This is a genomic window from Aliiglaciecola sp. M165 (assembly GCF_007197995.1).
GTDB lineage: Bacteria > Pseudomonadota > Gammaproteobacteria > Enterobacterales > Alteromonadaceae > Aliiglaciecola.
Genome location: NZ_VKKH01000002.1, coordinates 403,699 through 634,384 on the forward strand (window position 1 = coordinate 403,699; position 230,686 = coordinate 634,384).

Annotated in this window: 213 protein-coding genes and 1 pseudogene (2 of these 214 running past the window's edge); 115 read left to right on the forward strand and 99 right to left on the reverse strand. The window is 43.7% G+C overall.

Translation table 11 applies throughout. From position 1 onward, the window contains the following. From FM019_RS04025 to FM019_RS04035, 3 genes are all read right to left on the reverse strand, one after another. On the reverse strand, positions 1–1,522 hold the 5' portion of the coding sequence (locus FM019_RS04025; protein WP_143834613.1) for an alginate lyase family protein. The gene continues 698 nt to the left of window position 1, outside the view; only the first 1,522 of its 2,220 coding nucleotides appear in the window; the start codon lies at positions 1,520–1,522; its stop codon lies off the left edge, out of view. Between the two features lie 7 nt (positions 1,523–1,529). Next, a complete protein-coding gene (locus FM019_RS04030; protein ID WP_143834614.1) occupies positions 1,530–3,797 on the reverse strand; it encodes a polysaccharide lyase 6 family protein in 2,268 nt (755 codons plus the stop codon). Positions 3,798–3,951: 154 nt separating this feature from the next. Then, positions 3,952–4,830: an NAD(P)-dependent oxidoreductase gene (locus FM019_RS04035; protein WP_143834615.1), complete on the reverse strand. Its 879-nt coding sequence runs from the start codon at positions 4,828–4,830 to the stop codon at positions 3,952–3,954. A gap of 632 nt (positions 4,831–5,462) precedes the next feature. Between FM019_RS04035 and FM019_RS20780 the strand changes: the two genes are divergently transcribed. Beyond that, positions 5,463–5,600: a hypothetical protein gene (locus FM019_RS20780; protein WP_185969179.1), complete on the forward strand. Its 138-nt coding sequence runs from the start codon at positions 5,463–5,465 to the stop codon at positions 5,598–5,600. 77 nt (positions 5,601–5,677) lie between these two features. Here the strand turns inward: FM019_RS20780 and FM019_RS04040 are convergent, their stop codons facing one another. Next, positions 5,678–6,607, reverse strand: coding sequence for an alpha/beta fold hydrolase (locus FM019_RS04040; protein WP_143834616.1), 930 nt, complete (start codon positions 6,605–6,607; stop codon positions 5,678–5,680). A 119-nt stretch (positions 6,608–6,726) separates the two neighbouring features. Between FM019_RS04040 and FM019_RS04045 the strand changes: the two genes are divergently transcribed. Then, entirely contained in the window at positions 6,727–7,392 is a 666-nt protein-coding gene (locus FM019_RS04045) for an AraC family transcriptional regulator (protein ID WP_143834617.1), read from the forward strand. A 207-nt stretch (positions 7,393–7,599) separates the two neighbouring features. On the opposite strand, the gene FM019_RS04050 is transcribed toward FM019_RS04045, so the two are convergent. Beyond that, entirely contained in the window at positions 7,600–9,546 is a 1,947-nt protein-coding gene (locus FM019_RS04050; protein WP_143834618.1) for an ATP-dependent DNA helicase RecQ, read from the reverse strand. A gap of 230 nt (positions 9,547–9,776) precedes the next feature. Further along, the gene (locus tag FM019_RS20955) at positions 9,777–9,908 is read right to left on the reverse strand and encodes a hypothetical protein (RefSeq protein WP_260681520.1); all 132 of its coding nucleotides are present in this window, start codon (positions 9,906–9,908) and stop codon (positions 9,777–9,779) included. Positions 9,909–10,293: 385 nt separating this feature from the next. Here FM019_RS20955 and FM019_RS04055 point away from each other — a divergent pair, with 385 nt between their 5' ends. Then, entirely contained in the window at positions 10,294–10,755 is a 462-nt protein-coding gene (locus FM019_RS04055; RefSeq protein ID WP_143834619.1) for a hypothetical protein, read from the forward strand. A 218-nt stretch (positions 10,756–10,973) separates the two neighbouring features. Continuing rightward, positions 10,974–11,873 carry a transporter substrate-binding domain-containing protein gene (locus tag FM019_RS04060; RefSeq protein WP_143834620.1) on the forward strand — a complete coding sequence of 300 codons (900 nt, stop codon included), beginning with the start codon at positions 10,974–10,976 and terminating at the stop codon, positions 11,871–11,873. Between the two features lie 201 nt (positions 11,874–12,074). On the opposite strand, the gene glmS is transcribed toward FM019_RS04060, so the two are convergent. The 3 genes from glmS to FM019_RS04075 all read right to left on the reverse strand — a co-directional run bounded on the left by glmS (position 12,075) and on the right by FM019_RS04075 (position 15,980). After that, positions 12,075–13,907 carry a glutamine--fructose-6-phosphate transaminase (isomerizing) gene (glmS, locus tag FM019_RS04065; protein WP_143834621.1) on the reverse strand — a complete coding sequence of 611 codons (1,833 nt, stop codon included), beginning with the start codon at positions 13,905–13,907 and terminating at the stop codon, positions 12,075–12,077. 38 nt (positions 13,908–13,945) lie between these two features. Continuing rightward, positions 13,946–14,713 carry a DeoR/GlpR family DNA-binding transcription regulator gene (locus tag FM019_RS04070; protein WP_143834622.1) on the reverse strand — a complete coding sequence of 256 codons (768 nt, stop codon included), beginning with the start codon at positions 14,711–14,713 and terminating at the stop codon, positions 13,946–13,948. Positions 14,714–14,819: 106 nt separating this feature from the next. Further along, positions 14,820–15,980 carry a helix-turn-helix domain-containing protein gene (locus FM019_RS04075; protein WP_143834623.1) on the reverse strand — a complete coding sequence of 387 codons (1,161 nt, stop codon included), beginning with the start codon at positions 15,978–15,980 and terminating at the stop codon, positions 14,820–14,822. Between the two features lie 220 nt (positions 15,981–16,200). Between FM019_RS04075 and FM019_RS04080 the strand changes: the two genes are divergently transcribed. Then, positions 16,201–16,869, forward strand: coding sequence for a DUF2306 domain-containing protein (locus tag FM019_RS04080; protein WP_143834624.1), 669 nt, complete (start codon positions 16,201–16,203; stop codon positions 16,867–16,869). Positions 16,870–16,919: 50 nt separating this feature from the next. On the opposite strand, the gene glmU is transcribed toward FM019_RS04080, so the two are convergent. Then, positions 16,920–18,278 (reverse strand): bifunctional UDP-N-acetylglucosamine diphosphorylase/glucosamine-1-phosphate N-acetyltransferase GlmU, encoded by a 1,359-nt coding sequence (gene glmU / locus FM019_RS04085; protein ID WP_143834625.1) that lies wholly within the window; start codon positions 18,276–18,278, stop codon positions 16,920–16,922. A 335-nt stretch (positions 18,279–18,613) separates the two neighbouring features. Between glmU and FM019_RS04090 the strand changes: the two genes are divergently transcribed. Beyond that, entirely contained in the window at positions 18,614–20,041 is a 1,428-nt protein-coding gene (locus FM019_RS04090) for a sensor domain-containing diguanylate cyclase (RefSeq protein WP_143834626.1), read from the forward strand. 22 nt (positions 20,042–20,063) lie between these two features. Here the strand turns inward: FM019_RS04090 and FM019_RS04095 are convergent, their stop codons facing one another. Genes FM019_RS04095 through FM019_RS04105 form a run of 3 tightly spaced genes read right to left on the reverse strand, consistent with a single transcriptional unit; the run spans position 20,064 to position 22,803 of the window. Further along, positions 20,064–20,948 carry a DMT family transporter gene (locus tag FM019_RS04095; RefSeq protein WP_143834627.1) on the reverse strand — a complete coding sequence of 295 codons (885 nt, stop codon included), beginning with the start codon at positions 20,946–20,948 and terminating at the stop codon, positions 20,064–20,066. Then, positions 20,945–21,436: a methylated-DNA--[protein]-cysteine S-methyltransferase gene (locus FM019_RS04100; RefSeq protein WP_143834628.1), complete on the reverse strand. Its 492-nt coding sequence runs from the start codon at positions 21,434–21,436 to the stop codon at positions 20,945–20,947. The genes FM019_RS04095 and FM019_RS04100 overlap by 4 nt, the downstream gene beginning before the upstream one ends. After that, entirely contained in the window at positions 21,433–22,803 is a 1,371-nt protein-coding gene (locus tag FM019_RS04105) for a DNA-3-methyladenine glycosylase 2 family protein (protein ID WP_143834629.1), read from the reverse strand. Before FM019_RS04105 ends, FM019_RS04100 begins: the two co-directional genes overlap by 4 nt. A 207-nt stretch (positions 22,804–23,010) precedes the next feature. Here FM019_RS04105 and FM019_RS04110 point away from each other — a divergent pair, with 207 nt between their 5' ends. Further along, complete coding sequence (locus FM019_RS04110; protein ID WP_143834942.1) at positions 23,011–24,165, forward strand: serine hydrolase domain-containing protein; 1,155 nt, start codon at positions 23,011–23,013, stop codon at positions 24,163–24,165. Positions 24,166–24,540: 375 nt separating this feature from the next. On the opposite strand, the gene speA is transcribed toward FM019_RS04110, so the two are convergent. The 5 genes from speA to FM019_RS04135 form a co-directional block, all read right to left on the reverse strand. Next, the gene (gene speA, locus FM019_RS04115; protein WP_143834630.1) at positions 24,541–26,466 is read right to left on the reverse strand and encodes a biosynthetic arginine decarboxylase; all 1,926 of its coding nucleotides are present in this window, start codon (positions 26,464–26,466) and stop codon (positions 24,541–24,543) included. A 162-nt stretch (positions 26,467–26,628) separates the two neighbouring features. Continuing rightward, a complete protein-coding gene (locus FM019_RS04120) occupies positions 26,629–26,847 on the reverse strand; it encodes a helix-turn-helix transcriptional regulator (protein WP_260681521.1) in 219 nt (72 codons plus the stop codon). A gap of 2 nt (positions 26,848–26,849) precedes the next feature. Then, entirely contained in the window at positions 26,850–27,320 is a 471-nt protein-coding gene (locus FM019_RS20785) for a hypothetical protein (RefSeq protein WP_185969180.1), read from the reverse strand. Positions 27,321–27,433: 113 nt separating this feature from the next. Beyond that, positions 27,434–27,871, reverse strand: coding sequence for a nucleoside deaminase (locus tag FM019_RS04130; protein ID WP_143834631.1), 438 nt, complete (start codon positions 27,869–27,871; stop codon positions 27,434–27,436). 38 nt (positions 27,872–27,909) lie between these two features. Continuing rightward, a complete protein-coding gene (locus FM019_RS04135; RefSeq protein WP_143834632.1) occupies positions 27,910–29,139 on the reverse strand; it encodes an ABC transporter substrate-binding protein in 1,230 nt (409 codons plus the stop codon). A gap of 123 nt (positions 29,140–29,262) precedes the next feature. Between FM019_RS04135 and FM019_RS04140 the strand changes: the two genes are divergently transcribed. Continuing rightward, positions 29,263–30,018, forward strand: coding sequence for a phosphatase (locus FM019_RS04140; RefSeq protein WP_143834633.1), 756 nt, complete (start codon positions 29,263–29,265; stop codon positions 30,016–30,018). A 25-nt stretch (positions 30,019–30,043) separates the two neighbouring features. Here the strand turns inward: FM019_RS04140 and FM019_RS04145 are convergent, their stop codons facing one another. From FM019_RS04145 to FM019_RS04170, 6 genes are all read right to left on the reverse strand, one after another. Continuing rightward, positions 30,044–31,045, reverse strand: a complete 1,002-nt coding sequence (locus FM019_RS04145; protein WP_143834634.1) for a bifunctional helix-turn-helix transcriptional regulator/GNAT family N-acetyltransferase — start codon at positions 31,043–31,045, stop codon at positions 30,044–30,046. A gap of 128 nt (positions 31,046–31,173) precedes the next feature. Further along, entirely contained in the window at positions 31,174–31,554 is a 381-nt protein-coding gene (locus FM019_RS04150; RefSeq protein ID WP_143834635.1) for a DUF3224 domain-containing protein, read from the reverse strand. A gap of 135 nt (positions 31,555–31,689) precedes the next feature. Then, positions 31,690–32,442 (reverse strand): class I SAM-dependent methyltransferase, encoded by a 753-nt coding sequence (locus FM019_RS04155; RefSeq protein ID WP_143834636.1) that lies wholly within the window; start codon positions 32,440–32,442, stop codon positions 31,690–31,692. Positions 32,443–32,535: 93 nt separating this feature from the next. After that, positions 32,536–33,582 carry a flavin monoamine oxidase family protein gene (locus tag FM019_RS04160; protein WP_143834637.1) on the reverse strand — a complete coding sequence of 349 codons (1,047 nt, stop codon included), beginning with the start codon at positions 33,580–33,582 and terminating at the stop codon, positions 32,536–32,538. Next, positions 33,582–34,274: a cupin domain-containing protein gene (locus FM019_RS04165; protein WP_143834638.1), complete on the reverse strand. Its 693-nt coding sequence runs from the start codon at positions 34,272–34,274 to the stop codon at positions 33,582–33,584. The genes FM019_RS04160 and FM019_RS04165 overlap by 1 nt, the downstream gene beginning before the upstream one ends. 14 nt (positions 34,275–34,288) lie before the next feature. Then, on the reverse strand, positions 34,289–34,915 hold the full coding sequence (locus FM019_RS04170; protein WP_143834945.1) for a glutathione S-transferase family protein: 627 nt from the start codon (positions 34,913–34,915) through the stop codon (positions 34,289–34,291). 253 nt (positions 34,916–35,168) lie between these two features. Here FM019_RS04170 and FM019_RS04175 point away from each other — a divergent pair, with 253 nt between their 5' ends. Together FM019_RS04175 and FM019_RS04180 are read left to right on the forward strand one after the other, a co-directional pair. Further along, positions 35,169–35,741, forward strand: a complete 573-nt coding sequence (locus FM019_RS04175; protein WP_143834639.1) for a TetR/AcrR family transcriptional regulator — start codon at positions 35,169–35,171, stop codon at positions 35,739–35,741. Positions 35,742–35,881: 140 nt separating this feature from the next. Continuing rightward, positions 35,882–37,579 carry an alpha-amylase family glycosyl hydrolase gene (locus tag FM019_RS04180; RefSeq protein ID WP_143834640.1) on the forward strand — a complete coding sequence of 566 codons (1,698 nt, stop codon included), beginning with the start codon at positions 35,882–35,884 and terminating at the stop codon, positions 37,577–37,579. Between the two features lie 11 nt (positions 37,580–37,590). Here FM019_RS04180 and FM019_RS04185 read toward each other — a convergent pair whose 3' ends face one another. Continuing rightward, positions 37,591–38,469 carry an AraC family transcriptional regulator gene (locus tag FM019_RS04185; RefSeq protein WP_143834641.1) on the reverse strand — a complete coding sequence of 293 codons (879 nt, stop codon included), beginning with the start codon at positions 38,467–38,469 and terminating at the stop codon, positions 37,591–37,593. Positions 38,470–38,626: 157 nt separating this feature from the next. Between FM019_RS04185 and FM019_RS04190 the strand changes: the two genes are divergently transcribed. From FM019_RS04190 to FM019_RS04210, 5 genes are all read left to right on the forward strand, one after another. Then, entirely contained in the window at positions 38,627–39,190 is a 564-nt protein-coding gene (locus FM019_RS04190; RefSeq protein WP_143834642.1) for a GNAT family N-acetyltransferase, read from the forward strand. Positions 39,191–39,198: 8 nt separating this feature from the next. Beyond that, entirely contained in the window at positions 39,199–39,987 is a 789-nt protein-coding gene (locus FM019_RS04195) for a hypothetical protein (RefSeq protein WP_143834643.1), read from the forward strand. A gap of 90 nt (positions 39,988–40,077) precedes the next feature. Then, the gene (locus FM019_RS04200) at positions 40,078–42,936 is read left to right on the forward strand and encodes a M14 family metallopeptidase (RefSeq protein ID WP_143834644.1); all 2,859 of its coding nucleotides are present in this window, start codon (positions 40,078–40,080) and stop codon (positions 42,934–42,936) included. 298 nt (positions 42,937–43,234) lie between these two features. Then, positions 43,235–43,630, forward strand: a complete 396-nt coding sequence (locus FM019_RS04205; RefSeq protein ID WP_143834645.1) for a DUF3718 domain-containing protein — start codon at positions 43,235–43,237, stop codon at positions 43,628–43,630. A gap of 233 nt (positions 43,631–43,863) precedes the next feature. Further along, complete coding sequence (locus FM019_RS04210) at positions 43,864–44,280, forward strand: hypothetical protein (RefSeq protein WP_143834646.1); 417 nt, start codon at positions 43,864–43,866, stop codon at positions 44,278–44,280. A gap of 14 nt (positions 44,281–44,294) precedes the next feature. Here the strand turns inward: FM019_RS04210 and FM019_RS04215 are convergent, their stop codons facing one another. Together FM019_RS04215 and FM019_RS04220 are read right to left on the reverse strand one after the other, a co-directional pair. Beyond that, a complete protein-coding gene (locus FM019_RS04215; protein ID WP_143834647.1) occupies positions 44,295–45,065 on the reverse strand; it encodes a BPSS1780 family membrane protein in 771 nt (256 codons plus the stop codon). Positions 45,066–45,102: 37 nt separating this feature from the next. Then, positions 45,103–45,912, reverse strand: a complete 810-nt coding sequence (locus tag FM019_RS04220) for a BPSS1780 family membrane protein (RefSeq protein WP_143834648.1) — start codon at positions 45,910–45,912, stop codon at positions 45,103–45,105. 334 nt (positions 45,913–46,246) lie between these two features. On the opposite strand from FM019_RS04220, the gene FM019_RS04225 reads away from it, so the two are divergent. The 5 genes from FM019_RS04225 (at position 46,247) to FM019_RS04245 (ending at position 56,891) form a co-directional block, all read left to right on the forward strand. Next, the gene (locus tag FM019_RS04225) at positions 46,247–48,424 is read left to right on the forward strand and encodes an alkaline phosphatase family protein (RefSeq protein WP_143834649.1); all 2,178 of its coding nucleotides are present in this window, start codon (positions 46,247–46,249) and stop codon (positions 48,422–48,424) included. Positions 48,425–48,511: 87 nt separating this feature from the next. Further along, the gene (locus FM019_RS04230) at positions 48,512–49,315 is read left to right on the forward strand and encodes a gamma-glutamylcyclotransferase family protein (RefSeq protein ID WP_143834650.1); all 804 of its coding nucleotides are present in this window, start codon (positions 48,512–48,514) and stop codon (positions 49,313–49,315) included. 10 nt (positions 49,316–49,325) lie between these two features. After that, positions 49,326–50,042, forward strand: coding sequence for a hypothetical protein (locus FM019_RS04235; RefSeq protein WP_143834651.1), 717 nt, complete (start codon positions 49,326–49,328; stop codon positions 50,040–50,042). 18 nt (positions 50,043–50,060) lie between these two features. After that, positions 50,061–55,124, forward strand: coding sequence for a diguanylate cyclase domain-containing protein (locus FM019_RS04240; protein ID WP_143834652.1), 5,064 nt, complete (start codon positions 50,061–50,063; stop codon positions 55,122–55,124). Between the two features lie 15 nt (positions 55,125–55,139). After that, entirely contained in the window at positions 55,140–56,891 is a 1,752-nt protein-coding gene (locus FM019_RS04245) for a hypothetical protein (RefSeq protein WP_143834653.1), read from the forward strand. Between the two features lie 151 nt (positions 56,892–57,042). On the opposite strand, the gene FM019_RS04250 is transcribed toward FM019_RS04245, so the two are convergent. From FM019_RS04250 to FM019_RS04270, 5 genes are all read right to left on the reverse strand, one after another. Further along, entirely contained in the window at positions 57,043–58,260 is a 1,218-nt protein-coding gene (locus tag FM019_RS04250) for a glycosyl hydrolase family 28-related protein (RefSeq protein ID WP_185969181.1), read from the reverse strand. 235 nt (positions 58,261–58,495) lie between these two features. Further along, complete coding sequence (locus FM019_RS04255) at positions 58,496–59,611, reverse strand: aldo/keto reductase (RefSeq protein ID WP_143834655.1); 1,116 nt, start codon at positions 59,609–59,611, stop codon at positions 58,496–58,498. A gap of 219 nt (positions 59,612–59,830) precedes the next feature. Further along, positions 59,831–60,682 (reverse strand): nuclear transport factor 2 family protein, encoded by an 852-nt coding sequence (locus FM019_RS04260; protein WP_185969182.1) that lies wholly within the window; start codon positions 60,680–60,682, stop codon positions 59,831–59,833. A gap of 39 nt (positions 60,683–60,721) precedes the next feature. Then, entirely contained in the window at positions 60,722–61,681 is a 960-nt protein-coding gene (locus tag FM019_RS04265) for an alpha/beta hydrolase (RefSeq protein WP_143834657.1), read from the reverse strand. Between the two features lie 302 nt (positions 61,682–61,983). After that, on the reverse strand, positions 61,984–62,559 hold the full coding sequence (locus FM019_RS04270) for a nuclear transport factor 2 family protein (RefSeq protein WP_143834658.1): 576 nt from the start codon (positions 62,557–62,559) through the stop codon (positions 61,984–61,986). 253 nt (positions 62,560–62,812) lie between these two features. On the opposite strand from FM019_RS04270, the gene FM019_RS04275 reads away from it, so the two are divergent. Next, positions 62,813–63,700: an AraC family transcriptional regulator gene (locus FM019_RS04275; protein WP_143834659.1), complete on the forward strand. Its 888-nt coding sequence runs from the start codon at positions 62,813–62,815 to the stop codon at positions 63,698–63,700. 146 nt (positions 63,701–63,846) lie between these two features. On the opposite strand, the gene FM019_RS04280 is transcribed toward FM019_RS04275, so the two are convergent. The 4 genes from FM019_RS04280 to FM019_RS04295 form a co-directional block, all read right to left on the reverse strand. Continuing rightward, a complete protein-coding gene (locus FM019_RS04280; RefSeq protein ID WP_143834660.1) occupies positions 63,847–67,122 on the reverse strand; it encodes a VPS10 domain-containing protein in 3,276 nt (1,091 codons plus the stop codon). A gap of 385 nt (positions 67,123–67,507) precedes the next feature. Continuing rightward, complete coding sequence (gene groL / locus FM019_RS04285) at positions 67,508–69,151, reverse strand: chaperonin GroEL (RefSeq protein WP_143834661.1); 1,644 nt, start codon at positions 69,149–69,151, stop codon at positions 67,508–67,510. 41 nt (positions 69,152–69,192) lie between these two features. After that, positions 69,193–69,483 (reverse strand): co-chaperone GroES, encoded by a 291-nt coding sequence (locus FM019_RS04290; protein ID WP_143834662.1) that lies wholly within the window; start codon positions 69,481–69,483, stop codon positions 69,193–69,195. Between the two features lie 223 nt (positions 69,484–69,706). Next, a complete protein-coding gene (locus FM019_RS04295) occupies positions 69,707–69,982 on the reverse strand; it encodes a peptidylprolyl isomerase (RefSeq protein WP_143834663.1) in 276 nt (91 codons plus the stop codon). Positions 69,983–70,067: 85 nt separating this feature from the next. Between FM019_RS04295 and FM019_RS04300 the strand changes: the two genes are divergently transcribed. Next, positions 70,068–70,643 carry a DUF502 domain-containing protein gene (locus FM019_RS04300; RefSeq protein ID WP_143834664.1) on the forward strand — a complete coding sequence of 192 codons (576 nt, stop codon included), beginning with the start codon at positions 70,068–70,070 and terminating at the stop codon, positions 70,641–70,643. 41 nt (positions 70,644–70,684) lie between these two features. Here the strand turns inward: FM019_RS04300 and FM019_RS04305 are convergent, their stop codons facing one another. The 3 genes from FM019_RS04305 to FM019_RS04315 all read right to left on the reverse strand — a co-directional run bounded on the left by FM019_RS04305 (position 70,685) and on the right by FM019_RS04315 (position 73,068). Then, positions 70,685–71,569 carry a sensor domain-containing diguanylate cyclase gene (locus FM019_RS04305; RefSeq protein ID WP_143834665.1) on the reverse strand — a complete coding sequence of 295 codons (885 nt, stop codon included), beginning with the start codon at positions 71,567–71,569 and terminating at the stop codon, positions 70,685–70,687. 6 nt (positions 71,570–71,575) lie between these two features. Continuing rightward, positions 71,576–72,382, reverse strand: a complete 807-nt coding sequence (locus tag FM019_RS04310) for an alpha/beta hydrolase (RefSeq protein WP_313901679.1) — start codon at positions 72,380–72,382, stop codon at positions 71,576–71,578. A gap of 170 nt (positions 72,383–72,552) precedes the next feature. Further along, positions 72,553–73,068 (reverse strand): FxsA family protein, encoded by a 516-nt coding sequence (locus tag FM019_RS04315; RefSeq protein ID WP_143834666.1) that lies wholly within the window; start codon positions 73,066–73,068, stop codon positions 72,553–72,555. Positions 73,069–73,251: 183 nt separating this feature from the next. On the opposite strand from FM019_RS04315, the gene cutA reads away from it, so the two are divergent. The 12 genes from cutA (at position 73,252) to FM019_RS04375 (ending at position 86,954) form a co-directional block, all read left to right on the forward strand. Further along, positions 73,252–73,572 (forward strand): divalent-cation tolerance protein CutA, encoded by a 321-nt coding sequence (cutA, locus tag FM019_RS04320; RefSeq protein ID WP_143834667.1) that lies wholly within the window; start codon positions 73,252–73,254, stop codon positions 73,570–73,572. After that, on the forward strand, positions 73,569–75,374 hold the full coding sequence (locus tag FM019_RS04325; RefSeq protein WP_143834668.1) for a protein-disulfide reductase DsbD: 1,806 nt from the start codon (positions 73,569–73,571) through the stop codon (positions 75,372–75,374). The genes cutA and FM019_RS04325 overlap by 4 nt, the downstream gene beginning before the upstream one ends. Positions 75,375–75,595: 221 nt before the next feature. Next, positions 75,596–76,735, forward strand: a complete 1,140-nt coding sequence (locus tag FM019_RS21075) for a methyl-accepting chemotaxis protein (protein WP_313901680.1) — start codon at positions 75,596–75,598, stop codon at positions 76,733–76,735. A gap of 18 nt (positions 76,736–76,753) precedes the next feature. Next, the gene (locus tag FM019_RS04335) at positions 76,754–77,038 is read left to right on the forward strand and encodes an STAS domain-containing protein (RefSeq protein WP_143834669.1); all 285 of its coding nucleotides are present in this window, start codon (positions 76,754–76,756) and stop codon (positions 77,036–77,038) included. A 5-nt stretch (positions 77,039–77,043) separates the two neighbouring features. Then, positions 77,044–78,732: a fused response regulator/phosphatase gene (locus FM019_RS04340; protein ID WP_143834670.1), complete on the forward strand. Its 1,689-nt coding sequence runs from the start codon at positions 77,044–77,046 to the stop codon at positions 78,730–78,732. 3 nt (positions 78,733–78,735) lie between these two features. Further along, positions 78,736–79,101 (forward strand): response regulator, encoded by a 366-nt coding sequence (locus FM019_RS04345; protein ID WP_143834671.1) that lies wholly within the window; start codon positions 78,736–78,738, stop codon positions 79,099–79,101. A gap of 31 nt (positions 79,102–79,132) precedes the next feature. Next, the gene (locus tag FM019_RS04350; protein ID WP_143834672.1) at positions 79,133–81,214 is read left to right on the forward strand and encodes a chemotaxis protein CheA; all 2,082 of its coding nucleotides are present in this window, start codon (positions 79,133–79,135) and stop codon (positions 81,212–81,214) included. Positions 81,215–81,251: 37 nt separating this feature from the next. Continuing rightward, the gene (locus FM019_RS04355; protein ID WP_143834948.1) at positions 81,252–81,713 is read left to right on the forward strand and encodes a chemotaxis protein CheW; all 462 of its coding nucleotides are present in this window, start codon (positions 81,252–81,254) and stop codon (positions 81,711–81,713) included. Positions 81,714–81,716: 3 nt separating this feature from the next. Next, positions 81,717–84,434, forward strand: coding sequence for a methyl-accepting chemotaxis protein (locus tag FM019_RS21080; protein ID WP_143834673.1), 2,718 nt, complete (start codon positions 81,717–81,719; stop codon positions 84,432–84,434). A 3-nt stretch (positions 84,435–84,437) separates the two neighbouring features. Next, on the forward strand, positions 84,438–85,256 hold the full coding sequence (locus FM019_RS04365) for a CheR family methyltransferase (protein ID WP_143834674.1): 819 nt from the start codon (positions 84,438–84,440) through the stop codon (positions 85,254–85,256). A gap of 3 nt (positions 85,257–85,259) precedes the next feature. Beyond that, complete coding sequence (cheD, locus tag FM019_RS04370) at positions 85,260–85,874, forward strand: chemoreceptor glutamine deamidase CheD (protein WP_143834675.1); 615 nt, start codon at positions 85,260–85,262, stop codon at positions 85,872–85,874. A gap of 30 nt (positions 85,875–85,904) precedes the next feature. After that, a complete protein-coding gene (locus FM019_RS04375; protein ID WP_143834676.1) occupies positions 85,905–86,954 on the forward strand; it encodes a chemotaxis response regulator protein-glutamate methylesterase in 1,050 nt (349 codons plus the stop codon). Positions 86,955–87,243: 289 nt separating this feature from the next. Here FM019_RS04375 and FM019_RS04380 read toward each other — a convergent pair whose 3' ends face one another. The 4 genes from FM019_RS04380 to FM019_RS04395 form a co-directional block, all read right to left on the reverse strand. Beyond that, positions 87,244–88,944 carry a response regulator gene (locus FM019_RS04380; RefSeq protein WP_185969183.1) on the reverse strand — a complete coding sequence of 567 codons (1,701 nt, stop codon included), beginning with the start codon at positions 88,942–88,944 and terminating at the stop codon, positions 87,244–87,246. Positions 88,945–89,039: 95 nt separating this feature from the next. After that, the gene (locus FM019_RS04385) at positions 89,040–93,551 is read right to left on the reverse strand and encodes an EAL domain-containing protein (RefSeq protein WP_143834678.1); all 4,512 of its coding nucleotides are present in this window, start codon (positions 93,549–93,551) and stop codon (positions 89,040–89,042) included. 237 nt (positions 93,552–93,788) lie between these two features. Next, complete coding sequence (gene upp / locus FM019_RS04390; protein WP_143834679.1) at positions 93,789–94,418, reverse strand: uracil phosphoribosyltransferase; 630 nt, start codon at positions 94,416–94,418, stop codon at positions 93,789–93,791. A gap of 11 nt (positions 94,419–94,429) precedes the next feature. Beyond that, positions 94,430–94,957 carry an ACP phosphodiesterase gene (locus tag FM019_RS04395; protein ID WP_260681522.1) on the reverse strand — a complete coding sequence of 176 codons (528 nt, stop codon included), beginning with the start codon at positions 94,955–94,957 and terminating at the stop codon, positions 94,430–94,432. A 353-nt stretch (positions 94,958–95,310) separates the two neighbouring features. Between FM019_RS04395 and aroQ the strand changes: the two genes are divergently transcribed. The 4 genes from aroQ (at position 95,311) to FM019_RS04415 (ending at position 99,148) form a co-directional block, all read left to right on the forward strand. After that, positions 95,311–95,745: a type II 3-dehydroquinate dehydratase gene (gene aroQ / locus FM019_RS04400; protein ID WP_143834681.1), complete on the forward strand. Its 435-nt coding sequence runs from the start codon at positions 95,311–95,313 to the stop codon at positions 95,743–95,745. A 25-nt stretch (positions 95,746–95,770) separates the two neighbouring features. Continuing rightward, a complete protein-coding gene (gene accB, locus FM019_RS04405) occupies positions 95,771–96,229 on the forward strand; it encodes an acetyl-CoA carboxylase biotin carboxyl carrier protein (RefSeq protein WP_143834682.1) in 459 nt (152 codons plus the stop codon). A gap of 13 nt (positions 96,230–96,242) precedes the next feature. Next, positions 96,243–97,586, forward strand: coding sequence for an acetyl-CoA carboxylase biotin carboxylase subunit (gene accC, locus FM019_RS04410; protein ID WP_143834683.1), 1,344 nt, complete (start codon positions 96,243–96,245; stop codon positions 97,584–97,586). A gap of 119 nt (positions 97,587–97,705) precedes the next feature. Next, positions 97,706–99,148, forward strand: coding sequence for a diguanylate cyclase (locus tag FM019_RS04415; RefSeq protein WP_143834684.1), 1,443 nt, complete (start codon positions 97,706–97,708; stop codon positions 99,146–99,148). A 23-nt stretch (positions 99,149–99,171) separates the two neighbouring features. Here the strand turns inward: FM019_RS04415 and FM019_RS04420 are convergent, their stop codons facing one another. After that, a complete protein-coding gene (locus FM019_RS04420; RefSeq protein ID WP_143834685.1) occupies positions 99,172–99,765 on the reverse strand; it encodes an HD domain-containing protein in 594 nt (197 codons plus the stop codon). Between the two features lie 233 nt (positions 99,766–99,998). Here FM019_RS04420 and FM019_RS04425 point away from each other — a divergent pair, with 233 nt between their 5' ends. The 3 genes from FM019_RS04425 (at position 99,999) to FM019_RS04435 (ending at position 102,284) form a co-directional block, all read left to right on the forward strand. Further along, a complete protein-coding gene (locus FM019_RS04425) occupies positions 99,999–100,826 on the forward strand; it encodes a MipA/OmpV family protein (RefSeq protein WP_143834686.1) in 828 nt (275 codons plus the stop codon). Positions 100,827–101,116: 290 nt separating this feature from the next. Further along, positions 101,117–101,767 (forward strand): OmpW/AlkL family protein, encoded by a 651-nt coding sequence (locus tag FM019_RS04430; protein ID WP_143834687.1) that lies wholly within the window; start codon positions 101,117–101,119, stop codon positions 101,765–101,767. 112 nt (positions 101,768–101,879) lie between these two features. Further along, complete coding sequence (locus FM019_RS04435; RefSeq protein WP_143834688.1) at positions 101,880–102,284, forward strand: GFA family protein; 405 nt, start codon at positions 101,880–101,882, stop codon at positions 102,282–102,284. A gap of 546 nt (positions 102,285–102,830) precedes the next feature. On the opposite strand, the gene FM019_RS04440 is transcribed toward FM019_RS04435, so the two are convergent. Further along, the gene (locus FM019_RS04440) at positions 102,831–104,366 is read right to left on the reverse strand and encodes a leucyl aminopeptidase family protein (RefSeq protein WP_143834689.1); all 1,536 of its coding nucleotides are present in this window, start codon (positions 104,364–104,366) and stop codon (positions 102,831–102,833) included. Between the two features lie 185 nt (positions 104,367–104,551). On the opposite strand from FM019_RS04440, the gene FM019_RS04445 reads away from it, so the two are divergent. Together FM019_RS04445 and FM019_RS04450 are read left to right on the forward strand one after the other, a co-directional pair. Beyond that, entirely contained in the window at positions 104,552–105,460 is a 909-nt protein-coding gene (locus FM019_RS04445) for a DUF6492 family protein (RefSeq protein WP_143834690.1), read from the forward strand. A 145-nt stretch (positions 105,461–105,605) separates the two neighbouring features. Then, the gene (locus FM019_RS04450) at positions 105,606–107,648 is read left to right on the forward strand and encodes a M3 family metallopeptidase (RefSeq protein WP_143834691.1); all 2,043 of its coding nucleotides are present in this window, start codon (positions 105,606–105,608) and stop codon (positions 107,646–107,648) included. A 152-nt stretch (positions 107,649–107,800) separates the two neighbouring features. On the opposite strand, the gene FM019_RS04455 is transcribed toward FM019_RS04450, so the two are convergent. Beyond that, on the reverse strand, positions 107,801–108,010 hold the full coding sequence (locus tag FM019_RS04455; RefSeq protein ID WP_008846166.1) for a cold-shock protein: 210 nt from the start codon (positions 108,008–108,010) through the stop codon (positions 107,801–107,803). A 372-nt stretch (positions 108,011–108,382) separates the two neighbouring features. Between FM019_RS04455 and FM019_RS04460 the strand changes: the two genes are divergently transcribed. Next, entirely contained in the window at positions 108,383–109,519 is a 1,137-nt protein-coding gene (locus tag FM019_RS04460; RefSeq protein WP_143834692.1) for a methyl-accepting chemotaxis protein, read from the forward strand. Positions 109,520–109,529: 10 nt separating this feature from the next. Here the strand turns inward: FM019_RS04460 and FM019_RS04465 are convergent, their stop codons facing one another. Continuing rightward, on the reverse strand, positions 109,530–110,276 hold the full coding sequence (locus FM019_RS04465) for a LytR/AlgR family response regulator transcription factor (RefSeq protein WP_185969184.1): 747 nt from the start codon (positions 110,274–110,276) through the stop codon (positions 109,530–109,532). Further along, positions 110,266–111,381, reverse strand: a complete 1,116-nt coding sequence (locus FM019_RS04470; protein ID WP_143834694.1) for a sensor histidine kinase — start codon at positions 111,379–111,381, stop codon at positions 110,266–110,268. Before FM019_RS04470 ends, FM019_RS04465 begins: the two co-directional genes overlap by 11 nt. A 199-nt stretch (positions 111,382–111,580) precedes the next feature. Here FM019_RS04470 and FM019_RS04475 point away from each other — a divergent pair, with 199 nt between their 5' ends. Next, on the forward strand, positions 111,581–112,417 hold the full coding sequence (locus FM019_RS04475; protein WP_143834695.1) for a hypothetical protein: 837 nt from the start codon (positions 111,581–111,583) through the stop codon (positions 112,415–112,417). Positions 112,418–112,454: 37 nt separating this feature from the next. On the opposite strand, the gene FM019_RS04480 is transcribed toward FM019_RS04475, so the two are convergent. From FM019_RS04480 to FM019_RS04490, 3 genes are all read right to left on the reverse strand, one after another. Next, on the reverse strand, positions 112,455–115,718 hold the full coding sequence (locus FM019_RS04480) for an SPOR domain-containing protein (protein ID WP_143834696.1): 3,264 nt from the start codon (positions 115,716–115,718) through the stop codon (positions 112,455–112,457). Between the two features lie 6 nt (positions 115,719–115,724). Beyond that, positions 115,725–116,471, reverse strand: coding sequence for a hypothetical protein (locus FM019_RS04485; RefSeq protein WP_143834697.1), 747 nt, complete (start codon positions 116,469–116,471; stop codon positions 115,725–115,727). Between the two features lie 97 nt (positions 116,472–116,568). Then, a complete protein-coding gene (locus FM019_RS04490) occupies positions 116,569–117,078 on the reverse strand; it encodes a hypothetical protein (RefSeq protein WP_143834698.1) in 510 nt (169 codons plus the stop codon). Positions 117,079–117,718: 640 nt separating this feature from the next. Here FM019_RS04490 and FM019_RS04495 point away from each other — a divergent pair. After that, entirely contained in the window at positions 117,719–118,591 is an 873-nt protein-coding gene (locus FM019_RS04495; RefSeq protein ID WP_143834699.1) for a hypothetical protein, read from the forward strand. Between the two features lie 56 nt (positions 118,592–118,647). On the opposite strand, the gene FM019_RS04500 is transcribed toward FM019_RS04495, so the two are convergent. Beyond that, a complete protein-coding gene (locus tag FM019_RS04500; protein WP_185969185.1) occupies positions 118,648–119,424 on the reverse strand; it encodes a substrate-binding periplasmic protein in 777 nt (258 codons plus the stop codon). Between the two features lie 93 nt (positions 119,425–119,517). Here FM019_RS04500 and prmA point away from each other — a divergent pair, with 93 nt between their 5' ends. The 7 genes from prmA to FM019_RS04535 all read left to right on the forward strand — a co-directional run bounded on the left by prmA (position 119,518) and on the right by FM019_RS04535 (position 127,866). Continuing rightward, positions 119,518–120,396 carry a 50S ribosomal protein L11 methyltransferase gene (gene prmA, locus FM019_RS04505; RefSeq protein ID WP_143834701.1) on the forward strand — a complete coding sequence of 293 codons (879 nt, stop codon included), beginning with the start codon at positions 119,518–119,520 and terminating at the stop codon, positions 120,394–120,396. Between the two features lie 279 nt (positions 120,397–120,675). Next, positions 120,676–121,677, forward strand: a complete 1,002-nt coding sequence (dusB, locus tag FM019_RS04510; RefSeq protein ID WP_143834702.1) for a tRNA dihydrouridine synthase DusB — start codon at positions 120,676–120,678, stop codon at positions 121,675–121,677. A 28-nt stretch (positions 121,678–121,705) separates the two neighbouring features. Beyond that, a complete protein-coding gene (gene fis, locus FM019_RS04515) occupies positions 121,706–121,999 on the forward strand; it encodes a DNA-binding transcriptional regulator Fis (RefSeq protein ID WP_040523552.1) in 294 nt (97 codons plus the stop codon). 141 nt (positions 122,000–122,140) lie between these two features. Then, a complete protein-coding gene (gene purH, locus FM019_RS04520) occupies positions 122,141–123,712 on the forward strand; it encodes a bifunctional phosphoribosylaminoimidazolecarboxamide formyltransferase/IMP cyclohydrolase (protein WP_143834703.1) in 1,572 nt (523 codons plus the stop codon). 336 nt (positions 123,713–124,048) lie between these two features. After that, positions 124,049–124,297, forward strand: coding sequence for a phage shock protein B (locus tag FM019_RS04525; RefSeq protein WP_143834704.1), 249 nt, complete (start codon positions 124,049–124,051; stop codon positions 124,295–124,297). Positions 124,298–124,417: 120 nt separating this feature from the next. Next, complete coding sequence (gene purD / locus FM019_RS04530; protein WP_143834705.1) at positions 124,418–125,701, forward strand: phosphoribosylamine--glycine ligase; 1,284 nt, start codon at positions 124,418–124,420, stop codon at positions 125,699–125,701. A gap of 197 nt (positions 125,702–125,898) precedes the next feature. Next, entirely contained in the window at positions 125,899–127,866 is a 1,968-nt protein-coding gene (locus tag FM019_RS04535) for a methyl-accepting chemotaxis protein (protein ID WP_143834706.1), read from the forward strand. Between the two features lie 26 nt (positions 127,867–127,892). Here FM019_RS04535 and FM019_RS04540 read toward each other — a convergent pair whose 3' ends face one another. Beyond that, positions 127,893–128,468: a 3'-5' exonuclease gene (locus tag FM019_RS04540; protein WP_185969186.1), complete on the reverse strand. Its 576-nt coding sequence runs from the start codon at positions 128,466–128,468 to the stop codon at positions 127,893–127,895. Positions 128,469–128,591: 123 nt separating this feature from the next. Between FM019_RS04540 and FM019_RS04545 the strand changes: the two genes are divergently transcribed. The 9 genes from FM019_RS04545 to FM019_RS04585 all read left to right on the forward strand — a co-directional run bounded on the left by FM019_RS04545 (position 128,592) and on the right by FM019_RS04585 (position 135,354). Then, positions 128,592–129,020, forward strand: a complete 429-nt coding sequence (locus FM019_RS04545) for an ion channel (protein WP_143834708.1) — start codon at positions 128,592–128,594, stop codon at positions 129,018–129,020. 217 nt (positions 129,021–129,237) lie between these two features. Further along, the gene (locus FM019_RS04550; protein ID WP_143834709.1) at positions 129,238–130,140 is read left to right on the forward strand and encodes a phosphoribulokinase; all 903 of its coding nucleotides are present in this window, start codon (positions 129,238–129,240) and stop codon (positions 130,138–130,140) included. A gap of 23 nt (positions 130,141–130,163) precedes the next feature. Beyond that, positions 130,164–131,132, forward strand: coding sequence for a Gfo/Idh/MocA family protein (locus tag FM019_RS04555; protein WP_143834710.1), 969 nt, complete (start codon positions 130,164–130,166; stop codon positions 131,130–131,132). Further along, positions 131,129–131,614, forward strand: coding sequence for a GNAT family N-acetyltransferase (locus tag FM019_RS04560; RefSeq protein WP_143834711.1), 486 nt, complete (start codon positions 131,129–131,131; stop codon positions 131,612–131,614). Before FM019_RS04555 ends, FM019_RS04560 begins: the two co-directional genes overlap by 4 nt. Continuing rightward, a complete protein-coding gene (locus FM019_RS04565; protein WP_143834712.1) occupies positions 131,611–132,063 on the forward strand; it encodes a DUF6265 family protein in 453 nt (150 codons plus the stop codon). Before FM019_RS04560 ends, FM019_RS04565 begins: the two co-directional genes overlap by 4 nt. 20 nt (positions 132,064–132,083) lie before the next feature. Next, the gene (locus tag FM019_RS04570; RefSeq protein ID WP_143834713.1) at positions 132,084–132,437 is read left to right on the forward strand and encodes a DUF1428 domain-containing protein; all 354 of its coding nucleotides are present in this window, start codon (positions 132,084–132,086) and stop codon (positions 132,435–132,437) included. Positions 132,438–132,665: 228 nt separating this feature from the next. Then, positions 132,666–133,388: a two-component system response regulator OmpR gene (gene ompR / locus FM019_RS04575; protein WP_185969187.1), complete on the forward strand. Its 723-nt coding sequence runs from the start codon at positions 132,666–132,668 to the stop codon at positions 133,386–133,388. Positions 133,389–133,399: 11 nt separating this feature from the next. Further along, positions 133,400–134,692 carry a two-component system sensor histidine kinase EnvZ gene (envZ, locus tag FM019_RS04580; RefSeq protein WP_143834715.1) on the forward strand — a complete coding sequence of 431 codons (1,293 nt, stop codon included), beginning with the start codon at positions 133,400–133,402 and terminating at the stop codon, positions 134,690–134,692. Between the two features lie 80 nt (positions 134,693–134,772). Continuing rightward, positions 134,773–135,354, forward strand: coding sequence for an acyloxyacyl hydrolase (locus FM019_RS04585; RefSeq protein ID WP_143834716.1), 582 nt, complete (start codon positions 134,773–134,775; stop codon positions 135,352–135,354). 47 nt (positions 135,355–135,401) lie between these two features. On the opposite strand, the gene hslO is transcribed toward FM019_RS04585, so the two are convergent. Both hslO and hslR read right to left on the reverse strand, forming a co-directional pair. Continuing rightward, the gene (gene hslO / locus FM019_RS04590) at positions 135,402–136,298 is read right to left on the reverse strand and encodes an Hsp33 family molecular chaperone HslO (protein WP_143834717.1); all 897 of its coding nucleotides are present in this window, start codon (positions 136,296–136,298) and stop codon (positions 135,402–135,404) included. A 9-nt stretch (positions 136,299–136,307) separates the two neighbouring features. Further along, positions 136,308–136,712: a ribosome-associated heat shock protein Hsp15 gene (hslR, locus tag FM019_RS04595; protein ID WP_143834718.1), complete on the reverse strand. Its 405-nt coding sequence runs from the start codon at positions 136,710–136,712 to the stop codon at positions 136,308–136,310. Between the two features lie 124 nt (positions 136,713–136,836). On the opposite strand from hslR, the gene gspC reads away from it, so the two are divergent. From gspC to FM019_RS04655, 12 genes are read left to right on the forward strand one after another with little or no spacing between them, the layout of a single operon-like run. Further along, positions 136,837–137,781, forward strand: coding sequence for a type II secretion system protein GspC (gene gspC, locus FM019_RS04600; RefSeq protein ID WP_143834719.1), 945 nt, complete (start codon positions 136,837–136,839; stop codon positions 137,779–137,781). Between the two features lie 11 nt (positions 137,782–137,792). Then, positions 137,793–139,862 carry a type II secretion system secretin GspD gene (gene gspD / locus FM019_RS04605; protein ID WP_409553358.1) on the forward strand — a complete coding sequence of 690 codons (2,070 nt, stop codon included), beginning with the start codon at positions 137,793–137,795 and terminating at the stop codon, positions 139,860–139,862. Then, positions 139,862–141,427 (forward strand): type II secretion system ATPase GspE, encoded by a 1,566-nt coding sequence (gene gspE, locus FM019_RS04610; RefSeq protein ID WP_260681523.1) that lies wholly within the window; start codon positions 139,862–139,864, stop codon positions 141,425–141,427. Before gspD ends, gspE begins: the two co-directional genes overlap by 1 nt. Before the next feature lie 2 nt (positions 141,428–141,429). Further along, positions 141,430–142,653: a type II secretion system inner membrane protein GspF gene (gene gspF, locus FM019_RS04615; RefSeq protein ID WP_143834721.1), complete on the forward strand. Its 1,224-nt coding sequence runs from the start codon at positions 141,430–141,432 to the stop codon at positions 142,651–142,653. 5 nt (positions 142,654–142,658) lie between these two features. Further along, positions 142,659–143,093: a type II secretion system major pseudopilin GspG gene (gene gspG, locus FM019_RS04620; protein ID WP_143834950.1), complete on the forward strand. Its 435-nt coding sequence runs from the start codon at positions 142,659–142,661 to the stop codon at positions 143,091–143,093. 16 nt (positions 143,094–143,109) lie between these two features. After that, entirely contained in the window at positions 143,110–143,748 is a 639-nt protein-coding gene (gspH, locus tag FM019_RS04625; protein ID WP_143834722.1) for a type II secretion system minor pseudopilin GspH, read from the forward strand. Between the two features lie 2 nt (positions 143,749–143,750). Beyond that, entirely contained in the window at positions 143,751–144,152 is a 402-nt protein-coding gene (gspI, locus tag FM019_RS04630; protein WP_409553361.1) for a type II secretion system minor pseudopilin GspI, read from the forward strand. Between the two features lie 2 nt (positions 144,153–144,154). Further along, complete coding sequence (gene gspJ, locus FM019_RS04635; RefSeq protein ID WP_409553362.1) at positions 144,155–144,793, forward strand: type II secretion system minor pseudopilin GspJ; 639 nt, start codon at positions 144,155–144,157, stop codon at positions 144,791–144,793. Between the two features lie 2 nt (positions 144,794–144,795). Beyond that, positions 144,796–145,908, forward strand: coding sequence for a type II secretion system minor pseudopilin GspK (gene gspK / locus FM019_RS04640; RefSeq protein ID WP_260681525.1), 1,113 nt, complete (start codon positions 144,796–144,798; stop codon positions 145,906–145,908). Next, positions 145,908–147,101, forward strand: coding sequence for a type II secretion system protein GspL (gene gspL, locus FM019_RS04645; protein ID WP_143834724.1), 1,194 nt, complete (start codon positions 145,908–145,910; stop codon positions 147,099–147,101). The genes gspK and gspL overlap by 1 nt, the downstream gene beginning before the upstream one ends. A gap of 1 nt (position 147,102) precedes the next feature. After that, the gene (gspM, locus tag FM019_RS04650; RefSeq protein WP_143834725.1) at positions 147,103–147,582 is read left to right on the forward strand and encodes a type II secretion system protein GspM; all 480 of its coding nucleotides are present in this window, start codon (positions 147,103–147,105) and stop codon (positions 147,580–147,582) included. Further along, positions 147,579–148,340, forward strand: a complete 762-nt coding sequence (locus tag FM019_RS04655) for a type II secretion system protein N (RefSeq protein ID WP_143834726.1) — start codon at positions 147,579–147,581, stop codon at positions 148,338–148,340. The genes gspM and FM019_RS04655 overlap by 4 nt, the downstream gene beginning before the upstream one ends. Before the next feature lie 204 nt (positions 148,341–148,544). Here the strand turns inward: FM019_RS04655 and FM019_RS04660 are convergent, their stop codons facing one another. Together FM019_RS04660 and yrfG are read right to left on the reverse strand one after the other, a co-directional pair. Beyond that, entirely contained in the window at positions 148,545–149,009 is a 465-nt protein-coding gene (locus FM019_RS04660) for a hypothetical protein (protein ID WP_143834727.1), read from the reverse strand. 89 nt (positions 149,010–149,098) lie between these two features. Beyond that, positions 149,099–149,782, reverse strand: coding sequence for a GMP/IMP nucleotidase (yrfG, locus tag FM019_RS04665; RefSeq protein WP_143834728.1), 684 nt, complete (start codon positions 149,780–149,782; stop codon positions 149,099–149,101). A gap of 93 nt (positions 149,783–149,875) precedes the next feature. On the opposite strand from yrfG, the gene nudE reads away from it, so the two are divergent. Genes nudE through FM019_RS04680 form a run of 3 tightly spaced genes read left to right on the forward strand, consistent with a single transcriptional unit; the run spans position 149,876 to position 151,868 of the window. Next, positions 149,876–150,454, forward strand: a complete 579-nt coding sequence (gene nudE / locus FM019_RS04670; RefSeq protein ID WP_143834729.1) for an ADP compounds hydrolase NudE — start codon at positions 149,876–149,878, stop codon at positions 150,452–150,454. Next, positions 150,454–151,290 carry a 3'(2'),5'-bisphosphate nucleotidase CysQ gene (gene cysQ, locus FM019_RS04675; RefSeq protein WP_143834730.1) on the forward strand — a complete coding sequence of 279 codons (837 nt, stop codon included), beginning with the start codon at positions 150,454–150,456 and terminating at the stop codon, positions 151,288–151,290. Before nudE ends, cysQ begins: the two co-directional genes overlap by 1 nt. Further along, the gene (locus tag FM019_RS04680) at positions 151,287–151,868 is read left to right on the forward strand and encodes a YceI family protein (RefSeq protein ID WP_143834731.1); all 582 of its coding nucleotides are present in this window, start codon (positions 151,287–151,289) and stop codon (positions 151,866–151,868) included. The genes cysQ and FM019_RS04680 overlap by 4 nt, the downstream gene beginning before the upstream one ends. 214 nt (positions 151,869–152,082) lie before the next feature. On the opposite strand, the gene FM019_RS04685 is transcribed toward FM019_RS04680, so the two are convergent. Genes FM019_RS04685 through FM019_RS04700 form a run of 4 tightly spaced genes read right to left on the reverse strand, consistent with a single transcriptional unit; the run spans position 152,083 to position 155,762 of the window. Then, a complete protein-coding gene (locus FM019_RS04685) occupies positions 152,083–152,310 on the reverse strand; it encodes a YheU family protein (protein WP_143834732.1) in 228 nt (75 codons plus the stop codon). Then, entirely contained in the window at positions 152,307–153,335 is a 1,029-nt protein-coding gene (locus FM019_RS04690; RefSeq protein WP_143834953.1) for a hydrolase, read from the reverse strand. Before FM019_RS04690 ends, FM019_RS04685 begins: the two co-directional genes overlap by 4 nt. Before the next feature lie 26 nt (positions 153,336–153,361). Further along, positions 153,362–153,847: a TIGR02444 family protein gene (locus tag FM019_RS04695; protein ID WP_143834733.1), complete on the reverse strand. Its 486-nt coding sequence runs from the start codon at positions 153,845–153,847 to the stop codon at positions 153,362–153,364. Continuing rightward, positions 153,825–155,762, reverse strand: coding sequence for an ATP-binding cassette domain-containing protein (locus FM019_RS04700; RefSeq protein ID WP_143834734.1), 1,938 nt, complete (start codon positions 155,760–155,762; stop codon positions 153,825–153,827). The genes FM019_RS04695 and FM019_RS04700 overlap by 23 nt, the downstream gene beginning before the upstream one ends. Positions 155,763–155,870: 108 nt before the next feature. Between FM019_RS04700 and FM019_RS04705 the strand changes: the two genes are divergently transcribed. From FM019_RS04705 to FM019_RS04730, 6 genes are all read left to right on the forward strand, one after another. Beyond that, positions 155,871–156,077 (forward strand): YheV family putative zinc ribbon protein, encoded by a 207-nt coding sequence (locus tag FM019_RS04705; protein ID WP_143834735.1) that lies wholly within the window; start codon positions 155,871–155,873, stop codon positions 156,075–156,077. 340 nt (positions 156,078–156,417) lie between these two features. Continuing rightward, complete coding sequence (gene coxB / locus FM019_RS04710) at positions 156,418–157,812, forward strand: cytochrome c oxidase subunit II (protein ID WP_143834736.1); 1,395 nt, start codon at positions 156,418–156,420, stop codon at positions 157,810–157,812. A 61-nt stretch (positions 157,813–157,873) separates the two neighbouring features. Next, the gene (gene ctaD, locus FM019_RS04715; RefSeq protein ID WP_143834737.1) at positions 157,874–159,601 is read left to right on the forward strand and encodes a cytochrome c oxidase subunit I; all 1,728 of its coding nucleotides are present in this window, start codon (positions 157,874–157,876) and stop codon (positions 159,599–159,601) included. Then, positions 159,598–160,287 carry a cytochrome c oxidase subunit 3 gene (locus tag FM019_RS04720; RefSeq protein WP_143834738.1) on the forward strand — a complete coding sequence of 230 codons (690 nt, stop codon included), beginning with the start codon at positions 159,598–159,600 and terminating at the stop codon, positions 160,285–160,287. The genes ctaD and FM019_RS04720 overlap by 4 nt, the downstream gene beginning before the upstream one ends. Continuing rightward, complete coding sequence (locus FM019_RS04725) at positions 160,284–160,964, forward strand: heme-copper oxidase subunit III family protein (RefSeq protein ID WP_143834739.1); 681 nt, start codon at positions 160,284–160,286, stop codon at positions 160,962–160,964. Before FM019_RS04720 ends, FM019_RS04725 begins: the two co-directional genes overlap by 4 nt. A 26-nt stretch (positions 160,965–160,990) precedes the next feature. Further along, a complete protein-coding gene (locus FM019_RS04730) occupies positions 160,991–161,335 on the forward strand; it encodes a cytochrome C oxidase subunit IV family protein (RefSeq protein ID WP_143834740.1) in 345 nt (114 codons plus the stop codon). Between the two features lie 86 nt (positions 161,336–161,421). On the opposite strand, the gene FM019_RS04735 is transcribed toward FM019_RS04730, so the two are convergent. Beyond that, entirely contained in the window at positions 161,422–161,979 is a 558-nt protein-coding gene (locus FM019_RS04735) for an NAD/FAD-utilizing enzyme (RefSeq protein ID WP_143834741.1), read from the reverse strand. A 135-nt stretch (positions 161,980–162,114) separates the two neighbouring features. Then, positions 162,115–162,993, reverse strand: a complete 879-nt coding sequence (gene cyoE, locus FM019_RS04740) for a heme o synthase (protein ID WP_143834742.1) — start codon at positions 162,991–162,993, stop codon at positions 162,115–162,117. Between the two features lie 296 nt (positions 162,994–163,289). Here cyoE (FM019_RS04740) and FM019_RS04745 point away from each other — a divergent pair, with 296 nt between their 5' ends. After that, positions 163,290–163,976 carry an ABC transporter substrate-binding protein gene (locus FM019_RS04745; protein ID WP_143834743.1) on the forward strand — a complete coding sequence of 229 codons (687 nt, stop codon included), beginning with the start codon at positions 163,290–163,292 and terminating at the stop codon, positions 163,974–163,976. Positions 163,977–164,098: 122 nt separating this feature from the next. Here the strand turns inward: FM019_RS04745 and FM019_RS04750 are convergent, their stop codons facing one another. Beyond that, complete coding sequence (locus FM019_RS04750; RefSeq protein WP_143834744.1) at positions 164,099–164,314, reverse strand: SlyX family protein; 216 nt, start codon at positions 164,312–164,314, stop codon at positions 164,099–164,101. Positions 164,315–164,321: 7 nt separating this feature from the next. Then, positions 164,322–165,314, reverse strand: coding sequence for a WD40 repeat domain-containing protein (locus tag FM019_RS04755; protein ID WP_143834954.1), 993 nt, complete (start codon positions 165,312–165,314; stop codon positions 164,322–164,324). Positions 165,315–165,467: 153 nt separating this feature from the next. Between FM019_RS04755 and FM019_RS04760 the strand changes: the two genes are divergently transcribed. From FM019_RS04760 to FM019_RS04805, 10 genes are all read left to right on the forward strand, one after another. Further along, positions 165,468–166,202, forward strand: coding sequence for an FKBP-type peptidyl-prolyl cis-trans isomerase (locus FM019_RS04760; protein WP_143834745.1), 735 nt, complete (start codon positions 165,468–165,470; stop codon positions 166,200–166,202). A 639-nt stretch (positions 166,203–166,841) separates the two neighbouring features. After that, entirely contained in the window at positions 166,842–167,336 is a 495-nt protein-coding gene (gene greB, locus FM019_RS04765) for a transcription elongation factor GreB (protein ID WP_143834746.1), read from the forward strand. Between the two features lie 49 nt (positions 167,337–167,385). Then, complete coding sequence (locus FM019_RS04770; RefSeq protein ID WP_143834747.1) at positions 167,386–168,153, forward strand: LytR/AlgR family response regulator transcription factor; 768 nt, start codon at positions 167,386–167,388, stop codon at positions 168,151–168,153. Continuing rightward, positions 168,150–169,268: a sensor histidine kinase gene (locus tag FM019_RS04775; RefSeq protein ID WP_143834748.1), complete on the forward strand. Its 1,119-nt coding sequence runs from the start codon at positions 168,150–168,152 to the stop codon at positions 169,266–169,268. Before FM019_RS04770 ends, FM019_RS04775 begins: the two co-directional genes overlap by 4 nt. A gap of 97 nt (positions 169,269–169,365) precedes the next feature. Then, the gene (locus tag FM019_RS04780; protein ID WP_143834749.1) at positions 169,366–170,055 is read left to right on the forward strand and encodes a hypothetical protein; all 690 of its coding nucleotides are present in this window, start codon (positions 169,366–169,368) and stop codon (positions 170,053–170,055) included. A gap of 9 nt (positions 170,056–170,064) precedes the next feature. After that, entirely contained in the window at positions 170,065–170,817 is a 753-nt protein-coding gene (locus FM019_RS04785) for a class I SAM-dependent methyltransferase (RefSeq protein ID WP_143834750.1), read from the forward strand. A 1-nt stretch (position 170,818) separates the two neighbouring features. After that, positions 170,819–171,316, forward strand: coding sequence for an SRPBCC domain-containing protein (locus FM019_RS04790; protein WP_143834751.1), 498 nt, complete (start codon positions 170,819–170,821; stop codon positions 171,314–171,316). Between the two features lie 275 nt (positions 171,317–171,591). Next, positions 171,592–173,928 carry a Tex family protein gene (locus tag FM019_RS04795; RefSeq protein WP_143834752.1) on the forward strand — a complete coding sequence of 779 codons (2,337 nt, stop codon included), beginning with the start codon at positions 171,592–171,594 and terminating at the stop codon, positions 173,926–173,928. A 29-nt stretch (positions 173,929–173,957) separates the two neighbouring features. Further along, complete coding sequence (locus FM019_RS04800) at positions 173,958–174,137, forward strand: hypothetical protein (protein ID WP_143834753.1); 180 nt, start codon at positions 173,958–173,960, stop codon at positions 174,135–174,137. A gap of 126 nt (positions 174,138–174,263) precedes the next feature. Then, the gene (locus tag FM019_RS04805; RefSeq protein ID WP_185969189.1) at positions 174,264–175,721 is read left to right on the forward strand and encodes a serine hydrolase; all 1,458 of its coding nucleotides are present in this window, start codon (positions 174,264–174,266) and stop codon (positions 175,719–175,721) included. A gap of 50 nt (positions 175,722–175,771) precedes the next feature. Here the strand turns inward: FM019_RS04805 and FM019_RS04810 are convergent, their stop codons facing one another. After that, positions 175,772–176,152, reverse strand: a complete 381-nt coding sequence (locus FM019_RS04810; protein ID WP_221934355.1) for a rhodanese-like domain-containing protein — start codon at positions 176,150–176,152, stop codon at positions 175,772–175,774. A 19-nt stretch (positions 176,153–176,171) separates the two neighbouring features. Next, on the reverse strand, positions 176,172–176,915 hold the full coding sequence (locus tag FM019_RS04815) for a sulfite exporter TauE/SafE family protein (protein WP_143834755.1): 744 nt from the start codon (positions 176,913–176,915) through the stop codon (positions 176,172–176,174). Between the two features lie 78 nt (positions 176,916–176,993). On the opposite strand from FM019_RS04815, the gene FM019_RS04820 reads away from it, so the two are divergent. The 5 genes from FM019_RS04820 to FM019_RS04840 all read left to right on the forward strand — a co-directional run bounded on the left by FM019_RS04820 (position 176,994) and on the right by FM019_RS04840 (position 180,479). Then, the gene (locus tag FM019_RS04820) at positions 176,994–177,866 is read left to right on the forward strand and encodes an MBL fold metallo-hydrolase (RefSeq protein WP_143834756.1); all 873 of its coding nucleotides are present in this window, start codon (positions 176,994–176,996) and stop codon (positions 177,864–177,866) included. 9 nt (positions 177,867–177,875) lie between these two features. Then, positions 177,876–178,289, forward strand: a complete 414-nt coding sequence (locus tag FM019_RS04825) for a YeeE/YedE family protein (protein WP_143834757.1) — start codon at positions 177,876–177,878, stop codon at positions 178,287–178,289. A 9-nt stretch (positions 178,290–178,298) separates the two neighbouring features. Beyond that, entirely contained in the window at positions 178,299–178,715 is a 417-nt protein-coding gene (locus FM019_RS04830; protein WP_143834758.1) for a YeeE/YedE family protein, read from the forward strand. Positions 178,716–178,750: 35 nt separating this feature from the next. Beyond that, positions 178,751–179,077 carry an ArsR/SmtB family transcription factor gene (locus FM019_RS04835; protein WP_143834956.1) on the forward strand — a complete coding sequence of 109 codons (327 nt, stop codon included), beginning with the start codon at positions 178,751–178,753 and terminating at the stop codon, positions 179,075–179,077. A 127-nt stretch (positions 179,078–179,204) separates the two neighbouring features. Beyond that, positions 179,205–180,479, forward strand: coding sequence for an FG-GAP repeat protein (locus tag FM019_RS04840; protein WP_260681526.1), 1,275 nt, complete (start codon positions 179,205–179,207; stop codon positions 180,477–180,479). Between the two features lie 105 nt (positions 180,480–180,584). Here FM019_RS04840 and FM019_RS04845 read toward each other — a convergent pair whose 3' ends face one another. The 4 genes from FM019_RS04845 to FM019_RS04860 form a co-directional block, all read right to left on the reverse strand. Next, complete coding sequence (locus FM019_RS04845; protein ID WP_143834760.1) at positions 180,585–181,265, reverse strand: hypothetical protein; 681 nt, start codon at positions 181,263–181,265, stop codon at positions 180,585–180,587. A gap of 222 nt (positions 181,266–181,487) precedes the next feature. After that, the gene (locus tag FM019_RS04850) at positions 181,488–182,219 is read right to left on the reverse strand and encodes a hypothetical protein (protein ID WP_143834761.1); all 732 of its coding nucleotides are present in this window, start codon (positions 182,217–182,219) and stop codon (positions 181,488–181,490) included. Positions 182,220–182,517: 298 nt separating this feature from the next. Continuing rightward, positions 182,518–183,099: a hypothetical protein gene (locus FM019_RS04855; RefSeq protein WP_143834762.1), complete on the reverse strand. Its 582-nt coding sequence runs from the start codon at positions 183,097–183,099 to the stop codon at positions 182,518–182,520. 78 nt (positions 183,100–183,177) lie between these two features. Beyond that, positions 183,178–184,062, reverse strand: a complete 885-nt coding sequence (locus FM019_RS04860; RefSeq protein WP_185969190.1) for a LysR family transcriptional regulator — start codon at positions 184,060–184,062, stop codon at positions 183,178–183,180. A 140-nt stretch (positions 184,063–184,202) separates the two neighbouring features. On the opposite strand from FM019_RS04860, the gene FM019_RS04865 reads away from it, so the two are divergent. Next, positions 184,203–184,700, forward strand: a complete 498-nt coding sequence (locus FM019_RS04865) for a hypothetical protein (protein ID WP_143834764.1) — start codon at positions 184,203–184,205, stop codon at positions 184,698–184,700. 13 nt (positions 184,701–184,713) lie between these two features. After that, the gene (locus tag FM019_RS04870) at positions 184,714–185,334 is read left to right on the forward strand and encodes a class I SAM-dependent DNA methyltransferase (RefSeq protein WP_143834765.1); all 621 of its coding nucleotides are present in this window, start codon (positions 184,714–184,716) and stop codon (positions 185,332–185,334) included. A gap of 7 nt (positions 185,335–185,341) precedes the next feature. Here the strand turns inward: FM019_RS04870 and FM019_RS04875 are convergent, their stop codons facing one another. Next, entirely contained in the window at positions 185,342–187,507 is a 2,166-nt protein-coding gene (locus FM019_RS04875) for a winged helix-turn-helix domain-containing tetratricopeptide repeat protein (RefSeq protein WP_185969191.1), read from the reverse strand. Between the two features lie 166 nt (positions 187,508–187,673). Between FM019_RS04875 and FM019_RS04880 the strand changes: the two genes are divergently transcribed. The 4 genes and pseudogenes from FM019_RS04880 to FM019_RS04895 all read left to right on the forward strand — a co-directional run. After that, positions 187,674–190,064 carry a DUF11 domain-containing protein gene (locus FM019_RS04880; RefSeq protein WP_143834767.1) on the forward strand — a complete coding sequence of 797 codons (2,391 nt, stop codon included), beginning with the start codon at positions 187,674–187,676 and terminating at the stop codon, positions 190,062–190,064. A 12-nt stretch (positions 190,065–190,076) separates the two neighbouring features. Further along, entirely contained in the window at positions 190,077–190,619 is a 543-nt protein-coding gene (locus FM019_RS04885) for a hypothetical protein (RefSeq protein WP_143834768.1), read from the forward strand. A gap of 206 nt (positions 190,620–190,825) precedes the next feature. After that, positions 190,826–191,110 carry a damage-inducible protein J gene (locus tag FM019_RS04890; protein WP_143834769.1) on the forward strand — a complete coding sequence of 95 codons (285 nt, stop codon included), beginning with the start codon at positions 190,826–190,828 and terminating at the stop codon, positions 191,108–191,110. A gap of 62 nt (positions 191,111–191,172) precedes the next feature. Further along, positions 191,173–191,394, forward strand: a pseudogene (locus tag FM019_RS04895) (type II toxin-antitoxin system RelE/ParE family toxin); the annotation flags it as partial. Between the two features lie 79 nt (positions 191,395–191,473). Here the strand turns inward: FM019_RS04895 and FM019_RS04900 are convergent. Together FM019_RS04900 and FM019_RS04905 are read right to left on the reverse strand one after the other, a co-directional pair. Then, on the reverse strand, positions 191,474–192,688 hold the full coding sequence (locus tag FM019_RS04900) for an MFS transporter (protein WP_143834770.1): 1,215 nt from the start codon (positions 192,686–192,688) through the stop codon (positions 191,474–191,476). Between the two features lie 7 nt (positions 192,689–192,695). Continuing rightward, a complete protein-coding gene (locus tag FM019_RS04905) occupies positions 192,696–193,601 on the reverse strand; it encodes a dihydrodipicolinate synthase family protein (RefSeq protein WP_143834771.1) in 906 nt (301 codons plus the stop codon). A 104-nt stretch (positions 193,602–193,705) separates the two neighbouring features. On the opposite strand from FM019_RS04905, the gene FM019_RS04910 reads away from it, so the two are divergent. Then, positions 193,706–195,007 (forward strand): aminotransferase class I/II-fold pyridoxal phosphate-dependent enzyme, encoded by a 1,302-nt coding sequence (locus FM019_RS04910; protein ID WP_143834772.1) that lies wholly within the window; start codon positions 193,706–193,708, stop codon positions 195,005–195,007. 5 nt (positions 195,008–195,012) lie between these two features. Here the strand turns inward: FM019_RS04910 and FM019_RS04915 are convergent, their stop codons facing one another. The 3 genes from FM019_RS04915 to FM019_RS04925 form a co-directional block, all read right to left on the reverse strand. Further along, positions 195,013–196,413: a sugar porter family MFS transporter gene (locus tag FM019_RS04915; protein WP_143834773.1), complete on the reverse strand. Its 1,401-nt coding sequence runs from the start codon at positions 196,411–196,413 to the stop codon at positions 195,013–195,015. Positions 196,414–196,515: 102 nt separating this feature from the next. Continuing rightward, positions 196,516–197,553 carry a FecR family protein gene (locus FM019_RS04920; RefSeq protein WP_185969192.1) on the reverse strand — a complete coding sequence of 346 codons (1,038 nt, stop codon included), beginning with the start codon at positions 197,551–197,553 and terminating at the stop codon, positions 196,516–196,518. Then, the gene (locus FM019_RS04925) at positions 197,550–198,164 is read right to left on the reverse strand and encodes an RNA polymerase sigma factor (protein ID WP_143834774.1); all 615 of its coding nucleotides are present in this window, start codon (positions 198,162–198,164) and stop codon (positions 197,550–197,552) included. The genes FM019_RS04920 and FM019_RS04925 overlap by 4 nt, the downstream gene beginning before the upstream one ends. Before the next feature lie 325 nt (positions 198,165–198,489). Between FM019_RS04925 and FM019_RS04930 the strand changes: the two genes are divergently transcribed. After that, positions 198,490–201,576 carry a TonB-dependent receptor gene (locus FM019_RS04930; RefSeq protein ID WP_143834775.1) on the forward strand — a complete coding sequence of 1,029 codons (3,087 nt, stop codon included), beginning with the start codon at positions 198,490–198,492 and terminating at the stop codon, positions 201,574–201,576. A 13-nt stretch (positions 201,577–201,589) separates the two neighbouring features. Here the strand turns inward: FM019_RS04930 and dkgB are convergent, their stop codons facing one another. After that, positions 201,590–202,393 carry a 2,5-didehydrogluconate reductase DkgB gene (gene dkgB / locus FM019_RS04935; protein ID WP_143834776.1) on the reverse strand — a complete coding sequence of 268 codons (804 nt, stop codon included), beginning with the start codon at positions 202,391–202,393 and terminating at the stop codon, positions 201,590–201,592. Positions 202,394–202,478: 85 nt separating this feature from the next. Next, positions 202,479–203,861, reverse strand: coding sequence for an alpha-amylase family glycosyl hydrolase (locus tag FM019_RS04940; RefSeq protein ID WP_221934356.1), 1,383 nt, complete (start codon positions 203,859–203,861; stop codon positions 202,479–202,481). A 155-nt stretch (positions 203,862–204,016) separates the two neighbouring features. Here FM019_RS04940 and FM019_RS04945 point away from each other — a divergent pair, with 155 nt between their 5' ends. After that, positions 204,017–204,901 carry a LysR family transcriptional regulator gene (locus tag FM019_RS04945; RefSeq protein ID WP_185969193.1) on the forward strand — a complete coding sequence of 295 codons (885 nt, stop codon included), beginning with the start codon at positions 204,017–204,019 and terminating at the stop codon, positions 204,899–204,901. A 47-nt stretch (positions 204,902–204,948) separates the two neighbouring features. On the opposite strand, the gene FM019_RS04950 is transcribed toward FM019_RS04945, so the two are convergent. The 5 genes from FM019_RS04950 to FM019_RS04970 form a co-directional block, all read right to left on the reverse strand. Continuing rightward, a complete protein-coding gene (locus FM019_RS04950; protein WP_260681545.1) occupies positions 204,949–205,665 on the reverse strand; it encodes a DUF6445 family protein in 717 nt (238 codons plus the stop codon). Between the two features lie 16 nt (positions 205,666–205,681). Beyond that, positions 205,682–206,425, reverse strand: a complete 744-nt coding sequence (locus FM019_RS04955; RefSeq protein ID WP_143834779.1) for a SapC family protein — start codon at positions 206,423–206,425, stop codon at positions 205,682–205,684. 55 nt (positions 206,426–206,480) lie between these two features. Then, positions 206,481–208,031, reverse strand: coding sequence for a tryptophan halogenase family protein (locus FM019_RS04960; protein ID WP_409553359.1), 1,551 nt, complete (start codon positions 208,029–208,031; stop codon positions 206,481–206,483). Between the two features lie 337 nt (positions 208,032–208,368). Then, complete coding sequence (locus FM019_RS04965; protein WP_143834781.1) at positions 208,369–211,221, reverse strand: TonB-dependent receptor; 2,853 nt, start codon at positions 211,219–211,221, stop codon at positions 208,369–208,371. A 427-nt stretch (positions 211,222–211,648) separates the two neighbouring features. Continuing rightward, the gene (locus FM019_RS04970) at positions 211,649–212,989 is read right to left on the reverse strand and encodes a PDZ domain-containing protein (RefSeq protein ID WP_143834782.1); all 1,341 of its coding nucleotides are present in this window, start codon (positions 212,987–212,989) and stop codon (positions 211,649–211,651) included. 149 nt (positions 212,990–213,138) lie between these two features. Here FM019_RS04970 and FM019_RS04975 point away from each other — a divergent pair, with 149 nt between their 5' ends. Next, positions 213,139–213,951, forward strand: a complete 813-nt coding sequence (locus FM019_RS04975; protein ID WP_185969194.1) for a LytTR family DNA-binding domain-containing protein — start codon at positions 213,139–213,141, stop codon at positions 213,949–213,951. A gap of 5 nt (positions 213,952–213,956) precedes the next feature. On the opposite strand, the gene FM019_RS04980 is transcribed toward FM019_RS04975, so the two are convergent. From FM019_RS04980 to bioH, 4 genes are all read right to left on the reverse strand, one after another. Beyond that, entirely contained in the window at positions 213,957–214,322 is a 366-nt protein-coding gene (locus FM019_RS04980; protein ID WP_143834784.1) for a hypothetical protein, read from the reverse strand. 62 nt (positions 214,323–214,384) lie between these two features. Then, the gene (locus FM019_RS04985) at positions 214,385–215,404 is read right to left on the reverse strand and encodes a putative metalloprotease CJM1_0395 family protein (RefSeq protein WP_143834785.1); all 1,020 of its coding nucleotides are present in this window, start codon (positions 215,402–215,404) and stop codon (positions 214,385–214,387) included. Between the two features lie 9 nt (positions 215,405–215,413). Beyond that, positions 215,414–215,734: a hypothetical protein gene (locus tag FM019_RS04990; protein WP_143834786.1), complete on the reverse strand. Its 321-nt coding sequence runs from the start codon at positions 215,732–215,734 to the stop codon at positions 215,414–215,416. Between the two features lie 292 nt (positions 215,735–216,026). Further along, positions 216,027–216,824, reverse strand: a complete 798-nt coding sequence (gene bioH / locus FM019_RS04995; protein ID WP_143834787.1) for a pimeloyl-ACP methyl ester esterase BioH — start codon at positions 216,822–216,824, stop codon at positions 216,027–216,029. Positions 216,825–216,852: 28 nt separating this feature from the next. On the opposite strand from bioH, the gene FM019_RS05000 reads away from it, so the two are divergent. Continuing rightward, positions 216,853–217,542, forward strand: coding sequence for a ComF family protein (locus FM019_RS05000; RefSeq protein ID WP_143834788.1), 690 nt, complete (start codon positions 216,853–216,855; stop codon positions 217,540–217,542). On the opposite strand, the gene FM019_RS05005 is transcribed toward FM019_RS05000, so the two are convergent. Then, positions 217,523–220,087: a M14 family zinc carboxypeptidase gene (locus FM019_RS05005; protein ID WP_143834789.1), complete on the reverse strand. Its 2,565-nt coding sequence runs from the start codon at positions 220,085–220,087 to the stop codon at positions 217,523–217,525. The two genes, FM019_RS05000 and FM019_RS05005, sit on opposite strands and share 20 nt — an antisense overlap. 217 nt (positions 220,088–220,304) lie before the next feature. Here FM019_RS05005 and nfuA point away from each other — a divergent pair, with 217 nt between their 5' ends. Continuing rightward, positions 220,305–220,883, forward strand: coding sequence for a Fe-S biogenesis protein NfuA (gene nfuA / locus FM019_RS05010; RefSeq protein ID WP_143834790.1), 579 nt, complete (start codon positions 220,305–220,307; stop codon positions 220,881–220,883). A gap of 42 nt (positions 220,884–220,925) precedes the next feature. Continuing rightward, positions 220,926–221,204, forward strand: coding sequence for a hypothetical protein (locus tag FM019_RS05015; RefSeq protein ID WP_143834791.1), 279 nt, complete (start codon positions 220,926–220,928; stop codon positions 221,202–221,204). Here FM019_RS05015 and FM019_RS05020 read toward each other — a convergent pair. Beyond that, complete coding sequence (locus tag FM019_RS05020; protein ID WP_260681546.1) at positions 221,149–222,495, reverse strand: MATE family efflux transporter; 1,347 nt, start codon at positions 222,493–222,495, stop codon at positions 221,149–221,151. The genes FM019_RS05015 and FM019_RS05020 overlap by 56 nt on opposite strands. A 47-nt stretch (positions 222,496–222,542) precedes the next feature. On the opposite strand from FM019_RS05020, the gene FM019_RS05025 reads away from it, so the two are divergent. Continuing rightward, entirely contained in the window at positions 222,543–223,601 is a 1,059-nt protein-coding gene (locus FM019_RS05025; protein WP_260681527.1) for a polysaccharide deacetylase family protein, read from the forward strand. A gap of 16 nt (positions 223,602–223,617) precedes the next feature. Next, positions 223,618–224,097 (forward strand): GNAT family N-acetyltransferase, encoded by a 480-nt coding sequence (locus FM019_RS05030; RefSeq protein WP_143834793.1) that lies wholly within the window; start codon positions 223,618–223,620, stop codon positions 224,095–224,097. On the opposite strand, the gene FM019_RS05035 is transcribed toward FM019_RS05030, so the two are convergent. The 8 genes from FM019_RS05035 to FM019_RS05070 form a co-directional block, all read right to left on the reverse strand. After that, positions 224,094–224,984, reverse strand: a complete 891-nt coding sequence (locus FM019_RS05035) for a dienelactone hydrolase family protein (RefSeq protein ID WP_143834794.1) — start codon at positions 224,982–224,984, stop codon at positions 224,094–224,096. The two genes, FM019_RS05030 and FM019_RS05035, sit on opposite strands and share 4 nt — an antisense overlap. A gap of 11 nt (positions 224,985–224,995) precedes the next feature. Further along, positions 224,996–225,721: a tellurite resistance TerB family protein gene (locus FM019_RS05040; protein ID WP_143834795.1), complete on the reverse strand. Its 726-nt coding sequence runs from the start codon at positions 225,719–225,721 to the stop codon at positions 224,996–224,998. Positions 225,722–225,839: 118 nt separating this feature from the next. Further along, on the reverse strand, positions 225,840–226,487 hold the full coding sequence (locus FM019_RS05045; protein ID WP_143834796.1) for a GNAT family N-acetyltransferase: 648 nt from the start codon (positions 226,485–226,487) through the stop codon (positions 225,840–225,842). 6 nt (positions 226,488–226,493) lie between these two features. Next, positions 226,494–227,132, reverse strand: a complete 639-nt coding sequence (locus tag FM019_RS05050) for an SCO family protein (RefSeq protein WP_143834797.1) — start codon at positions 227,130–227,132, stop codon at positions 226,494–226,496. Further along, on the reverse strand, positions 227,129–228,043 hold the full coding sequence (gene cyoE, locus FM019_RS05055) for a heme o synthase (protein WP_143834798.1): 915 nt from the start codon (positions 228,041–228,043) through the stop codon (positions 227,129–227,131). The genes FM019_RS05050 and cyoE (FM019_RS05055) overlap by 4 nt, the downstream gene beginning before the upstream one ends. Before the next feature lie 9 nt (positions 228,044–228,052). After that, positions 228,053–229,030, reverse strand: a complete 978-nt coding sequence (locus FM019_RS05060; protein ID WP_143834799.1) for a heme A synthase — start codon at positions 229,028–229,030, stop codon at positions 228,053–228,055. A 12-nt stretch (positions 229,031–229,042) separates the two neighbouring features. Next, positions 229,043–229,609, reverse strand: coding sequence for a hypothetical protein (locus tag FM019_RS05065; protein ID WP_143834800.1), 567 nt, complete (start codon positions 229,607–229,609; stop codon positions 229,043–229,045). 4 nt (positions 229,610–229,613) lie between these two features. Then, complete coding sequence (locus FM019_RS05070) at positions 229,614–230,333, reverse strand: SURF1 family protein (RefSeq protein ID WP_143834801.1); 720 nt, start codon at positions 230,331–230,333, stop codon at positions 229,614–229,616. A 21-nt stretch (positions 230,334–230,354) separates the two neighbouring features. Between FM019_RS05070 and FM019_RS05075 the strand changes: the two genes are divergently transcribed. After that, positions 230,355–230,564 (forward strand): DUF2909 domain-containing protein, encoded by a 210-nt coding sequence (locus FM019_RS05075; protein ID WP_143834802.1) that lies wholly within the window; start codon positions 230,355–230,357, stop codon positions 230,562–230,564. A 22-nt stretch (positions 230,565–230,586) separates the two neighbouring features. Here FM019_RS05075 and FM019_RS05080 read toward each other — a convergent pair whose 3' ends face one another. Then, positions 230,587–230,686: the 3' portion of a cytochrome c oxidase subunit 3 gene (locus FM019_RS05080; protein WP_143834803.1), read on the reverse strand. Its footprint extends 797 nt past the window's final position; 100 of the gene's 897 nt are visible here — the last part of the coding sequence; the start codon falls outside the window, past its right edge; it ends in the stop codon at positions 230,587–230,589.

Here is a 230,686-nt window from a genome sequence, read left to right on the forward strand (position 1 = left end):
TGTTAATCTCGCCACTACTTACCGAACCAAATGCATTAGATTCAAAAAAATTAAGCGTTGGAGCGTTTTGATTGCCAATTTCAACATCACCACCAAAGTGACTGGTTTCATCGACTACGACAGTATTATGTGCAACCGTTTGTTTAGCGTAACTTTTATTCTCTGGAAGATATCGACCTCCAAATTTCGCTTCTACATTCAAAAAACGAGCAGCCCCATAATCTGAGACAATCTCTTGGCCTTGATCGTAAAACTGCCAAGTGAGTTTATCAAAGTGACCGTGTCCCAGGCCTTGCGCGGCAGGTTTAAACAATACTGCTTTTTCCCCACCCATCTGACTGCGCATAATCACCAATGCACCTTGCTTACCGTCACTGCCGTCACCAAAGGCTACGGATCGAAACTGATAGGGTTTAGCCAACCCTTGATCCAGAGCTTGCGCTACTTTTAAACCATCTCCAGAAAGAATGATTTGATTTTGCTGCTGTGCGATATCCAAAAAGCCCGGATCTTCCGTCAGCCCGTACGCTACAGTTACGCCATGGACCAGTTCAATCGTGTCGATACCTTTACTTTTGATCGCATCATTTATGGGGTAAAAAAGGCCGTTGTAGCTTAGCTGGATAGTCGTATCGATGGCTTTCAGTAAAACGCCGTCTCGATGTTGAAAAATATTTCTATGCGCTTCGTTATTGTTGATTGCTTTTGCAAACGTCACGAATGGCATCAAAGCATATCTTTGATAATAGGGGCCTTCGTTGTAATAACCTTGAGGTGAGAAGAGTTCGTCCAGTTGTTTGAGAAAGCCACCTTCCCCCGATTTTTCCAAATCATATAAGGCTTTTTCAACCCATTCGGGTTCACTCATCACATAGCCTGCCATGCCAACACCGGCAGTCGCCCAAGTGCCGTGATTGTGTACTTTATTGAAAGTTGAAGGTTGTCCTTCTGACAAAAATAACGCAACAGGTCGCAACAGGTTTTGCTCAATGGTGTTGATATGTGAAGTATCCAACGAGTCATAAATCAGGTCATAGGCTTGGATGGTATACACTAACCAAACCGCTTCATTTAGGCTCTGCCAGAATAGCTTACCGGGATTTTGCGATTTGACTTTTCGCTTGGGGTGAACATCAATGGTGGGATAGAGTTTGGCATATTCTAACAACATATCGCGCACGTAATCTGCGTACTTTGTATCTTCACTTAGTTGATAAACCATTCCCGCATCAAACATCAACTGATAGTTCTTTTTGTGGCGTTCGTGAGTGTAGCCTCCACCACCATCCTTCGGCACTGGCACAACTATTGGTAATGCCAACTGCTCATCAACCTTAGCTTTTAGTACATAGAATGCGTCTGCGAAGCGACCTTTCTCGGCGATCCCCTGACGCATCTTTACTACGTCTTCACTCGTGATCACCAGGTTAGGATGAGCAGCTTGCGCGCCAATTGAAAAATCAGCGATAACGCTAACCGCTATGAGGATTGCGACTAGGGTTAGATATCTCAAAGAAACCATCTTTTGTCTATCTCCCAGCACTATTGTCTTGCTTGTTGTCTTTGATTAGCGCCGTGTGAGGCCCTGATACGCGAAGCTCTTTAACCTCAGGATTTGGGGTGGCTTTAAATGTGTTAGAGACGACAGCCGTCTTTGGTTCACCAACCGTGTGCTCAATTTTGATAGCGGCCGAATTGCGCATAACGTTCTGCTGAATGTTAGTTACCTGAACACCGTGTAGAAAAATACTGGCACCGCTTTTGTTGCGTTTCCCTGCGCCGACATTTTTAAGGGTATTATCGGTCATAAGCAAATGCGGCCCAAAGGTACTTTCGTCGGTTCCACCGCGATAGATTTTTGCGACAGCACCTTCTATATTTTCAAAGGTATTTCCTTCTAGCGTGACGTATTCGGCGTTATAAATCCCAAGATCTTCAATTTCACTGTTAAGTCGCAAAATATCACCACTGACATTGGAAAAATGGTTATTAAGAAGGGTTATCTCATCTGCAAAAGCACCTTTTCCAGTCACAAAAAAGTGAAACGAATGGTTAACGTTTAAGTCAATCAAATCAGAGTTAGTGACCAGTAAACGATAGTTTTCGACCATACCCCATTTTTGCGTACGAACCACACTGTTGCCTGCAGAGTCCGGGCTGCTTTGACCTGAAATGACTAAGCCATCAAGCTTTAAACTTCCACCATCATGTATTTCAAACAATGCTGAACGTTCATAGGTAAGAGTAGCTTGACCTTTGTTCTGCGCCCGAATAGTCACAGTTTTATCTATTTTGACCAGCTTTGGAATATCGTATTGGCCATCTGCCAACTCCAGCACATCACCGGAGTTGGCATCGGCTATTGCAGCAAGAAGTGCGTCTGCACTTGCATTAACTGCATGTGTAACGCCAGCATCAAAGGCTACCAAAGCAGGTGACTTTTCATACCAACTTACGCCGGTATCCGCTTTGGATAGCACTTTGAGGCCAGGCTTTGCACCGACGTTTTTACTTCCACCTGTAGGGTACAGAAGTCCATTGTCGGTACGCTTAAGGGGAAGCGCTTTTTGCTCTACCCCATAACTGAGTTCAGGAAGAACTTTGGTATTGGCTACGTTGCCACTGAATTTAATGCCGCTGACATCATCAAAGGTTGTAAACGGCTGTTGGTTGTTCTCATTAATAAACAGGTTGTTTTTCATTACACTGCTAATTGGCACGGCACTGCGCTCTGCGTCACTGCCTGCAGCTAATTGAATATGCTGAACATTAACAAAAGTGTTGTTTTCAATGACGGTATTTTCTACTTGATGATAGCGATTGATAGGCGAATTGGGCACACCGTTCATAACTGTGAATCCGCTACCAAAACGGTACCCGGTTAAGCCTTCTAAATAATTGTTACGGATAATTTGGTCTTTGTTGATAACGCGTATGCCGCCAGTGTGCTCGACGCCGTTACCAAAGAAGACATTTTCCTCGATAATGTTGCCATTGCCATGACGCATGGTTAGTGTACCTTGCGCCTCATAAAACACGTTTCCACGAAGAGTGTTTTTACCTGATTTCACCGAAATGATTTCGACTTCACCATTTGTTTGTTCAAAGTAGTTATTTTCTACCAGTGTGAAAGAATCGGTTAACGAATAATGACTGGTGCCAATCCGCAGCGTTTCTCCCCCATTTGAGCCAAAAGTAGGGCGGTAACCAAAATAGTTATGGTCAATTATGTGGTAGTTCTGTTGGCTGTTTTCGCTATTTAAGCGAACGGCAACTGTTACACCTTTGTTGCGTTTACCCACTAAATGATTGTGATCGAATCGATTGTGTTGACCATATAGCGCAACCCAGTAATCTGATTCCTGCTTGTCAGGATTATTGTAGTTATCAATAACCACTTCAGTGACTCTGGAATGGTAGGCAAAATCATTCTTATTACGACGAAACTCGATCACTGCACTACTTGGCGTATGACCGTTTTTAAATACCAAACCAGATGCGATGAGATACTGTCCAGCTAACCTAAGGTTCGATTGTCCAGAGAGGATAACCTTACCTTTTGTTTGGGCTGTTAGAGTTATTGGCGCTTGTTGTGTGCCCTGACCGACCAGCAAAATTTCAAAATCAGTCCAGGTGCCATTTTTAAGCACAACTTTGTCGCCAGCGACGAGGTTAGAGGCAATTTTTTTGTACGCTTGTTTACTGTCTACCAAATATTCCTTGGCCACCAGCTCTGCTGTAAAGCAGGACATCAGCAGCAAACAAATATTTGTCCAACGATTAGTTGTTAAACGCATAATTCACTCTCTACATTCTATTCGTCAAATGAACAAAACGTTGTGTTGTTGCCATCAGTGCTAGCAATCGAGTCTACACTGTTGCAACTTTCTTTTATTAATGAGCCAAGATGTGCTTACCTAAAGTAAGCACAAACTTTGGCGACTAGGTCCGCTATTTTGCCAGTTTCATGTAATAGTCGAATATTTCGGGAACATTACCAGCTCCCATGCCAGCATCGAATGCCGCCTGCAAATTAGCAGAAGAACCTTCAGCAATCTTCGATTGAGTGCCTAAGTCTTCAACCATCTTTAAGAAGTAGCCTAAATCTTTGTTTGCATTAGCAATGGAGAATCCCAAGTCGCTCACGTTGTCTACCGCATAATTTTTACAAAATTGCATGAATGGAGAGCTTGATGGGCCAGTCGACATGATGTCAAACAACTGCTGTCGATCTACCCCTGCTAAATCTGCAACGGCAAATGCTTGGGACATTGCACAAACAGTTGTCATACCCATGAAGTTGTTGATTAGTTTCGTTGTGTGGCCTGCTCCAAGTGCACCGAGATGAAATACATTCTCGCCTTGCTCTTCTAATACTGGCTTAACTTTATTAAAAGTGTCGATATCACCAGCAGCCATAATATTCAGCAGCCCATCTTTGGCGTGTGCTGGAGTGCGGCCTAATGGTGCGTCGATCATCCCAACACCTTTTTTCGCAAGGTCGGCGCCAATTTTGCGCGTTGATGCAGGAATAGAGGTTCCAAAATCTACTAGTACTGAGCCTTCTTTCACCCCGGCGAGAATACCATCCTCAGCATAAATCACCTTTTCTACGATTGCAGATGTTGTGAGACAAAGCATGACAATATCTGAAGCAGACGCGAGTTCTTTTGCCGTGCTTACTGTCTTGGCTCCTCTTGCTACACATGCAGCAACGGCATCCTTGTTAAGGTCCATTACTACCAAATCGTAACCTTTGTTCTGTAGGTTCTCGACCATATTGCCGCCCATTAAGCCAAGGCCGATGAAACCGATAACAGGTTTAGACATGAATAACTCCTAATAATTTGGCGCATACTTACTATGAGTATGAAAACGGGCTCACCATGACATTAGGTGCGCTACGTCGCTCGAATTCTGTTCAAAGAGTTATCCTAAAGAAGTAAAAATCAAACATAACTCTTCATTTTAAACTGACAGTATTTTGGCAACGCCAACCACACCACCAACCAATCAGCTTCTAAAAACAGTATTATCATATTGCCAATTTGTCAACCAAAATATAAATATTGGCAATTACCTTGGTAATGAAAAATTTTATAGTGTTAAATGAATCTCATTGCTTCAATTTGCTTAGTGGATAATATTGATAAATTACAATACGTTACTTACTGATAGGACCTAAATTGGCTGACTAACGACAATTGATAGGTTTCACCCTTGATATGTGATTCATAGTCAAATTTCAGCGTTAAAAGTTGATTTTTTTGGAGCTGAAAAGTGACTTGGTAAGTAAAAACAAGGTAATTGGTAACCATTTATTTATCTTTCTTAGTCTAAGCCAAAAGCGCCTAAACAACATAATAAGTCCGTGATATTGGTACACATCCGAAATGGAAGCCACTGGCTGTTAGGGTGTTAAGTTAGGGTGTATCTTTGCAACCGTTTCTCCTGGAGACGGATTGGCAGGACTATCTCTAATTGCTAATGATCTATCTATCATTGAAGGTGGTGACCCCGCCCCCACGATTTATGAAATCGAGCGGTTTTCAGGCGACCGTTGGCGTTCGAGCTTTCAACCGGTTGTTGAAGACATATAAGAGCCACCGATGATTTTGACTGTTTTGTTAATTTTATCAGGGTTTCTGTTTCGTACCCAAAAAATGATGTGACATGTTCAATGGCTGGAGAGAAACGACAAATACAAATCGCTCACTTCGATGTGACTGTCCAGCATAGGCAAATGCCCGCATTGGTTTAAAATTTGAGTCATTGAATTTGGCAAGGCTTCATGAAGAACTTCAGCACCACTAACATGAAAAATCCTGTCTTGGTTGCACCATAGGATCAATGTTTTCATCGTCAGACTGGGGGCAATTTCAATCAAGTTAGGAGTATTAGTAGAACGATTAGCGGCATGCCAAATTTGTTCGTTTATTTGTGTGTCTTGGAGTTCTTGTTGCTTCCATGTTTGCAGTATAGGTGCAGGTATTACTGGGATTTCAGGAAATAACCAATGGTTGCGCTCATCAAAATCCGATTCGCTTTTAACCAACAATGGAATGATGCCAACCTTGATTGCTTTTTGCATGTCACTATCGATCTTTGTGGGCACCCCCAAAGGACTTCCAATAAACGCGAGAGATTTTAAAAGCTGCGGCTGTTCTTTTGCTAGTATACCAACAACCATGGCTCCCATTGAGTTAACTGCAAAGTGGGCCAAGTCAATCTTCAACGCCTTCATTACAATGTGCAGATTTTCTGCTTGGGCGGAAAGTTCATAGTCTTGGGGCTCTAACTTTTGATTATCTCCAAAGCCCGGCAAATCGATTGCTATAACACGATAATAAGGGGTTAATGTTCGAGCCAAATCTACCCAATGTTCTTTTCTGGCGAAAATGCCATGCAATAAGACTATGGTTTCACCCTGACCGCCTTCTAGATAATGTATAGGTCCTATCTTTGTTTCGACCGTTTTAGCGCTGAGTCCGGAAAACTGGTTATTTAAGGAAATGAGTAACTGGCTCATTGTCACCGGTAAAACAAACCATGTGAATGCAAAAGCAATCAGCAAAAGTCCAACTGTGAACGTGATTATTCGTTTCATTGTTTCTCCCCGTTTTGTAGACTTTAACAATATTTTTTAATGCGACATTGTAAAAACGAGCAGTTTATCGGAGCCCCATGCATCGTATACCTAGTCAATTTCGGTCCCACCTTTTTTCAATGTCACAGACAAAACTCGCGCTTCACGAGAATTTCATGGTCTGCGTGATATTTTGTGAACGAGGAAGTATTCGTGTTGCGGATAAAAACATCGAAGTTGAAGGCAGTATTATTTGCATTAAGCCAGATAGGTATCACAGCGTGGTCATTCCCCAAGGCGGAGCAGAAATTTTGTATTTAGATGGCGTGAAATTACCCGATAATCAGGATGATTTTACGCAGCTATGCAACGATTGGACGTACATACCCGAAGCTTTTCACAACAAAGAGCACTGTAAAATTGATACTTTTCGTAATTATTTAAACGCTAAAGAAGTCGTGCCAGATAAAACGCTCTTGACCATTTTAGAAGAGCTATATACTTCACCTTTGAATCGAATGACACAAGATGAGTTGGCCATAAAACTTGGTCTAGAGCGATCCCAGGCATTGAAGTATTTCAAAGACGTCACAGGCCAGACATTCCGAAGATTCAAAAAATGGGCGGCTAGCATCAGTGTCACCTCCAACGTATTCCAAGGCCAAATTATCGGACATGCTGGAATCGATGCTGGGTTTTCTGATGCGGCACATATATCTAAAACCGCAAAAGCACTATTTGGCATAACGCCGTCTGTAGGCATCAATAGTTTGCGCAATATATCGACATTAGTTAAATATGAATAATTTAGAAAGCGAACATAATGCGACCTAGATCCTAAACTAAGGGTATTCTGGCGTTTGTTAATTCTGGCAATAAAATTTTTGGTCAGTACTCACTCGATACACGGGATTGTGCTCTGGCGTCAGGTCTATTTTTAGGTGATATCGAGATTGTAAGAAACTAGGTTCGAATTCAATTGAATAAACTGAATTGCCCCCACTCTTTTATGCTCAATTTTTCCAATTGGCAAGCACAGATTCACGGATCTTGGCATAAGGTATTTGCTGGTAAACACCAAAATTTTTCTGAGACTTGGCACGAATACGTGTCAGATACGGGCTAGTAATGCCGGTTAAAAATCGGCAGCAGCTATCAATACTTACTCGAGTAGAAAGTTTGCTGGAATATTCCTGGTTGAGCCATTGTCTGGTTAGTTTCAAAACTGCCTCATCAATCTCTGCTCCTAACAGGGGAGCTTCTAGTTTAGCAATTTCTCCCCTACACACACTGCAATGGCCGCAATTTTTTGGTGCTTGATGATCATCAAAATAGCTAGCAAGGCTTGCATGTAAACAGTGAGCCGTTTGGAAGAACGCCACCAGCGCGTGAATACGGGATATTTCTTTTTGTTCTTTTTCAAGAAAATAAGCGGTTAATGACTCAGTCAGTTCCGGACTGTCCAGTTTTTCCTTATTGACATCAAATACCTCAGTATTTTGTTTGCTTTGTAGCTCAATTAAGCCTCTGTCAGCCAGGTAGTCCAGCGCAGCGATGACACGACTTCTTTCGACTTGTTCTTCAGTGAGTAAAGCATTCATATCCAAAGTCGCCCAGACTTTTTTGACTGGGCTATGTTTAAATATTTGCTTTAAAAATCCTTGTCTGGAGGCATCAAATCCCGACAAAATCAGTTCAATAGATTGGTTGAAGCGAAATTTGAATTCGGCGAAATAGGCATATTTGGGGACGATGACGTTTAGTAATTCTAATTGCACCAACAGTGTTTTCAGGGGCAGCAAGCGGATATTGGTTTGATTTGACAACGCCGTCATTTGAGTTTCCCACTGTGCATGCTCTAGACCTAGTTGAATATCATCAACGACGGCCTTTATTGCCTCTGCATCGGGTGTATCACCATACACAAAGTTTTCCAACGTGGTGAGTCCATCCAAATTGGCAAGAATGACACATTTAGAAGCTTGGCCATCACGTCCGGCACGGCCTACTTCCTGGCTATAGTTTTCGATGGATTTAGGTAAATCATAATGCACGACAAAACGAATATTGGATTTATCGATCCCCATACCGAAGGCGATAGTCGCCACAATAACTTGCACCTTGTCTTGCATAAATTGGTGTTGAATCGACTGCCGTTTGTCGTTGTCCATACCGGCATGGTAACTCTGCGCTGCAACACCACTTTTTCTTAGAAAACTCGCCACATCATCTGCGGTTTTTTGCAGCGTAACGTAGACAATTCCTGACCCTGCGAATTGCCCTATCAGCTCCATTAACGTTTGTCCTTTGCTAGCTGAAGAACAAGGTAATACTGACAAATCCAGATTCGAACGATAAAAACCGGTTTGCACAATATGCTGCGGTTGGATAGAAAATCGTTTGGCCATATCCTTTTTAACCTGCGCCGTGGCGGTAGCAGTCAAAAGCAAAACTAACGGAATTTTCAGCTGACGCTGATAGCTGGGTAGTTTTAAATAGTCTGGTCTGAAATTATGGCCCCATTCTGAAATACAGTGTGCCTCATCCACCACCATCAGCGACACGGCAATCGATTGAATAAAGTGACGGAAACGCTCATTTTTGAATCGCTCCACTGACACCATTAATATTTTGCAGTGCCTGCTTTTAACTTCTCGCATCACTTGCTGAGATTGTTCGTAGGTCTGAGACGAATCAATGCACTCAGCGGCGATACCCTTTCCTTTCAAAAAGGTCACTTGATCTTTCATTAATGCCAGCAGAGGCGAAACGACCAGAGTGAGATTGGGAAGGTGCAAAGCCGCCATTTGATAACACAGAGATTTACCCGAACCTGTTGGGAAAATGGCTAATGAAGAATCACCGCCGAGTAATTGCTCGATAACCTGTTGCTGGCCACCGCGAAAATCATCAAATCCAAAATGTTGCTTAAGCGAAGAGCGCAGTGTTGTGGGATCCACTAAGACTTTCCTGTTCGACTTGTATATTCAACGTGGCCTAAGCCTAATCGCCTAACTATCTATTCACAAGGCTAGTTTTATGAAACACATGAGTTGCAACAGTTTGAAATGACTCAGAGCATCAGGAATTCGAGGTCACTATCTCATTAAACCATTCTTCGGGAGTCGTTACAGAATCAGCCAAACGCGGCAGCGTTTAAGCTGCCGGAATTTTACCTTTTAAGTTGAAACTACAAGGTATCGCAGAACATCGGCCACTCAGGAATAGGGCACTTGTTGTCATCATTTTCATCTCCCGCAAAAGCCGTAGCGGAGGAAAGGGCAAGCAATAATACAACTGAGATATTACGTAGTTTTTTCATTTTTATTTTCCTTAACAACATTAAAACCCGGTCAATTATCTGACCGGGTAATTTAAATTGCCTTGTATGGGTTTCAATGTCAACCCATTTCCCTTGTCGACATTTGCACCAATACATAACCCACTTTTACACAGTGAGAATTGACAAAGATCCAGAAACATTTTGGGTACCTAAAAGTGTTCGCACGAAGACAAAAAATAAAGCGCAAAATGACTAACTCTATGGCCAATTGAATTACTGTCATCTCAGCCTATCGAAGTGTCTATATTATTCACCTTCCTAAACCATTAGTTCTCGAGTAACATACCGCCAGTTTTGATTCATGCGACACGTTTAAGTCCTGCGCCAACCTTCAGTTATGTTTAAATCAATCTTATTAGTTTTTATGGTCCTTTTTTCTTGTTTCGCTCATGCTTCTGCATTTGTATTAACGAGCTTACAGGTCATAACCGAAGTAGGAAGCCTTCATTACGGGGGTATTACCGCAGATGCAGGTTCAAGTTGCAGTATTGACTCATCCAGTAATTTGTCTGGGCCCTGTAATGCCAGCGATCCCAACATTTCAATCGGTCAAATTGTCATCAGCGATTTAGCTCGCAACACTGATTATGAAGTATCAATTACCGGTAGTAACAATGCGGAGCTGGAATTTATTGCTACGGCAGAAGTATCTGGCGGAAAAGCAGGCAAGACAGTCATGACAGATGGACAAGTGGTGACAGTCACGACCAAGGGAAATGGCGCTGATTTAACCATTCAAATTTATGGCCAAATCACCTTGCTAAACGATGTCGCCACAGGGCAAGACTATCAAGTTGATTACAATGTGGTAATTAATGCCCTCTAACACAATCCAATTTACCAGCCTTAGATTCGATTAGGGAACATAGAAAAGGCATTTTCGAGTCTACGTTCCCTCTTTTAATCTGCAAACCTTTTTTGAGTTCAGAATCGAGCAGTAATTAGAACGCGGATGTTAGTTTAGTTGGGGCTAAATCTAACCCAGATTCCCTTTCATATTTTTAACATGCATCAAATTATTGTATTCTCAGACAGGTCCAAATAATGGTTACCACTATTTTGATTAAATTATTTATTCAAGCCGTTCTTCTAATTTGGTTTTATTGCTCCGGCTTACCGGAAGCGGCAGCGGATGATATCCGTATCAAATATGGTTCGTCGAGTTTGGATTTGCGTGGTCGTTACATTGAGAATTTAATGGTTCGAGCTCTTCGTATCAGCCAAAAGAAATATGGGCCATTTTCTATAAATAGATTGGATGTCGAACTCCCTAGTCATCGGGTTTTACAAGCATTGGAAGAAGGGAAGCTTATTAATGTTTCTGTGGCCATGACTTCCAGCGAATGGGAAAATAAGGCAATTCCTATTCGCATTCCAGTGAGACGAGGCATATTTAAATATAGATTACTATTGGTTCACAAAGACAATTTGAAGCAATTTCATAGCATCACTAACGTAAAACAGCTCAAAGAAATGTCGGTGGGTTTAAAGCGCGGGTGGACTATTCGCACCATGTTAGAAACGCTAGATTTTAATATAGTCGAAGTAGATTCCTACGATATGATTTTTGAAATGCTGCATGGTAAAGGCTTTGATTATACGATAAGAGGTATACACGAAGCCTACGAAGAAATTAGATTGCGTAGGCGTTTTTATGATGATTTAACTGTCGAACCCAATATTTTACTGCATATGCCAGCACCTAGTTATTTTTTTGTATCCCCTAAATATCCTAGAATTGCTGAACGATTGAAATACGGTTTGGAAAAAATGGTAGAGTCTGGGGAACTGAAACAGTTATTCGAGCAGACGTTCTCTAAATATATCGATATGCTAGATTTAAAGAATAGAAGAGTAATTGAAGTGGGAAATCCCCTCTTACCTGAAAATACTCCTCTAGATCGCAATGAACTATGGTTTGATTACAATTTGGTAGACAATTAAAGACCAGTTCAAAACATACCTCGCATTTCATTCTTCCACTATTCGTGAACTCAAACACTACTCTAACGGATGTATATGAGCTTGGGCATTGAAATTTCTCGGCCAAAATATTTTTAGTTGTTGCTCATTACTGCAATTGAATCAGGCTTGTGGCAACGTTCGAGTACTCACTAGCAAAAAAGGGGCTTTCGCCCCTTTTTCTTATTCTACCGTCACTGACTTTGCCAAGTTTCTTGGCTGGTCAACATCTGTGCCTTTAATCACTGCTACGTAGTAAGACAGAAGCTGTAGTGGCAAGGTATAGATGATGGGTGCGATGGGGTCTTCACAATGGGGTACATTGATAACCCGCATGGTTTCGTCGCTGGCGAAGTTGGCATTTTTATCGGCGAAGACATACATGATGCCGCCGCGAGCACGTACTTCTTCGACATTGGATTTGAGTTTTTCTAACAACTCGTTGTTAGGTGCTACGACGATTACGGGCATTTCATCGTCAATCAGTGCCAATGGTCCGTGTTTCAATTCACCTGAAGCATAGGCTTCTGCGTGAATGTAGGATATTTCTTTGAGCTTTAATGCCCCTTCCATAGCAATGGGATACTGATCACCGCGGCCAAGGAACAAACTATGATGTTTGTCAGCAAACTCTTCTGCCAAGTCTTCAATCCCAGCGGTAAGGCTGAGTGTTTCTTCAAGCTTACTAGGCAGGCTGTGCAGACCACGAATAATCGACTGTTTGTCCTGAGCTGAAATACCGTTGTATTTACCTAATGCCAAGGTCAACATCAAAAAGCCGGTAAGCTGAGTGGTGAATGCTTTAGTCGATGCAACGCCGATTTCGGCACCCGCTAAGGTCATAAACGCCATGTCTGATTCGCGCACCAATGACGAGCCAGGTACATTACAGATGGTTAAACTTGAGGTGTAACCTAATTCTTTGGCAAGTCTTAACGCTGCTAAGGTATCTGCTGTTTCGCCTGATTGAGAAATGGTCACCAATAAACTGTTTGGATGCACAACAGATTTGCGGTAACGGAATTCTGATGCGATTTCTATATTGCACGACACGTTTGCATACTGCTCTAACCAATATCGTGCAGTCATACCCGCATGGTAGCTAGTTCCGCAGGCAATGATTTGCACATGTTTGATATCTTTCAAAATATCTTCTGAGCCAGCACCAAAAATGCCTTCAACCAGGTCGGTTTCACCTAAACGGCTTTGCAACGTATTGCGCACGACTGTAGGTTGCTCATGAATTTCTTTAAGCATGTAGTGGCGATAACCGCCTTTATCACCGGCATCATGTTCTATTTCAGAATCGAACACTTCACGCTCAACTGCGTTACCCTCTGAATCGTAAATTTCGATGCTAGTACGGGTTATTTCTGCCACATCGCCTTCTTCCAAGAAGATGAATCGGCGCGTCACAGGCAATAATGCCATTTGATCAGAGGCAATGAAATTTTCTCCAATGCCTAACCCAATAACTAATGGGCTGCCCGAACGGGCAACCACAACACGATTAGCGTCTTGCTTGTCCATGATCACAGTACCGTAAGCACCATGGAATTGTTTGACGGAATCCTGTACGGCTTTTAACAGAGGCTTCCCTTTTTTGATTTCTTCATGCACGGTGTGGGCGATGGTTTCAGTATCAGTGTCTGAACCAAAAGAATAGCCTTTAGAGAGCAGGTCTTCTCTGAGTGATTCGTAATTTTCAATAATTCCATTATGCACAACCGCGATGCGTTCATCAGAAAAATGTGGATGGGCGTTTTGTTGATTGACGCCACCATGAGTCGCCCAACGTGTATGTGCAATACCTGTGGTGCCTTTCACTGGATTTGCAGTGATAGCGTCTCGAAGTGCTTGCACTTTGCCTACTTGACGCTCACGGGTGAGGTTTCCGCTGCCATCTAACAATGCGACACCAGCTGAATCGTAGCCTCGGTATTCCAGTCTCTTTAAACCTTCAATTAAGATATCTACGACATTTCGTTCGGCAATTGCGCCTACAATCCCACACATACTGTTCTCCTAATGTGTTTGCGGTTGTGTTTTATTCTTTACATAACATTGGCGCAAAGTACCGTCACGCCATGTTGTTCAATTTGTTGTTTGGCATCGTTGTCGATGCCATCATCTGTCACCAATACGGAAATCTGCGACCAAGGCAGTTCCACATTAGGAATTTTTCGCTCTAGTTTTTCTGACTCAGCCAGCACAATGACTTGTTTAGTCACCTCGGCCATGGTGCGGCTCAGAGAAGTTAATTCGTTAAAGGTAGTAGAGCCTCTTTGTGTATCTAAGCCTGCTGCACCTAAAAATGCCTGGTCGAAATTATAGGCCCTTAACATTTGTTCAGCCATTTGACCTTGGAAAGAATGAGATTGTTGATCCCAGGTGCCTCCTGTCATCAGTACCTGGGGCTCATTTTCTAGTTCCAACAATGAGTTCGCCACATGCAATGAGTTGGTCATAACCACTAAACCCAATTTGGATGGCAAATGCGGGATAAGTGCAGAGGTGGTGCTGCCACTATCGACAATAATTCGATTGTGGTCGCGAATAAGCGTTGCGGCTAGACTAGCTATAGCTTTCTTTCGATTTGAAAGATTAGCAGTGGATAATTCAGATGATTCTGTGGGCAATAACACAGCCCCGCCAAATTTCCTTAGCAATAAACCATTACTTTCAAGTTCAGCCAAATCTTTTCGAATCGTAACTTCTGACGTATTAAATACTTTAGACAACTCTTCAACAGCCACCTCACCACGCTGGTTTAAGCGTTCAATGATGGCCCGTCGGCGTTGTTGAGTGTTACGTTTTTGCAAAGTTATTAGCCTAATCGAAAGGTTTAAATTTCAAAACGAAAGGAATTCTAGTTAATAATTTTCGTTTTGCAAGTATATCTTTCGATATAAAGGTATATTTTTTAATTCAGTGTAATTTGTTTTCTCGCCGAAACTGACTCGGTGTTTGCTGGGTGAATTGCTTAAACGACTTATAAAATGATGACCGTGCGTTGAATCCCACTTCAAAAGCAATTTCTAAAATACTTTTTTCAGATCCCAGCAGCAGGGGTTTAGCATGTCGGATGCGCCATGAATTAATGTAGTCAAAAAAGCTTTGCCCCAAGGTTTCGTTCAGGGTTTGTGAAACGTAGTTCGACGAAATTCCTGTTAAGCTGGCTAACTTCGTTAGCGAAATACTGGGATCCAGATAGACTTGTTGCGTCTCCATTAATTCCTCAAGTTTCTGAGCAATTCGCTGTGAGTGGCTTTTGTCTAACGCAGAGCGTTGATACTTTTTTTCTTCATTCTGATCCATTTCATCTGAGGGCGTCTCATTCAATAGTTCCTCTTCAAAGCCAGGCTCTTGGAAAATTGCAAAAATCGACAAGCTCCATACCCATATCAAAGCCATTAGGGTTGCACCACTGGTGGTAACAATTTTGACTCCAAATACATTATCAACAAAAACTGCCAACGCTGCTGTCAACCATATAGCGATTAGCAGTCCACATACCACTAACATCCAGTTCAACTTCCGAGATTCATTATTCGCATAATGATCATTGAGTAAGCGGTGATAACGGTTAATGCGATTGATAATGCGGATAACATAAAACAGTGATTGCGCCAGCCAACTTAGAACGAGTAAAAAAGCAAGTATCATCAAAATGCCAACGTAATAGGACATTTGCGCATCTTCAGTAGCCAACAAGGCATGAAGTGTGTTTCTGGGTAATAAAGCTGTCAGTGTAGACACAATTAAACCGGCAATAGCTAACACAAAATGCGGCCATTTCCTGGGGTGAGACACACTGCCTGGAGCCGCGGTCATACCCAATACATACAGCCACAATAAGGGAGCCAACAATAACAGCGCAGGCAACATTAATAAGATACTGTACAGTTCCGCTTCAGGTAAAAAAGCCTTTGCTAGAGGTTGAATTAACAAGCAACCTAATGCTGCAAAAAACCATATCAACGGTTGGTTAGCAGGCTGAGAGGCATTTTTTACTGCCAATAAACATAAAGCCAAGGCTATTTGCCCAAAAGTGGCAGCGGTTAATACCAAAGTGAGTTTTTCTGTCATTTAGTTGTTGTCGTTCTTTGCAAAGTAAACTGAGCACTTTGAATCTGTATGAGATGCTAAAAAGATAACATAAGCCTTTGACTTGGATATCAATATTTCGTTGTTGTCTGTCCGAATGTATCGGCTAGGACAGAATTAATCGTTTTCCCTGTAGGGAGAGACGACAAAAAAGCAAGCTTTAGTAAAACTGTGCTTGAATTCATTACAGAAGAAAGTGGGTATGGCGTTTATTCTTTTTATTCATGTTGTTTTTGGCACTGCAGCGGTAATTTTGGGCTTTTTTTCACTCACCAGTAAAAAAGGAGCAAAGGCACATCGCCTAGTTGGAAAAGGCTATGTTTTGACCATGTTGATTATGGCAGCTTCCGGGTTATTGGCGGCACTAATAAAAAGCCAAATCATTAATGTGTTCGCTGCACTATTAACATGCTACCTGGTGTTAACCGCTTGGCACGCAGCGACGAGCAAACGCATAATTTTTGACAAGTGGGTTATCACACCATGTCTAAGCATTTTATTGGTTGGATTGTGTGCCATGGCAGCGGGGCTCATGGCATTAGATTCAGTTGACAATCAATTTGCTGGATTTAGCCATGTGGCTTATTTTTTTATTGGCGGAATCGCTTTATTAGGTGGGTTGCTCGACAGCTATATTTTATTGAAAAACACATTAAGCGAAAAACAGCGCCTGGTGCGGCACATATGGCGGATGACGTTCTCGTATTTTATTGCTGCGGGTTCGTTGTTTACCGGGCCAGGGGCCTCTGCGTTTCCTGAATCGATTAGAAACTCTGGCGTTTTAGGCATTCCAGAGCCGCTAATTTTAATAGTCATGTTGTTTTTTATTGCCAAGACTTTTTTACAATCTAAAAAAACAAAACGCGCTTAACGAACAAATAAGCGCGTTGCTTTGACTGCTAGGCTAGCCGCTGTGACCCACTATTTTTTGGTTGGTCTTTCCCAACTATTGATATTACGTTGCTTGCCGCGAGCAATAGCCAATTCATTATCAGCCACATCTTTTGTTAATACTGAGCCCGCACCAACCGTCGCATTAGCCCCCACGGTTACAGGAGCAACGAGGGAACTATTCGAACCAATAAATGCACCGTCGCCGATTTGTGTTGTAAATTTATTCACTCCATCGTAATTACAGGTAATGGTTCCTGCGCCAATATTGGCCCCCTCGCCTACTACCGTGTCACCAAGATAAGTAAAATGATTCGCTTTAGAGCCTTTGCCAAGGGTCGTCTTCTTCATTTCAACGAAGTTTCCGACTTTGGAGTTGTCCATCATCACAGCGCCTGGCCTGAGACGTCCGAATGGACCTATAGTGCAATTTTGATGCACAACGGCTTGCTCTATCACCGAATTGGCTTCTACTACCGTACCACTGCCAATTTCACAATCGGTCAGCACGCAGTTAGGGCCAATTTTCACGTTATCACCCAGCACTACTTTGCCTTTGATAATCGCATTCACGTCAATTTGGCAATCCTCACCAAAGGTCAATTCGCCGCGCAGATCAAAACGGTGAGGATCGAGGATATACAGTCCATCAAGCAACAACTCAGTAGCTTTTTCGTGTTGATATGCACACTCAATCATCGCCAATTGCAGACGATTGTTAATACCTTCTACTTCTACGGCATTTGTTGGGTGAGCGGCCTTAATGACTTTACCTTCATTGGCTGCCATCTCAATCACATCAGTAAGATAGTACTCCCCCTGAGCGTTGTCACTTTTGAGCGCAGACAACCAACGTTTAAGATTGGCGCCGCCCATGATCATCATGCCAGTATTGATTTCTTTTATTTGACGCTGAGCATCTGACGCGTCTTTGTGCTCGACTATCGCTTTGACCTGGTCGCCTTCGCGAATAATTCGTCCCATGCCTGTGGGGTCGTCAAGGCGCACGGTCAGTAAGGCTAAATCTGCCGTTTGCTTAACGTCAAGGAGTTGTTGCAGTGTGGACGCTTTAATGAGTGGCGCATCACCCACAAGGATCAGCACATCCTCATCATCACTGATATGATCAGCCGCTTGTTGTACAGCATGACCCGTTCCTAACTGCTCAGCTTGTAAACACCAATTAAGGGAATTGTGTGAAAGTGCGCTTTTTAGCTGCTCACCACCATGACCATAAATCAAATGGATATTATCGGCACCCAAGGTATTAACGGTGTCGATTATGTGTTGGACCATCGGTTTTTCTGCTACTGGATGCAAAACTTTAGGAAGTTTCGATTTCATTCTAGTGCCTTTGCCAGCAGCTAGTATTACCACAGATAATGCCATGTGTTTCCCTTGTAATGAGTTATTGGCGATTATTTTACGTAAGCTTATCGGAACGTCTAGTCAAATGTGAGGCTAAATAATCTATCCACTCTGCTTTTATCTTGGAGAATGGTGATATTTATGCGCCAATCAAAGCATTCGCGACGTTGTCTAGTCGCTCGTAGCGCTTTGTAAACAACGCTGAGAGAGGCATAATTAGCGCTGTTTTCAGGCTTAGCTTATTCATCTCATCAGGTTTTTCAGGCGATTCGATCTAATTTTAGTCATGGCGCTTCCGGCCGCATATGGTTAAGATATCACCATAAAGTATTTATTAAGAAGAAAGTGGACGTCTTGTGAACGCGTTTCGCACCTTGCACCGTAGTATATTAATTTTGTTTGCTGTAGTTGTGATCTCTATCGTCACGCTAGTTCATTTTACTGCATCAAAAATTGTCGCCGAACAAAGTCGAGCTCAGCAACAGTCAATTTCCCCAGCAATCTCACTTATTGTGGATCAACTGCTAAAACCTCTACACGTTTCTCAAACTCTGGTTGAAGCCAAAGAACTTCAAGAACTTGTGTTGAGCGATGAAATTGACGAAGCCGCAATGTTTGCCATGCTAAAACGAATTGAGCAGGAATTTGGTATGGGATTTTTTATCGCCAGCGAAGTCAGCCGCACACAATACAATTCCAATGGTACAAAACTCGCGCTGGAAGAAGGCAAGGTAGACTGGTACTTCCGCTACAAAAATTGGGAGCAAGATGCGATTGCTGATATTGGGCAGTGGGAAGATCCACACTTTTATATCGATCTGAAAATTTATAACGACAAACAAGAGTTCATGGGCTTTTTTGGGATCAGCAAGAGCCTAGACAGCTTTGTTGGGATATTTGACGAATACAAAAAACAGCATGGCTATGATTTTATTTTTGTTGATCAAGACAATAATATTGCCCTGTCTTCAGATCCTGAGTTGATCGTAGACAAAACCACATTTACAACCTTGGAAAGCTTAGATTGGTACCAGGGTTTGGATTTAGAAAAGCTACCCGGTGGCTCTCTAAATAATGCATTAGTGCGGGTGGATGGTAAAGATGCACTGATAGCAGAGGTGGAGGTCGACCCCTTTGGTTGGACAATGTACCTATTAACACCTTTACAAGCCAGACAAACGGAAATTAGCCGAAGTTTTGTGGTTAGCGTTGTGACACTTTTAGTGATTATATTTGCGCTATTTTTACTCATTTATCATTTGCTTTACTACTTCAAGCAGGACATGCAAAAGAATTTTCAAACCGACCCCCTCACCCGGTTACCAAATAGAAATAAAGTTGAGCTGCGTTATGCTGAAATGCTCGACCAAAAGAAATCTGTAGGTGTGGTGTTGATTGATATCGATCACTTCAAAGCCGTCAATGATACCCACGGACATAACGCCGGAGACACTGTTTTACGTCAAATCTCCGCCATGTTGCAAGGTCAGCTCCGAGATGGTGACGTGGTGGGTCGTTGGGGTGGTGAAGAGTTTGTATTGTTGTTACCTGATACAACACCAGAGCAATCCTTTGAGGTAGCACAAAAGCTTAGAGAAAGTATGGCTAACATGACTGCGTCGACAGGCTCTATATCTTTGCAAATCACGGCTAGTTTTGGCGTCTCACACACTGAAACTGTGCGTCCGTTAACTGAAATACTTGGCTACGCCGATGATGCCCTGTATCAAGCCAAGCGTGATGGGCGAAATATGGTGAAAATGCAACTGGCAAAAGCTGCCTAACGTTTAGCACTCGATTTCAAATCTAAACGGTTTTTCGCCGCAGTCGAAATTTAAGCATTCCTGTTGTTAGCCCGACACCGAATAAGATTAACCCTGCACCTGCGACCATTAATGCCGAGAGGGTTTCGTTTAGGAAAATCATTCCCCACATTACACCAAAGACTGGGACCAAATACGCCACAGTAATTGCCCGTGGAGCACCGATATTCTCGATTAGCCGAAAATACAAAATATAAGCTAAGCCTGTGCAAAAAACGCCCAAAACAATAACCTGCAGCCACGCATCATTTGAGGGATTCACCTCTGGCCAAAACCACAAAGCCAAAGGCGCAAGGACTAAGGTGGCAAAGATTTGACTGCCCGTTGCGATGGCCAAGGTATTCACCCCAGACAAGAATTGTTTGGTGTAGCATGCCGCAATCCCATATGCGCAGGTAGACGCCAGAGCCAGAAGAATTGGCATTGTCGATGTGGATAAATCAACACCAGTGCGCGCCGAACTGATGACTACTACCCCGCTGAATCCGAGCATTAGCCCAAAAACGGCCAATTTAGATAAGCGATCTTTCAGCCACAAAAAAGCCACAATAGCCCCAAACATCGGGGCCGTAGCGTTCAATATCGACGCCAAACCTGCGCCAAGAGAAACCGTAGCATGACTAAATAAACAAAAGGGGATGGCAGTATTGACAATACCGACAAATAAAATAGGCCGCCAATACTGTTTAATGACACCCCATTTTTTGCTGATCAGAAGTAACGGCAGCAGGCAAAGTGCAGCAATACCAGTGCGCACAACTACCAATGCAATGGCGCCAAATTCTGGCGTCGCTGAGCGCATAAATAAAAACGAGGCGCCCCAAACACTGGCAAGCAATATCAGTTCAAACGAATCTTGCAGTCTCATTGCAGTAATTCACCTTGCCAAGAAGGGCTTTCTAGCGCTAGTAGAAATGATTTACGTTTCAGACCACCAGCATATCCGGTCAATGTGCCATTCGCACCAATTACCCGATGGCACGGAACAACAATTGAAATCGGATTTTTCCCATTAGCCGCACCCACTGCCCTAACGGCTTTAGGATTCCCCAATTTGTTGGCGATGTCACCATAACTGCATGTTTGACCATGGGGGATTTGTGTCAACGCTTGCCAAACCTCTTTTTGAAACGCAGTGCCGCTTGCTTCTAAAGGCAAGTCGAATTCAATTCTTTCACCGGCAAAATACTGCGCAAGTTGTTCGACGGTTTTTTGCGTCAATTCGCTGTCCGTCGTGTTGGATTTTTTCTCGTCAACAAAGTAAATAGACTTGATGCCAGTTGAGTTAGCACAAACTTCCACTAACCCAATCACTGATTCAAAATAGCCATAAAAATATTCAGTCTGTGTTGTCATGCCATGCTCCAAAGCTGGAAAGTGAGGTAGCTACGCCATGGAGCGGCTCGAGCCGGATCGACGTCCATGGTTTTTAATTGATTTTTGATCACTAAGTCGGAATTGAGCCAAATATCTGGGTCGGATTGGCCACGCATCTTTGCATAAGCCACAGTCCAGGGACCGATCCCTTTGATACTTAACCATTTAGATAATTCGGTTTCTGTTGGGTACTGAAGATGAAATTGTGCAAAGTCTCGTAAACTTTGTATACGCTTTTGTGGCATTTTCAGAAACGCCAATTCGCTATTTGCAATGAGTTCTGGGGTGGGGAAAAACAACATATCTTGTACCCGCTCACCCAGTTCGTTGGCCAACAAGGAAACTAGATTGACCGCTGCTTTGACAGATATCTGTTGCCCCAATATTGCTCGACACCCTGCTTCAAATGCACTCCAAACACCGGGAATTCGGATCCCCGTTTGTATTGCCCCTTGGGTAAAGCCCGCTTGACGTAAACACTGGTGGATTTGCTCAGGCTCAGTATCTAAATCCAACACGCGCCGTATATGATAGATAACGCCTTGTATCGATTGCAGGTTGTCGATTTCCAATTCGATATTAAAACACGTTTTGTTTGGGTTATGCGTGGCAAAAAAACGGCCTTTTGCGTCTCCAAAGGTGAAACATTTGCCGTATGCGTTGTCGCTGACAACTTCCACATTTTCAATGGCCCTGACTCGCAAAAAGTCGCGTAAGTGAGGCCAGTTGTAAGGTGCTCTATACGCTAATTGCAATTGTAGAGTCCCCTTAGTGGTCGATACCCCTTTATTGTTAGCGGCTGCTCGTTTTCGGATTTGCGAAGGCGTAAGGTTTAGATTGGCTTTTAAATGTTCTTGTAGCCGTCTTGCGCTAGCAAAACCACTTGCCTGAGCCACCTGTTCGATATTTAACTGGCTTTGATGAAGCAGGTTTTTTGCGAACAGAAGTTGATCATAAAGACGAAACTTTTTCGGTGCGATACCAATTTTACGGGTAAACAAATCTCGTAAATAACGATCGGTAATCCCGAGTTTTTCACATATTTGGGTGACCGTCAGCTCCGGGAAAGTCTTGAGCAGTTTCACTGCCCGCTCAACGGTTGTATCGACTCCTTTCCATGCAAAAGAACCAGGTGCGCTGTCGGGCCGACAGCGCAAACAAGGACGATACCCCGCCTGCATTGCCAAAGGCGCCAGCTCGTAGTATTCAACATTTTCTTCTTTAGGAGAGGGAGCAGGACAAATTGGCCGACAAAAAATACCGGTACTTTTTACGGCGACAAAGAATTGCCCATCAAATCTAGCATCTCGGGCTTGCCTGGCCTTTTGATAAATTTCATTGTTCACTGCGCTTTCCTCTTCATTGGAATATCTATTCTACGTCGATTCAAAGAAAAAAACGCGCTGAAAACGGAAGTGTATAGTCACTGTAAATTGAGATCAAAACGCCAACTTATATTCACTTTTACAATATTAACGAGTTGTTTTTTAACCGAGATACAACAAAAGTGGCAATCCTTGCTTCAGTTGTTTACTATTTTGCACCTTATGAATATGCGCACTACCTTCTGGCTTCTGGCCCTCACTTTTATTTCTCGTTCCACTTTAGCTGTCGAACAAGATGCATGGTTATATGACTTTGCCGCGCAAACACAGGCGCAAGCGCAAAACCACAACATCCCCGGTTATGCATTTGTATTAGTCCGTAAAGGCCAACCAGCCAAGTTAGTGACCTATGGCAAAACAGAACGCAAAGGTCAAAAAATCGATCGCAACACGGTGTTCCGACTCGCGTCTGTATCAAAAACCTTTGCCGGCGTACTTATGGCCAAAATGGTTGAACAATCTTTGTTGGATTGGAAAACCCCCTTATTGGAAATTGTTCCCGAGTATGGATTTAATCGTCTGGAGCCCAATCCAATTACCTTAGGCCATCTGATGAGCCAATCCAGTGGCTTTATACCCAATGCATATGACAATCTAATAGAAGCAGATTACTCCCTTAAGAGGGTATTAGGGCAATTGGCCAAACTCGAACCACTGTGCGAACCTGGCAAATGTTACACCTACCAAAATGCACTTTTCGGCGTGTTAGAAGACTATTTCGTTAATCAAAAAAGCAGTTACTCTGATGTATTAGCAAAACAAATTATCCAACCCTTAAAAATGCCACATGCCAGCACAGGCAGGGCTTCTTTAGAACAATCAAAGAGTTGGGCAAAACCGCATATTGCCATTACCCGTAAAAAGTGGCGTAAGACCTCCGTGCAGGAAGAGTATTATCGCTACGGACCCGCTGCAGGCGTCAATGCTAGCATTGAGGACATGACCATATGGATCCGTGCAATGTTGGGCGAATACCCGCAAGTCGTGCCCTCGAGCGTAATTGAAACCGTCACTTCGCCACAGATCAAGACAAAGCGAGAATTACGACGTCGTGACTGGCGCAAGTTTTTAAAGGATGCGCATTATGGTATGGGTTGGCGTATTTATGATTTTAAAGGCAACAAACTGAATTACCATGGAGGTTGGGTGCAAGGATATCGCGCAGATGTGGCATTCGCGCCAGATCAAAATGTAGGTTTTGCGATGCTCATGAACGCTGAATCCAACTTGATTAACAGTTTTACTGCGAAGTTTTGGGAAGCCTTTTTCAAACACCATAACGCCACACAATCCGCACAAATCGCCAAGCAAGTCGGTAAGTAAATAGTCTTCTCACTTACCACCAAACAATACTGACGGGTAATTCGCCGCATGTCTAAGCAAGACAGGCAATATGAAAATTAATTTTCTAATAATCGAAGTTACCGCTATCCTCGTTTATATTGTGTTGAGGTTCCTAATTAACACAATGTTGTTCTTTTTAGTTAAAAAACAAAAGATAGTGCGAGGAGAAGGCACCCAGTGTTGCATCAAAAGGCCAAGGCGTTGTTGCTGAGACTTATTTTCTGCGTTGTAGGGCTTTTGATTTGGCAAAATAGCCATGCCGACGACACGAACACTTAATCCCTTAAAACATACAGTAGTCGGTGTTGCCGATTGTCAGCATCTACACCAACCTTTTGTCTTCGCTACACTGACTTACTTATTGGTTTTTAAATAGGTGTAGCCTTTGAGACAATCTTCATAAAAATCTGTCCACTTTACCCCTTCCCTTGGGCGCATTTCCCCCTGAGCAATTTTGGCATCTATAGACTTTTTCACTTCTTTAGCCATTGAATTTGGGTGATATTGCATAATACTCAGCACATCATCAACAGACGAACCCGTAACTACCTCTTCAATATAGAAATCTAATGGATCATCGTCGTGACTATAAATATGTACTTCATTTAGCCTACCAAATAAATTGTGCATATCTCCCATCACATCCTGGTAAGCGCCGGTCAAAAACATTCCTAGATGGTAGTCCTCACCCGCTTTGAGGTTGTGCATCGGTAAGACGTCAGAGATTCCTTTTTCAAGTACAAACTGATCAATTTTCCCATCACTATCGCAGGTAATATCCACCAAAGAGCAATTGACATTAGGACGTTCATTCATTCGAGTTAATGGCAGAATGGGAAGAACCTGGTCAATCGCCCAGGTATCGGCAGCAGACTGAAATACAGAAAAATTACACAAGTATTGTGAGGATAAATCGAACTCAAGTTCTTGCATATCCTCTGGTATAAACTCGGCGCTTCTCAATCGCAGTTGGAGTTGTTCCATAATTTGCCAATAAAGCGTTTCAATTTTTGCGAGCTCCTCGAGGCCAATTACGCGCAGCTTGAACGCAGACATGGCCTGCTCTTTGTAATCAGTGGCGTCATTAAAAATTTCCTGGAGGTTGTCTTGTTTCTCCACACTTAATGAGACGTATCGCATATTGGAAACTAATATATGTTCACCTTCAACTGCAGTGGTTTCCATTTTTGAGCTGTCTGCACGAATCTCGCCAACAATTTCTGCTACTACGCAACTATGATGTGCAGTGATCGCTCTACCGCTTTCACTGATTAAAGTAGGGTGTGGAACTTTTTCCAAATCACACACTTCTTTCATGCCAAATACCACATCAGCAACGTATTCTTGAATACTGTAATTCATTGATGAATCGTTGGTTGATTTAGAGCCGTCGTAATCGACCCCCAAACCGCCGCCAACATCGACATATTCCAACGGGAATCCTAAGTGATGCAATTCAGAGTAAATCATTGCTCCTTCACTGATAGCTTCTTTTACCGCACGGATATCGGTCAGTTGGCTGCCAATATGAAAATGTAACAACTTGAAGCAATGACCCATACCCTCGGTTTCAAGGTAGCGTGCAGCGTTAATGATTTCAGTGATCGTTAAGCCAAATTTTGCCCGGTCGCCTCCCGAACCTTCCCATTTACCTCGGCCTTTTACGGTCATTTTGGAGCGTAAACCGATAATAGGCTCAATATCTAATTCCTTAGCTATTTTGACTAACATAAGCAGTTCGGAAAATTTTTCGATAACAACAATGACTTTACGACCTAGCTTTCGAGCTAGCAGCGACAATCGTACAAATTCTTCATCTTTGTAGCCATTCAAAATAGTCAGCGCTTCGGGATTGATGTTGTAAGCCATAACTGTTAGCAACTCGGCTTTTGAGCCCGCTTCAAGACCATAATTATACTTCTGACCGGCATCGACGATTTCCTCAACCACTTCGCGCATCTGGTTGACTTTAACCGGATAAACCCCCCGATATAGACCTTGATAATCAGCCTCTTCGATTGTTTTTATAAATGTCTCATTTAACAAGGCGACTTGCGAACGTAAAATATCATGGAAACGCAAAACCACGGGGAACTGTATGCCCTCGGCTTTGATTTCATTAATCACTTCTTTAAAATCGATACGCATTTCTGCATTGTTCGCATCGGGTGTGACATGCATATTTCCGTTGGCACCTATTTCGAAATAACCTCCGCTCCAACGTTTAACGCCATACAAATTTTCAGCGTCACTTATTGTCCAGTTGTCACTTTTACCCATTACTTCACTCCAATGAGAAAAAACAAGGCAACCCCGAAAGAGTTGCCTTGATAATTGTATCGATTCTTTTAGCTTTTGCTTTTCAGTCTGTTCTTAAGAACTCAGGTTATTATAATTTGCAAATCACTAAAAAGCGTAGTTTTTTTTATCTATGAATCACGGTTATTCTGCGTCACCGACATAAATAAATACGTCTTCCAAATGCGTGTTGAAAGCCACCGCTATTCTAAAAGCCACCTCTAACGAGGGGGAGTACTTTCCTTTTTCAATCGCCATGATAGTTTGCCGGGTAACTCCCACCTTATCAGCGAGTGCTTGTTGGGTCATTTCATTGGCAAAGAATCTTTTTTCTCGGACTTTGTTTATAAAAGGTAAAGACACCGTTAGTAGCCTCTGCGATAGTAATAAATTTGTCCTGCGAAGCGTGCGACTTCAGACAAGATGAACGAAAACATCAATATATGTGCAGTCAATAAGGGGATCTGTAAACTGCTCGAATGTTCGTTCCACTGCGGATTATATTCCAAGGTAATAATTCGGCCCAAAGTAAAAAGGACACCAATCACTAGTATCGAATAGCCAAAGTTGTTGCCACGATACTCAAACAGCTTGTCTCGCTCATCGGCTCCCATTTCAGCTGCTTTATGATTAGTGGCTGCTAACATTCCATGAAAGATTATCTCCACGATTACACTAAGCACTATTGCACGAATTAATAAGCCTTTTGCCACCTCTTTGGCTTGCTCTACAGGTAAGTCAGAAAGCTGAAAAACGCTGTAAAAGTAATAACCGAATATCAATACAGTGCTGAATAGTGAAATCCAAGCACTTTTCTCTTTAAATGACATATCCATAACATTTCCTCCAGACTAAAGCATGCAGAAAATGTAAGCCATAAACAACTCCATGTCAAACATTTTTAACATTGTGATTGTTAATATTCACAATTAGTTCGTTTTGCCATTCCTCACACACCAATATCCTCATTCCAGAGTTCAGGGCTCTTAGCGATGAAATTTTGCATCATCTGTATGCAGCTTTTATCTTGCAGCACGCTGAGTTCTACGCCCTTGGATCGCAATACCTTCTCTTCACCCATGAACGTTTGATTCTCTCCAATAACAATCTTTGGAATTTCATAAAGTAAAATAGCGCCTGAGCACATGGAACATGGAGATAATGTGGTATACAAGGTGCACTGCCGATAAACCTGTGCGCTTTGACGACCGGCGTTTTCAAATGCATCCATTTCGCCATGCAAAATCGGACTGCCAGATTGCACTCGGCGGTTGTGTCCCCGGCCAATGATTTTGTTTTGATAAACGATAACACTCCCTATGGGTATGCCTCCTTCATCCAACCCTTTTTGCGCTTCGTCAATTGCAGCTTGCATGAATTTGTCCATCGGATCCCTTATTTTTTCACAGTTAGGTGTTATGCCATTTAATTAGTGGAGTCAAAGTTAGCTAAGCGGATCTCTTCCAGTTTTGCCAAGGTTTTTTCAATATCTTGATTAACCATGAAGGCATCTATCACCGGCATAGCTTGGTCAGCAAAGGCTTTGGTGGCATCTCTATCAAAATAGTGAGAAACACCCGAAGCATTCGATAAGACTTCGTACGCTTCTTTGACTAACGAAGACGTCTCACCTTGTGCAGCTGAATGTGGTGACAGCACTCCTAAAGTCGCATTAAGTTCTTTTTGAATATTTGGCTGGCTGGCAAAGGCCAAAAAGCGTTGGGCTAAGTCAGGATCATTGGCATTTTTTGGGATCAGCAAAACATCAATAGGAGCTTCCTCAAAAGAGGGTTGATCTGTCTGTACAAGAGGGAATGGGAAAAAGCCAATATTTTCAACGACACTATCAGGAATATTTTGAATGACATAGTTCCCTAACATCGACATACCAACAAGGTCGCGATATAAATAAGGTAAGCCCTCTTCCCAACTTAAATATTGATGCTCTTCGATAAAACACCCCATTTTCATTGGTTGCAACCAAGTCTCAAAAACCTTTTTTATCCGTTCATCAAGAAAAGATACTTTTCCTGCTGTAAGATCTTTATGAAATGCCAACCCATTTAAACGCAAATTTAAATAATCGAACCATGCTGTCGCCGGCCAGTTACTCTTTGTGCCTATAAAAATTGGCGGTACTCCTGCTTCTTTTAAAACCTGACACATGGAAAGCAGTTCGTCCCAGGATTGTGGTTCGTGTAAATTCAGTTGCTTAAAAAGTGGTTTGGAATAATAAAAACCTATTTGGTAGTAGGATATTGGAACGCCGTATACGTCTCCATTGTAAATTAGAGATTTTGAGACGCTATGATCAAAAGCCAGATCGAGTTGATTATCTTTCCAAAGTTGAGTGATAGGTAAAATCAACCCATCCTCAGCATATTCAAAAAGACGCTGCCCAGAATGCCAGTACAAAACGTCAAAATGTTTATCGATTTGCAAATAGTTTGGAAACGCCTGTTTATAAACTTCACTGGTCAATGCTTTAAATCGAATGGTAACTTCAGGATTAGCTTCTTCAAATTGACGTGCCAGTGTATAAAATGCTTCTCGTTGCGCACTGTTTGAAATAGAGACACCAAAGGTGAGTTCTTTGGCACTTACCTGAGACAACAGCGAAATAATCAGGCAAATGACGCATAAAAGTTTATTCATACTAGAGCGGGATTCCTATGTTACAAACTGCAACATAGATCATGTAAGTTGGTATTTCAAACCATGATATTCTAGGATTTAAAAATATTCCCTTTTTCACCTTATTAAAGGTTGTTTCATTGAATGAAAATACTTGTTGATACTCATTCCCACACCATTGCCAGTGCACATGCTTACAGCACGGTTCATGACTACTTCGTACAAGCAAAAGACAAAGGAATGCAAATGTTCTCTTTGACTGATCATGGCCCTCAAATGCCAGACTCCCCGCATCCCTGGCATTTTGGAAATCGAAATGTTATCCCTCGAATAGTCGATAATGTTGCTTGTTTAAGAGGCATTGAGGCCAACATTATGCCGCCCGACGGTGACCTTGATGTGCCAGATGGCATGAAGCCTTATCTGGATTTTATAATAGCAAGTTTTCATGAACCTGTGTTTTCTCCTGGCGATATGAGTACAAACACGTCTGCAATGATCCACGCGATAAAATCGGGCGGCTGTCAGATAATTGGGCATCCTGGCAACCCGAATTATCCCATTGATGTCGAAGAAGTCATACGAGCGGCAAAAGACAATAATGTATTGTTAGAGATTAACAACAGCTCGTTCATTCATTCGCGACTTGGCAGCGAACCTAATTGCATCAGGATACTCGAGTTAGTCGATAGACTGGACTGGAAAGTGGTGTTTTCAAGTGATGCGCACATTGCTTATCACTTAGGGGATTACACCCAAAGTATTAAGCACGCGCAAACGCTCAATTTTCCCATTTCGAGAGTTGTTAATCGCGATGCCGCTACGTTTTTAGCATTTTTGTCTGAGCACAATAAACCTGTCGCAGAAGAATTGGCAGCGTGGAGCCAGCAATTAAATTGAAATCACCTGTAAAAGTCATTGACCTTTAGAGGTTTGTCGCAAAATCCTCTTGAGTCCAGCGCATTGCTACGTCACAGCGTTGATAGCTCCTACCAAAGGAATCCATGATCTCTTTGTCGTGTACAAAGCCATTTTTCTCATAGAGATGAATCGCTGCCTCACATTTTGCATTAGTTAATAAAAACAGGCAGTTAAGAGGCAATGATTGCGCTTGCTCAATGACATGTTGCAAAAGTATTTCGCCGACCTTGAGCCCTCGTGCTGTTTTTAGCACGCCCATTTTTGTCAATTCGTATGCGCCATTGCCTTTGTTTAACAAAGCGCAAGTTCCCACAATGCCAAGGGAAGGATGTTCCGCAAACCAGATTTTTCCGCCTTTTTCGATAATATTTTTTTGGGGGTATCTCAACACGCGTTTGTCTACCTCTTCCAAAACAAACATTTCTTCAATCCATTGGCTGTTGATCACATCAAAATAGCTCGCCAGCGTTGGCTTGAACTCAATAATGTTAATCTGCTCTTCACTGAGTTGAGTGTTGGCAAGTTGTTTAAAATGATGTTGCGAGCGCTGTAGCAGCGACTTTTCAGCCAGTGACGCTTCGAATAACAGTAAGGCCTGATAAAATTGATTATTACTCTGTTCAGACAATTCAATTGCAGCGAGATTAACCGCCGACCAAATAGGTTTCATGACTTGCACCTGCACTCTACCTTTGGCTGACAACTGAATCACTTTTTTGCGAGAATCTGATTTATCCGCTGCCACATTGATGAGTTCTTTGGCTGACAACTGGCGGCAGAATTGACTCAGTGCAGGTTGTGACAACCCCAGATATTCAGAGGCCTCGACCACGCTAACAGTATGTTTTTTGTCTAACAAAGCGAGCAATGTAAACCACTTTGGTTGAATCGCCATTCCAAAATGTTCATAGACTTTTGCAGCGTCTGCCAACATTTTTTCACTCACCCTTTTTAAGCGGCTTCCCAACGCAAGCTCACCCAACTCATCTAAAAAATCTTCGTGCATAAAGCCTCCTTACATAAATATTTATATAAGCGCTTATGTAAAATTTCAAGAAAAATTTTTGTTTTTTTAAATGGTGGCGTGTTTATCTGTGCTTTAAGAAGGAGGGACGATTACTGCGCCATTTAGTCTTAGGGCAAAGCATATTCAAAGTGATAAAAGTGTTGGCCTTCTTTTATCTCAATACTCATATTGCCCGAGATCCCGACTAATTCGCCCGAACCCGAGTCAGGAATGATGGAAATATCAAGAGACTGTGCCCGTTTGTCCATTTGTCCAGAATGTTGCAAGACAAAACTGCCTTTTTTGCCGTTCACTTCTCCATCGAAAATTTCGATTGCAACATAGCCCGCCGAGCCGTTTACTTGGGTCACATGGCTCAACATCTGACCCTTGGCATGCCCCTTTAAATCACCGAAGTAAGTTTTATCTAGCGTCATTCTTCTCACATCAAAGGATTCATCCTTTTGTGGTTGCATGCTCACTTCGAATTTTCCGGTCAATGTAGTCATCTTAGGCACTCCTTCAGGTAGATCCGCTGACGCTCTATATAAAGAGTAGAACATAAGTGAGTAAGCCGACACCTTGCCAACTGAACAATGAATTTCTTAGCAACTCAGAATGCTCAGTTTAACGATTGGCTACATTTATTGTTTAGCTATTACAAAGCGCAAAACAGATTTGTCGGTTTTCCCGCGAACCGAATCATCCCACATGGGTAATGAACGGTTATCTTCTGAATTGCTATGGAAATCTGCTTCTGCTTCGAGTTCAAATCCCCATTTTTGCATTTTTTGTTTGATAAGGTCTGGGTCAATTCGATGTAAAGATTGCGCGACGTTTATGTTAGCACCGGTTTCAGCGTTGTGGTCAATGATCCCTAATTTGCCACCGGGCTTGAGTGAGCGTTTTATTTTTTGCATAAACATAGGCGCGCCAATTTTATTCCAACCATTGGCAACGTCTACATAATAAAGATCATGAAATGTCAGAACCATAAGGATCCTGTCGTAACAACCCTCGCACAAACTCAGATCGTTAGCTTCTTGGTTGATCAAATTGACATTTTTTAATCGATTGTCTTTATATCGTGCTAACAATTTGTCCTTACCGATATAGTCGACGTAAGCCTGATTATTGTGTGCGTCAATTGAGCCTGTAGGCCCTACGATAAATGACGTGACTTCAGTGAAATAACCCGCACCAGAAAACACATCCAACACTTTCATTCCTGGTTTAACTTGAAAAAACGACATTACCTGGGCGGGCTTACGTCTGTCATCGTCTTTGAGATCTTGCTGCCATCTATCCGAGTTCTGTAATATCTCCTGGTACGAATTTGCCGATGCAATACCGGTAAAGAAGAGGGTAACAACCACCAAGTAATTTAACTTTCTCATAGCGACTCCTAAATCAATGTATGAGAAGTTTGTGATTCTAAGCTCGTTTTCACAAGGCCGATGGGATGAATGACAACATTGACGACATGAAATTCATTGAATAAGCAATCGATATGCTTGATTGGAAGAAACTAACGCCCCTTCGAGATAACCACCATGATGTGTCGCACATTCCGACGAACACAACAAAACCCGTCCATCCCAAACTGAAGTACTATGTGACCCATACTGTGGATGAAGGCTAGCGGAGGAGTGATCCAGCGCTGTGCTGGTGAATTCTTCCTTCGCCCAGTCGTGAATTCTAATCTGTGTTGGCCTATGACCAAACAATGAGACAATTTGTTTGCTAATCAGATTATCAAGCTCATCTTTTGATAGTTGTCTACGCTGGTCAGCGGATAAACCAAAAAAACCAAACAGCGCAGCGCAATTCTCAGTACAGGCATCGTGGATTTCAGCCAAAGGCCCGGTTTGACTAAAAGCAAAACCACTAAAACCCGAAGTACGCCAATGGGCTTTATCAAAATATAATACTGCTTTAGCATGGCCGGCCATCCACGTTGGTACAGAGCGCCATTGTTCGACGATATTAGTGGACAATGCAGGACTAAACTTGATGTGTTTCGCAACAATCCTGGGGGGAATGGCCAAAACTAACTTGTTACATAATAGACAAAAATTCCCCTGTTTTTCTGAATAGAATGTCGCTTTAACCTGATCATCTTGGTGTTCAACGTGTGTTAGCGCCGCACCAATTTGCAGTGATTTGACAGGAATCGTCTGACATATCCTGTCCACAAGTTTTCCCATACCTCCAACAACTCTATAGGATGGCTCCGTAAGACTTTGAGGTATTCGTTGTAATCCGGAGGCGGTTTGAAAAATTCCATCTCCTTGAGTAAATTGTGCGAAAACCTGCAAAGATAAATGTTGAACCAGTTTCGACATATTAGTATGCGCTGGCCAAAACCACGCTGGTCCTAGGTCAACTTCTGACTGCTCATCGGTGAGTATTCGCCCACCTGCTCTTTGCCGTGATTCGACCAATTGAAAAGAATGGCCTGAGCTATGTAATTGCATCGCTAAATGCAAACCACTGAGTCCGGCTCCGACTATCAGTGTTTCTACGTGTGGGATCATCAAGCGTTTTTCACACGTTCTATCTGTTGCTCAATACGCGGCAGGTTGCCAGTTTTTAGCCAAAAAATCGCGCCTTGAGAACTTGCGACAATATTGAGTTTTTTGCCTGTAGGAATTCTTAACCAACTGAATTGCCGCAACGCATCCCCCGATTCGAATAATTCTCCGGACAAAACGAGTATCTCTGCGCCGTTTTCTGCATCGACTGAGAAAGAACTATCAGGTGGCATTTTTTTGAGCGACACCTGTTCGATGTCGTCCTCATGCATAACCAACGACTCGATATCAGAACAGTTTTTGTCTTGGCTGAATGATGCGCTCAACGTATCCACACTAAATTGCTTAGTATCGTTAGGTTCAAATTGCCACAGTTTCACAAATATCGTACAGCCCTCATCTGAGCGCGGAATGTGTTTTGATTGGGGAGGGTTTCGAACATAAGTTCCAGCAGGATAGTCTCCATGCTCATCTTGGAAAACACCATCCAGAACCAGAAACTCTTCTCCTCCGCTATGCACGTGGCTTGCAAAATGGCTCCCAGGCGCATATCGGACAATGCTTGTCGCACGAGCGACTTCTCCACCTATCCGATCGAGGGGCCGTCTATCGACCCCTTGCATCGGAGACGCTATCCAGGGTTCTTCATCACTGTGTACCAGCACACGTTGAGAAAAATCAGCATGTATTTTCATTTTGAGTGATTCCATTATGCAACTTGGGCAAGACTTGGTCTTGCGGCCACTAAACTGCGCCACTTGGCCAGTGCCTTGAGTGAAGAGTCAATATCAACTTTAGCAAAATCCGCAAATACCAGCCCTGCATAAAGTGTGATGTCAGCTACGCTAAATTCGTCTCCAGCGATAAACTTGTTTTCTTCTAACAACTCATTGGCATATTTCATTCCAGCCTGCGCTCGTTGTTTTTGAAATTCCCCCCAATCGGCAAATTGTGTTGTTTCCAAATCTGGACCCAAGCCTTCAGTAGCGTGATGAAAGTAATTGGCTACGGCATCAAGTACATTAGATTCCATACGACGTTGCAACATATGGACTAAGGCTTTTTGTTTTGCGGATGTTCCCAGCAGATCAGGACCTGAATGCATCATATCAATGTACTCTATAATTGCTGAACATTCAGCGATGTAAGTTCCGTCATCCAATTCAAGCACAGGAACGGTGCCATTTGGATTTTTATCTAAAAACGCTTTTTGTCTATGTTCGCCATTTAGCACATCAACCGGAACAAACTGTACTGCCGATAACGCGTTTTTTTCTGCTAATGCAATTCTTACTCTCAAAGGATTTGGAAAGTTAGCCACATCGTAGATCTTCATATTCATTCTCGCTTTCTGTAATCATCAATCTGAATTGAGTTGATTAACCCTTGCAGGAGTTAATCAAATTCAACCTCGTTATTTATTTACCTACCTACTGATAGGTAGCCTAAAAAATAAACTAACTAGTCATAGTTGTCAATATGATTTTGCAATAGACAAATTCTAGCTATGCGCGCCCAATGAGACATTCCATCCAAGGTTTTTATGTGGCAATATTTAACGCGTCAATGCGCTCACAAAAAGGTGATAGATGCCCAAGGTTACGGCTGAACAAATAATTGATATTGCAGAGGATATGATCCGAAGACACGGCTATCATGCTTTTAGTTTTCGTGAGATCGCAGCTAAAGTCGGCATTAAAAGCTCAAGCGTGCACTATCATTTTCCAACAAAAGTGGATTTGGCGATCGCCGTCGCGAAGCGTTATTCAGACAGATTCTTCAATACCTTGGATGCCATTGATCAAACAACACAATCCCCAGATCAGATTATTGCTGCCTATACAGATGTTTTCAGAAGCGCACTGGTTAATGACCGAAAACTTTGTTTGTGCGGCATGCTAGGGGCAGAAAAAGCGGTACTTCCGGAAAGTGTATTACCTCAGATCCAAGCTTTTTTTATCCGTAATTTGGTTTGGCTTTCCCATGTGGCGGTCACCCATGGGTGTTCGTATTCTGAAGATGAAATTCATAAGCGTGCAAGCTGTCTTTTGGCGACACTAGAAGGTGCACTGATTGTTTCGCAAACCCTGGAAGACGATGAGTCGTTTGAGCATATAACAACCCTTGCGCAAGCTGACTTTTTGTCCTTGTTTGTAGAATAGATAAGGCAATATCAGGCGATCCAACTTTGGAGAATTGAGTCGAAATGAGTCAATCATAAAGGTTTTCGGTAATATTTCAGATTCCATAAAATCTGTGTACTGATAAGGTCTAATTACTTTTTTCAGTCGTGATACCCTCCATGAACAAATTGTTTTTCTATTTTACTGTTATCGTATTTTTATCCCTATCTGGTTGTTCCAACAATTCAGACCCCACCGCCCAAGCATCAACTGCGCAAAGTTTAGAAACTGAGCCAACTGGCATAGACCCTTTTTGGCATGATGCAACCGTTTATTTCATGCTGTTAGATAGGTTCAATAATGGCAACCCAAGCAACGACAAAGCTTACGGACGGTATAAGGAATCAGCTTATCTTCGAGGTTTGCACGGTGGTGATTTACAGGGTGTTATCAACAAAATCGATGAAGGGTATTTTAGCAAGCTGGGGGTAGATGCAATTTGGTTCACACCGGTAGTAGAACAAATCCATGACCAAGATGAAGGCTGGGGTGCAACCTACGCCTATCACGGATATTGGCCGAAGGATTGGACGGCAGTAGATAAGGCATTTGGGACAGAGGAAGAGTTGAATCTGCTCATCCAAAGAGCCAGAGAGAAAGGCATTAAAGTTTTGTTGGATGTGATCATTAACCACACTGGGCCTGTCACCAAAACCGACACAAAATGGCCTGATGGTTGGGTACGCATGACGCCAGAATGCACCTGGGACAGCTTTGCAGGTAATGTTAGTTGCGGGCTCAATAGTAATTTACCAGACATTAAAACCGAATCGGATGAAGACACACCCTTACCAAAATTTTTACTCGACAAGTGGCAAGAAGAGGGGCGATTGAGTCAAGAGTTGGCTGAATTGGATGCATTTTTCCAACGCACCCAACTACCCAGAGCCCCTAAAAACTATATTGTCAAATGGCTAACTGACTGGGTTAAAGAATATGGAGTAGACGGATTTCGTGTCGACACTGCCAAGCACGTCGAACCTGAAATTTGGTCGGTACTTAAACAGGAAGCACAATATTCATTAGAGCTGTGGCGAGCCAACAACCCAGAACAGGTCACTCACGACATGCCATTTTTTATGGTGGGCGAGGTTATGCACTTTGGCGTAAACGGCTTTAAAGATACCGCAAAAGGCACCCGCAACTATGATTTTGGCGATAAACAGGTAGATTTCTACAATTACGGCATGGATAGTCTGATTAATATGGGGTTTGTCGAGCACGCTCATATGAGTTACGAAGAATTATTTAGCTTGTATGACCGGGAATTACAAGCAGGACCACTCAAGGGTGCTGGAATTCTTAATTATGTGGTTTCTCATGATGATCCTGAGCCTTATGATCCAGATAGAGCGCAACCTTTTAAAACGGCAAATAAATTGATGTTGAGCCCAGGCGCTGCACAAATTTATTACGGGGATGAAGTATCTCGGCCCATCGACAAAATCGATACGAGTGACGCCAAGCTCAGGCTCCCCATGGATTGGGCAAGCCTTGAATCAACCGAAACACAACAAATTTTGTCTCATTGGCAAAAACTCGGACAATTCCGTCAACAACATCAGGCGTTGGGTTCAGGTAGACATCAAATGCTCTTGGCTCAACCTTACACCTTTGCTCGCGTGTTAGATGACCAAAGGAAAGTTGTTGTTGCTCTAGAAGCGGATCCCGGAAAGAAAACGATTAGATTGTCTGAAGTGTGGCCAGACGGCACTAAATTGCTTGATCACTACTCGAATCAACAAACAACAGTGCAAAATGGGCAAGTGTCTATCACATCCGAATATGGCACTGTGCTGTTAGCGCCTCAGCGATAGCTAAATATAAATCAAGCAAGGTGGCGTGACGGTGCCCTGTCAGCGTTTTTAAGGCGATAGACACTAGGAGCGAGCGCCATCGATTGTTTAAATCGGCTGGAAAAATTATAGGCATTGTCAATGCCCACCATATGCGCAATTTGTTTGATCGGTAGCGAAGTCGTCCGAAGCATTAGGGCTGCATAGTGCATTTTAATATGGATGACTTTTCGACTCGGAGACTGAGCAAAATGCTGATTAAATAGTCGCGTTAGCTGAGCTCTTGAATAGTGGGAATAGCGGCACATGTCATCGAGAGACCAAGGCTTAGATGGGCTCATTTCTATCTCATTAACCAACTGTTTTAAGCGCTGAGTCGCTACCTTTTTGTTACCAGGCTGACTATGAATTTGGCGACCCACCAACAAATACAATTGTTCACAAAGTAGCTTCACCATTTCATCTTTATCACAGGTAGACTCTACGCTTTCAATATTTAGCTCCTGCAATACACGTGCAAAGGATTGATTCCACTTAGTATCTTTGTTTAGAGTGGCGGTAGAAGGAAAATGTTGCCAGGTTTTAGTCGGTTCAAGCATCAACCACGCTGTCTGCCAATACTTCTTCTCATTTAACTCATATCGAAATTCACAATCGGCTGGTAGCAATAACATGTCGCCCTGCTGCATGACCTGTTTGGGTTTTCCAGGCAAAGACAGTATCCCACTGCCCTCCAGCGTAGCCAATACCACATGATAACCCATCTTTTGTTTACTAATGATGTATTGATGGTGAAGCTCGGACAAACCAGCCAAAAAAATACACCAATGAGAAAATATCGGTAACTGGTGTTGATCAAGAAAACGTTCTCGGCACTGAGTCGAAATTACGATGGAGTCATGCTTTGTCATACTTGTGTTCACTTACTCTTGGTTGTAACCACGGCCAAACGTTCGGATCAGGTTCAATCAGAATGATTCAATATTAAATCTATCCGAATCTTACAAGCATTGCTTAGTGAATACGTATTCACTAGGCTAGGGGTGATAACCTTGATGGAAGTTGAGCATGTTCACACAACAATCATTAGGCGGTGGATTAGCATCCTATTCCATTCGGCGACTAACCAATGTGGATGGTCTTGCACTGGCTGACTATTTTTTACAAATGTCTAATCAGACCAAGCAGTATTTTGGGCCCCATCCACTCGATGCTGACTACGCTCAAAAACTCTGCCTACCAGATCAAATGGCTAATGATACTGATGTAAGATTGGTAATAGTCAACCAGGAAGAACCCTCTAAAATCTTTGGTTACTTCATTGTTCAAGTCGATGTATCTGAAAACGAACTGTGTCGTTATGAAGAATATGGCTTACCCTTGGCAGAAGGCAAGGTCGTAAGTTATGCGCCATCAATGGCTGAATCCATGATTGGAAAAGGGCTTGGCAGCCAAGTTTTCGAAATCATCTGCAAGGAATTAATACGCTTGCATTACAATACGGTTGTTTTAATGGGCGGCGTGCAAAAGCGCAATACTTTAGCCGTTCATTATTATCAAAAGTTTGGTTTTAAGCATGTTGGCAGCTATTACACTGAAGTGGAAAATCTCGATATGATATTACAGCTTTGAGTCACACATTGAATACGATGAATAGCCGAGAAAAAATCGCCCTGTTAAAAACCAGACTGGCCCAAATTGGGCATTCTGTTGCTACTACTCCCCATACTCTGGCACTAATTGGTTTGGGCTCGGCTGGCCAAGAAGATTCCAGGATGGATGCCTATTCCGATTTAGATTTTTTCCTGGTTGTCGAAAATGGCTACAAACTAGATTTTCTGCAAAATCTAAGTTGGTTAACCGACGTTGCTCAAGTGGCATATAGTTTCAAGAATACTGCTGACGGTTATAAACTGCTTTATGCAGATGATGTTTTTTGTGAATTCGCTGTGTTTGAGTTAAACGAGTTACACCATGCAGATTACGCACCTGGAAAACTCATATGGTGCAATGCAAACGTACCGAGTAATTTAGCAACACCGGCCAAAAGCCCACCAAAGCCCAACACTGAAGTCGCCTTTTTATTGGGGGAATTGCTCACCAACATCTATGTTGGGTTGGGGCGTTATTTACGAGGTGAGCGAGTATCAGCGTCTTACTTTATTCAGCATTACGCTGTGAACAGGCTTATCGAGTTAATCAGAGCAACGGAAGATCCTAGCGGCAATAGCATCGCAGATCCTTGGTCAGCTGAGAGACGCTTCGAAGCGCACTACCCACACCACGCAAACCTTTTGCAACAATGCACACAAAGTAACTCGATTGACTGTGCCATAGCTTTACTGAACCACATCTCATCCCACTATCAGCCTAACTCTGTTATGGTAAGTAAAATAGAAAAGTATCTGGTGACAATTCAATCCATTTGATTCAAATGATTGTAGTAATACCTTGCATCTTGATATAACAATAATTTAGTTAACACCAATTAATACTAATAAACCGAACAGGGAACCACTATGCGTCTTCTTATGACCTTGGCACTTGCCGCTGCACTGTCGTGCTCAGTGCAGGCCAGCTTGTTGATGAAACCCACTTATGATCCTGATTTAGTCTACACAGATTCAATGTTGTCTGGAGAGTACAATGCAAACGTGACTCACCCAGACTCGATTTTGGGATTTGCTATCGGCAAACAGATGGCAACACCCGCGCAAATTTCCGAATCGATTAATACTTGGAAATCACAAAGCGACAGAATAAAAGTGGTTGAGTACGCTCGCAGCCATGAAAATCGTCCACTGTTCGCAGTGTATATTTCTAGTCCAGAGAATTTGGCGAAGTTAGATGAGATAGAAGATAAAATTTCTCAGCTAGCGGACCCCCGAAAAACCAATAGCGCAGCTGCCAAACGAATTATCGATGAATTGCCAGCTACAGCTTGGATGGCTTATTCCATCCACGGCAATGAAACCTCAGGCGCCGATGCGGCACTTACCGCCATTTATCATTTAGCGGCTTCACAAGACCCTGCGGTGCTCGAGATGCTGAACAATATGGTGGTAGTAATCGATCCACTAATGAACCCTGATGGACGGGACCGCTTTGCCAAATCCTTGGAGCAATATCGAGGAACGGCTCCCAATGTCGATGATCAATCGTTATTGCATCGAGGTGATTGGCCTTCAGGTCGCACCAACCATTACTTTTTTGATTTAAACCGTGATTTTTTCTATCTCACACAACCTGAAACAGTTGGCCGCGTTGCGCTGATCAACAAGTGGCGTCCACAATTGATGATTGATGGTCACGAAATGGGTGCTCAGGATACCTATTTGATGGGGCCTCCCAGACAACCGCTTAATTTTAATATTGCCCCCAGCCTGCAAAAATGGGCGGTGGCCTTCTCAGAGGATCAAGGTGCGGCTTTTGATCAAAAACAATGGCGCTATTATACCGGAGAGTGGTTTGAGAACTGGTATCCCGGTTACTCTAACTATGCTGAATATCGCGGGTCTATGCACATTCTCTATGAACAATCACGGATGGCGGAAGATGGCGTGCGACGACCGGAGGGAACGGTACAAACCTATAAGGAATCTGTGCATCACCAGTTCGTAAGTACCATGGCGAATTTGCAAAGCTTGAGCAAATATAGCAAACAGATGTATCAAGATTATTGGCAGGATAGAAAAAATGTTATCAGTAAAGATAGTGAATACGCCGATCGCAGCTTCGTAATTTTAGCAAATCAAAACCTTGGCAGAACGCAGGCATTAGTTGACCGTTTATTGGCACAGGATATTGAGGTCTTTGTCGCGGAAAAAGACCTCAATGTCAAAAACGCTATCGATCATCTTGGACAAACTCTAAAAACGGCGACCATTCCCAAAGGTAGCCTGGTGATCCCCAACCGACAGCCAGAAGCTCGCCTATTGGCTGCAATTATGGAGTTTGACGCACAAATAAAACCACAGACCCTGCAGGAAGAACGCCAACGCATATTGCGCGAAGGCCGTTCAATAATGTACGACACTACTGCCTGGAATCTAACAATGATGTACGGTCTAGACGCCTTGACCGTTCCGCAAAACCTGTCAAGGTCATTAACGCCTTACAACAAACCAGAACAAGCTTTTGTTGCCGGACTAGCCGATGGCATAGCATGGGGTGTAAATGGTGAAGATGATCGTTCAGTGAGTTTTGCGGCGCGCATCATGGAACAAGGCGTCATCACACGTGTAATTGATAAAGAGGCGCAGTTTGGTGATCAGGTATTACCTAGAGGTTCAGTGGTTGTTACAACGACAGACAATATGAAAAACAGTCAAGCGCTAGAAGTACTTAATCGCTCAGCAAAAGAACTCGATTTAGCCATAGTGACCTTGCGCACTGGGCTTGGCGCTGGTGACTTGCCCGACTGGGGTGGACGTCATTTTAAATTGTTGAGCAAACCTCAAATTGCTGTTGTAAGCCATGATGATACCCGCAGTTACGATGTCGGTGCGACTTGGTGGAGCTTAGATCATCATTTGGGTATTCGTCACAGTCAGATTAACAAGTCATCTTTAACTCGGGCTGATTTACGCCGCTATAACGTACTCATCATGCCAACTAGTACAAGTTTAAGTGAAGGTCAGAAAAAGGCACTCAAAACCTGGGTTGAACAAGGTGGAACGTTGATCGCACATCAATCCTCTTCTGCATCGATTGCAGGCAAGGATGGGTTTGGTCAAGTGAAAACCATAGATCAAACCTATGACAAAGCAGAAGACTTTGATATTGCGTTACAAAGAGAATGGTTAGCAACGCAAGAGGTTGACTCCACGGTGTTACAACTCCAAAACCAACTGCCCATGGATTTGGCCTACCCGTGGAAAGATGCGCCCAAGCGTCTTAAAAAAGATGAACTGAAAAAACGGGATAAGTGGCAAACGCTGTTTATGCCCTCAGGGGCAATGGTGGCTGGTCGAGTCGATCAGAAACATTGGCTGAGTTTTGGCGTTAATCAAACCTTGCCTATTTTGTATAGCAAGCTGCCGGTGTTGATGTCCGATGAAAAATCAGAAGCCGTCGTTCGTATCGGTGTATACAAGGACGCTCCGTCAGAATCTGAAACAGAATCAGCTTTGGGATGGTACTCGTTGCCTGAGAAGCAGACGCTTTCAATCAGAATGAGTGGTTTGTTATGGCCAGAAGCAGCGCAACGAATAGCCAACTCAGCGTACCTTACTCGCGAACGTATGAAGAGCGGCCAAGTCATTTTATTCGCTGGGCAACCGAACTTTCGAGGTTCAACACGTGGTACCAATCGATTATTGCTGAATGCGGTTGTTTACGGACCAGGAATGGGAACAAGATTACCCATCGATTTGTAAGGTCAATGCAGAAAATGTGATTTTTTTAAAAGCACATTTTCTGCCCTCTTTATCGTTTAAGAGCCATTAACAAACGATTTACAAAGAAATTTTGCATATAAATCAATGGATTGAGTGGAATCTTCCTATCTTATGCAGATCACGACCGATATTTGAAGCTTTTTTGTTCAGTTTTTTGGTATCAATAGCCATACCTTTGTATTGACTAAATAATACACAGCACTCAATTTTTCACGTTTAATGCGCCGCATCGACACCGAGTCGCACATTTAAACACTTTAAAATTGAGGAAATAACCATGTTGAAAATCGTTAAAACTTCTATCCTAGTTGCTGCTTCTACTCTTGTTTTTGCTGGCCAAGCGCAAGCTGACGTTAATGAAGCTTTGCAAAATATCTGCACAATCGTAAAAGCAGATGACAAAGGTGAACTTCGTAAGAAAATGAAGAATGTTCAAACTAACTACGGTTTGAAACTTCAAGACTACTACAATGGCGTTAGCTGTGGTGGCGAGAGTTTAATCCGTACAGCATTTAAAGCGAATGCGGTAGAGTCAGGAACTTTACTTGTGAAGAAATTGCCTAAAAGTGCACTAAACGCACCAGAGTCAGATGGCAAAACCCTTCGCGCTTGGGTTTCAGAAAATGGTCTTATGGATACTGATCTAGCGGCAGCGCTTAACAACCGTATCTAGTCCATACAAAAGTTAAATTTGCAGTGTCACTAGCTGCTTCCTAAAAAGCTCCTTCGGGAGCTTTTTTTGTTGGTAATGTATTTTCCGCTGGCGCTTTATCATCTGTGCAGGTCTCTATCATCGTGGCAATTAGTTCTCAATGGTCAGAAATTGTTAAAATTCATTTTAGTGCACAGACTTAGTCGTGCTGATATATTGTGACGTTACAACTAGAGTCCTATTAAGAACATTGCATGATTGACAAAGAGTTAGTGTTACAAAAAGAATGGGAAATCTTGCAACAAGAATATGCAGGTTTCGAAAAGTGGTCGCTGTTAATTAAAGTGTTCAGTGTTGTGATCTGTTCAACCTTAGTGTTTCACCAAAAATTGGATTTTGTGATTTTTTGTTTGTGTATAGTTCTGTGGATGCTCGATGCAATATGGAAAACCTTTCAGGCGCGCACAGAACAAAGAATACTGGTGATTGAACAAGGGCTGGCGAAGCAAAGTGACGTGGTAGCGATGCAATTTCATACTCATTGGCAGCAAAGCAGGCCTTCGGCTGCTGGCTTAATAATCGAATATGTTAAGAGCGGCTTGTCACCTACTGTTTGTTTGCCGCACATCTGTGTGCTTAGTGTGTGTGTGCTTCTGATGTGGTGGCTGTAAACCAGCCACTCAAATTATTCGACCTTTGTGAGAAAAATATCTTGGTAGGCGGCAAAATTCGCACCAAATAAAATGGGCATGACCACAAACAATCCAACAATAGCCAGAACGCCACCAATCATCATCAATATGATACTGATCACCATTAACACAATTAGGCTAATCAAATTTCTAGCACAGCCATAGAAACTTTCTTTCATCGCCGTTGTAAGCGGTAGCTCATGCAGTACGATGAGGACAGGAGAGAACCATACTGCCATCATAAACGGAATAGTGACCAGCATCATTATTACTCCAAGAATGATTCCGAACACGGCAGCACCAGAACCTCCGCCCTGATCAACAAACCCTTGGTAAGCAGGAAGGAAAACTGCGGCTAAAACACCTACGAACATGGCCATAAGTAAAGGCATCAACCCGAGCAGAATGAGACGACCAGGATAACGAGAAAAACCTGCGAACAAATAGCTGACTTCAAACTTCTCACCCTCATACACTTTTTGTGCACCGATAAAAATGCCACCTAAAAAGACATACATAAACAAGCCATAGACTAAATTTACCAAAGGTATGAAGTTGGCGAGGATAGACATTAAAAAACCGACAAGCATGGTTAATAGCCAGCCGCCAGGTGAACGCTTAAATAACTCAAATCCTTTGCTAATCCATTGTAGGGAAAGCGAAAAAGGTACGTGTTTGGGCCCGCTATAATTGCCCTTAGTATCAATGCTCGCGTCTAACCTTGCTTCCGGTGTTTGATACAAATTTGAAGTGTCATTGTCCATAGTTTACAACCTGTTTCCTTTACTGTGTTAAACGATTTTAATCCTGAAAGACTGCTTGATCGGCAGGTTTTTCAACTTCGGCCAGGAATATATCTCGATAACCTGTATACATGGAAGTAAAAATCAGCGGAACAACTATCAGTAACCCTAAGAATAAAGGTATTGCCCCCAAAATATACAGCACTAATGTCACCACTCCGTAAATCAAGAAAGGTAAAACGTTCTTAAAACAGCCCAGAAAACTTTCTTTCATCGCCAAATAGAAAGGCATGTTTTGCAAGACAATGAGTGCAGGAGCAAACCATACAGCCATAAACAGTGGTAACATCAATGCTAATGCCACCAACACTGACAGCATGAGTTCAATCGATTCTTCTGGTGCCATAGACATCTCAGAGCCAGACAATATTTCCAAGTAGGTTGAGCCTACAACCGTGAACATTAAAACCATACCAATTAAGCTGGTAACGAAGGACAACAGGATCAGTTGCAAGACATTATGGGTAAATCCTGCGAACAAATGCTTGAGTTCAAACCCTCTTTTTTCATACGCGGCCTGACAACCCAACATTAGACCACCAGCCCAAACAAAATTAATAAGAGAACTGACAAGAGTTCCTAAAACAGGAACAAAGTTTATCGCCAGGGCAACAAATAGTCCGACAAACATGGTGATAACCCACATGCCTGCATCTTGTTTAAAAATGGCAAACCCTGAACTAATCCAATGCATTCCAGCACTAGTAGGCCGATTTTGCGGTCCAACATAGTGAAAACCATCTGCAGCAGGTGCTTGCTCTGAAAGTTCGGACTCTGGGGCCTGATAAGGGCTGTTTTGATTTTCCATGACGGATCTCCTTTTTATTCACGGTATCATTTGAATTGCATCGATCACAACTGTGATGTTGTCGAAAAACAACAATTTACAATAACTCAGTTTCCGTGATGGTATTTTGAATGAAACGAATGAGCAATTTCTTTCAGGTGCCAATTATAGAAAACCGAATCTATGTCTAACCAAGAGTTAAACTAGCTTGAAGGAAAAATTTGAAACGCCGGCTGCGGAGTAGCTTATTGTTCCTTATCAACGACTTTGTATGACTTTTTAATAGATAACTGGTTGTTTTTTGGTACATTGAGCATTCAATGCAGCATTAAATAAGAAGCCGAAGGAAAGCTCAATGCCAATTTCCGACTCCGTCACTCCAAGCAACAACTATGTAATTCATCGCTCTTCAAACACTAATAACTATTCCTTGTATCAGTTTTCTCCAGATAAAGCGGAATTATTTACGCCCGTTGCCACTGACCAACCCGGTACATTCGACGAATCATGGCAGTTTATCCAAAGTGGGCAATACGTTTTGCAATGGGGACCACTTACTCAACAAGCCGGCAAAAATGGATATCCTTTTAAAGTCGTTAAGTTTGATCCCGCTTCATCTGACCCTTTGAATGAGACCTCGATACAAAGTGGTTTCTGGGATAAAAACAAATTCTTTGATTACCGTGCGTATTACAGTACCGACCCAAATCAAGGCAACAATATCGAACTCACGTCTGTGGGCAGTTTTGTATTGAACACGCTTTTTTCCGAGGGGCGAGGGACCTTTCGATTGTTCAATTTTGATGCTTGCCCGACGCCCACCGGTCCGCAAGATCCTTTGCCAAGTTATTTTGGATTGGGTCAAGGGAACTTCCCCCTTATTAAAAAGGGTCATACGTTAATACCAATCGGAAACTACGTGCTTGACCGCCACCCCGATGGGCACAGTTTCACGATATGGAGCTTTGATCCCCAACAGCCGGTCCCACTTTCTCTGCCGGCAATTACTCAAGGCCGTTGGTCCGATATCAACCACGAACACCAATTGATCGCGATTGGTGATGTCATTTTGGATTGGCGCAAACGTGATAATTACTACAGATTGTGGTCATTCAACCCCGATTCCGACAGCGGCTTGGTCGGCCCATTAAGAGAGGGAACCTTACCTGACTACATTGACAATGATTCACTGCTCACGCCATTCCAGTCTATTGCACCGGTACAAACTGCCCCAGCTCCATCTGCCGGAAGTATGGAATTTATGCGCAGTAAAATTAAACATGTTGTGTATTACATGGTGGAAAGTCGTTCCTTCGACAATGTGTTGGGTTGGCTCTACGAAAAAGATGAGGAAAAGTGCCATTTTATTGGTTCAGATCAGCCCTTCGAAGGCGCCAGCACGGAAGATTACAATGAATTTCAGGGCGACAAAATTAAGGTCAGCAAATTCAAAGACGGTCAATTAAGTGATCAGTGGAATTTGATGGCTTTACAACAAGATCCTTTTCATAACACGATGGACGGATTACAACAGATGTTCACTGACGTTGAAGGTTATTGGCAGAATGGCCAACCTGATATGGGAGGATTTGTTCTGAATAACGCCAACCCTCAAGTCATGGAAACCTTCTCTGCTGAGCAACTTCCGGTGTTAAACGGGCTTGCCAAAGCTTTTGCTGTGTCTGATCAGTGGTTCTGCTCTATGCCGGGCGGTACAGACGTGAATCGCGGGTTCTCTGTGACCGGGTCAGCTTACAATAAGTTAGGTACTTGGGAGGGGGGCGATGCCTACGAATATTTTCCAGACTCGCCACATCGCCAATCTATTTGGAAGGTCCTTTGGAATTACGGAATTAGTGACTGGAAGATTTATTATTCAATGGAATGGAAAGGGGGTATTTTCACCAATCAATTGTACCTCAAAGGCCAAATCCCCACGGTGGACGCCAACCCTGATGATTATTTTGCACAGTTCGATCAGTTTATTACCGATGCCAAATCAGGCTCATTACCGGCGTTTAGCTATTTGGAGCCTTACTGGTACAAGAAAAAGGGTACAACGTCTTATCACCCAGGCTGCGATTTAGTTCCTGCGGAGGTTGCCCTAAATTCAATTTATAATGCCATCAAACAAGGACCTGCATGGGAAGAGACATTGTTAGTTGTCACCTTCGACAAAAATAATGGAATTTATGATCACGTTAAGCCTCCTTATGCGCGGAAACCCTGGCCAAATGACTTAAATAACGGATTTTCTTATAACTTAATGGGGCCAAGAGTGCCCGCCGTTTTTGTTTCTCCGTGGATAAAACCTCACACCGTTTTACGTTCAGAACAAGACGCGCCATTTGATTCCACTTCTTTTGCTGCCACGTTGTTACATTGGTTTGGGATCCCTAAAGACAAATGGGCACTCGGAGATAGGATGGAAGTTGCCCCAACATTCGAATCCGTATTTCAACAATCTCAAGCACGCACTGATGCGCCAAACCTAGTTCCACCCTATGACAAAACCTACCCAAAAAAGGAATAAATCTTTTATGTTGAAACCCCAGTCTGGTATGTTGTGTTCTGCGTGTTTTGCAACTCTTCAATGTAAGGATAGTCAGTAGTCGTCAACATGATTCATTACTTTGGATTTGGCTCTAATATGAACATAGCGTCGCTGCGCGCCAAAGGCGTTGTGCCGCTGTCGTCAAGGCGTGCGAAGCTAACAGGTTGGCGTTTGAAATTTAACGTTGAGCATTTTTTTCGCCATGAGGGCGGCGTGGGCAATATCGAATATACCGGATGTGAAAACGATCAGGTTCTGGGCATGTTGCACATATGTGATTCCACCGCATTACCTTACCTTGATGACGCAGAGGCTTATGGATACGGCTATGATAGGATTGAGGTTAATGTTAGCGTACTTGATGACCCACAAAAGCCGTCGCAGGCCACAACTTATATAGGTATGCCAGCATTCATCAATAACCAATGCCTGCCGAGCCAACGCTACCTAAATATTGTTGTAAAAGGTGCAACGGAAGCAGGTTTAGATGCAACTTACATACGTCAACTAATGACGCACCCTGTTCACCAACCGCAGTATTACCCAAAATTTACGCTGCCTGCTGGAGAGCATCCTGAATTCAATGCAAGCATGTTAACATCGCAACCGCTTTATACGGCACTGCATGGCTGTGTCTTTGATATGTCCGATGCTCAACCTCGACACGAATTTTTAAAGGGATTCTTTGGTGGTAGAGACATGACCCTTTTTCACTTACAACGCATGGATACCAGTACGCAGGACGAGTCGCTGGACATGATACGCCACGGACGACTTAATGAAGCTCAGCAACATTACCTCGACGCTTATTTGCATGAATATGCCAGAGAATACCGCTTTGTTGGGCATTACAATTATGAACTCGACTAAGGTAGTAAATATGTCTCATTTCCCTGACGCACTGTCGCATGGCACATTTGACGAAGTTTTTCCTAACATTTTTTGTGTGACTGGCAGCATGGAAACCGTTCTGATGGACAAAGACTGGCAGTTTAGCAGAAACATGGTTGTCGTTAGGGAAGGAAAGCGCCTAATCATTTTGAACAGTATTCGGCTTGATGAAGAAGGATTGAATCACTTAGACTCGTTGGGAAGTGTAACAGATGTTATCCGCGTAGGTGCTCTACATGGGCGCGATGATGCATTTTACCTAGACCGATATCAAGCCACATACTGGACCTTGCCTGGGATTGATCCTGAGCATAACTGCCATGACGTGCAGGTACTAAACACAGATTCGGTGTTACCTATCGCTGATGCTTCTGTGTTTATGTTTGAAAAGACCCAAGTGCCGGAAAGTATCATTCTATTGTCTCGAGAAGGAGGCATATTAATCGGATGCGATGCGATTCAAAACTGGGAAAAAGCAGACCGCTATTTTTCTGCACAATCCACTGAAATGATGCAGGAGATGGGCTTTTTTACCCCAGCGAATGTTGGTCCAGTTTGGCAGCAGGTCGCATGCCCAGTTGCCGATGATTTTATCCGTTTAAAATCTCTGACCTTCAAGCATGCACTATGTGGCCATGGCAAACCCTTGCTGAACACCGCAAAAGAAGACTTCGTTAATACGTTTTCGCGATTGTTCAACATCTGATCATTTTGAGACATTGCTGTGACAAAAACTAGCCGAACGCTTGCACTTCCGGGATATAAAATAGGCCGTGTTCATTCACAACATGGTGACCGAGTTGCGTTTTTTGCCTGTCGTGAACACGACAATATTAACGTTGTCATTGAAACACTGAATACCGACTACCCGAGCCGCAGGCAAATTGCAGAAATTCGTCGAGAAGGTGCTATTTGCCAGCGTTTAATAGACGTTGAAGGTATATGCAGTGTTCACGCGATGTTGCCTCATGGGAGTGGTAATTTAGCCTTGGTCTTTGACCCGTATGAGATGTCACTTAGAGGCTGCCTTCTCAAAGCAAAAGGCAACGCGTTACCCGTTAAAGATGTTATAGATATTGCTTTGCCTTTAGCTGCGACACTTGGTCGTTTGCACAAAAAAGGCATTGTGCACAAAGCCATCACCCCAGAAAATATTCTGATAAACCCCATCAGCAAAAAACTGGCATTATCGGGGTTTGGAATTTCTTCTGAACTTGGACAAGAACCACAGGCTGCGCAGATATCGAGGCAACCGCAAGGTGAACTGCCTTATGTTTCACCTGAGCAAACGGGCCGTATGAATAGGGATTTAGATTACCGTTCTGACTATTACTCTTTGGGTGTCGTATTGTACGAGTTACTCACCGGCCGGCGTCCTTTCAGGGCCAACAGTTTATTAGAATGGGTACACTGTCATATTAGCCAGCAACCAACACCGCCTCACGAATTATTGGCGTCTATTCCACTAACGCTATCCGACATTGTCATGAAGCTAATGTCAAAAAACCCAGATAGTCGATACCAAAGTGCTAGGGGCCTTATCCACGATTTGGAACAAATAAACGTCGCAATTAGCCAAGGAGAACAGTGCTATATTTCAGAGTTGGGAGAGATGGATAATGCCCACACTTTCCTAGTTCCACAAGGGTTGTATGGACGAGAAGAGGAACTAAATCAGCTACTCGCCTTGTACGAAGAAGCAATATCAGGTCATACCCGTTTCTGTCTGGTTCACGGCTTTTCGGGAGTGGGTAAGACAGCATTGGTTAACGAACTCGACAAATATCAAACCAGAGAACGTGGCTTTGTCGTGCAAGGAAAGTTCGACCAATACCATCAAGGTGATACTTATTCGACATTCGGCAACACGTTAAAAGGACTTGTTCACCAAATACTGCTCGAACCGGAAGAGCGGCTCAGTGACTGGCGAGTAAAAATACAAGACGCGCTGACAACTAACGCAGCGCTAGTCGTCAACATTGTGCCAGAACTGGCCATCATCATTGGTGAGCAGCCCGATGTGGTAGAGCTGCCTCCAGCAGAGGCGAAAAATCGTTTACACCTTGTGCTGACCGACTTTCTTAGCGTTTTTGCCGACAAAGGTCATCCTGTGGTGCTATTTTTGGACGATCTGCAATGGTGCGACTTACCGACGTTGCATTTGCTCAAGCATATAGTGAGTAACAAAGAGCAATGTCATCTTCTACTAATCGGCGCTTATCGGAGTAACGAAGTGTCTGTAGGCCATCCACTACAACGCATGTTAGACGACCTAAGCCATCAAACTAATATTGCCCAATTACCTGTGCAGCCCTTGAAAAAAGAGTCTGTGGCAGAGTTGGTGGCCGATGCCCTATCCCGTCCAATAGACGACGTTCGACCATTGAGCGACGAACTTTTTCAAAAGGCACTCGGCAATCCATTTTTCACCAACGAATTACTCCGTCATCTGCATAAAATTGGTGCCATTTCACCCGATCCAAACTCTGACAGTTGGCATTTTGACCTAAGCAGCGCAGATTGGCGAAGCGTGAGCGATAATGTCGTTGAGTTCATGATTGCTAGCTTGAGAGAGTTAGACCAAAGTACACAAAACCTTTTGCAATTGGCAGCATGTATAGGTGGCCGGTTTGACCTGAAAACCTTAGCGCAAATCTATCAAAAACCGATTGATGAAACAGCCAGCGCGCTTTTGCCTGCATTGCAACAGTACACAATCCGACCACTACACAATGACTATCGATTGATCGCAGAAAGTCGCGAAATGTTAGATTTTGAAGCGCTTTACAGTTTTCAGCATGACCGGGTCCAACAGGCCGCATACAGCTTAATTGAGAAATCTAAACTCAGTGAAGTTCACTGGTCAATTGGACAGATTTTGTTGCAGCAGCATCATAAGCATATCCCAGCGGATGATTTAATAGACATTGTTGAGCATCTCAATGCTGGGCGTGAGTTAATCGTTTCCAGTAGCGAAAAAGTCCAACTTGCAAAGCACAATTTACGTGCGGGACAACGGGCAAGGAGCGCATCTGCCTACGAGGTCGCTCTGGACTATGTCACCATTGCAAAGGAATTAATGGACTCAAGTGTTTCGAAAAACGAATCCGAATTTATGCGACTGCTTGCTACAGAATTGCAGTTATGCAACTACCTCACCGGGCGAACCGAAGCTGCGGATAAATGGTTGCAGGTCATGCTTGAGCAAGCCTGTAGTAATCTGGAAAAAAGTGAAGTCCTCGCTATTCGCACCAGGCAATTTGCGACCCTTGGTCGTATGCAAGAGTCTGTGCAATCGGCGATTGAGGGCCTTGCGCTACTGGGTATTGAGTTTCCTAGCCATCCCGATGAAACAGATATTGCCTATGAACGAAAATTGGTTATTGAGAATTTGGGGGGGCGAAGCATTGAAAGTCTGGTCAACGCACCAGAAGAAACTAACCAAGAAACCTTGGTTGCAATGCGTTTGTTCATGGAAGTGTTTGCGGCAGCATTTCTGTCTGGCACCGGGAAAACTTTTCCTTATCTCGTGCTCAAGTCAGTGAATTTGTCTTTGCGCAGTGGTTTGTGCCCTGAATCTGCATTTGCCTATGCGTCTTACGGGATGATTTTATGTGGAGAGTTGGACGAACCCGCTCTGGGCTATGAATTTGGAAAAGTTGGATTGGCCATCAACGAAAAACTGGGCGATTTGAAGTTAAAAGCACGAGTGATTTATCTGTATGCTATGTTTGTTCACCATTGGAGTGAGCATTGGTCCACACTCACTCCTTGGTTTAAAAAAGGCATTGAAGCTGGATATCAGACCGGAGACTTGCTCTATTTAGCTTACAGCGCTCAAGATTGCGTAATATGGGATCCTCAACTCGACCTGGAAACTGCGCACCGTAAACACCTTGATAATCTAGCTATCGTGCGGGAATGCGCCTATCAAGACTCTTTGGATTCAGGAACCTTGTTTTTGCAGTTGCAGCGAAACCTGTTAGGACTCACGACCAGCCCAACAAGCTTTAACGACAAAGACTTTGACGAGCAAACCTGTTTGCTTGGCATGCAAAAAAGAGGCTTTAAAACAGGACTTGCGAATTATCACATATACAAGGCGGAAGCGTGTTTTTTACACGGAGCATACGACAAGGCGATGACGCATCTACAAGAGCAAGATAAGCTTATTCAATCTGCAATGTCGCTCCCGCAATTAGTCAGATATTACCTTGTGGCGAATCTGACTCTCGCAGAACAATATCACAATATGTCCGAGTCTCAGCAAGCCGATACGCTAGACAGAATGCAAAAAGATCTTATGCGCATGAGTCGTTGGGCGGACAATTGTGAAGCAAATTTCCGACACCTTTTCTATCTTATGTCAGCAGAAATCGAGCAGGTATCTGGTAAATTGCATCGCGCTTTAGATCTGTTCGATAAGTCGATTGAATTGGCACAAAAACACGGCTTTCTTCGAGATGAAGCCATCGCCAGTGAGCGTGCGGCAAGATTACTAATAGGTTCAGGTAAGTGGCGCAGTGCAGAAGGTTATCTACGTGGAGCGTATCGAATTTTTGACCGATGGGGCGCACACCGCAAAGTCAAGCAATTGGAACTTGAGTTTCCGGTTCTTCGAGACATGTTATCGCCAATAAAAAATTCTGAACAAGGGAATATTCACGCAGATATTGACTTGGCGTCGGTGCTCAAAGCATCGCGGGCAATTTCTGGTGAAATAAGGTTGGATCAACTTCTCCAAAACGCCATTCATATTTTGCTCGAAAATGCTGGCGCTCAATGGGGATGTTTAATCGCCTGCGAACAGCGGTTGTTAAAAGTAGAAAGTGCGATATTACCAGAACCAGCCCTTGATACAGATGAAGTCCCCAAACACACTCTGATATCTTTAAACGACGGTTCCTTAATTCCGGCACCCGTTAGTTTGATCATGCGAGTCCTCCATGACAATAAAGCGATTGTTCTGCATCAGGCGCACAGTGACGGTGAGTTTACTCAAGATCCTTACATTCATCGTTTTCAACCAAAATCAGTATTATGTGTTCCGATTAAACGCGCTAGATTCGAAGGTGTTGTGTACTTAGAAAACAATCTAGCAACCGGTGTCTTTTCTCAAGAAAGGGTCGAAACCATACGTCTTCTGGCGGCGCAAGCCTCAGTTGCTATTGAAAATGCCCGTTTGTATGAGCAGGTTCAAGAGCACTCCCGCACATTGGAACAAAAGGTTGTCGAACGCACTGAACAACTTGAAAATCTCAACAAAGAGCTACAAAGGCTGGCTAATCACGATAGTTTGACTGGTGTAGCAAATCGTCGCCGAGGCGACATGTACCTTGAACAGGTATGGACCACTTTGCAGCGTGAGCAGCAACCCTTATCGATATTAATGATCGATGTTGATCATTTTAAGCATTTCAATGACAACTATGGTCATCAGAATGGCGATGCATGCTTGATCGACGTAACCAAGGCCATTCAAGCAGAGTTGCGTCGTCCAGCAGATCTTATCGCTCGTTATGGGGGCGAAGAATTCATCCTTATATTGCCTAATACTGATGCCAAAGGCGCCGAAATATTAGGGGAAAAAGCCCGTCGTGCAGTAGAAGCATTGAATATTCCACACGCCTACTCGCCAACAGGTAAAACGGTCACGGTAAGTGTCGGGGCTGCTACGGCAGTCCCTGTCATGCACACCACCGCGGAAAATCTTGTCAAACAGGCAGATAACAACCTTTACGAAGCCAAACATAGTGGACGTAATAAAGTGCTTGTGTCAGCTCAATAACCTACGGAATACAACATGAAATCTGATTGGAACCCAAGTGTAAGTGCTTCTTCAACCAAACCTTATGCAGACTGGGATAATGCAGACAATTGGTCTCCTGAGGGACTGCCAACTGATATTGCGGTTTTTGCACAAGCCTTACAAACGCACATTAGTTTTAGTGATTCAGCAAATTCAACTGTTGATTCCATAGAATTTAGTGAAGACGCAGACAGTTACACTCTATTGTTTGGCAGTGCTAAACAGCCCGCGTTGACCCTCGGTGGAGCTGGTATATTTAATCATTCCAGCTCACAGCAGCGATTCATTATCGCCGCGCGCAGCAGCGGTTTTCATGATCCGCAGATGGTCTTTACACAAAGCGCGACCGCAGGCAACAAAGACATGTATTATCGTGTGGGTCCTGTGTCTAAAGCCGACTACGGCGGAGGGGTGTTAAGTTTTCAACAACACAGCAATGCAGGCTCAGCACTGTTTTCTGTTTGGACAGGCGCAGGCGTGCCACCTAAAAAAGGTAGCACGGTTGGCGGAGAAGTTGCTTTTAGTGACACGTCATCGGCGGCCAACGCTAAATTCGTGATTTATGGCACCCTAGGGTCTGATGGTGATACTTTTGGTAATGTTGTCTTTCATGATAATGCGACTGCAGCCAATGCGACTTTCGAAAACGTCGGGGGCACCGTTAGCAAAGGTGATGGCGGCAATACACAATTCTACGGATTATCAACCGCCGCCTTAGCCGTTTTTCACAATAAAGGTGGCACCCATGCCAGCGCTAACGGGGGAGACGTTGCATTCGATGCTCAGGCCAATGCTGGTAACGGGATCTTTTATAATTATGCGGCTTCAGCAGCTGGAGCCTACGGTGGTGTAACCAGCTTCAATAACAATAAGCCATACGTAGATGCGCCACAAGCAGCGAGCGCTGCCTCGGGTAAATTCATAAATTACGGTGCCAGAGATGGTGAATTAGGAGGAGGTGGACATACGTCGTTTAGCGCCAGATACGGCTCCCCCACTGCTGCTCAGGCCAATATCGATAATTATGGCAGCACACTTGCGGATAAATCCAGTGCCGGACATACACAGTTCAGCGTTACGCTACCGAGCAACTATTTTCCAACAGCAGGCCAGTCAATTATCCATAACCATCCAGGTGTCAAAGAAGGATGCGCAGCAGGGTATACCTCTTTTGCCATGTACACATCAGATAGTTCAACTACGGATCCCAACGCTCAGGTTCCTACTGCGGGAAAGGCAACGATTGTTAATCGAGGGGGTTATGCAAAAAATGCCACGGGCGGCTATACGGTGTTTTCCAATTCAACAACGGCTGGTGAAGCGACCTTGATTGCACAAGGCGGTGTTCATGGCGGCTATGGTGGAAAAATTGCCTTCTATGATAACGCTTGCGGTGGCAATGCCCATATTGTTTTGGAAGGCAATGGCGAATTGGAATTGGGTTATCACACGGGACCAGTCACTGTTGGCACATTATCCCTTACGGGCGGTATCATTTCCGTTCAGTTGGGTGAAAACACGACCGGGTTAGTAGTCAGTGGAGTGTTGAACCTAAATAAAAAGACTGATTTTTCCTTTTGGGTCAAGGGATCACAAAGCATCGCAGCAGATACGCCTTACACTCTGCTAGTAGCACCAAATCTATTACCACAACACGTAGATTTATTCTCGGGTAACTCAGTGAATAATCTTAAACCGACATTCTCGATCGCTGACAACACGCTGCAGGTGAGGTTTTCAGAATAAACCAGTGCGTTTGCTTGCAAGCATCAGTGAGCTAAAAAGCGGGGAGATAACGCTAGGTAAATCTGTGTTCATTCAGACACCTAGTTTGACATTTTCTATGAAGACGCATGTCAGTCACAAAATCTGACTGACATGCACTTTAAAAGGCGGGCTAGACTTTAGGAGGCGTCCAGGACGTCGATTGCCAATTCCCTTGGTTGTCTACAGTCATTCGCTGCATATTCCAACTCCACCCCGTTGATTTCAGAACCATCTCACTGTAGTGAGTGCCCACTTGCCTGTGAATCGTTACTGGGAAAGAAGACAAGGTGCTGTCGTTACGTTTAATTACGTCGAGGAAGTCGAGATTTCCGGTAACACGTGGTGTGTAAAATTGGATATCCGCCAATGACCCACCACCAATTATCAGCGGATAGCTATCAAAGTCGCAATCAAAGAATGATACGGAACTTACGTTCTCAATTAGTATGTCTGACACACCAGAACGGCCGCCATTTATACGTGACGTAAAGAAAGAAGTATTCGCAGCAACCGCTTTTCCAACTTCACCGATTTGAATCAAGCGCGCATTGTTTTCAGTGTACATATTGTGCACGGTAACGTTGTTATAATTCGAATAGAACCCAACGATATTCGCTCCCTGAACAGTTGGCATATTAAATCGAACATTGCCCAGGCCAACTGCCGACCCGACGCTGTATTGGAATTCGTCACGATCCAGTCTGATACCGTAATCACACAAATTACTGGTATAAAACATGTCACACAAACAATCCAGTACCACTTTATTAAACTGGAAACCAGACCGCGTAAGTACAGCGCCATTACTTTTTAAATCAACATAACGATTACTCCAACTGTACTCAAATACAAAACCATCCTGCCCTGTAAAGCCGTCGATACTGATGTTTTCAACAACGGATGTTGATTGATGTACAAACGCCACAGCACAACTTCCTACGCCACTGACATTAAAATCACGAACAATTTGATTCGAATTAGTTGAAGAACTGACGCCATCGAACGTCATAATTACAGGTGAATTTTGCTGACTTCCAATGAGATTTGTCGAACCACCTGCCCCTTCAAGCTTTATATTGCTGGGGATGACGAGTGTATCTGACAGCAAGTAATTGCCAGCAGGAATATAAACATCATCATTATTATTTAATACCGCTTGAATGGCCTGCAGATCATCGGTGACACCGTCTCCAACTGCACCATGATCCCTGACATTCACCTTTCCAATAGACGCTGTTGATTGACTATTTGCTTGAGCGTTTGCACTGATTGCAATTGCCCCAACGCCCACTGCTGCACTTTTTAAAAGGCTGCGCTTTGAAATGTTTATATTTTTATTACTACTCACGTAAAAACATCCTGATTGGTGTATTGATTATCAAAACGCTCCACTCTAACGAGATTACACAAATACTCAACAGAAATGGGTGAATATTGTTCAAACAAAAAAGCCCGAATATCGCCATTCGGGCCTTTTAAAAACAGTGGTTAGCTTCGATTATGCCCCTCGTTTGGGATGACTTACCTTTCTGATTAATAAAGCCGACTCTCAAATACGCTTACAAGAACTACAAGTATCTTGGCTAATCTGCATCCGCTGTTACGCCTGCACCTTCACCTTGAATTAAAGTTTGTTGATAGTAGCTTGACGGCTTATCTCCCACGCTTGCCCCACCGTGAATCATACCTTGTATGGCGGGTGTGAAAAACGAATAAGGGTTTTTCACTTCTGGAGCACTGGCCTTGTTTAGACCTTCCATTAAGTCTTTCGGGATCTCAAAATCAAGTGAGGAAAGATTGTCTTGTAATTGTGTGACTTTTGTTGCGCCAATTAGCACCGATGAAACGCCAGGTTGATTAGCCACCCAATTGAGCGCAACTTGGGCCATTGATCGCCCTAGGTGATCCGCCACGCGTTCCAATTCGGCTACTATTTTAAAGTTACGGTCTGAAAATTTCTCAAATGCTGGATTACCCGATCCAGCAACTGTTGCTAAACGACCTTCACCTTTAACTTCATTATTTGACGGTTTGTATTTACCCGACAACAGCCCACTAGCCAATGGAGACCATGCCATCAGGCTAGTTCCCAAGCGCTGAGCCATAGGCACAAATTCGTGTTCTATGTTTCTTTCAACTAAAGAATACTCCAATTGCGCTGTGGCTAAGGGTTCTAATCCTCGTTCTGTCGCTAAAGTCTGCAATTGAGCGATGTACCAAGCGGGTGCATCAGAAATACCGACATGGCGAACTTTACCTGAACGAACCAGATCATCGAATGTTCGAATAACCTCTTCCGCTGGCGTGACCTTGTCCCAAGTGTGCAACATATAAAGGTCAATATAGTCGGTATCAAGTCTCTTCAATGAACCTTCAAGTGCGCGGATAATGTTTTTGCGGCCATTTCCTCCAGCATTAACATTTCCAGGCTCTGTGTTATAGCTAAACTTCGTCGTTAGCACAACATTATCCCGTGTACCGGTTTCCTTTATGAATTTTCCTAGCAATTTTTCACTGTTTCCTCCGGTATACAAATCGGCTGTGTCGATAAAATTCCCGCCGGCTTGCATAAACATATCAAAAAGTGCTCTGGAGTTTTTTTCATCCGCACCCCAGCCCCAGTCATCACCGAATGTCATGGTGCCCAAAGCTAAGCGTGATACTTTTAAACCTGTTTTTCCGAGTGTGAAATAATCCATCGTTGATTCCTCTTTTTCATCAGTTAAGTAATTTGAAAGCCTGATCAGTTTATTGAAACAGCATCGACAAAAATTGAAGTAGACTGCTTATTTATTGAAGAATTCTGATATTTGTTATTAACTGCAACAATGGGTGTAGAGTATGAAATAAAAGAGCCTTGTTAATAACAAGGCTCTTTTATTTCAAAGTGTTGATAATTGAGTTATCAATGAGTTTGACTAACTATATTCGCGGATCATTTTGACCTTGTCGTTTTCCAAATGGATAAGAGCGACAAAACAATTTGCAGCCTTTTTTTCTAAGTGACTTTCCTCTAATTTAGATCTGGTCTCAATCAAAATTAAGTTTGGGTCTTTCATGGTATAAATCATTCGATTCTTACCCACATTGCGAGCATTCCTCATATAATCAATGGTGATTTTAGTCTTACCTATCTTCTTGTTAATCGTTGCCAAATGAGTCGACTCAAAAATTGCGCCATCATCGGATAGCAAACCTGCAATGGAAGCTGGATGTTGGTCTTCAATTGCTTCAACAAATTTTGAAACGGTTTTTTGGCTATTGTGTCGAATTAAATAATTGGGTGGGTTTTGCTTTGCATTTTCAACCGCAACTGCAAAAACGTCTCGAGTACCGCTTTCTTCCAACAATTCAAACTTGTGTGCTGTGATCAGCCAGATTGCTGCATCTTTGACAAAACGATAGGTATATTTGCCACGAACTTGCCAGAATAAAGAACCAACATAGTGATCGGCTACGACAGACGCGGTTGCTGTTGCGGTAACACCATTTGCACTCACTTTTATGTCACTGATCTCGTGGCGTGTTACGTCAAAACCAGGCAAAACACTTGCCCATTGGGTCATTAGCGCGCGGGGGCTTTTTAATTCAATGTCGCCACCTGATAAAGACCTGTAGTCCACCTGTATTTCTGGGGCATATAACTTCTCTAGTGACTCGTAGTTGTTAGTGTCTGCAAGGGTGCCGACACTCTCAACAATCGTTTTAATTTGTGCTTCATCTTTGACATTTGCAAAGGCAAAATGTGGATTTAAAACAAGCATAACCATTACAAGTACTCCTTTAATAATAAGATTCATCGTCTTGGCCTATTTGAATGAAGATTGAAAATGTACATGCAACTTATCAATAGCAGTTTGCATTGCTTCGGGTTCATCGTAGAAATCAAATTGAGTGACATTTTCTAACATCACAAGGGATACATTGTCTCCCGCGTTTTGTGCAAATTTCTTTGCGCCCTGAGGAATGGCTGCTGCTTCTGAATGAACCATTAAAAGGGGGTCATTAAGACTGGACGCAGTCTGTATTGCGTCATAGGTTAACCAAGGCTCCCAAGACAATGTGCTAAATTTATTGTCGTACTCATTGATGGCACCCCTTGAAGGGTCGGTATAGTAACTCGCTTGATACATAACAGCATTTTGGTTTGTGTCGCTGGCTGCCTCTAAAATAACGGGAGCGTCTTGAGCTTTCGCGTTGGCCGTTGCGCTCAGCAGCAAAGGTACATTGTCACCATAGACTTGATCAACGATATCGCTATCGTGTAACCATGGAGCTACCACGGCAACGCTACTAATTTCCGGACTCAAGTGAGCCGCGTCAATGGCATACCCAGCTGAAGCACAAATTCCTAATGTGGCTAGCTGATGCTCATTGACTTCAGGACGAGATTGGAGAAATTCTGCAGCAGCGAGGATATCCTGGGTTTTTTCATAAGGGTCCTCAACGAAGGTTAACGATTGTGGCGTTCCCTGGGCTGATTCGCCCCATCCGCGGAAGTCAAAGGCGAGTGCAGCATATCCCTTGTCGGCAATTTTTTCAGCGTAAGCCCCGGCCATTTGCTCTTTTACCGATGTCCAAGAACCAGAGACTATGATGCTGGGTAACTTCTGGCCCGATGCATAGTCGTCCGGTAAATATAAATCTCCCACGAGTGTTTGACCGTTACTTTGAAAGGTTACTGTTTGCTTGGACGCAGCCTGCAACTGGCCTGCAATAGACAGTGAAATTAAGCTAGCGATTGCAGTAGTTCTAATGAGTTGTTTCATTTGATATATCCTCAGATTTTCGTAGTTGAACGTTGTTGACGAGAATAAGGTTACTCAGATCACGACTCAGGCGATTGTTGCTACCTGCTTATTTTTTGAAGAATTCTGCTTTGCGATTTTTGTGTGCAAATAGAAAATGCTGCGGACGAAAATTAGCGGAAATTAATAGTAGTATTGGCAAGCTTTGAAAGTGTGAATTTGGAATGGTCACGAAATATACAACGCAGATATTAAAAAACCTGCTGATAAACGGTGTTACCAGCAGGTTTTTTGGGGTTCAAATGTGTTGGGATGATTACCGATCAAGACTCTGGTACTGTATTGCGGACAAAAGCATTACCGCGCTCAGCGACCATATTGAAAGTCATCGCTGAAATTTTCCATCCATCTGCTGTTTTCACAAACTTGTGCTCATAGTTACCCCAAACTTCCCATAGCGCATCACCTCCATTCTCAGGCAAAGCACCTTCTTCCATTCTATTCCAAGCATATCCACTGCTAGTCATCGTAGCGTTATGTGAATCCCTAAACAGCACGGAATGATTGCTGCGCATATGAAACGATAATTTTGACGCTTTCAAGTTATTTGACCATCCTTGAATGAGGCCATCTGCAGGAATACTTGAAGGTTTTCCACCCACAAGCGAACTAAAATCCACCTCTATTTGCTCAGTAAATAGTTCTCTAGCAGCCTTCCAATCTTTTCTGTCAACCGCAGTATCCAGTGAATCTGCAATGCGAATCAGCTCCTGCACTGTTACACTGTTTTCAATTGTAATTTGGGTACCTTGAATGACCTTTTGTTGCGCATGGCTTAATGGTAAAGCCCCAATGGTAACGACCAATAGTAAAGCCAAAGTTGCCGTAAAAACTTTCATGTTAGTTCTCCTCTAAATATAGTTTAGCGGTTAGCGTTTTGATAACGGTTTTCAGTTTAGATAACTGCTAGCTACTTTGTTTGTCGCTACCTGCTTATTTATTGAAGAATTCTGCTAAACGTATTTTTTAGCTGAAACCGCACGAATATGTGCCCCAAAAAAGTATATTACGTGATTAGAAACCAGTAACATTGAGCATGTTTTTCAGCCTCTGATTAGTTAATGTGAATGACGAGCATAGGAAACCTTTGACGTGACAAAAAAGTATCAAGAGGTATATCCAGAGCCACCTTTGGTCAATAGCCAAGAACTTCTAAATGCGACAGCGACTGAACTTTTACATCTAGAGTTTTTTGAAGCTGAGCCCGGAGAAATGCCAAGCGAAGTATTTTCCCAGCATCATATTCTTGTGAACCTAAAAGAGGAAAACACACGCGTAGAAAACTGGCGCGATGGGGAACACCGAGATTTTATTTTTCATAAAAATGAAATCGTAGTTACTCCGGCAGGGATACGTTCTGGATGGAAATGGCACGAGAAATCCAAAGTCATTGTAATCACTCTGGAACCCGCAAAACTGGAAAAATTTGCGACATCGGAAGTAGGTATATTGTTAAACAAGGTGCAACTGAAAAGTATTCCCCAATTTATTGACGATGATATTACTCAAGCAGCGATACTATTAATGGAAGCGCTACACAGTAAAATTGGTTCTGCAGTAATGTTCGAAAGTTTCACCCGTATTTTCCTTGTAAAGCTTATTCAAAAATATGGATTGGAGAGCGATGACGATATTAGTTTTAATAGCAGTTTTACGTCAAAACACTATAAGCGAGTGTTGGATTATATCGCGCAGAACTTTGGATCAGATGTCAATGTCGAAGATTTGGCAACTCAAGCCGGTTTAAGCACCGCCCATTTTGCACGTTTGTTCAAACAGACCATTGGCCATACACCACATCAATTTGTCATGGCATATCGCATTGAACAATCTAAAAAAATGTTATCCGACATAGAGCGTCCAAAAATTGATATAGCACTATCCTGCGGCTTTTCTGATCAAGCGCATTTTTCCCGTGTGTTTAAGCAAATAATCGGGATCACGCCTAAAGAGTACCGAATGTCTATATTGAAGAATTAGTTTGCACATCTATTTATGTCATCGTACATTTGAGCTGCAAATACAAAAAAGCCCACAAATCCGTCGAAGTGTGGACTCTTTTATCGGCATTTGGGAGGCTCACATTATATCGCTCGTCACCCCCTAATATTCATACAAAATAAAGACTAATCGATTTCAACTGGCTCTTCAGACTTTTCTTTCATCAATCCTGCAGGCATCCAAGGGGCTCCAGCTTCAAGTAACGATTGTTTAAAAGCAGGAAATTCAGTTTGCTGCAAATTGTTCAACTGTGGCAACAGAACGTTAAGGGCATCTTGTACAAACACCATTTGCTCTTTCTGCGTTGACGTTAGTCCCCATGTATTGGCACGGGCAAATTCGATCATAAACAAACGGCTAGAAACCGTAGCAGGTGAGGTCCCCATGCCGTCTCTTGAGCGCTGTCCGTCCAGTGTCTCCTGTGCGGCAAAAACGGCAGTGCGCAGTTGATGATAGGTCTGTTCTAAATTACCAGCTACCGCTGATGAACGATCAAGTGCCATTCTAAAGGATTTGAGTTGGGCTTTAAGATCGCCTATCTGGCCGCTCGCCATTGATACTTGACGTCTAAGATTTTCAACTTCAAGTAATAATGCTGAGCGCTGCTGCGGTGACACGCCACCGGGAACAGTTTCTGTATGAAGTGGTTTAACCTTGAAGCTTACGGAGTCAGTGAGTTCAGATGTTTTTCCATTTACGGTAGCATACAACGAAGCACTGTACTCACCCGGTGCGACTAAAGGCCCAGTATCACCAAAGAAGCTAGAGGAAGTTCCCAGCGCGTTTGCAGACGGCATGCGCAAATCCCAGGTGACACGATGAAGTCCTTTTTCAACTTTTGAGTCAACTTTACGAATCACCCGCCCTTGAGCATTTTTGATGAGTACATAAACTTCGGGTTCAGCTTCTCTTAACTCTTCTTCAACTCTATCCCACGAAGGATAAAGGGGGTATTTGTCCTTTTCTATATCCTTCTTTTCTTGCTCTTCTCGTTGTTTAGACAATGATTTAACGCCATCACGCAGATAATAGGTAAAGGTAGCGCCAAAATCTGGATTTTCAGCGCGATACTCAAAATCACCGTGTGAATCTGTATGCAAACTTTCGGGGATATACCAAAGTGCATCGCGAGGCGTAAAGAGCAACGCTTCTTTTTGCAAGTTGTCTTTGTTTATTGAACGCAGTGGTGTGTAGTCATCCAATATATAAATACCGCGACCAAAACTACCTGCTACAAGGTCATTTTCTCTACGCTGAATTTGCACGTCACGAAATGAAATTGTGGGTACTCCGCCATTGAGCTCAGTCCATTGTTGACCGCCATCAACGGTGAAAAACAAACCAAACTCGGTGCCTACAAAGAGTAAGTTTTTATTCACATGGTCTTGAACAATGCGCCACACTAGGTGCTTGTCTGGCAAGTTGGACGCAATAGATTTCCATGATTTGCCACGGTTAGTACTCTTAATTAGATAAGGTTTATAGTCACCATACTTGTGATTGTCTAACGCTGCGTAGACCGTGTCTTTATCAAACAGATCGGCACGAATATCGTTTACGTAGGCGGTTTCAGGGATACCTCGAATTTTGCCAATGCTATAGCGTTTCCAATCTTGCCCGCCATTGGAAGTGACTTGAATGAGCCCGTCATCGGTTCCCGCATACAGAATATTCTCGTCCAGTGGTGATTCTGCAATATTGGCGATGGTATTAAAATTAGACATCGCGAGTAGGTCAAAACCGGAATTCACAGACCATGTGCGGTCCATCACGGGCATATGCATTCTGTTTTCATTTTTAGTTAAATCACCGGAGATTGCCTGCCAACTATTTCCTCGATCATCAGAGCGCCATACTCTTTGTGATGCATGATAAATACGCTTAGGGTCATGACTAGAAACTAAAATGGGTGCATCCCAATTGTATCGCTCACCAGGTTCGCCTGGCTTCGCTTGAGGTTGAATCGATACGTATTCGCCTGTCTTGCGGTGGTAACGAGCTAAATTACCCTGTTGGCGTTGACCATAAACTACATCTGGGTTACCGGGCTCGGTGGCAGGTTGGTGACCATCCCAGTCAAGGATCAAAAACCAATCATTATTTTTTATACCATGAGCTTTAGTGGTTCGAGATGGTCCACCTTGTGAGGAATTGTCTTGCGTGCCGCCATAAACGTAATAAAAAGGTTTGCTATCATCAACGGCTATTTTGTAGAACTGAGTAATGGGCATGTTAGAGATAAAACGCCATTTTTCCATGCCATCTTGCGTCTCGTAAACCCCACCATCGCTGCCTATTAACAGAAAATCCTTATCCGTAGGGTGAAAAGCCATTGCATGGTCATCGACATGTTTGTATTTAACGTTAACCGGGGTCCAGGTTTTGCCGCCATCATCACTGTATTTACTATAGTTGCTCGCCATATAAATTCGGTCGAAGCGGTGAGGGTCGGCAAAAATTTCTTGGTAGTAATGTGGGCCAGTGCCACCGCCCACTTCGTCAGACATCTTTGTCCAACTGGCTCCTTGGTTCGCGGAGCGATAAAGGCCACCTTTACGTTGGTTTAGCTCGATTCCAGCATAAACAACATCAGGGTTGATGTGGGAAATCGCCAAACCAATTTTACCCATATCTGTTTTGGGTAAGCCTTCAGTTAGTTTCAGCCATGTATTACCACCATCATCACTTGTGTGAATGGCTGAGCCTGGGCCCGTGCCAACATAGGCAGGTAGTGTTCTTTGCCGTTGCCAAGTAGCAGCATAAAGTTTATCTGGGTTACGAGGGTCAATAACGAGAGAAGTCACCCCAGTCCACTGATCAGTTTCTAACACGTTCTCCCAGGTGTTACCGCCATCCGTTGTTTTAAATAATCCCCGCTGTCCTCCTTTAGACCACAACGGACCTTGAGAAGAAACCCAAACGGTATTTGAATCTGTAGGGTGAACAATAATATCTGATATATGCTCTGACTGCTTCAATCCCATGTTTTTCCATGTTTCGCCACCATCAAGTGAGCGATAAACCCCGTCGCCAAAACTCAGGTGTCGACCACCGTTGTTTTCCCCGGTGCCGACCCAAATAATATTGGAGTTGCTAGGATCAATGGTTACATCACCCGTAGAAAAAACGGCTTGTTTATCAAAAATCGGCTTCCATGTAATACCACCATTTTCGGTTTTCCATACACCACCAGAACCTACTGCTACGTACCAGATAGAAGGATCTTTCCGATCAATCTCAATGTCCGCAATGCGCCCCGACATGTAGGCTGGACCAATATTACGAAGTGTCATCCCAGATAAGAGTTCGTCGGTCATTAAACCAGTTTGGTCTTTTTTGGCAGCTTGTAGTGGCAGGGAAGCTAGCGTTACTAGTAAAACAACGGTAGTAAGCAGTTTCATGCAAGTCTCCTGTAAATCAAATTTAAGGTCATTACTTTATTGTTGGACATCATGATAGGGCGCATGAAATGGCTACTACTCACGTTTTCCTTTGCGTATTTTTGCGAACACCAATCCGCATAAAGCACTGGTCATGCAACGAATAAAATTAAGCTCGCAGTATGCATGTATTGTTAAGCTAAACCATAAGTATGATCTATTCAATCGCAGTAGATTCTTTGAGATGAAAAGTGAATATCATAAATGCTGACAAAGCTGTGCCCTGCTAATAGTCTTAATATTCACTAGCTGCAGAGTAAAATTTATTAAAAAAGCCCGCAAACCAAAAGGATTGCGGGCTTTTTAAATTGTTAAAGCGTTATTGAACGGTTTGTAAGCTCGACGCTTACATCATGCCGCCCATTCCACCCATGCCGCCCATATCAGGCATTGCAGGAGCAGCTGCTTCGTCTTGTGGTGCATCTGCGATCATGGCTTCAGTTGTAATCATCAAACTTGCGATTGATGCAGCAAACTGAAGTGCAGAACGGGTGACTTTAGTTGGGTCAAGGATACCCATTTCTAGCATATCGCCGTAGGTATCGTTACCTGCATTGTAGCCGTAGTTACCTTCGCCGTTTTTCACAGCGTTGGTCACAACAGAGGCTTCTGCGCCAGCATTGCTTGCGATTTGACGTAGTGGTGCTTCCATAGCACGAAGTGCTAGCTTGATGCCGTGAGTTTGGTCTTCATTGTCACCAACAAGCTCACCCACTTTCGCTGCAGCGCGCACAAGGGCTACACCACCACCGGCAACAACACCTTCTTCTACCGCTGCACGAGTTGCGTGAAGTGCATCTTCAACGCGCGCTTTCTTCTCTTTCATTTCAACTTCAGTGGCGGCACCCACTTTGATTACTGCAACACCACCAGCTAGCTTAGCCAAACGCTCTTGAAGTTTTTCTTTGTCGTAATCAGAAGAAGATTCTTCGATTTGTGCACGGATTTGATTACAACGACCTTCGATCGCTTCTTGCTCACCTGCACCATCAACAACGGTTGTGTTGTCTTTGCTGATTACAACGCGCTTAGCAGTACCTAGGTCTTCTAGTTGAACTTTTTCAAGTTCCAGACCAATCTCTTCAGAGATAACCGTACCGCCAGTTAGTGTAGCAATGTCTTGAAGCATAGCTTTACGACGGTCACCAAAACCGGGCGCTTTAACCGCTGCTACTTTCACGATGCCACGCATGTTGTTAACAACCAATGTTGCAAGTGCTTCGCCTTCCACGTCTTCAGCAATAATCAAAAGAGGCTTAGAGGCCTTAGCTACGGCTTCAAGTGTAGGAAGTAGTTCACGAATGTTAGACACTTTCTTGTCAACCAATAGGATGAACGGGCTGTCTAGCTCAACAGTGCCATTTTCCTGGTTATTCATGAAGTAAGGAGATAGGTAACCGCGGTCAAACTGCATACCTTCAACGACTTCTAGTTCGTTTTGCAATGCTTGGCCTTCTTCGACGGTAATAACACCTTCTTTGCCCACTTTGTCCATCGCTTCAGCAATCAAATCGCCAACTTCTGAATCAGAGTTTGCAGAGATTGTCCCTACCTGAGCAATAGCTTTACTATCTGAACATTCAACTGAAAGGGCTTTTAGCTCCTCTACTGCAACAACAACGGCTTTGTCGATACCGCGTTTCAAATCCATTGGGTTCATACCTGCAGCAACTGACTTTAGACCTTCAGTTACGATTGCTTGTGCAAGTACTGTTGCAGTGGTTGTTCCGTCACCGGCTTCGTCATTGGCCTTGGAAGCAACTTCCTTAACCATTTGCGCGCCCATGTTTTCGAATTTGTCTTCAAGTTCGATTTCTTTGGCTACTGATACACCGTCTTTAGTGATAGTAGGAGCGCCAAAAGATTTGTCTAAAACAACGTTACGGCCTTTAGGACCAAGGGTAACTTTAACTGCATTTGCTAAGATATTAACGCCAGCAAGCATTTTTACGCGAGCGTCATCAGAAAAACGTACTTCTTTAGCTGCCATGATTATTTTCCTCTAAATTCTGTCTAAATGATTAGTTGGTTTTATTCTACAACCGCTAGGATGTCGCCTTCGCTCATAATGAGCACTTCTTCGCCATCCAATTTTTCGGTTTTCACGCCATAACCATCATTAAAAATAACTACGTCGCCAATTTTAACGTCTAACGCTTTGACTTCGCCGTTGTCTAGAACACGACCGTTGCCGACAGCAACGATTTCGCCACGGGTTGATTTTTCAGCCGCTGAGCCTGTAAGCACAATGCCACCAGCAGACTTACTTTCTTGTTCTTGGCGTTTAACGATAACGCGATCGTGTAAAGGACGGATTGCCATTTTCAAATCTCCTGAAAATTCCAATTTTAAAGTTAAAATTCCCGATAATTCGGGGGTTGAGCAGATTCAGCGAATCCAGCTCAAAATAAGGTCTGCGTGGAAAGATGGGGATAGCCTTACTGACTTCAAGGGCTTTAATAAAAAAAAGCGTAAAAAATGTGAAAAAAGTGACTAAATTCATCGAATTCAGAAGAATTGACGCTGATTTGCCACAGGCAGAAGGTTAACTTCGATATAGGGTTTTGATTAGATGAAATCCGAATTGGGTTTTGATCGGTCCATGAATGGTCAATAAGGCTTTTTTAAATACCACGTTGTCGAAAGCTTTTACCATTTGCCCCGGCTGGATTTCACCGAGGTCACCGCCTCGTTTTCCCGAAGGGCAGATTGAATGTTTTTTGGCAAGTTGCTGGAAATTCCCGCCATTGGCTAACTTCTGTTTGATCTCTTCCGCTTGCTGCTTAGTTTTGACTAGTATGTGACATGCACCTGCTCGCATTATTACCTCAATTTCATTTCTCAAAAGCCGACTTGGCTGTCATTATAGAATAATTCCTTCGTTTGTCGGGTTAGCATCAATCAATATGCGAAAATTAACTTCACTTTCATTTCAAGGGTTGGCAGCTGTGTTGCCGCTTTCACTCACAATTTACTTTATATACTGGTTCATGTCTGGAGCTGAATCGCTTTTACAGCCTTATGTGCCCGAACAATACTATTACCCGGGAATGGGAATTGTTATGGCCTGTGCAATAATTTTGCTCAGTGGATTGTTGGTCAATGTCTTTTTTGTCAAATGGATTGTCGCCACAGCTAATCGACAAATCGAGAAGATACCGCTGGTCAAGTCCGTTTTTGGGGCCATCCGAGACACCTTAACCGTATTTAAAATTGGTGAAAAAGAACAAAGCAAAACAGTCGTGTCTGTGGAAATTAAACCCGATATGCACTTGATTGGTTTTGTCACCGCCGATCAGGTAGCAACAACGCTGTTCAAAGATGAAGATAAAATCGGCGTATATATTCCTTTGAGTTATCAAATAGGTGGGTACACCTTGTATGTGAAACGCGCTCAGGTTACTAAATTGGACGTTGGTGCAGAGGAAGCGATGCGTATTGCTTTAACCGGTGGTGCAAAAGCTGATGATGTGACACGTTAGATACGAGTTACCTAACGTGTCCAATTTTGTCGGTGATAGATTTATGTCCCTTCGTTAATGACGACACATTCAGTGCGATTTCTACCATTATTTTTTGCTAGATATAACATATCATCTGCCTGTCGATAAATTGAGTTTAGTGCAATGCTCTTACCTTGATACGTGCACAAACCTATGCTCACGGTTATCGGATTTTTTCCTACAAATATTTGCCCAACAAGACTATGAATGCGTTGGGTTAATATTGCGGCTCCTTCTTTGTCTGTGTCAGGGAGAATGATTAAAAACTCTTCCCCACCATAGCGAGCGATTAAATCAGAGATTCGCCCAAATTTTTGAAGTAACAAGCCTAACTCACGAAGAACACGATCGCCTTCAAAATGCCCATAGCTGTCATTGATTTTTTTAAAGTAGTCGATGTCGATTAATACTGCACTAACAGGTTGATTGGATCTTGACGCAACCTCAAGCGCTATTGTAGCTCTTTCGTCAAACGCTCTTCTGTTTAGTAACCCAGTTAAATCATCGGTTGAAGACAGCTGCTCCAAACGCTCTCGTGCTTCAAGCAATTCTTGATATAGAACGTCCCTTTTTGATGCGTTAAAAAAACTCCAAAATACCAACCCTTCATCATTTACTTTCGCATTGATGATGACAGGTACCCTGTTCCCGTTGCCATCGAGCAGCGCTAATTGCATTTCCTCACATTTTTTTTCGGTGAAAAGTATCGGTACGAGATAGCTTTCGCAGAAGATTTTAGAAGAGTAAGTAAATAAAACATCGGTACTTTTGCCCAGCAACGAGTCGTGTTGCCAGTTTAACTCTTGTTCAAAATACGAATTGACATAGATTATCTCCCGATTAGGGGTAGTTACCATAGCACCTGATTGAAAACTATCTAACGATACGTTTTTAGAATTAAACATTCATGCCTACTTGGTAAATGCCTTTATGGAATTTGCTACCTGTTCAGGGTGCGTCATATGCAAACAATGCCCTTCAGCTTCAATAATTTCGAATTTTGAGTCGGCGATATTTTCATGAACATATTTACCGACCTTCACTGACGCTAATGCATCATTTTCACTTTGAAAGATCAAGGTCGGGTGGCAGGCAGATGACAATTTATGGCGATAATCAGAGAAAAATGTTGCTCTTGCAAAGGTCTTCGCAACGACAGGGTCAGTTGAGCAGAAACTTTCATTGAGTGCAGATAAAATCGGCGCCGGGTTACTGACACCCACAACTAAGGGGGCGAGATAATTGGCCCATCCTATGTAATTTTTATCCATCAAATTCAGCAACTCTTCCAGATCTTCTTTCTCAAAACCGCCATGGTACGTTGGGGGATCATTGAGAAAACAAGGAGATGGGCAAACCATAACCATTTTCGAAAAGAGTTGTGGGGCTTTGATAGAGGCTAATAACCCTATGGTGGCACTAACCGAGTGTCCGACAAAAACGATATTTTCGAGCTCAACCGCCTCGCAAACATCGATTACATCTTGCGCATAACCTTCGAGGGAGCTGTAGCGAGCTTGAGAATATTGTGTCAGATCAGATTTACCTGAACCAACATAGTCAAAAAGTATAATCCGATAATGTCCAGATAACTCCGGAATAAGGTGATTCCACATGTTTTGATCACAACCAAACCCGTGGGCCAACATCAACGTCGTTTCACCAGAACCGGCAATAACAACGTTATTTCTTCTAAATATTGCAGCTTTGTTCAACAAAATAAGCACCTCAGTCAGATTTTATAATTGAAACTAGTAGAACTAGGATTAACCAAGCTGATAAACCAGGTGCTAGATTACGTGTATATCATGTCGTTGTAAAAAGCATTGTCTAATCTGCGAATCTGTTGGTATTGCACGATGAAGCAATTAATTTGTGGAAGACAATCTCAATCAGGATCATCTTTTTTGTTTAATTTGTGCCTGCTATGCAAATCTTCTTTGTTAACATATTCACCTTCAATGACATCCTCGTCTGATTTTTCAGAACTGTTGTGTTGCGTATGCCAATGGCTTTGTTGTTTAAATCCACCTTGCTGGCTAACCACATTTAGGGTCACTTGCTTCATCAAGCTTTTGGCTATCAACGGGCGTGTAAGTGGGAAACTCAATAACAAACCAAAAGCATCAGTAATGAATCCTGGGGTCACTAACAAAACACCTGCGACCAACAACAATAACCCTTCTGCCATTTCCTGGCCTGGCATCACACCCGATTGCATTTTTTGTTGTGCTAGAGTCAAGGTTGCAATGCCTTCTTTGCGCACCAAAAAAGCACCGACAAAAGCAGTCAATATAACGATAGCAACTGTATTCCAACCGCCGATCTGTTCCCCTACGTTAACCAATACCGCGATTTCAATAATAGGCAATATGGCAAACAGGATAAAAAGTTTTCCGAACACAACTAGGCTCCAAGTTAAAAAGATAATCTGGGGACAAAACCCGCTTTCTCAATAGGACAAAAAGGTAACTGGATGTAAACAAGTATCAATTCCCATACCGGGTTCAAAGATAAAAACACTCTTTTTTGAAAGACATCTCTTATTATACAGGTCAAGTATGGCCAGAGCATTTAAGGTGCACTAATGAATTCTAAATTTTGTATGGTACTAACCACCTGCCCAACCAAAAAGCAGGCAGAGCATTTAGCCACACAATTAGTAAACCTTAAACTTGCTGCGTGCGTACAGATTTCGCAACCTGTTACCTCGGTTTATCATTGGAATGAGGACATTGTGACGGATTCTGAAATGCAGATCATGATCAAGACAATGTCGTGTAGACTAGAACAAGCGTTTAAGCTGACGCTAAGTTTGCACCCATATGATGTACCCCAGTGGATAGTTGTGGATAATGTATCGGGCAGTGAGCCATATTTGAATTGGATTGAAAGTAACCTGAAATGAAGTTTAAAAATTTTGTACTGTTTCTGTTTGTTGTTTGTATTGCATTTCCATGGGCGTGTTTTGCGCAAAGCGATGATGCATTTAAAGATTTATTTGCCAGCGACAACGAGTTTCTTCCTGTTGAACAAGCGTTTCAATTCGATTTTGACCAAAAAGGTGATCAACTAGTCATCAGCTTCACCATTGCTGATGATTATTACCTGTATAAAAACCAATTTAGAACCGTGACAAAAAATGCTGAGATTGGCGAACCGGTCTACCCTGAGGCAAAGATCAAAGAAGATGAATTCTTCGATGAACCACAACCGGTGTTTTATCACCAATTAGACATTAACTACCCGATTGAGTGGTCCAAACAAGACGGGGTGGTCAAGCTACAATTTCAAGGTTGTGCCGAGGCTGGCCTATGTTATCCGCCAACAACTCATGTTGTGTACCTTGATGAAGTATTGGGTCAGAGCGATTCAACTCTAACTGACAACGCTGCTCAGACGGGCGATGCTGGAGCCGTTGTCTCGGAACAATTTGAACTCGCTAGTTTGCTGTCTGGCGACGATGCGCTCGGTTGGAAATTGGCGGCTTTTTTACTGTTGGGTGTAGGCCTTGCATTTACGCCATGCGTTTTCCCAATGTATCCAATTTTATCCAGCATTGTCATTGGACAAGGCAAAACGATTAGTACATCTCGTGCTTTCAGTCTGTCATTCATCTATGTGCAAGGCATGGCAATTACCTACTCGCTATTGGGGTTGGTCATCGCTTCCGCGGGTGCTAAGTTCACCGCATATCTGCAAGACCCAATTATCTTAAGTGTCTTTGTGGTGATTTTTGTCCTGCTAGCTTTTGTAATGTTTGGTGCTTACGAATTGCAATTGCCAGCTAAATGGCAAGAGAAACTTAACGGCTTGAGTAATCAACAAAAAAGTGGAAGTTATGTTGGTGTATTCATGATGGGTGTGATTTCAGGCTTGGTCGCATCGCCATGCACCACTGCACCACTGACTGGCATCTTGTTATATATCGCGGAACAAGGCGACTTGGTACTGGGATTTTTTGCACTTTATGCGTTAAGTTTGGGCATGGGGATCCCTCTTATCGCATTTGGCGTGACCGGCGGTAAATTGCTGCCAAAAGCCGGAAACTGGATGAATGTTGTGAAAGTCACCTTTGGCTTTATGATGCTTATCGTTGCTTTATTCTTCTTTGAGCGCATGGTGGTTAGTGCCTGGACAGAATTCCTATGGGCAGCTATTGGGTTAGTCATGTTCACTTACTTCTATGTGATGAACCAGAACACCACTGTTTCATTGTGGAAAGGCGTTCGCTCAGCGATCATCTTCTTTGGTTTGTTTGGCTCAATGTTATACGGCTATCATCAGTACAATATCAACTATGGTGTGCAATACAGCGCTGCAAATTCTCAACATCAAATTGGACACCCTGAGTTTATGGTGGTCAAGGACTTAGAAGACTTTGAGGCCAAATTAGCTGCGGCGAACGCTGATGGCAAAACGGTAATGGTCGATTTATACGCCGACTGGTGTGTGGCCTGCAAGGAGTTTGAAAAGTACACATTTCCAGATGCCGCTGTAGTTGATGCATTATCTGAAACCGTGTGGATGCAAATCGATTTAACCGACAACACACCGGTCAATTTAGCGTTCCAAGATGCATTCGGAGTGCTTGGCTTACCTACCATTATGTTTTTTGACAAACAAGGTCAGGAACTATCCAATGCAAGGGTGACTGGTTTTATGAAAGCAGAGCCATTTGCTCAACATGTAAATCGCATTTTCAACTAGAGCGTGTTTCATACAGCAAAGGTAAACACGCTCTAATACCAATTAGTTTAAAATCAAAGAATTACAGTCGAATTTCGTTATTTGTTTAACGATTTTGGCTGTTTTTTGCACACTACTAGACTTAAGCGCGTTTTTTCATCTTTTTAGCCTTAAGTTGACTTGCCGCTTTGCGATTAAACAGCTAGCTTTATGTTTCGGACTTTTAAAGTTGGAACCGAAACTTGAATAAGCAATGGCAAATATTTTTAGCTGTGTCAGTCGTCACTGTTGTTTTGGCGTTTTTGACTCCTGGCTTTGTGGCTGTTATCCCCCCCTTACTCTTCGCTGCTTGGATAATAAAAACGTCAGCTGAGGCATCTGTCTTTTCGCCAAGTGCAAATTTGGTAAAAAATGAAACCGCCGAACAACCTAAACAAAATCATATACCCGAGTTAATTAATGAGCTTGGTCCTACGGTAGAGGAATGTGAAAAAAGCATTGCTGATATTTTATCAACTCAAAGTGATGCGGTAACAATATTAAATCAGTCGTTTGGAGAGTTACAAACGATGATCCACACCCAAGGTGAAAACATTAACAACTTGATTCGCATGGACCAAGGAAGTGGTGAGCTGTATAGCGATCGCATGCGCGAGTTTGCCGACAGCACGGAAAATACCCTCGACCGTTTTATCCAATCCACGGTTGAAATGTCTTCCGCCTCTATGGAGCTGCTTGAGCGAGTAAATAAGATTCACGAAGCGGTACCTAAGGTGTTAAAAGCATTGCAAGATATCGATGGCATAGCGTCGCAAACAAACTTATTAGCACTCAACGCAGCAATTGAAGCGGCTAGAGCGGGTGAGCACGGCAGAGGATTTGCGGTGGTTGCCGACGAAGTGCGGTCTCTGTCCAATCGTTCGGCACAATTTAGTGAGGGAATCCAAAAGCAGTTGACCGACATTAGTGAGCAGATTGAAACCCTCACCTCTGAAGTTGGTTCCTTAGCCTCTTACGATGTAAGTTACGTCATCGATGCGAAAAAAGAGATTCACCGGGCATTGGAAAGTATTATCGACAAAGCCGAATCCGATGCAGATGTCACCCAAAGCCTCGAACACCTATCACAACGTCTTGAAATATCCTTGGGCGAAGCCATCAGAGCGTTACAATTTGACGATATCAACGGACAAAATTTACGCTTCACCCAAGAGACGCTGACCTTTATTCGTGAGCATCTTTATATGGTCACAGAACAAGATATTAATCTCATTATTGATGATTTTCATGCCTATCTAGAGACTATCAAAGCACGACGCTACAACGAACACAATCCAGTATCTTCTTCCAATATGGATGCAGGTGATCTAGAACTTTTTTAAATGCTAAAGGTGATATCAATGGCAGAGGTCCAGATAATTAATATTCCACAACGGTTTGATTTTAGTCATCACAAACCTTTCACTGAACAGTACCAAAAGTTTTTAGACGAGGCTGAATGCAAAAAGGTTGTTATGGACTTTTCCCGCACTGAATACCTTGATAGCTCGGCTCTGGGCATGATGGTGTTGCTGAACAAAAAGGCTAAGGGGGTTGGTAAGCAGGTCACGGTTCGTGGGGCTAAAGATAATACCAAAGAGATTTTAGTTATCGCCAATTTTGACAAATTGTTTCCGTTCGAATGAGTTAAATGGACAGTAATCCACTTCACAAACGACGGATTTTAGTCATTGATGATGACAGTCTGTTTGTTGAAATCGTTGAACACTTTTTGAATGAAAAAGAGGTGCAGACTGAAGCGGCTTACGATTTGGCTCAGGCTAAAGCGCTGCTCTGTGAAACACATTTTGATTTGATTTTATTGGACGGATTTTTACCTGATGGTAGGGGTATCGACCTGATTCCACATTTAAAGGCCAGTAAGATCGATTCGCCGGTATTGATGGTAACCGCTGATGATGATCAAGCATCCATGCAAAAATATTTTATTGCTGGTGTTAGCAACTATGTAATTAAGCCCGTCAATATGGAATTGTTGTGGTTGAAAATGAACCGCAGCTACAAAGAGTACTTATTAGAACAGCAAATGGTGTTACAAAACGAAATGCTGGAGCGCTATTTGGATGAAAAAAATCAAGAAGAAGAACTCGCTCGACACGTTTATCGACACCTTGCTCAGTCGACCACAAAAGTAGCAAAAGGTATTCGCTGCCATATGCAGGCATCCCAAGTATTCAACGGTGACTTTTTTATTGCAGGTAAGTCACCTAATGGCAATGATTTGATGATGTTAGTCGATGCCACAGGTCACGGCTTGGCTGCCGCAATCAGTGTATTACCCATGGTTTCTGCGGTCCGCGCTATGGTGCAAAAAGGCTTAGGACTGGCGCATATCGTTCACGAAATAAATCAGAAATTGCATTTGGAAATCCCTGATGATCGTTTTGTGGCAGGAATTGGGATCGAAGTAGATCATAATCGTTCTGAGGTTTATGTCTTTAACGCAGGTATGCCAGATATTTATGTTGTTGATGATAGCTGCAACGTTTTAAACCGAATTCGTTCTGAATCACTTCCCCTTGGCATTTTAGGTGAAGAGGACTTCTCACCGGCAATCAAATCTTTACCTCTTCACAAAGGGCAACATTTAATTGCATACAGCGATGGGCTGACAGAGCAAACGTCGATGCTTTATGAGTCGTTTGGCCACAGCGAATTTAATGCCACTCTTGAGCGTTGTCACAATGCCCAAACGATCTTGGATGATATCGTGAAAGCGTTTAACGACCACAGTGCGAGTACATCTGTTGAAGATGATGTATCCCTTTGCACCGTTGATCTATGGCGATTGCATGAAGAACGGGAAATAGACATTCAGCACGAAACGGCTTGTGAAAACGGCGAACTGGACATGAACATTAAGATGAGCGGATCTATGCTAAAGGAGGCAAATACCGTCTCATTTTTAGACGAATTGATGCGAAACATCAGTGTACCCACGCCATTGCGTCAAAAAGCCTTTACGGTTTTTTCTGAGCTGGTCAATAATGGGCTAGACCATGGTGTAATGAATCTGCAGTCTGAGTTAAAAAACGACTTCGAGGGTTTCGCCCAGTACCTTGAAGAAAGGGAAGCAAGACTGCAAAATTTAGAACCGACTGATGAAATCCGCGTTTCGTTGCAGTACAAACAAATCACTCAGTCGTTGCATTTTGACATAATCGATAGTGGCGCAGGGTATGTTCCTGATCCACAAAATTTTGCCAACAAAGACAATTTATCGGGCAGGGGCGTGAGCCTTGTGCAAAAGTTGTCAGACAAGGTCACCGTGTATGAGCCTGGCAATCGAACTTCAGTCGTACTTAAAAGAGACATATAACTTATGAGTAAACACATATTAATTGTTGATGATTCTCCTTCAATTCGCCAAATGGTCGAAATGACGCTCAAATCAGCGTCGTATCAAGTTACCTCAGCGAATGACGGCCAAGCAGCATTAGAACTTTGTCAACGTAGTCAATATGATTTTGTATTAACTGACCAAAATATGCCGAGAATGGATGGGCTCACGCTTATCAAATCTCTCAGAGGCATGTCTAGCTATCGGTCGACACCCATTATTGTGCTCACGACTGAAGCCAGTGACAGCATGAAAGCGCAGGGTCGGGCCGCTGGGGCGACCGGCTGGATGGTCAAACCCTTTGATCCGCAAAAGCTTTTGGCTGTGGCCGCAAAGGTCTTGAGCTAATTGTTGTTAAGCGCAGTGCTGGGGGGGTTACATGTCGGTTGATATGAGTCAGTTCCATGGCGTTTTCTTTGAGGAAAGCCAGGAGCACCTAGACGAGATGGAGCATCTTCTGATGGATCTCGATCTGGATGAACCCGACCCAGAAGACCTGAATAGTATATTTAGGGCAGCCCATTCTATTAAAGGTGGAAGCGGCATTTTTGGCTTTGACGCGCTGACAGGTTTAACTCATGTGATGGAAAACTTGCTCGACAAGGCGCGCAAAGGACAAACAACATTAACAACCCCCATCGTAGATACCCTGTTAAGTACTGTTGATCTACTTAAATCCATTCTTGATTGTTATAGAGACGAAGAAGACATTGATTGGGACAGTATTGAACAAGGGTCAAAAGCCCTTGAAAGTATTCTCCCCGACGATCAGGCCAGCGAACATAGCCATGAAAAAGAAGATGGTTTTGGCTTTTTTGATGGTCCACCGAACGTGCCGGAAGCTGAGGACGAATCTTTTGGTTTTTTCGACGATGAGCCTCAGTCCACTGAGACGAAACCGGTAGCCGAAGAAGATGACGGCTTTGGCTTTTTCGACGACGAGCCTAAATCGACAGAGGCCAAACAAAACATCGAAGATGACGACGGTTTCGGTTTCTTTGAACCCTTAGACAATGCACCTAGCAATGACCAAAGCGCTGCCAAGAACGCAGAAAAAGGTGCGCTGCACAGTGAAGAAGATGATGGGTTTGGCTTTTTTGAGCCTTTGGATGAATCTTCTCAAGCCACAACAGAGCACCCCCAACCACCTAGTTCTCAGCCCAACTTGACCGAGAAACCCGAAAGCGAAAAAACTGTAAGCACCGCAAAACCGAACCGTGCAGATAAGCCTAAAAAAGCAGCGGTCAAAAGTAAATCTGCGGCCAATAAAGATAGCGGCAGCATTCGTGTAGACACAGTTAAAATTGATTCATTGGTCAATTTAGTTGGGGAACTTGTGATTACCCAATCGATGATCAAAATGGTAGGCAGTGAAATTCACGGAACCATAGCAGAAAAGCTTGAGGGGGCAGTGGGTGAACTATCCAGAAATATTCGGGAAATCCAAGAAGCAGTAATGTCGATGCGCATGTTACCGATGTCGTTCGCATTTAATCGTTTCCCTCGTGTTGTCAGGGATCTCGCCAGCAAATTAGACAAACAAGTTGAACTAGTCATTGAAGGCGGCACCACTGAAATCGACAAAGGATTGATTGAAAAACTGGTTGATCCGCTAACCCATCTGGTGCGCAATAGTATTGATCATGGAATTGAGGTGCCCGCGAAACGCATCGAAGCAGGCAAGCCGGCTCAAGGCACAGTGATATTGCGCGCTGAGCAACGTGGTGGCAGCATCATTATCAGTATTATCGACGACGGAGCGGGTCTTGACCGTGATCGGATCTTGGGCAAAGCCATTGAAAATGGACTAGATGTGCATGACGGATTAACCGATTCTCAGGTGTGGAACCTAATTTTTGCCGCAGGGTTTTCAACTGCCGAACAGGTCACCGACGTATCTGGCCGGGGAGTTGGCATGGATGTCGTACGTCGCAACATTGAGTCAATTGGTGGCCACGTAGAAATTAAATCCCAAACAGGTCAAGGCTCAACAATCAACATCCGATTGCCATTGACCTTAGCGATTCTGGATGGAATGTGCGTTGCCACTGGCGAACAAATCTTTGTCATCCCGCTGACCAATATTATCGAATCTATTCAACCTGACGCGTCCCAGGTGAAACATCTGGCAAATGACAAACTACTCTGGGTAAGGGAAACCTACTGGCCAGTCATATCTTTATATGAATACATGGGCATAGAAGAAGCGGAAGTCGACCCCACCAAAGCCATCGTGGTGCTAATTGAAACCAGCTCCAAACGATTTGGTTTATTGGTTGATCGTCTCGTAGGGCAGCAACAGGTTGTCATTAAAAGTCTAGAACAACATTACAAACGTGTATCAGGTGTTGCTGGCGCGACCATCATGGGAGATGGCAGTGTTGCCATGATCCTCGATGTTGAATCTCTGGCAACAAATGTTCAACAACCGCAGATAGAATCAGAGGTGGACCTTGCCTGACAGTAAAACTTCCAACGAACATGCTCAATCTGAAGATATGCGCGAGTTTCTGACCTTTGTGCTAGGTGATGAAGACTATGCCTTGGACATCATGATCGTTAAAGAAATTCGCGGCTATGAGGCCGTTACTAAAATAGCCAATGCGCCAGCTTATATTAAAGGTGTCATCAATCTTAGGGGTGACATCGTCCCTATTGTTGATTTACGTCTTAAATTTGACGTAGGTGAAGCAACTTACAATGAATTCACCATCGTGATTATGCTTAATATTGGCGAGCGTATCGTTGGTATTGTTGTCGACGAAGTCAGTGACGTGGTCAAAGTAGCAGACGAAGACATCAAACCGCCACCAGAATTTGGCGTTGCCTTTGACAGTAGCTATTTGTATGGACTCGCCCCCATCGACGACCGCATGGTGATTTTAATCAATATCGCAAGCTTGATTTCCAGTGATGAACTGGGTCTGTTTGACACGAATAACACTTCTGAGTTGGAGTAAAACATGAAAATTGTAAGCTGGTTAAATAATCTAAAGCTCGCAACCAAGATGCTGATCATTGGTGTATTCGCCCTGCTGGGTTTAATACTGCCTACATACTTTTACGTGACCTTATCATTGGAATCTCAGGCTACTGCCGAGCAAGAATTGACAGGCATCCCGCCTATCATTCAAACGGTCAAATTGATGAAGATCACTGCCGAGCATCGAGGAATGTCGGCTCGACTATTCGGAGGTGATGACTCGGCGGCTTCGCCACTGGGTACCAAGGGTTTAGAGGTCGATCAAGCGTTTTCATCATTAAACAGATATCTCAAGGACAATGTCAACGACGCTGATGTCACGATGATTTTTAGTCAAGCGCAAAATCATTGGCAGACCTTAAAAAACAGTGTGAGTAGTAGAAGTATTTCTGGCGTTGAGTCATTTCGCGAACATTCCGAGGTCATCATCGAATTAGGCTCGGTAATATCCAAATTAATGCAAATGTCTTCTTTAAGTTATGATCCAGCAGCGTCGAGTTACCACTTAATTATTGCCAACTTTGAAAACCTGCCACGATTAACAGATGCACTTGGACAGGTGCGAGGCTTTGGTGCGGGAGTTCTGAGCCGTGGTGTCATATCGCCTGCAGAGCGAGCGAGTTTAGAAGCTAAAATTACGGTGTTGAATGTTCCCTATCGTGACTTTATTGCTAATTTGCAAGCAGCTGCCGCCAGCGACGATTCATTTTCCAGCTTGGAATCCGACGCAAACAATTTTCAAAATAAAATCAATCAGTTAGAAGCGTTAGTGAAGGCAGAAATATTAGGGGCAGACGTGCTAACCTACAATTCAGGGCGCTTTTTCGACGAATCCAGCGCTATCATCAACGATGCATATGGCTTTTTTGATGAAGCCGTTGTTACCCTTGAAGGTGTAATCGTTGACCGAGCAGAGAATATATCCTCTAAACGAAACTTATCTTTGACGCTGATCTTCATCCTACTAATTATCGGTGGAGGAATTGGCTTTTTGGTCATTCGTTCGATAAATAATTCTGTTGGTCGTCTTTCAAAAGCGTTTACCCACATTTCCAGTGGTAAGTATGATTTTAAGTTTGATACTAAGCGCAAGGATGAAATGGGACAACTCAACGTGGCGCTCTCTGATCTGAATAATGAGTTGGAAAAAGCAGATGTAGTTGCCATAGAAGCGATGCGCGTCAAGCAGGCCCTGGAAAACAGTTCAACCTGTTTCATGATCGCAGACAATGACCGTGACATTATTTATTTGAATGCGTCAGTCAAGGCGATGCTAAATGATTGCGAAGCGGATCTCAAAGAGGTACTGCCGCAGTTCAATGCCAGCAAAGTATTGGGTCAAAAAATGGATATCTTCCATAAAAACCCCGCACACCAACGTTCGTTGTTAGAAAATTTACGGCAAAAATATGAAACGCAAATACAAGTGGGCAAACGCCACTTCCGGCTAATGGCAAACCCAGTCTACAATGACAGTGGCGATAGACTAGGCACGGTAATCGAATGGTTAGACAGAACCAAAGAAGTTCGGGCCGAAGCGGAAATTGGTAACATGGTGGAATCGGCATTACAGGGTGATTTTAGTGTTCGTGTTGACGCCTCAGACAAAGACGGCTTCTTGCTGAGCATGACAGAAGGATTGAACCAGTTACAAGATATCACAGAGCAAGGTCTAAGCGATGTCAGTGAAGTACTCATGGCGATCTCTGAAGGAGATTTAACCAAACGGGTTGACGCTGATTACCAAGGTACATTTGAAGATCTTAAGAATTACTGCAACACCACCAGCACCAATCTCACCGATATTATCGGCGAGATCCGTGAGGCAAGTGAAACCATTTACAGCGCATCAACGGAAATTGCTCGAGGTAATTCAGACCTTTCCAATCGCACCGAGCAACAAGCCTCCAGTTTGGAGGAAACGGCATCGAGTATGGAGCAGATCACCGGAACTGTGCGTTTAAATGCTGAAAATGCTAACCAAGCAAATGGGCTTGCCTCTCAAGCGTCTGACGTGGCCAAAAATGGCGGTGAATTAATCGGACAAGTTGTCAAAACAATGGCTTCGATCAACGAATCCTCGCAAAAAATCGCCGACATTATTGGGGTCATTGACGGCATTGCTTTCCAAACCAATATCCTGGCGCTAAACGCTGCAGTAGAAGCTGCCAGAGCAGGTGAACAAGGCCGTGGCTTTGCGGTTGTCGCATCAGAAGTTCGCACCTTGGCGCAACGCTCCGCCAATGCCGCGAAGGATATCAAAGATTTAATCTCGGATTCAGTATCGAAAATTGAAAACGGCAATACCTTGGTGAATCAATCCGGTGAGACTATGCAAGAGATTGTTACCTCGATCCAACGTGTTAACGACATTATGAGCGAGATAGCGGCTGCTAGTGCAGAACAAGCTTCCGGCATTGATGAAGTGGGCAAAGCCGTCACCCAAATGGATGAAATGACTCAACAAAATGCAGCCCTGGTTGAAGAAGCCGCAGCGGCCGCTGAAAAAATGAGCCAGCAAGCTGAACAACTTTCAGGCCGTGTTGGCGCATTTAAGTTAGATGAAAATGCTCAACCAACCAAGTCTACTTCAACACAAAACTATGTACCTAAACTAGATTCTCCGGCGCGATCAAAATCTGCGGAGAAAATACTGCCTCCAGTTTCCGATGATGATGACGAGTGGGAGAGCTTTTAACTAGTGGTCCAGCCAAAACAGAAAGAGTTCGCTTTTTCTCAAAAGGATTTTGAGCAAGTAAGGAAACGATTGTTAGAGATAACAGGCATTAGTTTAGCGGACAGTAAAGATTCTATGGTCTATAGCCGCCTTGCCAGGCGGCTTCGATCCCTTAAATTAAGTACCTTTGTCGAGTATTTAAGGTATTTGGACACACATCCTGATGAAACAGAGCAGTTTATTAATGCACTGACCACCAACTTGACGTCGTTTTTTCGCGAATCGCACCATTTTGATATATTGACAGAACATCTACAGCAACACCCACGTCATCATACAATTTGGTGTTCTGCTGCAAGTACGGGAGAAGAGCCCTATTCAATAGCCATGGCAGCCGCAGAGGCCTTTGGTAGGATTGATCCACCCGTTAGTATTATTGCCACAGACATCGACAGTCAGGTTTTACGCACTGCACAGCAGGCAGTCTATCCTCTTAAACATTTAGACAAAATGAGCATAGCACGTAAGCGGCGCTTCTTTTTTAAGGGCAAAGGACCAAATCAGGGAAAGGTAAAAGTTGTGCCCGAGCTGGTCAAGTTAATCGAATTTAAAAAGCTTAATCTGTTAGACAAAAAATGGGATATTCCGTCTCAACTAGACATTATTTTTTGTCGCAACGTAATGATTTATTTTGATAAACCGACTCAAGTTGACGTTCTTGGCAGAATGGTAAAGCTAATGCGTCCTGATGGATTGTACTTTGCGGGTCATTCTGAGAATTTTAATCATATGTCGTCTTTGCTCAAACCGCTGGGACAGACCGTATACCGACCGGTGAGGTGATGCTTGAGTCAATATTCTGAAACCACCCACTTAGCACCTAATCGATACCATGATCGGCACTTTGGCCGTGACGCGGTCAAAATACTGCCCGGCGAATACTTCGTGACGCGGGATGATACGATGATCGTAACAGTATTGGGCTCCTGCGTGTCGGTATGTTTACGTGACCCAACGTCGGGAATCGGAGGTATGAATCATTTTTTACTGCCCAATGATGTTGGAACCGATAAAAGCTTGGTTTCAGAGTCAGCGCGTTATGGCGTGCATGCCATGGAATTATTGATCAACCAGTTGTTAAAAATGGGCGCAATGAGGAATCGTTTTGAGGCAAAGGTGTTTGGAGGTGGCAACGTACTGCGCGGCTTAACTACGCAGAATATTGGTGAGCAAAACGCCGAGTTCGTCTTAGACTACCTAAAAAACGAGAGTATTCCTGTTATTGCCAAAGACCTGCTAGATCAGTACCCTCGCAAAGTGTATTTTTTCCCTGATTCTGGTGAAGTGAAAGTCAGAAAGATCAAATCATTGCACAACAGTACGATTATGGATCGCGAAAGCGAATATCGTCTTAAATTACGCCAGACAACGCAAAAAACCGGTGATGTGGATTTATTTTAATGGAAAAAACCAGCAACGAAGGATGCCAACATGTCTATTAGTGTTTTAATTGTTGACGACTCCGCGCTGATTCGCAGTTTGCTCACGGAGATAATTTCTGCTCAAGCGGATATGCATGTAGTGGGGGCCGCCGCTGACGCCTATGCTGCGAGAGAGTTGGTCAAACAATACAATCCTGATGTTATCACCTTAGATATTGAAATGCCGAAAGTGGATGGTTTGACGTTCCTCGACAAGCTAATGAAGGCCAAACCCACACCAGTTGTAATGATCTCTACCTTAACTGACCAAGGCGCTGATGCGACGATCCGCGCATTGCAATTAGGGGCTGTAGATTTTGTACCAAAACCAAAGTTGGGCGTCGCACAAGGTATCAAGGATTATGAAAAGATCATAACCAATAAAATTCGTCTAGCCTCTCAAGCCCAAGTCCGCGCTATAGGAAAGCAAAGGAGCGCTTTGCCTGAAAAGAGTTTACCAATAATGGGTACTGAAAAAATCATTGCAATAGGCGCTTCAACTGGTGGAACTGAAGCAATCCGAGTTGTCCTGGAACAACTACCATCGAACAGCCCCGCAGTGGTGGTGACCCAACACATGCCGCCCGGTTTTACCTCTTCTTTTGCCAACCGGTTGAACAGCATTTGCAAAATTCAGGTAAAAGAAGCCGCACATGACGAACGAATACTGCCGGGACACGCGTACATTGCACCTGGAGCAAAACACCTTTTGGTTAGAAAATTTGGTGCCGATTACCGAATAGTTATCGACGACTCTGAACGAGTGTCAGGGCACAAGCCTTCCGTCGATGTGATGTTTCAATCGCTAGCGGATTGTGCAGGTAAAAATGTAGTTGCGGCAATTCTAACCGGCATGGGTAGAGATGGCGCAGAAGGCCTGCTCGCACTTAAAGATTCGGGCGCGTATACCCTTGCGCAAGACGAGGCAAGTTGTGTTGTTTACGGTATGCCAAAAGAAGCGATGAAAAACGGTGCTGCACTTGAACAAGTGCCATTGGATGAAATTACTAACGCCTTATTATCACATTTAACTCAAAATACTGCAGGTAGCCGCCTTTAGTTAACTCCAATTCTGGATAAGAAATGTCGGAATTACTTAGTTTTTAAAGCTTTATCAATTACATAGAAGCTATTGTCATTTATATATTGGTTTTTAATATGGTAAGTGCCGTGATTTATTCCCTTATCAAGGCGAGAATTATGTTGTCTAGTCGCTCTAAACGCATAATGAATAACGAAGATAGGGGGATAAATAGCGGTGCTTACAGGCGTTGCTTATCCGGGATTGGGGTTAGTTTACCTGATGTTTGGATAAGCCCTGAGCTGCGCTCTCTGAGCGGATTGACGCCCTAGATATCGCCATCAACGCACACTTTATTTCTACCTTTATCCTTTGCCAAATAAAGTGCTTTATCAGCTGCCGCTACAATTTCGTTGAGCTTTTCATAATGAACCGACGTTGCAATGCCAGCACTAAAGCTACATTGGAATGTTTGTTTGTTAACTTTGAACGTAATTTGATTGAATGCTTCACGGATATCATTGAGCTTTTTTTCTATTGTGTTTTCATCAGACCCATTTAAAACAACCATGAATTCTTCGCCACCATAGCGGCCCACATAGTCCGTTTCTCTCACTGATTGCAATAACAATTGCCCAAGGGAAACTAGCACTTTGTCTCCACCAGAATGACCATGAACATCATTAACCTTTTTAAAATAATCAATATCAATCATCGCTACCGTTACCTTGGTTTTATTCCGTTGCGATAATCTAAATGCTTGTCCTGCCGCTTCCATAATCTGACCGTGATTCAATACGCCTGTCAAACTATCACGGGAAGCAAGATAACGTATTTCCTGACCACGTTTTATTCGACTTTCTAACTGACTAATGATCATGCTAGCGGATGTGTCTTTTGGGATCACGTCGTCTGCACCACATTCTAAAGCCAATAATTTGGTTTTTAGCTCGGTATCAGCAGTGAGGAATACAATTGGCACATAATCATATTTAGATTGCTGCCTGAGTAACTTTGCTACTTCAATCCCGCTCACATCTGGCATATGCATATCGAGTAGAAAAACATCAGGATAAAATGACTCAAGGGTTTCCATCAATTTATTTGGATCGGTAAGGGCGTGGACTTCTACCCCTTTGTCTTCCAAAAGAACTTTATAAAAGTGTCCAACAGCTGCTTGGTCATCCAACAGTAATATCTTGTGAGGTTTCGTCACATCAATTTTAAATGTTTTACGAATCTTAGAGACCAGGGTTGTTACGTTGATAGGTTTAAGTAAATAATCACTCACGCCGGCTCGAATACCTGCCAGTCGAGATTCAAACGTATTCAGTGAAGACAACACAAATACGACAACATTTGCTTTTTGTTGAGCTTGGGCAAATTCAAACACTTGATCTTGTGTCGTCTTTGGCATTACCAGATCTAATAAGATCAAATCAAACTTTTCGACATCTTGCTGTTGTTCATATGACTGAATAGAGACAAAGTGCTTAACCACAAACCCAAAACCAGTTAGCAGCTTTAACATTAATGCAGAGACTGCCATGTCGTCATCGATCAAGGCAATCTTAATGTCTGAATAGTCTGACTTTGAAGGTAAGTCGACTAAATTGCGACTTTCGATAGTAGATTCTGTGTTTTCAGCATTGGAAATGGCAGAGGCCTCTGATTCTTTCTGAACCACCGATAGCATTGGATCTGGCGATTGTTTTGAGCCGGCAATCAGTGCATTCATATGTTTGTCGATATAGCTAATTAGCTGAATCGTAAACAATGAGGTATCTTTTTTGCTGCCAAGTAATTCGTTTTCAATTATGTTTAAACGATCAGTCAAATTAAGGAAATTCAGCGCACCACTTGAACCTTTGAGCTTGTGCACAGCAAAGGTAAAATCTTCAATTGATGTTGTGGATTTTTCGGTGCGGGCAACCTTCCACAAATTGATCAAGGTGGCTAATTCAGCCTTGTATTCGTCGACAAACTTTTGCCTAAATTGATTTAGCTTCTGCTCTAGTTTACTGTCCATACTGCTCACATTTAGCTTTTTCCAAAGTTTAGTAGCAATTTTTCTACCTGCCATCGAATTGAAGATAAATTTTTATTTTCTGATAGCTAAGTGCCCTAGACTAGCCAACTTTTTGCGATAAGATCAGCTGTATCTTCCCCTGGTACAGGTTTTGAGTAAAAATAGCCTTGTAAATGGTGACATCCATGTTGTTTAAAGAATTCAATTTGTTCGGCGTGCTCAATTCCTTCTGCTACACAGTACATATCCATACTTTCGGCCATTCTTAAGGTGGTCAATACAAGCGCTTCATTACTCTTATTTGTGCCAATATCATCCACAAAGCTCTTGTCTACTTTGAGCACTTGAATAGGGAATTCTTTAAGATATTTGAGTGATGAATAGCCTGTACCAAAGTCATCTAACGCAATGACAAAACCGTGTTGGCGCATGGAATCCATGTATTCCAATGCTCTTTCATAATCTCTCATCAGTGCACTTTCGGTTATTTCGAAACGTAAAGATGAAACTGGCAAACCATATTGCTCAAGCAGTAAGACAATGTGATCAATGGAAATTTGTCTTTCAAAATGTCGAGCTGAAAGGTTAACTGACAAATACACCTGCCTTTCTTTAGTCTGCCATTCACTTAGTACAGGCATTGCGCGTTCTAACGCATCCCAAGTCATGTTTTCAATTAAACCGAGTTCCTCGGCCACTGGAATAAACTGGTCCGGAGGCACCATGCCAGTAGGATCAGGCCAGCGCATCAGCAATTCGAAACCTTCAACTAATCCAGAAGTAATATTTACGATAGGCTGGTAATAATTCACAAAGACCTTGCTTTGATGGGCCTTTTTCAGACGGTTTTCCATCAATAGTCTTTGCTGAGCTTTTTCGTTCATATGTTCAGTAAAATACTGAAAGTTGCTGCGCCCTTGCTCTTTGGCATGATACATCGCCAAATCTGCATTTCGCAGTAACTCTTCGGGTGTTAACGCGTCACCAGGATAAATCGCAATTCCAACACTGGAAGACACACTAACTGTTTGATTGCCCAATTGAATTGGCGCCTCCAAAACATCAATCAGTTGTTGTGCCAAGATACTTAGCCTATCTGGATGTTTGACTTCTTCGACCATCACTACAAATTCGTCACCACCAAGCCTTGCAACCGTATCATCCTGACGTAACAAATTAGTTAGACGCTGAGCAACAACTTTTAACAGCTCATCACCTGCCTTATGCCCTAAGCTATCGTTAACTTGTTTAAAGCGATCCAAGTCGATAAAGAACACCCCCATTTTCGAGCGGTGTCTCGCAGCATGGTCGATACCGTGCTTAATTCTGTCGAGTAATAGGGTTCGATTAGGTAAATCAGTGAGACCATCAAAGTTAGCCAAACGCCGCAATTCGTTTTCTGCTTCTTTTTGCTCGCTGATGTCTGACATGATCATGAGGAAATAATCTATCTCGCCTTGTGCACGCATACTCGCAACTGATGTCATATTAATCAGAACATTAGACACCTTGCCCTGATCGATCACTAGCTGTTCTTCACCTTTCCAGTGACCTGTAGCATGCAATTCAGACAGTTTTTTCCAGAATCTAGGAGGGTATTCCGCATCGAGTTTAAACAGTCGTGTTAATTGAATTTGTAAATCGCCATGCTCATTGATGCCAAAGGCTTCACAAAATGCTGCATTAACCGCCACGGGAACCATTTTGGTGTTGAAAATGACTACCCAATCACGAGTATGTTTGAAAGCCTCACCAAAGAGTCTCACTTTTTCTCGATCTGCAATGGTTTCCGTCACATTGCTATAAGTGCCTGCAACGACTCGTTGAGAACCAGAGCTTTTGTCTATGACCTCATTACCAACATCTCTATACCAGAACCACTCTCCCAATTTGGACTTCAGGCGGTAGGTAACATCTAAACCATCACTGGCATCTTCTACAAAGTCTTTCCACCGAGACTGGAACAAATTTAGATCCTCTTCGTGGATCATTTGTACATGTTGGTCAAATCCTATTAGGTCGTCACCATTCTCATAGCCAAGTTCCTCACTTAAACGCGGTGCGTAAAACTGATTGGTGTCTTCGTGCCACTCCCACACATTGCTGTTGCTCGCACTAAGTGCCAGAGACAATCTATTTTTAGATTCAAGTGCTTGCTCGTGGGCTGCCAAAACTTGTTTATTCTGAAGATCCCGTCGGTACCACCAAAACAACACCAGCGAAACAAAGAAGAAAATATAGATAGCATAGGCAAGTGGAGAAGCCCAGGGCGCATATTTAACGTTAATAAATACAACTGCCGGTGCACTCTCAGTGCCCGTTATTGGGTCAAACGCAATAGCTGAAAATTTATAATTGCCAGGTTCCAACTTAGGAAAGGTGACTTGTGAATCGGTCGTGGCTGGAGACAAATAACTGTCTCCTCCTTCCAGTCTATATTGATACTGTGTTGACGCCTGGTGTTCAAACGCCAGTGTGGAAAATTCAATGGTTAAACCCGTGTCATTATATCGAAGACCTATCGCACTATTGTGTAGGTCATTTAGTGGCATATTCAACGTATTGGAAGTAAGCCGGATTGAAGTAATGGCAACGGTTGGCGGTTCACCGTCATGCAACTCGAACGCCAGAGGATCAAAGATGGTGAAGCCTTTTTGTGACCCATAAACCAGAGTTTTATCCAACAATGTTAAATGTGCCAATGCATTGAACTCTTTTCCGTCTAATCCTTGAGCGATCCCGTACTGTTGAATGTAGGGCCCGTTCGGATCAAATTTCAACAGCCCCGCATGAGAACTCATCCAAATGGCGTTGCTATTGTCTTGACGCAAACCGTAGATCACGTTGCTAGGCAATAAATTCTGCTTATCATAACCATATTTCGGCGTGTAGATTGTGGCATCCAATCCAACTAAACCGGCTCCAGGATAGGCAATCCACAGAGTGCCATTTTTATCTTGCAATACACTTTCCGCATACACGGGTTGTCCCATTGAAGAGCGCTCTAGGCGATGCACATTTTGTATACTTCCTGTTTGCGCGTTGTAGGCCCATAATTGCTCACGTCCACTTATCCACAGAACGTTTTGGTGTATTTGGCTGGTACCAAGAAAACCGTAAGACTCTAATGTATTGACCTCCTTCGAGAGTTGTTCCAGCTTGGAAACTTTACCCGTTTCAATGTCATAGCGAAAAAAGCCTTCTCTTGTCGTAAACCAGTAACTGTTTAATGGGCCTATAGTAAAACTGTTGTTGCGATGTGCCATTAATGTGGCTGACGCTTCATCAATAGTGGTTACTTTGCGAACTTCTTTTGTTGTTGTGTCAAAGATCACTGCATAACTATCTGTGTTGACTATCAACTCGTGATCAGAATATTTTTCCAAATGTCTAATGACACTTAGCTTTTCTCCAACGTCTGCTTTTGTTAACCAATTGCCCGAAATCTGATGCTCTTCAAAGTCGTAATAATTCAATCCATTACGAGTTCCTACCCACAGCCCCTTATCGTCAATTTGTGCAAAGCTAGAAACACTATTGCTGCTAAGCTGCAATTCTTCGTCTCTATTTTGTCGAACGTTTTCAAATTTAACGCTCTGCGTGGACCAGTATAAAGCGCCGTCAAAAGGTGAGCCCAACCAAAGGTTGCCTCTTTCATCCATTACAATCGACGTGACCTGGTTTGAGGAAAGATAATATCGACTATCTGTGGGTTGGAAAAAATGTTGAAGTTGACTGGATCTCGCGTCATAACTAAACAAGCCGTCTTCTGTGCCTAAATAGAAAAGACCTTCTTTATATTCAAAGATGTGCGAAATAGCTCGTTTTAATGGATGCTCTTCGAGATTGCCTTCCAAAATCCCTTGGATGTCACTACTATGCAAGCCAAAGCGAGACCCGATCCAAATCCTTTGATTGCTATCGACATGCAATGCGTTAATGGCAAATTGGCTACTCGATTCAATGACATTGACCTCTTTTTGCTCTTGCGATTCAAAGTCGATCCAAAATAATCCATTCGCTCTGCCAATAAGCAGAAGGTTGTTAACAAAGGCTGCCGTGTTAATACTGAATTCTGAACTTTGTTGATCTTCAGGCAATTCATACAACTTTGATGCGGTACCAAGCTCAGCACTCACAATCGCCACAGATTTAACCGTAGATACGATCAGTTGGTTATTGGGCAATTGCTGAATGCTAGTCACGCGATCAGAGAATAAATCCCCATCGTCCTTAAAGGATTCAACTAGAATGGTGTTGCCTGTTGTAATGTCAATTTTAAACAAGCCGGAGCGTGATGATCCCACCCATATATTACCGTCTACATCTTCGAACAAGGTTTCGACAGCCATATCCGAAAGAAGTCTCTGATCACCATCAAATTGAATAACACGGTAGCCATCAAACCGGTTGAGACCACTCGCTGTCGCTATCCATAAAAAACCACTGGAATCGAGCAATAGATCGTTGATAGTGTCTTGGGATAAACCTTGGGCTGTCGAGAGCTGAATAAATTTCGGTTCGTTAATCAGTGGCGCACTATGAACAATAGTGTGGATAAAAAGCAGAAAAAACGACGCTATTAGCACGCTTGTTGGACGGGCCATTTTGAGTTTCGATTGTGTGTTTCGGCGCTTCCTAAACAAGGTTAACAGGCTCACCTTTTTTCTTATTGAACTGACATAATAAAAATTTTTACGACAGCTTGTATCGAACGATTCTTAATTGATTCAGCTTACACGTTTTTCAATCAAATCCAAAGTGGTAAGTGTGCTGTTCGAGTGATTACCTAGTGTAATTTCTTTAAATAAATCAACAATTAGCCTTTAGTTTAAATATTTGATTTAACGAGTACCAAAGATTTTATCTCCTGCATCACCTAAACCGGGTAAAATATATCCCTTTTCATTAAGTTGTTTATCAATAGCCGCAACGTAAATATCAACATCTGGATGGACATCTTGCACAGCTTCAATCCCCTCAGGCGCAGCAACCAAGAATAACCCTAATATACGTTTACACCCTTTTCGTTTAAGTAAATCTATTGTTGCGATTAACGTCCCGCCAGTAGCCAACATAGGATCGACAATGAGAGCAGTTCGGTTTTCTACATCTTTAACAACTTTATCAAAATACGCAACGGGTTGAAGTGTCTCTTCATCTCGATATAAACCGACAACGCTTATTTTTGCGTTAGGGACCAAACGAAGCACTCCGTCTAACATACCCAATCCGGCTCTAAGAATTGGCACCACGGTAATTTTTTTACCTTTTATTTTTTCAACTTCGATATCTTCACCCGTCCATCCTTTGATAGATACCTTCTCAATAGGGATATCGCGTGTGGCCTCATAGGTTAATAAATTTCCTACCTCACTAGCTAATTCTCTGAAATCTTTACTGCTCACGCCGTCGGCACGCATTAAACCGACCTTGTGTTTAAGTAGTGGGTGCTGAATCTCGAATACTGACATACCGACCTCTTTCAAACGTTTGAATGTGTTATGGAATGGGTATAACCCACTAACTCAGGATAAAACGATAAGAAGTGTTCTTCAATGTCAGCTTGGTTTGCCAGTAAATACTGATAAGACTGCTCAGCAAAACTTACCTGTCGTGACAAACGTTTTTCAATATTGAAAAAAATCTCCAGACAATTTTCAAGATTTTGATAGGTCACTAACCACCTGTGTTCGAGTAAACCTTGTTTGACTTGAGAATATCGACCAGACAATTGAGTAGTCGAATGCTCAAGCTCTTGATAGAAACGATCTAACACTTGCTCTAAGCTGTTTTCACTATATTTTTCCCAATATCTGCATAGAAGGTGATCAAAGTAGATATCGAGCACCACACCAGACATCCTGCGAATGTTATCGGGAAAGTTTCTTTTTAGCCGCAAAACCGATGAATGTTGATCGGTGAAGGTGTCAATCTTGCGATGCAATTGCACCCCACGACTAAGTTCATCAGGTAGGGATCTATAGGCTTGCCCTTTTACAAAGTCCCCCATGAAGTTGCCGAGCAAACTTGTCTTGCTTACATGGGCTAAATGAATGTGCGCGACATAATTCAATTTTCGATTCCGCAGTTTTAAAAAAATCACCCTACTGTTAAGGCAACCTGATATTCGGATAAGCAAAAGTTGCGTGGTAACTATCCAAATTAATTGGTAAACATGTTGAGAAAAATCGGCAAACATCGCTGATAAGACCAGTATTTTGCTGCCATTTCCTGCACAACCTCTATAATTACTCTCAATATTGACTAATTGATTACATTTTACACAACCTCGTTGTTGACATTGAGGTTTTAACAGTAAAGAGTATTGCTAATCAATTTTTTACAGCAGATAGCGACATTTTCGTGAAAATTTTACTAATAAATGGCCCAAACCTGAACATGCTAGGTAAACGTGAACCTGAAATTTATGGTTCCAAGTCCCTGGATGAGATTGTCAATGAATTGTCTAATTATGCATCAGAACAAGGCATAACGCTTTCCCATATGCAATCAAATGCAGAACACGAGATTGTCACGAGCATTCAAGAGGCAATGGGTAGGATTGATTTTATTATCATTAACCCTGGTGCATTTACGCACACCAGTATTGCTATTAGAGACGCCTTATTAAGCGTCAATATCCCTTTTATTGAAGTTCACCTTTCCAACGTTCATGCCCGGGAATCATTTAGACATCAATCTTTTCTGAGTGATGTTGCTGTGGGCGTGATCTGCGGATTAGGAGCCTATGGCTACCAAGCTGCTTTGAATGCGGCAAAAATCGAATTTGAATCATAAACATTAAACACTAAAGAGAAGATTAATGGACATTCGCAAAATTAAAAAACTGATCGAGTTGGTTGAAGAATCAGGCATATCTGAGTTGGAAATCACTGAGGGTGAAGAATCAGTTAGGATTCATCGAGGCAGTTCAGCCAGTGCTGCGCCCCTGCAATATGCTGCGGTAGCGGCTCCTGCACCTGCGCCGGTTGCAGCGGCTCCCGTTGCTGAAGCAGCAAGTGCACCAGCTGCAACGGAGGAGGTTTCCGGACATGTGGTTAAATCTCCTATGGTTGGCACGTTTTATCGATCTTCTTCACCAGGCTCAAAAGCTTTTGTTGAAGTGGGTCAAAAGGTCAACGTCGGTGATACATTATGCATTGTTGAGGCAATGAAAATGATGAACCAAATTGAAGCAGATAAAGCAGGCGTGATTAAGCAAATATTGATTGAAAACCAAGAGCCTGTTGAGTTTGATCAACCCATGTTCGTGATTGAATAAGTGAGCAATCATCATGCTTGATAAAGTACTCATCGCGAACCGGGGCGAAATAGCGCTCCGTATACTCAGAGCCTGCAAAGAGCTGGGTATCAAAACGGTTGCTGTCCACTCCACAGCAGATAGAGATCTTAAACATGTTCTACTGGCAGATGAGTCAATCTGTATTGGTCGTGCCTCTGCTACGGAAAGTTATTTAAATATTCCAAGGATCATCGCTGCGGCGGAAGTCTCTAATTCCGTTGCAATTCACCCAGGGTATGGATTCCTCGCTGAAAATGCTGAATTTGCTGAAGCGGTAGAGAAGAGCGGCTTTATTTTTATCGGGCCAAAAGCCGAAACCATCACCTTGATGGGTGACAAGGTTTCAGCAATCAACTCTATGAAAAAAGCAGGTGTACCCTGTGTACCTGGATCAGACGGCCCATTGGGCGAAGACCCAGAGCGCAACAAAAGTATTGCTAAGCGCATAGGCTATCCAATTATTGTTAAGGCCGCTGGTGGTGGTGGTGGTCGAGGAATGCGTGTCGTGCGTTCCGAAGAAGAACTTATCAATGCGATCGCCATGACAAAAGCGGAAGCCGGTGCGGCGTTTGGCAACGATGTTGTATACATGGAAAAGTTTTTGGAAAATCCAAGGCACATTGAAATCCAGGTGCTTTCAGATGGTCAAGGCAATGCGATTCACCTGGGTGAACGTGATTGCTCGATGCAACGACGCCACCAAAAAGTGGTTGAAGAGGCGCCGGCTCCTGGGATTAATTCTGAGACCCGTGAACGCATCGGTGATCGCTGTCGTAAAGCTTGTATCGAAATTGGTTATCGAGGTGCGGGAACCTTTGAGTTCTTATACGAAAATGGTGATTTTTATTTCATCGAAATGAACACCCGTATTCAGGTAGAACACCCCGTGTCAGAAATGATCACAGGTGTGGATTTGATCAAGGAGCAGTTGCGTATCGCCGCAGGACAACCTCTTTCGATTGAGCAAAAAGATATTCAAATTCGTGGCCATGCCATCGAGTGTCGTATTAATGCTGAAGATCCAGAAACCTTTATGCCAAGTCCTGGAAAAATCAATATGTTCCACTCCCCTGGCGGGTTAGGCATTCGTTGGGAGTCTCACATTTATGCAGGATACAGCGTTCCGCCACATTACGATTCAATGATAGGTAAGCTTATTGCCTATGGCGAAAATCGAGATGTGGCAATAGCACGCATGCGTCACGCACTGGACGAGTTAGTGGTTGATGGCATTAAAACCAACGTGCCGCTTCAACAAAAAATCATGGCGGATGAAAACTTCTTTAATGGTGGAACCAATATCCACTATCTTGAGAAGAAGCTAAACTTACAGTAAGTGACTCATTACACAGTCAATTTTCACAATAAAGTGATTAGATAATTCGACAAATGCGTCGTTATGAGCCAAGCTAAATCTAATTATTTACTGATAAATGGATTTTGCATAGAGCGAATTTGACTATCGACATCACGACGGTAAAAAAGAGTTTGAGTAGGCGCAGAATTGCGTTTATTGCCTTCTTATTAGTGGCGGTAGTTGCCGCCACTATTTATCTTAGTGTCGCTCGGTTTGTATTTGATGAGAAGACTTATCATCAACAATCCACCACCCCCATTACTGCATTAATCATCAACGAAATAATCAGGCCATTGCATTTATCAGAAGCATTGGCTGGCGATGATCAAATTCGTCAATTTCTGACTGGCGAAATAGTCAGCACTCAAGTTGTCAAAAAGAAACTCCATGGCCTGAATAAATATTTTGATCTCGAGTTTTTTGTCGCCAGCGAGCGCACGCGTACGCAATACTTCCCATCTGGCCGACAGCAAGCCTTAGTAGAAGGGGAAGTCGACTGGTATTTCAGACACAAAAAATTGGAAGAAAATGTTTTAGTTGATGTCGGTGACAAGGAAGACATTAAAATTTTTTACAACATTAGAATAATTGAAGCCGGTTCATTTGTAGGGTTTGTCGGAGTCAGCCAATCGTTATCTGCGTTTGTGAGTAAATTTAATACGTACAAGCAACGCTTTGGATACGACATGATTTTGATCAATAAAGACAATCAAATAATGTTGTCTTCGTTTCCAGATATGCATTGGGGAGGCACTGAGTTAAAGAGGTTGAGTGATTTTGTGGGATTCTCAAAGTTACATGAAGACCTTGAACAAAACCAGTCGATAGATGGCACTGTTATTTCCATGGATCAACAGGATCGCATGATCTCGGCATTCCCCATCGAAGAAATACAATGGAAACTACTGTTAGTATCCCCTATACAAGAAAGGCAAAAAGCACTTTTTATTGAAGCGCTTAAAAATCTTATCATCCTTCTTTTACTAAGTGTTTTTGTGTATTTTGCGCTAAGTAAAATCCTTTCAATATACAGCAATAACCTTAAACGACATTTACAATCAGATTCACTGACAAAACTGGCAAACAGAGATAGCGTCATTGAACAATTTAATCTGCTTCACGACAATCAAGTGATGATGGCATTGGTCATGATGGACCTCGATCATTTTAAGCATATCAATGACCAATATGGGCATAACACGGGTGATGAAGTCCTAAAGGAAACTGCAAAAGTTATGGTGGAAGTGCTGCGCACCAGAGATATTATTGGTCGTTGGGGCGGAGAGGAGTTTATATTTTTATTACCGCACTCTGATTTAGAAGATGCTATTCAGGTTACTGAGCGGCTACGGGCGGAAATTGAGAACAGGTCGATTGACAACCAAGGCAATAAAATTTGTATCACGAGCAGCTTTGGCGTCGCGATGGTGCAGGCACTTGACAACATAGAAAGCGCCGTCGAGCGCTCTGATTCACTGTTATACAAAGCGAAGAAAGAAGGGCGCAACAGAGTGTGCGCCCAGCGGGATCGTTTTAGCTAATCCCAATCCAGGATTGGGGTTAATTACTCGTCCTTCAGCCAACCTTTTTGTGTCGCGATATCAATTTGTTCCAACACGTACTGCCACAATTTTGGCCCACTAGTTTTCATATACTCATTGCGTTTGATCACCTGGGTTTTTGTTACGCCATGCTTTAGCCAACTACCACCCTGATTATTCATATTTTGAAATACTGGTAATACTCGATCTATAGCCTTGGCGAATTGTGCGTCGTGGCTTGTAGCCTGCTCAAATTCCAACCACAATGACAAATAAATCGCTTTTTGCGTCTCGGGTAACAAACCGAAAATGCGTTCTGCTGCAGCCAATTCTTTTTGCTCTTGAATTTCATGATCTTGTTGTTGGGCAAAGGCAAACATATCACCTGCATCAATTTCAACAATGTCATGGATTAACAGCATCGTCACTACGCGATTTAGATCGATATCGTGCTCGGCATATTCACTTAAAACCTGAGCTAAAAGTGCGATATGCCAACTGTGCTCTGCGCTGTTTTCATGACGGTTATTATCGTCTCTTACAGTGGTTTTACGATAAACCGCTTTGAGCCTGTCCAACTCAAGAATAAAGTCTACTTGCTGGGTAAAATGTTCCAAAAAAGCTCCATTTAGTAATTTACGAGGGTTGATAAAAAAGTGTGTTGGGCCTAACCATGCGAAAAACTGGGTGCCAATTCAACATAGAAACGAAAGAATCTCAAAATTCTGCGGTCTGGTAAATTAACCCCAACTCGGGATAAAGTTAGAAAAGATAGTTAACCTCATTATCTGGGATCAACACCAATATGCATTCGCGTAACCTTATATTTATTCTTTTGTGCATTTCTTATATGCCACAGTCGTGGAGCCAGGTCGGACCCGAATTTGATGACAATGGTACGCAAAACAAACCCCTTTGGGAACTAGGAGCAATCGGGGCCGCATTCAATACTCCCGAATACCCTGGTGCCAGCCAGAATCAAAACAATGCCATTGTGGCACCCTACTTTGTTTATCGAGGTGAAATTTTTCGCGTTGGCGACGGTTCAGCCGCGCGAGCAGTCGCGGTTGAGAAAGACTGGATTGAAGTTGATTTATCGTTAGATGCAGGCTTTAACGCCAATTCAAGTGAAGACTCGGTGCGCGCGGGCATGCCTGATTTGGACTATGTCTTTGAGATTGGTCCGCAAGTACGCCTCAAACTTTTTGAGTCGGACAATAGCCATTCGTCAAAAAAGGCCCTGTCGTTTAAAATTCAAACCCGGGCAGCGTTTTCTACAGATTTTGGTTCAATCGATCACCGCGGGTATGTGTTTCATCCTGAATTGACTTATCAACAAAGTGGCTGGCTTCAAGAAGAAGACAGGCTTACTTTGAACTTATCACCGGTTTGGGCAACGGAAAAGCTGCATGACTATTTTTACCAAGTCGACCAAGCGTTTGTGACTGAACAGAGGGCTTCGTTCGATGCCAGGAGTGGATACCTAGGTTTTGAGTTGTCGGTAGGTTATGGGTTTGATGCCACCTCAGCGATTCGAGTATTTATGGGCGCAGCAGTTGATTTATACCGAGGTTCAGTGAACGAAGACAGCCCATTGCTCACTGATCTCGATACCGTGTCTGTTGCCGCGGGGCTAATATGGCGATTTACCGAGAGTCAACAAAAAGCAAACTACTAGAGCGTATTTACCTTTGCTGTAAGATTTTGCAGCGAGTTCAGTGATATTCGGGCAATGTATCGCGATTGTTGTGTAGTTGCTCCACATGAATGAGTGATAGAGCTGAACAAATTTCATGCAACAAAAATAAACATGCTCTTGTCAATTAAGGAATAACTCGTCTCACAACCAAAAGCTTGATTTAAATCAATAATGAGCACAGTGCCATTTGCGCTGGATCAATATGCGTAAGTGCAAAACTCTTATCATGTCGCCAAAGCTTTAAAACAAAACAAACTTTGGAGACACACATGAAAATAAACACACTTATCGCCGCGGCTGCAATCGCCTTGACTACCTCGTCGGCTTTCGCTTATGAGCCAGGCGACATGGTGGTTCGAGCAGGCTTAACAAATGTTGCCCCAGACGAGTCTAGTTCAAATGTATTCATAGGCGCTACTGACGTAGGGGTTGGCGTGAATGTCGACAGCAATACTCAACTTGGATTGAACTTTGCGTACTTTATTGATTCGAATTGGGCGATAGAATTGTTAGCAGCCACCCCTTTTGATCACGATATTGGTCTCAATACTGTCGGTGCCTTGGGTAGCACAAAACATCTTCCGCCTACCCTTTCGGCTAACTATCACTTTATGGACGCAAATAGTGCCTTTCAACCCTATATCGGCGTGGGCGTTAACTACACTATCTTCTTCGATGAAGACTTCACTTCTGCCAACGAAGCCGCTGGATTTGCCGACCTATCATTAGACGATTCTTTTGGATTATCTTACCAGGTAGGCTTCGACTATATGTTAAATGACAAGTGGTTAATTAATGCCTCTGCACGTTTTATCGATATTGATACGGAAGCCACGTTTACCAATAACGGGACCCCTGGAAAAGTTGATGTCGATATCGACCCCTATGTCTACTCACTTACTATCGGATACAAATTTTAAAACCAAGAAACCGCATCTAAGGGCGCATCGGCGCCCTTTTTTTATTGAGTGCTTCATTGACTTAATCCATGACAGTGTGCAAGTTTAACGTTCAAAGATTAGGGAGTGCATCATGTATCGTGGCAGCTGTTTGTGTGGAAAAATTACTTACGCCGTTGTTCGTTTTGGCCCTTTAATGGCACATTGTCATTGCACAGATTGTCGCAAGTTTCATGGCGCGGCATTCTCGACTTTTGGTGAAGCCAAGTGCAGCGAGTTTGAATGGTTGACGGGCAAGGACATATTAAAAACCTTTATCGCACCAAATGGCAGTACACGGCAATTTTGCTCACATTGCGGAAGCAGCCTAACATTTCAGCCGGCGAATCATCGAGACATTATGGAAATTTCAGTTGCAAGTCTAGATGGTGAACACTCGCTATCTCCTGATGCACATGTTTTTTGCCGTAGTAAAGTCTCATGGATAACGTTGGAAGATGGATTACCTAAGTTTGCTTCGAGCCGCGGCAATCAATAAGGAATGACAAAAATGATTTATGCTCTCAATCTCTACGATATTAAAGAGGGTAAGGAAGCTATCTATCAACAATATGTTTTGAAGGCCACGGCTCAATTAAAGGGACTAGATGCCAAGCCGGTTTGCTCAGGTACACACCCAATACGAAGCTTATACCAATCCACATAAAGAAGTGATCAGTCAGAATGCGTCCAGCGGTTTTTGGACAAAGCGTCGCTAAGCCAACGATTTGCATTCATTACGTGAATCTTCTACCGAAAACTATATTTGGACCCTATTCGAACATTGGGATCTGAGACAGTGGCTGGCTAATTTGTAAAGAGGATTAGAATGACGATCTTTTTGGGTATGACGGAACGTTTTTAACCTTGGAGTCTTCCCCAAAATACAATGAAAAAGAGGTCCCCGAAGTTATTATCGTGGACCTCTTTATTTCTTAAACGACAACTAAATCGTTTCTGATGGCAGGAGATTCCGCATTAAAAGCGCTTGCGGAATGACGTTGTATTATCTTGCGGAATGACGTTGTATCTAATAGAAATAAAATTATTTCTTATCTCTGACCAACTGATCCATAAATCTAACTCCCCAACCAGAAGAACCTTTAGGAACCGTGTCAGTAACGTCTGTTATCCAGTCAACACCCGCAATATCCAAATGTACCCATGTCATATCTTCATCAACAAAAGTACCAATAACCGCCGCACCAATACTTGCACCTGGGTTGCCAGCGCCAGAGTTTTTAATATCAGCAATGTCCGACTTAATTTGCTCGAAATGGTTTGGATGCAAAGGCAACGGCCATACTGCTTCACCACTACGCTCACCAACACCCATCATGTCAACCGATAAATCCCAGTCACGGGTTATGACGACTGCGTATTCGTCACTTAATGCACGAGCTGCTGAACCTGTCAAAGTCGCAATATTGACAAGCATTCTTGGTTTGAATTCTTGCTGAGCATAATAAACCGCGTCAGCAAGAATTAAACGACCTTCGGCGTCGGTTGAGATGATTTCGATACTTGTGCCTTTCATCGTTGGCAACACATCGCCTGGTCTAATCGCATCTTCAGCAGGCATGTTTTCTGCCAATGGCATAAGCCCCACAAGATTGACATTTTCTTTTCGACTGGCCACCGCGTATAGCGTGCCTGCCACAGCAGCAGCACCTGACATATCCGATTTCATTGCCCACATACCTGAATTACGTTTTAGGCTGATACCGCCGGTATCAAAGGTAATGCCTTTGCCCGCAAGTGCAATAGGTGCATCGTCGTTGTCAGCACCTTTGTATTCAATGACAAGCATCTTGGGCTCATGAATAGAGCCTTGGCCTACCCCCATCAGTGCACCCATGTTGTTCTTTTTCATGTCGCGCAAAGTTAGCACGTCAATGTCGATGTTTTTAATGCCCTTAAATTTCTTTTTCACTGCATCGACAAAAGCTTGAGGGTATATAGTCTTACCTGGTTCGCTGGCTAGGTCTCGGGTCATGTAAATACCTTCAGCCAGGAATTTTAGGTCATTGTTATACGTTGATTCGGCTTCGTTAACTCCAGCGGAAATGAATGTTAGGGTACCGGGACTTTGTTTTTTATCTGATTTGTATTTTTCAAATCGGTAGTTTTGCAGCTCATATCCATACGCTATATGAGCAGCTGCGTCAGCATGTTCGGTATTGAGGCCATCAACGTGGACAACAATGTTCTGCTCTTTCAAATCGACGCCTATTTGCTTGGCGATTTTTCCGCCCAAGTTTTGCAAATCGACAGCATTCATAGGTGACTCAACCGCGCTACCAAGCACAACAACTCTATCGTAGTTGCCAATACCAAAAAGGATTGCTGCAGAACCTACCTCAGTTTTGAATGATTGAGCTTTTAAGGCTTTAAAAAGCTGACCGTTGGTCTCAGCATCTAAAACTGCAGCCGCCCCATTTAGGGTGTCCAAGTCATCAACCAAAACAACGACGTGTTTTACGTCACCTTGCACATTGCCTGAAAATTCAACAGTTACCTGTGCCAAGGCGCTAAAACTCAGGGTACACAGAGCAAAAATCATGATACTTAATTTACGCATACTTATTTTCCATATTTAAAAAATTAAAGTAATAACGAGCAAACTGTTATTTTGGCTCAACGCTTCACGTCGATACTTTGTTCACAGCGCACATTTTAATTTCCAGAGTAAGGTATTATTATAAAGAGATCATCAAAGCCAATCGCAATAAACATGCCCTTGGCACCCATCAAAGGAAAGAATACATGACAATTGGAGCTGTGCTGCCATTGAGTGTCCGCGGAAGCTATGACGTCGACGACCTGGGCAGAACCGAGATTTTGTTTAAGACACTGGACGCCTTTAGCGAAGACAATTTATTTTCTAAATTTCTCATCGTAACCCCGCCAAATGAAGTAGAGATTGTCACAGAACGCGTAAAACGTTGGCAAAAGTTCAATCCAGTGGTGATATCAGAAGAAGAGCTGGTACCTCAACTAAAAAAATATCCACAAATGCGCGGCTGGCGAAAACAACAAATTGTCAAAATCGCAGCGGCACAAATGTTCGAGGATGAATTTTATGTGACCTTCGATGCAGATGTAATTTGCCTCAAGCCTCTGACCCTGGACAAACTGATAGATAATGGTAAAGCGCTGTTGCAATACGAGCCCCGTTCGTTTCACCCCAAATGGTGGAAAGCCTCAGCACGATTGTTAAAAATGTCAGCAAACATCGGCGATACTGAAAAAGGCATGCATGTCACGCCGGCTATATTGTCTTGCACACTGGCAAAACAGCTGGCGGATGAAATCAGCCAGCTTTGGAAGAAGCATTGGGCTGATGCGATCTGTTCATTACACAATCCAAAACATCCCAACAACTGGCGTATCTCCCGCTTTTTACAACTGAAGTGGACTGAATACTCACTGTACTATTTGTGTGCGATGAAAAAAGGCAATCTAGACCAATTCCATGTCACCGCCGGGACAGAAGAACACCCTCAACTGATGTTAATCCACGACTCTCATCCATATGAAAATTGGGACACAGCTCACAGCTTTTCACAAAATTGTCCTGGACTATTTTGCGTAGTCGGCAGCAAATCTCGCATCGAGCCGGACGAAGTGTGGCAACGTATCCGACAGTTTGTTCCGGGTTATGAAAACAACTAGCGCACCTTGGTCCATATAATACTAGGTTGCCGCAAACTATCGGAATAAATCGACCATTGGCCGCGCTTTACAACAGATATAGGCGGTTTTTGGCATAGTGAATAGTTCAAAAATAAAACAATAATTACACAAAGGGAGAAGGTTCGTGAAACCAACTATTTTATCCATAATCGGAGTGGGCACGGCAGTTGTCGCATTAACTGCTTGCCAACCTAAGCAGGAAACAACGGATAACACTGCTGAACCCGTTGCCGCTGCCACAGACGCAACCAACACAATGTTGATTGAAGGCATTGACCCTACGCTAACAGGCGAGCAATTTACCCAGCTATGTGCAAGAGTAATACAGCAAGCCAAGACGGATTTCGCGACGCTGGAAGCCGATACAAGCCCAGCGACTTTGAACAGCGTTGTAGGTGCATTTGATCAAATTACTTACGACATGCAGCCGATTCGTCATAGCTGGTATATGCGTTCGGTGCATCCTGATGAAGCCGTTCGAAATGCCGCGACAGATTGCAGCCAACAATATTCAGACTTTCTTTCTCAGGTAGGTTTATCTCGTGGCTATTACGAGCGTCTTGCTGCCATTGATACTAGTGCTCTAAGTTCGACCCAAAGATACATGATCGAACAAGGCTTGGCCGCATTCACTCGTGCAGGTGTAGATAAAGATGAGGCTACCCGCGACAAAATCCGAGCGTTGCGCAAAGAGATCACAGAAATAGGCAATCAATTTGATAAAAATATTCGTGAAGATGTACGTTATATTACAACCACTTTGGGAGCGTTAGCGGGACTGCCACAAGATTATATTGATGCGCGACCCGCTGACGAAAACGGACTAATTAAGATCTCTACAGACTATCCCGATTTGTATCCAGTGATGACTTATGCTGAAAACGATGCACTTCGCAAAGAACTGCGTATTGCATCGCGCTCTCGTGGTTACCCGCAAAATGAAGCGATTTTGAAAACGCTCATCGAAAAGCGCCACGAATTAGCTAACATTCTGGGCTTCAAAAATTTCGCTGGCTTGTCTATGGACGACAAGATGATCGCTACACCCGAAAATGCCGACGAATTCTTGACGAAAGTTGGCTTGGCATTAGCGGAACCTGTGGAAAAAGAAAAAGCCATTTTGTTAGCCCGTTTAAAGGAAATTGATCCCGATGCAACAGCGGTTCAAGCCTGGCAATCAAGCTATTTAATGAACCTCATTCGTCAGGAAGATTACGCCCTAGATTCCAAAGAAGTTCGTGAATATTTCCACTATGACAAGGTTCGCGACGGCATTTTGCAGCTAACAGAAGATCTATTTGGCGTCAAAATCCGTGAATGGGAAACCGCCACATGGCATGAAGACGTCGAGACCTATGAAATTCTCGATAACGGCAAGATAATTGGGCGTTTTTATATGGACAATCACCCCCGTGAAAACAAATATAAACACGCCGCACATTGGGGTCTGCGCTCTGGGATTAAAGACAAACAAATTGCCTTGTCTGGACTTGCTCAAAACTTTCCAAAAGGCTTGATGGAACATGGTCAGGTAGAAACTTTTTTGCACGAGTTTGGCCACTTGATCCATAACATTTTTTCTGGCAATCAAGAATGGTTCGCTATCACTGGGATGAGTATGGAGCGGGACTTTGTTGAAGCACCATCTCAGATGTTAGAAGAATGGATTTGGGATTACGACACTATTAAAACCTTTGCGACCAATAGCGAAGGGGAAGCTATTCCTAAAGCGTTAGTTGATAAGATGGTTAAAGCAAGAGATTTTGGCCAGGCAACCGGCACAGCCACTCAGATCTATTACGCGAACCTGTCTCTAAACTACTACAATCGCGAACCTGATAGCTTTGAATTAACACCTCTGATGTTAGAACTGTCAGAAACTTTCTCACCGTTCCCCTACGTGGACGGTACACACTTTTATGCCAACTTTGGACATCTCAATGGCTACTCTTCAAATTACTACACCTATCAGTGGTCACTCGCAATTGCTACAGACTTATTCTCTCGCTTCAAGCAGGAAGGCATGCGAAACCTTGATGTCGCCAACGAATATCGCCATAAAGTACTAGGGGCCGCTGGCAGCAAACCTGCTGCTGACTTTGTTGAAGACTTCTTGGGTAGGCCTTTTAGCCCAGATGCTTATATTGACAAATTAAAGTCTTTGTAACACTCACCGTTAATTAGCCCCGCTCTACAATTAGAACGGGGCTTTTTTATATAACTTGCAGGCAGCCTTATTGATTAACAGGCATAAAAAAAGCAACCCGAAGGTTGCTTTTTTAGTCATCTATAAGAACTGGTTTTCACCAGTCATTACAATTAGATAACTTGAATGTTCTCAGCTTGAGGACCTTTTTGGCCTTGGCCAATAGTGAACTCAACTTTTTGACCTTCTTTAAGCGTTTTGAAGCCGTCGCCAACGATTGAACGGAAATGTGCGAATACATCAGGGCCGCCTTGCTGCTCGATGAAACCAAAACCTTTATCTTCGTTGAACCACTTAACAGTTCCTACAACTTTATCAGACATTATATATCTTCCTGTATTAAATAAATTGGGTGCCAAAATTGGCGGGTTTAGCATAAAAATAGACCGAACTTAAAAACGACAGGACGAAGAACAACGATATAACAACGAAATGTAGATCTTTAACGAGGCTTTCTTAGCTGGGCGCAGAATACCGCACTTTGGCCGGGTGTCAAACTAATTCGAACAAATAATTTAGAAATATCTGACAGTTAAAGTGTAAAACATTGTCTCCACGTACCGGATTTTCCCAATAATTACGCGACCTATCAATTTACTTCTGGCTAAAAAACAGACTGAATTTTAAACTCTTATTGAAAGATGACCGCGTGGTTTCAGGTCAAATCACTCAGCTAAACCCTTTTAGGACATTTTATGATTCAGGCTACCGTCAATTCTCACCCATCGTGGACACAATTAATTTTTGCACCGATGTTAGTAAAACGGTCGTTAACCACGGCTTTGATTGTAGGTTTGATATTAAATGTCATTAACCAGTGGAGCGCGCTTTTTGGTGATGCACAAATCGTGTTGAGCAGTTTGCTTCTAACTTTTTTAGTGCCTTATTGTGTTTCGACCTTTTCAGGGGCTCTATCTGCAAACCACTTCGCTAGACAACAATTAGAACTATCTGAAGATCCAAGGCCGTACATTAATCAGCATGTTCAAGAGGTAGCGCTAGAACTTGAAGAATTAACCGCAAATATTACGCAAAATGCACGTAACGTAAATAAAGCCTCTGCCCAACGAGTTGCCTTTGTCGATGACGTTGCTCAGACAGCCCGCCACGCTCAACAAACCAGTGTTAGTCTAGCGCAACGCGCTGAACAGACTAACGGCGAAGTTGACAAAATGACTGCCGCATTTGAAAGAGTCTGTGATCATATTGAGCAATTAGGCGGACAAATTTCTACATCGATGGATGCAACCCAAGGATTGTCGACTGAAATTCATCGTTTTCTCACCGAATTTGAAAGTATCGCGAAGCTGGCAAGTGGCATTACCGCAATTTCGGATCAGACCAACCTATTGGCACTAAACGCTGCCATTGAAGCAGCCAGAGCTGGGGAAGCCGGTCGCGGATTTGCCGTGGTCGCAACCGAAGTAAAAAACCTTGCCGGTCAGACAAAGGACAATGCACAACAAATCGATTCCCACTTGAAGACACTGCAGAGTCACCAGGCGAGTCTTGGACAAGCGTTACACTCCTTGACTGACTCAATGCAGAAAGCCCAATCTGCAACGAGCGATGGTGAAAGCTCGATGCAATTAACTACCAGCAATGTATCAGACAGCTGCATGGTGATCAGACGAAGTTTAGCTCAGGTTAGCCACGAGCTTATGGACGAACAACAACGATTAGAAGGGATTGCCGTTAACATTGACGAGTTGGCCCAAGATACACGTAAAGCAATTAAAGGTTCGGCAACCAATATTGATTTGGGATCTCGCGCATCGGATTTGGTTGGTAAAATACGCCATCAGGTTAGCGAGGGGATCCTTAAGAGCTGAATGAAAATCTCTAACGTGATGACCAACGGCGAATAAAATCAGGTTTATAATGCTCACTCACGTTGATCTGATCGCCGTTGCTTAAAATCAACAGGTTCTTATTCTCGTTAATGGATTTGAGCTCTAGCGCATGTTCAAGTTTAACAATTGATTGGCGGTGTACACGACAAAAAAGCGCGGGGTCCAGATGCTCCTCTAACTGAGACAAGCTGCATCGATGCAAATGGCATCCTTGCTTGTGATGGATCTCAACGTAATTTCCGTTACTACATATCCAGTAGATTGATTCAACTTTTATCACCCGAATCGAGGCGGTAGATTTGATAGTGATAATGTCAATGGGTCGATTATTTAAATAAGCATCAATTTGTTGATTAGCGTTTGAGAGGTTCGCATGCAAGTGCTCTATTCGCTCGACACAGCGAGCAAAACGCTGACTGTCGAAAGGTTTGAGCAAATAGTCCACGGCATAAAATTCAAAGGCTTGCAGGGCATAATCATCGTAGGCGGTAACAAATACAATCAATGGTGCCTGAGGTTGATTAACGATCCATTTTGCTGCGTCAGTCCCTTTTGTTCCCGGCATACTAATATCAAGAAACACAACATCGATTTGGTTCAGGTCGCACAACGCCATAAATCGATCAGCCGTTGGGTATTCGTTTGTCACTTTCCAGTTATCATGTTCGGCGATGGCATCACGAATGTTAAACCTGGCCATTGCTTCATCGTCAACGATTACCGCGTTAATAGTCACGCACAGGCTCCTGCAAAGGTATCTGCAACACATTAACAAAAAGTCCATTTTCGAATCCATGCTGACAAACGAATTGCCCTGAGTAGGCCGCAGACAATCTGTCTCTTAAATTACTTAATGAGCTTTTTAAACCCACGGACAAAGGTGTTTCTGCCTCAGTGGTATTAGTTACCCTAATAACCAAAAACGCCTGTTCGATACAGAGACTCAAACAAATATCGGTGCATGTTTCATTGTGAGCAACTTCATGAGAAAAACAGTTTTCAATGAGTGGCTGAATTAAAAAAGGTGGGATTAATATCTCAGTGCTGGTGTTTTTTAATTCACATTGGAAATTGAATCGGTCCCCAAACCGCAGCGCTTGCAAACTAATGTAGTCATCGACGAATTCCAGCTCCTCACGTAATAAAATTTTGTCGAACTTAGCAGATTCAACGGTAAAACGAAGTAAATTGCCAACTTTTGAGACTGCGCTAAGAAGCTCGTTTTTGCTTGCGGTGCGGGCTAATGCGCTAATTGCGCCTAAACAGTTAAATAAGAAGTGCGGGCTGAGTTGCGATTGCAATAACTGCAAATGCTGCTGAGTCAACATTAATTGCGCTTCGCTTTTATCCGCAGCCAGTTGTAACGCATGTAATTGGGACGTCTTAGCATCTCTGTAAAGTATTACCGCATTACACACACCAAAGGTCATGGTGTAGAGCATAGCGTAAAGAAAAATCAAACCATTAGGTGTATTTAATACTTTGTCAATTGCTCCTTGCATCGGACTACCTTGTATCCATGCATTGATTGAAAAATCTAACAAAAAATAAGTGGGTAACCAAACAATGAGACCTGTGAGAAAAAGCGCCACAAAGGCTATTTTGCGCCTGTTTTTAGGCATGCTCGATAGCACATTGAGCAACCCCACACTGAACAATGCCCAGCAGGTGTAAGCCAGAAAATAATAAAGGTACTCATCAACCGTCAGTTGATGATCTGGCCGATATTTTAGCGTATCGAGAAATCCCGCAATTAAGTGAACATAAGCGATGCTTTGCCACGCAAGCATCGATACCACAAATTGTTTAAGTAGATTTGGCAAGCGATTATCTAACCTCATATTTGCGCTGCAATGCTAAAAAAGACGATGACTAAAAGGTTATTGTCTGTGCAAATAACACATTTGGCGAACAATTTTGTCATCACCAATCCGTGGTCTTATCACACAACTAAAGTTTCTCGCCCCCAGGCGGTTGTCCCACGGGTGCTATCACACTAAACCTGATCTCGACGATATGTCATTTTGAAAAGGAATAATGATGAAAAAACTGTTTCTAACTCTACTTATACTCAGTCTGACTACAACGTTTGCCCACGCAAAACGCAAATTGGCGCTGGCATATTTAACTGTTGACGGGATCCATGCAACAGATTCGGGGGTCATCTATGCCGCGGATGGTTTTGATGGTACCAAGGTTTATTACATTACCGCCGATGGCGTCGCATACGATTTTGGTCTTGGCTTAGACGGACCGATTGATATTACAGATGACACAAGTGGCAATTTATTTGTGACTAACTTAAATAGCAACAAAGTAAGCAAGATTGACGCAAACGGCGTGGTAACAGATTTTGCTAAAACTAACGTGGGGCCCGCCGGGATCGTCTCAGATTCAAACAATAACTTGTTTGTATCACATTTCGGCGCAGGAAACGGCGATGGTGACAGCATTCTGAAAATATCTCCTACTGGCGAGGTGTCGACGTTTTCTGAAGGTGGACTGTTAGAAGCGCCCGTTGGCATTACAATGGATGATGAAGGCAACATTTACACTGCCAATTTTAACAACGGTAAAATTATCAAAATTGATCAGGAAGGCAAACAAAGCCATATCGCTACCATCGAATCTGATGTTGGATTTGCCGTGGGCCACATTGAATGGGCTAACAATCGACTATATGCAACTGGCTTAGCCAGCCAAAAAATTTATGTTGTCAGGAAAAAAGGCCGAGTGAACGAAAAAGATATTGTTTCACCGGGTGATTTTCCCAACGGTATAACGTTCAATCCTTCTACTAATGAAGTGCTGTTTATCAATACCTTCGCACCGGCATCTGCGTTCACACGGATAAGATTGCCTAGTCGTCATAACTAAAAATTAGAAGGTGTGCAGGAAGTAAGTGCTTGCACACCTACTGAATTTGATGTTTTAGATGCTCTGTTTTAATCGGAAAAGAGGATTGCCTGAATAAATCTTGATAGCCTGAATTCTGTGAACACTCTGAAGAATTTTTCACCGGCCCGAAAAATAGGCTATTGTATTGCACGCCAGCCACTTCTCTGCGTGACACCAACACCGATAACATGCCATTTAATATTGACGAATCAATCGAGGTCATCGAATGATACGATGCCAACATACAGAAATAACTCGTATCATCTGCCGCTTCAACCTCCTCCTTAGAGCGCGTAATGTGCTCATCAAGATTTAGCAATGCATATTCCAGTTGCCAACCTTGTTGTCCGTATCGATGACGATTACTGACAAACGCGTCTTTGAAATAGCCCTGTTTTTGAACCAGCTCAATCGCTTTTTTAGCCTCATCGAATGTGGCATATCCGCCAATCACAACATGGCTTAAAGAGGTTTTGTGATTTCGATAGATTTTCAGATCAAATTGATCGGCGGTTAGGTGTTTAACCACTTCAATAATTGAACGGGGCTTTTTAAAGGCACCGAGTTGAACATAAAACGGCGTTTTCTGACGCTCAACATCTGCTGTTTCAAGACCTGACGTCGTCACCGTTGTTGCAGGTTGTGTTGCAATCGCATCTGACGTCAATAGAATATCGTTAAGTCTAAGAGCGTCTCCGAGCTCGGAAGCAAGGATGCTCTCTGGATTATTCGACACCACCAGCTGATTGTTTAGCAGGTAATCCGAATCTACTTCCAATGTATAGCGCCCAGGCGCGAGCCCTTTGACATAAAAGTAGCCATCAATTTCGGTTTTAGTTTGTGCCACGACCTCATTCTTCTCATCAATCAAGCTCAGTTGAATACCCGCGCCGCCTCGGCTAGATTGACCTTTTACCACATAAATTGCGCCTTCTATATCTGTAAAAGTAACTACTGGTAACTCCACGACATTTCTTCCACCTCGGTGCGTTTCTACTACGACCAAATCTTCAACTGGACGCATAAAAGGATCAGGTAAACTTGCTTCGTCAATTTGCAGTGCTTGTCTTCGCAAAGTGGTAGCTAGTTGAACACCACCATTGCTGTTGGTTTGCAGGTTTCGCCAAGCTTGATTACCAGAGATTGTCACATCACTCAGTGCTGAATCTTGATCATCGAAAACATTATTTCGGTTATTGTCTAAAAAGGCGAATGCGTGAACATTGGCAACGTTACTTCCACGGGGGCGATAAAAATCTATGGAACGAGTAAAAGGATTGAACTCAATATCGCCACTAATACCAAAATTGACCCGCCAATGCCCACCGTCATCTACTCTCGCACCAAACTGCAAATTGAACTGATCTCTTCGCCAATTAAATCTATGGCTGACAGAAAACTTGTCTTCCTGATTGGCACGATATTCGATACGGGATTCGTTAAAGACCTGATAACGTTGGGGCCACCGAATGTTGGTGTAATAGTTCCTCACTTTTCCGTTAGCGTCCGGTAGCCATTCTAGTGAATTTGAAAACTGCCAACCTGAAAAGTTTTTCGACCAATACAGGCGATGGAGTAATTTGTCTTCTTCACTCGAAGAGTTGTAAGTAAGAGAGGTCGAAAAGGTACCTCCAAGTAGGTTTTTGTTAACTCCCAAATTGACAATGCTTGTTGCATCACGCGTAGTGAAGGTTCGGTGGAGCGTACTAAAATTCCATCCCATTCCGTCTAACCAATCCGTTCGACCATTCAGTCTGAGCCGGGTTTCGCTTTTAGTGCCTCGGCTTTGCGGGTAAGCATCACTGGAAAAATCAGTAAAATATCTGCTAGTTAAATTGGCTTTGAGTTGACGCCCCAAATTTGCGTTGACCCCCGTAAACAAAGCGCTACCTCTATCAAGGTCCTTAACAAATTGGGTTTTTATTGTTGCGGCATCGAAGCTCACATACAAGGCCGACGACAAATAGTTTTGACGCTCCCCCAATCCTTCTAACAAGTTGATCGAGGTTTCAAGGGTAATATTTGAGTTCAGCCCGTAAGCAAATAATGCTGACAGATTTTTATCATAAAGGTTTTCATTTTGGCTGCTATCAATGGTTCGCGCACTCGCGTCTGAAGCACTGAAACGATAATTTATTTTTCCTGGTGTAAGCTGATCATTTCCCACATTGATCGTTTGTGTTCGCACTTCTTGTTGCCCTTCAGGACCATAGAGTTTTATTTCAAACAAGTTGCTGCCATAAAATGTATCAACATTTTCGAATACCACCTGATTGGTATCATCAGAAAACAACTCTTCAATAAATTGTCCATTTCGGAACAATTGTGCCCGCCAACCAGGTAAAACGGTTTCATCAATGGTGACTTGCGAAAACGAATTAGAAAAATTGGGATCGAAGTTAAAAATCGAAATTCCAGCAGCCTGCTTTGCTCGACTTATGAGTTCATCGCTTTGCAATTGTAAATCACCCAATTCATAGCGAAGCAATCTCTCTGAGCTGTTTCCGTCGGATAAATTAAGGTTTTTACTCAGACGCAAAAACTGCTGGCTATTGCTATCGGTCCGATTAAAGCGCAGTTCAGTAGCGTGCTTTGCTAAGTCAAAAAAGCCGTTTACACTAAAATTTGTGCGTGATTCTGCCAATTTTTGATCGTAATTAGTGGTAAGGCGATAGTTCATCAGCGGTGGCGTGACCGCCCAATATTGATCGTTGATAACTTTGTCGGGTAATACTGGCTGATACGCCTGAAATGAAGGAATTTTAACTGAAGCGTCAGCTTGTAGGCCAGGCACAGAGGTTTCCGTTAATATTTGTAGTTGCTGAATTTCGTACGAAAATGTTGCGCTGCCTCCAATTAAGAAGGGCAAGGCTCTGATGTCGATGTACATATCGAAATCATCTTGAGACCAATAAAAGCCTTGGGCAGAGGTTTGTGTGTTAAAGGCAATATCAAAATCACAGTAATGTGTATGGTTCTGATTCGGTATTGTGGAAAACGTATGATTTTGCTGGTTAATCTCCCAGTCAAATAAAAGCAGATCCTCTAGACTTTGAAGGGGAACTAAGAAGCTATTGTCATAAGGAAAGATATCAAACCCTGATGACACGGGTGTACCATTGACTCTTAACAGGCCAATGAGAAGCTCTTCTTCTGCCAATTGCACATGCTGCCAGGTCAAGGGCTTCTCACACTGATCGGCTTGAATGTTGCCAGAATAAAATACCAGGAAACAGACGGCAATTATGCCGCGAAGCAGGATATTGGCCCCTGATTTCACAGAAAACTAGTTCAATTTTAGCGTAGTAATTGCGTTTTCAGTTCCGCCGTATTGAGCGATTTCACTAAATTTGACTCTAACCTCCCCACTGACATTTTGATTGAGTGGAATTATGACTTTTTTGCGATTCAAAGGTTGGTATACGGCAGAGTTATTCAACACGCCAACTTCGTTGCCCTGTTCATCTTCTACAATAAAATTGCCAAAAACCGAGCGATTTCCTTCAAGTGTCTGCCACAGTTCAATACTTGGCGTGGCACCAACATTGACTAATCTAGCGTCTTGCAAACTGGTAGAGGCAGTGAGCCTGCCGTGGCGCACGATAATAGGTAAGTTATAAGATAGCTTTGACTGCAGACTGATATCTCCGGAGCCTTTAGGCGCCACTGCACTGACTATTTTCAGCACTGCGCGGTACTCGCCCTCTTGCAACCCAGCAGGTTTTCTCACTGAAAAACGCAAGGCTTGACGTTGACCAGGTTGGATCACCCCTCGTCTTGGCGAATATCTTAACAAGCCAACGGCGGAAAAGGGATCGTCACTTACCGCTCGAAGTGTTCCCTCTTCCGTCATTTCAACGAGGGAAAGTTCTATCGTGTAGGAAACTGCACGATCGCTCTTATTTCTCAGTTGTAATGCATCATTGCGCGTGTTGTTGTCGAAATACAGGCGGAATTTTGACAGGGAAAGGTTGGCGTTGGCCGAGAACGAAAATGTGCTTAACAGCACTATCGCAACTAACAATCTGTACATCTATTTTTCTTATTTTTATCGTTAAAGCTAAAAAGCTTGCTTACAACACAAAAAAAGCAGCGTTTACGCTGCTTTTTCAACATAATCTACGTATGTGTTATTGGAACACAACTTCAACCGTATAGTCTACTGTGTATGTCTGTCCAGATGTTAGCGCTGTGTCTACTGTCATGTCACCGTATACGTCTAGTGTGATAGTCGAAGCCGTACCGTCTACAGTAATGTTTGTTGCCGTACCATCTGTAATGCCGTCTGCATCACCGGTTCCTGCGTTATTGATGTCCCAATCCGCATCGAATGTTAGGTTGGCGCTGCTGCCGCCCGTTATCGTTACTGTTAATGCTGTGTTAGCTACAAGGTCTGTTAATGAAACTGCACCGATAAGAATGTTTGCATCGGATGCATCACAAGCACCAGTAATTGTACCTGCGTTATCCATGTTACATGTAGAGGTTGCTGTAGGTACGATTGAACCGAAATTTAGTGCGGCAGTCTCAGTAATAGTCGGTTCTTGCAATGCAGTCACCGTGGCTTGGTAAGTTTCACTGGCTGCGAAAGCTGAAGTTGTTGCGACAGTTAGTAAGGTTGCTGCTAGAATTTTTTTCATGGTTTGTCTCTCTGTTATTTTTTTAATACCGAACTATTTCGGTAGCGCTAAATTTGGTTGTCATGCTCACTCAGTGCCGATGACGGAATCTATAAAACCATAACCTTCTGAAATTGAAAAGGTTTTGGAATTGCTCCAAAAACCTCCCATTTGATTAATTTTTGAACAAAAATAGACTAAAGGTTAATAGCACTTTGACTTGCACCACATTTTGATGTGAGAAATTTTTACCTGGTTGCTTTTATTACCTAAAACATTTAACCCATTGTTTTTATTAAATTAAATATAATTTCCACCATTCTATTTATGAATATTCGATACAAATTTCTATCGGTATGCTGAAATTAACTTACGTATATAAAGCAATACGCAAAAACCTTAAAAAATGCGATCTTTTTGCGATCTGCGGATCAAATCCAGCAAAAATATCTCCTTTTATTAAGAAGTTAAACGCGAATTTTTGACGATCTTTCGAGTGTATTGTGATGCACATTTTCTTAAAAAGGTGCAAAAATTCATAACTTTAAAAGCCTAAAATAACTACGTCGGGCCTAGATCTATGTTTTCACGTCAAAACCTTTCATTTTCTTTACCCTCTTGTATGCTCATAGCAAGACAACGGAAAACATATGCGTCAAATATGAAATGTTTATTATTCATTCTGATTAGTTGCTTTCACTCTGCGGTTTTTGCCTTAGACGAGTTGGTTTTGTGGGACAAAAACTTTGACCAGGGTAATTCAGCACAAATCATTAGTTTGATCGCCGAAGCAACAGTAGAAGAATTTGGTCCATACACTCTCAATCGAAGCGCACCATTGGAGCAAGGCCGAGCTGTCGAAGAATTGAGCCGAGGTCGAAACCTCAATATAGCGATAATGGGCAATGATGCGGGCCGAGAAGAGCTTCTTGATCCCATTTATATTCCTGTCGACAAGGGTGAACTTGGAATGCGCATATGTTTAATAAAAAAGGGCTCTCAGGAAAAATTTGTCGATTTAAAGAACGCCCAACAGACCCGGCAAAAAGACATTGTATTTGGACTGGGCAGTTTTTGGCCTGACACACCAATTCATAGTGCTAACGGTTTCAACGTTTATAGTACGCCAGTGTTTGAAAGTTTATTTCGAGCACTTGCCAAAGGCAGATTCGATTGTATGAGTCGAAGTATTTCAGAAATTTCCGCCGACTATCACAGGCACAAAGACCTGGCCATTGAAGTTGAGCAGAAACTGGCTTTTGTGTATCCGCTAGCAAATTTTGTTTACCTGCCCAAAGATTCGTATTTAAGGCCACGAATAGAAGCGGGTCTTCGCCACTTGTTGGAGCAAGGAACCCTTGAACGCGTCAACAATGAGTATTTGCAAGAGCATTTGACCGAACTTAGTTTTTTCACACGCAAACTCATCATCCTTGAAAACCCAAATCTCACTCTTTCAGCCAGAAGCGCCATTAACGAGCACGGGCTAATCAGTTTTGAACAAGCGAAAGTGCAGCGATTAAGTAACAACTAACCCTTATGAGTCAGACCAATCTCAAAGCATCTTTTAAAGGCAAAAAAGAGAATTCCTCAATCCTTAGAGATTTGAGCGGCACCTAGCTGATTATGCAGATTGTATTTCTGTTGCAGCCGAAGAAATTGTTTAGTCTTTCTGTAGATAGCAAACGCCTCATTGAACTCATCATTGAGAGCTTCGTTCGAAAACCCCATGCGGTATCCATTGATCGGGAAGACCGGATGGATAGTGACAGCTTGTTGCTCGGCCTGTGGAATGATCTGGTTATGCAAATAGCGAAAAATGTTAATATCCATGACGATGACTTGCATTTTCCCAGTTAACAATAAGCGTACTTGCCGAGCTTGATCGGGCACTTCTAAATATTGTTTGTGAGACAGCGTCATCTCACCAAACTCAAAGCCAAGGACCCGATGGGCATTTTGAAACGCAACCAATGAATATTTAGCTAAATCAGATATCTTATCTATGTTGGCATTCAGTGCACGCCTGGAAATTGCCACATTCTGGTACTCAATATACACCGAGCTCAAATAAACGCCTTCGATCTTCACTTTATGGCTTAGGGTGGTCACTGCGTCAAATCGAGAGTTAAAAAGGATATCGTAAGATCGTCCATAGGGGATTGGAATGAACTTAGCCTCGTACCCAAGTATTGTGAGTACGTCGCTAATAACTTCAATTTCGTAACCGCTTTGCGCATCAGACATAACATAAGGGGGCTTGTCCCACCCTACAGCGATGCTGAGCGTGCGTCTGTCAGCTTGAGCATTTGTGAGAGAAACAAAGATGCACAAAATAACGCAAAACAAAAATTTTAGTTTTTCCATCAACCCGTCACTATTGCTTCGTATAATTAAAATTGCGTAACCTGTTTTAGTACCTACCTGATATAGTGTAGCGCTAATTTGAAGGAACACTTTATGCCTTGGATCCAACTTAAAATTAATACGCAAGCAGAACATGCAGAGCAACTTGGTGACATGCTAAGCGCAAACGGAGCGCAAGCAGTCACTTTTGTTGACGCAAAAGATACCCCCATGTATGAACCAAAGCCAGGCGAAGTCATGTTATGGCCAGACACTGAAGTGGTCGGTCTCTACGATGCCGAGTACGACATGTCGCGCGTTGTGTCGCAACTTGAGAAATCAAAGCTATTAGGGAAGGGTTTTGTGCATAAATTGGATCAACTTGAAGATAAAGATTGGGAAAGAGAATGGATGGACAATTTTCATCCTATCCAGTTTGGACGGCGCCTATGGATTTGCCCCAGTTGGAGAGAAGTTCCAGATCCTGATGCCGTCAACGTAATGTTAGATCCGGGATTAGCATTTGGTACTGGCACTCACCCGACGACATCTTTATGTCTAAAATGGCTGGACAGTTTAGATATGGAAGGCGCAAGCGTGGTCGATTTTGGTTGTGGATCGGGGATCCTGGGAATAGCGGCACTAAAACTTGGTGCTGCCTCCGTAGTCGGAATTGATATCGATCCACAAGCATTGCTGGCCAGCAAAGACAATGCTAGCCGTAACGGAGTTGAAGGCAAAATCTCTGTTTTTCTGCCTAAAGACCAACCTGTTCTTCAGGCAGATTTTGTTTTAGCTAATATCTTGGCTGGACCGCTACGAGAATTACGAGGGGTGATCACCCAGTATTGTTCAAAAGGGGGAAAACTCGTGTTGTCTGGAATTCTTGCAACGCAAGCAGAAGAAATAAACGCGCTGTATTCTGAGGATTTTGTGATGGAGCCAATCGCTATTGAAGGGGATTGGGCACGCGTTTCAGGTGTGAAAAAATAGCTGGTTAAATTTAACAGCTCCAAGAGAGCAGTTATGGTCGCAACACGGCTGCGCATAACACTTTGTTAAATAAGTTATTATTTTTTGTTACATGTTTTTTAAATTTGTGACATGTTGCAGGTCAGACCACGCGAAGTCAAGAATGTCAAGGCCTGCAAAGCAAATAAAACATACCTTTGTTTAAAATATAGCCTTTTCAAAACGGTTAAAAAACCGTAATATAGCGGCCGTTTTGGCTAGCTGAACATTTTTTGTTCAATAAAAAGGTTCTTTTCAGACATGCAGATTGGTCAATATACACTCGACAATAATCTGATGCTGGCACCCATGGCTGGTGTCACTGATCGGCCTTTTCGACAAATGTGTAAACGTTTAGGTGCTGGGCTTGTAGTATCAGAAATGCTGTCGTCCAATCCGCGAGTATGGAATACAGACAAATCTAAACAACGCATGAACCACGCTGGTGAATTAGGCATCCGCTCAGTTCAAATTGCTGGGTCAGATCCAGAACTGATGGCCCAAGCAGCGCAACTTAATGTCAGTAATGGTGCACAAATTATTGACATTAATATGGGTTGCCCAGCAAAAAAAGTGAATAAGAAGATGGCAGGGTCTGCATTGCTGCAGTACCCAAAACTGGTCGAAGAAATTATCTTCGCGGTAGTCAATGCTGTCGATGTTCCTGTCACGTTGAAGATAAGAACGGGTTGGGATCAAGACAATCGCAACGGTGTAGACATAGCACAAATTGCTCAAGACAACGGAATTCAGTCTCTAGCAGTTCATGGTCGCACTAAAGCATGTATGTACAAAGGCGAAGCTGAATTTGACACTATTGCCCGCATTAAGCAGTCGGTGTCGATTCCAGTGGTAGCCAACGGTGATATCACTTGTGCGGCTAAAGCCAAACAAGTATTAGAATACACCAAAGCAGATGCGTTGATGATAGGTCGCGGAGCCCAGGGGAACCCTTGGATATTCCGGGAAATATTGCACTTTCTGCAAACAGGTGAAACGCTTCCCGCGCCTGAGTTAGGCGAAGTTTGTAGTGTAATGCTCGAACACGTCAGCAATGTTCATCAATTTTATGGTGAATTCATGGGAGCGCGTATTGCCCGTAAACACGTCGGGTGGTATTTAGCGGATCATGACAAGGATCGTGTGTTTCGTCGCGTATTTAATGCAATAGAAGATGCCCAACAGCAACTTGATGAGCTGGAAAGGTATTTTGAACAACTGGCTTCTGGTGAATTGACTCAGTCAATCACACCCGCTGCTTAATTTTTACCAACTAAAGAGCACGATGTTTATGTTCGATCAAAATGTGACTTCTCCTTTCACCACTACGGTGACTACACCTTCTCAAACTCAAGCGCAAAAGCCTTTGAGAGATTCTGTAAAACAAGCTGTAAACAAATATCTTAGACAGTTGGACAACACTGACGTAGAAAATGTATATGAGTTGGTATTGGCTGAAGTTGAAGCACCATTACTAGAAGAAATCATGACATTCACACGCGGAAACCAAACTCGCGCGGCTATCATGATGGGAATTAACCGTGGTACACTTCGCAAGAAGCTTAAGCAATACGGCATGAACTAAAGCTGAATGTTTTTAGCGCTTATGCAAAAGAACAAATGATTTAAAAGAGCACCTCAGGGTGCTCTTTTTGTTTTGACCCAACTTGACTGTTTGGTCAACAGTTGCATAGATAACATTACACACATAAACACGAGTACAAGAATGATTCCTTCAAAACCTATCCGCCGCGCACTGCTGAGTGTCTCTGATAAAACTGGCATCGTTGAGTTTGCCACAGCACTTACCCGTCAAGGGGTCGATCTGCTGTCAACAGGAGGAACAGCAAAGCTGCTTGCTGACGCCGGATTAGCCGTAACAGAAGTGTCAGATCACACTGGGCATCCAGAAATTATGGATGGACGGGTAAAAACCTTGCATCCCAAAATTCATGGTGGGATCTTGGCTCGCAGGGGTCAAGATGAAGACGTTATGCAAACAAACGACATTCAACCTATCGATTTGGTTGTGGTGAATCTTTATCCTTTTGCTGCAACAGTCGCAAACGAAGATTGTTCATTAGAAGATGCCATCGAGAATATAGATATCGGCGGACCAACGATGGTTCGTGCGGCGGCGAAAAACCATAAAGACGTGACAATTGTTGTGAACGCCAAGGATTATGGCAGAGTTCTTAGTGAAATGGCTGAAAATGAAGGGTCATTGACTTATCAAACGCGATTCGATTTGGCCATCGCTGCATTTGAACATACCGCAGAATATGATGGCATGATTGCAAATTACTTTGGAACACGCTTGGACAACACCGAAAGCGAATATCCTCGCACCTTCAATATGCAGATGACCAAAAAGCAGGATCTTCGATACGGTGAAAACAGTCATCAATCCGCGGCATTTTATGTAGAAAACCATATTCAAGAAGCCTCTGTTGCTACTGCTACACAAATTCAAGGCAAAGCGTTATCGTTCAATAACATCGCAGATACAGATTCTGCATTGGAATGTGTTAAAGAGTTTAGCGAACCGGCCTGTGTTATCGTCAAGCACGCCAACCCTTGTGGAGTAGCCTTGGGAGAAAATTTACTCGAAGCATACGATAGGGCTTACAAAACAGACCCAACCTCTGCTTTTGGAGGCATTATCGCGTTTAACCGCGAGTTAGACGCCAACACAGCACAAGCCATCATCGATCGCCAATTTGTTGAAGTGATCATTGCGCCAAGCGTTAGTCAGGAAGCTGTAGATGTTGTCGCAGCAAAACAGAATGTTCGCTTGTTAGCCTGCGGAGAATGGCAAGGTCAGCTTACAGACGGGTTTGATTTTAAGCGCGTCAACGGTGGCCTGCTCGTGCAAGAGCGAGACATCGGCATGGTTGAAATCGATGATCTAAAGGTAGTGACTAAACGTCAACCCACGGAGCAGCAGCTAAAAGATTTGATGTTTACGTGGAAAGTCGCCAAATATGTTAAATCAAACGCCATCGTTTATTGCAAAGACAGCATGACAATTGGTGTAGGAGCTGGCCAAATGAGCCGAGTTTATTCTGCTAAAATCGCTGGTATCAAGGCTGCAGACGAAAATTTAGAAGTGAAAGGGTCGGTAATGGCCTCCGATGCATTCTTTCCATTTAGAGATGGCATCGATGCCGCGGCAGCCGCAGGTATTACCGCGGTAATTCAACCAGGCGGCTCAATGCGTGATGAAGAAGTTATCGCTGCTGCTGACGAGCACGACATCGCCATGGTCTTTACCGGGATGCGTCATTTCCGCCACTAACACTCTATCTCGATACTAACCGTTTAATAAAGACGCTTTTACACATGCTGTGCAAAGGCGTCTTTTTTTAAAAACCTGCAAAGGTTTAACTTTGCATTTTTGTGACGTGAATAGTATTTTTGACTAATGATTAGTGGTTGATACACATTCAAAAAACTGAGAATTTATAACCCATTGTTTTTGTGGTGTTATTTTCTGGTATTTATCTTGCCCTACTACTGATAGTAAAGCTTTTGATGAGTCGAAGAGGCACATCTTAACGATATAATGAAAAAGAATTCATAGGTTGTATACCACCAATTTACCCTACAACCATTAACATACAGGAGAGGTATAATGGACGGCACTATTGCAATATTGGTCGTGTTTGTTTTACCCATAGTGATTTTGAGCATGATTTTTTCGCATGTTCAAAAATTAAAACAGGTAGAAGCAGACAGTAAAGGGGACTATGAACAAATTGAAAAGCTTGAAAGAGAGCTATCTGCAGTCAAAGAACGGCTAAATACCCTAGAAGCCATTGTTACAGATGAAAAGTATCAATTGAACCAGGAATTTTCCAAGCTTAAAAGTGCTAACGAATAGGCCTTATAAAATATGAAAAATTCGGTAAGGCGTGCGATTAATACACGCTTTTTTGTTTCATTTTCGGTACAATTCTGCGCCATCTAATCCCTCGAAGAATCAAGTAAAGTTAAGTCATTCATGAATATACTTATTATTGGCGGTGGCGGCCGCGAGCATGCTCTTGCATTTAAAGCAGCACAAAATCCTGCAGTTGACATCGTTTACGTTGCGCCGGGCAACGCCGGCACCCAGTCTGAAAACAAACTGCAAAATATCGACATTCAGGCAGAAGATGTAGATGGCTTGCTGACGTTCGCTCAGCAGCATCAAATTGATTTAACCATTGTTGGGCCAGAAGCACCTCTTGTACTGGGTGTGGTCGATTCATTCGAAAAAGCAGGTTTGAAGATATTTGGGCCTACCCAAGCAGCCGCGCAACTTGAAGGCTCTAAAGCTTTTACTAAAGACTTCCTTGCACGTCACGCTATCCCGACTGCCGAATATCAAAACTTTACTGAAATCGATCCTGCTGTTGCTTATGTGCAAAAAATGGGGGCACCAATTGTCGTAAAAGCAGACGGGTTAGCCGCTGGTAAGGGCGTTATCGTTGCCATGACTGAACAAGAGGCTGAAGAGGCAATCCGCGATATGCTCGCTGGCAATGCCTTTGGCGAAGCTGGCAGCCGAGTCGTCATTGAAGAGTTTCTAGATGGTGAGGAAGCCAGCTTTATCGTGATGGTCGATGGCAAAAATGTCCTGCCATTTGCAACAAGCCAAGATCACAAACGGGTTGGTGATGGGGATACTGGCCCGAACACAGGCGGTATGGGAGCATATTCTCCTGCGCCAGTAGTGACCGATGACATCCATCAACGTGTGATGAAAGAGGTGATCATGCCAACCGTTGAAGGGATGGCTAAAGAAGGCAATCCCTATTCTGGATTTCTCTATGCCGGCCTGATGATCATGGCTGACGGAACCCCGAAAGTGATTGAATACAATTGCCGATTTGGCGATCCCGAGACACAGCCTATCATGCTAAGACTGCGCTCTGATCTAGTTGAATTATGTATGCTGGCCACCGAGCAAAAATTGGATCTCGCCACGATTGATTTCGATCCACGCGCGGCTGTTGGTGTGGTACTTGCCGCTGGTGGTTACCCTGGCAGTTATGCAAAAGGAACTGAAATTTTAGGTTTAAAAGAAGCCACTAACACCGAAGGAAAAGTTTTCCACGCAGGGACAAAATTGATTGATGGGAAAGTCACTACTAATGGTGGTAGGGTGCTGTGTGCTACTGCAATGGGCGATTCAGTCACCTCAGCACAGAAAAACGCCTACTCCCTCGCAAAACATATTCATTGGGATGGAATGTTTTACCGAAACGATATTGCCTATCGAGCGATTGCCCGAGAAAAATAAACGGAATTTCAAGGTACTAGCTTACCCTAGTGCCTGCTTTCCTTTTTACCTGCCACTTATACCTATAAGGTGTTTTATACTTTAGACTAATTGCGAAACCTGCTAAATTGGATATTCTTTGTATATAAAATGACCCGTATTGTGTCGTGCAGAATAGCGTTTCCGATGGTTTTTCAATGCTCTAAGGTGATAAAAATATGCGTCAATGGCTAGCGAGTCAGCTTCCAAAACTCACTCTTGTCCCAGTTGTTCTTCTATTTTTAGTTGTAATTATTGATTTGGTTATCTCTTTAAGCATTCTTAAAGACTCCGAGTTTACGGATAATGCAGCGATGCTCGCCGAAAAAACCAGTGCGTTGGTTCACGAGATGCAAAAAGAGCGGGGAATGTCAGCTGGCTATATTGGCTCTCAAGGTCAAAAATTTGTCGCACAAATTAAACAACAACGTCAGCTTACGGATAATCGGCAAAAAGCCTTGTTTCAAGCCGTTGAAGAGCTTGATTTGAATGCACAAACACTTCAAGCATTAAACACTTTAAAAACACGTATGAATCAAATGGCGTCGATACGTTCTGGTGTAGACTCCTTGAACTTACCGCTAGAGAGAGTATTGTCGTATTACACGCAAAACAATGCAGTTTTACTAGATCTTAATGGAGAACTGGGTGGGCAAATTGATGCAGCGGATTCAAGTAAACGCTTTCAGGCCCTATACAATCTGGCCTACGCTAAAGAACAAGCAGGTATTGAAAGAGCAGTACTTAGCAACGTTTTTGCCCGGGACGCCTTTACTCCTCAGCTTTTCGTTCGATTTGTACAGCTAAAAACCAAACAACAAACATTTTTACAGGTCGCACAAAGTGCGGCGGATGAAAAATTCGAAAGTTCACTCACGGCTTTTATGTCATCCCCTGAGCAAAAAGAAGTAGAAAAATATCGTCAAATCGCCACTGATGCAGAAGGCTCCCTTGGTCAATCTGCTGAACAATGGTTTGCTGCATCGACCGCACGAATCAATAAACTTAAACAAACCGAAGAGACATTACTGACGCAAATTATAACCTTTGCGCAGCAAAGCCACTCTTGGACGCTGGTTATAGTGGCACTTGAAATCGTATTACTTGTCATTGTGCTAGCCGTTGCGTACCTGGTTTATTCGACAATTCGAATACGCGCGCGCCAAGCAGCAGACATTAAGCGGGTCATGACAGCAGTCGACCAAGACAAAGATCTGACCCAGACTGTGCAAATCATTAGCCAAGACGAACTGGGCGAGATTGCACGACTAATCAATGTCACATTCGAACACGTCAAACAGGACTTTACACAATTTCTTGACGACGCTAGCGTGATTGCCTCAAGCAGTCATCAAACCGCATCCGCGGTTGAGCAAAGTAAAGCGAACCTTATTCAATTAGAGGATGATATTACAAGTATAGCCGGAGCAATTGAACAGCTCGGCGCTAGTATCGTTCAGGTTGTTGAAAACGTCAGAGCGGTTTCCGACAATGCCTCCAAAGCCGCGGGTCAATCACAGGTAGGTGAAAAAGCGGTGAAAGTAGCAGTGGCTGGCATAGAAAATACTGCGACCGAGATTGCCAACGTTGGGTCGACTATCGAACAACTTAATGACAAGGTGAGTGATATTCTCAACATGGTCGATGTGATCAAATCCGTTGCTGAACAAACTAATCTACTCGCATTAAATGCGGCCATTGAAGCTGCCCGAGCAGGGGAACAAGGAAGAGGGTTTGCGGTCGTTGCAGATGAAGTAAGATCCCTTGCGCAGCGCACACAGTCATCTACTAAAGAAATATCAAATGTTGTGGACGTGTTACGCACTAACTCTCAATCGGCGTTTGATAGCATTGCTGCAAGTGATGCCAAAGCGAAAGATGCGGTTTCCCAAGCAAACGATGTCACTTTAGCGTTGGGAGCAATTGTGTCAGAAATTGCCTTAGTAGATAGATCAACAGAGTCCGTGAAAGTTGCCACTACCGAGCAAGGTGATGTGGTAAAAAGCATCAATCGAAATATCAATAGTATCGACCAACAAGCCCACGAAAACGTTGTAGGTGCTGAGCAAATAGCATCTGCGAGCCACCAGCTATCTGAGGTGGCGGACCAGATGCAGACCAGATTGCAGCGTTATAAAGTTTCTTAACATAACCCCAATTCGGGTTAACATATCTATTGAGCCAGGTGTATCAAGCTAAGTTGCCCAGTCGCTAACCAATGATTGATTGCCATCACTGTGCTGCGCACATCAAACAATGCATTGTGCTGATGCCCTTGCAGATCAAGCCTATGGAATTTCGCGAGATTGCCACTAGATTGATCGCATCCGCTAACATTTAACTTTTTAGCGATGCGTTGTAAATTTGCAAAACCACTAGCAAAATCGGGCACGGCGATATTATTCAATGCGCAGTTTTCATCCAGTACACTCATGTCATCGCCCCAAGAAAAGGTTCTGAGTGAGCCTTTGTGACAAAAATCATGGAACAGACTTATTGCCGACGAAAAATCGACACCCATTTCATCAACAATTTTTTGAGTAATTCCGGTCAACTGAACAATATATTCACTCAAATCGGAGTTGAATTTTGGACAGACAACTTCGTTAAAAGTGGCCGCAATAGTTGCCTTGTCATGTTCGAATCGAAGCTTTACTGCGGCCAGTTGTATAATTTCGCGATGCTCCCAATCCTGCGACCAATTGCGTGCTTTGGAACCTTCCCAGGCGGTAAACTCGGTATCAAACAATACACACTCGAAGACTTGCATCAAATTAGGAACGGAATATAGTTAATGTGGGTATCCTTATAATGTCTGAGTGTGGGTTAATGTCAAATACCCTTTAACGAATCATGGAAAAGCGAAAATAATATGTGGGAGCAGTTACTGGTTGGTGCCGTCGTCATTACCCTTACAATTATTGTGCAGGTTGTGTTTCTTGGCACTTTGGCGTCTGTTTTTGGCAAGGTAAAACGTTGGGTCACACAAGGCCTGCCGCTAATTAAAAATGTCACCATTATGGTGATCGCCGTTCTTTGGCTAGTAGTAGGGATCACCATAAACACTTGGATTTGGGCCTTCATGTTCTTATTGATAGGCGAATTCTCAACCATGGAAAACGCCCTTTATTTCGCCATTACGTCTTTTACCACCCTCGGATATGGTGATTTATTATTGAGCGACCAATGGCGAATTTTGGGCTCACTCAGCGCCGTCAATGGTTTGATTGTTTTTGGATTGAATACGGCATTTCTAGTCGAATTAATGATTGCCACTTGGGGTAGGTCGAAACGTAGATAAAATGCGGGCGAATATGTTGTGGTGCCCAAAGGGTGTTGGCATACAGCGCAAACTCACGTTAAAACCAGAACGTTTTTTTTAACTCCTGGCGAAGGTACCCTCAACGCAACTAAGCCCGGATAAGTTAATTTGACTCCATCGAACAGTTCGCAAATCACTTGACCATTGTCATCCGCTTGCTTATAACTAGTGCTCTTTTTGCCTAATAGCGTCCATTATGTCTGTAAAACATCCGATTATTGCGATTACTGGTTCATCGGGAGCCGGAACCACTACGACTACGAATGCGATACGACATATCTTTCGCAACCTTAAGATTACTGCCGCCTCAGTTGCTGGAGACAGCTTCCACCGTTTTACCCGTCCAGAAATGGAAGTAGAAATCCGTAAAGCCCAGGAACAAGGCCGCCACATTAGCTATTTTGGACCCAAAGCCAACGATTTTTTAATGTTAGAAAAATTGTTTGCGCAATATGGAGAGACGGGCACCGGACAGCATCGACAATATCTGCATACATTCGATGAAGCTGTTCCCTTCAATCAAATGCCGGGCACTTTTACTCCTTGGCAAGATTTACCCCAAACCACTGACTTGCTGTTCTATGAAGGATTACACGGCGGCGTGACAACCGCTGATGTCGATGTGGCAAAACATGTAGATTTGCTTGTAGGCATGGTGCCCATTGTGAATCTTGAATGGATCCAGAAAATCATTCGTGACACCACTGACAGGGGACATACCCGAGAAGCAGTAATGAGCAGTATTGTGCGCAGTTTAGAAGACTATTTTCATTACATCACGCCACAGTTTTCGAATACTCATGTCAACTTTCAACGCGTACCTACAGTTGACACCTCTAACCCTTTTAGCGCGCGTGAAATTCCCACACAAGACGAGAGTTTCGTCGTGGTGAGATTTCGCCGTGAAATGAAAAATGTCGATTTCCCCTACTTGCTAAAAATGATTGACGGGGCCTTTATGTCGAGGATCAATACCTTGGTTGTTCCAGGTGGAAAAATGGGTCTGGCAATGGAACTCATTTTGTCTCCACTGATAGAAGATCTGATGTCGCGCAAACGTAAAGCAGGATTCCAACTCGATTGGGTAGAGCAAAAATAGCGGCGAATTAGAGGGCGAACCGAATGCTTAGATGGGGGCTCATTGGCTGCGGTGACGTTTCTGAAAAGAAAAGCGGACCTGCCTACCACCAAGTTGAAGGTTTCGAGTTGTACGCAGTAAGTGCTCGCTCACCTGGTAAAGCAGAAGATTATGCGAAACGTCATCAAATTCCATGTTTCTACAACGACGCTATTAAGCTCATCAACGATCCCAAAGTCGACGCTGTATACATAGCTACACCGCCCGACAGTCATTTATCATTAGCCTTAGACGTCGCTAAAGCGGGGAAGATTTGTTGTATTGAAAAGCCCATGGCGGTCAATTTTTCCGAATGTCAGCAAATTCTCAAGGCGTTTGAGCCAACACATTTACCTTGTTTTGTGGCTTATTACCGGCGCTGCCTGCCTGGATTTAAACAGATTAAATCTTGGCTTGATGATGGTCTAATCGGTCGTGTAAGCCATGTAAACTGGCAATACTCACGGGCGCCTTCTGAGCTTGACAAAAGTTGTACGCCAAATTGGCGCACACAACACGCCATTGCACCAGGTGGATATTTTGACGACCTAGCCAGTCACGGTATCGATATACTAACATTTTTGCTCGGCCCGATAGTTTCAGCAAAGGGTATGACGACCAATATTTTGGGGCTCTATTCTTCTGCTGACGCAGTAGTGGCAAATTGGTTATTTGAAAATGGTGCGACAGGAGTTGGCGCATGGCACTTTGCGACTGAGCTGTATCAAGACAAAGTTCAAATTCTAGGCGATAAGGGCCACATTGAATTTGGTGTTTTTGCTGAGACACCGGCCAAACTGGTATCTAAAGCTGGCACGATTGAATGTGTCATGCCTAAACCTGATCCTATCCAAGGCCCATTTGTACAAGCCATAGCAGATCATCTCAACCATGGTATTCAACATCCAAGCACTGCGTTTTCTGCAGCCCACACTAGTTGGGTCATGGATCACATTTTAGGGACCCTGGCATGATAGTCAGAAACTGTTCAGAACAGGATATTTCCTCGCTGTGCAAAATCTACAATTATTACATTAAAAATAGTACCTGTACCTTTGAGGAAACCCCAGTTTCTGAGCGCAATATGGGGGAGCGTTTAGCTACTACCCAAAGCAATTACCCGTGGCTAGTATGTGAAGACCATGGAGCCATACTCGGCTATGCTTATGCCACGGCATGGAAAGCGCGATCAGCTTATCGTCACTCCGCAGAAGTGACCGTTTATGTAGATAAAACTGCAACAGGTAAAGGCGTCGGCAAAGCTTTATATCAAGAATTGGAGTCTCAACTTAGGAAACAAAATATACATGCACTTCTAGCAGGAATTTCCCTACCCAATCCTCCAAGTATTGCGTTGCATGAAATGTTTTTGTTTGAGAAGGTCGCTCATTTAAAACAAATAGGATTTAAACTCGGAAAATGGGTCGACGTAGGATATTGGCAGAAAATATTATGAACAAGATCTTCGCAGCAGCGTTATTGGTTGGCTCACTTGCAAGCGGAAACACTTATGCATGCAGTTCACTGGAACAGGTCAACTGGTTGTTAGGTAGCTGGCAACAAAAACAAGAAAGTAGAGTTACCACTGAAACCTGGAATCGCGTCAGCAATGACACCTTTGAGGGAATAGGCTCAGTGAGTTCGGCAAAAGGGATTTTTAATGAGACCTTACGCCTGGTCAATATGTCTGGAGAGGTTTTCTACCTCGCAAAAACCCTGGGGAATGCGCTTCCAATTGCTTTTTTATTGCAAGAGTGCTCGGCAAACAGCGCAGTGTTCGTGAACCCCAATCACGACTTTCCACAAAAAATTGAATATCGACTATCCTCTTCAAATACGCTCGAAGTTTTTGTCAGTGCTTCGAACAATAAAGGTTTCAAGCTGACATTAACGGCTGTTAACTAAATCATAATGAGGAAACGAACATGGATTATGTAGATGGATTTGTGTTGGCAGTAGAAAAAACACGCAAACAGGAATATATCGATTTTGCCACCGAATGCGCAAAAGTCTTTAAGGAATATGGTGCGCTGTCAGTGATTGAATGTTGGGGTGACGACGTACCTGAAGGCGAATTAACCTCTTTCCCTATGGCGGTTAAATGCAAAGAGGACGAGGTGGTTTGTTTTTCATGGATCACCTGGCCAGACAAGGCAACCCGTGACAAAGGCATGGAGGCAGCGATGCAAGATCCAAGCTTTAGCAACGAAGATACGCCCCTCCCCTTTGACGGCAAACGCATGATCTTCGGTGGATTTAACATGATTGTCAGAGAATAACCGTCTTGCACGGGACTGGCGTGTTTTTTTGAGCTCTAGAATGAGGTGTATTTGCTGCCAAGGAAGAACGCATACTTAACACACGTCAATCACTATTGCGCGGCACAAATAAATAGGTTTCATACTTTGTAACAATCCCAATGGCTTTTTGTGATCTGCTAAGCTTTTGAAATTTCGTCCTTTCATTTATAGTGGCTAAATCACTATTGGGTTAATCACGGAAACATCATGGGACAAGAAACGCAAAAAGTACTAGTCGTTGATGACGATATGCGACTGCGCAGTCTATTGGAACGCTATTTGGTTGAACAAGGCTTTCAAGTTCGTTCGGCTGCTAACTCTGAACAAATGGATCGACTGTTAGAGCGTGAAAACTTCCATTTATTAGTGTTAGACCTGATGCTGCCTGGTGAAGATGGCTTGTCTATCTGCCGCCGTTTACGCCAAAAAGAAAATGAAATTCCGATTATCATGCTCACGGCCAAAGGCGATGAGGTTGATCGCATTATTGGCTTGGAAATGGGTGCTGATGATTATTTACCCAAACCTTTTAATCCACGTGAATTATTAGCCAGAGCCAAAGCTGTGTTACGTCGTAAAACCAATGAAGCACCAGGCGCACCTTCGCAAGAAGTGCAGGTGATCGAATTTGGTAAATACAAATTAAATCTGGCCACACGAGAGATGTTTTCTGACGGTGAAGCAATCACACTTACCAGTGGGGAATTTGCCGTGCTTAAATCTCTGGTTACCCACCCAAGAGAACCCCTTTCTCGAGACAAGCTAATGAATTTAGCAAGAGGCCGAGATTACAGTGCATTAGAGCGTAGTATTGATGTGCAAGTGTCTCGCCTGCGCCGCATGCTTGAAGAGGACCCGGCAAACCCCAGATACATCCAAACGGTTTGGGGGTTGGGTTACGTCTTTGTCCCCGATGGTGAAGCGGTGTAAGACACATCACAGTGAGAATTCTTCCTAAAAGCGCGTTTGGTCAGACGGTTATGCTGATCGGTGTGCTTTTGCTGATCAACCAAGTAGTTTCCTACTTGTCGGTAACCTATTATTTTATTCGACCTAACTACCAGCAAATCAATTCGCTTATAGCCACGCAAATAAAGATGGTATTCCTTGATGAGGTCAATTATCACGATGACGCCACGCAAAAGAACATTTTTGAGACCACCAATATCCACATCTATAGCGAAGTTGAAGCTATTGACAATGGCTTACAACAAGCAGTTTACTATCAGTTTTTCTCTCGACAAATTTCAGATCTTTTAGGTGGTGAAGCCGACGTACGGATTTCTTCAACTGAGCCATTTTTAATCTGGGTAAATCCCCCGCAAGATCCCAATGTTTGGATCACCATCCCCATGGCAAGTTTTAGCGAGGGAGACATTTCGCCGCTGACCATTTACCTACTAGTTATTGGTATCCTCAGTGTCGCCGGCGGCTGGATATTTGTACGACGATTGAACAAACCACTGCATGCCCTGCAAGTCGCTGCATTAGAAGTAGCCCGAGGCAGAGTTCCTGCACCGCTTGAGGAACAAGGGTCGAGTGAAATCATTTCAGTTACCCGAGCATTTAATCGCATGTCCAAGGGAATAAAGCAGTTGGAAGACGACAGAGCATTGTTGACCGCCGGGATATCTCACGATTTGCGAACCCCATTGACGAGAATTCGATTAGCCAGCGAGATGTTGCCCGAGGATCAAAGCTGGGTAAAAGATGGCATAGTGCATGATATTGAAGACATGAACGACATCATCGACCAGTTTATTGATTATGTTCGCCAAGACACTCGCGAACAAAAAGAAAAAATGTCCTTAAACGACCTCATCGAAGACGTAGTGCAGGCACGGAATATCGAAGAACATCATCATATCGTCACACACCTTGGCAATATTCCAGAGGTTAGACTTCGCAAAGTGGCGATAAAAAGAGTACTGGATAACTTAATCGAGAACGCCTTTCGCTATGGCAGTGATAATATCGAAATCTCTAGCGAATTCCATAAACGCAATCGAACGGTGAGTTTTTGCGTTAGAGACTTTGGGCCCGGCATCCCAGAGGAACAAATGGAAAACTTATTCCAGCCTTTCACCCAAGGTGATAAAGCCAGGGGAAGTGTGGGCTCAGGGTTAGGCTTGGCAATCATTAACCGTATTGTTAGCTTGCACAAAGGACAGGTAGAATTGACTAATCACCCCGAAGGCGGCCTCATGGCTACTGTTACCATTCCATTTAACTAGCGAGTAATTGATTTACAGGCGCATTCCCGCAATTGGGGTCCTCTTTCCTAACAAAAAAGTTTTACGACTGAATTTAAAAAATGGCCCGCATGAATTATCTAAACCAGCATAACGGGATTCGCGAAATACTGTTTATCTTCAGTGCCTTTTTCCTTATTCCCAGTTTAAGCTACTCAGACACGCTAAATTTGAAGAGTGTCAGCGTCCGTGCGCGAGTTTCAGACAATACCCTGCTAGGAAAAGACGCGCAGGAAGATTTCAAAGAGTATGACTTTTCAGTAAATTTTCAATTGCCGTGGACGCTCTATTCATCTTCGGACTGGCGAGCCGATACTCGAATGATGACCAGCGCTGGCGTTTTGCGTGGAGCGGGGAAAAACGCTTTGGTCGTTTCTGCTATTCCTGAGCTAGTGATTGGGCACAAAAGTGGATGGTTTAACCTGGATTTAGGTGCTGGTGCAGCGCTATTTAGCAGGCAAAAATTTGGTGTGCAGGATTTTGGTGGTCCCTTCCAGTTTGCGTTGACCCTAGGAGTAAATCTTTCCTTATCGCAGTCGCTCGGATTGGGGTATCGCTTTCTCCACTATTCCGACGCCGGTGTTAACGGTTCTAATACCACTGGAGCAGATTTCCATATGATTGAATTCACTTACAAACTTTAGCAACCACCGTTAACCACGCTAGGATATTTAACGCTAAAAAGACTTGTTTACTGCGCTGCACCCGGCTGCGCATAGGCCCCGCTGTGAATAGATTCGACATCGATGGCATCAAACGCGTATTCCTGATGGCAATACTGACAATTTAATCGCACTGCGCCATCTTCGGCGATGATGTTGAGAAGTTCTTGTTTGTCCACGTTAGCAATGGCCAGCGCACTGCGCTCTTTACTGCAAGTGCATTTGAATACAATAGGTTGAGGCGAGTACAGCTCAATTTCTTCTTGATGATACAAACGATGCAACACCTCCGTTGCTGGCAAATCGAGCAACTCTTCTGCTTTGATTGTCTCTGTCAGCGTACACAAATGGGTAAATTCTGGTCGCGTTGACAGATCACTGACTTCACTACTAGTGGGCAAGACCTGCAGGAATAGGCCCCCTGCTTTTGGTTGGAGGGTGTCTACTTCGGTTTTTAGGACAACCTTTGTGGGTAATTGTTCAGACTGACTAAAATAACCTTCCAGGCATTCTGATAAGGTCGGTTTTTCCAGTGCGACCATTCCCTGATATCGCTCTCCTTCGACAGGAGTGATAGTGATGACTAACACACCTTTTGGCAGCAATTGTGTTAAGTCGCTTGACAATTCCCTAATCGCTTGATCCCACTTAGCCACTCCTCGCATTTTTTGGTCGTGTGTGCCATTTACCACGGCATACTTTAATGCGCCTTCACTTTGCACTTGCACCGCGATATCGCCTTCAAATTTTAACGTTGCAGTTAACAGCGATGTCGCGGCCATTAATTCACCTAGTAACTGCTGAATCACTTTTGGGTAGTCTTGTGAATCGAGAATAGCCTGATAACTGTTGTGAAGCTGAACAAGCTCACCGCGTACGTTTGCTTTGTTGAAAATATAACGGTGAAGCTGATCAAAATGGGACATAATTTTCTCTTACTGCTGTTTAAACTGAATGATTTTACGACGTTGTTTCTTGTCTGGTCGCGATTCTGGCCTTGGGCTATGAAATGCACTTAGCTTTCGCGCTTCAGCATTTTTCTCGCGCTGAACAATACTCTCTGGCGTTTCGGTATACATTTGCTGGGCTAATGGCGCACTTTTACGCTGTTCACTAAGCTGCTCTACTACCACTTCTTTAATGTCATAACCGGCCGGTAATACAATCGTTGCCCCGAGTTCAACGGTGCGGCTGGCCTTACAACGTTGTCCATTATATTGCACCTTTCCCGATTGCACCATGTCTCTTGCAACTGATCGTGTTTTGTAAAATCTGGCCGCCCATAACCACTTATCGATGCGAACGTTTTGATTGTTGTCGTTATCTTTACTGTTCTTCATAGAGTTCAATTGTAATTTTATCGTAATGTTATGGTTTAATAGTTGTGGCCCACTAGTGTACTGGTTATCATTGACCACTTAATATTGGGCTTTTAACTAATTATACATTGAGAAGCGACAACGAATGACCGTTGGTAGTACGAATCTAAGCAATATATGGCTGCAAATCAGCAAATTTCAATCGCAGATTAATCTTGTGATTGTGATATTGTTGTCAATCTACCTATTGGCGCTGCTTGCTGATTTTACCTGGCGCTTGTTTCCTGAACCAAATTCCGTTGCACAACAAAGCAAGATTGTAAGCGGTAGTCAGACAACTCGCCAAGGAAGTGGAAACAAACTCAACCTAGCCCAATTGAAAAGCCTGAATCTGTTTGGCGATATGACAGCGCAGCCTGTTGCGCCAGTTCAACAGCAAGTGACTGAAGCGCCCGAAACAAGATTGAATTTAACCTTGTCAGGCGTTGTCGCTACCAATGAACCAAGTATAGCCGCAGCAATTATCGAAAATCGCGGCACTCAGAATACCTATGGGATTGAAGACGAAATTGACGGCACCAACGCTACCTTGGTTGAGGTCTATGCAGACCGCGTCATTATTGAGAATGGTCCACGCAGAGAGACATTAATGTTGGATGGAATAGAGTACTCCAACGAAACACCTATCTATCAACCCAGGATGGAAACCATTGCTGGGGGTGACGTCATTGAAAGAGAAGAATACAAGGTTTTATCGGAAGAAATAGCAGAATCAACACGAGCGTTGCAGCGAAGCCCAACGAATTTTGCTGATTTTATTGCTATTTCGCCTAACACATCCGACGGACAACTAAATGGTTATCGTATTGCGCCAGGGAAAAATCCCAATTTATTCAAGGCCGCCGGTTTTGTAGCGGGCGACATAGTCACTGAAATTAATGGATTGGACTTAACTGATCCACAGCAAGCACTGGAAGCCATGGCAGAATTGCGTGAAGCCCAGTCTTTACAATTAACAATTAATCGAGGTGAAGAATATCTCACCTTGTTTTTAGATTTCCCTGAAGCGGAAGAAGAACAGGATATATAAGGATGACTCTAATGAGGCAAACAAGCCGCAGTAAATTAAAAGGCTTATGTTTGGCAGCATGTGCAGCTTTTTTCTCTTTGTCGATAAGTGTTGGCGCAGCCGAGTATTCCCCGAATTTCAAAAATACTGAAATCACTGAATTTATTAATATAGTCGGCAAGAACTTAGGCAAAACCATCATTGTCGACCCTAACGTGCGCGGTAAAATCAGTGTTCGCAGCTACGATTTGTTAACCGAAGATCAATACTATCAATTTTTCTTAAACGTCCTGCAGGTCTATGATTTTGCTGTGGTTGAAATGCCAAGTGGAATTTTGAAAGTCGTTCGTTCAAAAGACGCAAAAACTTCAAACATTCCCGTCGTGGAAGGCACACCGTTTGACGGTGATGAAATGATCACCCGAGTCGTGCCTGTTTATAACGTGCCAGTAAGAGAACTAGCTCCTATTTTGAGACAACTCAACGACCAGGCAGGTGGCGGTAACGTGGTTAGTCACGATCCCTCAAACGTCATGATGCTCACCGGTCGTGCCGCAGTGGTTAATCGTCTAGTAGAAATTATTGAACGGGTCGACAAGGCCGGCGACGAAGAAGTTGAAATCATCAAACTAAAGTATGCTTCGGCATCTGAAATGGTCAGAATTGTCGAGAACATCAATAAAAACTCAGGCAAACAACAAGGCACTGGCAAATCACAGCCTCGGGTTGTCGCCGATGATCGCACCAACAGCGTTATTGTCTCGGGCGATAACCAAGCACGCCAGCGACTGATCAATTTGATCACCAAAATGGACCAGGAATTAGAGACCAGCGGCAACACTAGAGTCATTTTTGTTAACTACGCAAAAGCCGAAGACTTAGTTAAAGTATTGCAAGGTGTAAGCGCCAGTATACAAGCCGAGGAACAAGGTGCTGCAAATGCTAGCCGTGGAAATCGTGGCACCAATCGCGATGTGAATATTGAGTCTCATCCTGATTCTAACGCGCTCGTGATTACCGCAGAACCTGACATGATGCGCTCTTTAGAAGAAGTTATCCGTCAACTAGACATCCGTCGCGCTCAAGTGACTGTTGAAGCCATCATTGTTGAAGTATTTGAAGGTGACGGCACAACCTTAGGTGTGCAGTGGGGATCCGAAGATGGTGGTGCACAGCAATTTACTAATGGTGGCGTTGGTATTGGCGCATTAGGCGTCGCGCTAAGGGCTGCTGACGATATCACTGAAACCACGAATGTTCGCGATTCAGAAGGTAATCTTGTCATCAATGATGACGGTACGGTAGCAACACGGACCACCACCACTCAGGGTGATTTCACTGCCTTGGGTCAATTGTTAGGTGGAGTAAATGGATTGTTGGTCGGAGTGATTAAAGATGGCTGGGGAGCAGTTTTGCAGGCCGTGAGTACCGACACCAATTCTAATGTTCTTTCAACACCGCATTTAACCACAATGGACAACGAAGAAGCGTTTTTCATTGTCGGTCAGGAAGTGCCGATTATCACGGGTTCATCAACTGGGTCGAATAATGCGAATCCATTCCAAACGGTAGAGCGTAAAGAAGTTGGTATAAAACTCAAAGTTACACCACAGATCAACGAAGGTGATGCAGTACAGATGCTAATTGAGCAAGAAGTATCTAGCGTAAGCGGTGCAACCTCTGTAGACATCGCAATCAATAAACGTGAAATCAAAACCACGGTTATCGTAGACGATGGCGGCACCATCGTGTTAGGCGGATTAATTGATGAAGACGTGCAAGAAAGTGTGTCAAAAGTCCCATTGTTGGGCGATATACCTATTCTTGGCAACTTGTTCAAATCGACAACCACCAGCAAGCGTAAACGTAATCTGATGGTATTTATCCGTCCGACCATTGTTCGTGATGGCGCAACCATGAATCAGATTAGTCATAAAAAATATAATTTCATTCGTGCTCAGCAGTTGAAACGTCAGTCAGAGGGCATTTCATTAATGCCATTCACCGACAGCCCAACGTTACCGGAATGGGACAACGCACTCGAGCTGCCTCCGACGTTTGAAGAATACCTGTTGAAGAAAGAGCAGGAAGCGAATAACTAATGGCAACAAATATCGATGCTGGCATTCAAGCGGAAGAGGTAATATCCGAGCCATTAACGGAGGCTGAGGAGTCGTCTTATCAGGCAGAGGATACTCAGCATAAACAATTGGCATTTAGTTTTGCCAAGCGTCACAAAGTGCTACTCGATACGGGCGAATCACCGGCGATTTTGTATCATACAGCTAACACGGATTTCTCTGTATTTATTGAAGTTCGACGATTTCTTGAAGCGGATTTCCAGCTCAAAGAGATCACCGATGAACATTTTGAAGATCTGTTAACAAAAGCCTTTCAACGGGATTCTTCCGCTGCAAAACAATTAATGGAAGACATTGGCAACGAAAGCGATTTATTTGCCCTAGCAGAAGAGCTGCCTGATACCGAAGATTTGCTCGAAAATGAAGACGACGCCCCCATCATCAAATTGATCAACGCCATGCTTGGTGAAGCGATCAAAGAAGGCGCCTCAGATATCCATATTGAAACCTTTGAAAACCAGCTTATTGTGCGATTCCGGGTTGATGGTGTGTTACGCGAAATTCTTCGTCCTAACCGCAAACTGTCATCGATGCTGGTGTCGCGTATCAAGGTTATGGCTAAGCTCGACATCGCTGAAAAACGTGTACCACAAGATGGTCGTATTACCCTGCGCATTGCTGGACGTGCGGTAGATGTGCGGGTATCTACTATGCCATCGAGTCATGGTGAGCGAGTGGTGCTACGTTTGTTGGACAAAAACAATGCCCGCTTGAACCTAGAAGATTTGGGCATGACAGCGCAAAACCGCGAACACTTCTCAAATTTAATTCGTAAACCGCATGGAATTATTCTTGTCACTGGCCCTACAGGTTCGGGTAAAAGTACCACCTTGTATGCGGGTCTTTCTGAGATCAACTCTAAAGATCGTAATATCCTTACCGTTGAAGACCCCATCGAATTCGATTTGCAAGGCATCGGTCAAACCCAGGTTAACCCGCGTGTTGATATGACATTCGCCAGAGGGTTGCGAGCGATTTTACGTCAAGATCCTGACGTGGTGATGATTGGTGAAATCCGCGATTTGGAAACCGCTCAAATTGGCGTTCAGGCCAGTTTGACCGGTCACCTTGTATTGTCTACCTTGCACACCAACACGGCTTCAGGTGCGATAACTCGGCTAGAAGACATGGGTATCGAGCCTTTCTTGTTATCTTCAAGCCTCTTGGCGGTATTGTCTCAACGCTTGGTCCGGACACTGTGCCCCGATTGCAAAACCTCGCATATGCCTAACGAAGCTGAATGCAAGATACTTGGCCTTGAACACAGAACAAATGATCAACAGGTATTTAGCCCTAAAGGTTGCGCCGCTTGTAACCAAACAGGATACCGTGGCCGTACTGGTATTCACGAGCTATTGATTGTCGATGAAGCCACTCGAGAGCTTGTACACAATGGTCATGGCGAACAGGCTATCGAAAAACACGTACGCAAAACCACCCCTAGCATTCGCGACGATGGTTGCTCGAAAGTATTGCAAGGCATCACTTCGTTAGAAGAAGTGCTTCGCGTTACCCGGGAGGATTAACCTTGGCTGCGTATGCCTACAAAGCGATCAATCAAAGCGGTCGGAATAAGAGCGGTGTTTTAGAGGGTGATAATGCGCGCCATATTCGCCAACAACTGCGCGAAATGAGCCTAATCCCCCTCGAAGTTGAACAAGTTACGGAAAAAGATAAACGTGACAGTTCAGGCGGATTCGCATTATTCAAACGAGGTATCTCTGCCAGTGACTTGGCCCTGTTGACACGCCAAATCGCTACTCTGGTAGAATCTGCCCTGCCCATCGAAGAAGCGTTGATGGCAGTTGCCGAACAATGTGAGAAGCCTCGACATAAAAACATGATGATGGCGGTTCGCAGTAAAGTCGTTGAAGGTCACTCACTAGCCGACGCCATGGCTGAATTCCCAAATGTATTTGACGAGCTATTTCGGGCCATGGTGGCAGCAGGAGAGAAATCGGGCCATTTAGATACCGTGCTCAATCGTTTGGCTGATTACACTGAAAAACGCCAACAAACTCGAAGCCAGATCACCCAGGCCATGGTGTATCCAGCCATCATGCTGTTTTTTGCCTTCGGCATTGTGTTCCTATTGCTGACGGTTGTGGTTCCTAAAATTGTTGGCCAATTTGACAACATGGGACAAGAGCTTCCTACCATTACCTCGGTATTGATCGCAGTCAGTACCTGGCTGCAAGATTATGGTTTGATTTTAATTGGCTTGATTATCGTGTTGGTCATAGTGATGCAAAGAGTCTTGCAAAAACCGGCAATGAAACTCAAATATCATCAATTAATTCTGCGCTTGCCGCTGATTGGCAAAGTCTCCAAAGGGCTAAACACAGCACGATTTGCCAGCACCTTGAGCATCTTAACCGCGAGTGCTGTACCACTATTAGAAGCCATGCGCATCGCCGGAGATGTGTTAGAAAACCTGCATATCAAAAATTTGGTTGCCGAAGCAAGCGTCAGTGTAAAAGAAGGCTCAAGCCTGCGTGCAGCACTGGAGAAAACCAAAGTATTTCCGCCAATGATGATGCATATGATTGCGTCTGGCGAGCGAAGCGGTGAGCTTCAGCAAATGTTGAAGCGCGCAGCTGATAACCAAGACAGGGAATTTGAAGCCTTGGTTGGTGTCACACTAAAAGTATTTGAACCGGTTTTAATCGTTAGTATGGCAGCCATCGTGTTGTTTATCGTACTGGCAATTTTACAACCAATATTGGCACTTAATAATATGGTGAACGTGTAATGAAAATGAAAACATCAAAGCAAGGTGGCTTTACTCTCATTGAGGTGATGGTAGTGCTACTGATAATTGGCATTATGGCCGGTTTGGTTGCCCCGCAAATTTTGGGAACACAAGAGGAAGCTCAACGCAAAGCAGCCGCGGTTGATATTCAATCTCTGGAAAGTGCGCTAACACGGTATAAACTGAGCAACAATCGTTTCCCTACAACTGAACAGGGCTTAGAGGCATTGATTAGTCAGCCGACTATTGATCCGATCCCTCGTAACTATCCTGAAGGCGGCTATATCACACGTCTACCTAATGACCCGTGGGACAACCCGTATCAATTAATTAGCCCAGGAGAAATTGGTCAGATTGACATTTTCTCTAATGGTCCGGACGGTGAGCCTGGCACTGATGATGACATTGGTAACTGGAACCTCAACGATTATCTTAACTAAATCATAAGCCCATACCATGCAAGCACGGCCATTTCGCTTTGAGCGAATAAGTTCTCAACAAGGTTTTACTCTCATCGAGATAATGGCGGTGCTAGCGATTATGGGGCTGGTGATTAGCCTGGTCACCTTTCGAAACTTTGCCACAACACCCTCCGAAGCATTAGAAAAACAAGCCAAACGCTTTCAAGTGGTGGTTGACATGGCTTCAGACTTTGCCGTACTCAATCAACAAGAAATTGGCATTCGTATCGAGACAAAAACCAATGAATACATGTTCATGTGGTTAGATGAAGAACAAAACTGGCAATTGCTTGAGGGCCAAAATACGTTCGCTAAGTATGCGCTCCCGGAGCCCTTTACGCTGCAACTCGAACTAGACAATTTAGCTTGGGTAGAAGAGGACAATTTATTTAGTGATGGCATTTTTGATGAGTCCCTATCCTTTGATGAAGACCGCGTTGAAATAGGCCAAGATGAGGAAGAAAAGAAGCTTCCGCCTCCACAAATTTTATTGCTTTCCAGTGGCGATATCACACCATTTAGCTTAACCCTGATTTACGAGCCTGAGTTTAGCAGCGACGACCCGGTATATTTTAAACTCAACGCTTTAGATACGGCGCCAATTGAACGCCTCGGCCCTCTGGATGCTATATGATGATGGCCAACTTGACATCCAATGCATGTAAATCCAGTGGCTTTACCTTACTTGAAGTGATGCTTGCATTACTGATTTTTGCACTCACGGGCACCGCAATTATGAAAGCGGCGACCGACCATCTTAATGGCGTAAGCCAGATTGAAGATATAACCTTTGCTACCTGGGTCGCTAACAACCGCCTGACACAACTCAATATCTACACCACTTGGCCGCCCAAAGATAATGAAAAAGGTTCCGAAGTCATGGCAGGCAGAACCTGGTATTGGCAGCAAAAAATACTAAAAACACCCGATGAAGATTTACTGGGGATTGAGATTTCAGTGGGCACTGAAGAAGACTATGAACGCACCGTTACCAGCGTCACCAGCTACTTAGCCAAGCCAAAGGTTGTGCCGCAGTGACAATTAAGCGCTCTTTTCAATCACGCCAATCTGGTTTCACCATTATTGAAATCATGATTGCTGTGGCCATCTTCACACTCATTGGCTTAGCTTCCACCAGCGTGCTGACCAGCGTGATTGATAGCGACGAAATATCTGAACGCCGCTTTTCCAAACTACAGGAATTGCAACGGGCGATGATTACCATCGAGCGAGACTTACTACAAGCGGTACCCAGAGTCATTCGTATTGAGGGGCAGGATAATAATCTGGTGATGAGCGGTGGCAAAGACCTGTTTGAAAGTGAAGCCTTTGGCTTAGGTTTTGTTCGAGCTGGATGGCAAAACCCGCAGCTGATGTTGCCCAGAAGTACCCTACAAAGTGTGGCTTATCGGTTGCAAGAGGGTCGACTGGAACGACTTTTTGGTAACTATGTTGATAATGTCATTGGTTATGAGCCCAAAGTCCGTGTGCTGTTAACCGGCATTGAAGATTTTCAGGTGAGCTTTTTGCTTGAAGCCGAGGAAGATCTCAATGATGAAGACGTATGGGAAGATAATTTCTCACAGGGCGCTATTCCCATCGCCGTGTCAATTAGAATACAAAGCGAAGAGTTTGGCTTGATCAAACGTGATTTCTTGCTTAGTTCAGAGGGTTCTTAAGGGTGCGGTTTGCTGTTCAAAAACGACAAAAAGGTGTGGCCCTGATCGTGGTCCTCATGCTAGTCGCCCTTGTTGCCGTAATCGGCACTGAAATGGCTAGCCGGCTACAACTACATGTTACCCGCGCCACCAATATCAAAGATAACAACCAAGCCTATTGGTACGCCATGGGTGCAGAACAATTCGCCAAAAAATCTATCATTGAACTGCTAGAAAGAAACAACAACGTAGTGTCTCTGGAAGGGGGTTGGTCCGATGAATTTACCTTTCCTCTGGAAGGTGGCGGAATTCAAGCTCAACTGATGGATATGCAAACCTGTTTTAATTTGAACGCTATCAATGCCGCCAACGTGAACAATGACGCTGGAAATAACGCTCAAGCTGGTCAGCGTAATCGTAACGATTCGAATAACACAAATAACAATGATAATGGCGAAAACGCTCAACAAAACACCCCCCAACCAGCGCCCAGACAAGCTTCTCCCGATGGAGCACCACCCGCTGAGGCAGAAGCCTTTGAGCGATTACTGACCGAAGCAATCCCCGAATTAGACAGTTACGCTAAGGAAGTTGTCAGAGACTCCCTTATCGATTGGTTAGATGAAGACGACGAACTCACTCAATCTGGTGCAGAAGATGCCGACTACGGCGCCTTGGTCAACCCGTATTTAGCCGCCAATGGGTTGATGGTCAGCAAATCAGAATTAAGATTGGTGAATGGCGTACAGCCGCAGTGGATAAACGCTTTGATGCCATTGGTATGTGTTATCCCCACCGTTAGCCAATTAAAGATCAATATCAATACGGTAAAAGAAGAGCAAGCGCCGGTATTGGCAGCATTAACGGGTGTGCCCTTATCTGATATACAAAGCCTTATCGGTAATCGAGAGCCAAGCGGATACGAAAATGTACAAGATTTTCTGAGTGAATCGCTGTTTTCCAATTATCCGCTTAGCGATGTACAACGACAATGGTTTGATATTAAAACAGAATACTTTTTATTACATACCAAGACCCGTTACAATAACGCCAGTTTTGCTATGTCTTCACTACTGAAAGTAGAAAACGATGACACAGTGACAGTCATTCGGCGCGAATTTGGAGGAATACGTTGATGGAAAATCTTGTTATCCGGTTGGGTTCAACCACCAGTGATCCGGTTCACTGGCTGGTATGGTCTGGCCATGAGCAAGAGATTATTGCTTCAGGTGTATTAGATGATGCGTCGCAGTTGTCGTCGTTATCTCAACGTGCAGGTTCACGCCCAATCACAGCATTGGTGCCAGGTTGCGACGTACTGTTGAAATGGGTCACTATGCCCGCCAAAGCTTCTCGTAAAGCCTTGACCGCTATCCCTTTCATGCTAGAAGAAGATCTCAGCACTGATATTACTGAACAGTTTTTTGCCTTGGGTGACAAAAAAGCCCTGCAACAAGCGGTGGCCGTGGTCAACAGAGAAAAAATGCAATCCTGGTTAGACGCGATTGAATCAGCAGGATTGTTTTGCGACAAAATGCTGCCTGATGTGCTAGCCGTGCCCTACTTGCAAGATGCTTGGAGCCTGGTCACGCTTGGAGACTTGGCTATTATCCGCCAGGACCAGTGGCAAGGATTGCAAGGCGACTCGATATGGGTATTACCGGCCATAGAGCACTTTGCCAAACAGCAAACAACACCGCTGAAAATCGCCAATCACAGTGATCAGGACATCACACGTTTAGCTAATGTTGAAGTTTTAGCACAACCACTAGAGATGCCCATGCAGTTATTAGCAACAGGCGCATTGAAATCCTCATTTAATTTGTTGCAAGGCGAGTTTAAAGCCAAACAACAAAGCAGTGGAAATTGGCGACAGTGGCGAGTGGCAGCAGTCCTGGCAATTGTCGCTTTCCTAGTTACCTTCATTGACAAACAGGTTGAACTGAATCGCCTGGAAACGCAAAACGCAGCGCTGAGCGAGCAAATGTTGTCAGAATACAAACGGGCATTTCCAAATAAATCCCAACCACGTCAAATTCGTCGTGCTATGGAAAATGGCTTGGCGCAACTAGAGCGGGGCGGCGGCAGTGCTTCTATGCTGGCAATGATGACGCAGCTCACCAATGCGTTTCAGAGCAGTAATGTGAAACCTCAAACCTTACGCTTTGACAGTGCCCGTTCAGAATTGCGTTTGCAGGCTGTTGCCGGACAGTATGAAGACCTAGAGCAATTTAAACGCCTGGCCGAACAACAAGGTTTTGTTGTGCAACAAGGTGCAATTAATAATAAAGACAGCCAAGTCATTGGCTCAATGACGATTCGGAGCTGAGATGAAAGAATTATTAGCTAAATTTCAGCAACTCAGTGAACGTGAAAAGGTCCTGGTAATCGTTGCTGGCATTTTTGTTGTGGTGTTTTTCTTTTATTTTGTAGTGTGGGCGCCAATGAATGACGCGCTTGCCACTCAACGAAAGAATATTCAAACCAAACAAACTGATCTGGTATGGATTAAACAAAATGCCAATCGCGCAGTGCAACTCAGAGCCGGCTCAGGTGCCAGTGCGAGCTTTTCCGGATCCTTACCTCAAGCAGTTAACCAGACAGCAAGCCGAGTCAATATTGCAATTTCTCGCATGCAACCTCAGGGAGAAGAGTTGAAGGTATGGGTCGATCAAGCGCCGTTTAATGACGTACTGAGTTGGTTGCAAAGCTTAGAAGCTCGTGGGATCAGGATCATTAATGTTGACCTGGCCGAAGCTGATTCGCCGGGCATGGTTAAAGTCAGAAGTCTGCAGTTAGGGAAATCATGAATCAAGTTATAAAATGGGTGTTGTTAGGCTTGGTAGTCTATCTTGTTTTTCTGCTTGCTAAACTTCCAGCGAGCCAAGTCATCCACAGAATTCCGTTACCTGACAACATCATTGTAAGCAATGTCGAAGGTACAATTTGGTCCGGAAATGCTGGCAACGTATTCGTCAACAACATCGCCATAGACAACGTGCATTGGGAAGCCTCCTTTTGGTCACTTTTGATCGGAAATTTGTCTTTAGACATTGAGGCAGGCACCTTGCGGGACAGTTCGACGATATTTATTCAAGGTCCCCTGGTCGTTGATATGTTTAATCCTAATCATATCCAAACCCATGATCTTAGCATTTATGTTCCGGCCAAAATGGCGATTGCACAGGTTTCATTGCCTGTTTATGCCGATGCATCGGGTCGCTTCAGAGTCGATATTCAAGAGCTCGACTACTTTAATGCATGCCGCTCTCTGACAGGCACAGGTCAATGGATAAATGCTGGATTGTCAGGCTTACAAGGATTGAACGCACCATTAGATTTGGGCAATTTCTCGGCGGATCTTCGTTGTGATGGCGTGCAAGTGCTAGTGCAAGTCAAACAGCCGAACGTGTTCAATCTGACCGCAGACGTCAGAGTCGCCCACAACGCAAAATGGTCCATTGATGGTCGCTTTAAACCTGCAGACGAATTGCCTGAACAAGTAAAGTCAGCCGCGCAATTTTTTGGACGAACAGACGCCCAGGGTTTTTATAATATCAACTTTTAAAGGGTTGATTTTTAATATCATTTAACAAGACTCGATAGTCTTCTATGGCTGGAAACTCGTTAATTTCGCGACTTTCCATCACGGTACAGGTCTAAGATGCGACTAAACAAAATCAGTGTCCGTTACTGCACTCAATTATTTCCTCGATAACGGCACTGACATCAGTTAATACTAATGCGAGTGACGCGTCAGCAGCATTCCATTTCATAACCGCTCCACCTTTATCTTTTTACCATATTTACCAATTAATGTTTTCAACTCTTCAAAGTCTACACGATAGTTTTTAAGCGGTATTTCATATTGGGGCAATATAAGTTCTCTACTTCTTTTTAATTCAAGTACGATTTTGTTTGAGTGTTTTTGAAACCTAATAACTTCGATATCAGCCCAATAAAACCTTATTGTTTCATGTTTTTTGAAAACACCGATAAATTCGTCTGAAATCCCAAGATATGCTCCCTTAGTGTATCTATCTGAGATGTGGCTAACGACAATCACTATAGGAAGAATTATAACAAGCGCCCACGAAAATCGAAGCCTGCCAAATTCTTCACCAACTAATCCGTCGTTGCTATAAATCAAAAAAATAGAAAACAACAATATTGGTAATAATATCGTGTAAGACATTAGTACCGCTGAAGACTTATATTTATATTTATATTTATTCATTCTATATATGCAAGAGATTAGGTCTTCCGAACAAGTAAAGTCAGCCGCGCAATTTTTTGGACGAACAGACGCCCAGGGTTTTTATAATATCAAATTTTAAAGGGTTGATTTCTAATATCATTTAACAAGACTCGATAGTCTTCTATGGCTGGAAACTCGTTAATTTCGCGGCTTTCCATCTGGCTGTCGGGGTTTTTAACTGCTAACAAATGTTTGATACCAAACTGTTGCGCCGCATGCAAAATGTTGATGCTGTCATCAACAAAAAGTGTGCTTTTGGGGTCAAAATCCAGTCGTTTTTGCAATTGCTGCCATAATTTTTGCGATTCTTTGGTAACGCCAAATTCATGGGTGGAAATAAGCGTATCGATATGGCTGTCAAGTTGAGTATGTTCAACTTTTAGCGACAGGCTGTCTGGATGTGCATTGGTCACCAAAACCACTTCTCTGCCACTTTCGTGTAGTGCATCTAAAAAGGGAATTGTATCGTCTCGCATGCTAATGAGGTGATTAATTTCCTGTTTGGCTTCGACAATGTCCATGTCCAATTTTTGCGCCCAGTAATCCAGACAATACCAATTAATTGTGCCCATCACCTTTTGATATTCCTGATGCATGAACTCTTTACTTTCCTCCAGGCTGATCCCATGCTTTTTTGCCATTTTTTCAGGTAGCAATTGCATCCAAAAATGATTGTCAAAATGCAGGTCCAAAAGAGTCCCATCCATATCTAATAAAACAGTTTTAATTTGCGACCAGGGCAGCATTGGCAAGTTTGTTATCCTTCAGGTAAAGTAACTAAAAAGCGGTTCATGGGTTAATTCCCATCGACCAGGTTGTCTCCCTTAGTGTAGCGCGATAGGTTAATGAGTAAAATAGACCCAAACAAACCTTTACCTCAAATTCATCAACGGGAAATCGTCGCTAAAAGCGGGTTGTTTCGAGTCGAAAGAGTTGATTTAGAGTTCTCTAATGGCGCTACCCGTCAGTTTGAGAGAATGGCGGGTTCAGGGCGTGGTGCCGTGATGATTGTTCCTTTTTTAGATGAAGAAACTTTTCTGTTGATCAGAGAATATGCTGCGGGCACCCATTCATACCAACTCGGTTTCCCAAAAGGACTAATTGATCCTGGCGAAACCGCACTTCAAGCTGCCAATCGGGAGTTAAAAGAGGAAGCAGGATATGGTGCACGTGAGTTGTCTGACATTCATGTGGTTAACATGGCGCCAACGTTTTTTGACGCGAAAATGAATATAGTTCTCGCTCAAGACTTATACGAATGTTCACTCGAAGGAGATGAACCAGAGCCGCTTGAAGTGATCCCTTGGTCAGTGCATCGTATTGATGAATTGCTCGCAAGAGATGATTTTGTCGAGGCGCGATGCATTGCAGCGCTATTCTTAGTGCAAAAACATTTTTCTCGTTCAACTGTCCAGGAGGCCTAATGAGTCAGGATCCAAGGCAAGCACTACTCGATATCGCAAAAAGCGCCGCTATAAAAGCCGGTAAAGTTGTACTGGAAATTTATGACAGCGGTGATTTTCAAGCCTATGAAAAAGACGATGATTCGCCGGTAACCTCTGCTGATTACAAAGCCAACGAAATCATTATGGAGATTTTGCAAAAGGAAACGCCTGACATCCCCATCATGTCAGAAGAGTCGAATAACGGCGACCTCGATCATCGTAAAGATTGGCAGCGTTATTGGTTGATTGATCCCATTGATGGTACTCAGGAGTTTATCGCTAGAAGTGGCGATTTTGCCGTCAACATCGCCTTGGTCGAGAACAATGAACCCGTTTTAGGTGTGATTTACTGGCCACCTGGCGAGACACTTTATTATGCCACTAAAGGGCATGGTGCATTCAAAAGCTGTCCATTGGAAAACAAACAGATTCAGGTCAGATCATTTGACAAACCGTTGGATGATGTTGTTGTCATTGCCATAAGTCGTCGTCAATCTCGTGAAAAGGTCATGTCGCGAATGACCCAGGAACGCACTTATCAAACACTCCCTCTAGGCAGTTGCTCACTCAAAGCATGTTTTATTGCAGAAGGTAAAGCGGATGTGTTTTTACGCATCGGCGTCACCGGAGAGTGGGACACAGGTGCATCACAATGTATTGTCGAAGAAGCCGGTGGAAATATTTTAGCAGCTGATTTTGCTCCTCTTACCTATAACCTACGTAATACCACAGAGAATCCGGATTTCATTGTCATGGGAGACCGGCAAGTTAATTGGCAAAACATTGTGCATTACGATTTAGGAACAGCGAAATGAGAATATTAGGTCTTTTATTTTTATCCATTAGTATCAATGCCTTAAGCTTTTCAGCTGTGGCTGACTGGCAGTTAAATAACGAACGATCGAAGCTTAATTTTATCTCTGTCAAAAATGAGCATATTAGCGAAAGTCATTCTTTCACGATGCTTAACGGCAGTATAGATAATAGCGGAGCAGTTACCGTTAGTGTCGACTTAAAAACAGTAGAAACCTTGATTACAATTCGCAACGAGCGTATGCAAGAACATCTTTTCAATACGGACAAAAATCCTACTGCGTCCCTTAGCGCTCAGCTCTCGCAAGAGATATTGAAGATGCCAAAAGGTTCTACAAAACAAGTAGAAATTGATGCTCAGATTTCCCTTAATGGTAAAAGCCAAACGTATCCACTTGTGCTTCGAGTAGGTCGAACTACCAAAGGGACCTTTGTTGCAACCACGTTAAAGCCTTTTATTATTAATGCGATGTCCCATGATCTCGTTCCAGGTGTGGATATGCTTAAACAGCTGGCAGGATTAAACAGCATCACCTTAAGTGTGCCTGTTACCTTTTCTGTTGTTTTTGGACAAAAGTAAAAGCGTCATCCCCCTTTCCATACGTCTTCCTCGCGAACGCGGGGATCTGTTAACTCCTTAGGCTGATTGCAAAGATTCCCGATAAAAGCACTCGGGAACGACGTGTTGGGGAGCACTCGGGAACGACGTGCTGGAGAGCAGCCAGGAACGACGCATTTGGGGACAGTCGGGAATAACATGGAGACTACGTTGTCCTCGCAAAGGCGGGGATCTGTTAATCCGTGTTCGAGCCTAATTGGTCTTTTGTGACGATATTGACACTTTCATGCAGTTCAGAATATTGCACATAAGCCTGGCCGCTTTGAAGTTGCATCAAAACGTGGTTAACCTTTTGCTCAAGACTAAATTCCACTTTTCCGTAATCCGTTCCCTCTTGCAAAACAAAAGCCTCGACGAGACTATGCAAGGTTTCTTTAGGAATTTCCGAAATAGGAATGATCATTCTTGCTTTGCAATTGGTCGCTCAAACGAGGCAATATAATCAGCCACGCGCTGGTGAAACCAAATAGAGGGGTTCCAAGGAGTACCTAGCATAAAACCAACATGTCCACCTTTTAAACTCAATTCAAATTCTACTGAATCAGATAAGTCATGATCATCTGGTATGACGGCTTCGTTCATAAAAGGATCGTCCACAGAATGCAAAACTAAAGTTGGTGTTTCTATATGTTTTAAAAACCCAATTGCACTGCACTTTTGATAATAATCATCTGCACTACCAAAGCCATGCAAAGGTGCCGTAACATGCTCGTCGAATTGGCGAAAGTTTTGAATGTCGGAAACTTGTTTATCTTGAATGTTGATTAATCCGTCATAGTTTATGGATTGCATTTTAGTACGCAACGTTTTGATCATACTTTTAAGTAAGTAGTTCTGATAGACCCGAGAAAAACCTTCATTGATACTTCGTGAACATTCATCGAGTCTAAGCGGGGCAGAAATAGCAACCGCGGCTTTTAATAATTTCTGCGAGGGGTTTTCTCCTAACATCTTCAACAACATGTTGGCGCCCAATGAAAAGCCAATGGCGACCTTGGGGATCGCAGGGAATTTGTTGTCGAGCCAATTAAGGAAAAATGTCGCGTCTTCGGTTTCGCCAGAATGATAAGCCCTTGCTGTACTGTTCGGCTCGCCACCACATCCGCGAAAATGCATCAAAACAGTTTGCCAGCCAAGTTTTTGTAGGAACGCCATTAGGTCATTAGCGTAATGAGATTTTATCGAACCCTCCAGGCCATGAAATATTACCGCCAGGCCTCGACTTTTTTCTGTTTTTTCAGGTTGTCCCCAAACTAGTTTAACGAAATCATTGTCGGGAAGTCGCAGCTTTTCTGTTCTGAAGATAAAGGGGGTTCGGCGCTGTAAAAACCGCGGCCATAAAGTTTGTACGTGTCGATTTCGAGCCCAGAAAGGTGGCGTGAAATCACTGAATTTTACCCGGTTTCCTGTCTTACGTTTTTCATCCATTGTATGTATAGGTTTGTCTGTCATTGTTATTGAATATCGTTGGATAAATTTATGCTTTCTAACTCGCCAAAGTATCTTTTGACTTCAATATGTATCTCTTCGCTAGGCCAATAAATACTGCCAAAATAAACCTGAAGGTTTGAACCTTTGCTTGTTTCAAGAGACAGTTGGTTAAGCGAATCCACTATCTGCCTCTGTTGTTGTTTTTCTAATTCTAGCTCTTGTTCTAGCAAAAGTTTATACATGTCTGGGTCATGCTGTTTAGTACCTATACGGGTTTTTCGATGAACTTGGATCTGTTTGTCGTGGTCACTAATCGCCGTCAAAAGTGTTTGGATTTGCTTGACGGTCAACAACACACCTTGCCTATCTAACCAAATGCAGAGCAGGAGCAAGTTAACATTGAGATTGGCTTTATTCTGCAACGCTAAACAAGATTGCTGAACTTTATCTTTTGAATAGATCTCTATAGAAAATTGCCAAAAATCGTCAGTCGACCATAGCCTGTTCATCAAATGCCTTTTGTTTTGTCTCTAGCTCTTCTTGTGCTTCCATCCACGAGGTTTCTGCTTCATCTAGCTTATTTTTAAGCTCAGCTTGCTCCAATAAAAGTGATTTTAGTACATCTTTATTGTCTTCTTCATAAAGTCCCGGGTCAGATAATTTACCTTCGAGTTGTGAGAGAGATTCAGACGCGTCATTCATCTTATTTTCGGAGCTTTTAATGGTCTTACGTAAATGCTGGGTGGATTGCCTAAATTGCGCTTCCAAGCGTTTGATATTTTTACGATCCACTTTTACCGAACTGCTAGTTTGGGTTAAAGAATTATTATTCTTTTCTTGTTCTTTGTTTTGTTTATTGTCGTTTAACAACCAATTTCTGTAGTCGTCTAAGTTGCCGTTAAATGGCTCAACTTTGCCGCTGTCTACCAAATAAAAATCATCGCACACCGAAGACAATAAAAAACGATCATGGGATACCAGTACCATAGCCCCTTCATAACTTTGCAGCGCCAGGTTTAAGGCATAACGCATTTCAAGATCTAAGTGGTTGGTGGGTTCATCTAACAACAATAAGTTGGGTTTTTGATACACAAGCAAGGCCAAAACCAGGCGGGCTTTTTCACCGCCAGACATAGGTTCAACCTTTCCAAGCGCCTGATCGCCATGAAAGCCGAATCCGCCGAGATAATCACGTAAACTCTGTTCTGTCGCTTTTCGATCCAAACGAGCCAAATGATCGATGGCCGTATCCTGCGGTCGTAAGAATTCCAATTGATGTTGTGCAAAGTAACCGATCCTCAACCCTGCGGATGTCATATAATCCCCGCTCATGGGTTGTTTTTCGTTTGCCAGCAATTTGATCAGTGTCGATTTCCCTGCGCCATTTCTTCCCAATAAACCAATACGACTACCTGGGACCAAATTTAATCTCAAGCTATCGATAATAACCGTTTCATCATAACCGACCTGCACTTCTTCCATTTTTACTAAAGGGTTCGGAAGTTTAGGAGGCATAAAAAATTCAAAAGAAAATTGTGACTGGGCATGAGCTGGCAACAAGGTCTCCATCTTTTCTAGCTGCTTAACTCTACTTTGAGCTTGCTTAGCTTTGCTTGCTTTTGCCTTAAAACGTCTGACGAATGATTCCAGGTGAGCAATCTTTGTTTGTTGCTTCTGAAACTCTAGGTCCTGTAAGCGCAATCGTTCAGCTTTTTGCTTTTCAAATGATGCATAGTTTCCGGTATAACTGATCAAACGCTGATGTTCAAAACTAACAATTTCATCAACCGTATTGTCGAGAAAGGATTTGTCATGAGAAATAAGAACAAGCGTTCCTGAATATTTAGCTAACCATCTTTCTAGCCAAATTACCGCGTCTAAGTCCAGATGGTTAGTCGGCTCGTCTAACAATAATAAGTCAGAATGGCATAAAAGTGCTTGGGCCAGATTTAACCTCATTCGCCAACCACCAGAGAAATCGCTAACTGGTTTTTCTATCTGATCCGACGAAAAGCCCAAACCGTCTAAAATGGTTGCTGCCCGGGACTTCATATCATAGGCGCCAGCTTGCTCGAGTAGCCCGTGTAATTCAGCGATTTTTTCGCCGTCGTGGGTTTCCTCAGCGACTAAAAGCTGTGCTTCTAAACGGCGAAATTGAAGGTTGCCGTCGATGACATAGTCAACGGCGCATCGGTCGCTGGCAGGCGTTTCCTGTGCAACCGACACGATATTCCAGTTTTTAGGAATGTGACAATCCCCAATATCCGGATGCAGCTCACCACGTAACATTGCAAATAAGCTGGATTTTCCACACCCATTTGAGCCAATTAAACCCACTTTGTGGCCTGGATAGATTGTCGAAGACGCTTGTTCAAGCAAAATCTTAGTGCCGCGCAGTAAAGTCAGGTCGGAAATTTGGATCATTGAAGAAAGAATACTAATCAAAAGGAAACTAATTCACGTAGTATACCACTGTGGCAGTCTTTTAAACCATGCCAAGCACAGATGATAGACAGGAATACTTAAACTTAAATGACAAATAGAAAACGCAAACGCTTTGTTGCTGGTGCAATTTGCCCAAAATGCAAAGCTCTAGACACCATCATGTTGTATTTTGAAAACAATGTAGAAAAATTGCAGTGCGTACAGTGTGATTACCAAGAAGTGCAGACCGAAAAGCAAGTTGATAGCGCAAAACGTCAAAACGAAAGCGTTATTGGTGTGTTTAAACCGGAGTAGTACCCAGGCATACCCCGAATGCATTGCCCTCGACCACAGATGCCGATCTTCGAGGGCCTCCTTTGACCCGCTTATCACCCTTAACTTGCTTTTTAGATAATTCTTTCGACTTACTCTTTGCAAATTCGCACAAATGCAAAACTGTGCCTACACTAATCACTGATTGATTATTTTTTAACCAATTAACGGGTAATTGACAGTCTAAAATCATACTAATAATTCGCGTTTTAATACGTCACTGAGCAAAAGCTTATTTAATAGTGCTGTCTGCACCCGGATTTGGAGATTGGAAGCAAAAGTCATTCTAAGGACTGAGGCTAACAATAAAAAAGGGGCAGGCATGGGTATTGCCATAGCACTGATTGTTATCGTAATAGGGTCGATAATATTTCATTTTCTATCTCCGTGGATGATGACGCCACTGGCATCTAATTGGGGGTCAATTGATGACACTATGCTCATCACCCTGATCATCACCGGAATCGTTTTTATTGCGATAAACTTTTTCATCGCCTTTGCGGTGATAAAATATCGCCATGATAAAAACCGAAAATCTAAATACGAACCAGAGAACAAAAAACTCGAAGTTTGGCTAACGGTCATTACCAGCATTGGTATTGTAGCGATGCTGGCCCCTGGTCTGGTGGTTTACTCCGATGTAGTCACTGTTCCTGAAGAAGCAGATGTAGTGGAAGTTGTAGGTCAGCAGTGGAGTTGGAGTTTCCGTTTTCCAGGTGCTGACGGTGAGCTGGGGAAAAGCGGCGTTGAGCACATTAGTATCGACAATCCTTTTGGTGTCGATCCCCTTGATCCTCTAGGACAAGACGATGTTTTGATTTCCGGGAATCGCCTGGTTTTACCTATCGACCGCCCTGTGAAAGTGCTCATGCGCTCCAAAGATGTGCTGCACAACTTTTACGTACCCCAGTTCAGAGTCAAAATGGATATGGTGCCTGGCACGGTATCTTACATTTGGTTTACGCCTACGATTACAGGTGAATTCGAAATACTGTGCGCTGAATTTTGTGGTGTAGGTCATTTTAATATGCGCGGCTATGTTGAGGTGATGTCTCAGCAGGATTTTGATAGTTGGCTGGCTCAACAACCGACATTTAGCCAAGCGCTTGCTAAAAATAGCTCTGAAGCGTTAAGCGTCACCGCCCAAAGTGGTAAGGATTTATCACAAATTAGCGGTTGTCTGGGCTGTCATAACTTCACCGATAGCTCCATCGGCCCGACGTGGAAAAACCTATACGGCAAAATGCAAACCCTTGCCGATGGTTCTCAGGTCTTAGTCGACGACGCTTACCTGAAAGAATCCGTTTTGAACCCTACCGCAAAAATTGTGAAAGGTTTTGCGCCTATTATGCCCGTTATGCAGCTCAACGATTTAGAGATGGACTCAATTATTGCGTATATCAAAGAAAAAGGTGGGGTTGAAGGTGAAGCTGCTGCGCCTGAAATTTCTGGAGAACAATTGGCCCTGAACAAAGGCTGTTATGCCTGTCACAGTATTGATGGCTCAAAAATGTTAGGCCCGAGTTGGAAGGGATTGTTCAACAGCGAAAAATCCTTGGCAAGTGGTCAAGTTATTACCGTAGACGAAGAATATCTGAAAGAGTCTATTTTTCAGCCAAATGCCAAAATTGTCGCGGGTTATCCGCCAGTTATGCCGCCACCGGTGATCAATGAACAAGAAGCACAAGCGATTATTGATTTTATCAAGACACTATAAATAACGGTATGCGTTAGCAATTGAAACAAGAAGTCGGCTAAAAGCAAACGTGGAGTCAAAAATGGAAAATGAAACAGACCATGACATGCACGAACCCACTAGCTTCTGGACCAAATATGTTTGGAGTCAGGATCATAAGGTCATTGCAATACAATACTCAGTCATCGCTATTTTAGTCGGGATTGTGGCGCTTATTCTTTCTGGTCTTATGCGCTTGCAACTCGGCTTTCCTGGCAGTTTTGATTTTATTGACCCAAGCGCCTATTACCAGTTTGTCACCATGCATGGCATGATTATGGTGATATATTTGCTCACCGCTATTTTCTTAGGCGGCTTTGGCAATTACTTAATTCCCTTGATGGTTGGCGCTCGCGATATGGTTTTCCCGTTCGTGAATATGCTCAGCGTGTGGTTTTATTTATTAGCCGTGATTGTCTTGATGGCGAGCTTTTTTGTGCCCGGCGGCCCTACCGGAGCAGGCTGGACGCTGTACCCGCCTCAAGCCATTTTGCCTGGTACTCCAGGCAATGACTGGGGAATAATTCTCATGCTGGTTTCCTTGGCAATTTTTATTGTTGCGGCAACGATGGGCGGACTAAATTACGTCACAACTGTATTGCAAGCCCGCACCAGAGGAATGACATTGATGCGCATGCCATTGACAGTGTGGGGCATCTTCATGGCAACGATCCTCGCCTTGTTGGCCTTTCCTGCGTTATTTGTTAGCGCAGTGATGATGCTATTTGATAAAATCTTAGGTACGAGCTTTTTTATGCCAGCAATCTTGTCGATGGGTCAGCAGCTCGACCACGAAGGTGGAAGCCCTATTCTTTTCCAACATCTTTTTTGGTTCTTTGGACACCCCGAGGTCTACATAGTCGCCCTGCCTGCTTTTGGTATTGTGTCAGATTTAATTAGCACCCATGCGCGCAAGAACATCTTCGGCTACCGCATGATGGTTTGGGCCATTGTTGGGATCGGCGTGCTGAGTTTTGTTGTCTGGGCACACCATATGTATATCAGTGGAATGAATCCAATGTTCGGATACTTTTTTGCCACTACCACATTGATCATCGCTGTGCCGACAGCGATTAAAGTCTACAACTGGGTACTGACTATCTGGCATGGCAATATTAAGCTGAACGTCCCAATGTTGTTTGCATTAGGTTTTGTTTCGACTTTTACTATTGGTGGATTAACCGGGTTGTTTTTAGGCAATGTGGTGGTTGATTTACCACTTTCAGACACCTATTTTGTGGTCGCACATTTTCATATGGTGATGGGCGTTTCGCCTATTCTGGTGGTGTTTGGCGGCATTTATCATTGGTATCCCAAAATGTTTGGCAGAATGCTGAATGACACCATGGGCAAATTCCATTTTTGGGGCACCTTCTTAGGAACCTACGCAATTTATTTTCCAATGCATTATTTGGGCGTTTTAGGTGTCCCCAGGCGTTATTTCGCCTATGAAAATTACGATTTCATTCCCGAATCAGCCAAAGATCTCAACGCCATGATCTCAGTGATGGCTATCTTTGTAGCCTTGGTACAACTGGTGTTTATCTACAATCTGATTTGGAGTCTATTTAAAGGTAAAAAAGCCGGAGACAACCCTTGGAAAGCCACGTCACTTGAGTGGCAAACTGAACATACACCTCCCACTCATGGAAACTGGGGTAAAGAACTCCCCGTATGCCACCGCTGGGCATACGACTACAGTGTGCCAGGCTACGAACAAGATTTTCTACCGCAAACCTTTACTGGTCAGCCAGAGGGTCAAAAAGCATGAATATTTTAACCGCATTATCTGAAAAACCCTGGGAGGAAAATCCAAATCCTCAAATGCAAAAAGCAGTAAGAGAACGAGTGCGAATTTCTGGATTACGCGTTCTGTTGACTGTCGTTTCTGTACTGTTTTTTCTTTTTATCGTGGCTTTTTTAATGCGCTCTCAATATCCAGATTGGCAACCCTTGGCTGAGCAGGCTAGTCATCCCCTTTATGATAAAACTCAGCTTTGGCTAAATTCCATTTACCTGATACTGGCCAGTGTCGGTATGCAAATCGCCAGAATGAGTAGTCGGGGAACAAAAAGACAGTTGACAAAAGGGGCTTTAATCGTTGCAGGAGTTTTCTCTAGCGCCTTTGTAGCCGGACAACTACTATTCTGGCAACAGTTAACTGCTCAGGGGTTTACTGTCGATGCAAACCCCGCCTTGAGCTTTTTCTATTTGTTTACAGGACTCCATGCACTGCACGTTGCAATTGGTCTAATTACCTGGCTTGTAGCCTTGCGCATCACTCTGTTTAGTGACCCAACTGCCCATGCTGAAAAAATTAATCACTACATCGAATTGTGCGCGATGTATTGGCACTTTTTGTTAGGTTTATGGGTACTGCTGTTCGCGCTACTGATCAGTAAACCGGAAACCTACAACGCCATTGTCGAGTTTTGTGGCCTGGGAGGTGGAGTATGAGCACGCCTTCACAAAATACTGGGCAAGAACTACAGGGTGTGTCTGGGTTTGTTGCTGACTGGTCGGCGGACAAAGAATCCTTCAAGGTGCCTTGGGGAAAAGCCATGATGTGGATTTTCCTGCTCAGCGACACCTTTGTGTTCAGTTGTTTCCTGATTGGTTACATGGTGATGCGTTTGTCTGTTTCTGATCCCTGGCCTAATGCCAGCGAAGTATTTGCGTTGGAAATTGCCGGGCATCATATCCCCCTTGTGCTGATTGCGATCATGACATTTATTTTGATCACTAGCAGCGGCACCATGGCCATGGCTGTCAACTTTGGTTATCGAAAAGACAAGCGGAAAGCGGCAATTTTGATGCTCGTCACCGCTGTTTTAGGTTTGTCATTTGTGGGTATGCAAGCCTTCGAATGGTCTAAGTTAATCGAAGAAGGTGTTAGGCCTTGGGGAAATCCATTTGGCGCAGCCCAGTTTGGGGCGGTATTTTTCATGGTCACCGGTTTTCATGGCGTGCACGTGTCTATTGGTGTTATCTATTTGGCCATAGTAGCGATCAAGATCCTGAAAGGGCATTACGAACAAAGCGGCAACTATGAAATTGTCGAAATAACAGGATTATATTGGCATTTCGTAGACCTAGTCTGGGTGTTTATTTTTGCGCTTTTCTACCTATGGTGAAAAAGCTTTTTTAATTGGAGATGGCTATGTCATCAGAAATTCAAACACAAACCGAAGAACCAATGCATCAAGAGCATCCTATAAGCCTGTATCTAAAAATCTGGTTGCTATTGTTTGTGCTAAGCGGGTTGTCGTATGCTGTGGACTACATGCAGATTCAAGGCGCATTGAGGTGGACACTCATCCTCTTTTTTATGTTCCTCAAAGCCGGGTTGATCATCTGTATTTTCATGCACATGATGTGGGAAAGGATGGCGTTGATTTGTGCGATTTTGCTTCCACCACTTTGTCTTTTGTTATTTATAGGCATTATGGTTCTGGAATCTAACTATACTTTTTTGAGTCGAATGTTGTTTTTCACCAGCAGTTGATTGCACAATGATCCAAGAGAAAGGCCAGACATCAGCAAGATGTCTGGCCTTTTTTGATATATCTAGAAGCGTCCGTAACGAGAAGGCTAAGGCAGAGTTTTCATCACTTTATGAAATTTTTCCTGACCGTGTACTACCCAACCAGGTGTAGCTTCACCCAGCCCTGCAACTTCAAGTTTAGGATGTCGCGAAACGACACGAGCCAGGGTGTCTTCCTGTTCTTTATCCACATCGACAAAAAACACATGCTTTCCTTGCTTCAATAACTTCTGAAAGCGTTTGAACTGATAATTGGGTATTTGGATCCCAATCAGGCCCCCTTCCCAAGTACAAAAGCCGAGTACAGCCGCAGCGAGGAAACCAAAGGGGATCCAGCCAGCAGGTGACGTGTGCCATTCCATTAAATAAGCCACCAAGAGTACTAATGACGCAGAAATCACTCCGATCACCGCACCAATTTCGGTAGAATGTACCACGTCTTTTTTTAATACCGATTCAATCGCGTGCAAATGATGCTTCTCAACTTCAGCGTCATTTTCACTCAATACATGGATCTGTGGTGTTGCCACCCCTTCATCTTCTAACTCTTTTTCGACAACTTCCAAATCATCAAGATCATCGCTTATGTAATAATGTCTCTGCATCGCTTCTCGCCTCTTTTGGGGTCTCAGGTTGCGCCAAAACTTATTTGTTAACATTTTGTTAAATTCCAGTATAGCACAAAAAATATACAGCGAAGGTTCTCAAACCCTGAGACCTTAGATCAAGATAGGGCGAAATCAAATGCGATGGTCGATTAGTAGTAGGGTCATTAAGATAGGAATGTAGATAATACTGGCGCGAAAGACCGAACGCGCATTAGAAATACTGTAGCGACGGTAAAACCGAATAGACAGCCACAGTAACGCACCACCAAGAATCAGCGCGCTAAACAAAAACAAATGTTTGCCCAAACCTACAGCAGGGGCCATCAAGGTGATGACTAGCAAAGCAACGCTGAATACAACGATAATCGCTCTGGTGGCTTTGTCTTCTTCTGGATTATCAGGTAACAATTGATACCCACCCCTCAGGTAATCCTCACGGTAGATAGCCGCAAGTGACATAAAGTGTGGGATCTGCCACAAAAACAAAATAAATCCTAATATAACCGCTTCAATATCAATTCGTCCTGTTGCTGCTGCCCATCCCATGACCGGTGGTAATGCTCCAGGAACAGCACCAATAAGAACAGCTAGAGGAGTATGCGGTTTAAGAGGCGTATACAACATCAAGTAACACACTAACGTAACAAACCCCAGATAAGCGGTGAGTAGATTTACAGTAAAATAAAGAATCACAATTCCAGATAACGACCAAAGCGCGGTCACAATACAACCGTGGATTGAACCTATGGTGCCTGAGGGAATCGGACGCAATCGAGTACGCGCCATTTTTGCATCACGGTGACGCTCAACCCACTGGTTTAATCCATTAGCGCCCATCGCAGTCAAGAATGTACCGAGTAAAAACCCGATACATTCTAAAATCTGCCACTGCTGAGCGCCCATGGCATATCCAATCATGCCGGTAAACAGTACCAACAAACACAATCTAGCCTTACCCAATTGGCAATAAGCACTCAATAGTGATCTAGGGTTCTGCACCTGTGTCTGCATAAAATGATTCAATTTAAACGTTGATACGAATCAAGATTAGTTCAGCCCACAGCATATGGCTAATATCAAGATAAGATTCAGCACATATAACTAACACCATTAAAAAGATGCGCACATTTCTAACTCGCCTTTATCGCTCGGGTTGACTAAATTGCTGTTTCGGTAAGAAGACTGTTGCTGATTGACTTTCAACTATAACGATTCAATAGACAGTATCTACCAAGTTGTGCTTTAGCCCATTTTTTATACTTGTTGCTATACTGATTATATTGCATTGAGGTCGAGTGAGCTGATCGATGAATAAATCCATTGCTGTTCTATTATTGAGCATTTTGTTGTGTATTTCTCCTTTGAGTAAAAGCGAAGAATTGCGACTTGGCTCGCCTTATTTTCCGCCTTATGTCTACTTTGATATTGACGGTGAGCTGACCGGATTGTGGATGACTCAGTTGGCGCCAGCTTTAGAAGAAGCCGGGATCACCTACAACGCTATACACATCCCTATCAGGCGTTTTTACGTCTCAGCGGCAACAGGCAAAATTGATTTATTTGCCATGCCAAGGGGGCGGGCAGGAATGGAAAACGTGCTGTTTAGCGAAAAGCCTTTTTCTCATTTTGATTTGCGTGCATTTTGGTTAGACGATGCCAACGCTATTTCTAGCTTGTCAGAATTGGCAGGCAGAAAAGTGGCTTTGATTAAGGGTTACTCATATGGAGGCAAATTAGAGGCCGAAATTTCTGCTGAACAACGCTCACAATTTGTTGTGGCAAATGACCAAAAAATTGCGCTGAAAATGTTAGTTGATAAGGAAGTTGACTTCGTCCTTGGCTACTGGGCAATCATGGCATTCTTACAGAAAAACTCTCCTGATCTGCAAATCAACAATATCAAAATTGCTGAATTACCCATATACCTCGCCATGCATGAGAATGCTGAAAATGCCGAGCAGCTAATGCAAAAATTTAATGACGCCGTGCGGTGATATTCATGTTGACCAGTCTAACATAGGCAACTACTGGGATAGCTGACATACGGTTATGGGATTTAAATGACGAGCTCTTCAGGCAATTCAGTTAATCCTTCAACTAAATTCGTTGCACTTTGTTAGTAATGAGGTGGAGGTATTTCTTCAGATTGATCGGCAATATTAGAAGGTTCAATTTGCTTCATGCGTTGGGTCATATGTTTTATTTTGAAATTCATCTGATCGATTTGCATTTGTTGATCAGATAAAGCGCGATTTAGCTGCTCGATCGTGTCCTCTTGAAAAGCGACTTGGGTTTGCAATTGTTCAATTTGGCTGAGTAAATCGTCACTCATCTATCTATTATTCCTGTTCTGTTTGCCAATATTCGGCAAGTCCACTACTGCTTTCCGATAATACCTGATTTTGCTGCGCAAAGCTCACTGCGTAAACAATTGCGCTTTGCGGTTGTGTTCCTTCTTTAGGAGTAACTCGCCATTCTTTAACTTCGCTACCATCTTCCACATTCCACAAATTCATTGCTCTTCCTGGTGAGCCAGTAAGCAGGTATTTACCATCCTCTGAAAACGTTGCTGTACTGAATATCTTCTGCCGTTGTAAGTAGCGAAGCTGACTGATTTCTTCGCCCGTTTGTGCGTCCCAAATTCTTGCATCTCGCTTGCTATCTGCGGTAAAAATGTAACGACCTTGGTCGTCCAAAGCAACTTTAGTAACTCGGCTGGAATGGGTAAATCGATGGATAACCTGGCCGCTGCGTGTATCCCACAGATAGGCGATATAATCGTTACTGCCAGTGAGAGCGTAAAAACCATTGGGTGAGAGATCGACACTATTGATTTTTTCTTGATGACCTAAGAACTCCAAACGCCTTCCGGTAAAGGGTTCAAAGAACAAGGTTTTGCCATTGCCTCGCCCTACTAAGATCCCTCTACCATTGTTTGATACTGCCAAGTCCCTAACACTCGCCTCGTCAATGCGCCAAAATCCTTCTGGTTCACCAGTTTCAAGATTCCACAAAGCAAAAGCGTCTCGATCAGCAGTGACAACATAAGAATTGTCCGCAGCGATATGGATCAGCCCTACGGTATTGTTATTGTCACCTTCCTCTTCGTGGCTCCACTTGAATCGTTGCTTTTGCGTATCAAGCTCCCACACCAAAATGCCCTCTTGTGCTGTTGATACCACACTCAAGCTGCCGTCTGCAGAAATATCTGCGGCATAGGCACCACCTTGAGCATGCCTAACTTGAGTAACGGGTTTGCTAGATTCACGCGAGCATGCGCCAACACCCAAAGTCATTGCCAACACCAATAACGGTGGTAACAATCGGTTCATTTTCATCGCATTCGCTTTGCACATAAGGACAATCAAGATTTGTGTATTACACCAGTTCGTTTAGTATAAGCGCTTAAAATTACAATACCTAATCACTTTTTGCTCCACCATCGCAGCAAACTTATTGATTTATTTACGTTTTGGAGAAATACCATGAAAAAGGCAGCAATTGCTTTAGTCGTCGCATCAGTTTTCGGCATAACTGCTTGTCAACAGCAAGAAACCGATCCGCTTAAGGTTGAAGAACTGAAGTTTGAGAACAAAGAACAAGAATATGCTTATGCATTTGGTGCTAGCGTAGGTACCTTCGTTGAACAGAGATTAGCAGAACAAAAAGACGTTAACGTTGAACTCGACCCAGCATTGATTATCAAAGGCTTTACCGCAAGTATTCAGGGCAAATCTCAATTTGAGATGGGTGAAATCCAAACGCTCAACAGTGAATTAGACAAAGTTATGAAAGAAGCCCAACTTGCAAAAGCACAGGCGAATGTTGCAAAAGGTAAAGAATGGCTAGTTGAAAACGCTAAAAATGAAAACGTTGTACAAACCGAGTCTGGTCTTCAATACGAAGTACTAACGGCTGGTGAAGGCGACAAGCCTTCTGCACAAGACACGGTTAAAGTTCACTATCGCGGTACCTTACTTGATGGTAGAGAGTTTGATTCATCTTATAGCCGCGGTGAACCGGCAGTATTCCCACTGCATCGAGTTATTGCAGGTTGGACGGAAGGTGTTCAATTGATGAGTGAAGGTGCAAAGTACAAATTCTTCATTCCTTCAGAGTTAGCTTATGGTGAGCGTGCAACGGGCATCATCACGCCTAACTCAACCTTGATATTTGAAGTTGAATTATTGGAAATCATGAACAAAGGGGAATCTAACTAAAAGTTTAGTTATTCTCATGAAAAAGCCGGAAATCTTAACGATCTCCGGCTTTAATTTTTCAACATTCAGCTCTTTCCTTGCTGATCCTAATTCCACAATTTTATCGGTCTTTCTATTCGACCTTGAGGCCCAGAGACTATCCGGGTTATTTGTATTTAAAGCCGCCTGAATTGTTTATACAATTGCGAACTCTTTAGTTAGGTTCACATAACATTTTTGCAAAATTAAACGACCATAAACTCGCTAATCATGCGACAATGTTGTATCACAAATCACTGCAACAGGTTAGGCAGCAAAGCCTTATGCAGCGCGCTTTTTAGACGACTTATATGCAGGTTGTTTAAACGCATCAGTTTGTCGTCTAACTAAGGTTAATACTAGTCTAAATTGTTGCTCATTTCCTGCTCAATGTGTCGCGTTTTTGGAACAATTTCGACTAATAAATCAGCGGTTATAATTTCTAATTAGAAGCAAAAAGCGCTAATTATCTGTGGAATCTTTCTAAGTCATTGTAAGATAATGAATAGTCGAAAAATAAACGATTTTCTGTTGCATAGGGTGACAAATTCTCTACGCATTTTTGTGTGCAGCGTTCACACTACAAAATAATATTATTACCAATCAATAAGTGGAAATCGGTTGAAAACGAATTTAATTACTCGAGAAGGGTATGAAAAACTGCAGCAAGAGCTCAATTATCTTTGGCGTGAGTATCGCCCTGAGATTACAAAGAAGGTCACATGGGCTGCCAGCCTTGGCGATCGTTCTGAAAATGCAGATTACAAAGAAAACAAGCGTATTCTAAGACAAATCGATTCACGGGTTCGATATTTACGAAAACGTTTGGAAGCACTCAAAATTGTTGAGTATTCTCCACAGCAAGATGGGCGGGTGTTTTTTGGCGCCTGGGTGAAAATTGAAAACATAGATGGCGAGGTGCTAAATATTCGGATCGTAGGGCCAGATGAGATATATGGAGATTCAAAAAATCTCATTTCTATTGATTCTCCGATGGCAAGAGCACTACTCAAAAAACAAGTTGGTGACGATGCGATAGTGCAAACCCCCAGCGGCCCTAAAGAATGGAATCTGCTGGAAATTAACTATAAAAATTTAACGAGCGCGCCAGATTAGGCAATAAACACCCTACTAAGTTATCAAACATCAGTGGTATCTTGAGTCGATGAGTACACAAAACCTATCACAAGTTCCGCAACCCAATAGGCGTGTTCGCACGTTGGTTGTCGATGATGAACCTTTGGCCAGAGACTTAATTTCTGGGCTTGTTTCTCGTGATCCGGATCTAGATCTAGTAGGCGTTGCCGCCTGCGGTTCAGAGGCACTAAGTGCCATAGAGCGTTACGCGCCAGACTTACTGTTGCTCGATATTCAAATGCCAAACCTTGATGGCGTCTCTATCGCGGAGCAACTTCTTGGCATGGCATCAACACCCTACATTGTCTTTATTACCGCCCATGACGAATACGCGATTCAAGCGTTTGAAGTATCAGTAAGAGATTATATCGTCAAGCCTGTCAGCAAAACTCGCTTTGCAGCTTCGATGAGTCGAGCTAAAAAAGCCATTTGTGCAGAGATTATAGAAAAACCGAAGCCTCTGATTATTAAGAGTGGTGAAACATTAAGCAGTGTTTTACCAAATGATGTTGTTTGGGTAAGCGCAGCTAATCAATATGTGTGTTTACATACCGCACAAAAACGTGAATTTGTCATCGCTAAGTCTTTACGACAGTTTTCTCGTGATTTGCCAGAAAAAGTGTTTACTCGCATACATCGTTCGACGCTGATAAATAAGTCGCACCTAAAAAGCGTCTATAAAGGAGAGGGTTGTTATATCGTAGAGATGAGCGATGGTTCACAACACAAAATTGCCAGAAACCGAAAATACGTGGTCGCCGACCTTCTGGCCACTACAGGTAGCCAAATACAATGAACACATCGTCATTCCACCCGGCAACATGGTATTCGTTTGTTAAACGCTATTGGCTGCAAATAATTGTCTCTTTTTTAGGCTGGTCGCTGGTCGCGGCCATTCCTGTCACGTCGGCCTATTTGAGCGCTGGTGCTCCTGGGTTTGCTACATGGTGGGCAATATTTACTAAAATTGGCCTCTATTATTGGCTATGGGGAACGTTGGCTCCTTTGCTCTACCGTCTCACCGATGTATTACCTTACCAAGGTAAAGGCGTGTTGCTAACGCTACTTACTCACCTGATCACCGCCTTTGCGTTGTCGTTTATTTTGGGATTCATTGTACATACACAGGCATGGCACGACTGGCTAATTGGTGAGCGTGCACCCGGCTATCATGCCATGAGCTTTTTTACTTATTCATTGATTGTTTTGTGCTCTCTAGCAATCAAATTCTACCGATTGAGTTTATTACGACAAAAGCAAGTTACTGAAGCCAAAATTCATGCGGCACAATTAGACAATCAACTCAATCTTGCCCGAGTTGATTCGCTGCGGATGCAAATGAATCCGCATTTTCTTTTTAATGCACTCAACAGTATCGCGGCCTTAATAGAGTTGGACTATCGCGATCGCGCTTACCTAGCAGTTGAACAATTGGGTGATCTGCTTAGGCAGTCAATTTCGATGTCGCAAAATGACGAAATTCCGCTTAGCCGCGAAATCCAATTTTGCAAAGCCTATTTGTCGATGGAACAAATTCGCTTCAACGATCGATTACAAGTGGAATGGAAATTAGACGAGCAAGCAATGGATTTGCTTGTGCCTGCGTTTGTTTTACAACCTTTTATTGAAAATACCATCAAGCATGCGGTAAGCAATTCGACTAACCTTGTCACTGTGACGATCCAAGCTGGGCTTGAGAACGAACAATTGGTGTTATCTGTGAAAGATGATGGCCATGGTCAAGGCATCAATCAAAACTCAACAGCTACGGGATTATCTAACCTGAACGAACGTTTGCGGTTACGGTATGGTTCAGGTGTAAGCGTCGAATCCCATACACTTTCACCAGGGTTTGAAGCCAATATCCGCATCCCACTCAAAATTCTTGCCACTGAATCCGACAAAAAGTAACCGTTCACAAACAATTTCTACCATTCTCAAAAGAACAACTGAGAACCAACTGCTTTTGACGTACGGTCATATTTCCAACGAATAAAGGGAATATAAGATGACCGTTTTTAACAAAATTGCTATCTCAATCACATTGGCTTTCGTTATTCCATCAGCCGTGATGGCAGCCGAAGACAGTAAGATCAAATTGACTCAAGCCTGCGAAGAGTCGCTTGCATTGTCTGCCCTGCCCATTCGCCTTCGTGATGGCGCTTCGGTTTACACTTTAACCAATGCAGGCTTTAAACTTACTCACAAAAGCGATGGGCCTTTCACCTGCATAGTGGAGCGCAATCATCCGCGCGCAATCATTCCTCAATGTGCAGATGCAGCGGGCACAGATTCGGTAATCCCTGGCGTGATGAAAAAAACCGAGTGGGCATTGGCTGGCGTGAAGTTGGACGAACGGAAAAAGCGCTTTTCCGCGTTAGCTCAGAAGAACATTCTCCGTGCCCCTGAGAGACCAGGGATAAGCTACATGATGTCTGATTTTAATTTCATCTGGAATGAAAATAGCCAAAGCATGATGCACGTTCCCGCGCATGTTATGTATTACGCGCCCAATCTGTCGAATGATGACGTGGGAGGTTCATTTGAACACGCCATGGGAGGGAATCGCGGAACCCCTGTCATTGTGGATAGTGGGATCCATGGTTATATGACTTCCCTTGTTGAAAAGCCCTCTGACTCCAGTGCTGTTTTAGCGAATTGTCAGGGTCAAATCCAAATCGATGAGATGAAATCTTAGGAACCGGTTATGATAAATCGTTCGACAATAATGATTTTGACTTTTGCTAGTATGATGTTGGCTGTTTCTCCCATAAATGCAAAAGAACCCTACACGCGCATAGACGCAGCAATTGATTCGCCTTTTCGAACAGAACGAGACAGAAGCCTTGATGAATCCAGGCAACCTGGCAAATTCCTGCAGTTTTTAGCACTCAAGAACGGCGATAAGGTGGCAGAAATAAACGCGGGCCCCGGCTATAATGCCCGGCTATTAGCAACCATAGTGGGCAATGAAGGTCGGGTTTATGCGAGCAACGCCGATTTTGTGCTTAAATTGTTTTCTGGGTTAAACGAACGACTAGAAGACTCTGTGGTCAATATCTACAATATACAGGTCAGTCGTCAGGCAAATTCGCAACTCGACCATCCAGAAATCCTCGACATGGCAATATTGAACAATAATTATCACGACTTGCATTGGCAAAAAATTGATGTTTTGGCATTTAATCAAGCCGTGTTCAATGCCCTTCGACCAGGTGGCTACTTTGTTGTGGGTGACCATAAAGCCAAACAAGGAAGTGGAACTCGAGACGTAGCAACCTTGCATCGTATCGATGCCGACACGGTGATTTCTGAAATTGAAGCTGCGGGCTTTGTATTGGAGTCGTCTGCTTCATTTTTATCCAATGCAAAAGATGACCTGACACTCCCCGCGTTTGACCCTTCGGTTCGAGGGCGTACAGACCGATTTCTACTAAAATTTAAAAAGGTTGAGCGTTAATATGAAACTTTCTCTTTTCATTCTATTGCTGTTGCTTTGCACTTCTGTGCAAGCAAAAATTTTGTCCTCATCTGATACACATTTTGTCTTGAGGCACGAAGCAACATCGACACTTTCGACGACACAAATTTGGCAGCGATTAATAAAGCCCGCTAGTTGGTGGCACCCCGAGCACACCTATTCGGGCGACTCAAACAACCTTTCACTGGATGCTAATGCCGGTGGACTTTGGCTTGAAAGCTGGGAGAGTGGTTCGGTTAAACACGGTGAAGTGCTTTACATAAAGAATGGCAAGATGCTCAGATTAGATGCACCCTTTGGACCACTTCAGGAATTAGGTGCCCACACCATTTGGACGATCACCATTATCCCTCATGGAGATGGTTCTAAAGTTCAATTTGATGAAGTATCAAGTGGCCCGCCATCAGCTGACCTAGATGAAGTTGCTAAAGCCGTAGACTATGTCAAAGGCGAAGCAATAAAACGACTGACACGATAAAGGCCAAGACACCTAGCATCCAAGCTCTGCTGTTTTTGGTGCATGAGCTTGGTCGTATAAACGTGCACTAAATAGCCTTAGGTCACAACGACTGATGCCTTTTAGCCTATTTGTTAAGCAAGATGACCCTGACCCGGTTTAAATACCCCCTCTAGAATGATCGAATACGAAAAATAACCATCAATAAGTGTTTTTTCTGGCACCCAGCACTGGTAAAGTCTCACACCTCCCTGATAATGGTTTTTTCGGCATAATTGCCTTTCCAAGAGTCTAGTATGATCATCAATAAAATTGCTGAAGAATTGAACGTTCAGCAAACACAAGTTCAAGCGGCCGTCGATTTATTAGATGGCGGCGCCACCGTCCCTTTTATCGCACGTTACAGAAAAGAAGCGACAAATGGCCTCGATGACACGCAATTACGTAACCTCGAACAACGTTTAGGTTATCTTCGAGAAATGTCTGAGCGCATGGACGTGATCCTTAAATCCATAAAAGAACAGGAAAAGCTCACGCCCGAACTAGAAAAAAACATTCGAGGCGCACAAAACAAAACCGAGCTAGAAGATCTCTATCTGCCCTTTAAGCCAAAACGAAGAACCAAAGGACAAATTGCCATCGAAGCAGGATTGTTACCTTTGGCTGATGCGTTAATTGCTGACCCGGATCTCGACCCCGAATCCACCGCTATGCCCTATATCAACGCTGACGCTGGCATTGCAGATACTAAGGCGGCCCTTGATGGTGCTAAATATATTTTAATGGAGCGCTTTGCTGAAGACGCGCAGTTACTGCAAAAAGTTCGGCGGTATCTGCAACACAATGCACATATCTGCAGCAAAGTGATTGAGGGCAAACAAAAGGACGGCGCAAAATACTCAGATTATTTCGAACACAGCGAGGCGATCAGCAAGGTTCCTTCGCATCGCGCCTTGGCGATGTTCCGTGGCCGAAATGAAGGCATGTTGCAAGTCAACCTTGATGCTGACCCACAAAAAGAAAGCACAGACAGAAGCTCGCACTGCGAACACATCATTGCCGAACACTTTGACTTAAAAATTAGTGGTCGTGCTGCCGATGCTTGGTTGGCGTCGGTGGTGCAATGGACATGGAAAGTGAAAACTCAACTGCACATGGAAACAGAACTCTTTGGTGCGTTACGAGACAAAGCTGAAGAAGAAGCAATTAGTGTTTTTGCTCGCAACCTTAATGACCTTCTCATGGCTGCACCAGCCGGTGCAAAAGTGACTATGGGTCTGGATCCTGGATTAAGAACAGGGGTTAAAGTTGCCATTGTCGACGCTACCGGAAAGGTGCTAGACACCAATACAATTTTTCCTCATGCACCACAAAATCAATGGGACAAAGCTGCGCGCACGCTCATCAATTTATGCAAGCAGCACAAAGTTGAATTGATCAGTATCGGTAATGGCACGGGATCTCGTGAAACCGACAAGCTCGTCGGCGAGATCATCAAAGCTCAGCCCGAGCTAAAATTAAGAAAAATCATGGTCAGCGAAGCTGGTGCATCGGTGTACTCTGCGTCTGAATTGGCTTCCAATGAACTGCCAGGAATGGATGTGTCATTGCGCGGGGCGGTGTCTATCGCTCGCAGGCTACAAGACCCGCTTGCTGAGCTGGTGAAAATCGAACCTAAAGCCATTGGTGTAGGTCAGTATCAGCATGATGTGAGCCAGAGCAATTTGGGTAAATCTCTTGAGCACGTCATTGAAGACTGTGTAAATGCCGTTGGCGTAGACTTAAACATGGCATCTCCTGCACTATTGTCACACGTGTCGGGACTAAATCGTACCTTAGCGAACAACATCGTTATGTACCGCGATCAACAAGGTGCCTTTTCTCAGCGTAAAGACTTATTGAAAGTTGAACGCTTAGGGCCCAAAGCCTACGAACAAGCAGCGGGTTTTTTACGCATTGTTGGTGGCACCGACCCCCTTGACGCTTCAGCCGTTCACCCAGAAGCGTATCCGGTGGTAAACGCCATTGTGGATACGTCTAAATGTGCGGTTAACGATTTGATTGGCAATATAGATGTTCTCAAAAAGCTCGATCCCGCTCAGTACACCAATGATGACTTTGGTTTGCCAACCGTTACCGACATTATTAAGGAGCTTGAAAAACCAGGGCGCGATCCCAGACCAGAATTTAAAACCGCTGTGTTTAAAGAGGGTGTTGAAAAAATCTCTGATCTTAAGGAAGGCATGGTACTCGAAGGGGTTGTCAGCAATGTGGCAAATTTCGGTGCTTTTGTTGATGTGGGAGTGCATCAAGACGGACTGGTACATATCTCTGCAATGACCAACAAGTTTATCTCAGACCCTAGGGAAGTCGTTAAAGCTGGTGATATCGTAAAAGTAAAAGTGCTAGAAGTGGATGAGGCGCGCAAGCGTATCGCCTTTACCATGAAGTTGGATGACAATGCTCAGCATTCGCCGTCTCGCAACAAACGCCAGAATAATCAAAAACCAGCGCAAGCAAAGAGTAAAGAACGGAACCACCAGCAAGGTCCACGGTCAAAACCGGCACAACCAGGCAATGCGGCAATGGGTAATGCTTTTGCTGATGCATTTGCCAAAGCGAAACAAAAATAACTTTTTTGTTGAATGGATTAGGATAAAAAATGACTGCACTCATTATCATTGCCGTATTGTTCATCTCACTCATTGTGATAGTGCCACTCATTGAGCGGTCGAATTTTCGTATGTCAGGTGAACAAATGGGTAAATGGGGCCGTTGGATTCTTCCTCTGGCCATTATCCTGATCATTGTTCAAATGGTGATGTATTATTCTGGCGGTTAGCGGCTTAGTCCTTTGCGCCCGTTAACGACGTTTCCGGCCTCAAAAACACTTTGCATTGCGTTCTTTTCCTTTCGCTGATACTGTCTATTTACATTTATTTTTCAAGCAGTTATGAAGGGACTCAGGGTGAAGATTCAAACATTTCAGTTCGATAAATTACGAACGTTTTTAATTCTTATTTCACTTTTTATCACTCTGGTGATGACCACTAAAAACGCTCATGCACAATCTTCAGACACTAGCGCCTTTGATAAAACACTAGAAAACGCCTTTTCAACAACCACATTACCAGGATACAGTCTTGCCTTGGTCAAAGACGGTGAATTAGTTGAAGTCCGTGCCGGCGGAAAAATCAGCTTAGCAGGCGATACACCAATAACGCCTGAAACGCCCATGCAAATTGGATCTGTGTCGAAAAGTTTTGCCGCACTGGCCATTATGCAATTAGTTGAGGCTGGAAAGCTTGAACTGGATACGCCCATTGAAAATTATTTGCCCGAGTTTACTGACAAAGCCGCGGGCAGTATCACCTTGCGTCAGGCAATGAGCCATACATCTGGTCTTTCCACATTACAAGGTAATCAGACACAAACTGATTTAAGTATGGATAGCGAAGCACTGGCTCGGCGAGTCACTGACCTTAGCAATGTTACGCCTGAGCTTCAGCCTGGTCAGGCATTTATGTATTCCAATGCTAACTATCAAATTGTCGGAAGAATCATTGAGTTGGTGAGTGGAACCTCCTACGCGGATTATGTACAGAGTAAAATCCTAATGCCACTAACAATGACAGACTCCTACGTCATAGGTGGGAATGAAAAAAACGGCAGCGCGTTAGGCCACCTTCCTTGGTTTGGCAGCCAGGATCCCATCGAGAGTTTATTGATGGGTGCAGGCTCTTCCCCTCAAGGAGGCGTTGTGACTACTGCAACAGACCTGTCCAAATACGCGATAGTTATGATGAACCAAAAAGACGATATTATCTCTGCACAAAACAAGCGATTGATGATGTCTCCCGTCAGCGAAGCCGTCTCGCACTATGGCTTGGGGTGGAGTATTTATCCGCCCTTGGGACTCGTTTGGCACAATGGTTCAAATCCTGGATTTCAAGCGCAGCTATCAATGAACCCAGAAACTCAGGATGCTTTTGTTTTTATTGCCAACGGCGGCAATAGCTACGGTTTTAATGAGATCAGCGCTGTAGGGTTCAATCTTACCCTCGAAGCAATGCAACTTGAAGGACCAAAAGGCGGTGGCGGCATACTCTCCAAAGCGGTCTTTGTTGCCGCAACATTATTGCCGTTCCTGTTGATTTTCATCGCTTTTCGAAATTGGCAAAAGCGTGAAAAAATGGCTCAACACAGTTCACTGCGCAGATGGTTCGTGACTCTGACCTACACTTTGATTGCGGCACTATCTTGCTGGGCACTGTTTGTGAGTATTCCATTAATGTTTGGCATCCCGCTCGACGCATTACAACTCTTTGTGCCCGATTGGTCACTCATACTCCATGCAATTGTTTTCACTTCTATTGTGCTAGCAATGGTTCGGATAGGTTTGATGATAGGGGTAAAAAGAACGTAGCATTAACACGCATAATAAACTGTAAGTGTGTTGACTATGAAGAGATGCCACTATTTGCTTGCTTCTAGTGGCAAGTCTGCTTCTCGCCAAGCATTGATACCACCAGCGAGGGAATACACGTTGTTAAACCCCATTTCCCTGAGCGTGCGTGCAGCGAGTGCAGAGCGTGCTCCGGAGCGGCAATACAGTAAAATTGGAAGCGCCGACGCCTCTGCGTCATCACAATCTTTGATGTGCTCACCGATAGAAGCTTCAAGTAGACCTCGTGGAATTGCAATACTTCCTGCAATGACGCCTTCAGCGAGTTCTTGCGGTTCGCGAATATCGATAACAAGGTTGAAGTCTTGCAACCTAGTTACAAAATCTGCAACCGATACTTCCGTTATGGTAGCGCGTATGTCATCGACGTAGTGTTTGTAGTTAAGCATCATCTTTCTCCTTTATTAGGTATTAGACCAAGAGATCCAAAGACATCAGCAGTGCCACCAGCAAAAGTACACTGGCGAAAAGGCGCTTTATAATTTGCGGATCCAGCTTGTTCGCAATGAAACCCGCCACGACAACGGCAAGTGCACCAATGGCTGAAATAATCCCTACAACCTGCCAACTAATAACAGGGCTGACAGGTGCCACTTGAAGACTGATAAACGCAGCAAGTCCGTTAAAGACAATCATCACTAAGCTAATGGCTACAGCTGTTTGCATGGCGACTCCTGCAAAAAGTGTTAACGCGGGCACGATTAAAAATCCGCCGCCGATCCCTACCATGCCGGTCACCGCGCCGCTGATACCGCCGATAAGCAGAAGCCGCATCGAGGAGCCGTGCTGTGCACGTATTGACTGTTGCGGTCGCCACATTTTGAAAGCCGCTACAACCAGCAACGCGATGAGAATCAGTGATTGAAAGCCCATCGGTAAGATTAATCCAAGCCTGGCGGATACCATTGCAGCAGGAATACTGGCAATGGCGAACCAGAATAAAATTCGCCAATCCAATCGTTTGGCACGCCACCCTTGATATGCGCCAAAAATTGAAATAAACGGCACAATCAAGAGCGCATGAGCAATAGCCTGCTTTTCCGGTAGATCAAGTAGCAACATAAGCGCAGGCACAAGCAATATTGAGCCACCTGCACCGAGTAAACCTAAACTTAAGCCAACGATAACTGCCGTGATCACAATGCTGACCATCATTAACTTGAAAACCTTTTCATTATTACGTACATTTAGAATATACGATATTATAACTTATATCTTCAAGGAATAATTGAAATGAATTTATCTGTCATTCCGTTTTTTCATCAGCATACAGGCACGGCGAGCTATATCGTTGTTGACCAGTCACAGCGCTATGCTGTTGTGATCGATAGTGTTTTGGATTTTGATAGTGCCAGCGGAGAAGTGGCATCAACCCTTGCGGATGAGCAACTGAAATACTTAGATCAACACAACTTATCCTTGGTATGGATTCTGGATACACATATTCATGCCGACCACCTTACCGCTGCCAGCTACTTGGCTAATCGCAGTCAGGCAAAGTCGGTCATAGGAAAAGGTATTGCCAAGACACAACAGCGATTTAGGTTGATGTTTCCAAATGGCAATCAAGAAACGTCGGTCGAAAACCTCTTTGATAAATTGGTCGCCGAAGGGGATACACTATCATTTGGGGATAATGAGATAAGGGTTATGGACACCCCCGGTCATACTGATGACAGTGTCAGCTATCTTATTGGTGATAATACTTTTGTTGGCGATACACTTTTTATGCCCGACAGTGGCACTGCACGTTGCGATTTTCCGGGAGGCGATGCCCATAAACTGTATCAAAGCGTTCAGCGCATTCATGCACTTCCAGATGAAACCAAAATATGGGTCTGTCACGACTATCAGCCAAATGGCAGAGAAGTAAGAATGCAAACAACGGTAGCTGACAGCAAGCAAAACATTCATTTACGACATCAGGTAAGTGAGTCGGCTTTCGTGCATATGCGCAATGAACGAGACAGTACACTCCCAGTCCCTAAATTGTTGTACCCGTCGTTGCAAGTGAATATACGTGGGGGCCGTTTACCCAAACCCAGTGACAACGGTAAACGTTATTTTGCGATCCCCATTTCAAATTTGACACATAGTGATATGTAAGGAGTTAGGGTGAAAGACATCTATTTTCAGGCACTCGCGGGGGGAGCGTTACTTGGTATTGGTGCGTTTTTGCTGTTGTATTTAAATGGAAAAATAGCAGGTATCTCTGGGATCACTTATCAGGCGATCGCTTCAATAACATCACAAAACAGTTGGCGATGGTGCTTTTTGATTGGCTTAATAGGCGCACCGTTAATTGCAACGAGACTCGGGTTTAGTCTGCCCGATCAGATTTCAGCGCCAATCATAACCTTGGCGATAGCAGGTCTGCTTGTGGGAATAGGCACACGAATGGGTTCGGGATGTACGAGTGGACACGGAATATGTGGAATAGGTCGATTATCCAAGCGCTCGATTGTCGCTACGCTGATCTTTATGAGCACTGCGGTTGTGACCGTTGCCATCTCCCGACAAATGCTGTGAGGAAGGACAATGAAAAATAACATCACTGCCCTTTTTGCTGGCCTGTTAATGGGGTTGGGATTGACGATTTCTACCATGGTTGATCCTCAACGTGTATTGGGTTTTTTAGACTTGCTTGGACAATGGGACCCAACCCTTATTTTTGTGATGGGCGGCGGCCTGGCGGTTTACATGCCTCTTTATTTTCTGCTCATTCACAACAAAAATACGACGGCTTTTGGAACCCCCTGCGATTTACCTTCTTCAAAGCAGATAGACAAACCACTTGTGGTAGGTGCGATACTATTTGGTGTCGGATGGGGACTCAGCGGAATTTGCCCGGGGCCTGCGCTAGTCAATATAAGTGGCGGTGCCACTGAAATATTAATTTTTGTAGTTACCATGTTGATTGGTATGATTGTAGGGGCGCGCATCAAGATGACTTGATGTGTGAGTCCACTGATAATGAGCTGACAGAATTGATGCATTTACACACAGAAACACCCACTGCAAACGCCTCTTTGGAGGAAATGGAAGCCAACGCGGAGCGAGCCGCTACGTTGTTGAGAGCGATGGCGAATAAAAATCGATTGCTGTTGTTGTGCCTGCTCAACCAAGGCGAACTGTCCGTTTCCCAATTAAATTCAGAACTGGATATCCCACAATCAACCTTGTCTCAACACCTAAGCGTACTAAGACAAGACAAACTCGTTAAAACCCGTCGGGAAGCGCAGACCATTTATTACGCTCTAGCGAGCAAAGAAGTAGAGGCAATTATTGCCACCTTGTATCAACTTTATTGTGAATAGCGTTGTCTGGGCCAACATCCATCTCAACCAAGAACCTCAGAGGAGCTAGCCCTCAATTCTGGCATGCATAGCCTGTATTCTGACATCTTGAATCGTCATTCTGTCGATTGACCCTTGTTAAGCTATTGTGAGTCGAATACCTTGCTACTTTGCCATTAGCAAACCCGACAAAGTATTCATGAAACCGATTTCTATTTTAAAATTTTTATCTTGTTTCGCCCTGATCATAGCCAGCCAAAGTTTTGCTACGCTGCAAAAATTGTTGCCTGATGATGGTAAGGCAGAAGACCAGTTTAGCTATAGCGTTGCAATTGATGGCAGCACCGCATTGGTGGGAGCACTTAACGCTGATGTGGATAATATCCAAGACGCGGGGGCAGCCTACGTTTATTCCTTTGGTGATGAAGGTTGGCAGCAGCAAGCAAAATTAGTCGCCAAGCCAGCGTTTGCTAATGACACACTTGGCGGTAACGTGGCGCTAAAAAATAACATGGCGCTGTTAGGGGTAATAAAAAGAGACGACAAAGGCGAAGATGCGGGTGCGGTGTTTGCGTTTGAGAAAGAGGCTAAATCATGGTCGCAAAAGCAAATATTAACCGCAAATGATGCTAACGCTGGTGATGCCTTTGGCCAAAGTATCGCACTTACAACGGAATTTCTTGTTGTAGGCTCTCCTCGCAGCGATTCACCACATAAAGATTCAGGATCAGCTTACGTTTACATTCGCGATAAAAATACGTGGCGATTTCAAGCCAAACTTACGGCAAAAGACGGAGCGGAAGGCGATTTATTCGGGATCAGTGTTGCCATTGACGGCGAAACTATTTTAGTTGGCGCTGACTTGAATGATGAAAAAGCAGAAAAAGCGGGTGCCGTTTATGCCTATGTATTTGACGGTACACAATGGCACCAACAGGCAAAGCTTATGGCTGAAGATGGCGCAAATACTGATATCTTTGGCGTCAGAGTCGCGTTGTTTGGCGATACAGCATTAATCTCAGCCAGAAGAGACGATATCGAAAGTGTTGGCGTAGATGCCGGTTCCGCCTATATATTTGAGCGCACAAATCACAAATGGACGCAAACACAAAAGCTAGTAACCCCAGATGGTAAAGCCGATGACAGATTCGGTCGTGGCGTGGCACTAAACCAAGATACGGCTTTAATCAGTGCTATGCACCATGACGCTAATGGAAATAATGCAGGTGCAGTCTATGTGTTCAAAAAACAACAAAATCAGTGGCGTTATACGTCCAAAATAGTCGCCCTTGATGCCATGCCAGAAGATAGATTAGGTTGGAATATCGCCTTATCAGACAAGCGTGCCATCGTTGCAGCTCCGCATCGCGACGACAATGGCGATGCATCGGGCGCTGCGTATGTTCTTGATTTGATCGACTAAAGAACACCGTTGGTAGGCAACGGTGAAAACAATCCTGTGTAGTATTGAACAAAACGTGAGTTGTTTGGTCCTGAGGTTCACGTTAATTAACTCCGCTCCCTTTTCCTATTGGCTCCAGGTGGGATTCAAAAATTCCTTCACACTTTTTTCATCGTCAATAAGGAAACTACTTTCCCTATTCCAATATTGGTAGAACTCTTTTCTGTCTTCTTGATCAGAAATTTCAAAGTTGCCCGTTTTCTCTTGTATCTTTAACCAGTTTTGAAATGCATCAAAGGCTTCTATTCCTCGTTGCTGCCATAAAAGTCTGCCGCCACCATAGTTGTTATAGAAGTACAGTTGCGACTTCCAGTGCGGCAACATGAACTGGGCCATTTGTTCATCCATAGAGGCGGGGGCATATTCTGAAAGCTCATTTATTAGCTTTTCGATCTCTTCATCTGTTAACTTTTCCTCTTTAGCAAGCTCTCTAATCCTCGCTAACGTTTCCTTCTCCCTTTCTTTAGACTCCTGTTCGTGATTAGGATATTTTTTATTGAACCAAATTTTAAATTTTTCTATTTCTTCATCTGTTGGTTCAAAAGAAGTTTTGTTTTTCGCTTTGTAACGCTTCAACAACTTTGGAATGATTATTTGTTGAAGCGATAAGTTGCCACTGTCTTCATTTTTAAGATCAGACCGATAAATTGATTGCTCGAACACCCTTGCAATAGGTTGCTCGTTTGCATTACTTGTTTGGAATGTGGTGATTGCAGTAAATAAAAGTACAAGAAACAAATTTTTCATTCATTAATCCCTTACGAATTGTTTTATTTTGATCTAGAAATTCATGGTATGTGACTAAATCATTACAAACCACAGAGTTATTGTTTTTCATATTTGGAAGCTGTTAAATACGTCGCTTAGAACGACACGTAATTACTTAGCAATGTCCAATAAACAAAGAAATAGCGCCTTAAGTCACAGGAAAATATAGCCAACCCAAAACAGAGGGATGATTTATTAACTCTATCCTCTAAATCCTAATTTAGATGGATCATCGGTCGCTACGAACAATACTTGGAACACTTTATCTCCTTGCAAAGTGGTGCCTGAGTAATCAAGAACTACGAAATTTTTATCAAACTCCTCTATCTTATCTATGTCTGCAATGTCTAAGTCCGGACTATGCGTAAACTCCAGTACACATAATTTACCTGCGCAAGCATACTTCTCATTATAGTAACGACCTGCCAAATTATTTCTCAGCGCATCAGACAATTTTCCCTCCCGCTCAACACTATATGAAGACCGGTCTTTTTCTTTAAATGAGTCCACCAAAACATTGAAATCTTTGATACTAAGTAGCGTAATTACTTTCTCAGCAGTGGCAACATTTTCATTTTCAAAAAATAGGTCTTTTAAGTTGTCTTCAGTGGAGTTGGCAATATCAACAATAAGTTTCTCTACTCTCTTTTCCATCCGTGCTTCAGCATTGTTGACTTCATTGTTACCTTTTAAAGGTCCATTTGCATTGAGCTCTTCTTTATTGTTTGAAACTAGTTTTTCAGTGGTATTTTCAAAATTGATATTTCCTACAAATTCAACTTTTCTGTTAACACTTGCTGGAGTTGAATTCTTCGGTTCAACTTTAGTCGGGTTTAGGCTATAAAAGCCACCTTTAAAGACAACAACCGCCACTAGGATGATTGCTATAGCACCTAGTTTTATTTGTACTTTTTTAGTCTTAAACAATTTCATCTTGAATTTATCCTTATTCCAAAATGATAAAGGGATCGTTGTGAATGATTCACCGTTGGTGATATTAAAAGATTCCTGCTTTCTACGAAGTGGCTTGGGACGACTAGGGAATGATGTGGGGTTTGAAGGGCTAGACGTGGGTCAAATAGGAAACGACACATTCTTAACCAAGCCATTTCGTCTATTAAAATCCATTACGCTTCATTGTCGAAAAAAATGGGCGGACTTAATTTACACGACTCTTATTCCAATGTGACATGCTTTGAACTCGTACTAAGCACTTGTCCAGAATATATGGCTAAATATACAAATCATTGTTTTTCAAAACCTCGCGAATTTGTTCCTGATCTTCAAGCACTGTTTTGTATATCCATTTGTAGAAGTATTTACCATTGGTCGAGATGACTTTTTCTGCCTTTTCCTTGCCAATCACTTGCGCTAATGCATCCAATTCCATCAAGCAAACAGCAAGGTGCAGGTATGTAGAAAACTCACTTCTTGCCCCATTTGGGAAACCTACTGGCACAGAAGGATAAATTTTTTTGAGTTCAGTAATGGTATCTGAAACCTTATTTTTTCTAGTATCTTCAAACCAGTGTATTTGTTCGTGCAGAAACTGAGATAGGCCCGCAAGGTCATTATTGGGCATGGAAGCTGTGAGAGTTAAAATTGGATGGCTGAAAGGACTTGGTGCGGATTCGTCAATAATAATTTCGTTTGTAAACAACCATTTCTTGAGATCGTATTGCTCTAAAAGCCTTAAAACCTGCTGTCGTTTACTCTCTTCCCTTTCCGAGCCGTTAGCAAGAGAAATGTTCATTTCAGCAACGGCAAATTGCGATACAAAAATAGTTGATATAACTAGTTTAAGAATTTTCATTAAAACCACCTTGTCTTATAACGTTATGATAAACGGCAATTACTGCTGGGCGCAATTAGGGAAAAGGAGTCGTAAACACTACGTCAGTTCGTCCACTAAAAAGTCGAAAACCGTTTTAACACGTCGATTCATGCGTAATTCTCGATGCACCACTAACCATATGTCTGATACCAAAGATGGAATGTTAGGAAGTACTTTACACAAAAGAGGTTCTGACTCGGCGGCTTCCTCAGCAAATATTCCAATGCATATGCCTTGTTTGACCAATTCCCAGTGCACCAGTCGATTTGCACTTAAAAAAGGGAAATTCTTTTTAGTCAGGCTTAGCCCCATTTGCGAAAGTCGCTCAATCATCACCCCTGATTTTTCAAAGCCAACAAATCTTGCGTTACAAAGATCTTGCAGACATTGTGGAGCGCCAATTTGCGCTATGTATTTAGCGGTCGCGTAATAGTTTGCTGCGACAGGCTTAAGCTTTCGGGCAATGAGATCCATCTGTTTAGGCTGAAACCCTCGGATTGCGATGTCTGCTTCTCTGCGCAGAAGATCACTTTCCGTATTGGAAGCGATGATTTCAATTTCGATTCCTGGGTGGAGTGCATGTAACTTTTTGACTATCGACGGCAAAACAAAAACCGCAGCATCTTCAGTGGCAGAAATACTGATACTCCCTTCAATGTCTTGCGATTTCCCCGACGCGGCCAATGACAACATATTCGCTGCATCACCCATGGCACGAACGTATTGCACCAATTCCAAGCCATTGGGTGTCAATTCTAATCCTCGACCTTCACGCTCAAATAATGCCACACCTAGTTCTTGTTCTAACTGAGAAACCTGTCTACCCAACGTAGGCTGACTCATATTCAGTGATCTCGCCGCTGCGGACAAAGAACCTTCTTCGGCTGTCACTAAAAATGCTCTTGCCCTGTTCCAATCAAATTTTATGCTGTGCCAATCCATACAAATATGCATACCTAAAATGCGTTTTTGTCAATTATCCTACAAAAATTTATAGAATATAATGCCCGCCGCTAAAAACTTTGAATAAGCAAATTAACAATGGCCAAAAGCGCCTAACAATTTTGAATAGGAAAGTAGAAATGAACGTACTAACACGAAAACTCTTATTAACGGGCATACTCTTAACAGCCGCCCAACTAAGCGTTGCAAATACTTTGTCGTTTTCGCTCGGTACAGGTTACCCGTTTTTTGTTGTACCAGAAGTTTCGTTATCAAGTGCGGACAATAGTCGACGCTGGCATCTAAATTACAAAGCTGGTCTGGACGACGGGTTTACAATTGGTGTTGAACAAGTCATGTTTGATAGTCAGCAACATGCAATGGGTGCAGTGATTGGTGCGATTGGCATTCGAGAGGAAGACACACCCTGTGATGACATTCCAAGTAATGTGGGTTGTATCGTAGCAACTATTTTTGATGAAGAAACCGTGAATGGCGCAGCAATTAGCTACGGATACTATTTTAACGGATTAAATTCATCTGGATGGCACGTCAAATTCGAAGCGGGTTATGGAGAAGGTTCACAAAGCAAAGAAAAGCGTGCAAGCGCCTCAATTCGCTTAAGTTATCAGTTTTAAAGGAGTAATAAACATGGTTAACGCTGCAAAGTTCTGGGACAGATGGGCCGAACGTTACTCGAATCAACCCATTAAAGATCCCAAAGCGTATCAAAGCAAACTAGAACATACTCAAGCGTATTTCAAGCCTGATATGAATGTGTTGGAATTTGGCTGTGGAACGGGTTCGACAGCAATTGTTCACTCGCCTTTTGTGAAGCACATTAAGGCGATTGATATATCTGACAACATGATCGCTATTGCCAAGCAAAAGGCAAACACTCAATCCATTAGTAATATTGATTTTGAAGTCTCCACACTCGACTCACTGACTCCTGAAACACAAATGTTCGACGTCATTTTAGGTTTAAGTATTTTGCATTTATTGGAAGATTGGCAATCGGTGCTGACAAAAGCACACAGTTTGCTCAAGCCTGGGGGTATTTTTGTTTCCAGTACCCCGTGTATCAAGCACATGACACTACTTAAGTTGCTTGCACCACTAGGACAATTCGCGGGTCTGATCCCGCAACTGAGCTATTTTTCTAAAGAGGAATTAATATCATCGCTAATTGCCACAGGATTCGAGATTGAATATGACTGGCAACCCAAACAAAATACAGGCGTTTTTATTATTGCTAGAAAAGTCGCTTAAAGAACACCTAGTCTGTTAGAAAGCCAATTGCAGGATCTTTGTCTACCAACCAGTTTAACTGCCAAGTTTGCAGGGGGTGAGATTCAAGATAGACTTTGGCTAAATCGGGTTCGTTTGTCAGTAACAAAAGCTTAGCTTTTACTAAGTCTGCGCCGGGTGTATCGAAATTTTCGAGATCATATTGGTTAATTTGTGCCTCAAGTAACGCTAGCATCTGCTGCTCTTTTTCACTTCCTTGCTGACAGTAGCAAAAGGCCATGTTCGCCAAGTGGGAAATTCCCCATGCCATGACGTTGAATTTACCGCGCAAATAGGCATCATCACTAATGACCGATTCATAGTGCATTAGCGATCGAGCACAGTCGTTGGAAAAGTAGTAATTGAGACCCAGCGCCATTTTCAAAGAGCTATTTTCTGGCCACTGTTGCGCTAAGAATTCTAATTCTTGTAACCAGATATTCAGCTCGTCATTGTGAAGGTAGATTAAAGATTTGAGCTGATGCTCCAGATAGCCACCTCCTTTGACCAACGCGACCTGTTCCTGTTTTTGCCATGCTGCGTCATATTCACCTCGATGAAAATAATCGACAGCGTCGGCTGTGATCATATAAATATTTTTTTCGGGTAACTGCTGCCTTGCAAAGTCCATGTGCTCCAAGGTTTTATCAGCTTGCATGGTAAATCGATAAAGGTTAGCTAGACCAAGATGACATGCCGGATAGTCAGGGAGCAGAGCAACACAATGTTGGAACTGTTTTAACGCGGCGCTTAGTTGACCTTTAACGAATAGTGAATCTGCCACCGCAAAATTAGTGATGGCAGACATCGGATTATGCGCAAGCGCAATATTGAAATGATTGAGTGCTTTAGAATGATTGTCTTGTATCCATAACAAATACCCGTAGTTGTGATGAGCAAGAGCGAGTTTTGGATCAAGTTCAAGTGCGGTTAAAAAAGCTTTTTCAGCCTGTTCAAACTCCCCAAAGTTAATATGTAGTAGGCCTTGTGCAGCAAATGCAACCGGCATAAATTGGTCGACACCAAGGGCAATATCAATTGCCTTCTGGGTTGAGGATCTAGCAACTTCTGGGGCTAACAATCGATACTGGTACAGCACCATTTTATTCATCCCAATGGCAATGTGCGCAAGTGCATAATCCGGCTGCAACGCCACGGCTTGTTCAAATTCAATCAACGCTTTTTGGATATACTCTGGTGTCGCTTTTGCCGCCATCGCACTGCCACGTAAGAAGTGCATGTAGGCGTCACCCAGTTCCGGATGCTTACGTAGTCTGCCAGATGATTGCAACGTATATTCAGGGGCTAACGACTGCACAACTGCCAAACTGATATCTTGCTGCAAGGTAAAGATTTCTTGTTCCTCAACGTTGAACACTTTTGACCATAAATGGGTACTGTCTTCAACTTTGATAAGCTGCACTGTAATGCGCAAGATGTTTTGATCTTTCCTGACAGAGCCTTCCAACAGGTAGTTGACGTTTAGCTTGTGTGCAAGAGCTTGAATGTCTAGCCCTTGATCTCGAAACGCGAATGAAGAGGTTCTCGCTGTCACCGCTAAATCCGGGATCACCGTGAGTTGATGAATAATCTCTTCAACTAATCCATCGGCGAAATATTGGGTGTCTACTTGAGAATGAAAAACATCAAACGGTAGCACTGCGATAGACGGTGCGGATTGATTTTTTGTTTTGATGTCAGCAGAATCCAAGGTGATTTTGTCAGTCTGATAAAATCGCCAACTTAAAACGCCGACAAGCACTAATACAGACAAAACCAACGCGCTTTTTAACCAAGAAGGTTTGTCAGTTTTTTCATCCGTGATATTACCTTGCTGTAATGGCGACTCGGCCTGAGCCAACAGCCGATAGCCTTTTTTGGGAACCGTAATAATAATTTGAGGATGATGGGGATCGTCTTCGAGTACCTTACGTAAGTTTGCGATCAGATTATAAAGTACATGATCAGCAATAATCTGATTTTTCCAGACTTGTTCAAAGATAAACTCCCGACTGACTACTTCTCCCTCAGCACGGGCCAGTACAATCAGTAAATCCATTGCCTTAGGTTCGAGTTTTATTCGCTCCTTACCATTTGAAACACTCTGTTCAGACGGAAATACTTGCCATTTACCCAAGTAAAATTCTTTCAACATGCGGCTTAACACCCACCCAATTAGTATTGTTGAAATACGGTTCACTAAAAGTATAGCCCTTAGGTAAATATCAACCCATAGATTTTCCATAGGTTTCCCATAGAACTTTTTGACTGCCTTTGGCTAAGGTTTTGATTGCGACTGAGAAGGGAGAAGGAACAAGACTATGCAGAACCTATTTACACGTTCAATGAGCACTGCAAGGCGGCAGGTTGTTTTTGCCAAATCACTAATCATTTTCATTTTTTTGATATTGCTGAGTATAAATGCTCAAGCGAAGTTGGTTTTTATTACCAATGACCCTGCATTTCAAAATGCCACTATTGTGCCGCTTGATGCCGCAAAAGGATTCGCAGCGGGAGTGCAAAATGTGCAATTTACCGAAGGCGGAGTAGATTTTGATTTTACCACGGCCAATATCAACGGTTTGTCTGATTTTCGCGGAACGTTGATCTCCTATTTCCCTGAAGGAGTGACTGTTACATTTAGTCAACCTATGAGCGCGATTGGTTTTCAGTTTGCATTTGCCGAGTGTCAGGGACGTGCAAGATTTATAGGTTCTGCGGCGACCGAAGAACATACCTTTGAATTTGGCCAAGGTGGTATTTTTGTTGGAGCCGCGGAAATCGGTGACATCACTTCCGTTGAGTTGAACGGCACATGCTTTTTTGCCAATTGGCCTGAGATGCGCTTTGATGCCACCACGCCTCCGCCACCACCTACTGAACGTGCCGACCTGTCATTTGATAAATCAGCGCCAAATGTGGCCAGTCAGTTAGATGGATCGATTGATTTTGATTTAACCGTTACCAACAACGGACCCGACGACGCAACCGGTGTGCAACTGGTAGATTTTCCTCCCGGAGGAATGCAGGTTAATAACAGTACGCCTTCGATTCCATTGGTCTCTGCTGGCGGCAAAGTTGTGGTGATGGGAGTGGGCGACCTTGCCAACTCGGATCAGTACACTAACACCCTTAATATGTCGGTTCCGCCGTTCACTGGGACAGGCGTTGTAACCCAGCACCCCGGGGTGTTTAATTGCAATACCCAACTACTCAATGTTGCCTTGGCCACAGGTAGTTCGATCGATCCCAATACAACAAATAACTCAGATTTAACTGTGACGCGTTTCGACAAGGCGTCTAGAGCCTCGGTGCCAGAAATTTGTGATAACGGTATCGATGATAATTGTAATGGACGTGTGGATTGTGGTGATAATGCCTGTTCAAATTCAGCAAATTGTCGACCTCCACGCTTGCTTAATGCCAACAACAACCCACCCTCGATATGCAATACCATTAATGGGATCATCATATGTTTGAATAACGGGGGTCCAGCGCCATTCCCAGTTGGTCCAAATCCGGCGCCTGCGCCTCCTCCCCCTCAAGCTTGTACATTCAGAGACGTACATGGCAGACCCTTTGAAGCTCCGGCATGTTGCTGCTCCTATGGGCCTTGTGATCGTGCCAGATGCGAAAGGCTTGCTGCGCGAGATCCTAATTTTAAATCCGCCAACCCGCCGGTTAATATCAATGGTTACGGAATCACCCAAGCCGGCAGATTACATGAATACACCATTACCTATGAGAATATTGGCAATGCTGATGCAATTGACGTGCGAATATACGATGTGCTTGCGCCAGAGCTAGACGATACAACGCTGCAAATCAATGATGATGGGGTGTATGACGGAACCATTCGCACTATTACCTGGAGTGACGCGCTTTTACCTCCACAAGAGCCGCGCACCGTATCGTTTAGCATCAACGCCCGAAGTGATTTGCAGCCTGGCGATAGGATCCGCAATCAGGCGACCATTATCTTCCCCAACGCAGAGCAGCCACGAACTGATACGAATTGGGTGGAACACGCAATAGAAAACCCTGATTTCCCAGCCGCAGCGGATTTAGGTGTTGTCGAATGTCTGCAAATTGACCCTAACACTGATCTTTATACCGTAGTGCTTTTCAATAAGGGAACAGCATTTGCCCACAATGTGAATGCTCAGGTAATAAATCCTCCGCCTGGCATTGTTTTTACTGATGATAGCGCGCGTTTTGGTCGCTCAGATGATACCGACCCCAATGTCATTGGTACGGTGGTTCCGTTAGGGTCAACTCACAGCATCGATAGTGTTGCATTCACCGCAGATACGCCCGCTTCAGTTTGTAAAGCGCTAAATTGGCGGATCAGCTACACCAGCTCTGAAGGAGACATCATTGTAGCTGATGTGCAAGCAGCACCCGACGCAGACAGTGATGGTGTAGCGGATATCGATGATAATTGTGTAAATACTCCAAATCTGGATCAACGTGATACCGATCAAGATGGGCAAGGGGATGCATGTGAAACTGTCGAACCTGCTCCATGTGGCGATTTAGACGCTGACAATGATGTCGATAGAGACGATAAAAACCTGTTTGTCGCTGCACTTAGGTCAGTAGCGGGTGAGGACAGATATTCCACTGAGGCAGACTTTGACGATGATGGTGATGTTGATTTCAGTGATTATCAGCAATGGTATCAATGCTACAGAAGCTTTGTTGCGCAATAAAAGGAGACAAAAATGAAGAACAAATTTTGGATCATAATGGCGGTACTGATGTTTTTCACAACACAGGCAAATGCCTTGCCGATAACGGCTCTTTTGGTAGACAACCCTAACATCATGGTGGGAGATCAATTCTCAGTTGAGGTTCGTGTCGATAACGATGTGATGGGTGAGGAATTACTTGCCTTTGGCTTTGATCTGCAAGGAGTTGACCCGTTGCTAAACTATATTGGAGCCAACATTGGGCCGGCTTTCCTAGATACGTCTTTTGGGGTGAATAATGTTGCGGGGCTAGCCTTTCCGGGAGTTACTGACACTGACATTTTATTCGCCACTTTAGTTTTTGATGCGTTGGATGTGGGCGTCGCACAAATCGCTGTGGAAGGAATATTTGATGGCTTCTTTTCTGGCATGTTTTACGAGTTTAGTGGTTTTGATATTGCCGCTCAAACCAGCGTAACCATAAATCAGCGGCCGCCAGCGGTGCCAGAGCCAGCAGGATTGTTTATCGCCGGGTTAATATTATTTATGTGTATCAGAAAACGCCCGTTTAACTGAACAGAATGTACTGGAAAAAGCCGTTGACCCTTTGTTCGGGTCTGCTTGTGTGAAGTGTTGCATTGGGTCGTCGAAAAACCCCGTGTTTGGGCAAGCTTATATGTGTGGTAAAAACGCTAATTCTGTACCTTGAAATGTTTCCCCGCACTTTCAACCCTAGTTTTAGCGTGCTAACATTTGTGAGTACAGATTAGGGGTGGTTGTTTATGGAAACAAGAATTCAGTTTCGTGTAGATGAAGTTACTAAGCGCTTGGCTCAGCAGATGGCTGAAAGCCAGGGACGTACATTAAGTGATGCTTGCCGAGAATTAACAGAAGAACTTGCGGAAGCTCAGCGGCAAACGATGTTGCAAGACGATTGGTTGACTAAACAAGTCAATTTAGCGTTTGAGAAGTATGATGCTGGAAAGTCTGTATTTATTGAAAATGAAGATGCGAAGTCGCGTATGGCGCAATTCAAAGCAAAAATCCGAAGCCAGATTTCTCAATGATATTGTGGGAGGAAGCATCTCTTAAGGATCGAGAAAAAATTTTTTAATATCTCTTCGAATTCAACCCTGTTGCTGCGGAAGAAACCGATATATTGATCGAGACAAAAGTGGAAAATTTGCAAAACCAGCCACAAATGGGTGTTCAAAGAGATGGAATTAGGGGACGATTACTAATTATTCCCGATATTTCTATGCTAGTTTCATACTGGATTGATGGGAAAAACATTCGCATAATGCGAGTACTGCATCAAAAACAGAAATTTCCACCATCGTTAGACCTTTGAAAGCATTCATTGTGATGAAGAGGATTAACGGGATTAACTTCAAAGATCGAGTCGTATATTCCAGCATTCTGCGCGATGATTAACTAGTGTGTTCGCGGCGCCAGAAGCACAACAATAAGGTCAGCATCAATACCGTCGAACAAACGACCAACGACAAGGTGCTGGAATATTCGACTAAAAATCCAGCGACAAATGCACCTAGTGAGGCTGCGCTAATTTTTGCGGCAGCTACCCACATATAGATCTGGGCGGCCCCCTGTTGAGGCGCATATTCGCTTCTAGCCGCGAGGGTCACAGCGAAAAAGATCGAATTGACCACGCCACAAAGCCAGTAAGTAAACAAACCTGCGCTGAAGGATTGACTCAACGCAACGCATATCAATGTAAGCAATAAGATCGCACCCACATTTCTAAGTAGTATTAACGCCTCGGCTTTCATGGGTTTCAACATCAAAAACAATGCACCGCACAAACAGCCGACACCGTAAAACGTCACTAAATAGGCTCCATTTTCTTTCCCGTGATGCCAGACTTCACTAAGGTATACGGCTAATACAGGTAGTGCCGCTACAGCAAAAGATGCCCCAGAGGTCATGCTCAAGGTCCGCATTAACGGACCCGAATGTCGCATAATCCCAATCACTTGCTTTAGCCCCGGTGTCACACCTTGTTGCAAAGTAGTGATAGAAGACCGCATAGGTAGATTAAGCATAATGAGCCCGGCAAGGACTGGCAAACTCATCAAAACACTGATCGAGACTTGAGTGGAATAGGCTGCGCTTAGCAAACCAATCAATAGTGGGCCGAAAGTGAGCCCAAATCCGTAAGTGATGGTGTCCCAGCTTTGCGCCCGTCGGCGACTTGCCATGTCCTCATCGACCAGATTAATCAGTTGAGTACTGAGGCCGCCCATCATAAACGAACTACAACTGCCGCAAACAAGCAGCGCACCTATCGTTAACCAGAAGAGGCCCCACTCAAAGCCCAACATGGCGAGTTGGAAAAATCCAGCAAACAGCAAAGCACTGGCTGCAATGATCAGGCGTCGGTCACGAACCTTGTCCAACCATCGACCATAAATAGGTCCAAGCACGTGGGGAGCAGTTAGGCATGCTGCCAGCGCACCCGCCGTTTTGCCATCAGCGCCGTAAGTTCGAGCTAACAAGATAATCGCTACCGCTGACCCTCCTGTCGCCATGCGCGCCAATATTGCTGCGATTACATAGTGTATCAAGCGGCTTTTCTCGCTTTGCGGGTTTGTCCGAGCGACAAGTGCCCGAATTTGACTCACCATGACATATTTAGTCCAGTTGAAGCTGTTCAAGTAGTTGGGCCAGAGCCCTGCGATCTTCACCTTGCAAAGGAGAAAGCGGCTCTGGTAGGCAGCTTCCCTCACAGTAGCCGAGAATATCTGCGGCGGTCGCCATCACTCGCATACCGCCTTTGTTACGCACAAACAATTCCCAAAGCCCATCTAAATGCTGAGATGATTGCATGACTGATTGGTATTCCTGCTCATTGTGTTGAGACTGAGCGGCGTGGATCATTCCCATTACTGTTTTGGGAAACAATCCTCCTAAAACGGATAACCAAAGATCACAGCCTGCCATCATTCCCGCCGCGCCAAACTTGTCGCCACTAACACCAATGGCAACACTTTTTGGCACAATACTGCGCAATTGCGCTAAACGTTCAGCCCCGAGTTCTGTGGCAAAAGGCATACCGGGAATTTTAATCGCCGCTACGTTTGGTAATCTCGATATTTCATAGTAGAGATCATCGCTAAAGGTGAATTGGGTGACACCTGGGTTTTCGTATACGCAAAGTGGCACTGACAATTCTGCCGTGACTTGCGTATACAGAGAAAGAACTTCACTCTCCTTAAGAGGATGATAGGACACCGGAGCAAGTAATACTGCATTAACACCCGCTTTTTGCGCGGCCTCTGCGTTTTTTAGTACGTTTTGAGTGCGTAGCGAGCCAATACCCACCATAACCGGGATATCGCCAGCCAAGTTCACTGTCCTTTGAGCTACACTAAACAGCTCATCTCGGTTTAAGTAAGGGTAGAGCCCTGTTGAGCCCATTGCGCATATTGAGTCGACCTTGGCATCAGTCAAATTGGTCACTAGTCGCTCAAAAGCTTGCATGTCTACTTTTTCGTCCTTAAACGGTGTTAGCGGGAAAGCGGATAAACCAGTAAACATTTTCACTCCTTATTGTTTAGAATATGCTTAAAGCTAAAAACATGGGATAAATAGCGCACCGCTATTTCGAACCATGACAAAAATAATATTGTCATAGGACAAAGATGAAAGTCAATATTTCAGGTCATTCGGCGCAAGGGATTTTTGAATCTATTCGTGAATTAACCAGCAACGGTCAATTGGTCGCTGGTGATGCATTGCCGCCAGTTCGCGAACTGGCCGAGCAATTAGGCGTTAATCGCAATACGGTCTCAGCGGCTTATCAACGACTGGCGACGGCGGGCATTGCAGTAACTCAGGGGCGTCTTGGCACACGTATTAGCCAGCAACCTAATGCGGGGGAACAGGAAGGTGTGACCGATACTGCATTATTCGATCTCGCAGACGGAAGCCCTCGGCGAGAATGGCTACCAGACCTAAATGACGTAGCTAGTCATACAAAGTTAAATCAGTTTTTATACGGTGAAGCAACGATTTTGCCGCAGATAATCGACTACGCTACAAGCTGGTTTGCAGGAACATGTCCAAAAGATTTCGCCATCACATTGTGTAATGGCGCCATAGATACATTAGAGCGCATGATGCTGGCACACCTGGTCCCAGGTGACAAAGTCGTGGTGGAAGATCCCTGTTATATCAGCTCAGCCAATGCCATACGATTGGCAGGCATGAGAGTGGTAGGCGCTATGGTAGACGAATTTGGTATGCGCCCTGAGGCATTGCAATCCGCTTTGGAAAAAGGTGCTAAAGCGGTGTTGATAACACCCAGAGCACACAACCCCACCGGCGCCAGCCTCTCATCTGAACGTGCAGCAGAGCTGCGAGCAGTGCTGAGTAAGTATCCGAGCGTTTTAGTATTAGAAGATGATCACTTCTCATTGTTGGCGACAACTGAGTATTATTCGGTGATCCCCGATAGCAGCTACCATTGGGCGGTTTTCCGCTCGGTGTCAAAAGGTCTTGGGCCAGATCTTCGCTTGGCGTTTGTTGCGGCCGATAAGGAATCGGTCAAACGCATTACCACTCGCTTAGCACCCGGTATGTCTTGGGTCAGCAGAGTTCTACAGTCATTCGTTTATACGTGTTTAACGAAATCCGTTTTTCAACTCCATCTAAGTGACGCAAAAGACCAGTGTGCACATGCTCGAACCATGCTTATCGACTCGCTGGCTGAACAAGACATTCCGGTAGCCAAAACGAGTGACGGTTTAAACGTATGGGTTGCTGTTGGCAAAGATTGCCAGGCCACGACTTTCGCACTATCGAGAAAAGGTTGGCTAGTCAGGCCCGGCAGCAGCTTCGACATCGAAAACCTGTCGCAGGCAATCAGAGTCAGCGTGCAGAATCTAGATGAAAATTCGGCACGCCGTTTTGCTCAAGATGTGGCTGAAATCATTGCCAGCTAAAAAGCTCAGCCTTCCATACTCTCCAATTCTTTGCCTTTGGTTTCGTTAACCATTTTAAATACGAATAACACCGAAACAATTGCGCAAAATGCATAGAAGCCATAGGCACTTGCCAAGCCAATCGTTGCAAGCATGATTGGGAACGTCATCGTAATGGCAAAGTTACTGATCCATTGAGCAAATCCAGCCACAGCTAGCCCTGAACCACGGATCTGGTTAGGGAACATTTCACCGAGCATCACCCACATTACCGGTCCCCAGGACATATTGAAGAAGAACACGTAGGCATTAGCGGCAACCAGAGCGATAACGCCTGATTCGCCGAGCATTAGATTACCGTCAGCGCCTGTCTCGGCGCGGGCGAAGACCGCGGCAATGATTACCAGAGTAATACTCATGCCAATTGAACCAAGCATGAGGAAAGGTTTTCGTCCGATTTTATCAATAAGCGAAATAGTGATGACACAAGCTAAAATGCTCACGCCGCCAGAAATGATGTTGATCATCAACGAATCCGATTCTGAAAACCCAACCGCTTGCCACAGCACTGCCCCGTAATAAAATACCACGTTGATCCCAACAAGTTGCTGGAAGGTTGCAAGGCCTATTCCTACCCAGACGATAGTGCGAACCTTACCACCTGAGACCAAATCCGAAAGTTTAGGGGCGTGTTTATCACTGGCCAAGGACTCGGCAATTTCTGATAGTTTAGACGCAGCAGCAGATTCTCCGTATAAGCGCGCCAGAGTATCGCGCGCTTTCTGCTGCTCTCCTTTGATCACTAGGTATCTTGGACTTTCAGGAATCATCAACAAACCAACAAAAAACAGTACCGCAGGGCCAATCTCCATCCAGAACATCCAGCGCCAGGCTTCATGCCCCAACCAAAAAGATTCTGTCGAAGCACCAGCAGCATTAGCTAATAAAAAGTTACTGATAAAGGCCGTGAACAAACCAAAAATAATCGCAATTTGTTGGATAGTGGCTAGCCTGCCTCGTAATCGAGCCGGTGCAATTTCACTGATATACGCAGGTGCCATGACCGACGCAGCACCCACTGCAAGCCCACCTAGAATACGATAAAAGATAAACTCTCCGGAGCTCGCCGCGACACCCGACCCCCAGGCACTGACCACAAAAAATACCGCAGCAATAATCAGTAGCCCTCTGCGTCCCATAAAATCGGCCAGCCTGCCGGCAGTAAAGGCCCCCACTGCACAACCCAATAACATACTGGCGACGTTAAATCCTTCACCAATGGATTCCGATTGAAACGCGCGACTTAGTCCTTCAACCGTGCCATTGATGACGCCACTATCAAACCCAAACAGAAAACCACCAATAGTGGCTACAGTACTAATTAAAACGATAAAAAGAATGTTCTCTTGCGCGTGATTATTATTCATTATTGTGTATTCACTCAGAGTTGGGTGGAAAGTTTTAATCCGATAAGTATTTGCCCATCATAGTCGAACCTTTTCTTGCGAATGGTCCGACTACAACAAAGATTATTTTTGGCTTAGTTGAATGGTGTTGAAATCCACTTTCTCATATTTAACATTAAAATTCTGTTCTAATGCTATCAATAGCCCATCAATATCGGTGGTTTTAAACAGCCCTGCAACTTGCACATTTTTGATGGAATCGTCACCAAATTGAAACTCGAATTTGGTATAACGTGCAACTTCTCGCATCGCTTGCTCCAGTGTTTCACCACGGAATATCAAGCTGCCTTGCTGCCACGCTAAGTCGACTTCAACTTTAAGATTCTCTTCTTGCACCAAACTATTGCGCCCTTGTTCGAGCTGCGCTTTTTGTCCCTTTTCAACGGCTAAAGACTGACTTGGAAGACGCACCTCTGTCAGTGTGAGTGGCTTGGCCAGACGTTTATCCACATCTGCTACCAGTACTTTTCCGTCAGTCACGATCAATTCCACTGCATCATCGACAATTTCAACATTGAATGCAGTACCTACGGCCTGAATGACTTTATCGCCAGCATAGACGCTTAGTGGCTGGGAGGTGTTATGCGCAACCGTTACATGCATTTCACCTTGCTGAAGTTCAAACAATCGTTGTTTATCAGTGTAGGTCACTTGCACCCGACTATTGGTGTTAAGTTCGACTTTTGTATCGTCTTGCAAAACGATGGTTGTTTGCTCGCCGACTTTTGTCTGATAACTATTTTTAAACTGTACAACCTGAGCAATCTGTGGCGACGCATTTTTCCCGGTAAATTGCCAAACACCGACGGAGACCAAGGTAGCGACAAATACACTGGCAGCCATGGCCCAGGGCGCAAACGCAGACTTTTTTTGTTTTTCCGGTTTATGTGGAAACAAGTCACTTAATTGTGAAAGCGACTCCATTTTGTCCCACAGTTTGACTAACTCAAAAAACAGCTCGGAGTGTTTCTCATCGCTATCTAACCATTGTTTGAGCGACGCTTTTTCGTCAACCGTCAGGCCCCGATCCAATTTAGCGATCCAAAGACTCGCCTCTTCTACCGGGTCTTTGCTTAACTTGAGTGACACGACTTTACTCATTTTCTGCCCTCTTGACCCTTTAAACTCGTTACGGTAGCCGACCTGACGTCTGCCTGCTCTTTGTTAACCTCGTCGATACGCAACATATAAGTGGCGCATCGCTTAAATCCTGTTGCGATATGTTTTTCGACTGTGCTCTGACTCAAATTCATTTCGTTGGCAATTTCTTTCTGCGAATAGCCATAAACCTTTTTTAAAACAAACACCCGTCGACACTGAAGCGGCAATTGCCGAACGGCTTCACAAAAATGTGCAAACTCTTCATCACTGGCGGCCCCGTCAAAAACTGGATCTCGACGCGTGTGTTGCGCATCAAAGTCTAGTTCAGACTCAACACCATCAGCCAACCGGGATTCAGCTCGCTTAACATGGTCGAAGGCCAAATTACGTGCGGTTGTCATCAAAAATGATTTTGGCTGAGAGACATTTTCATGATTTTCTAACTGACAAATGCGGACATAGGTTTCTTGCACAATGTCTTCAATCTCTTTTGGCGGCACAATACGTGACACCATGCGTTCCATGCTGTCTTTAGCTGACATGAACACCTGATGAAAAGGCGATTTTTTAGTCACTGTGCCAGACGATTGAGTAGACGATTTATTTTGCATTCTTATCCGTTAGTTCGATATCGTTTTTATGCGTCGCATTGATTAAGACGAGTGTGAAACACAAATCCGCCATTCATCGTGATAAAAAATTAAGATTAATTTTGCAGGTTATGCAGAAGATAAAATAGTGTAACTTTTTTGTAAACTTGTGCTAACGTCTTTGGCGTTTTAATTTGCTTAAAGTGTGTCGAATTTTGCCTGTTTTGAACGCCTTAGGCTAGATCAAATTAGATGCTTAAAATATAAGAACATGTATTCTACATACACCATACAAGAACAATAATTACAAAATTAACCCGTTGTTTTAATTATGAAATTTAGCCATATGAAAGTGGCAGTAGGACACGTATTAAATCACCGCACTTTGTTATGTGGGGCGTTATTGTGGGCACCATCTCAAGGTGCTTTTGGTCAACCTGTGAATACAGTGCAATCGTTTAATGTTCAGGCAAATCAGGCAGACGTAGCACTAATCGAATTTGCTCAACAAGCCGACCTCACCATTATTTTTCCCTTCGAGAGAGTAAAAGAACGGTTGGCCAATCCTCTAAATGGCGAATTTAGTATCGAAAATGGCATCAATTTGCTGTTAGAAGGCACCGGATTAGAAGCCTCGTTTGAGCGAGAAGGTGTTGTCACAATCAAGAGAATTTCAATTCGGGATACTCAACGAGAGGACAGGTCGCTAATTGAAGAAATTGTCGATTTGTTTACCAGTCAAGGTGACGATTTGATGACTTATCCTGAAGAAACGTCTCAAATCGAGACAATTCTTGTACGGGGTATTCGCGGTAGTATGAATCGTGCGATGGACATCAAGCAAAATGCATCGGGAGTGTCCGACGCAATTCAATCGGAAGAAATGGGTAAATTTCCTGATCTCAATTTAGCTGAATCTTTGCAACGTATAACGGGCGTTTCCATTGACCGATCCGAAGGTGAAGGGCAGTTTGTTACTGTCAGGGGTTTAGGCCCGCAGTTCAATACAGTGTTAAGTAATGGCAGACGGCTTGCAACTGACAACCAAGGCAGAGAATTTAGCTTTGATACCATCGCCTCCGAGTTAGTCACCGCAGTCACTGTCGATAAGACTTTCTCCGCAGCCCAGCCATCAGGCGGCATCGGGTCTGTGATCAACATTCAAACTGCACGCCCCTTAAGCTCCAGAGGCTTTAAAATGGCTGGAAGTCTCAAAGCCATGTACGACACAATTAGTGAAAATACCACACCTCAAGGGACGGTGTTTGTGAGTCACAGCAACGACAAACTGGGCTGGCTGGTTTCAGTTTCTCATCAAAAACGCAAAGCACGCATTCATGAAGCACAAACCGATGGCTGGTTGCTCAACACCGATGTGCCCGATTCGCAACTGACCACTGAATCTGAGAATATTTTTGTACCGCGAAATTATGATCAGCGAGTCAGGTTCGATGAACGCACACGCAGTGGCGGAACTTTAGTATTGCAATATCGTGCTAGCCCAAATTTAGATATCAGTTTTGATTATCTGCAGTCTGATTTTGATGTCAAAACAGACTCAACTTCCATGGGACATTGGTTTACATCAAGCAATCTGGAGAACGTACTAACCGATGAAAACGGCACGGTCATCGATTTTGAACAAAATGTTGGCCATGCGACCGACTTTCATGCTCGCACCTTTGATAGGCCCTCGAGCGTCAAAGCGATGGGCCTAAATAGTCAGTGGCAGCTCTCCCCTAGTTTCAACGTCGAACTAGATCTTTCGAGTTCTGAGGCAACCACTGAAGATACTCAAGGCGCAGGCAATGCACTTTCGCTGATTGGTTATCTAAATCGCTCGCAGTTTTCTATTTCTCAGGGCGAAACCTTGCCTCGCATCGACGGTTTTCAAACCGCAGATCCGACTATTGTCGATGCTTTGGGTAATCCTAGTGGTGTATCGAATTATCTGGATCCGATTAATGGCAAAGCCCATGTGATGTTGCGGCGAGGTTGGAATATTCGTGACAAGTTTGACCAATCTAAAATGGATTTCTCCTGGGACGGTGGGCACGAGAATTTATCCAGTGTGCAGTTTGGATTGCTTTACTCCGAGCAGTCCAAACGCAATGAACGCTGGGATAACGAAGCGAATGCGGTACATTGCACATTTTGTGGTTATTTTCCGTCTCCTGATATTCCTGACATTTTCCAAACGGTCTTTGATGCCGGAGAAGATTTTCTATCAGGAATTAGCGGCAGTGAGCATATTCCTAAACAGTGGCTTAGACACAATGGCGAAGCGTTATTTAGCTTTTTAGAAGCCACCAGCGGGATTAGTTTTGATGCAGTGTTGCGCAACAATTCATTCTCTATCGAAGAAAGTGTCAGTGCCGCGTACGCTCAGGCCCAATACAACCAGGAGTGGTCAATTGTCACAATGCAAACGACCTTTGGTATCCGCTATGAAAAAACTGATATCGATGTCAGTGGATTGGAAGCCGACCTGCTGGCGTTGACCATTCTAGACCAGACAGAATTAGGTCAGGTTACGTCACAAAGCCGAGCAATCGCACAATCCGCCAATTACGATAACTGGTTACCCAGCCTTTCCTTTAAATTTGACTTGCCACAAAATTGGGTAGGCCGAGTCGGTATTTCACAATCTTTGACTCGCCCCACTATGACACAGATGTCGCCCAGTCAGGTGCTTAACACCACCCGCCAGGGTGGCGATTTGCGCGCAAGTGCCGGTAACCCCCAGCTCAAACCCTTTGAATCCACAAATATCGACCTGGCTCTTGAGTGGTACTATCAGCCTTCAAGTTATTTGTCAGCGAGTTACTTTAGAAAAAAAGTCAGCAATTTCATCGTCAGCAATGTCAGTAAAACTACCATCAATGATGTCACCGACCCCAGTACAGGTTCGGATCCAGGTGCAGTGGATGATGAAGACAGTCTGGCGGAATTTGATTTGACCACGCCCATAAACGGTCAAACGGCAATTGTCAGAGGCTATGAGTTTGCTATTCAACATAATTTTGATAGCGGCCTTGGTATTGTCGCCAACATGACCTTAGTTGATAGTAACGCGCAATTGGATCCCAACGACCTATCCCAAAAATTTGCCCTCACCGGGCTCAGTGATTCACAAAATCTTATTATTTATTATGAAAATGGGCCGGCTCAACTTCGTTTTGCCTGGAATCATCGAGACGGATTTTTGCAGTCGTTGGTGCAAATTCAGGGCCCAGAGCCTACTTATGTTCGCAGCTACAACCAGCTGGATATGAGTGCCAGTTATGCACTTAACGATAACATTTCGGTGTTTGTTGAGGGGGTAAATTTGACGGAAGAAAACGTGATTAAACATGGACGCTATCAAAATCAACTGTTGCTGGCCCAACAGCCAGGCGCCCGATACACCTTTGGTGTGCGCGGCAGCTTTTAATCCAACCAAAAAATTATTCGTCCCACTGAGGAGAAAAATCAGGCGTAGCCTGACGATCGCCACAATCCAATTTTGCAATCGCCTGTATCTCCGCTTCATTTAAAGTGAGCCACAAGCTTTGCATATTGGCCTGCATATTTTGTTCGTTGGTTGAGGAAGGGATGGTGGTCATATTCTTCTGGCGCAACCAAGCTAAAACAACCTGCGCAGGTGTTGCCTGATGCGAGTGAGCAATGCTTTGTATCACTTCATCTTTTAGGACCTTACCATACGCAAAGGGCATGTAGGCGGTAATGTGTAGTCCAGCATTATCGCAAAATTCACCTAATGTGTTGTTTTGCAAATAGGGATGTACTTCAACTTGATTCGTGAATATGTCATCCATGGATATGGTTTCGGCCGCTTGTTTTATTTGCGAAACCGTGAAGTTGGAAAGGCCGATTTCGCGGGTCAACCCTGCTTTTTTCGCTTCCAACATGGCGTTCAAGTACTCTTCCATCTCAACACCTGCTGGCGCAGCTGGCCAATGCACCAACAACAGATCAACAGCGTCTAGTTGTAGCTTTGATAAGCTCTGTTTTACGCTATCTAGCAGTTTTAGTTGAGTTAGATTGTCGTTCCATACCTTGGTGGTAACAAAAATCTCATTGTGATTGATTTGGCTATCTGCAATGGCTTGACCTACTTGTTCTTCATTTCCATAAATTTGCGCAGTATCAATATGTCGATACCCTAGTTTTAAGGCAGAAAGTGTAGACTGATAGGCCAGTTCGTCTTGCAAACGAAAGGTACCAAAACCTAAAACAGGCATGTTCATAATGTGTCCTTTGGAAAAATGGAAATGAAATCGAACCGGCCTGCGCAATTGTGTGCTGACCGGCAGATTGCTTAAGTGTGAAAATTTAGGGCTTGACGAAAATCTTATAACCGTAAGCAGGTACAAATATTTTGCTGTCAGCTTTTATCATTAGTGACTGCTTTGTGAAATACTCAACATACTGACCAAGCTGAATCGTTTCATCAAAGGTTGCGCTTTGCTCGGTGTCAGAAAAATTAAAAACAGCAAACACTTTGTCCTGATTTTTTTGCCTAGCAAATGACAAAATAGATTTAGGGTTGGAGTTAGGTACAGGGATCATTTTGCCGCCCCAGTCGCCATTCCACAGCGCTTGGTTTTCACGTTTTAATGCGAAAAGGCTTTTATATAAGTCACCAATTGGATGAGGCTTCCATTCAATCAAATCTTTGTCAAAAAATGCCAGACTGCGGTCTAACCCCGCTTCCTGTCCACTGTAAATAAGTGGCATACCCTCAGCCATCACAGTGAGCACAATGCTCATATCCAAATGCTTATCGAAGCGAGCAAACATGGTGTCTTCCCAAGAATTTTTATCGTGATTATCAACAAAATTCATTTTGATTGCGTTGTCGGGCCAAGCACTTAATGAATCGGCAAAGTGTTGGTAAACGCCAGCGGCATCTGAATGGCCTTGGGCGACTTCTTCCAATGCGTCATGCAAATCCCATGCGTAGGTCATGTCAAACGCCTTTTTATGCAGGTCTCTGGCATCCCATTCAGCCAGCATGAACACTGGTTTGACGGCATCCAATTCGGCACGAACATTGTCCCAGAAATCAGTGGGGATAAACCCGGCCACGTCGGCGCGGTAGCCATCAATATTCGCTTCTTTAACCCAGTAAACGAGTGCCTCTGTCATGTATTTTCGCATATCTGGTTGGTTGTAATCGAAATCGATGATGTCGTCCCAATCCCACCACGGCGTAGGTTGGAAATCACCTTTGTGATCTCGAGTATACCAATGCGGGTGGCTTTTAGTGAGCGGATTGTCCCACGCACTGTGATTGGCCACCCAATCAAGGATCACATACATACCCATGTCGTGAGCCTGTTTGACTAAACTTTTTAAGTCTTCCAAAGTGCCAAATTCTGGATTCACCTTCATGTAATCTTTTACTGCGTAATAACTGCCCATTTCGCCTTTTCGATTCAGTTCGCCAATGGGATGAATAGGCATTAACCACAAAATGTCTGCACCGAGTTCTTTTAGGCGGGGCAAGTGTTTTGCAAAAGCATTAAAGGTACCTTCTTTGGTGTACTGCCTGACGTTAACCTCATAAATGGTGGCCTTTTTCGACCATTCAGGATGGGTGAGTTCGACATAAGGTTTAGGTTGATACTTAGACATAGTGTCATCTGCCTGCAATAAGGTTGAAACTAAAACGAGACTCAAAAAGGTGATAACTCGTAGCAAATCTAAAGCCATTGTTGTTCTCCAGCGCGATATAACGTTTAAGTACGGATAACTAATATGATGATTTAGTGTGCAAGCAAATGAGCTGAATATAAAGTCTCAACATGCGAAAACATTGTTCACACATACGAACAATTGATATATTTATCCCTCAAACAGAAACAAATATGGCATTAGTCATGCAACTAGAACGACTTAAACTTTTTGCCGAGTTGGTTAATGGTGGAAGTTTTACCCGCACCGCAGATAAGCTGGGGGTATCCAAGGCTTTTTTATCAAAGCACATCAAAGAGTTGGAATATGAACTGTCAACACAGCTGCTGATCCGTAACACACGCACGATGCGCCTGACTCCAAGTGGCGAAGCCTTGTTTAATCATACCAACAAGCTTCGCTCTTTTTGGCAAGACACCCAACGTCTGGTCCAAAATGTTGATCAAAGTTTGGTGGGAGATGTTAGCTTCACTGCGCCAGCAGGCTTGATGACTTACCGCATCATGCCGGCTTTGCAGTCTGTTTTAGCGACTTTTTCGGATATTCACCTCAATGTACAAACAGGCAACCAAACGTATAATCTACTTGATGCCCATTACGACTTTGCGGTGCGTATTACTCGCACCCCTCCCCAAGACATGATTGCCCAGAAGCTATTTGATTTTGACTATGTAAGTTGTGCAACGCAGCAATACCTCGATAAGCATGGCGAGCCAGCAACACCATTAGCCATTGAGGGGCATGCACGTTTGTCTTTATCTTATTGGCAAAACTGGAGCTATGTTTCGCAGGACGGTCCAATACAAATGGACTCGCAGGCCACCTACCGATTTACCGATAATGAGCTGATCAAACAGGGGGTTAAAGATCACCTAGGGATCGCTCGTTTACCTGCCTACATGATTGAGCAAGAACTAGAGACTGGGGAGTTGGTGGGTCTATTCAATGATTTTGAACCGGAGCAACGTTCTGTATATCTCGTCTATCCACAAACCATTAAGCGCCCGATGCGTGTGCAAAAAATCATGGATTGCATTAAGGAACATTGCACCAACTAGATTAGCTAATCTGAGCTCGAGATAAAGAGAGCCTGTGCAAAGGTTAACTAGGTGGTTACAACACAGAATGCGTTAGCGGTTAATCGCCCTTGTTGTGGTGTGGGTGCTTGCCACTTTTTTATCAAGCCTGAATGCAATAGATTGCTGGGGTATATCACCATGCGATTTTTCTTTGCCTCAACGTAATGCAGCATTTCAAATAAGTCATTACTGCCCTGCAAGTATTTAGCGTCTGGTACACCTTTTACACTGGCATCATCGGCCAAATTGCGAAAATATGCTTTTTGGTTTTTCTCGGTAATGGTCTCAAAGCCACTACGTTTGTGCTTGAAAAAGCCTGTTCCACCAAATTCCGGCCCGCAAAGATAATGTACTAAAGCCCACTGGTTAGGGTTAGTCGTATCGAAATGTGGTATTCGTTGAATTGGGACCAATGACTCGGGTGCTTGATTGGTCAATGACAAGGCCGCCAAGTTGATGTCTACGTGTTTCAATACCGCTGCATTGTTATCTGTTAGATGACTCGCTAAGTGGTACTTGACCCATTCTTGAATCATCTGTTCATAGGCTTTATCTAAAGGTTTTCTAACACCGGGATAATAGTCAGTGCCTTGGCCAGAGAAGCTGTTCACATCCCCAGCCATTGAAATCAACTCATCGACATTTTGCAAAAAATCATCCACCACCAACACCGGTGTTTGCAACTCACCAACCCGAGTCACGGTTATCTCTGGATCTTCATTTGTATTGAATTTAACGGGCATATCCAAGCCAAAACCCCTATTCAGCTGCTGCGCTAAACCAGGGATCGACTTCGCCGAGCTTTTGATTCTTTTTGTTTAACAACACATAAATCTGCGCTAGTGAGGCAATTTGAGTGTACATCAATTGCAAAGAGCCCGAGCTGTTGAGTTTTTCCAATGTCTTGCCATCAAGCTGCTTAAGCTTGTCTTCATCGATACTGTAGAGTCCTTGTATTTTTCTAGACTGCTCATCTATAAAGGTAAACTCTAATGACAATGGCACTAATAGTTTCAAATCGTTGAGCATTTGAATGTAATCAAAAGTTTGTTGTTCGCCACTCACAAGTTGCGCCAGACACTCTTGAGCCTGAGCAAGAAAGGGCGTTGCCTGGCCATTTTCATCAAACAAGGCTTCCCCTTCTGTTTTACTCAGTACCGAACTTAGTTCATTAATACACATGACATAATCTTGACCAGACTGCTCGTCTTGGCCCACAAAAAAAGGTTGACGCATTACGCTTAAAGGAATGTAGACGCTGTCAAACTGAGCATTTTGCCAAAATAGATTTTCTCCCTCTTCGAAGCCTGTCAAAGCGATACAGTTAAACTGCCCTGTTTGCGCATTCTTAGTAAATAGGATCGGAAACTGTGCGACTATTTTAGCAAATTCATTCACGCCTACGGGGATCATGTGCAGGTCAGCACCGTATTCTTCGACTTTTTTTGTATCAACTTTCAGGTGTCGATGATGTAGTGGATTTAGGGCGACGAGTTTACTCATATTAATATCCTAAGGGTTAAGTCCGTTTGGTTATTTAACGTTTTGACATCTATGGCTACACACTTTGCAAACCATATTGTCTGATTTTGTTAATTAGCTCGCGGTTTGAGGGCAACAAGCGGCTGGCCTTACTAATGGCTTGTTGGTTGAGCTGAAATTGCTGCAACGCTAAATTGTGATCTCGGTCACACACAGCGTGAGTTAAATTTTCAGTGACAAACCCCATGCCATACAACACATACTGGTAGCTTGCCGCTGGAAACACTTCATTATTACTGGAAAAGTCATGATCAGCAGGCGGGTGATATTGCCATAAGGTCATGAGTTCCTGAAGGCTATTAGGGATCGTATCCGGGTTTCGATTGTCAACCCAAAATGCATTGTCGGTGCGCTTTGACAACATATAGTGCAGCTTCAAGAAGTCAATAATCCGCTGCCAGCGATAATCGAATGTCTGATTAAATCGATTGGCCACCACATCCATCACTTGCCGGCATGCGGGTAGCTGCTCTGCAATCAGTTGCGCAGACAACTCTACCAACACCAATGCCGACGCTTCAAGGGGTTCAAGAAAACCCGCTGACAACCCCACCGCGACACAATTGTTTTTCCAGAATATTTTTCTATGGCCGCTTTTTATCGGGATTTCTCGTAACTGGAGTTGCTCAAATCCCTCTCCTACGTATTTACCAAGTTGCTCATAGGCTCGCTCTTTCGAGGTATGACGGCTAGAGAAAACATGACCTACACCACGGCGATGTTGCAAACCGATGTCCCAAATCCATCCAGCATCTTGCGCGGTTGAAATCGTATGCGAAGCGATAGGTGAGTCATCTAACTCATAGGGTACCTGCACCGCTAAAGCAGTGTCGATAAATAGCACATCATCACAGGGAACAAATTCAACGTCGTAATGTTTACCTATCAATAAAGCGCTAAATCCGGTGCAATCGACAAACAAATCCCCAAAGATTTCGCCCGCTTCTTTGGTGATCACCGAAGCGATATCATTGTTGTCATGACTGGTTATGCTTTCGACATTGGCTAAGACGTGTTTAACACCCAGTTTTTCTGTGCAGTGTTGTTGTAAAAAGGCTGAAAATTTTGCCGAATCCAGATGATAAGCATAATTTGCTAGGGCATCGAATTCGCCGTGTCGTATGGTTTTAGGCGCGAGTCCCTGTTCACAAATAGCTTCTTGGTAGCAGACCAATTCCGAAAAGGATTTGCCTGATTTTTGATGTTGTTCGTGCCAATATTTGGCGAGGTTAGTTTTGTGAAAACCTTGAGGAAGTACCAATGGGTGATAATAAAAATCATCGTCTTCTCCGGTCACCCATTTTGCAAATTTGGCCCCTTGTTTAAAGCTACCATCACACTGATTAATAAAGTCTGATTCGCTAATACCTAGTTTCAACAAGGTCGTGCGCATGGTAGGCCAAGTGCCCTCACCCACGCCAATGGGAGAAATATCCGGAGATTCAATCAAAGTCACTTCGATGGAAGGGTTGTGTTGATGTTCAGCGGCGATGCGCCCGGCGGTTATCCAGCCTGCGGTGCCACCGCCCACGATCACAACTGAATTAATAGCTTGATTGCTCATCATCATCGTATCTTTTTTTTATCAGTTTAAGTCATTAAATATTGTTTGGCTTTTAGGTCTTCAAATACTGGAGATATCTTTATTTGAAAGCTTCGAAAACAGGGATGTTTTCGCAAAGCGCCCAGGGAAGGGTTCACAGCGTCTTTCAAATAAAGATATCTTTTGTAGTTCATACTGGTTTCTAAAGCCTACACGTTATGGGCATATAATCCGAAAATAAACCCAAAATCTAAAAAGGGCCGCTATCTGATGATAGCGGCCAAACTAGGAGTACACACACGTTTTCTTTTCACTTACAACCAAGCCTTGTCAAAAGTGAAAGAAGTTACTCCGAGACACACTAGAATGATCCTCTAATTCCAAAGGACCAGCGACGTCCGCTGTCTTCAACTAACAATAGATGATTGTCGAAACGGCCCCGTTTGTGCACATACTCTTCGGTCAAATTTATGCCTTCGAAGAACACACTGAGGTTGTCGTTGAGATCGTAACTTCCGCTAATGTCCAACTGTTGATAGTCCTCAACAATGGTAGGGCCGTCGCCAGCGGTTTGCGTTAATGACTGGACAAACTCATCTCGCCAGTTCCACGCTAAGCGGGTTTGGAACGGACCTGATTCATAGAAAATCACTGCATTGAGTGAGTCACTTAATCCCGTTAGGGCAAACACTTGGTTCACATCAGCCGGATCGAGTTCAGCATTACTGTCGGCAAAGGTGGCGTTGGCGATAAAGCCAAATCCATTATCGAACGTATGCTGCCAAGCCATTTCGAAGCCATCAACACTGGCGTTTTCACCATTGCTGGGCAAGGTATTAGTGAAAACGGCGTCGACATTTCTTGAGGGGTCTTGTACCAAAGAACCATCAGGCAAACTAAAGGTAATTTGCGATTGACCATTAACGATAAAGTTAGAGACTTCTTTTTTGAAGTAACCAAAAGACGCATAGCTTGCATCACCGTAATACCACTCTGCTGATAAGTCGAAATTGTCCGAGGTAAAAGGACTCAACATTGGATTACCACTGAAGGAGCGCAAGTCGCCGCCTTGACGGGTCGTGGTGATGTTGATCGCCGGTGACATACTTTCGAGCGTTGGACGAGTTAAAGTGCGTGATGCCGCGGCGCGGAAAATCAGCTCATCAGTGTATTCCCACTTAATGCTCATGTTTGGCAAAATGGCATCATAGTCTGAGCTTTGTGCGATAGGTTCCGCTGGACCATATTCTTGATTGAGCTCAGTAGCATCCAGGATCGTTAATCCGGTCAAAGGTGCAGAGGTGCCTGACACATCCACATCAGTTTGTTCGACGCGCACACCTGCAGAGATGAATATGGGTTTCTCGGCCAATTCGCCTTCAAAATCCATCTCCACATACGCGGCAAGCGTTTGCTCTTCTACTTCAATAGAATTGTTGCGACGCACGGCATCAAAACTTTGACCTGAAACAGACTCGAGGAAAGCAAACTGTGCTTCACCATCGTGAGCCAGCCAGCTGGTAGGCATTCTTCCACTGCCACTTACGTCAGCTAAAAAGTCACTGCCGGCCTCAAACACATATTGCATGTCAGCGGGTATAGCTGGCGCATCTGGGTAGCCACAATACAAACAATGTACACCTGTGTCGTTGTCCCAGCGGGTCAGACTTTTGGTTTCATTGGTGTACTGGAATCCAAACTTGGCGGACATTAGCCCCATGTCTGAACCTTCGTCCCATTCGCCATCTACTTTGAATTGGGTCACGTCATCTTCAACCGCCCAGCCACGGCGCAACATAACGTGTGCACGACTGTTGGCAGGGTCCAGATGATTGCTTACACCATCAGGTGCGCTGATACTGGGGTTGTAGATTAGGAAACCAGGGTTGTTTGGATCAGCGACAAATAAATTGCCACCGACATCAATTTCGTTTTGGCCGCTGTAAATGTTGGCATTAGGCGTTGCGAACATGCTGGCCAGAGGCAAAATATTGTCGTCTACCTGAAAACGCACGCGGTTTGCATAACCGATTAACGAAAGCTGATTTTCGCCACCGTTATTGGCTTCTCGTTCTGCGTTGGAGTGATGTAAATCAAATTCCAAATCAAGATTTTCATTCACATCCCACTCGATGTTCAAACCAATATCAGTGGTTTCTGTTAAACGATCGAATTTTTTCGCGTGCATATCGGTTGCTAGACCAAGCTCCTGATACAAGTCGACTACTGTACCATTGGCATCGACTATCGCGCTTCGACGATCGCCATTAGCATCAAACAGACTACCATCATCGGCAACACCCTGAATATTTGGCGCAGTGAACCAATGACCATAAGAGGTTGCATCAGTTTCGATATCAAAGTCGGAATAAAGAACATCGGCGGTTATGGTCACATCTTCACTTGCTGCATATTGGAAAACTAAATTGGCATTAGTTCGAGTTCGCTCTTCAAATGTAACTTTGTGATCATAATTACGTGGCGAGAAGATATTTCCTGTCCAAGCTTCCCCACTGGCAGTTTCCGGATTTGGCACGCCGACATTTTCCAGCCAGCCATCCATTTGCGCTTGATTCAAACGGGTTTCACGGGATTGATGAGATACGGCCAACAATAAGCCTACACGGTCATCGTCAAAAGTGTTGCTGATCAATGCTGAGACTTGTGGTGTAGTCTCTTCGCTGTTTTCATCGTAGACCGCTTTCACGCTGCCTGCGACTTTGAATCCGCTAATACTAAATGGTCGGGCAGTATTAATATTAATGGTAGAACCTATGCCACCAGACTGCATGGTAGCGGTAGACGTTTTATGCACGTCCAGGCTACTAACCAACTCAGAGGCGATAGTGTCAAAACTGAATGCTCGTGAATTATTTTCAGACGCGATCTGACGGCCATTCACTAATACCGTGTTGAACTGGGGGCCAAAACCGCGCACGGTGATAAGTTGGCCTTCGCCACCTGAGCGATCAATAGACACCCCGGTAATCCGTTGCAGCGACTCCGCCAGGTTAGTATCTGGAAATTTACCGATATCTTCAGCGGAAATGGCATCAACCACACCTGCCGATTCTTTTTTCACATCCATCGCCCTTGCCATACTGGCGCGAATTCCGCGAACCTGGATTTGTTCGATATCTGGGTCAGTTGCAGGCGCTTGTTGTGCCCCTGTTTGTTGTGCATAAACGTGTTGAGAGCAAGCCATGGAAGCCATGACGGCGAGTACCGCAGTGGTTATTTTGTTTTCTTGAACATTGCTGTGTCCTGATAATGTGAACCCAAGGCGGTTGACCTTGTGTTTCCTTTAACCAAAGTGTTAGTTGAAGCGCTCAAAGGGCGGTACCAGTTCCCCAAGGCGCATATCCAATTAACAGTGGATGATGCTCACGCATCGAACACTAAGACGAGTGGGAAAAAATAATCCTCCAGATAAATTCACATTTTTTTTACAAAAGGCACGGTAACAGGATAAACAAGTGAGGATCCGTTCAGACCTTACGAACTTGCAGCGCAGATAAAAGTATGGGGTTAGTCCGTAATGATAACTCTATGAATGTTCAGCAGGAGCAGGATAGTAAATGCAGATCTCCCCGCCTTGCAGCGGGGATAGTTATGTTCCATCCACAATGTTTTTACGCGTATTAATTCCAGTTGCGACTATTCAACTCTTTTGCCCATCGCACAATCAACTGTGCAATCTCGTCTTCCCACACACCGGGTTTTCCATTGAACGAATCTGCAGGTGCTTCGTGTAATGTGCTCCAGTGGTCCAGTTTGGGATAAATCACCAAATCAACATTTTGATTGCCAGCCCGCTTTAAAGTGTCCACGATCATGTGATTGTCTGCTTCAGACATGATCCAATCATTTTCACCCCAACGCACCCTGACCGGGACTTTGACTTGTTGCCATTGACCAGCAAAATCAAAATCTTGTAGTTGATGATAATAAGCCATTGGTCGGCCATACATGTGTTCTGGACCATGATAATTGTATTGAGCAAGTAAGGGATTTTCTTGAATCACTTGAGCGTAACTCTTTTTCTCGATCAACATACCGTAGTAAAGCGGAATATACGCTTGATTAATCTGTTGACTGATTTGCGCCTCGGTTTGCCCCTGCATTTGCTTGATGCGTCTTTCAATTTCAAGCATATGTTCAAACCATGAACGGTAAAAGGTTCCATCGCTAATCACACCATTCAATTGATACTTGATAGCAAGGTAAGGGGCTATCGCACTACCCATAGAGTTACCATACACCAGCACCCTATTACGATCGATTCTCGGATCGTTTAAGAGGGTTTGCAGTCCTTTTTCGTAACCGTGTAGTTCAGTATTGAAATCGGTTTTCGAGCAGTTTCCTTGACTATCACCCATGCCTGGTTTTTCGATTCGCATTACCAGCATGTCGACAGATTCAACAATCTGCTTCAGCATTTTAATGTAGTTAGACTTGCTAGTAGCCCGCACTTCAGCACTCGAACAACTCAGCCCTTGCACCATGAAAATCGCTGGGATCTTGCCTTTTGTGGATTTAGGAAGCGTCACTATAGTTCGTTGTTTAAAACCAAAGTCATTTTCTACTACCCCATACTCCACATCCAAACCTGCATAACGTTCTAAGGGCACTGGATTAAACCTAGCGGTCACGTCAAAGGTCATCAATCCACGCCTGACGGTTAACTTTGTAGGTGTATTGGCGACTAAATTATCGGTCAAATCGTCCCAAGTAGCGCCATCTTTAATCAGTGTATTGTTGACTTGCAGTAAAACATCACCGACTTTCAATCCTGCGTTTTCTAGAGGAGAATCAGAATCGATATTCTCTAACAATCTGCCTAGCGGATTTGCTGCAACAAATTTTGCTTCCCAACTTGCGCGACGAGGTAAATCACTGGACATTGCCTGACTGCTGACAAAATAAATCAACGTGCAAATGCCAAAGAATGACTTGAACAATCGAATGCTTAAAAACTTCATTTTCTCTCCCAATACAATTAACCGACTATTTAGAGGTGTTGAGCGGATCTGAATTGCCCATTGCTCTTGCTTTTTATAGGGTAAAAGGTGGGCGGATGTGCGGCATTTATACAAAAATGCTGTTTATCTATACCAAACAAAAGGAAACAATGATGACTTTAAACACTGCAAATCTAATTGATGATCGTGGTTACTTGTTTGGCTCAAGGCTGCTGACCCATGGCCTTTTCTGGATGGCCTACTATGTGGTTTTTTCTTTAATCTGGATGCGAGAAGAGCACGGATATTTTGCGTCTTTCTACCTTGAATTTTTACTCTTACCGCCAAGAATCTTATGTGTTTATTGTGTAGTGTATGTGTTGATCCCAAGGTATCTATTGGAACGTCGTTTTTCTTTATTTTTAACGTCCTATATTGCCATTTTATCCGTAGCGGCCAGTCTACAATCCGCCGCTATTTGGTTTTTTTATGACGGTTTGCTTTACCCACAGAGTGACATCGTATTTAGTTTGCATTATTGGATTAAAAATCTGATGTTGATCAACAGCACTGTGGTATTTATCGGTGCTATAAGTATTCTTAAGCACTACCTGAGATTAAGGACCCAGCTCAAGTCTGAATTGCAGAGGCGCAACATTGAGCAACCATTGGAGTTGGTGGTCGACCGTCGGACCTACTTTGTCGAATTATCGGATATTGCCTACATTCAAGGCATGGGAAATTATGTGGAAGTGTACTTATGCAACGGCAAAAAGCTGACAACCTACAGTTCGATTAAATCTATGTTGTCTCGGCTAACTGAGGGTTTCGTGCGGGTACACAAGTCTTACATTGTAAATACCCTGCACATTGAGTCCTTTTCTGCCAGCGACATTACAGTGTTGGGCAGGCAAATTCCTCGAGGTAAAGAACAAACCGATCACCAGCTAAGTACCAGAATATTGAGGCTTGCGGTTGAGTAATAATTTTAATCAAAAACGTTTGGGCAAGCACCATATTCATTAAATTTATCATCCCATCGGCGTACGTCGTTCGCTCTTCTCCAGCGTGAATGAAAGAACTCCATTAAGCACACTTTCGAGCCAAGTTGGACCATGAAAGTGTCATACTCTTTTACCTGCTCATAGGGCGGGTAGGTATCACTGGTTCCCCAGGTTATGCCACCTCGTTGTTGAGCATAATCTGACCAAAACTGTTCGGGTGAAACCCAACCAGATTTGGCTTCGCTCCAAACTAGCGATTCGTTTCCACTTTTGAATTGACCATCGCTAGCCTGCTGAGCACCTATGGAGAAACTCGTTAGGAAAAGAAAAAGAACTAAAAACTGCTTCATGGATTACACCTTATAAACCGTCATTTAACAGGCTATACAATAGTCGTTAATTTGAAAGAGTGCTAGGCGCTTTGTTGTAGACCAAAATCACGAGGTTGTGCGACAGATTGATAGAAGTTTTCAATCACAGAAACCCGTCTTAAAATACTGCTATCGCGATTTTCTGCAAGCCTTCTTGTTTGCTCAGACGGAGCATTTTGATCAGTGTCAAGCTGAGCTTTGTCAAGCGAACGGGTGGGGGGCTGAGCAGATATGCCATCAATTATATCGTCTAAATCAGGCACTTCAGCACCAACTTCAGAAGACGGTCGACTATCATTGTTTCCGAGTATCGGTGCGGCATTTTGCTGAGTATTTTCATCCGCAACAGTGTTAATATCGTCAATGGAAGTGGCCACTGCGTCTCTGGCTTCTTCCGCATCTTGTCGAGCTATATCTGAGCGTGCCTCGGTGGCAATCTGTGTTGCTTCACTGGCAACACGCAAATCTTGAGGAGACGGATCAGCCGGCGCCAAGGCTGCTGCCCTAACCTGTTGCATCTTGCGAACGGTTTCTTCAGGGGTGTTTTCCTCTGATATGTCGATAGAGACTTCACCACCCACAGCGTACTGTCGACCATCAGGGCCACTTTCGAATTCATAAGAGGGTGAACCTGCGTATTGCCCACCTACTGACGCATGGGCCTGCTCGTGAGCACGAACTTCGCGGTCGCGCTGTTTGAGCGCTTCCACTTCACGTTGCTCTGCCGCTTGCTGTTGCTCTTGTTGTCGGCTTTCAGCATTTTCTCGTCCAGCACTTGGATCTTCGCCGTTATCCTGGTTAAACAAATCACCTTGATTGGCGGAGTTTTGGTTCAATACATTTTGCTGGATTTGCGGTCTTTCGTAGGTTAGTTGTGGCGACTGCCCCGGTGTTTTGACACGATCAGATTCTGAGCCCACACCCGACTCAGCGGCTGAATTTTCCGCGTTGCTGGTCTGAGGGATGGTTTCTCTAAGTGTGTTATCGCGACGCGCAGACTCCGTTGCCACATTTCCAGTGGGAAAGACAACTGCAGTTGGGATAGGCGTAACGATATTCATCAGGTTAACCTAGGCTAACTCATCAATGATTCGGCCAACGGTATCGTTGACCACTTCGAGCACTTTGCCTGAAGCAAGCGCATTGCGACTGTTAATTTGCAACGAGATCAAGTCGTTGGTCAAACTATCACCACCTTGGGGGAGGAGTTGATTCACCTGGCCTATTTGTTGTGTCGCGGCATTGGTAAGGAGGTCTTGTGGCGTTTGCGCTTGAGCGTTGCGCTGGGCAATATTCAACGACGCCTCAGTGATACCCTGTTGCGCACGATTTAAACCAAGCGTTCCTGAAATGATCGCTGAGTTGATGTTGTTTGATACATCAAATGCCATAGATAACCCCCATTACCTGTGTAAATTATAGCCTATCAACAATGATTTAAAAAGCTTTGACTCAAAACAAACTACTAAACACAAGCACTGCATCCATGACCGTTGTGTGATTAACAAATGTGCTGTTTTTAGGAGATCCCCGCATTCGCAAAAATGATCTGAAAGGAGCGCGAGGATGATGTTCTATTCCCTAATACGTCATTCCCAAAACGCCACCCCCTGTGCGTCATTCCCGAAAAGCTGTTAATCGGGAATCTACCAAAAACCTGTTTGTAATAAACAGCCGTGCGCTTTAATAAGGTTCCTCACCCTGATATTCGATATTAAATATTTGAGCTATGGATTGCATGAAAAGTTGTGGATGGGAGATAAAAGGTGCGTGAGATGCATGGGCAAAGACATGGTGCTGAGCATCTGTATACAAGGACTGAATGCGTTCAATCGCTTTGTGTGGCACTAAACTATCTAAGCGACCATACAGACAGTTAACAGGGCACGTGATGTCTTTTATTCGATGTCGTAAGTCAGACTGTGCCAAAATCGCAAGACCCGCTTGTAGGGCGCGATTATCTGGAATGGGAAAATGTTGAATGTGGGCTTTAATTTGTTTGATGTCATCTCGCGCAGATTCACTGCCCATTGCCTGAATTGCCATAAAACGATCCAAGGTTTTACTGAAATCTTGCTCTAGTTGCCGCTCAAAAGTTTCTAGTACAACTTTTCTAATCCCCGGCCAATCTTCTGATTGTGAAAACTTTGGGGTGCTTGCCACTAACATTAGCCTGTCTAGACACTCACAATGCTCAATGGCGATTTCCTGTGCCACCAAGCCACCCAATGACCAACCCAATAAACTGCACTTGTCTGGCATTACGGCCAATACCATACTTGCGATAGATTCCAGGGTGTAATCCTTAGGCATATTGGCCGCATTTCGGCCAAAGCCCGGTAAATCTATCATGGTGATCCTGAAGTGCTGTTCCAGATAATGGCTGATCGGCTCCCAGACACCACTATTTAGCCCCCAACCGTGCAGCATGACAAGTTCGGGCCCCTGACCTCTAGATTCGGTAAACAATGGAGTATTCATCAACGCCTATTTAAGAAAGGAAACAAGGATGTTTAATGGTATCAAAGGATGGTTTGGCTGGTTAGCAATAAATCAACAATGTGTTTTGTGTCATCAACTGAGCAAGGCATTAGTTTGCCCGTATTGTTTTGCTGACCTGCCACGATTCAATATGCAGAATGAGGCGCAAAATTTGTTATGTAATCCTAAAATTTTGCGCGAGTTAAAGGTGATTAATTTTGACCGTCTGTTTGCCATGTCTGAATATCAGTGGCCGTATTCTTACCTGCTCTCGGGACTGAAATTCAACCGCAAAGTCGTTTTTGCTCAGGCGCTATCAGAACTATTTTGTCACTTGGAGTTAGCGCATACGGATTTACCTAAGGCACTGGTACCAATCCCGCTTCATCCCTCACGAATGGCCTCGCGAAAGTACAATCAGGCAAGTATCATCGGCAAAAATATCGCCAAACATTATTGTCTAAAGTTTTTGCCACAAACGCTGCAACGGGTGGTCAACAGCCAAGCACAAACTCGGCTCAACAGCGCCCAAAGAATGAAAAATGCACAAGGCATCTTCACCATGGCGCATGAGCTAGATGTTGATCATATCGCTATTTTTGATGATGTGATCACGACAGGGGCGACAGTGGGCGCAGCCGTTGATGCGATAAGAGCACAGTTCCCAGACATCAAGATAGATGTCTGGGCACTATGTATCACCCCTGAGCGTCGATAAATGCCGACATAAAAATGGCATTGCTCAGTAAACGGCTGGTGCCGTACCAATATCCTCTGAAATTTGGGTTTGTTACAAAGCCAATTACTGTGCCTTGTTCAAGACGATGTGCGACGATCGCCGCAGAATCAGCAATAAGATCTTCCATCTCATCTGACGCATAGCCTGCCAGCAGCGGCTTTTCGGTAAATTGAGCAACGGTGACAAAGGGTTTTTCGGGCATTAACAATACATCTCCCCGATTTCTAAAGACCGGTAGTAAAGTGCGTTGGTAACCGTAACCAAGCGGATGACTGGTATCTAGTGTTGTCTCAAAGGCAGCGCCAGCGATACGTTGTTTGGCCGCAAAGGCTTCGCGTTCAGCGAAGTTTAACGCCTTTCCATCAAATGCATCGTCTATTTCAGATTGCATCATAAAAGTGGCCTTGAGCCATTCTTTTTCGCTAAACCATTTAGTTGCTGATTGCTGGCCAATCAGTACGCCGCCACTTTTGACCCAATCACCTATTTTCTCCACAGTACTATCGGTGAGAAATGAATAGTCCCCAGACACCCAAATCATATGGGTATAGTCTTCAATATTTGTCTGTCCGAGTCGGTCTAAATCAATAATTGATACGGGCATGCCCACGTGGTTATCGAGATAGTGCCATGCTTCGCCTGCTTCATATTGCGATGTTCCCAAGCCTCCTACAATCATCACTTTAGGTTGTTTTACAGCGGCCATTTTGCTACTACCCAAATCGATGCCTTGTTGGGTTAAACCTGACTCGATGGTGCGAACCGGGATTGCCATTTCGTTGGACAAAGTCTGTAACTTGGTGCTGAGATTGTCTGGCTGGGTCAAAGCCATCGGAATAATTACTGAACCTGCAGAAAAGCTGATTGTGCCTTGGCTGGTTTTAGCAGAAAACGCAGTTTCAGCGATGCGCACCTGAATGTCATTGTCATACAAACGCTGTAACAGCTTGGGCGCATTGTAGTCCTGCCAATCAAAGCCATAGGCATAGGCATCTGACGTCAATTGGGGTAACTCAGAAGTACGCATCTGTGCAGGTGAATCTGAAACAGACAGGCGACGCATGGCGCTTTTGCTCACCGATGCGTACTCAATATTGAAAGCTAAAGCAAGATTCCAGTTAGATACGTCATAAAAAGTGTTATCTGCAAATCGTTTTCGCGTAGAAAAAATCGATTTGATTAGCCGATACTGAGGTTGATCCAACGGCACAAAAACGCTGTCCACCGCCGAATAAGTGCGATCATCAATCTTCGCGTCTTTATTTAGAGCGTAAAACTTAATTTGATGCTGTTCGAGAATACGCTTCAATTGATTGAAACGGCTATGATCTTTTGCTTCGTTAAGAAGATAACCTCGAATATCATCATTTTTAGCCAATTCTTTGGCTTGATTAACAAAGTCAGCCTTGAAGCTAAGTAATTCAGACTTATTGGCCAACGCACCTTTGAAGGTAGATAAAGAAGTTGTTACTTGGTTTTGAATAGTGTCAGGAAACGAGAGTTGACCATTTCGCGTATCTTGAAGGTGGCCTCGACTACTGGCCTGTTCAAACAAGATCCCTATGGTGCCATGGGCGTCAGGGTAAGTAGAACCTTTACCGTAATAGAAATCATCAAACGACTCTTGGGTAAAGTACAGTTCTTTATTGGCGTCCAATGCAGCCGCATGGAAATCGCCCAAGGCTTCGGTCAATCTGACATTTTGATCTGGCGTCCAAGGGTTCTTACGTGATGGGATGCCGGGCTGAAAAAAGTAGGTGCTGTTAGGACCCATTTCATGGAAATCGGTTAACACATGAGGGCGCCATTTATGGAACTGTTCAATTCTGGCTCTTGATTCAGGGTGAGTTAGCAACAACCAATCGCGGTTTAAGTCAAACCAGTAGTGATTGGTACGGCCGCTTGGCCAACGTTGGCGATGTTCACGGTTGTTCGGATCGGCAACAAGGTTTTGGCTTTTGTGCATGTTTGCCCACTGCGCAAAACGGGATAATCCATCGGGATTCAATGAAGGATCGAGTAAAACGACATTGTTATTGAGCAATTTATCAACTTCATCTCCTTGGCCAGCTGCTAAGTAGTAAGCGATAAGTAGCGCGGCATTTGCGCCTGAGGGTTCGTCACCATGCACGCTATATCCCATGTAAAAAACGAGAGGATCAGAGTCATTGGTCTTGCGTCCGGTTTGCACTTTTTGTAGGTGTGCTTGTTGGATGTTCTCAATGTTTTGCTGATTGGTTGGCGAGGTAATCGTCAGCAACACAAGCTTTCTATTTTCATGGGTGCGCCCTGTCTCCAGAATGGTGATACGATCAGAGCGTTCAGCCAAAACTTCCATATAACGAACGAGTTGGTCATGCCTTACGTGCCATTGACCAACTGGGGCCCCGAGAATATCAGCAGGCTTTGGGATTGAGGGGTCGTATTTAATGGAGCTAGGCAAATAATCCAAATCGGACTTTGAAAATGCACTAAAATGGGCAATCAATAAAAAGATAGCCAAGCTGGTTCGCAGTATTCTCATAGAAAACTCTTTCAGTCGTTATTGTTATGTCATTTTAATGACCGATAAAAAACTAAATAATTTCACCGGTCTTTTAATTAGAGCGTGTTGGTCTGGTCAGTATGCATGAAATCTTTGATAGTTAAAAATTTCATAACAGAACCTCATTACTTGAGTGTTTTACTCAAGTATTTCTGGTATATTGCGCGGTAATTATTCTGTTAGTCAGGAATGAAAGATGATTAATATTTCAGAAAGTGCTCAAGCGCACTTCGCAAAATTACTTGAAAAACAAGAGCCTGATACAAACATTCGGGTTTTCGTGGTCAACCCAGGTACTCCTGGAGCCGAATGTGGTGTGTCTTACTGTCCACCCGACGCAGTAGAACAAACTGATACCGTGCTGGAATTTAACGGATTTGATGCCGTTGTGGATCAAGAAAGTGCTCCTTTTTTAGAAGAAGCGGAAATCGATTTTGTCACCGACCAGATGGGCTCTCAACTTACCCTTAAGGCACCTAATGCCAAAGCGCGTAAAGTGGATGAGGATGCTCCCCTGGCCGAGCGCATCAGCTACATGATTGAAGCGGAGATCAACCCACAACTCGCGAGCCATGGTGGCAAAGTGATGTTGATGGAAATCACCGAAGATGGCGAAGCCGTATTGCAATTTGGTGGCGGTTGTAACGGGTGTTCGATGGTTGATGTAACCTTAAAAGATGGTATTGAAAAACAAATGCTAGCGGCCTTTGCAGGTGAGCTGACGGGTGTGAAAGATGCAACGGAACATCAGGCTGGGGAACACTCATACTACTGATTTGAAGCATACCCTTTGCCAGTCATAAACCAGAGGCAGTAGATGCTTAAACGTTGGTTTTACAAGTTGGGCAGTGATCCTGCCAAAAGCTGGGCCGATTTCAAAATCGGCCTTTTTGTTTTTTGTGTTGGCGTTGTGTTTATTTTACTTGGTGCAAAATATTGGGCGCTTCTGCAAGTTCCTGGCTTATTGATCCTTGCGGGAGGTTTTGTCTTTGCCGCCAAAGGCTACTTGGGTATTTTCGCTAACCGCTTCTCACAAACTCTCAGTCAGTTAAGCGATGCAGGCGAAAAAGATAGAAATAGTAACCACCAAGATTAACTCCCCGCGCAGCCATAAAACTCAAAAGCGCGATCCAAAGCCCCCAATTTTGCCAATCAGACAATATCCACCAGGCTGGAAAAAATATTAAACCAGCACTGATTATCATGCTGTTTTGCATAGCTTTTGCCCGGGTTAATCCAATAAATACACCATCAAATAAGAAGCACCAATGGGCAATTAACGGCAATAGCCAGACAATCACCAAAAACTCCTCGGCCGCAGTTTTTAATGTTTCCTGGTCGGTAAGCAGTCCAATGATCGGTTGGCCAAATACAAAAAACACTAGGCCGTAGCCGATAGCAAAGATGCTCGACCAGAATAGGCCCAGCTTTACAAAATAATTCAGCAGTTTTGGATTTTCAGCTCCTTTGGCTTCTCCTACTTTTGCCTCAACGCCAAAAGCAACCGCATCAAGACCAAGTGAAATTAAGACAAAAAACTGCATTAATATCGCATTGATAGCAGCAGTTTGTTGGCCTAGGCGTAAGCCTTGAAAAGTCATAAAAACCAAACAGGCTTGTAACGCCAAATTTCGGATAAGAATTGAGCTGTTGAGTTTTGACATATTTTTCAACGCTGACAATCCGAGCCAAGAAAGTTGTAATCTCGACAACCCGCTGGCGTATATACAACAGAAACTGCTAACCAGAATGAAATACTCGGCAATGATACTTGCCGCAGCCACACCTTTAACGTCCCAACCAAACCCAAAAACAAAGAGTAGGTTCAGTCCTACATTAAGGAGATTTGCGATAATCTGGATCAGCATCACCACCTTTGCTTTTTGCTGCCCTAGCAGCCAACCCACTAAAGCCAGATTAATCAGAGCAGCTGGCGCTCCCCAAATTCTTATTCCAAAGTAATCAATAATGACACCTTGCACTAGCGGATTAGGATTTGAGAACCCCAAGCTAGCTTGCATTAAAAAATCGCCAAAAAGCAGGACCAGAAAACCAATAACGGCGGCACTAAAAACGCTTTGGTATAACACCTGCGCAGCAGAAAAACCAGATCCTTGACCTTTAGCCTGAGCACTCAACCCTGTTGTAGACATGCGTAAAAAGCCACATATCCAATAGAGTTGTGATAACAGCAACGCGGCAAACGAGGCGCCTGCTAAAAAGTGACTGCCCGGCATGTGTCCGAGTACTGCCGTGTCGACAAGCCCAATAAGGGGTGCGGTGATGTGTGCCAATAACATCGGCAAAACGATGGCAAGCAGTTGGTTGTGAGGTGCCCATTGCCAAAAACGCAACGCCTGCTTGGAAGGTTGGGGTTGGTTTCCTATTTGCGCCAATGCTACTATCCAGAGTCAGTTTCAATGAGATGTTTCGAATGCATTATTTCATTTTTTCAGTTGTATTTTTGGCCTTATTTTCAACTTTAGCTGGTGCAAAGCCCAACGTCGGTCATGGGGTCATTTTGATGTACCACCATGTGAGCACCGATACGCCGCCCAGTACCAGTATTAGCCCTGAAAATTTTGCTGAGCACATGGCCTATTTGGCAAAAAATCATACAGTGATCAGCTTGCAGCGATTAATGCAAAGTGTGTCAGCAGAGGCAACTGCGAAACAGAAGCTGCCGGACAATGCTGTGGTTATCACCTTTGATGATGGTTACGACAATATCGCATTAAATGCTCATCCCATTATTAAACAATATGGATTTCCTTATACGATTTTTATTAATCCGGATTTGATCGGTGTGCAGCCTCGGCAATTGAGTTGGCAACAGGTTCGACAATTACAATCCGAAGGTGTCAGCTTTGCCAATCATTCCAGCGTGCACAATCATCTTTTGACCGGCTCTGACCAACCAAAATGGCTGGAAAACACCTTAGCGGACATCTCAAAAGCTGAAAAACGACTCAAAAAAGAGACTGGCCAAAGTCTCAAATATGTAGCCTACCCCTATGGCGAATTTAATTATCAACTAAAAACAGCTTTGCGAGAAAAAGGATATATTGGATTTGGTCAACATTCAGGGGCGGTATCAACAACCAGTGACTTTGGTGCGCTGCCACGATTCCCCGCTGCGGGCATTTATGCAAATCTCAATACACTAAAAGTGAAGCTCAATAGCTTGGCGATGCCAGTAATAGAAATAAGCAACGAACAACCTCAACTGAGCTTTGAAGACAGACAACCCGAACAAATATTAACTCTGGATTTGTCCGATATGCTAAAACAACAAGTGTCTTGTTTTTACAAGGGAGATTCGATGATACTAGCATGGCAAGAGAATCGTGTAGATATCACGGTTCCGGAGGTGTTACCTGTAGGCCGTTCGCGAGTCAATTGCACAGCACCCAGCATAAGCAAAAAAGGGCGCTTTTATTGGTTCTCCCAACCTTGGTTCGTTCCCACAGAGTCAGGCAATTGGCCTGACTAAAACAAGGAGGTTATTAATGTCGATTGACCTTGAATTGAGGTTAGAGCAGCCGGTCAGCCAAGCCGTGAAAGAGATTTTACAGGCGCATCATCAAGAAATGTTTAAGCATTCTCCACCAGAAAGTGTGCATGCACTGGATCAAAGCCAGTTTCACGCTGAAAATATACGCTTTTATAGTGCATGGCAGGGTGCCCGTTTGGCCGGTTGTGGCGCGCTAAAATCACTGGATACATCACACGTCGAAATCAAATCGATGCGCACTGCGCCGGCTTTTTTACGACAAGGCGTCGCAGCAAAAATACTATCGCACCTGCTGGAACAAGCAAAAAAAGAAGGGTATAGCCAGATTAGCCTGGAAACGGGCACAATGGATTTTTTTAAGCCTGCGCGTTTATTGTATAAACGCTTTGGATTTGCAGAATGCCCGCCTTTTGCTGACTATTTTGACGACCCTCACAGCGTCTGCATGACAAAAATGCTCGTCAACACGCCCTAACTAACCCCACGCAAATATTCATCAAAAAACGCTAGGGTTCGTTGCCAAGCCAATTCCGCTGCCGTTTGATCATAGCGACTTGTGGAATCATTATGAAAGCCGTGGTTTACCCCCTCGTACCTATGCACTGCATAGTTGGCACTATTGGCTTTTAGCACTTGCTCATATTCAGGCCAGGTGGCATTAATTCGCTTGTCTAAGCCAGCCAGTTGCACCAGTAATGGCCCTTTAACCTTATCGACGATATCAGGCTTCGGCGGCGAGCCATAAAAGGGTACAGCGGCATCGATGGTATCCGGCAAGGTAGCGGCTAGCATGTTGCTGATATAACCGCCAAAACAGAACCCAACCACACCAAGCTTGCCTGAGATCTTATCATGTTGCTTAAGAAAGTTAGCGGCTGAAATAAAATCTTGCTCAATTTTGTCTCGTGACATTTCCCGCTGCATTTTTCTGCCTGCATCGTCATTTCCGGGGTAACCACCAACTGGAAACAACGCATCCGGAGCAAAGGCGACATAACCAGATTTAGCCAAGCGCCTTGCAACATCTTTAATGTACGGATTTAACCCTCGATTTTCATGCACAACCAATACGCCAGCAGTTTTATCATCGGTTGTTTTTGGCATGACTAAATAACCTTTGCCTCGCTGGTGACCGTTTGGCGAATCAAATTCGGCATAACTCGCTACAATATCTGGATCATTAAACGACACTTGTTCAGCTTTAGCGTAGTTTGGCGTTAGCCCGGCAGCGATAGCTGAAATTGATAAGCTTGTCACGGCAAGTGATGAAAGGCGACTAATAAACGTGCGTCGATCGATATCACCATGTGCATATTCGTCATACCAGTCAAACGCTTGTTGGGGGATGTGTGGCTTTGACATTGAGTAAGCTCCTATGCGTTACGCATATCATTGGTCTGTTGGTGAATCGCACTGACTAACTCTTTGGGGATCAACATAGACGCCGACAGGCGATTTAGATAGTCCTGTGAAGCTGGTTGTTGCTCATCAATAGCCATCACTGACGCGGCATAAACTTCTACAGCCGTTTCAGAATTAGGTACTGCGGCCACAAGTTGCTCCATTGACAATGGCTTGCGCAATTCATCGAACAACCCCGCCTTGTCTTCTACCGACAGCTCAAGGTTATCAACTTGCTCATAGATACGTTGACGCTCGTTTTCATCGATGTGGCCGTCTGCATTGGCGGCCGTAATCATGGCACGCAACAAAAGCATTTGCCCAGATTCGTTTTGTTCGTCTTCAATCACCTGTTCAAACTGCCTTTGCGATAAGGTGGATGGGGAATAAGTTAAATTTTGCTTAGGTTGAGAAGGGATATACTGCGATTGCGCAACAGGTTGGTTGGCGGCATTCATTGGCTGAGAGGCAGTTTGAGCGCCTTGCTGGGCATTCTTTTGCGAATAGACTTGATAGGCTTTCCAGGCAACGCCTCCAACAGCGGCGAGCGCACCAAGTTTTAATGCACTCTTGCCCATTTTGCTGCCTTTTTTACTGGTTAATGCCCCCGTCAACGCGCCACCGGCGACTCCTCCGGCAAATCCTGATAACAGTCCACTTTTACTTAAACCGCTGATAATACTATTAAAGTTTTTCATTGCTTACTCCATGACATTTTATCGATCGTGCTAAATACATCCTGTGTGGCTATGTATTTGGAGGGATCGGGATCACTTATTTTGAATAGTTTTTATACGGCAATTGATACAAAAAGGCTTAACTTAACTGTTTCAACATATGTATATGAGGGACCATACCAGCGCATTTAGCGCTCGCACCTGGCTGACTTGAACCAACCTGAACAAAACCAAAGGCTTTATACGTATCATAAGCAGCGTGATTATCCGCCGCCAAATCCAATATTAGACTGGTTTTACCCTTCAACTTCGCTTTTGCCTGGCAATACTGCAAAAGACTTGTTGCGAGTCTCCGGCGCTGAAAATTTGGATCTACGGACAGATGCCCAATCGATAGCTCATTGACGCTTGGTCGACGCAGCAATTCAGAGAGCAATTCACTATTTTTTAAGATAGTAGCGCATTTAACTGCACCAAAATGCTCAAGCAGATTGGATAAAGTGGCTTGTTTAAATGATTCCGGCAAGACGCAGGTCCAAAAACTTACGCAAGCAACTACGCTGCCCTGTTCGCGGATTACATATTGATTTTGATAGCCAAACTGTCCATCAGGTTGTTGTAAAGCTTGTTGTATGTAAGCGATACAATGAGATTGTTTTTGTTGCTCATCAAAGTCAGCCATCTCATCACAAAACACGGCTTCTATGTTAGCCGGACCGGATTGATAAATGAGTTTAGCCAGGGATGCAGCATCGCTGGGTTTGGCAGAGGTGATTTTGTCTTGCACGGTGAGTTAAAGCTGCACCACGACGGGCATATCGGTCAATATTTGTTGGCTGTCGCTTACTGCCAGTTTGCCAGGTTTCATTTGTGGTTTAAAACGCCCGATTACCTGCCCGAGAGGATTTACCACGGTGATCGACGAGCTATGATCAACCAAGTAGTTGGGGTTGTCCATGTTATCACTCATTGAATACATCATTCCCATCGCGCGAACCAGTGGGAAAAGCTGTTTATGCTCACCCGAAGTCGCCTTAAAAGCAGGATTAAAGAAATTCACATATTCGTTTAGTCGATTGGCATCATCGCGCCTCGGATCAACAGATAAAAACCAAATTTGAATTGGCTCATTTGATTCGATTTGCTGTAACTGAGGATATATTTTGCCCAATTCAGCCATTGTCGTTGGGCAAATGTCTGGGCAAAAGGTATAGCCTACAAAAGCAAGTGACCATTTGCCTTGAAGGTTTTTATTGGTAAAAGCTTCGCCATTTTGATCATAAAGCTCAAAATCAGGCAGTGCACGGGCAGCCGGATACTGCTGCATATATTTCGGAGAATCAGGTTCTGGAGGTGCGATATTGACAGCAAAATATAATCCCGCCAGTAGCGCGACAATAGCTACAACCCCTAGAACTGCATTTTGTTTCATAATGAAAACTTAAAGTAATGGTCAACTAGTAGGACAATGAACAATACCATTAGGTGTACAATTGAAAAACCAAATGTTTTCATTGCAGTGGAGTCTTCGCAGGCATATTTCAGTTTCCACGCATAATACATAAAACCCGCATTCAGAAGACTAGATCCAACAAGATAAATTACCCCTGACATGCCGGTTAAAAATGGCAATAGACACACAATGGTCAACAACAAAGTGTATAACAACACAGAGGTTTTGGTAAATTCCACGCCATGGGTTACCGGTAACATGGGTATCTCAGCTTTCGCGTAATCTTTCACTCGATGAATGGCCAAAGCCCAAAAGTGTGGTGGTGTCCAAGTAAAAACAATCAACACGAGTAACAACGCATAGGAATGCACTTCACCTGTAACCGCTGTCCATCCCAGTAACGGCGGTGCGGCGCCTGCTAAACCACCAATAACGATATTCTGGGGCGTTGCACGCTTTAAATACATGGTATAGACCACTGCATAACCCACCATGCTAGCCAGGGTTAACACCGCAGTAAGTGTATTTACCCAAATTTCTAAACACAGATATCCCGCCACCCCCAGAACAAACGCAAAAATTAACGCGCGTTTTGGACTAATTTTGCCTTTGGTGACAGGTCGATTAAAGGTTCTGGCCATTTTGCTGTCAATGTTGCGATCAACAACATGATTCACGACGGCGGCAGAGGACGATAACAAACCAATTCCACCAAGACCCGCAACCAATATTTGCCAGCTCACCCAAGACTCAGTCGCCAAACACATGCCTACCAAAGCGGTAAGCAGAAGTAGCATAATGACTTTAGGCTTGGTTAACTCATAGTAGTCTCGCCATGTTGCCCTAACTGACGAGGGCTTTGCGAAATTTGCTTCAAGGGTTTTACTCACCTTGGTCTCCTAAATCTTTCTGTATAAGGTGTAACACAGTTTCACCATAATCAGCAGTAAGCCAGCAGCCACTGCGTTGTGCATCACCGCCACCGCTAAAGGCAAGCTGAACACAACATTGCTGACCCCAAGCATCACTTGTAAGCCGAGTACGAGTACAACTCCAACAGCCAGATTTTTAATTGTCTGTGACGATGCATTGGCATACAGTCGTATTGACAGCCAACACAAATAAATAAAGGTGATAATTGCACCGATTCGATGTGCGACATGCATGGTCATGCGCTCTTCCCAATCATGCACACCAAATTCATAGTTTTCAGCTGGTGGCACGCTAAACGCTCCGGGGATATCCAGCTTTCCAGCCCAATCACCTTCGCAAAACGGGAATTCTGTGCAAGCAAGCGCTGCGTAGTTTGCAGATGTCCAACCGCCTAAAGCAATTTGTCCCACCAAAATAACGATGCCCAACGCACAATACTTAGCAAACTTGCTCATATGCGCATCGCCGCCCGGTATTCGATACGGTGTCAAACGCAAATATAGCAAGTACAAACAGGCGATCACTGAAAATCCGCCTAGTAGATGGCCCATTACCACGACGGGCATTAAGTCCATTGTCACTGTCCACATGCCCAGTGCAGCTTGGAATATCACCAGACAGAGCAGAAAAAAGGGAAGTTTAACCGGGCTGTGGTAGGTACGTTTGGCAAATGCGACGATAAAAATGGCTAGGATAACAAGGCCTAATGCACCGGCAGCATAACGGTGGATCATTTCATTCCACGCTTTGTGTGCTTCAAAAGGTCGTTCAGGGAATGCACTCTCTGCTGCGGCAATGTGAGAATCAGTTTTTGGCACGGTCAGATGACCGTAACAGCCCGGCCAATCGGGACAGCCTAGACCCGCATCAGTTAAGCGCGTGTAAGCTCCTAGCACAATCACCACAATGGCCAGTATCACTGCCACTAGCACTAATTTTCTCATTACTACCATTCCCTAACCGATTCGCGAGAGTTTCAGCAACTTGCGCAGATCGGCTAAAATATCGCGACTTTGTTGTATCGCATCTTCTTGTTGTTGTTTTAGTGGATATCTAAGAATGATATTCCCTAACGTATCAACAATGAAAATACCATCAGTCGCGCCATCTTTAAACACCTTATTTACATTTTGTCTATCTGTGTTTAACACCTTGAGGGTCGGATGGTTATTCATTTCTGTATTTTCTAGCTTTTCACTTTCTGGGTAGCGTAAAACCAAGGGTTCAACGCGATCTGATGCTTTTCCAGATGCTACCCAAATCTGATTGATGCTATATAACGCGTTTTCACAGGTTTGCTCACAAACTTCTGGCATGACAAATAACAATCGCCATTTGGGTTCCATTTCCACCCCCAGCAAGTTCATATCCAGCGGTTCTGCTAACAGTTCGCCACGATTGGTCGAAGCCTTGTTAAACCAGTTAAAGGTCAATGCCATGTAGGCCAAAACAACAGGTAATACAAACACGACAAACAATAAAGCGGGTGTTTTGATACTCTTTTTAGTCGAGACTTCAGACATCTTTCTAACGATTCCTTTTTAATAAAGCGACAATGTAGATAACTAAGCATGCTATCGCCAAACCAAACCACTGAATAGCGTAACCATAATGTTTCTGCGGTGACATCACCACAGGTTTCCAGTTTCTCACTAGGCCAGCAGGATGTTCAGGTGACAGTTGCATCACAACAGGAGATAATTGAATGCCAAGAAAGGTCGACATTAACGGCAAATCAATCTGTTGAATGACTAATGGCCAACCATCTTGCTTGGTGGCTGTCTCAGTCACCATTGGATTAATATTCGGAACTGCGCTTACGCCGATGTATTGCTGCGCAGTTGCGTCTATTTTAACTTCGGGAAGTTGTGTTCTTAACTGCTCTGCCTTAATCCAGCCAAAGTTAATAAGTTGTACACCATAGTCAGTCTCGACAGGCACCAATACATGATATCCCACGTGCCCTGACTCAATTCGGTTGTCCAAGTAAAATACTTTTTCAGGGTCAGGTGCACCAAATACCTCAAAGGGTAAATCCCGTTTTTCCTCAAACTCCAATAACTCTCTTAACGACAATCGAGCCGTGCTACTGCGCTGTTCAATTTGTTCGAGACGAGACTGTTTTTGTTCTGCCCGTTGCATTTGCCACAGACCCAAACCACAAAGGATAATTACTGCCACCAACACTAAAAGTGTGGCAAAGTAGGGGTGTTTAGGGCGCGTTGATGAAGTAACTGTGTCCACCATAAGAGTGAGGAGAAATCGAATTTGCTAGTAAAACTGATCGTTGGCGGATTATTGTTATTTATGATTTATAACCTGTTTCGCGCCATGATGATAATGCTGAAAAACGACCCGGACCAACCTCCCATGAGTAAATTTATTGGCCGCAGAGTGCTTTTCTCTGCGCTAATTATTATTTTGATGTTATTGGCCGTTGCGACCGGACTGATTACACCCAACCCGCGCCCCTATTAAAGGGCGCGTTGTTGGTTATTTCTTAAAGTATATACACGAAGAAAAACAGCATTACCCACACTACATCAACAAAGTGCCAGTACCAGCTACCCGCTTGGAAAGCAAAGTGATTGTCAGGTGTA

What these genes read in the sequence shown, in the direction of transcription:
- FM019_RS04030 (WP_143834614.1), bottom strand. Translation starts at nt 3,797, where the DNA reads ATGCGTTTAACAACTAATCGTTGGACAAATATTTGTTTGCTGCTGATG.
- FM019_RS04035 (WP_143834615.1), bottom strand. Translation starts at nt 4,830, where the DNA reads ATGTCTAAACCTGTTATCGGTTTCATCGGCCTTGGCTTAATGGGCGGC.
- FM019_RS04040 (WP_143834616.1), bottom strand. Translation starts at nt 6,607, where the DNA reads ATGAAACGAATAATCACGTTCACAGTTGGACTTTTGCTGATTGCTTTT.
- FM019_RS04045 (WP_143834617.1), top strand. Translation starts at nt 6,727, where the DNA reads ATGTCACAGACAAAACTCGCGCTTCACGAGAATTTCATGGTCTGCGTG.
- FM019_RS20955 (WP_260681520.1), bottom strand. Translation starts at nt 9,908, where the DNA reads ATGAAAAAACTACGTAATATCTCAGTTGTATTATTGCTTGCCCTTTCC.
- FM019_RS04055 (WP_143834619.1), top strand. Translation starts at nt 10,294, where the DNA reads ATGGTCCTTTTTTCTTGTTTCGCTCATGCTTCTGCATTTGTATTAACG.
- FM019_RS04060 (WP_143834620.1), top strand. Translation starts at nt 10,974, where the DNA reads ATGGTTACCACTATTTTGATTAAATTATTTATTCAAGCCGTTCTTCTA.
- glmS (WP_143834621.1), bottom strand. Translation starts at nt 13,907, where the DNA reads ATGTGTGGGATTGTAGGCGCAATTGCCGAACGAAATGTCGTAGATATC.
- FM019_RS04075 (WP_143834623.1), bottom strand. Translation starts at nt 15,980, where the DNA reads ATGACAGAAAAACTCACTTTGGTATTAACCGCTGCCACTTTTGGGCAA.
- FM019_RS04080 (WP_143834624.1), top strand. Translation starts at nt 16,201, where the DNA reads ATGGCGTTTATTCTTTTTATTCATGTTGTTTTTGGCACTGCAGCGGTA.
- glmU (WP_143834625.1), bottom strand. Translation starts at nt 18,278, where the DNA reads ATGGCATTATCTGTGGTAATACTAGCTGCTGGCAAAGGCACTAGAATG.
- FM019_RS04095 (WP_143834627.1), bottom strand. Translation starts at nt 20,948, where the DNA reads ATGAGACTGCAAGATTCGTTTGAACTGATATTGCTTGCCAGTGTTTGG.
- FM019_RS04100 (WP_143834628.1), bottom strand. Translation starts at nt 21,436, where the DNA reads ATGACAACACAGACTGAATATTTTTATGGCTATTTTGAATCAGTGATT.
- FM019_RS04110 (WP_143834942.1), top strand. Translation starts at nt 23,011, where the DNA reads ATGCGCACTACCTTCTGGCTTCTGGCCCTCACTTTTATTTCTCGTTCC.
- speA (WP_143834630.1), bottom strand. Translation starts at nt 26,466, where the DNA reads ATGGGTAAAAGTGACAACTGGACAATAAGTGACGCTGAAAATTTGTAT.
- FM019_RS20785 (WP_185969180.1), bottom strand. Translation starts at nt 27,320, where the DNA reads ATGGATATGTCATTTAAAGAGAAAAGTGCTTGGATTTCACTATTCAGC.
- FM019_RS04130 (WP_143834631.1), bottom strand. Translation starts at nt 27,871, where the DNA reads ATGGACAAATTCATGCAAGCTGCAATTGACGAAGCGCAAAAAGGGTTG.
- FM019_RS04135 (WP_143834632.1), bottom strand. Translation starts at nt 29,139, where the DNA reads ATGAATAAACTTTTATGCGTCATTTGCCTGATTATTTCGCTGTTGTCT.
- FM019_RS04140 (WP_143834633.1), top strand. Translation starts at nt 29,263, where the DNA reads ATGAAAATACTTGTTGATACTCATTCCCACACCATTGCCAGTGCACAT.
- FM019_RS04145 (WP_143834634.1), bottom strand. Translation starts at nt 31,045, where the DNA reads ATGCACGAAGATTTTTTAGATGAGTTGGGTGAGCTTGCGTTGGGAAGC.
- FM019_RS04150 (WP_143834635.1), bottom strand. Translation starts at nt 31,554, where the DNA reads ATGACTACATTGACCGGAAAATTCGAAGTGAGCATGCAACCACAAAAG.
- FM019_RS04155 (WP_143834636.1), bottom strand. Translation starts at nt 32,442, where the DNA reads ATGAGAAAGTTAAATTACTTGGTGGTTGTTACCCTCTTCTTTACCGGT.
- FM019_RS04160 (WP_143834637.1), bottom strand. Translation starts at nt 33,582, where the DNA reads ATGATCCCACACGTAGAAACACTGATAGTCGGAGCCGGACTCAGTGGT.
- FM019_RS04165 (WP_143834638.1), bottom strand. Translation starts at nt 34,274, where the DNA reads ATGAAAATACATGCTGATTTTTCTCAACGTGTGCTGGTACACAGTGAT.
- FM019_RS04170 (WP_143834945.1), bottom strand. Translation starts at nt 34,915, where the DNA reads ATGAAGATCTACGATGTGGCTAACTTTCCAAATCCTTTGAGAGTAAGA.
- FM019_RS04175 (WP_143834639.1), top strand. Translation starts at nt 35,169, where the DNA reads ATGCCCAAGGTTACGGCTGAACAAATAATTGATATTGCAGAGGATATG.
- FM019_RS04180 (WP_143834640.1), top strand. Translation starts at nt 35,882, where the DNA reads ATGAACAAATTGTTTTTCTATTTTACTGTTATCGTATTTTTATCCCTA.
- FM019_RS04185 (WP_143834641.1), bottom strand. Translation starts at nt 38,469, where the DNA reads ATGACAAAGCATGACTCCATCGTAATTTCGACTCAGTGCCGAGAACGT.
- FM019_RS04190 (WP_143834642.1), top strand. Translation starts at nt 38,627, where the DNA reads ATGTTCACACAACAATCATTAGGCGGTGGATTAGCATCCTATTCCATT.
- FM019_RS04200 (WP_143834644.1), top strand. Translation starts at nt 40,078, where the DNA reads ATGCGTCTTCTTATGACCTTGGCACTTGCCGCTGCACTGTCGTGCTCA.
- FM019_RS04205 (WP_143834645.1), top strand. Translation starts at nt 43,235, where the DNA reads ATGTTGAAAATCGTTAAAACTTCTATCCTAGTTGCTGCTTCTACTCTT.
- FM019_RS04210 (WP_143834646.1), top strand. Translation starts at nt 43,864, where the DNA reads ATGATTGACAAAGAGTTAGTGTTACAAAAAGAATGGGAAATCTTGCAA.
- FM019_RS04215 (WP_143834647.1), bottom strand. Translation starts at nt 45,065, where the DNA reads ATGGACAATGACACTTCAAATTTGTATCAAACACCGGAAGCAAGGTTA.
- FM019_RS04220 (WP_143834648.1), bottom strand. Translation starts at nt 45,912, where the DNA reads ATGGAAAATCAAAACAGCCCTTATCAGGCCCCAGAGTCCGAACTTTCA.
- FM019_RS04225 (WP_143834649.1), top strand. Translation starts at nt 46,247, where the DNA reads ATGCCAATTTCCGACTCCGTCACTCCAAGCAACAACTATGTAATTCAT.
- FM019_RS04230 (WP_143834650.1), top strand. Translation starts at nt 48,512, where the DNA reads ATGATTCATTACTTTGGATTTGGCTCTAATATGAACATAGCGTCGCTG.
- FM019_RS04235 (WP_143834651.1), top strand. Translation starts at nt 49,326, where the DNA reads ATGTCTCATTTCCCTGACGCACTGTCGCATGGCACATTTGACGAAGTT.
- FM019_RS04245 (WP_143834653.1), top strand. Translation starts at nt 55,140, where the DNA reads ATGAAATCTGATTGGAACCCAAGTGTAAGTGCTTCTTCAACCAAACCT.
- FM019_RS04255 (WP_143834655.1), bottom strand. Translation starts at nt 59,611, where the DNA reads ATGGATTATTTCACACTCGGAAAAACAGGTTTAAAAGTATCACGCTTA.
- FM019_RS04260 (WP_185969182.1), bottom strand. Translation starts at nt 60,682, where the DNA reads ATGGTTATGCTTGTTTTAAATCCACATTTTGCCTTTGCAAATGTCAAA.
- FM019_RS04265 (WP_143834657.1), bottom strand. Translation starts at nt 61,681, where the DNA reads ATGAAACAACTCATTAGAACTACTGCAATCGCTAGCTTAATTTCACTG.
- FM019_RS04270 (WP_143834658.1), bottom strand. Translation starts at nt 62,559, where the DNA reads ATGAAAGTTTTTACGGCAACTTTGGCTTTACTATTGGTCGTTACCATT.
- FM019_RS04280 (WP_143834660.1), bottom strand. Translation starts at nt 67,122, where the DNA reads ATGAAACTGCTTACTACCGTTGTTTTACTAGTAACGCTAGCTTCCCTG.
- groL (WP_143834661.1), bottom strand. Translation starts at nt 69,151, where the DNA reads ATGGCAGCTAAAGAAGTACGTTTTTCTGATGACGCTCGCGTAAAAATG.
- FM019_RS04290 (WP_143834662.1), bottom strand. Translation starts at nt 69,483, where the DNA reads ATGGCAATCCGTCCTTTACACGATCGCGTTATCGTTAAACGCCAAGAA.
- FM019_RS04295 (WP_143834663.1), bottom strand. Translation starts at nt 69,982, where the DNA reads ATGCGAGCAGGTGCATGTCACATACTAGTCAAAACTAAGCAGCAAGCG.
- FM019_RS04300 (WP_143834664.1), top strand. Translation starts at nt 70,068, where the DNA reads ATGCGAAAATTAACTTCACTTTCATTTCAAGGGTTGGCAGCTGTGTTG.
- FM019_RS04305 (WP_143834665.1), bottom strand. Translation starts at nt 71,569, where the DNA reads ATGTTTAATTCTAAAAACGTATCGTTAGATAGTTTTCAATCAGGTGCT.
- cutA (WP_143834667.1), top strand. Translation starts at nt 73,252, where the DNA reads ATGAATTCTAAATTTTGTATGGTACTAACCACCTGCCCAACCAAAAAG.
- FM019_RS04325 (WP_143834668.1), top strand. Translation starts at nt 73,569, where the DNA reads ATGAAGTTTAAAAATTTTGTACTGTTTCTGTTTGTTGTTTGTATTGCA.
- FM019_RS04335 (WP_143834669.1), top strand. Translation starts at nt 76,754, where the DNA reads ATGGCAGAGGTCCAGATAATTAATATTCCACAACGGTTTGATTTTAGT.
- FM019_RS04340 (WP_143834670.1), top strand. Translation starts at nt 77,044, where the DNA reads ATGGACAGTAATCCACTTCACAAACGACGGATTTTAGTCATTGATGAT.
- FM019_RS04345 (WP_143834671.1), top strand. Translation starts at nt 78,736, where the DNA reads ATGAGTAAACACATATTAATTGTTGATGATTCTCCTTCAATTCGCCAA.
- FM019_RS04350 (WP_143834672.1), top strand. Translation starts at nt 79,133, where the DNA reads ATGTCGGTTGATATGAGTCAGTTCCATGGCGTTTTCTTTGAGGAAAGC.
- FM019_RS04355 (WP_143834948.1), top strand. Translation starts at nt 81,252, where the DNA reads ATGCGCGAGTTTCTGACCTTTGTGCTAGGTGATGAAGACTATGCCTTG.
- FM019_RS21080 (WP_143834673.1), top strand. Translation starts at nt 81,717, where the DNA reads ATGAAAATTGTAAGCTGGTTAAATAATCTAAAGCTCGCAACCAAGATG.
- FM019_RS04375 (WP_143834676.1), top strand. Translation starts at nt 85,905, where the DNA reads ATGTCTATTAGTGTTTTAATTGTTGACGACTCCGCGCTGATTCGCAGT.
- FM019_RS04380 (WP_185969183.1), bottom strand. Translation starts at nt 88,944, where the DNA reads ATGGACAGTAAACTAGAGCAGAAGCTAAATCAATTTAGGCAAAAGTTT.
- FM019_RS04385 (WP_143834678.1), bottom strand. Translation starts at nt 93,551, where the DNA reads ATGGCCCGTCCAACAAGCGTGCTAATAGCGTCGTTTTTTCTGCTTTTT.
- upp (WP_143834679.1), bottom strand. Translation starts at nt 94,418, where the DNA reads ATGTCAGTATTCGAGATTCAGCACCCACTACTTAAACACAAGGTCGGT.
- FM019_RS04395 (WP_260681522.1), bottom strand. Translation starts at nt 94,957, where the DNA reads ATGGGGGACTTTGTAAAAGGGCAAGCCTATAGATCCCTACCTGATGAA.
- accB (WP_143834682.1), top strand. Translation starts at nt 95,771, where the DNA reads ATGGACATTCGCAAAATTAAAAAACTGATCGAGTTGGTTGAAGAATCA.
- accC (WP_143834683.1), top strand. Translation starts at nt 96,243, where the DNA reads ATGCTTGATAAAGTACTCATCGCGAACCGGGGCGAAATAGCGCTCCGT.
- FM019_RS04425 (WP_143834686.1), top strand. Translation starts at nt 99,999, where the DNA reads ATGCCACAGTCGTGGAGCCAGGTCGGACCCGAATTTGATGACAATGGT.
- FM019_RS04430 (WP_143834687.1), top strand. Translation starts at nt 101,117, where the DNA reads ATGAAAATAAACACACTTATCGCCGCGGCTGCAATCGCCTTGACTACC.
- FM019_RS04435 (WP_143834688.1), top strand. Translation starts at nt 101,880, where the DNA reads ATGTATCGTGGCAGCTGTTTGTGTGGAAAAATTACTTACGCCGTTGTT.
- FM019_RS04440 (WP_143834689.1), bottom strand. Translation starts at nt 104,366, where the DNA reads ATGCGTAAATTAAGTATCATGATTTTTGCTCTGTGTACCCTGAGTTTT.
- FM019_RS04445 (WP_143834690.1), top strand. Translation starts at nt 104,552, where the DNA reads ATGACAATTGGAGCTGTGCTGCCATTGAGTGTCCGCGGAAGCTATGAC.
- FM019_RS04455 (WP_008846166.1), bottom strand. Translation starts at nt 108,010, where the DNA reads ATGTCTGATAAAGTTGTAGGAACTGTTAAGTGGTTCAACGAAGATAAA.
- FM019_RS04460 (WP_143834692.1), top strand. Translation starts at nt 108,383, where the DNA reads ATGATTCAGGCTACCGTCAATTCTCACCCATCGTGGACACAATTAATT.
- FM019_RS04470 (WP_143834694.1), bottom strand. Translation starts at nt 111,381, where the DNA reads ATGAGGTTAGATAATCGCTTGCCAAATCTACTTAAACAATTTGTGGTA.
- FM019_RS04475 (WP_143834695.1), top strand. Translation starts at nt 111,581, where the DNA reads ATGAAAAAACTGTTTCTAACTCTACTTATACTCAGTCTGACTACAACG.
- FM019_RS04485 (WP_143834697.1), bottom strand. Translation starts at nt 116,471, where the DNA reads ATGTACAGATTGTTAGTTGCGATAGTGCTGTTAAGCACATTTTCGTTC.
- FM019_RS04490 (WP_143834698.1), bottom strand. Translation starts at nt 117,078, where the DNA reads ATGAAAAAAATTCTAGCAGCAACCTTACTAACTGTCGCAACAACTTCA.
- FM019_RS04495 (WP_143834699.1), top strand. Translation starts at nt 117,719, where the DNA reads ATGAAATGTTTATTATTCATTCTGATTAGTTGCTTTCACTCTGCGGTT.
- FM019_RS04500 (WP_185969185.1), bottom strand. Translation starts at nt 119,424, where the DNA reads ATGGAAAAACTAAAATTTTTGTTTTGCGTTATTTTGTGCATCTTTGTT.
- prmA (WP_143834701.1), top strand. Translation starts at nt 119,518, where the DNA reads ATGCCTTGGATCCAACTTAAAATTAATACGCAAGCAGAACATGCAGAG.
- dusB (WP_143834702.1), top strand. Translation starts at nt 120,676, where the DNA reads ATGCAGATTGGTCAATATACACTCGACAATAATCTGATGCTGGCACCC.
- fis (WP_040523552.1), top strand. Translation starts at nt 121,706, where the DNA reads ATGTTCGATCAAAATGTGACTTCTCCTTTCACCACTACGGTGACTACA.
- purH (WP_143834703.1), top strand. Translation starts at nt 122,141, where the DNA reads ATGATTCCTTCAAAACCTATCCGCCGCGCACTGCTGAGTGTCTCTGAT.
- FM019_RS04525 (WP_143834704.1), top strand. Translation starts at nt 124,049, where the DNA reads ATGGACGGCACTATTGCAATATTGGTCGTGTTTGTTTTACCCATAGTG.
- purD (WP_143834705.1), top strand. Translation starts at nt 124,418, where the DNA reads ATGAATATACTTATTATTGGCGGTGGCGGCCGCGAGCATGCTCTTGCA.
- FM019_RS04535 (WP_143834706.1), top strand. Translation starts at nt 125,899, where the DNA reads ATGCGTCAATGGCTAGCGAGTCAGCTTCCAAAACTCACTCTTGTCCCA.
- FM019_RS04545 (WP_143834708.1), top strand. Translation starts at nt 128,592, where the DNA reads ATGTGGGAGCAGTTACTGGTTGGTGCCGTCGTCATTACCCTTACAATT.
- FM019_RS04550 (WP_143834709.1), top strand. Translation starts at nt 129,238, where the DNA reads ATGTCTGTAAAACATCCGATTATTGCGATTACTGGTTCATCGGGAGCC.
- FM019_RS04555 (WP_143834710.1), top strand. Translation starts at nt 130,164, where the DNA reads ATGCTTAGATGGGGGCTCATTGGCTGCGGTGACGTTTCTGAAAAGAAA.
- FM019_RS04560 (WP_143834711.1), top strand. Translation starts at nt 131,129, where the DNA reads ATGATAGTCAGAAACTGTTCAGAACAGGATATTTCCTCGCTGTGCAAA.
- FM019_RS04565 (WP_143834712.1), top strand. Translation starts at nt 131,611, where the DNA reads ATGAACAAGATCTTCGCAGCAGCGTTATTGGTTGGCTCACTTGCAAGC.
- FM019_RS04570 (WP_143834713.1), top strand. Translation starts at nt 132,084, where the DNA reads ATGGATTATGTAGATGGATTTGTGTTGGCAGTAGAAAAAACACGCAAA.
- ompR (WP_185969187.1), top strand. Translation starts at nt 132,666, where the DNA reads ATGGGACAAGAAACGCAAAAAGTACTAGTCGTTGATGACGATATGCGA.
- FM019_RS04585 (WP_143834716.1), top strand. Translation starts at nt 134,773, where the DNA reads ATGGCCCGCATGAATTATCTAAACCAGCATAACGGGATTCGCGAAATA.
- hslO (WP_143834717.1), bottom strand. Translation starts at nt 136,298, where the DNA reads ATGTCCCATTTTGATCAGCTTCACCGTTATATTTTCAACAAAGCAAAC.
- hslR (WP_143834718.1), bottom strand. Translation starts at nt 136,712, where the DNA reads ATGAAGAACAGTAAAGATAACGACAACAATCAAAACGTTCGCATCGAT.
- gspC (WP_143834719.1), top strand. Translation starts at nt 136,837, where the DNA reads ATGACCGTTGGTAGTACGAATCTAAGCAATATATGGCTGCAAATCAGC.
- gspD (WP_409553358.1), top strand. Translation starts at nt 137,793, where the DNA reads ATGAGGCAAACAAGCCGCAGTAAATTAAAAGGCTTATGTTTGGCAGCA.
- gspE (WP_260681523.1), top strand. Translation starts at nt 139,862, where the DNA reads ATGGCAACAAATATCGATGCTGGCATTCAAGCGGAAGAGGTAATATCC.
- gspG (WP_143834950.1), top strand. Translation starts at nt 142,659, where the DNA reads ATGAAAACATCAAAGCAAGGTGGCTTTACTCTCATTGAGGTGATGGTA.
- gspH (WP_143834722.1), top strand. Translation starts at nt 143,110, where the DNA reads ATGCAAGCACGGCCATTTCGCTTTGAGCGAATAAGTTCTCAACAAGGT.
- gspI (WP_409553361.1), top strand. Translation starts at nt 143,751, where the DNA reads ATGGCCAACTTGACATCCAATGCATGTAAATCCAGTGGCTTTACCTTA.
- gspL (WP_143834724.1), top strand. Translation starts at nt 145,908, where the DNA reads ATGGAAAATCTTGTTATCCGGTTGGGTTCAACCACCAGTGATCCGGTT.
- gspM (WP_143834725.1), top strand. Translation starts at nt 147,103, where the DNA reads ATGAAAGAATTATTAGCTAAATTTCAGCAACTCAGTGAACGTGAAAAG.
- FM019_RS04655 (WP_143834726.1), top strand. Translation starts at nt 147,579, where the DNA reads ATGAATCAAGTTATAAAATGGGTGTTGTTAGGCTTGGTAGTCTATCTT.
- FM019_RS04660 (WP_143834727.1), bottom strand. Translation starts at nt 149,009, where the DNA reads ATGAATAAATATAAATATAAATATAAGTCTTCAGCGGTACTAATGTCT.
- nudE (WP_143834729.1), top strand. Translation starts at nt 149,876, where the DNA reads ATGAGTAAAATAGACCCAAACAAACCTTTACCTCAAATTCATCAACGG.
- cysQ (WP_143834730.1), top strand. Translation starts at nt 150,454, where the DNA reads ATGAGTCAGGATCCAAGGCAAGCACTACTCGATATCGCAAAAAGCGCC.
- FM019_RS04680 (WP_143834731.1), top strand. Translation starts at nt 151,287, where the DNA reads ATGAGAATATTAGGTCTTTTATTTTTATCCATTAGTATCAATGCCTTA.
- FM019_RS04685 (WP_143834732.1), bottom strand. Translation starts at nt 152,310, where the DNA reads ATGATCATTCCTATTTCGGAAATTCCTAAAGAAACCTTGCATAGTCTC.
- FM019_RS04690 (WP_143834953.1), bottom strand. Translation starts at nt 153,335, where the DNA reads ATGGATGAAAAACGTAAGACAGGAAACCGGGTAAAATTCAGTGATTTC.
- FM019_RS04695 (WP_143834733.1), bottom strand. Translation starts at nt 153,847, where the DNA reads ATGAACAGGCTATGGTCGACTGACGATTTTTGGCAATTTTCTATAGAG.
- FM019_RS04700 (WP_143834734.1), bottom strand. Translation starts at nt 155,762, where the DNA reads ATGATCCAAATTTCCGACCTGACTTTACTGCGCGGCACTAAGATTTTG.
- FM019_RS04705 (WP_143834735.1), top strand. Translation starts at nt 155,871, where the DNA reads ATGACAAATAGAAAACGCAAACGCTTTGTTGCTGGTGCAATTTGCCCA.
- coxB (WP_143834736.1), top strand. Translation starts at nt 156,418, where the DNA reads ATGGGTATTGCCATAGCACTGATTGTTATCGTAATAGGGTCGATAATA.
- ctaD (WP_143834737.1), top strand. Translation starts at nt 157,874, where the DNA reads ATGGAAAATGAAACAGACCATGACATGCACGAACCCACTAGCTTCTGG.
- FM019_RS04720 (WP_143834738.1), top strand. Translation starts at nt 159,598, where the DNA reads ATGAATATTTTAACCGCATTATCTGAAAAACCCTGGGAGGAAAATCCA.
- FM019_RS04725 (WP_143834739.1), top strand. Translation starts at nt 160,284, where the DNA reads ATGAGCACGCCTTCACAAAATACTGGGCAAGAACTACAGGGTGTGTCT.
- FM019_RS04730 (WP_143834740.1), top strand. Translation starts at nt 160,991, where the DNA reads ATGTCATCAGAAATTCAAACACAAACCGAAGAACCAATGCATCAAGAG.
- FM019_RS04735 (WP_143834741.1), bottom strand. Translation starts at nt 161,979, where the DNA reads ATGCAGAGACATTATTACATAAGCGATGATCTTGATGATTTGGAAGTT.
- cyoE (WP_143834742.1), bottom strand. Translation starts at nt 162,993, where the DNA reads ATGCAGACACAGGTGCAGAACCCTAGATCACTATTGAGTGCTTATTGC.
- FM019_RS04745 (WP_143834743.1), top strand. Translation starts at nt 163,290, where the DNA reads ATGAATAAATCCATTGCTGTTCTATTATTGAGCATTTTGTTGTGTATT.
- FM019_RS04750 (WP_143834744.1), bottom strand. Translation starts at nt 164,314, where the DNA reads ATGAGTGACGATTTACTCAGCCAAATTGAACAATTGCAAACCCAAGTC.
- FM019_RS04755 (WP_143834954.1), bottom strand. Translation starts at nt 165,314, where the DNA reads ATGAACCGATTGTTACCACCGTTATTGGTGTTGGCAATGACTTTGGGT.
- FM019_RS04760 (WP_143834745.1), top strand. Translation starts at nt 165,468, where the DNA reads ATGAAAAAGGCAGCAATTGCTTTAGTCGTCGCATCAGTTTTCGGCATA.
- FM019_RS04770 (WP_143834747.1), top strand. Translation starts at nt 167,386, where the DNA reads ATGAGTACACAAAACCTATCACAAGTTCCGCAACCCAATAGGCGTGTT.
- FM019_RS04775 (WP_143834748.1), top strand. Translation starts at nt 168,150, where the DNA reads ATGAACACATCGTCATTCCACCCGGCAACATGGTATTCGTTTGTTAAA.
- FM019_RS04780 (WP_143834749.1), top strand. Translation starts at nt 169,366, where the DNA reads ATGACCGTTTTTAACAAAATTGCTATCTCAATCACATTGGCTTTCGTT.
- FM019_RS04785 (WP_143834750.1), top strand. Translation starts at nt 170,065, where the DNA reads ATGATAAATCGTTCGACAATAATGATTTTGACTTTTGCTAGTATGATG.
- FM019_RS04790 (WP_143834751.1), top strand. Translation starts at nt 170,819, where the DNA reads ATGAAACTTTCTCTTTTCATTCTATTGCTGTTGCTTTGCACTTCTGTG.
- FM019_RS04795 (WP_143834752.1), top strand. Translation starts at nt 171,592, where the DNA reads ATGATCATCAATAAAATTGCTGAAGAATTGAACGTTCAGCAAACACAA.
- FM019_RS04800 (WP_143834753.1), top strand. Translation starts at nt 173,958, where the DNA reads ATGACTGCACTCATTATCATTGCCGTATTGTTCATCTCACTCATTGTG.
- FM019_RS04810 (WP_221934355.1), bottom strand. Translation starts at nt 176,152, where the DNA reads ATGATGCTTAACTACAAACACTACGTCGATGACATACGCGCTACCATA.
- FM019_RS04815 (WP_143834755.1), bottom strand. Translation starts at nt 176,915, where the DNA reads ATGATGGTCAGCATTGTGATCACGGCAGTTATCGTTGGCTTAAGTTTA.
- FM019_RS04820 (WP_143834756.1), top strand. Translation starts at nt 176,994, where the DNA reads ATGAATTTATCTGTCATTCCGTTTTTTCATCAGCATACAGGCACGGCG.
- FM019_RS04830 (WP_143834758.1), top strand. Translation starts at nt 178,299, where the DNA reads ATGAAAAATAACATCACTGCCCTTTTTGCTGGCCTGTTAATGGGGTTG.
- FM019_RS04835 (WP_143834956.1), top strand. Translation starts at nt 178,751, where the DNA reads ATGCATTTACACACAGAAACACCCACTGCAAACGCCTCTTTGGAGGAA.
- FM019_RS04845 (WP_143834760.1), bottom strand. Translation starts at nt 181,265, where the DNA reads ATGAAAAATTTGTTTCTTGTACTTTTATTTACTGCAATCACCACATTC.
- FM019_RS04850 (WP_143834761.1), bottom strand. Translation starts at nt 182,219, where the DNA reads ATGAAATTGTTTAAGACTAAAAAAGTACAAATAAAACTAGGTGCTATA.
- FM019_RS04855 (WP_143834762.1), bottom strand. Translation starts at nt 183,099, where the DNA reads ATGAAAATTCTTAAACTAGTTATATCAACTATTTTTGTATCGCAATTT.
- FM019_RS04860 (WP_185969190.1), bottom strand. Translation starts at nt 184,062, where the DNA reads ATGGATTGGCACAGCATAAAATTTGATTGGAACAGGGCAAGAGCATTT.
- FM019_RS04865 (WP_143834764.1), top strand. Translation starts at nt 184,203, where the DNA reads ATGAACGTACTAACACGAAAACTCTTATTAACGGGCATACTCTTAACA.
- FM019_RS04870 (WP_143834765.1), top strand. Translation starts at nt 184,714, where the DNA reads ATGGTTAACGCTGCAAAGTTCTGGGACAGATGGGCCGAACGTTACTCG.
- FM019_RS04875 (WP_185969191.1), bottom strand. Translation starts at nt 187,507, where the DNA reads ATGTTGAAAGAATTTTACTTGGGTAAATGGCAAGTATTTCCGTCTGAA.
- FM019_RS04880 (WP_143834767.1), top strand. Translation starts at nt 187,674, where the DNA reads ATGCAGAACCTATTTACACGTTCAATGAGCACTGCAAGGCGGCAGGTT.
- FM019_RS04885 (WP_143834768.1), top strand. Translation starts at nt 190,077, where the DNA reads ATGAAGAACAAATTTTGGATCATAATGGCGGTACTGATGTTTTTCACA.
- FM019_RS04890 (WP_143834769.1), top strand. Translation starts at nt 190,826, where the DNA reads ATGGAAACAAGAATTCAGTTTCGTGTAGATGAAGTTACTAAGCGCTTG.
- FM019_RS04900 (WP_143834770.1), bottom strand. Translation starts at nt 192,688, where the DNA reads ATGGTGAGTCAAATTCGGGCACTTGTCGCTCGGACAAACCCGCAAAGC.
- FM019_RS04905 (WP_143834771.1), bottom strand. Translation starts at nt 193,601, where the DNA reads ATGTTTACTGGTTTATCCGCTTTCCCGCTAACACCGTTTAAGGACGAA.
- FM019_RS04910 (WP_143834772.1), top strand. Translation starts at nt 193,706, where the DNA reads ATGAAAGTCAATATTTCAGGTCATTCGGCGCAAGGGATTTTTGAATCT.
- FM019_RS04915 (WP_143834773.1), bottom strand. Translation starts at nt 196,413, where the DNA reads ATGAATAATAATCACGCGCAAGAGAACATTCTTTTTATCGTTTTAATT.
- FM019_RS04920 (WP_185969192.1), bottom strand. Translation starts at nt 197,553, where the DNA reads ATGAGTAAAGTCGTGTCACTCAAGTTAAGCAAAGACCCGGTAGAAGAG.
- FM019_RS04925 (WP_143834774.1), bottom strand. Translation starts at nt 198,164, where the DNA reads ATGCAAAATAAATCGTCTACTCAATCGTCTGGCACAGTGACTAAAAAA.
- FM019_RS04930 (WP_143834775.1), top strand. Translation starts at nt 198,490, where the DNA reads ATGAAAGTGGCAGTAGGACACGTATTAAATCACCGCACTTTGTTATGT.
- dkgB (WP_143834776.1), bottom strand. Translation starts at nt 202,393, where the DNA reads ATGAACATGCCTGTTTTAGGTTTTGGTACCTTTCGTTTGCAAGACGAA.
- FM019_RS04940 (WP_221934356.1), bottom strand. Translation starts at nt 203,861, where the DNA reads ATGGCTTTAGATTTGCTACGAGTTATCACCTTTTTGAGTCTCGTTTTA.
- FM019_RS04945 (WP_185969193.1), top strand. Translation starts at nt 204,017, where the DNA reads ATGGCATTAGTCATGCAACTAGAACGACTTAAACTTTTTGCCGAGTTG.
- FM019_RS04950 (WP_260681545.1), bottom strand. Translation starts at nt 205,665, where the DNA reads ATGCCCGTTAAATTCAATACAAATGAAGATCCAGAGATAACCGTGACT.
- FM019_RS04955 (WP_143834779.1), bottom strand. Translation starts at nt 206,425, where the DNA reads ATGAGTAAACTCGTCGCCCTAAATCCACTACATCATCGACACCTGAAA.
- FM019_RS04960 (WP_409553359.1), bottom strand. Translation starts at nt 208,031, where the DNA reads ATGATGAGCAATCAAGCTATTAATTCAGTTGTGATCGTGGGCGGTGGC.
- FM019_RS04965 (WP_143834781.1), bottom strand. Translation starts at nt 211,221, where the DNA reads ATGGCTTCCATGGCTTGCTCTCAACACGTTTATGCACAACAAACAGGG.
- FM019_RS04970 (WP_143834782.1), bottom strand. Translation starts at nt 212,989, where the DNA reads ATGAAGTTTTTAAGCATTCGATTGTTCAAGTCATTCTTTGGCATTTGC.
- FM019_RS04975 (WP_185969194.1), top strand. Translation starts at nt 213,139, where the DNA reads ATGATGACTTTAAACACTGCAAATCTAATTGATGATCGTGGTTACTTG.
- FM019_RS04980 (WP_143834784.1), bottom strand. Translation starts at nt 214,322, where the DNA reads ATGAAGCAGTTTTTAGTTCTTTTTCTTTTCCTAACGAGTTTCTCCATA.
- FM019_RS04985 (WP_143834785.1), bottom strand. Translation starts at nt 215,404, where the DNA reads ATGAATATCGTTACGCCTATCCCAACTGCAGTTGTCTTTCCCACTGGA.
- FM019_RS04990 (WP_143834786.1), bottom strand. Translation starts at nt 215,734, where the DNA reads ATGGCATTTGATGTATCAAACAACATCAACTCAGCGATCATTTCAGGA.
- bioH (WP_143834787.1), bottom strand. Translation starts at nt 216,824, where the DNA reads ATGAATACTCCATTGTTTACCGAATCTAGAGGTCAGGGGCCCGAACTT.
- FM019_RS05000 (WP_143834788.1), top strand. Translation starts at nt 216,853, where the DNA reads ATGTTTAATGGTATCAAAGGATGGTTTGGCTGGTTAGCAATAAATCAA.
- FM019_RS05005 (WP_143834789.1), bottom strand. Translation starts at nt 220,087, where the DNA reads ATGAGAATACTGCGAACCAGCTTGGCTATCTTTTTATTGATTGCCCAT.
- nfuA (WP_143834790.1), top strand. Translation starts at nt 220,305, where the DNA reads ATGATTAATATTTCAGAAAGTGCTCAAGCGCACTTCGCAAAATTACTT.
- FM019_RS05015 (WP_143834791.1), top strand. Translation starts at nt 220,926, where the DNA reads ATGCTTAAACGTTGGTTTTACAAGTTGGGCAGTGATCCTGCCAAAAGC.
- FM019_RS05025 (WP_260681527.1), top strand. Translation starts at nt 222,543, where the DNA reads ATGCATTATTTCATTTTTTCAGTTGTATTTTTGGCCTTATTTTCAACT.
- FM019_RS05030 (WP_143834793.1), top strand. Translation starts at nt 223,618, where the DNA reads ATGTCGATTGACCTTGAATTGAGGTTAGAGCAGCCGGTCAGCCAAGCC.
- FM019_RS05035 (WP_143834794.1), bottom strand. Translation starts at nt 224,984, where the DNA reads ATGTCAAAGCCACACATCCCCCAACAAGCGTTTGACTGGTATGACGAA.
- FM019_RS05040 (WP_143834795.1), bottom strand. Translation starts at nt 225,721, where the DNA reads ATGAAAAACTTTAATAGTATTATCAGCGGTTTAAGTAAAAGTGGACTG.
- FM019_RS05050 (WP_143834797.1), bottom strand. Translation starts at nt 227,132, where the DNA reads ATGAAACAAAATGCAGTTCTAGGGGTTGTAGCTATTGTCGCGCTACTG.
- FM019_RS05060 (WP_143834799.1), bottom strand. Translation starts at nt 229,030, where the DNA reads ATGAGAAAATTAGTGCTAGTGGCAGTGATACTGGCCATTGTGGTGATT.
- FM019_RS05065 (WP_143834800.1), bottom strand. Translation starts at nt 229,609, where the DNA reads ATGTCTGAAGTCTCGACTAAAAAGAGTATCAAAACACCCGCTTTATTG.
- FM019_RS05070 (WP_143834801.1), bottom strand. Translation starts at nt 230,333, where the DNA reads ATGGTGGACACAGTTACTTCATCAACGCGCCCTAAACACCCCTACTTT.